Source organism: Flexivirga meconopsidis, assembly GCF_026162425.1.
Classification (GTDB): domain Bacteria; phylum Actinomycetota; class Actinomycetes; order Actinomycetales; family Dermatophilaceae; genus Flexivirga; species Flexivirga meconopsidis.
Genome location: NZ_JAOBQJ010000001.1, coordinates 566917 through 792447, shown reverse-complemented (window position 1 = coordinate 792447; position 225531 = coordinate 566917). Strand labels below are relative to the sequence as shown.

Below are 225531 nucleotides of genomic sequence, written 5' to 3'. Positions count from 1 at the left end.
TTCACCGGAGCTGCGCGCCGCGGTCATGCCCGGCGAGCCGGGAAGTGTGGGGGTGGCCGTCATACGGCATCACCTGCCCTTCGTGTTCAGAGCGAATTAGTGAGGTTACCTCACATTGTTGTAACCGTCGCAATCGCCCTACCATTCCGGTATGACGCAGGTCCCCGACGAGCCAACTCTCGGCCAACTGGTGCAGCAGACTGCACGGGCGCTGCGCCGGGCCAACCTGTCCGAGCTCGAGCCGTACGGGTTGTCCCCGAGTCAGTCGCGCGCGCTCGGGGTGGTCAGCCGGCACGGTGCGGACCAAGGCCTGCGTTTGTCCACCGTCGCCGAGCACCTGGACATCGCGCCGCGATCGGCCACCGAGGTGATCGACGCGCTGGAGGAGCGCGGCCTGGTGCACCGCACGCCGGATCCCGCGGACCGCCGGGCGGTGCTGATCTCACTCACCGACGAAGGCCACGCCCTGCGACGGCGCCTCGAACGCGCGCGGGCTCGGCGCAGCGACGAAATCTTCGGGTCGTTGACATCGCGGGAGCAGCAGTCCCTGCGGGAGCTGTTACGTCGCGTCCTCGACCGCAAGTGAACCTGCCACTGCCGGAGCCGGAAGATCGAAGACGAACGGCGCCCAGTCGGTGTCGTCGTCGCCGCCGAGCAGCTGCATCGCCAGCGCCGCATTGATGAGCATGCCGCGGCCCAGGAAGGTGCTGAGCTCGTCATCCGCGGCGCCACCCTGCTCGCGCAGCAACCGGACGATCTGGTGGAACAGCCGCCGCGCCTCCTCGGCGATCTGCGGCTCCCTCGCCGCGGCTAACGCATTGAAGATCATCAGGCTCAACTCCGGCCGGCGCGTCACCAACTCGGCATAGGCGCGACCGAGCAGCTGCGCGTCGAAGGGCGGCCGCACGTCGGCGGCTAACGCCTCCAGGATGAGGTCACCGGCATACCGGTGCGCCTCGAGGAAGAGCTCGAGCTTGGTGCCGAACACCTGGATGATGCGCGGCTGGCTCACCCCCGCGAAGCTCGCCACCTCCGCCGTCGTCGCGCCGTGATAGCCGCCACGGGCGAACGCCTGCACCGCCGCGTCGAGCATGCGGCGCCGGCGCAGGTCAGCTCCGGAATCGTTTTCTCCGGCCAGCGGGCGATTTTGCATCGTGGCAGTCAAACATGTTCGGCTGCATTTGCGGCACCAACCCGCCCCCGAATGTCGCGATGGGAAGGACCGCTCAGAAATACCAGGGAAATCCGGACCAGTCGGGATCGCGCTTCTGCAGGAACGAGTCGCGTCCTTCGACGGCCTCGTCGGTCATGTAGGCCAGCCGTGTCGCCTCCCCGGCGAAAACCTGCTGCCCCATCAGCCCGTCATCGGTGAGGTTGAAGGCAAACTTCAGCATCCGCTGCGCGGTGGGGCTCTTGCCGTTGATCTCGGCGGCGGCCTGCAGCGCCTCGTCCTCCAGCTCCGCGTGGTCGGCCACGATGTTGACCGCGCCCATCCGCTGCATGGTCTCGGCGTCGTAGGAGCGGCCGAGGAAGAAGATCTCCCGGGCGAACTTCTGGCCGACCTGCTTGGCGAGATAGGCCGAGCCGTAACCGGCGTCGAACGAACCGACGTCCGCGTCGGTCTGCTTGAAGCGGGCGTGCTCGCGGGAGGCGATCGTCAGGTCGCAGACGACGTGCAGCGAGTGGCCCCCGCCGGCCGCCCAGCCGTTCACGACGGCGATCACGATCTTGGGCATGGTGCGGATGAGCCGCTGCACCTCCAGGATGTGCAGCCGGCCACCCTGCGCCTTGACCCGGGCGGCGTCGACGGTGTCGGCGGTCTCGCCCTCGGCGTATTGGTAGCCCGAGCGGCCGCGGATGCGCTGGTCGCCGCCGGAGCAGAACGCCCAGCCGCCGTCCTTCTCGCTCGGGCCGTTGCCGGTGAGCAGCACGCAGCCGACGTCGGGCGTCATCCGGGCGTGGTCGAGCGCGCGGTAGAGCTCGTCGACCGTGTGCGGCCGGAACGCGTTGCGCACCTCCGGGCGGTTGAACGCAACGCGCACGGTGCCCTTCTCGGGACCCGGCCGCACGCACCGGTGGTAGGTGATGTCGGTGAAGTCGAAGCCCTCGACCGGCTCCCACGCCTGCGGGTCGAAGATTTCGCTGATCTGGTCGCTCACGCCTTGGAGGATATGACTACCGTCGTATGCCGTGAGCGACACACCTGCCGACGGTCCTGTCGAACTCGACTCGCTGTTGTCGACGATGCGCGTGGTGAGCATCCCGATGCGGGTGCGGTTCCGCGGGGTGCTGCATCGCGAAATCGCAGTGTTCGAAGGCCCGTCCGGGTGGGGCGAGTTCTCGCCGTTCCTGGAGTATGCCGCGCCCGAGGCCGCCCGCTGGTTGGGCGCCGCCATCGATGCGGCATGGGGTGCGTGGCCGACGCCGGTGCGCGCGTCGGTGCCGGTGAACGCCACGGTGCCTGCGGTGCCGGCCATCGAGGTGCCCGCGGTGCTCACCCGGTATGACGGGTGCACGACCGCGAAGGTGAAGGTCGCCGAGCGCGGGCAGTCGCTCGATGACGACCTGTCCCGGGTGGCGTCGGTGCGCGAGGTGATGGGCCCCGACGGCTGCGTGCGAGTGGACGCGAACGGTGGCTGGTCGGTCGATGACGCGGTGGACGCCCTTGCGCGGCTCTCGTCATACGGCTTGGAGTATGCGGAGCAGCCCTGCGCGACCGTAGAAGAGCTGATCAGCCTGCGAAAGGCGTTGGCGCAGCGCGGGATCGACGTGCCGATCGCAGCGGACGAGTCGATCCGCAAGGCCGACGACCCATTGCGCGTCGCGCGCGTCGGTGCCGCGGATGTCGCGGTGATCAAGGTTGCCCCGCTCGGGGGCGTGCGGGCCGCCCTGGAGATCGCACAGGAGGCCGGGCTGCCGACGGTGGTGTCCAGCGCGATCGACTCCTCGGTCGGGATTGCCGCCGGACTGGCGCTGGCCGCGTCCCTTCCCGACCTGCCGCACGCCTGCGGCCTCGGCACGCTGGAGCTGATGGACGGCGATATCGTCACCGATTCGCTTGTGCCGCAAGCTGGTTCGCTGCGCGTGCGCCGGCCGGCCCCGTCGCCCGAGCTGCTCGACCGGTATGCCGCACCGCCGGACCGGGTCGCCTGGTGGCGGGACCGGGTGACCGCCTGCTACGCGCTGCTGTAGCCGCTCAGCTGGACTTCGCGGTCGGTTGCAGTTGACTCGCCGCGCCACTCCCGGCGAACGCGTCGCGCACGTGCTCGGACACCTGCGAATCCCCGGCGGAGATCAATGGACCCGACACGCTCGTCGGGTCGTAGACCTGCCCGCTCGGGTAGGTCGTCACTCCGCCGGCCTCGGCGACCAGCAACGATCCGGGCGCGTGGTCCCACGGCATTGCATTGCCGTACAGCAAGTAGTCGCAAGCGTTTTCGGCCAGCTTCGGATAGTCGATCCCGCAGCTCACCCAGGTCAGCTCCAACGGCGGCAGGTCACCCAGCCGGGCACCCACCAACGACCGCCGCGACGTGCGCCCACGCGGGGCGGCTGCATCCCGCCGTGCCGAACCGAGGCGTTCATCCCCGCGCCACGCACCGGCGCCGCGCTCGGCGACATACGCCAGCTCGTGTTCCGGCTGCCAGATCCAGCCGCGCACCACCTGCGGCCCGCGCAACTCGGCGACCATCACCGCGTGATCGGGCGAACCGTGCACGAAGTTGCGGGTGCCGTCCACCGGGTCGACGGTGAACCAGTGGTCGGCGTCGGCGGCGGCTTCGAGGATTGCGCGGTCGGCGGCAACCGCCTCCTCGCCGACGATCAACGCATCCGGGTAGGCCTCCCGCAGCCGGCGAGTGATCTCGACCTCGGCCTCGCGATCGGCGACCGTGACCAGGTCACCAGGGTTCTTCTCCATGACCTCGCCGTCGGCGAGCGACCGGAATCGCGGGGTGATGACGTCGGCGGCGACTTCTTGCAGCAGGGTCAGGACCTCGTCAGTCTGCACGCCTTCACTATGCCCTGCCGACGACCGCGTGCGTGCACCCGTCTCACTCCACCGGCTCCCGGTAGATCTTGTGCGCCGCGGCCTGGGCCCGCGGACGGACCACCAGCTGATCGATGTTGACGTGCTCGGGCACGGTGGCGGCATACGCGATGCAGTCGGCGACGTCCTCCTGCGTCAACGGATTGCGCACACCCGCATAGACCTGCTCCGCGCGCTCCCGGTCGCCGTGGAAGCGCACCAGTGAGAACTCATCGGACTTCACCAGCCCCGGGTCGATCTCGCACACCCGCACCGGCTGGTCCCACAGCTCCAGTCGCAGCGACAGCATCATCGAGCGCACCGCGGCCTTCACACCACAGTAGCCGGCGCCGCCCTCGTAGGCAGTGATCGCCGCGTAGGAGCCCACGGTGATGATCACCCCGTGCGCCCTGGTCAGCGCCGGCAGCAGGGCCTGGATCGTCGCGGCGACCCCGATGACGTTGGTGTCGTACATCGTGCGCCACTCATCGAAGTTGGCCTGCGCGACGTAGTCGGTGCCGAGCGCACCACCGGCATTGGCGACCAGCACATCGACCCGGTCACCCGCCTCCGCCGCCAACCGTGCGATGTCACCGGCCTTGGTGACGTCGCAGGTGACCGCCCGTCCGCCGATCTCCTGCGCCAGCGCTTCGATGCGGTCGGTGCGCCGTGCCGCGCAGATCACCTCGAAGCCGTCCTGCGCCAGACGCCGGGCGGTCGCCCGTCCGATGCCGCTGCTCGCCCCGGTCACCACTGCGATGCGTGTGCTCATGGGCAAACGATAGAGACGTAACCTTGACCGGTGCCGACCCTGCTGCCCTTCCTGGTCCGTCCGGGCGAGTTGGGTTCCTACCGCTCGGCACTCGCCGCGGCGCTCGACGGCACCGGCCCACCCATCAGCCCGTATGCCGAGCCGAGTCCCCCGCCCGAGACTGCCGAGGTGCCGGATGGTGTCGCCCTCGTCGTCAGCACCTCCGGCTCGACCGGCACCCCGAAGCGGGCGATGCTCGGCCGGGATGCCCTGGTCGCGAGCGCCGACGCCACCCACGAACGGCTCGGCGGTCCGGGTCAGTGGTTGCTGCCGATGCCGCCCCAGCACATCGCCGGCACCCAGGTGCTCATCCGGTCTCTGCGGGCCGGGGTGGATCCGGTCACCCTGGGGGCCTTCGGCGTCGACGAATTCATCGACGCGACAGCCAGACTCGTCGGCGAGCGCCGTTACACCTCGCTCGTGCCGACGCAACTGCGACGCTTGCTCGACGCGGGCCCGGCCGCGCGGGAGGCCGTCGCGTCCTACGACGGCCTGCTACTGGGCGGCGCCGCGTCGCCGCCGGCACTGCTCGCCGACGCGGCCGACGCCGGCATCCGGGTGCTCACCACCTACGGGATGAGCGAGACCTCCGGCGGCTGTGTGTATGACGGGGCTCCCCTCACCGGCACCACCGTGCAACTCGCCGACGACGGCCGGATCACGCTGTGCGGCAACACGATCGCCTCCGGTTATCTCGGTGCCGCAGAGCTCACCGCTGAGGTGTTCGGCACTTTGGCCGACGGCACCCGCACGTTCCGCACCGACGACATCGGCACCTGGCAGCAGGGCAGACTCCACGTGCTGGGGCGGATCGACGACCTGATCAACACCGGTGGTTTGAAGGTCGCACCACGCGTCGTCGAAGAGGCTGCGACCCACCTGCCCGACGTGCTCGAAGCCGTTGCAGTCGGTTTGCCGGACGCCGAGTGGGGCCAGGCGGTCGGCCTGGCGATTCGAGCTCGCAAACCGTTGGACCTGGCCGACATTCGCGCCGCCCTGCGCGAGACGCTCCCGTCATACGCCTTGCCGCGACGGTTGCTGCTGATCGACGAACTACCGTTGCGCGGCCCCGGCAAGCCGGACCGGGCCGCGCTCCTCGAACGAGTCGAATGGCAGACTTTGCCTGCTCCCCGCTGAGGCGATCGCCGCAGCATTCGCACCACCTGGAAGTCACATCGCACAGCAATGGCCACGCTCAACGAATGGATCGGCGGTTCCCGCCCACGCACCCTGCCCGCTGCCGTCGCCCCGGTCGTCGCGGGCACCGGATCGGCATACGCGATCGGCAAGGCCAGCCTCGGCTACGCCCTGCTGGCACTGCTGGTGTCCCTCGCGCTGCAGCTCGGCGTCAACTTCGCCAACGACTACTCCGACGGCATCCGCGGCACCGACGAGGACCGAGTCGGCCCGGTGCGGCTCGTCGGTCAGGGCCTGGCCACCGCCGCCAACGTGAAACTGGCGGCATTCGGCTGCTTCGCGGCCGCCGGCGTGTGTGGATTGGCGCTGGTGGCGCTCAGCGGGAAGTTCTGGCTGCTGCTGGTCGGCATCGCCGCGATCATCGCCGCCTGGAAGTACACCGGCGGTGAAAATCCTTACGGTTACATGGGACTCGGCGAGGTCTTCGTCTTCGTCTTCTTCGGTCTGGTCGCGACACTCGGGACCACCTACACCCAGGCCGGCACGCTCGAGTTGTCCAGCTGGGCCGCGGCCGTCGGGGTCGGCGCGATCGCCTGCGCGATCCTGGTTGCCAACAACCTGCGCGACATACCCGGGGACACGATCGCCGGCAAGCGCACGCTGGCGGTGCGGCTCGGCGACCGGAAGACCCGCGCGCTCTACGTCGGCTTCCTCGTCCTGGCGTTGTTGATGGCGGGCCTCGCCGCACTCCAGCACCCGTGGGCCGGCATCGCGGTGCTGGGACTGCTACCCGCCATCCGCCCGACGGTGCAGGTGCTGCGTCAGGCGCGGGGACGCGACCTGATCCCGGTGCTCGCCGGCACCGGGATCACGATCCTGACGTATGGCGTGCTCTTCGGTCTCGGCCTCTACCTGGCCTACCGCACCGCCTGAGATCGGCGCGCGCCGTGCTCAGTTCTGCGGGCTGGTGCCGAGCTTCACCTTCGCGGTGTGCGAGCCGCCGTTCGCGTCGACCCAGGTCACACTGACGCTGTCACCGGGATATTTGCTGTCGATCAGACCGCCCAACGCATCGGCCGAGGTGACTTGTTGACCGCCGATCGCGGTGATCGTCGACCCCTCGGTGATGCCCGCGCTCGCGGCAGCGCTGCCCTCTGTGACGCCGACGACGGACGCGCCGGACGGTGAGCCGCCGAAGCCCTGGCCATAGCCGTATCCCGAACCCGAACCGGCCGAACCACCCGAAGCAGAAGCGATCTCGACGCCGAGCGCGGCCCGGGGGCCGATGTGCACGGTCGCGCTGCGGGTGCCGCTCTCGATCTGCTGGGCGATCGACGTCGCCGACTTGATCGGGATCGCATAACCGGTGATCGGCGTCGAGGACGATGCCGCGGTGTTGATGCCGATCACCTCACCGTCACTGTCCAGCAGGGCACCACCGGAGTAGCCCGGCACGATCTGCGCGTTGGTCTGGATCAGCCCGGTGAGCGACTCGGACGAGGCGCCGTTGTCGCCGCGCGCGGTGATCTGCTCATTGGTGCCGGTGACGGTGCCGCTGGTCTTGTAGAGCGTGCCCCGCCCGCCGCCCTGACCGACCGCGGTGACCTTGTCGCCGAGCACCGCGGTCGCGGTGTCCAGCTTGGCGGTCGTCATCCCGCTGGCGCCCTCCAGTTTGAGCACCGCGATGTCGCGCTGCTCGTCGTACCCGACCACCTTGGCCTGGTAGGTCTTCTCGTCACCGGCCACCACCCGGATCTGGGTCGAGCCGTCCACCACGTGGTAGTTGGTCAGCACGGTCCCGTCGGACGACAGCACGATGCCGGTGCCGGCACCTTCACCACCCGCAAGCACCGTGTCGATCATCACCACACCCGGTGAGGACTTGATCGGCGTGCCGGAGACGCTGTTGCTGGCCTGCTGCGACCACGGGTTGGTCTGCTGGCCGTCCGCACCCGACCCGTCACCGTATGACGGGGCCTGCTCGGGGCTGGACGACCCGGCACCCGGGGACTGCGCACCGGCCGAACTCGACCCGTCGGACGGACTGCTCGGCACCACGACCGACGGCGCCGACGCACCGAGTGAGAAGCCGCCGTGCGTCACGTAATCGGTGGCCACCGCGGTGGTGGGCACCAGCGCTACGGCGGTGAACGCGGCTGCGGCGAAAGCAAGACGACGCGACATGTGGGGCTCCTTGGGGAAGTGATGTGCTACCCGCTATTGAAGGAGCCCACCCCATGGCAACCCCCGGGGGAGTTTGTGGGCCTGCTGTGGACGCCGGCCGGAGACCTCAGTCGTCCAGGTCGTCGTCCTCGGCGCTGCGGTAGGCCTCGGCACGCTTCTGCCGCTCGGCGACCTTGCGCTCGATCTGGCTGGCGAACTGCTCGCGAGGTCCGCGCAGCACGAAGAAGGACACCACCAGAGAGACCAGTGCCGCGAGGATCAGCAGCGGCCAGCCGCGCAGCGACACGGCATACAGCACCAGCACGGCCGCGAAGAAGATCAGCAGCCGCATTATCGAATAACGAACCATCACATACCTGAGTAGGAGTGCATGCCAACGATGAACATGTTGACCACGGTGAAGTTGAACAGCACACAGACGAAGCCGGCGATCGAGATGTAGGCCGCCTTCTTGCCGCTCCACCCGGCGGTCGCCCGGGCGTGCAGGTAGGCCGCGTAGACGACCCAGATGACCAGCGTCCACACCTCCTTCGGGTCCCAGCTCCAGTAGTGCCCCCACGCGATCTGCGCCCAGATGGCGCCGGCGATCAGCGTGAAGGTCCACAGCGGGAAGGCGATGATCAGCAGCCCGTAGGTGGTGCGGTCCATCGTCGCCGAGTCGGGCACGGCGTCCATGAACTTGTACTTGGTGTCGCCGATGTCCTCGCGCCACTTCTGCACGAAGTAGAGGATCGTGGTGGAAAAGGCGATCGTGAAGAAGGCAACCGACAAGATCGCGACCGTGACGTGGATGGTCAGCCAGTAGTTCTTCAGCGACGGCATCAGTTGGCTGGCCGCGGTGTAGAAGACCAGCGCCGCGAGCATCTCGGTCAGCAGCGTCGGGCCGACCACGAAGATGCCGAGCGAGCGCACGTCGCGGCGCAGGCTCCAGATCAGGTATGCCGTGATCACGAAGAACGAGCCGACGATGGAGAATTCGTACATGTTGCCCAGCGGCGGGCGACCCACCGACACCGCGCGCAACACCACGCAGGCACCGAGGAGCAACGCCCCCAGCCAGCTGAGCGACATGCCGATGCCGGCCCACTGACGCTTCTCCGGCGGCACCTCGGCAGCCGGTGCCGCCGTGCGCTCCAGCAGCGCCGTGCCGCCGCCGTCTCCGCCGGCCGCCGCGGCTTGCTCGGTGGCGTCCTCCCGACGGGCCGCGGCGCGCTCGGCGCGGCCCGGGTGGCCGGCCAGATCCGCCGCGAACGCGAGCATCGCCAGCAGCAGCACGACCGCCGAGGCGTAGAGGAAGTTGTTCGACGTAGTGGCCAGACCGATATTGGTGGCGTGCCCGCCGAGCGAGAGGTCGCTGGTGAGGGAGTTCATTTACGAACCTGCCTGCTGCTTCTTCGGGTTGGATGCAAGCCGCTCGCCGACTCCCTCGAGCAGGGAGTCGAGTGCGACCTGCAGGCGTGGATCCTCGCCCTTTGCGAGTGCGCCCGCGGTGATCAGGGTACGCGCCGGGGCTCCGGACGGCTTCTTCGCATCGTCATCGGGCTCGACGCCGACCTTGACGAAGATCCGACGGCGACGCAACGTCATCGACATGATGAGGCCGGCCAAACCGATGAGCGCGGCCAGCAGCGCGGTGGTCTTGCCCGGGTCGTACCGAGCCGAGAGCCCGGCCCACCGGGGCACCGTCTTGTCGAGACTGATCGTGGTGCCATCGGGCAGTTTGGCGCTCTGCCCGGCGTAGACCACGGCGCTCCACGGCTGCTTGCCGTCCATGACCTGGGTCATCTTCTTGGTGTTGAGCGTGTAGACCGACTGCGGCAGCGCATCGGGGAACAGGTCGCCCTGGTAGGCGCCGAGCACGAGCGCGGGGCGGTCGGTGTCCGGGAAGGTCGAGATCGGCCCCTGCTTGCTGTCGAACGCCGCCGTCGGCAGGAACATCCCGAAGAACCCGAGCTCCTTGGGCGACGCTGCCGGGACCTTGATGGCGCCGACCGACTTGTAGGTGTTGCCCTGGGGCAGGAACGGCGTGGCCTGCTGATAGATCACCTTCCCCGACGGGTCGCGCACGGTGACCATCGGCGCGTAACCGTTGCCGAGCAGGTAGACCGAGGTGCCGCCGAGGTTGACCGCACCGTTGACCTTCAGCAGCTCGTTGACCGGCTTGCTGCCGAGCGGGTCCTGCGTGCTGACCGACGCGATGAAGTCACGGGGCTGGCCGTACTGCGGTGAGTCTTTCGGCACGTTCCGCTCGAAGGTGACATCGAGCTTCTTGATGTCCAGGCTCCACGGCTTGATGTCGTCGGAGTGCACCCACGGCCCGAGGTCGAGGGTGTTGAACGAGCCGGCCGAACTCACGAAGGGCTGCCCGCCCTCCGGCACGATCACGTCACCGCGCCAACCCATCAGGTGGTCCGCGGCGACCGCGAGCACGACGACGATGAGGCAGGTGTGGAACAGCAGGTTGCCGGTCTCCCGCAGTCGCCCGCCCTCGGCGACGATCGCCTGCGATCCGTCGGCCGGCTCATCGACACGCACCCGGTAGCCCTTGCGTCGCAGCACCGCCCGGGTTGCTTCAACGACGTCGGATTGCTTTGCCGCAGAGACTCGTTCGGCCGACGCCGGCAGTCGACCCAGCCTCCGCGGCACGCGCGGCAGCGGCGAGCGCAACGCCTTCAGGTGCACGCCGATGCGCGGCACCACGCAACCGATGATCGAGACCAGCAGCAAGAGGTAGATGGCGGCGAACCACGGCGCGCTGTACACGTCGAACATGCTCAGCCGGTCCAGCCACGGACCCATCGTCTTGTGGTCCTGCAGGTATGACGTGACTCGCGGCGCGTCGATGCTGCGCTGCGGGAAGATCGAGCCGGGCACGGCGGCAACCGCGAGCAGCAGCAGCAAGAACAGCGCCGTGCGCATCGAGGTCAGCTGACGCCACAGCCAGCGCAGCGTGCCGAGCAATCCGAGCTTCGGCCCGTTGATCGGCGTCTTGCGCGCGGATTTGCCCGTTGCGGAGGCGTTGGCTGCCTTCGCAACCTGGTGCGCGTCGTTATCGGTTTCAGTCGACATAGCTCAGATCACCGGGACGAAATTTTCGGAGCCGGTCAGCCGCACCTGCACCCAGCTGATCAGGTGCAGCCACTCACCGGAGATCATCACGACTCCGACTGCCAGCATGAGGACGCCGCCGACCAGTTGGATCGGCCGGTGGTGGTCGCGCAGCCACCGGGATGCCTTCTCGGCGCGCGACCAGCCTGCCGCGATCAGCAGGAAGGGGATGCCGAGCCCGAGACAGTAGAAGGCCGCGAGCGTCACGCCCCGACTGGCGCCACCGGTGCCGATCGGGTTGGCGAGGTTGATGATTGCGCCATACACGGGGCCGACGCAGGGGCTCGCGCTCAGCCCGAAGACCGCCCCGAGCAGCGGCGCCCCGAACAGCCCGGCCGACGGCCGCCACCGCACCGGGATGCCACGCTGCCCGATGAAGCCGAGGTAGACCAGCGCGAGCAGGATCACGATGACCCCACTGATCCGGATCATCGCGTCCTGATGCAGGTAACGCAGGTTGGTCACCCAACTGTATGCCGCGGCAACGCTCACCAACACGACCGAGAAACCGACCACGAACAAGAACGCACCGGCGACCAACCGGGTCCGGCGGCGCTCGTCGGTGAGCCCGGTGACGTAGCCGAGAAAGCCTGGCACCAAAGGCAATACGCACGGCGACGCAAACGAGACCACCCCGGCTGCCACCGCGAGCGCGACTGCGATCGGGAGGCTGCCGGAGGCGACCGTCTGGGCTGCGTCAGCTGTCACCGCGGGGCCTCCGAGAAGTATCGCGCAGGAGCGCAGCGGGGGAAGCGAACTTCTTGGGGCATGGGTCAGCCCTTGCTCACGACGTCCTGGACCAAGCCGGTCAGGGTGGCGGTCGTGGTGGGGCCGCTGACCCGCGCGGCAATGCGGTGCTGGGTGTCCAGCACCAGCGTCGACGGAGTCGCGGTCGCCTTGCCCTGCAGCGCAACCAATGCCGCTCCCCCGTCGTCCTGCAGCGACGGGTAGGTCACCCCGACCGTCTTCAGGTAGGCCGCCGCGGTCTCCGGGCCCTCCTGGCGGTCGACACCGATCATCACGATGTTGCCCTTGGGCTGGAAGGACTCCCACGCCTTCTGCAGCGCGGGCATCTCCTCCTTGCAGGGCGGACACCAGGAGCCCCAGACGTTGATCACCACGATCTTGCCGGCGGCGTCCTTCTCGGAGGACCAGGGAGTGCCGTCGAGCAGTTTGCCGGTCAGCTTGACCGGTTTGCCGCGCTTGTCGGCGCCGAGCTGCTCGATGCCGCCGTCACCGGAGATGTAGTTCTTGTCGTCCCCGGCCTTGGCCTGTTTGGCGATCGAGCTGTCACCGCTGGAGTTGCAGGCACTCAGCCCGAGTGCGACGGGCAGGGCGAGGGCGCCCCCGAGGAAGGCGCGTCGGGCGATCATGCGGTTTTCCTTCCGGTCGCCGATCCGGCGGCCTCCTTCGCTTTGGGCAACAGGTCGCGGGCCGGCTCGTGGTAGCCGACGCCGACGAAGTCCTCGCCCTCGAATCGCAGGCTGGTCACCGAGGCGAGCGTGCACTGCCGGCGCCGAGGGTCGTGCCACAGGCGCTTGCCTTCGAAGTGCTGGCGCGCGATCCACACCGGCAACTGATGGCTGACGATGACCGCCTCGTGCCCCTGCGCTGCGGCGCGCGCATCGGCGACGGCGCTCGCCATACGGGCGGCGATCTCGGCATACGGCTCGCCCCAGCTGGGCTTGAGCGGGTTGGTGAGTTTGCCCCAGAAGCGAGGCTTCAGAAGCTGTTTCGGGTGCTGCCCGACGGTCAGGCCCTCGAAGTCGTTGCCGGCCTCGATGACGCGCTCGTCGATAGTGACCGGCTGGCGCAGCGCCTCAGCGAGCGGCTCCATCGTCTCCTGGGCCCGCTCCAGCGGTGACGAAACCAGCCAAGTGACGTCGTTGCCCTGCAGGTATGACGCCACGCGCCCAGCCATCTCGCGGCCGAGCGCGGACAGGTGGAAGCCCGGCATGCGCCCGTAGAGAACGCCGCCGGGGTTGTCGACCTCGCCGTGCCGCACCAGATGCACGACGGTGCGGGTCATGACTGCCTCATTCGCACGGCGTCCTTACGCATTGGCGGAGTGTCGCATCTCAGTCTGTGTCGTCTCGTCCGGTGGCCGGTCAGCCGGCGGCCGCCGCGGTGGCGGCAGCGGGCAGCGCCTGCAGGACGTGGCCGATCGCGTCGTCGTCGTGCGCCGCGCTGACGAACCAGGCCTCGAACGAACTCGGCGGCAGGTGCACGCCCTGGTCGAGCATCGAGTGGAAGAACCGGCCGTAGGCGGCGGTGTCCTGTGCCTTCGCGCCGTCGTAGTCGCGCACCTCGTCGCCGGTGAAGAACACCGAGAACATCGAGCCGCCCCACTGCACCGTGTGCGGCACACCGGCCTGCGCGAGCGCGACCGACGCAGCGTCGGCGATGGTGTGCGCGACGACGTCGAGGCGGTCGTAGACCTCCGGGGTGCACTGCTGGAGCGTGGCCAGGCCGGCGGCGGTGGCGATCGGGTTACCGGCCAGCGTGCCGGCCTGGTAGACCGGCCCGTCCGGGGCCAGGCGGGCCATCAGGTCGGCTCGGCCGCCGAACGCGGCCGCCGGGAACCCGCCGCCCATCACCTTGCCGAAGGTGAACAGGTCGGGCGCGCCGCCGTCCGGCTCGCCCTCCAGGCCGTACCAGCCGGCGGCCGAGCAGCGGAAACCGGTCATCACCTCGTCGGTGATCAGCAGTGCGCCGTGCTCCTTAGTGATCTTCCGCAGTGCGCTGGTGAAACCTTCCGCCGGTGGCACAACACCCATGTTGCCCGGCGACGCCTCGGTGATCACGCAGGCGATCTCGTCGCCGTGCTCGGCGAAGGCGGCTTCGACCGCGGCGACGTCGTTGTACGGCAGCACGATCGTCTCGTGTGCGCTCGAGGCGGGGACACCGGCGGAGTCCGGCAACGCGAAGGTGGCGACACCGGACCCGGCCGCTGCGAGCAGTGGGTCGACGTGCCCGTGGTAGCAGCCGGCGAACTTGACCACCTTGCTGCGACCGGTCGCCCCTCGGGCCAACCGCAGCGCCGACATGGTGGCCTCGGTGCCGCTGCTGACCAGCCGCACCTGCTCGACCGGGTCGACGCGACGGACGATCTCCTCGGCGAGCGCGACCTCGTTCTCGCTCGGCGTGCCGAAGCTGAACCCGCGCGCGGCGGCCTGCTGCACCGCATCCATGACCGCGGGGTGCGCGTGGCCGAGGATCATCGGCCCCCACGAGCAGATCAGGTCGACGTAGCGGTTGCCGTCGACATCGGTCAGCCAGGGGCCCTGCGCCGAGGCAATGAAGCGGGGGGTGCCGCCGACCGCCCGGAAGGCGCGGACCGGGGAGTTGACGCCGCCGGGGGTCACCGCGCGAGCGCGCTCGAGCAGCGCGGCGGAGCCGGTGGTTTCGGTGGAGTTGTCGGTGGGCGGTGCCTGCGTCATACCTCCAGTTTCGCAGGCGACGCAGGTCACATCCACTACGGGCTGTAGTGGCCCCGCAGGTGCTCCCGCACCCGTGTCATCGCGACGCCGAGAGCGTGGAAGAGCATCGGGTCGAGCTGCCGCACCAGATGGTCCTGCACACCTTGCACGTGGATCCGCGCCGCCGCCTCGACTGCCGCCAAACCCGCTGGGGTCAGCACGAGTTCGATGCCCCGACCGTCGTGGGGCGCCGGCCGCCGTTGCACCCAGCCGCGACGCTCGAGCCGGGTCGCGGTGTGCGTGACGCGGCTGCGGGACTGGATGACGAGGTCGGCGAGCTGGCTCATCCGCATCGAGCAGTCGTCGGCCTCGGAGAGCATCGACAGCAGTTCGTACTCGGCCAGCGACATACCGGCTTGTTGCAGCTCGGTGTCGAGGGTCAGCTCCAGCGCCCGGCTGGCCCGCAGGTAGGCGCGCCACGACTTCTGCTCGTCGTCGGTGAGCCACGCAAAATCGCCACCGGTCTCACGCCCGGACGGCGGCGGCGGTAGGGCAGGCTCGGATGCGGCAGACATGACTCCTCAAGCATAAGTGGCGAGCAGTCACCGAATAGGGAATAATTGAAATATCAATGAAGTTGTGCCGTGCGGTCGCGCCGAGCGGCCACCCACGAACAGCATCAACCGATGACCTTTTTGACAAGGAGCGCCATGACCACGCTGCAGAACCTCACCCCCGGCACCTGGAACATCGACCCCGCCCACAGCCAGGTCGGCTTCAGCGTTCGCCACCTCATGGTGAGCAAGGTGCGCGGCAAGTTCGAGGACTTCACCTCGACCCTGACCGTCGGCGAGAGCCTGGAGGAGTCGAGCGTCGAGGCGACCGTGCAGATGGCCTCGATCAACACCGGCGTCGCCGACCGCGACAACCACCTGCGCACCAACGACTTCTTCGAGGTCGAGAAGTTCCCGACGATGACCTTCAAGTCCACGGGCATCACCTCCTCGACCCTGACCGGTGACCTCACCATCAAGGGCGTCACCCACCCGGTGAGCTTCGAGGTCGACTTCGGCGGCGTCGGCGGCGACCCGTGGGGCGGCACCCGCGCCGGTTTCGAGGCGACCACCGAAATCAACCGCAAGGAGTTCGGCGTCACCATCGACATGCCGCTCGAGGGCGGCGGCGCCGTCGTCGGCGACAAGGTGAAGATCATCCTCGAGCTGGAGTTCGTGAAGGCCTGAGCCGTCCGGCTTCCAGCCACCAGCGCCGAGATTGACCGGCCGAAGACATGTGGTGTTGTGCTCTTCGTGACCGTGCCGTAATCTCGGCAACCGACCCGCGAGCGGGACCTGCGCATACCCCCGAGTGTTCAGGTCCCGCTCGTGTTGTCTACGGCCGCTCGGTGGAACAACCCGACGGAGCGCGTGGACCAGCGCTGAGCGGCGCTGGTGTTGCAGACGCTGACGCCGACCATCTGCCCGCTCACGGTGATGCACCGTCCGTCGACGCTGCTGGCGAGACGCTGCGAGGCGTCATAGCTGAAGCGCTGCGCGTCCGAGCCGGTGCAACTCGCGGTGACCAGGCTGTAGTTGGTCCACAGCCAGTAGCGGGACTTGTTCACCTGCAGGCAGGTGTCGGAGCCGGGGAGCTTGAGCGCTCCACCGGAGATCTCCCAGCGCTGCTCGGCCGCGTTCGCATCGCACCCGGCCGTGACGAGCGAGGAAGTCAGGCACTGCCCGTTCGCCGCGCTGATGTATTGCTTGGCCGGGGGCATCGCAGGTAGCGCCGCACTGCGCCAGTTCCACTGCTGGTTACTCGTCGACCCACAGGTCCAGATCACCAACTGGGTGCCGGCCGGCTGACCTCCGGGCCAGTCGAGGCACTTTCCTGATTGCGGGTTGCGCAGCGAACGGTCGGGCTGGATCGTCCACGCCTGCGCCGCGGTGCCGTTGCAGCCCCACACCTGCACCTTGCTGCCGTTGGCAGTGCCGCTCTGGTCGACGTCGAGACAAAGGCGCAGGTTCGCCGACGGCGAGACGACCCCGTTGGTGTACTGCCAGACCTGTTCCCGGCTGGTGTTCGCGCAGGTCCGCGACGACACCGGAGCACCGGATGCGAGGGAGGACGCGGTGAGGCAGGTACTCGGATCACGTGCGCTGACAACCTGATTGGTGCCCTGCGGCGTCGCGATGATCGGATCCGGGCCACCCGGGTCGGCGTCGGTCGCGGTGATCTGCAGGGACGCCGTCCGGTTGTCGAAGCTGCTCACCGACCGCACGCCTGCGCCATACACCTGGCAGCTGCCGGTGAGATTCGCGCCGCTGCAGAGCTTGACCTGCCAGCCATTCGCGACATCGATGCCGCTCAACTGGCCGGCTCCGCCGACGCCGCTCAGGCCACCGTCGGCGGCGTCCCAGACGCCCGCTTCCATCGCCTGCGGCTGGGTGCTGAATGCACTGTCGGCATACGCCATCACCGGGGTGCCACCGGACCGGGCCGTCTCCACGCGCGCCGTGCCGGCGGTCGGACGCACCACCTTGACGATCGGTGCGACGTTGGGCACGCCGTTCTTGTCGACGGCGAACAGCATGTAGTAACCACCCGGCGCCTGCGCGGTGTTCGGCGGGGTGCGCACCGTGATCGACGTGCCGCTGACCGAGTACTTCAACGGGATGTATCGCTGGCCCTGATCCTCGCTGTGGGTCGGGGCCCCGAGCCGGATCATCCCGATCTTGGCGATGTCGGCCGCCTGCGGGGAGGTCACGGTGAAGGCCGAGTCGATCTTGACCTCCGCCGGTGTGCCGGTCAGCACCGGCCGTGGGGCCAGGCCGGTGCCGTCCTTCTTGTAGAGGTATGGCGGGGTGAAGATCTCGAGGTTCTTCGCCAGGTAGCCGGTCTTGACGCAGGCGTCACAGACCCCGCCGCCCCCGGTGAAGATGCGGCCGTCGGGCAGCAGCAGCGCGGTCGAGTGATAGAACCGCTTGATCGCCGCCGGCTCGTACGACGTCCAGGTGTTGGTGTCGGGGTCCCACCGTTCGGGGCTGAGTGCCGGATGGCTGAGGTCGACCAATCCCCCAGTGCCCCAGGTGGTTTGACCGCCGGTTGCCAGCAACGAGCCATCGGGCAGGATCGTCAGGTTGTGCTGCCGCCGCGGCGTCGACATGGGCGCTCCGGCGGTGACCTTCGGGGTTGCGCCGCGGGTGTCGATCAGCGCCGTCGAGGCCACCGGGTTGCCGCCGCCGGCGACCATGGTCAGCCCGGGCCGGTACTGCGCGTAACCGGCGTAGTCCCGGGTCAGCCCGTCACGATTGGCCAACTGGGCCACCGAGCCACCACCCTGCCAGGTGTAGCGCAGCATCGTTGGCTCGGGACCGGCCGACAGCACCCGGCCGTCGGGCTGACTCTGGATGAACGGGTAGAGGCGGGACGTCGGCCGCTGGAAGCCAAGGGTGCGCAGCGTGCCGTCCGCCTGACGTATGTCGACGGTGCTCGGGCCGCCGCCGACGATGATCGCGTCGTCGTCCATCAGCGCCGCGACCGACGGGTACCAGCGCTCCCCGGACATGTTCGGGCCACGTCGCCACGACATCGTGTTCCAGTCGAAGACGTGGGTGAGGTTGGTGCCGTTGAGCTGCTGGTCCTTGTTGCCGCCGGCCACCAGCACCGTGCCGTCGGACAGCTGCACGAAACCGGCGCAGAAGATATTCGAGCCGTTCAGGTCGACCCGCTGTTGTGCACCGGTCGCCGGGTCGTAGACCTCGACGCGGGTGAAGGTCTGATCGGGGTAACCCTCAGCGGCACCGTCACCGACCGAATCCCACATCAACAGCTTGCCGTTCGGCAGCAGTGCGGTGAACACCGGCACGACCTGGGTCGCGACCGGAGCGGCCCAGCTGCCGCCCAACTGCGCCGGCATCGCGGCCCGTGCTCGCTGCACCGACGACTGATCGGCGCGGGCGGCGGCCGGGTTGGCCTGCTTCTCGATCTGTGACATCGGCACACCGGCCAGATCCTTCTTGGCGTGCTCCTTCGGATCTGCGGTGCCCGTGTCGCCGTGCGCCGGCATACCGGTCGCCCGAGCCGGACTCACCGCCATGGCCGGCGCGATGGCGATGAGCAGCGCAAGGCAAGCGAGCACCGGTGCGCGCAGCCGATCAACAAATGTCCTCATGACGCCCCCCTGGCATGAACCACGGGCCGTCCTGACAGTCGTCCGGCCGTGGTGTCCTACAGCCTGACGGCCGTCCAGTCGGTGCGCAACCGGTTTGCGGTTATCCGCGACCTCGGGGTTTGCTCAGCGTGGATTGAGGGTCAGCCCTCGCGCCGTCGCCTCTCGGCTGTTGACCGAGTCGTACTGGTCCTACGAGCTCGTCGGCTCAGCGTCCCTGCAGCAACCGCGCGACCTGGACCGCGTAGTAGGTCAGGATGATCTGCGCGCCGGCGCGCCGGATCGAGACCAGGGCCTCCATCATCATCGCGTCGTGGTCGATCCAGCCGTTGGCGGAAGCGGCCTCGATCATCGCCATCTCGCCGCTGATCTGGTAAGCGGCGACCGGCACGTCCACCGTCTCGCGAATGTCACGCACGATGTCGAGGTAGGGCAGTGCCGGTTTCACCATCACCATGTCGGCGCCTTCGGCAAGGTCGAGTTCTACCTCGCGAAGCGCTTCGACGCGGTTGGCGCCGTCCTGCTGATAGGTGCGCCGGTCGCCCTGCAGCGTCGACTCGACTGCCTCGCGGAACGGGCCGTACGCCGCGGAGGCGTACTTCACGGCGTAGGCGAGGACGCCGACTTCGGTGTGTCCGGCTTCGTCCAGCGCCCGGCGGATGACCCCGACCTGGCCGTCCATCATCCCGGACGGGCCGACGACGTGCGCGCCGGCCTCGGCCTGCGCGACCGCCATGTCGGCATACCGGGCGAGGGTGGCGTCGTTGTCGACCCGACCCTGCTCGTCAAGCACCCCGCAGTGGCCGTGTGAGGTGAATTCATCCAGGCACAGGTCGGACATCAGCACGGTCTCGTCGCCGAGCTCGTCACGGAGGCGACGGAGTGCGACGTTGAGGATGCCGTCCGGATCCGTTGCGCCGGAGCCGATTTCGTCCCGCTGCTCCGGCACGCCGAAGATCATCAGGCCACCGACCCCCGCGTCGATCGCGTCACGAGCGGCCTCGACCAGGGAGTCCAGCGTGTGTTGGACAACACCGGGCATCGACTGCAACGGCACCGGCTCGGTGACGCCCTCCTTGACGAACATCGGCAGCACCAGCTCGGCCGGGTGCAGCCGGGTCTCGGCGACCAGCCGGCGCATCGCCGGCGTCGGCCGCAGCCGCCGCGGGCGGATCGCGCCGGCCGGCAAGGACCAGTCGCGGGTTGCCGGATCCGGGGTCGTGGTCACCGTGACGCCTTGGCCTTCCGGCGCGAGGAGGACTTGCGCTCGCTGGGCCGGCGGACCGGCTCGCCGGCCTCCTGCGCCGCGAGCGCTACACCCCGGCCGTAGTCGGCGAGCGCGTCCACGAGCGCCTCGGCGCTCGGCTCGGTCGCCAGCACATCGACCCGCAGGCCGTGCTCCTCGGCGGTCTTGGCGGTCGCCGGGCCGATGCAGGCCACCACCGTGGTGGCGTGCGGCTTGCCGGCGATCCCGACGAGGTTGCGCACCGTCGAGCTTGAGGTGAAGCAGACCGCGTCGAACTTGCCGGTCTTGATGGCCTCACGCACCTCGGGTGCCGGCGGCGCGGCGCGCACGGTCCGGTATGCCGTGACGTCGTCGACCTCCCAGCCCATCTCCTGCAGACCGGCCACGAGCGTGTCGGTCGCGATGTCCGCGCGCGGCAGGAAGACCCGGTTGATCGGGTCGAGGACCTCGTCATACTCCGGCCACTCCTCGAGCATGCCCTTGGCGGACTGCTCACCGGTCGGCACCAGATCCGGTTCGATGCCCCACTCGCGCAGTGCGGCCGCGGTGACCCCACCGACCGAAGCGATCTTCAGACCGGCGAATGCCCTTGCGTCCAAACCGAATTCAACGAACTTCTCGCGCACCGCGCGAACCGCGTTGGCCGACGTGAAACCGATCCACTCGTAACGACCGGTGACCAGCCCCTTGATCGCCCGCTCCATCTGCTGCGGAGTGCGCGGCGGTTCGACGCTGATCGTCGGCACGACGTCATTGGAGGCGCCGTACGACGCGAGTCGATCGGTCATCGTGCCGGACTGCTCCTTGGTGCGCGGCACCAGGACGTTCCAACCGAACAGCGGCTTGGTCTCCCACCAGGAGAGCTGCTCGCGCAGCGCGACCACGGTGCCCACGATCGCGAGCGCCGGGCTGGTCAGCGGGTGCCCCTTGAGAGCCGCGGCGACGCCATCGAGCGTGGTCACCTGGGTGGCTTGGTGGATCGTGGTGCCGTCCGAGCTGAGCGCGACCGGGGTCTGCGCGTCGCGGCCGGCGGCCAGCAGCTTGGCCAGGCCGGCGGGCAGCGTCTCGGCGGTGCCGAGCACGACGACGGTGCTGTCGGTCGCGACCGCGCCGGACCAGTCGGCCTTGTCGTCGTTCGCGGAGAAGACGTGCACCGCGCGGGATCCGTTCGCCACCAACGGGATGCCGGCGTATGCCGGGACCGCAGACACGGCGCTGACGCCGGGCACGATCTCGAAGCCTATGCCGGCCTTTTGCACCGCGACGGCTTCCTCGGCAAGTCCGTTGAAGGTCGCCGGGTCACCGTCCATCAGGCGTACGACGAGACGTTCGCCTTCGGCACTGGCGGCCGCCTTTGCGGTCCGGACGACCAGCTTGGCCCGGGACGCACTGGTGAGCGTCTGTCCGGCCTCGCCATGGCCCGCGTCGACGATCTCGACGTCCTCGCGGGCGAAGGAGGCGACGAACTCCTCGCGTGCGATCCGATCGATGATGACGACATCGGCCGCGCCGAGCAGCTTGCTCGCGCGCACGGTCATCAGCGCGGGGTCACCTGGACCGGAGCCGACGAACGCGACCCGGGGAAGTGTCTTGGTGGTCTTGCTTGTGCTCACTGTTCACGCTCCGCAGCGCTGGTGGGGTGGATTGGGGTGACGGGGGCGGTGTCGGGTAAGACGCCGCCAGGCGCTGGATCCGGTGGATGGCCGGTCGGCGGCTCGAACGCATCGCGCGCTCCGTCTTCCAACAGCAGCGCGGCGAGTTCGTCGCCGAGCTGTACGGCGCGGCCGACGGCGCCGGTCACCGACCGGCGCAGGTCGAACGTGCCATCGGTGCGACCCACGAAGGCCCGCAACGAAATCTCCAGGCTGCCGTCGAGGTCCTCGGACACCTCGGCAAGTGCACCGAGCGGTGCCGAACAACCGGCTTCCAACGCGGCCAGCACGGCGCGCTCGGCGGTGACCGCGGCACGCGTGTCGGCATCGTCGAACGCGGCAACCACGTCGTACAACGCCGCGTCGTCGGACCGTATTTCCAGGGCGAGCGCGCCCTGACCGGGTGCGGGCAGCATCTGCACCGGGTCGATGGCCTCGGTGATCTCCGCGGTGCGGCCGAGCCGCGAGAGCCCGGCCTTGGCGAGCACGACCGCGTCGAGTGCGCCGTCCCGGACATAGCCGACACGGGTGTCGACGTTGCCGCGGATCGGCCGGATGTCGAGACCGAGGCCGAGGGCCGCGAGCTGCGCTTCACGGCGGGGTGAGCCGGTGCCGACCTTGGCGCCTTCGGGCAGTTCGCCGAGGGTGAGCCCGTCGCGGGCGACGAGCACGTCGCGCGGGTCCTCACGGGGCGGGATGGCGGCGATCGTGAGGCCAGGTGCGGGTGCGGTCGGCAGGTCCTTCAGCGAGTGGACGGTCAGGTCGATCCGCCCGGCCAGCAACGCTTCTCGGATCGCGGTGGCGAAGACCCCGGTGCCGCCCAGCTGGGCCAGCGGCGCGCGATTGGTGTCGCCCTCGGTGACGATCTCGACGAGTTCGACGTCGTGGCCGAGCGCGCGCAGCCGGTCGGCGATCTGTCCGGCCTGCGTGGTGGCGAGGGCACTGCGACGGGTGCCGATGCGGATGGTGCTTGCGGTGCTCATCGAGTGTCACCTGCTGCGCCGGGCCCGACCTGCGGGATCTGTGAGACGCGGGACTCGTGCGGGTCGAGGTCGAAGAGCGTGCGCAGCAGAGCGGCGTAGTCCTGACCGCTCTGCTCCTCCCCGGCGAGTTGCTTGATGCGCACGGTCGGGGTGTGCAGGATCTTCTCCACCACCCGGTGCACGGTCATCTGGACCTGCGCGGCGTCGGCCTCGGAGAGCTCGGTGCGCTGCCCGAGCCGGGTGAGTTCGGCAGCCACCACGTCGGCTGCGCGAGCGCGCAGTGCGGCCACGGTCGGCGCGACCGCTGCGGCCCGCCTACTTGCCAGGAACTCGGCGACCTCGCCGGTCACCAGGTCGGCGGCGGCATCGACCTGCGTCTTCTCGGCGTCGTCGGCGACACCGGCTCCGAGGTCCTCCAGGCTGAGCAGAGTGATGCCGGGCAGGTCGCCGAGTTCGGCGGCGATGTCCCGCGGAAGGGCCAGGTCGACCAGCACCTTGGCGTGTTCGGTCGCGCCGACATTGGTCTCGTCGAGGACGTGACCGACGGCGCCGGTGCAGGAGATCACCAGGTCGGCTGCCGCGACGGCGTCGGCCAGGTCGGCCCAGTCGCGCGGGGTGCCGCCGGTGGCGTCGGCCAGACGCTGCGCCTTGGCGGGCGTGCGGTTGATGATGGTCACCTCGCCGACGCCTGCCCGGGCGAGGGTGTGCGCGGCCAAGCCGCTCATCGCGCCGGCACCGATGACCAGTGCGTGCTGGCTGCTCAGCTCACCGAGCACCGACTGCGCACGCACCAGTGAACGCTCGACGAGCGACCGGCTGACCGAGTCGATGTCAGTCTCGGTGTGCACCCGCTTGCCAACCCGCAGCGCCTGCTGCATCAGGGCCGACAGGGACGGCGCGAGGTGGCCGCCCTCCTGCGCAGTGCGGAGTGCCTCGCGCAGCTGGCCGAGGATCTGCGCCTCACCGACCGCCACCGAGTCGAGTCCGGCGGCAACGCTGAACGCGTGGGCGACCGCCCGGTCCTCGAAGTGGACGTACAGGTGGTCGCGCAGTGTATTGACCGGCAAACCCGTTGCCGCAGAAAGAGATTCGGTGATGCCGTTCACGGCACCGTGGAAGGTGTCGACCTCGGCATACACCTCGACGCGGTTGCAGGTGGAGACCACGACCGAGGCATCGACGTGTTCGTTGCCACCGAGGGTGGTCTCGAGTCGCTCGGCCTGCCCCTGACCGAGCACGACCTGCTCAAGCAGATCGACACCGGTGGTGCGGTGTGACATACCGATGACGATGAGGCTCACCGAACAACCTCCTGCTCGTACTTCCCGCGCTGCTCGTATTTCCCGCGCTGCTCGTGGAACGCCAGGATCTGCAACTCGGTCGCCAGGTCCACCTTGCGCACCTCGACGCCCGGCGGCACGGTCAGCACACCGGGTGCGAAGTTGAGGATCGAACGGACACCGAGCGCGACGGCCTGATCGGCGGCGGTCTGCGCGGCCTCCGGCGGGGTCGCGAGCACCGCGATGATGCTGTCCGGTTCGTGCCGCTCCAGGTCGGCGAAGGTGATCACCTTCAGGCCGGCGATCTCGGTGCCGACGATCGCCGGGTCCTCGTCGATCAGCCAGCGCACCTGGAAGCCGCGAGTGGCGAAGCCGCTGTATGCCGCAAGCGCGTGTCCCAGGTTGCCCATGCCGATGATCGCGACCGACCAGTCGTGGTGCAGGCCGAGCTCGCGGGAGATCTCGTCGGAGAGACGGGCGACGTCATACCCGACGCCGCGCACGCCATAGGAGCCAAGGTGGGACAGATCCTTGCGCAGCCCGGCCGACCGGACACCGGCTGCTTCGGCGAGTTCTTCGGAGGAGACCACGTCGACGCCGCGGGCGCTGAGCGCGCGCAGAGCGCGGAGATACACCGGTAGCCGAGCCACGGTGGCTTCGGGAATCTCCCGACGTGCGGCCGATGCGGTGCTCACAGGCGCTCCGGCTCCTCTCGCGAATGGGCAGGCGTATACCAAACGCCGGCGCCAGAGGATGACTGACCCCCCGACTGTAGGTCTTTGTGAACGCAGGCACAAAGTCGCAAATTCCGCTGAAAAGTGCTACACGCCGAGCGCGCCCCACTGCGCGCGGTGCAGAACCCGGGCTATTCCGCGCGAGGTGTATGGCGGGAGCCGCGATTGCTCAGCGCAGCGCCTGACGCAACCGCGCCTCGTCGACCCGCCAGTAGTCGTGCTGTTTGCCGTCGACCAGGGTGACCGGGATCTGCTCGGCGTAGCGCGCCATCAGGTCCGGCTCGTCGAGGATGTTGCGCTCCTGCCAGCCGGCTCCGGTGTCGTCGGCGACGCGGCGGATCACCTCGCGCGCGTCGTCGCAGAGGTGACAGCCGGGCTTGCCGATGAGCGTGATGCGCGGAGTCGTCATACCAGACCTAGAAGAACCTAGAAGAACACCGAACGACGTTGCAGGAGTAGCGAATACAGCGACTGCTGGATGGTTTCGCGGACCTGGTCGGTCAGGTCGAAGACCAGCATCGGGTCCTCGGCGGCGGCCGGACCGAAGGCCTCCGTCTCGACGGGGGCGCCGAACTCGATGATCCACTTGCTGGGCAGCGGGATCACCCCGGCGAGGCCGAGCAGCGGGAAGAACGGGGTGATCGGGAAGTAGGGGAAGCCGAGCAGCCGCGCCAGGCCCTTGACGTTGCCGAGCATCGGGTAGATCTCCTCGGCGCCGACGATCGCGCACGGGATGATCGGCACCCCGGCACGCAGCGCCGCCGAAACGAAGCCGCCGCGGCCGAAGCGCTGCAGCTTGTAGCGCTCGGAGAACGGCTTGCCGACCCCCTTGAAACCCTCCGGCCAGACCGCGGTCAGCTCGCCCGCCCCGAGCAGTCGCTCAACGTCCGGGTTGGAGGCGAGCGTGGTGCCCGCCTTGCGGCTCAACTCGCCGATCAGCGGCGACTCGAAGACCAGGTCGGCGCCGAGCATCCGCACGTGCCGGTGCTTGGGGTGCGCGTCGTAGATCGCGACCTGCGTCATCAGCCCGTCGAGCGGCAGCGTGCCGGAGTGGTTGGCGACCACGAGCGCGGCGCCCTCGTCGGGGATGTTCTCGATGCCGCGCACCTCGACCCGGAACCACCGCTTGTAGAGCGGCCGCAGCATCGGCAGCCACACCTGCTCGGTGAACTCCTTGTCGAAGCCGAAGTCGTCGATCTCGTAGTCGCCGGTCAGCCGGCGACGCACGAAGGCCAGCGCCTGCGCGACCTTGCGCTCCAGGTCGTCGCCGTGCAGGCCGATCATCGAACCGCCGGTGCGCAGCGCACTCACCAGCATGCCGACAACACCCTCGAAGTCGGCGGCGGTCACTGCGCCTACTGCGGACAGGGTCGGCGGCTCGGGCGGGTCGGGCACGACGCGCAGCGTGCGCTCGCGCTGCTCGTCCTGGTATGACGCAGCCCCCGACACGGTCGGCGCCGGTGCAACCTGGGCTGCTGCCGCGATCCGGCGGCGCGACGGCCGCCCGGCGGGCGCGGCCTTGGCGGCCGGGGCCCTCTTGGTCGCAGCAGTTTTGGCCGTAGCAGTTTTGGTCGCAGCGGTCTTCGCTGCGGAAGTCTTGGCCGGGGAAGTCTTGGCCACGGTCGGCTTCTTCGCGGTGGCCTTCTTGGCTGTTGCCCGGCTCGCAGTTGCCTTCCGGGGTGTCGCCTTCTTCGCCGCCGACTTCTTGGCGGGTGCCTTCTTGGCCGGCTTCGCGTCGGGCTGGGTGCGGTCGGTCTGCGGGTCGTCAGGCACGGACACCTCCGAGGGCAAGGAGCGGGTTGCGGGCGCCGAACACCGTGGTGAACGCCTCGCGGGTGGACGAGACCGGCTCGAAGCCGAGCACCTCGCGCATGCGGGTGGTGTCCATGCCGCGACCGAACTGCAAGAACTGCATCTGCTCGGCGTCGAACGCGCCGTTGCCGCCGAGCAGTCCGCCGACCTGTTGCACCAGCCCACCCACCTGCGGCAGCACCGGCACGGTCGGTTTGCCGGCGAGCCGGGCGGCCTGACGCAGGGTCAGCATGCCGTCGGCGGCGACGTTGACGGTGCCGGCCGGCTGCGCGACGGTCGCTCGCTGCAGCACGCGCACCGCATCGTCGATGTGCAGCACCTGGAAGCGCCCGTCATACCCCAAAGGCACGGGAAGCGCTGGTAGTGCGAAGTATTCGGAGAAAGTGGTGCGCAGACCGGGACCGACCAGGTTGGCCATCCGCAGCATTGTCACGTCAATATCCGGGCGGCGGCGGGCCAGGCCCCGCACGTAGGTCTCGACCTCCACCGAGTCGCGGCCGAAGCCGCCGGTCGGGTTGCGGCGCGCACTCATGTCCTCGGTGAACATCGCCGGATCGCGCGGTGAGGAGCCGTAGATCGACGAGGAGGACTTGACCACCAGTCGCTGCAGCGACTCGGCCTTCTGGCAGGCGGCGAGCAACTGCATCGTGCCGATGACGTTGATCTCCTTCTGCAGGGTGCGGCCGCCGGCCTGTTTCGGAGTCATGATGACCCCGAGATGCAGCACGGTGTCGACGCGCTCCTGGCTGAGGATCTTGCCGATGATCGGATTGCGGATGTCGGCGCGCACGAAGTCGGCCCGCCCGATCCCGTGCAACGGCGGCACGGTGTCGACCGCGATGACCCGGTCGATCTGCGGGTCCGCGGCGAGCGCGCGCACCGTCATACCGCCGACGAGTCGGGAGACGCCGGTCACCAGCACAACGCGGCTCATCTACTCCTCCATCGGGGTCGGCGGTGCTTCGGGCTGCCCCGCGATCGTAACGCCGGGAGGAGGGACCGTGCCCTGCGTATCGCGGCAGGCATGCGAAAGCCCCGGACATCGCGGGGTGGCGATCCGGGGCCGATGCGGACGAGCTGCCGCTCTTACTTCTTGTTGCGGCGCTGGTGACGCGTCTTACGAAGCAACTTGCGGTGCTTCTTCTTGGCCATCCGCTTGCGGCGCTTCTTGACGACGGAACCCATGCGTAATGCTCTTTCCTTAACGACTGATGGAACGTGGACCGGTGGGCTGTAGCGCCCTAGCGGTCGCGAAGCCGGGTCCGACTGCCCGCCTACGAGGGCGGCAGCGGTCCGGCCAAGGCTACGCCATACCGGCGCGGCCAGACCAATCGGCGGCGGGCGCCGGCAGCTGCCGACCGGCTCAGGCGGTGCCCATGTAGGACTGCTTGAGGTAGTCCGACACCGCGTCCTCCGGCACCCGGAAGGACCGCCCGACGCGCACCGCGGGGAGTTCGCCGGAGTGCACGAGGCGGTAGACGGTCATCTTGGAGACCCGCATGATCGCGGCAACCTCTGCAACCGTCATGAAGTTGACGTCGCCCGGCTGACCCTCTTTCGGCATGACGGTTGTCGCCCCTTCGTCGAACGTGCCCTGGTGGATGGTGGGAAGGCTCGGACGCCTGCTCACCACTGTTACTGCTGGGACACGATAGGGGGTCCGGGCAGTCTGTGGAAAGTCTGAGTATGACGATTGTCCACCCGACACGCCGATGGGCGCTGGTGAACCAGCTCAATTTCTCGTGCGGATCCCGCTCCTGGGGCGGCTTGTGGGGGCATGCTGGGAGGTGGCTCACCGCCGAGTCGAGAAGGGCGCACACGACATGACGAGCACGGCGCGGACCCATCAGCACGACCCCACGCGGGACGACACGGAGGATCAGATCGCCGCCGCCGAAGGCCATGCGGCGCCGCTCGACCTGCTGTTGGCCGATGCGGCACTCGGGCCGTGGCGCCGCTTCACCCCGGGTATGGCGGGGGTCCGCGCCGTCGCGAACGCCGCGGCCAAACCGCTCTCGCTGGTGCACTACTCGACCGACCTGGCCGGCGAACTCGGCCGCATCCTGACCGGCCGGTCCGACCTGGCACCGCACCCGAAGGACCGGCGCTTCTCCGACGAGTTGTGGGCCAAGAACCCACTCCTCAAGGCGACCTTGCAGGTCTATCTGGCGGCGGGGCGCTCGGCGAAAGACCTGTTCGACGACATCGAGCTCAGCTGGCGGGACCGGGAGCGCCTCGGCTTCCTGCTCGACAACGTCATCGAGGCGTCAGCACCGAGCAACCTGCCGCTGGTCAATCCGGTGACCTGGCGCGCGGCGGCGTCGACCCAGGGCCGCAGTCTGCTGGCCGGCCTGAAGAACCTGCTCGGTGACATGGTGACCGCCCCGCGAGTGCCGAGCATGGTTGACGCGACAGCGTTTTCGGTGGGCAGCGACCTGGCGGTCAGTCCCGGACAGGTGGTGCTGCGCACCCCGGTCTTCGAGCTGATTCAGTACGCGCCGACAACGCCGTCCGTGCGCCGCACGCCGCTGTTGATGGTGCCGCCGGTGATCAACAAGTACTACATCGTCGACCTCGCGCCTGGCCGCAGCATGGTCGAATACCTCGTCGGTCAGGGCCAACAGGTCTTCGTGATGTCGTGGCGCAATCCCGATGCGCGACACCGCAATTGGGGGTTCGACACGTACGGCGAGTCGATCGTGGAGGCGATCGACGCGGTCACCGCGATCACCCGCACCAAGCAGACCCACCTGATGTCGATGTGCTCCGGCGGCATTCTCGCCGCCATGGTGGCCGCGCATCTGTCCGCGACCGGCGCAGCCGACAAGGTCGCGACGTTCAACCTCGGCGTCACCGTGCTCGACCAGCAGGACGCCGGACTGCCGTCGGCAGTGCTGGACAAGCGAGTGGCCCGCGCCGCAATCAGTGCCTCGGCGCGCAAGGGCTTCCTCGACGGACGCTCGCTCGCCGAGATCTTCGCCTGGCTGCGCCCGTCCGACCTGATCTGGAGCTACTGGGTCAACAATTATCTGCAGGGCAAGAAGCCACCGGCGTTCGATGTCCTCTATTGGAACGCCGACACCACCCGGATGCCCGCGGCGCTGCACCGCGACTTCGTCGAGATGGCGGTCGACAACACGACCGCGCATCCGGGCGAAGGGTCGATCCTGGGCACGCCGGTCGATCTCGGCGATGTCGACGCCGAGTCCTACATCGTCGCCGGCATCGGCGACCACATCTGCAAATGGCAGGCGTGTTACCGCAGCACGCAACTGCTCGGCGGCAAGAACACCTTCATCCTGTCCACCGCCGGGCACATCGCATCGTTGGTGAACCCGCCGACCAACCCCAAGAGCTCGTTCCGGACGGCCGCCCGCAACCCCGGCGACGCCGATCAGTGGCTGGCCGAGGCCGACACCGAAAACGGCTCGTGGTGGCCGCATTTCGCCGACTGGCTCGGCGAACGCAGCGGTGCGACGAAGCGCGCTCCGCGCAAACTCGGCAACACCAAGTTCGAGCCACTGGAGGCGGCTCCCGGCACCTACGTGTTCGACCGGTGAGCGCACGGACCGCCGCCACCCGCCGCGGGGGCGTGGAATACACGCGCGTCGTCCGGGCGGTTGGGCACGACATCCGGGTGCGCGTGCGGCCCGGGTTCGGAGACGGGCCAGTCCTGTTGCTGTGCAATGGGATCGGCGCGAGCCTCGAGGTGCTGCATCCGCTGGTCGACCGACTCGACCCGAGCATCACCGCGGTGCGCTTCGATGTGCCCGGCGTGGGCGGCTCCCCTGACGCACGCCTGCCCTACACGATGCCGGTCCTGGCGCACGGCCTCGGCATACTCCTCGACAAGCTGGGCTACGACCGGGCCGACGTCTTCGGCATCTCATGGGGCGGCGCGCTCGCGCAGCAGTTCGCCTTCCAGCACCCGCAACGCTGCCGCCGCGCGGTGCTCGTCAGCACCGGCACCGGCTCGATCATGATCCCCGCCGGGCCGAAGGTGCTCGCTCGGATGGTCACGCCGCGGCGTTATCGCGACCCGGACTACGCCCTGCAGATCGCCGCCGAGTTGTATGGCGGCAGCATCCGCGACAATCCGGCCGCGGTGCGCACGCTCGTCGACTCGCATACGCGCGCGGGATCGCGTCGCGGCTACCGGCACCAGCTGTTGGCCGGCGCGGGTTGGTGCAGCCTGCCGTGGTTGCGGCTGATCCGGCAGCCGACGCTGCTGCTATTCGGCGACGACGACCCGCTGATCCCGGTCGCCAACGGGCGCATCCTCGAGCGCGGCCTGCCACACGGCGAACTCGTGGTCTACCCCGGCGGTCACCTCGACGTAGTGGTGCAGGCGGACACCTACGGCCCGGTGATCTCGGAGTTCCTGTTGCGGTGAGTAGCCCGGCTGGCCGGAACGCGTTCAGCCCCAGGTCTCCGTCTCGTCGAGGAACCGCCGGACCGCGTCGCGATGCTCCGCCAGGCAGTCAACGCGCGCGCTCAGCCGACCGTGCAACTGCTCCAGCTCGCGCAACATGTCGCCGGTGAGGAAGTCCGGCCGACGCTGCCCGTCGCGCATACACGGCAAGAGCACCTTGATCAGCCGGGTCGGCACTCCCGCCTCGAGCAGCTGCATGATCGAATGCACGCGTTCGACCACCGCCTCGTCGAAGTCGCGGTAGCCGTTGACCTGCCGGAGCGGACTGATCAGTCCCTGTTGCTCGTAGTAGCGCAGTTGCCGGGGCGACGCACCGGTACGTTCCGCCAGTTGCCCGATGCGCATGTGACTTCCCTCACCAATTACCGCCGCGGTCTCGACCTTGACACTACCGTCAAGCCTCCAGGATCACGGTATGACCATCAAAGCCGGCGAACAACAACTCCGTCGACCGTCCGGGGTGGCCCCGGGCACGATGCCATGGCCCGCGCTTGTCGTGCTCAGCCTGATTAGTTTCATCACCCTCCTTGCCGAGACCCTGCCCGCCGGACTACTCGGTCACATCGCCGACTCCTACGCGGTGAGCCAGTCCTGGGCCGGGCAGACGGTGACGGTGTTCGCAATCGGTTGCGTCGTCGGCGCCGTACCGCTGACCCGGGTCACCCGCAACTGGCCCCGGCGCCGGGTCGCACACCTCATCGCGGCGACCTTCGCGGTGGTGATGGCCGCGTCCGCGCTCGCTCCGACGCTTGGCGCCTTGCTCGGGCTGCGCTTCCTTGCCGGCCTCGCCACCGGTTTGAGCTGGGCAGCAATCCCGAGCTACGCCAGGGTGATCGCGCCGCCCCATCTGGCCGGTCGCGCCATCGCCGCGACCGCGATGGGCGCGACGCTCGCGTTCACCATTGGGGTGCCACTCGGCACTCTGGTCGGCAACGCCACGTCATGGCGCGTCGCCTTTGCCGCGCTGGCGGCAATCGGCGGGCTCGTCTGCATCGTCGCGCTCCGCGTGCTGCCACCGGTCCGGCCGGCGCCGGCGTCGACCGGATCGTCAGTACGCGCAGCCTTGGGTATGCCGGCAGTGGTCTTCGCGATCGCCGCGTGCGGACTGTTCGCCTTCGCGCACACACTGTCCTACAACTACGTGTCCCCGCTCGCGGACGGACTCGGACGCGGCGCGCAACTGGGCGCGGTGCTCGGCGCGTTCGGCGTCGCCTCGCTCGCCGGCGCTCTACTCGCCGGAAGCTTCGGCGACCGCCACCCCCGCGTCCTCACCATCTGCGGAAGTCTCGCTCTCGCAGTCGTTTTCGTGCTCCTGGTGGTTGCAGCGCGCGACGGCGGCCTCACCTGGTTGATCTGGCCGTCGGCAATCGCATGGGGCGCCGCGTTCGGTATGGCGGCACCACTGCTGCAGACTGCGACCGCTCACGCGGCCGGGGCCGCCGCCGATGCCGCGCAGGCAGTGCTGGTCACCATCTGGAACGGTGCGCTGGCGCTCGGTGGCGTGGTCGGCGGCGTCGTGCTCGATCGGGCCGGCTGGACCGGAGTGCCGTGGCCGAGCCTGCTGGCCGCCGCCGGCGCGCTCACGATCGTCGTGTTCGCCGGCGTCGCCCGCGCCAGTGACGGCTGACCGGCGATACGACCCAGCCCGCTTGGCCGTGCACAACCCGCAACCGTTTCGAGTTATGCACGCCACACCGCCAGCTCGCGCGCACAACCCGCAACCGTTTCGAGTTATGCACGCCACACCGCCAGCTCCCGTGCACAAGACGCAACCGTTTCGACTTATGCACGCCACACCGCCAGCTCGCGCGCACAACCCGCAACCGTTTCGACTTATGCACGCCTGCCGAGTTGACTCGCGTGCACAAGCCGCAACCGTTTCGAGTTATGCACGCCATACCGCCAGCTCGCGCGCACAAGACGCAACCGTTTCGAGTTATGCACGCCCTACCGCCAGCTCGCGCGCACAACCCGCAACCGTTTCGAGTTGTGCACGCCCCTGTCGGCGAGCGCCCACGCCAACCCGACCGAACGACAAGCGGGCCGGCGCGGAGACGACGACCAGGGCTGAAGGACTCAGTCGAACCAGACGTCGAGGCCGTAGTAGGGGAAGACCGCCTCGCGAGTGGCGATAACTGCGCGGTCGACGGAGTTTTCGGGGTCTGCGCCGCTCGCCCAGGAGCGGAACCACACCTGGTCGTTGTCGGCCTGCCCATCGCCCATGCGGGCCGGGCCGGGGCGGCCGAAAGTGCGCTGCACGTGGTCGCGCCAGCCTTGCGGGACTGCCCGGTCGAGCGGGATCGGCCGGTGCGCGGCGATCGAGGTCAGATGCGTCCAGGCGCGCGGCACGACGTCGATGAGTTCGTAACCGCCACCGCCGAGCGCGACCCATTTGCCGTCGGTCATCTGGTGCGAGAGTTCGTGCAGGGTTTGGTATGCCGTGCGCTGCGCGTCTACCGACAGTGCCATGTGCGCGAGCGGGTCCGAGTAGTGCGAGTCGCAACCCTGCTGAGTGACCAGCACCTGCGGGTCGAATGCCCGGATCAGCTGCGGCACGACCGCGTGCAGTGCGCGCAGCCAGGGGCCGTCGCGGGTGCCTGGCGGCAGGGCGATGTTGACCGCGCTGCCGAGCGCGTCCGGGCCGCCGATGTCGCCCGGAAAACCCGTGCCGGGGAAGAGCACCCGGCCGGTCTCGTGGATCGAGATCGTCAGCACCCGCGGGTCGTTCCAGAAGATCCGCTCGACGCCGTCGCCGTGGTGGACGTCGATGTCGACGTAGGCGACCCGCTCGGCACCGGCATCCAGCAACCGCTGGATGCCGAGAGCCGCGTCGTTGTAGATGCAGAAGCCGGATGCGTTGCCACGCATTGCGTGGTGCAGCCCGCCGCCGAAGTTGACGCCGTGATCGAGGTCGCCCCGCCATACGGCCTCGGCAAGCTGCACCGTCGAACCGGCGATGAGCGAGGACACCTGGTGCATGCCGGCGAATGCCGGGTCATCCTCGGTGCCGAGCCCGTAGGACGGCTCTGCCATGGCCGGGTCCTCGGACGCCTGGCGCACGGCCTCGACGTAGTCGGGCGCGTGCACCCAGGTCAGGAATTCGTCGGTGCCGCCGGGCAGGGATGGTGGCACGACCTGCACGCCGGGTGCGTCGAAGACGCCGAGGTCACGGCACAACCGGGCCGTCAGGTCGAGCCGGATCGGGTTCATCGGGTGCTCGGGCCCGAAGTTGTATGCCGTCAGGCTCTCGTCCCAGACGACCTGCACCCGCGGATCTGCAGCACCCGCAGGCGAATTCACTGCCAGCTCCCGACGCCGAACGGGCTTCAGAGGACCGCGCTGGGCACGGCGCCCGGGTCGTCCCCGAGCGGGTAGATCATGGCCATCTCGTCCTCGGGCTCCTCACCCTCGGGCGGCGTCGACGTCATCGGACGGCGGCCGTCGGTGGGTCGGAAGCCGAAGCTGCTGGCAAACGCGACCGCACGGCCGTTGTCGGTGCCGACCCAGTAGAGAACGAAGTCGTACTTGTCGTCCCGCGCCTGCTTGACGCCGGCGTCGACCAGCTTCCAGGCCACGCCCTTGCCGCGCAGGTCAGGGGTCACCCAGAGGCCGAAGAGCTCACTGATGCGCTCGTCGTCGCTGGGCCGTCGCCCGACCGAGACGACGCCCACCACCTGGTCGTCGGCTTCGGCGACCAGGCGCCGGGACCGGCCCATGCGCTTGCGCCAGAAGTCCTCGTCGAACTTCTCCTCCTGCGAGGCGGACGCGGCAAAAGCGTCGGGTGCCTCACGAAGTGCTGCGAGTCGAACGTCGCGGTAGACCTGCCATTCCTCTTCCCCGAGGGCCCGCACCGAGATGTCAGTCATGGGCACAACTCTCGCACGCATCGACCGGCGATGGTCACCAGGTGTGCCCAACTGCACACCTGACACTCGTCAGACGTGCCCGGAGGCCAGGTCGTGCGAGCGCTTGGCGGCGGCCTCCATCGCGGTCAGGAACGCCGCGCGCACCTTGTGGTCGTCGAGTTCGCGCAGGGCGGCCATCGTCGTGCCGCCGGGACTGGAGACCTGCTCGCGCAGCACCGTCGGGTGCTCGCCGGTCTCCTTGAGCATGGTCGCTGCGCCATACAGCGTCTGCACGACGAGTTCGGTGGAGGTGCCGCGCGGCAGTCCGAGCAGCACACCGGCCTCGATCATCGCCTCCACCACGTAAAAGATGTATGCCGGACCGCTGCCGCTGATCGCGGTCACCGCATCGAGTTGATCCTCCGAGAGGGAGACCACCTTGCCGCAGCCGCGCATGAGGTCCTGCGCCTCCCACAGATGGTGGGTCTCGCAGTGCACGCCGGCACTGACCGCGGTCATGCCCTCGTCGACGAGCGCCGGGGTGTTCGGCATCACCCGCGCGACCGGGGTGCCCTCGGGTAGGTGCTCCTCCAGGAACGCGGTGGTGATGCCCGCGGCGATGGAGACAACCAGCGCGCCCGGCTTGAGATGCTGACCGATCTCGCGCAACAGGCCGGCCATGTCCTGCGGCTTCACCGCGATGACGACCGTGGTTGCGTCGGCAGCGGCTTCAGGTCCGGATCCGACTGCCACCGAATACTTTTCGGCGATCGTCATCAGTCGCTCGGGACTGCGGTCGGCGACGACGATCTGAGAGGCGGAGCGTCCGGAGCGCAGCAGGCCCGACAGCAGCGCCTCGCCCATGACGCCGGCGCCGATCACGGCGACCCGACGATCGGCGAATTCGCCTTGGCGTTCGGTGGTTTCGGCCATTGGTGTTACCCCTTCGTGGCGAGTGCTCGGAGGAAGAACATGGTGTTCGCGGGACGCTCCGCCATACGACGCATGAGGTAGCCGTACCACTCGTCGCCGTAGGGCACGTAGACGCGCATCTGGTTGCCGGCGGCGGCAATGCGGCGTTGTTCGTCGGGTCGGATGCCGAAAAGCATTTGGTACTCGAAGGATTCGGGCGCGCGCAGCTGCTTGTCGGCGAGCGACCGGGCAATCTCGATCAGCCGTGGGTCGTGACTGGCGATCATCGGGTAGCCGTCACCCTCCAGCAGCACCTTCAGACAGCGCACGTAGGACGCGTCGACGTCGTGGCTTTCCTGGAAGGCCACCGACTCCGGCTCCTTGTAGGCGCCCTTGCACAGCCGGATGCGGCTGCCCTCGGTCGCCAGGTCGCGACAGTCCGCCTCGGTGCGGTGCAGGTAGGCCTGCAGCACCGCGCCGACCCACGGGAAGTCGGCGCGCAGGTCGCGCACGATGCCCAGGGTCGAGTCGGTGGTGGTGTGGTCCTCCATGTCGATGGTGACCGTGGTGCCGGCCGTGGCCGCGGCTTCGCAGATCTGGCGTGCGTTGTCGAGCGCGATCTTCTCGCCGTCCTGCGGCAGGGCCTGGCCGACCGCGCTCAGCTTGACGCTGACCTCGGCGGCGCCCGAAGCAGTCAGCTCGCGAGCCTGCAGCTCCTGCAGCAGGGTCAGGTAGGCGTCGCGGGTGCGGCTGGCCTGCGCCACGTCGAGGGTGTCCTCGCCGAGGAAGTCGATGGTTGCCAGGCGCCCATCGCCGACCAGATCGGCGACCGCTTGCACGCAGTCGGCGGTGCCGTCCCCGGCAACGAAGCGACGCACGACGTCCCGGCTCACCGGCGCTTTCTCGATCACCTGGCGCACCGCCTTGCTACGGCTGAGGCCGAGCAGTCCTTGTCGCAGTGCAGCGCTGGCGTCGATCACGGGGAGGCTCCTTCTGGGAGAATCGTGCACACCAGGCCGGGAGTGTGACCTGGGCTACCGAGCAGCGTAGGCAGCCCGTCGCGCGCACCCGACATCGGCCAGGCAAATTCGCCTCGCGTTCGCGCTCTTCTTCGCCCGTGCCCGACCGGCCCTCAGTGAATCCGGGGACCGCCGCCCAGCCAGCCGATGGTGTCGGTCCGGATCACCGGATCGCCGGTCAAACCGCGCAGCGCCCGTTCGACGCCGGCGAGCGCGCGATCCCCGATCCGGTCGGCGACCTCGCGGTGGATCTCGTCGAACGCCTCGGCCGATGCGGCCAGCAGATCGTGACCGCGACTTGTGAGGGTCACCGTGCGACGCCGACCGTCCGCGGGGTCGATGGCTCGCTTGAGGTAGCCGCGCTGCCCGAGCTGTTCGAGCGTCTTGCCGGCGGCCTGCTTGCTGACCGCGAGGGCGGCCGCGAGCTCGACCGCTGAACCAGCACCGGCCGAAATCGCTTGCAAGGCATAACCGTCCGCGGGGCGCGCATCCGGGAAGCCGCGCTCGGCGAGGCGTCGGTGGAGCTCATCGATGATCATCCGGTAACCGGCGACGAGCAGCACCGGTAGTTCGTGTCCACGTCCGGATTCGGTCACGCGAACACTATAGACAACCTGGTTGTCCATATGGTCAACTGAGTTGTCTATCTCACTGGAGGTGCCACACATGACCGACCCGTTCCGGCCGCTCGATCCCACCGAGGCCGACCCATCGCTCTCCGAGACCTTGCGCGCAGTCGCGCTGCCGGGTGGCGGCCTGCCCGAGGCCGTCGCGCGAATGGCGCACTCACCCGTCACGCTGCAGACGTTCCTGGCCGCCAACGCGCGACTGCAGGAGTCGGTGCTCCCGCCATACGACCGTGAGGTGGTGATCCTGACAGTGGCGGCACGCAACGGCTGCGACGTCTGCATCACCATGCACAGCAACACATTTCGGCGGTTGGGTGGCGACGACGAACGGCTCGGTCAGGCGCTGGGCGGGCCCGGTCGGGATCCCCGGATCGAAGCACTGCGCAGTTTCACGCTCGCGATGATCGACCGCACCGGCGCCGTCACCGACGACGAGCGCGACGCGTTCCTGGACGCCGGATATCCGGCGCAAGCCGCCCTCGAGGTGGCGCTGATCATCGGCACCTACACGATCTCGACGTTCGCCAACCGGCTCACCCGGGCGTAACGTCAATCGGCCGCGGCGGCGAAGTGCAACCGGGCGAAGGCGAGCGCCTCGGCGAGGTCCAGCTCGCGCTGTTCCTGGGTCAGCTTGCGAGTGCCGACCTCAAGCACGATGTCACCGCCGTATCCGTCCCGGGCCAGTCGCTCGAGCACCTCGGCGCATGGCTGGCTGCCGCGGCCCGGCACCAAGTGCTCATCCTTGAACGACCCGGACCCGTCGGCGAGATGGATGTGTGACAGCCGGTCGCCGAGCGCCGCCTGCATTGCGAGCGCATCGGATCCGGCGGTCGCGGTGTGCGACAGGTCGAGCGTGACGTGGTCGTAATCGATCTCGACCGGGTCCCAGCCGGGCAGGTACGCCTGCATCTCGCGCTGCCGGGCGCGCCAGGGAAACATGTTCTCCACCGCGACCCGTACGTCGGTCTCGGTGCCGCGCTGCTTGACCCCCTCGACGAATTCGGCGGCATAGTCGCGCTGCCACCGAAAGGGCGGGTGCACCACGACGGTCTCGGCCCCGACTTCCTCGGCCAGGTTGATCGAGTTGTCGATCTTCGGCCACGGCTCGGTGCCCCAGATCCGTTGGGTCAGCAGCAAGGTCGGGGCGTGGATCGAAACCACCGGGATGCCGTAGTGGTCGACCAGCTTGCGCAACGCACCCGGCTCCTGGCTGACCGGATCGGTCCAGACCATCACCTCGATGCCGTCGTAACCCAGCCGGTCGGCCATCGCGAAGGCATCGACCACCCCGAGCGGATAGACCGATGATGTCGAGAGCGCGATCCTGCCCTCCGGCACCTTGACCTTGGCCGCATCCATCACGAGTCCAGCCAGTCCAACCGCCGCAGGATGACTCCCTCGCGCAACGCCCACGGACACAGGTCCAGGCGCGGGACGTCGAAGATGTCCATCGCAGCCAGGACGACCATCGCGCCGGCGAGGAGTTGTCGCGATCGGCCGGCCGAAACGCCTGGCAGCGTTGCGCGTTCGGCGGCGGTCATGGTCGCCAGGCGCGGCACCAGATCACGCAGGGCCTCTCGGTCGAGGAAGCGCTCGACATACGGCCCCTCACCGCTGGGCGCGGCTCCGGTGACCCGTGCCAGCGAACGGATGGTCTTGCTGGTGCCGACGAAGCGATCCGGGGCGCCCACCTTGGTCACGTCCCGGGCGACCCGGGCGATGTCGGACCGGATCTGTTTGCGCAGCACCTTCAGGTCGCCTCGCTCGGGCGGGTCGCCCGGCAGGTCACGCGTCAACCGGCCGGCGCCGAGCGGCAGGCTGAGTGCCACGTCGGGCTCCTCGTCGATGCCGGCGGCGAATTCGAGCGAACCGCCGCCGATGTCGACCACGAGCAACCGGCCCGCGGACCATCCGAACCAGCGGCGCACGGCGAGGAAGGTCAGTCGCGACTCCTCGGGACCGCTCAGCACCTGCAGGTCCACACCCGTCCTGTCACGCACCTGCTGCAGCACCGCATCGCCGTTGGGTGCCTCGCGGATCGCACTGGTGGCAAAGGCGAGCAGGTCCTCGATCCCCTGGTCCTCGGCGATCGTCAGGCACTCGCTGACGAAACCGACCAGCCGCTCGATGCCCTCGGGCGCGACCGAGCCGTCGGCGGTGGTGTGCTCCGACAGCCGAAGCTCGCGCTTGTGCGAGCTGGCCGGCAGCGGGTGCGCACCACGGTGCGCGTCGACCACGAGCAGGTGCACCGTGTTGGAGCCAACGTCGATCACCCCGAGCCGCATGCCGCCAACGCTAGTGCACGGGTGACCCGCCGACGGTGGCGCAGCCGCACCTACGATTGCCGGGTGGCCGAGACACCGCTGGAGATTGCCCGCACCTGGGTCGAGTTCGACAACCCCGACGACCCCGCCGAACGCTTCCGGTGCGACCTGACCTGGCTCACCTCGTCGTGGACCTGCATCTTCGGCGCCGGCTGCCAGGGCATCTACGCCGACGCACCCGACGTCGGCTGCTGCACCCTCGGCGCCCACTTCGCCGACAAGGACGACCTGAAGAACATCAAAAAGGTGGTCGCCGAACTCGGCGAGGACGAGTGGCAGTACTACGACGAGGGCCACAGCAAGGCCGGCTGGCGGGAGAAGGAGGACGGCGACTGGAAGACCCGGGTGGTCGACGGCGCCTGCATCTTCCACAACCGCCCGGGATTCCCGGCCGGCACCGGCTGCGCCCTGCACCAGCACGCGATGCTGACCGGTGTGCCGCCGCACACGATCAAGCCGGAGGTCTGCTGGCAGCTGCCGATCCGTCGCACCTTCCGCACCGTCGAGCTGAACGACGAGACGTCCTACCTGGAGATTTCGATCGGCGAATACGACCGCCGTGGTTGGGGCCCGGGCGGGCACGACCTCGATTGGTATTGCTCCGGCAATCCCGAGGCGCACGTGGGTGCTTCGCCGGTCTACGTGTCCAATGAGGGTGAGCTGCGGCACCTGATGGGCGATGCGGCGTATGACGAATTGGCGATCCGCTGCGAGGCGCATCTGCTGCAGGCGACGGCGCTGCGCGAGGCCGGTCGCGGCGGTCGCAAGCTGCTGCCGCTCTTCGTGCACCCGGCCACGCTGGCCGCCGAGGACGCCGCGGCAGGCAAGAAGAAGCCGGCGAAGAAGACGCGATGACAACGCCGCCGTCCTACGACCCGATCCCCTCACCCAACATCTGGGAACACCCGGACACCTACGAGATCGAGAACCGTGGCGTCGACCCCGACGGCCTGATCTGGGCGGCGATGCGCCGGGTGCGCGACTGGGCCGGAGCTGACGTGCTCGACATCGGCTGCGGATCGGGCTACCACCTGCCCTACTTCGCCCGGACCGCCCGCCGGGTGATCGGCGTCGAACCCTACGAGCCGCTGACCCGAGCCGCGCAGTCACGAGTGCGCGGCCTCGGCCTGGCCGAGGATCTCGTCGACGTGCGGCTCGGAGCCGCGCAAGCCCTTCCGGTGGAAGATGATTCGGTCGACGTCGCACACGCGCGGTGGTCCTACTTCTTCGGCGGCGGGTGCGAGCCGGGCCTGGCGGAGCTGCAGCGGGTGATGCGGCCCGGCGGCGTCGCGTTCGTGATCGACAACGACGCGTCGCGGTCGAGGTTCGGCGAGTGGTTCCGCGCGGAGCTGCCGGCATACGACCCGGTGGGTGTCGAACGCTTCTGGCAACGGCAGGGTTTCACCTCCACGCCGGTGACAATGCGGTGGGAGTTTGACACCCGCGCCGACTTCGAGTCGGTGGTGCGCATCGAGTTCACCCCCGATCACGCAGACCGCATCCTCGCCGAACACCAAGGCACCGGAGTCGATTACGCGGTCTTCGTGCGGTCGAAGACCTACTGAGACAAGACCTACGAAGACACGGGCAACGCGATTGCTCTCGTCGCGGCGTGCACGTCGCGCACCTCGATCACCCGCATGCCCGCCGGCGCACTCTCGGTGCCGAGCGACCCGGCCGGGACGATCGCGCGCTTGAAGCCGATGCGCGCTGCCTCGGCCAGGCGCCGCGGCACTCCCCCGACACCGCGGACGTCACCGGCGAGCCCGACCTCGCCGACCGCGAGCAGCCCCGCCGGCAGCGGTCGGCCTTCCTTGGCCGACGCGAGCGCCAGCGCGATCGCCAGGTCCGCCGCCGGCTCGGACAGTTTCGCGCCGCCGACCGTGGAGACATAACAATCGTCGTTGCGCAGCGCGACCCCGGCGCGCCGGTCGAGCACGGCCAGGATCATCGCGGTGCGCGAGCTGTCCACTCCGTTCGTCGTACGCCGGGCCGACCCGCCGTTGCCCGGGACCAGAAGCGCCTGCACCTCCGTCACCAGCGGCCGGCGGCCCTCCAGCGTCACGCTCACGCAGGTGCCCGGCACCGGCTCGTCCAGGCGGGACAGGAACAGCCCGCTCGGGTCGGGCAACCCGACGATGCCGAGCTCGGACAGGTCGAAACAGCCCACCTCGTCGGTCGGGCCGTAGCGGTTCTTCACCGCACGCACCAGCCGCAGCCGGGAGTGCCGCTCGCCCTCGAACTGCACCACCACGTCGACCAGGTGCTCCAGGACACGCGGCCCGGCGATGGAGCCGTCCTTGGTGACGTGCCCGACCAGCAGCGTGCCGATGCCGTGCCGCTTGGCGACCTGCAGGATCGCGGCGGCGACCTCGCGCACCTGACTGACGTTGCCCGGTGCTCCGTCGATCTCGGCAGAGGCGATCGTCTGCACCGAGTCGACGATGAGCAGCTCAGGCTCGACCCGGTCGATCTGGGCGAGCACCGTCGCCAGGTCGGTCTCGCTCGCCAGGTAGAGATCGCGAGCGAGGGCCTCGATGCGCTCACCCCGCAGCCGCACCTGCGCCGCGGACTCCTCACCGCTGATGTAGAGGACGCGGCGGCCGGCGCGCGCGGCCCGCGCCGCGACGTCGAGCAACAGCGTCGACTTGCCGATGCCTGGCTCGCCGGCGACCAGCACGACACCGCCGGGCACCAAGCCTCCGCCGAGCACCCGGTCGAACTCGCCGACTCCGGTCGCCTGCGCCTCCGCGCGCGTCGCGTCGACCTCGCCGATCGGTCGAGCCGGCCGCTCGACGGTCGCCGCCGCAGCGGTGCGCACCCGGGTCTGGCCGACCTCCGAGACCGTCCCCCACGCCTGGCACTCGCCACATCGCCCGACCCACTTCACGGCCTGCCAGCCGCACTCGGTGCAGCGGTAGGTCGGGGCCGGTGCCTTCTTGCGTGCGGTGGTAGCCATGGAGGAGAAGATAATTCGGCGCACCGACACCCCGGGCAGGCGCCCGCCTGCGCCATACCCGCCAATACACTGACCTGCGTGAATCGCTCCGACTGGGAATTGCTGCGCGAGACCCTGGCCTCCGTGGCACCGGGCACCGATCTGCGCGATGCGCTCGAACGCATCCTGCGCGGACGGACCGGAGCGCTGATCGTGATCGGTCACGACCCGGTGGTCGAGCAGATGTCGACCGGCGGTTTCCCGATGGACATCGAGTTCTCCGCGACGCGGGTGCGGGAGCTGGCCAAGATGGACGGGGCCATCGTGCTCAACAACGACGGCACCCGCATCCTGCGCGCCGCGACCCAGCTCGTGCCCGACCCGTCCATCGAGACGCGGGAGTCCGGCACCCGGCATCGCACCGCCGAGCGAGTCGCCAAACAGACCGGCTTCCCGGTGGTCTCGGTGAGTCAGTCCATGCACATCAGCGCGTTGTATGTCGGCAACCTGCGCCACGTGATCGAGGGCTCCAACGCGATCATGTCCCGCGCCAATCAGGCGTTGCAGACCTTGGAGCGCTACAAGTCGCGTCTCGACGAGGTGACCGGCACGCTGTCTGCGCTGGAGATCGAGGACCTGGTCACCGTGCGCGACGTCGCCAGCGTGTTGCAACGCCTGGAGATGGTGCGCCGGATCAGCGAGGAGATCAGTGAGTATGTCGTCGAACTCGGCACCGACGGCCGGCTCATCTCCCTGCAACTGGACGAACTCGTCGGCGGCCTGACCGACGACCGGGAGCTGGTGGTGCGCGACTACGTCGACGCCACGCGCTCGGACCTTACGGTCCAGGAGACGCTCGAGCGTCTCGGCGCGATGAGCGCGACCGACCTGCTCGACCTCGCCGCCGGCGCACGGGCCGCGGGCTTCAACGTCATCGGCGACGCGCTCGACATGTCGGTCAGCCCGCGCGGCTACCGGTTGCTCACCAAGGTGCCCCGGCTGCCTGCCACGATCGTCGACCGGCTGGTCGGCCACTTCGGCACCCTGCAGAAGCTGCTCGCCGCGGACTTCGACGACCTGATGGCGGTCGACGGGGTCGGCGAGAGCCGTGCGCGGGCGGTGCGCGAGGGCCTCTCCCGCCTGGCCGAGAGCAGCATCCTCGAGCGATACGTCTGAGCCTCGACACCTTTCGCACCCGATGAGCGACTACGGCGCGCTGCACGACACCATCCTCGATTGGTATGGCGCAAACGCCCGCGACCTGCCCTGGCGCCGGTCGCCGGAAGACTGGCCGTGGCCGCACGTCGACCGCGCCTGGGCGGTGCTGGTCTCGGAGGTGATGCTCCAGCAGACCCCGGTCGTGCGCGTCGAGCCGATCTGGCGCGACTGGATGCGCCGGTGGCCGACGCCCGCAGCACTCGCGGCGGCCGCGCCCGGCGACGCAGTGCGCGAGTGGGGACGGTTGGGTTACCCGCGCAGGGCGCTGCGGTTGCACGCCGCGGCGACTGCGATCACCCAGGAGCACAGTGGCGTCATACCGGCGAATCTTGAGCAACTGCAAGCACTTCCGGGCATCGGCAGTTACACGGCCGCGGCGGTCGGGGCATTCGCGTTCGGCATCAGGTCGGCGGTCGTCGACGTCAACGTGCGCCGGGTGGAGGCGCGGCTGATCAGCGGTGCAGAGCACCCAGCTCCGAGCCTGAGTGCTGCCGAGACCCGGCTCGCGGCGGAGTTGTTGCCCGCCGACGATGCGGCGGCAGCGACCTGGAACGTCGCGGTGATGGAGCTCGGTGCGCTGGTCTGCAAGGCGAAAACGCCGCAGTGCGAACGCTGTCCGGTGCTCGATCGTTGCGCCTGGGTGCTCGCGGGGCGGCCGGAGCACGACGGTCCGCGCAAGCGGGTGCAGAAGTGGGCCGGCACCGACCGGCAGGTGCGCGGCAAGCTGCTGCACGTGCTGCGTGACGCGAGCGGGCCCGTGCCGCGCAGCAAGCTCGACGTGGTGTGGCACGACGCAGCGCAACGCGACCGGTGCCTCGCCTCCCTCATCGAGGACGGCCTGGTCGAACCCCTTGCGCGCGAACGCTTTCGGCTGCCTGCCTGAGGTCAGCCCTTGGGCAGCGGCTTGACCGGCTGCAACCCGAGCCCGTCGAGCACTTCCTGCAAAACTTGCGCCGGGTTGCCGCGCGCCTCGACCACCACACCGGGCTCGTCCGGCTGCAGCGGTTCCAAGGTGGCCAGCTGCGACGGCAGCAGCGACGGTGGCATGTAGTGACCGGTGCGCTCGGCGAGACGCTCCTTGAGCACGTCCTCCGGCACATCGACGTGGCAGAAGCGCACATTCGGCCGGCCCTCGCGCAACAGGTCTCGGTAGGCCCGCTTCAGCGCCGAGCAGGTGACAACCGCGCTGCGGCCGTCGCTCTCGTGCTCGTCGATCCAGGTGCCGATCGCGCGCAGCCAGGGCCAGCGGTCCTCGTCGGTCAGCGGGATGCCGGCGGCCATCTTGTCGACGTTGGCCTGCGGGTGGAAGTCGTCACCCTCGGCGAACAGCCAGTCCATGACCTGCGCGATGCCCTTGGCCACCGTTGTCTTGCCGGACCCGGACACGCCCATCACGATCACGAACTGCGAACTCGCCGTGGTTTCAGTCATGCCGGCCACCATAATCCAGGCCGATCATCGATCGGGTGTTGCCATCGGACTTGCGAGCGGGTAAGTTCTCGCGATTGTGCCCGTGGTTGCGATCCACCCGTACATCCGTCTCCTGAAAGCCGGCTTCCGGCAGCAATCGGCATACCGTTTAGCCGCCTTCGGCGGCCTCGTCGCCAATCTGACCTTCGGCTTCCTCAAGGTCGCCATGCTCTTCGCCACCGTCCGTGCGGGCGGCGGCACCGTGCAGGGCTACGACATCGGCTCGATGAGCGCCTACATCTGGATCTCGCAGGGACTGCTCGGGTCGATCAACCTCTCCGGCCGCATCGACCTGGCCGACCGGATCCGCACCGGCGACGTCGCCGTCGACTTCCTCCGGCCACTCGACGTCCAGCTGGCCACGATCGTCACCGAGGTCGGCCGCGCGCTGTTCGCACTGATCCCGCGGGGGTTGCCGAGCGTCGCCATCGGCGCACTCACGGTCGGTATGACGATGCCCACGACTCCCGGGCCCTACCTGCTCGGCGCGGTGAGCCTGGTCACCGGCATCACCATCTCGTTCGCGACGGTCTACCTCGTCGCGATCGCCGGCTTCTGGCTGATCGAGACCCGCGGCCTCCAGATCCTCTACATGGTGCTCAGCGGCTTCTTCGCCGGGCTCTTCGTGCCGATCTCGCTCTTCCCGACCTGGCTGCTGATCGTCGCCGAGGCGACGCCGTTCCCGTCGATGATGATGTATCCGATCGACATCCTGACCGGACGCGTCACCGGATGGGCCTCTGCCGGCTTGTTTCTCGTGCAGCTCGGCTGGCTCGCGGCGATGCTGCTGGTGGGCCGGCTGCTGACGCTCGCCGGCCGGCGCAAGCTGGAGGTGCAGGGCGGATGAACCGCGACCGCCACCATGCGACCCAGCCCGATCAGGCACCGGGGCACCTTGCGGCATACCGGGCGGTGCTCTCCTCGCGCATGCGCGCACAGCGCAGCTATCGCAGCAACTTCGTGATCGACCTGATCAGCTCCGGGCTGGTCGGTCTGATCGAGCTGGCCGAGGTGTGGCTGCTCTTCCACCAAGTGGGGCTGCTCGGCGGGCTCACCTTCGAGCAGGTGCTGCTGGTCTTCGGCATCGGCGACCTGTGCTTCTCACTGGCCGACCTCTTCGTCGGGCACCTCGACAACATCCCGACCTACATCCGCAAGGGCACGCTCGACGTCTTCTACCTGCGGCCGCAGCCGCTGCTGCTCCAATTGATGACGAGCGACATCTCGTTGCGCCGTCTCACCCGTGCCGCGATCGGCCTGGCATCCATCGTGATCGCGTTGAGCATCAACCCGATTCACTGGTCGCCGGCCAAGGTCGCGCTGCTCGCACTGACGATCGTCTGCGGGCTGGTCACCTACGCCTCGCTCTACGTGTGGGCGGCCGGCGTGCAGTTCTTCATGGTCAACGGAGCGGAGTTCACCAACGCCTTCGTGTATGGCGGGCGCTACGCCTCGACTCAGCCCGCGGCGGTCTGGTCGGCACCACTGAAGGTGCTCTTCGGTTTCGTCTTCCCGGTGGCACTGGTGGCTTACGTGCCCACTTTGCGACTGCTCGACCTGCCGGGACCCGCCGGCTTCCCGACCTGGCTCGCGTGGTGCACCCCACTCGCGGCGCTGTGGATGGCGGCCTTCGGCCTGACGATGTGGCGCTTCGGCGTACGGCACTACCAAGGAGGGGGCGGCTGACATGGACTCGGTTGTCGAAACACACGGTCTGACAAGGGAATTCACCCGCCGCGGCAAGGGCGCGAAACTGCTGACCCGGTCCGCGCTGCGAGCGGTGGACGACCTCAGCATCACCATCGCACCGGGCGACTCCGTGGGCTACATCGGCGCGAACGGCGCCGGCAAGTCCACCACGATCAAGATGCTGGTCGGCATCCTTGTGCCGACGAGCGGCACGGTGCGCACCTGCGGCCTCGACCCGCTGAAGCAGCGTCGTGAGCTCGCCGCGCGGGTCGGCGTCGTCTTCGGTCAACGGTCGCAGTTGTGGTGGGACCTGCCGGTGCGCGAGTCGTTCGAGATCCTCTCCGCGATCCACCGGTTGCCGCCGAGCCGCTCCCGCGCCCGCACCGACGAACTCGTCGACCGTCTCGAGCTCGGGGAGTTTCTCGCCACCCCGGTGCGGCAGCTCTCGCTCGGCCAGCGGATGCGGGCCGAGGTCGCGGCCGCGCTGCTACACCAGCCGCAGCTGGTCATCCTCGACGAGCCGACGATCGGTCTGGACGTGTTGTCCAAGCAGCGCCTCCGGGAGTTCCTGATCCAGGAACGCGCGACGCACGGCACCACCCTGCTGCTGACCACGCACGACATGGGCGACATCGAGCGCCTCTGTGACCGGGTGCTCGTGGTCGACCACGGCCGTGTTGTGCACGACGGTGACCTGGACGGGCTCGCGCGGGCCGCCGGCGCGGGCCGCACGCTGGTGGTCGACCTGACCGGCCCGACCGCGGACCTGGGCGGCATACCACACACGGCGCACCTCGGCAGCGAGGTCGACGGCGCGCGCCAGCGGCTGGGCTTCGACTCCGAGCGGACCACCGCTGCCGCAGTGCTCGCCGCCGTCAGCGAACGCGCCGAGGTGCGGGACCTGTCGATCGAAGAGCCTGACATCGAGGACGTCGTACGCCGCATCTATCACGCGCGCCGGTGACGCGGAACGTTGCAATCCCGGGGTTTTCGAGCCGGCCAGCCGGAGGGGCGCCCGGCTACTGACCGGTCGCTTAGTTTGCCGATCAGTTAAACTTGACTGCTGCACGACGAGATCCACCACGAAATCGAGGGTCTCTGGGAAGCGCCCGGCGACCCGCGACGAGCCTCGTCGTGGGGACCTCCGGGCGGGCTCAGGGCCCCTCGCCAACGGCGAGGAGAACCGTGACCACGACAGTCGGCACTCGACCCGACCACGATGCACCACTGACCCCGAAGTCCCGCCACTTCCTGCAACGACTCACCCTCGCCACCGGCGGCGGCATGTTCATCGACGGGTTCGTCTTCGCCACCTTCGCCTCGGCGATGGCCGGCATGGCCAAGTCCGAGCTCGGCGTCAGCGGCATGTGGGAGAGCTGGATTTCGGCCTCGGTGCTGATCGGCACCTTCTTCGGTGGATTGCTGCTGGGTTACGTCACCGACCGCATCGGCCGAAAGCCGATGTTCACCTTCGACCTGATGCTTTTCAGCCTCTGCGCGCTGCTGCTGTTCTTCGTCACCGCACCGTGGCAGGTGTTCGTGCTCGGCATACTCATGGGTCTGGCCGTGGGCGCGGATTATTCGATCGGGTCACCGCTGCTGGGCGAGTTCGCCCAGCGCAAGACCCGCGGCCACTACCTGGGGCTGCTGGAGATCGGGTGGAACGTCGGTTACGTCATCGCCTACCTGATCGGCTACCTGATCAACACCTACGAACCCACCTGGTGGCGGGTCATTCTCGGGATGAGCATCGTGCCGGCGATCATCAGCCTGATCATCCGGCACGGGCTGCCGGAGTCCCCGCGCTGGCTGGTGAGCAAGGGCCGCACCGACGAGGCCGTGGCGATCTACCGCGACGAGCTCGACCTGCAGAACCCGGGCGACCTGCTCGACGAGCCGGAGCAGGAGACCCGTTGGACGGTGCTGTTCTCCAAGCAGTACATCCGCCGGACGCTCTTCGCGTCACTGTCGTGGAGTGCGATCGTGATGCCCTATTTCGCGCTCACCTTCTTCGGTCCGGACATCCTCAAGGCGCTCGGCATGGGCAGCGACTCGCTGCTGGGCGCTCTGCTCGGCACCATCATCGCGCTGGTCGGCGCGACCATCTCGTGGAAGCTGGTCGACCGGGTCGGGCGGCGGATGATCGTCATCTGGCCGATGTTCGGCTGTGCGATCGCGCTCTTCCTGGCGTCGATGTACATGCACATGCCGATCGTCTTCGGGGTGATCGCCTACTTCGGCTACCTGTTCTCCTACGGGATCATGAGCATCACCACCGGCATCTACCCGGAGGAAATCTTCCCCAGCTCGGTGCGCGCCTCCGGCGTCGGCCTGGCCAGCTCGATCAGCCGCATCGCGGCGGCCATCGGCACCTGGGGTTTGAAGCCGCTCCAGGACGTCATCGGCACCTCGGGGGTGTTGCTGGTGCTGGCCGGAGTGTCGGCCCTCGGCGGCATCCTGTCCTACGCGTGGGCGCCGGAGACCAACGGCAAGTCGCTGACCGAGACCTCGCACGAGAAGGACCCGCACTCCTATCAGCGTCGTCGCCCGCGCACTGCGCAGCCTGCCTGACAGTCGTCCGGCCAAAGTGACCTTCGTCGCATCGCGGAGGAGGTCGCTCCCGACTCCGGCGACCGGACTCTGCGGCCTGCTGCGACATACCCATCGGTAACCCGTTCGGGAGGCAACAGGCCGCAGAATCACGGCGAAATCCTTGAGCAGGTGACAAAGTAGCCAACCAACTGTCTAGGCCTTTACGGTCAGCTTGTGGTCACCACGCCGGCTACTCGCCGCCCACTTGCCCGCGCTGCCGTCGCCGGGACCTTCGTAGTCGCCGCGGGTGGTCTGGTCAGCGGCTGCGGGATCAGCGACCGGGCCGATGCGAAGACCAACTGGACCGCGGTCTCGACACCGGCCACCGCGAGTTCGACCGTGTCCCCGAGCGCGAGCGCGAAGCGGGAGCATCCGGTGGATTCACCGGACGTCTGCGGCAGCGGCGCCGGCCTGCCGGTGATGGTCATCAGTGGTTCGCTGACATGCAACGAAGCACTGCAGGTGGTGCGGACCAACGTCGCGCAGGTGCAGGCCATGCAACGCGAACGCCAGCCCGGTGGAGTCGGTGAGTGGCTGTGCGAGCCGATCTCCGGCGCCGCCGCGACCGCCGCCACCCATCCGCTGATCTGCTCGGCCCGCGAAAGCACCGTGCAGATCGGCTGATCGGCTCGGCCTGCGCCCCAGCCGGTCAGGAGGGGAAGGTCAGCAGCATGCGGTGGTTGCCGAGGGTGTTCGGCTTGACCCGATCGAGGTCGAGGAATTCGGCGACACCCTCGTCATACGACTGCAGCATCTCGGCGTAGACGTCGGGCGTCACGGGTTCGCCGTCAATCTCGGAAAACCCGTGTGCCGCAAAGAAACCCACCTCGAAGGTGAGGCAGAAGACGCGCCGCACCGATAGGTCGCGGGCCCGCTGCAGCAGGGCGGCCAGCAGTTCGCTGCCGATGCCGAGGCCCTTCTCGGCGGCGTCGACGGCGAGCGTGCGCACCTCGGCGACGTCCTCCCACATCACGTGCAGGGCCCCGCACCCGACAATGCGGCCGGCACGCTCGACGACGAGGAACTCCTGCACGCCCTCGTAGTAGGCGACCACCGGCTTGGGCACGATCGCCCGCCCGTCCACGTATGGCGCCACGAGCTCGCGGATGCCGCGCACGTCGGTGGCCCGGGCGGCGCGCATCGTCAGCTCGGGGTCCTTCACAATCGGGCAGCGTACTCAAGGCACTCCAGACGCCGGACCGCCGCACCGATGAGTTCCGGGGCCGGCCACGGTCTACTTGACGTCTCACTTCGTTCGCACCAGGAAGGCACGACCATGAGCGACATCGGCATCGGGCAGTTCAGCCTCGTCTGCATCGTCACCCCTGAGCAGGACAAGGCCGTCGAGTTCTACGAGGGCCTCGGCTTCGACAAGCGGGTCGACCAACCGTTCGGCGGCGGCTACCGCTGGATCGAGGTCTACCTGCCCGGCGGAGACACCGGCGTTGCGCTGGCGCCGCCGCCCGAGGGGCACGAGTTCCAGCCGCAGAGCACCGGAATCACGCTGACCGCGAAGGATATTGACCACACCTACGAGGCGATGAAGAAGCAGGGGGTCGATGTCGACGCGGAGATCATGCGCGGTGAGGGTCCGGTGCCGTCGCTGTTCTGGTTTCGCGACCCGTCCGGCCACACCCTGATGGTCGTGGAGTCGGAGTAGGCGCGTCATACCGGCAAAAGTCGACCCTCGGCATACCGACGCGCCGACAATCGCGACTCTCGCGGCGTGTTCGTATGCCGAGGGTCGAGAAACGCTGGTCGGGGGCGTACGCAAAAAAGGGTGGCCGGGCTGAAATCAGCCCGGCCACCCTTTTGCGTCGTATGCCGAAAGGACCTACTCCTTGCCGAGGTCCACGCCGCCGGCGGTCTCGACGGTCAGGCCGTCGGGCGCCTCCGGCTTGGGGCTGCCGGTGAAGGTGAAGGTGGCTTCCTTGCCTTCGCCCTCGGTGTCGACCAGCACGATCTCGCCGGCACCGAGCTCGCCGTAGAGAATCTTCTCGGAGAGCGCGTCCTCGACCTCGCGCTGGATAGCGCGACGCAGCGGACGAGCACCAAGGGCCGGGTCGTATCCGCGCTCGGCCAGCAGCTTCTTGGCCGCGGGCGTGAGCTCGATCGCCATGTCCTTGTCCTTGAGCCGGTTGTCCAGGTCAGCGATGCGCAGATCGACGATCTGCATGATCTCCTCCTGGGACAGCTGCGGGAAGACGATGGTGTCGTCGACGCGGTTGAGGAACTCAGGCCGGAAGTGCTGCTTGAGCTCGTCGTTGACCTTGGCCTTCATCTTCTCGTAGCCGGTCGCCGTGTCGTTGCCCGGCGCGAAGCCGAGCGTGACGCCCTTGGCGATGTCCCGGGTGCCGAGGTTGGTGGTCATGATGATCACGGTGTTCTTGAAGTCGACCACCCGGCCCTGGCTGTCGGTCAGGCGACCGTCCTCCAGGATCTGCAACAGCGAGTTGAAGATGTCCGGGTGCGCCTTCTCGACCTCGTCGAAGAGCACCACCGAGAACGGCTTGCGCCGCACCTTCTCGGTCAGCTGGCCGCCCTCTTCGTAGCCGACGTAACCGGGAGGCGACCCGAACAGCCGCGACACGGTGTGCTTCTCGGAGAACTCCGACATGTCGAGGGTGATCAGCGCGTCGTCGTCGCCGAAGAGGAACTCCGCGAGCGACTTGGCCAGCTCGGTCTTACCGACACCGGTGGGGCCGGCGAAGATGAACGAACCGCCCGGACGGCGCGGGTCCTTCAGCCCGGCGCGGGTGCGCCGGATCGCCTGGGACAGCGCCTTGATCGCGTCGTCGTTGCCGACGATGCGCTTGTGCAGCTCGTCCTCCATCCGCAGCAGGCGGCTGGACTCCTCCTCGGTCAACTTGAAGACCGGGATGCCGGTGGACGCGGCCAACACCTCGGCGATGAGCTCCTCATCGACCTCGGCCACGACATCGATGTCGCCGGCCTTCCACTCCTTCTCCCGCTGCGCCTTGGCGTTGATCAGCTTCTTCTCGTCGTCACGCAGCGACGCGGCCTTCTCGAAGTCCTGCCCGTCGATCGCCGACTCCTTCTCGCGGCGGACGTGCGCGATCTTCTCGTCGAACTCGCGCAGGTCCGGCGGAGCGGTCATCCGGCGGATGCGCAGTCGCGCGCCCGCCTCGTCGATCAGGTCGATCGCCTTGTCCGGCAGGTGCCGGTCGTTGATGTAGCGGTCGGCCATGTTGACCGCACCGACCAGCGCCGCGTCGGTGATCGTCACCCGGTGGTGCGCCTCGTAGCGGTCGCGCAGCCCCTTGAGGATCTCGATCGCGTGCGGGATCGTCGGCTCCTGCACCTGGATCGGCTGGAACCGGCGCTCGAGCGCGGCGTCCTTCTCGATGTGCTTGCGGTACTCGTCGAGCGTGGTCGCACCGATCGTCTGCAGCTCGCCTCGCGCCAGCATCGGCTTGAGGATCGACGCGGCGTCGATCGCGCCCTCGGCGGCACCGGCACCCACCAGGGTGTGGATCTCGTCGATGAACAGGATGATGTCGCCGCGGGTGCGAATCTCCTTGAGCACCTTGCGCAGCCGCTCCTCGAAGTCACCGCGATAGCGGCTGCCCGCGACCAGCGAGCCGAGGTCGAGGGTGTAGAGCTGCTTGTCCTTCAGCGTCTCCGGCACCTCACCGCGCACGATGTCCTGGGCCAGGCCCTCGACGACCGCGGTCTTGCCGACGCCGGGCTCACCGATCAGCACCGGGTTGTTCTTGGTGCGCCTGGACAGCACCTGCATCACGCGCTCGATCTCCTGGTCCCGCATGATGACCGGGTCGAGCTTGCCCTCGCGGGCGGCCTGAGTCAGGTTGCGGCCGAACTGGTCGAGCACCAGCGAGCCGGCTGGGGTGCCGCTCTCCTGGCCCGGCTGGCCGACGCCGGCGCCCTGGGGCTCCTTGCCCTGGTAGCCGGAGACGAGCTGGATGACCTGCTGCCGCACGCGCGACAGGTCGGCACCCATCTTGACCAGCACCTGGGCGGCGACGCCCTCGCCCTCGCGGATCAGGCCGAGCAGGATGTGCTCGGTGCCGATGTAGCTGTGGCCGAGCTGCAGTCCCTCGCGCAGCGAGAGCTCCAGCACCTTCTTGGCGCGCGGGGTGAACGGAATGTGACCCGACTGGGTCTGCTGGCTGGGGCCGATGATCTCCTGCACCTGCTCACGCACGGCGTCCAGCGAGATGCCGAGGCTCTCCAGCGCCTTGGCGGCGACACCCTCGCCCTCGTGGATCAACCCCAGGAGGATGTGCTCGGTGCCGATGTAGTTGTGGTTGAGCATGCGCGCCTCTTCCTGAGCGAGCACCACAACTCGCCGGGCGCGGTCTGTGAACCGTTCGAACATCTCAACTCCTGAAGGTAGCTGTCGCCACCGTTGATGCTAATGCGCCGACCTGCACGTGTATGACGGCACGTGCGCACGGCGGGACTTGTCGGTCACAACGCCACTGGTCTCCAGCATGTTCCACCACGGGACGTCGCCGGAAGCGGTGTTCGCGGATGGCGAACACCGCGCCACTGGTCGCTGTCCTACTCGTTAAGATCCGCTCATGACAGGGGATCTGCGGCTCAGCGTGCTCGGGTCCGTGCTCTCCGTCCCCGCCACCGACGACGACCTGGAGCGTTGGCGCGGTCAATGGTCACGATGCCTGGCCGCTCCCGGCTCGGCCGCGGACGACGAGGTGCGCCCCGGCAACCAGGACGATCCCGACCGACGCGACTACTCGCTGGCCAGCGCGCTGACCCTGGCCGGCATCCGGCAGGCGGCCGGATCCCGACTGATGTTGCACGCGTGCGGCGTGGCCGACCGGGTCACCGGCGACGTCGCGGTGCTGGTCGCCGCGTCCGGGACCGGCAAGACAACCGCCGCGCACCGGTTGTGCTCGGCCGGGTTCGGTTACGTCACGGACGAGACCGTCTCGATCGGCGACCGCCTCGACATACTCCCCTATCCCAAACCGCTGTCGGTGGTGATCGCCACCGACGATCCGGGACACAAGTCGCAACACGGCCCGGACGAGCTCGACTTGCCCATCTGCCCGCCCGACCCGCACGCGACCCGCTTCGTGCTGCTGGACCGGGCCGACGACGCCGCCACGGTGACGCTCGAGCCGGTCCCACTGCTGGACGGCCTGCTCGACCTCATCCCACACACCTCCGCTCTGCCGGCGATGCGGGACCCGCTGTGGACCCTGGCGCGGGCTGCCTGCGACACCGGCGGGGTATGGCGGCTTCGCTACCGCGACATCGAGCAGGCGGCGCAACTGTTGCGGGACGCCCTGCGGCAGCGCCCGACCGAGCCCGCCGAGCTGGTGCACCTGGCACCGCCCGACGCCGACGCGTTGCCGGACCGCTACTTCCGCCTGCCGCCGCCGGTGTCGGAGGACCGCCGGCGGGACGGGTCACAGCCGGAGCCGCAGACCCTCGTCCGGCGGGCCTCCTACACCGACGCGGTCGGCATCGACGGTGAGGTGTTGCTGCTGGTCGGCTCCTCGCCCGCCCGGCTCAGCGGCCTCGGCGCGACCATCTGGTCGCATAGCGCGAAGGAAGCGTCACTGGAGGAGTTGACGCAGGTCTGCGTCAACCAGCACGGCGACCACCCGGACTCGACCGAGTTGGTCAGTGCGGCGGTCCAGGCGATGCGCGACCACGGCATCCTCGAGACCGTGGTCCCGCAAGTCAGTCACCCAGCCGCGGGATGAGTTCGTCGAGCAGACCGGCGATCTCGAGCGCCACCTCGTGCGCCACCTCCGGGCTGCGACGGTAGGGGTCGCGGATGTTGTCCTCGTCGCGGGCCCGGTGCCGGAACGCGCCGATCTGCCCCAACAACTCCGACCCCTTGACCTGCGCCGGGTAGTCCCGTGCGATCCGGGCCAGTTGTCCGAGGGTGAAGGTGCGGCGTACCAACGCCGGGAAGTCGTCGAGCACGACCGACCGGTGGAACGTCTCCATCGCCACGATCAGGTCCGCGTCATTGATCACGTCACGGGTGAGGGACCGCGCGCGGAAGCCCTCCGGGTCGCCGCCGAGGTCGACCAATTCCTTGGCCATCTGGCGATCCATCGACGATCCGACCAGGGCACCGGCGCCGGCACTGGCGAAGTTCCAGCCCTGCAGGTCCGCGCTGTCGGCAAGACGGCGTGCGTAACGCTCGGCGAACGGCGACCGGCAGATGTTTCCGGTGCAAACGAACAACACGGTCGGCATTGAGAATCCTTGGCGCGACGGGGCAGGGCGGGGAAATCCTCGCACGGGTCAGACGGGACTGTCGCATGCCATATACTCGGGGCGTTTTGTGACGTTGTTTGGGGGCGGCGCTGCCTCCATCCGCGCCAGGGTTCGGTTGTCCGCTCCGTGATCCTGGACCTCTGACCGGTCATGGAGACGCACGTTGACGCTCGAAGATCTCTGGAAGCTCACCCGCAGGTACTGGATCCTGTTGCTCGCCTGCGCGTGCGTCGGACTGGCGCTGGCCGCGGCCTACACCTGGACCCGCACCAAGGAGTACACCGCCACCTCGCAGGCGCTGGTCGCGGCCCCGAACTCCTCCGGTAACAGCTCCAGCGGTGCGGCCTACAGCAGCGGTCTGGTCGCGCAGCAGCGCGCCGCGACCTGGGCCGACCTGGCCACCAGCCAGCAGGTCACCTCGCAGGTCATCAGCAAGGAAAAGCTGAAGATGACCAACAGCGAGCTCGCCGCGAAGATCAGCGCGACGGTGCCGCAGGACAAGCCGATCATCACGATCAACGCAACGGCCACCAACGCCTCGCAGGCCAAGGCGATCGCCAACTCGGTGGTCGACGTCCTCACCACCTACGTCCAAAAGACCGACCCCAACACCGGCGTCGCGATCAAGAACACCTCGAGTGCCGCGCTGCCGCAGTCCCCGTCATACCCCAAGCCGGCCCGCATCCTGCCGATCGGCCTGCTCGCGGGCCTCGTGGTCGGCTACCTGCTGGCGCTCATCCAGCACCGGCGTGACACCCGCATCCGGTCCACCGACGACGTCGAGGAAAACCTCGGCGCGAGCGTGCTCGGTGTCATCCCGGGCAACCGCACCCTGGCCGCCGCGGACCGTTCGCTCGGTGACGAGAAGGACTTCCAGACCCGGGAGGCGCTGCGTCAGCTGCGCACCAACCTGCGGTTCGTCGACGTCGACCACGACCCGCGCAGCATCGTGATCACCAGCGCGCGGATGGGTGAAGGTAAGTCGACGGTTGCATCGTCCCTGGCGTGGGTGCTGGCCGACTCCGGCGACCAGGTCGTGCTGATCGACGCCGACCTGCGCCGGCCGACCGTGGCGGGCATCTACGACCTGGACTCCTCGGTCGGTCTCACCCAGGTGCTGGCCGGTACCGCCACCCTGAGCGACGCCCTGCAGCCGACCGCCAAGGCCGGCCTCTACGTGCTGACCGCCGGCCAGATCCCGCCGAACCCCAGCGAGTTGCTCGGCTCGCAGCGCATGCACCAGCTGATCGAGAAGCTCACCGAGACCCACCGCGTGATCCTGGACGCGCCGCCGCTGCTGCCGGTGACCGACGCCGCGCTGCTGTCGGCAAGCGCCGACGGTGCCGTGGTCGTGGTCGCCGCGTCCGACACCCGCGCGGAGCACCTGCAGCGCGCCGCGCACAATCTGAACGCCGTCGGCGGCCGAGTGCTCGGCGGCGTGCTCAACCGGGTCAACACCAAGCGCATCAACCGGATCATGTATGGCGACTCGCAGTACGGCTACGGCGCCTACGGCACGTACGCGGGCGAGAAGTACTACGGGGAGTCGCCGTCGAAGGACACCTCCGCAACGACCGGAGACCAGACCGTCGAGTCGGCGGCCGAACCGGTCACCGGCGGCAAGCTCAACGGGAAGGCGAGCGAACGCCCGCGCGCCTCGCGTCGGCGCGAACGCGCCCGCTGAGACCGGACCGACCGTCTGCGAGCAGAACCCGCCGCCCATCGGGCGGCGGGTTCTTGGCTAACTGCCGAGGCCTACGCGGATTTCTTGGCCGCGCCCTTCTTGGCAGCGCTCTTCTTCGCCGGTTTCTTCGCGGCGGTCTTCTTGGCCGCGCTCTTGGTGGCGGCGGCCTTCTTCGCCGGTTTCTTGGCGGCAGGTTTCTTGGTCGCGCTCTTGGTGGCGGCCTTCTTCGACGCAGGCCCGTCGGTGGCCTTCTCCGGCGCGGCGGCGCCGGCCGGCTGGTCGGTGGGCTCGCCACGGGCCGCCTTGGCCCGGGCAACGCTCTGCTGCAGCGCGGCGAGCAGATCCAGCACCTCGCCGCCCTCGTCCTCCGGCTCCTCCGGCGTGGTGACCTCGCCGCCCTCGAGCTTGGCCTTCACCACCGCCTTGACCGCTTCCTCGTAGTCGTCGGTGTACTCGGACGGGTCGTAGTCGCCGGACAACGACTCCACCAGCATGTGCGCCATCGCGAGCTCGGCCGGTTTCGCGTCGTCGCCGGCGGCGTCGTCCAGCACCCCGAACTCGGCGGCGCGCACCTCGTCCGGCCAGAGCAGCGTCTGCAACACGATCACCTCGCCGCGCACCCGGAGCACCGCAACGGTGGTGCGGGTGCGCAGCGCGACGGTCACCAGCGCGACCCGGTCGGTGGATTCCAGCGCCTCGCGCAACAGCATGTACGGCTTGACCGCGCCCTTGTCGGGCTCCAGGTAGTAGCACTTGTCGAGGTAGAGCGGGTCGATCTGGTCGCTCGGCACGAACTTGTCGACCGCGATCTCCTTGCTGGTGCTGATCGGCAGGTCAGCGAGATCCTCGTCGCTGAGCACGACCATCTGCCCGTCGTCGGTCTCGAAGCCCTTGGCGATGTCGTCATACGACACCTGCTCGCCGTCGATCGAGCAGACCCGCTGATACTTGATCCGGCCACCGTCCTCCCGGTGCACCTGGCGGAACTGCACGTCGTGGTTCTCGGTCGCCGAATAGAGCCGGACCGGGACATTCACCAGCCCGAACGACACGGCACCCTTCCAGATTGCGCGCACCAGGCAAGATTGCCTCATGAAGTTGGATCTGCAAAGGAGCAGGTGACCGGTGCGACCGATGCTCGCGACCGCGGCCGACGCGGTGCCGGCCGGCGACGCCTGGATCCACGAGGTGAAGTGGGACGGCATGCGGCTGCTCGTGCAGGTGCGGGGCGACGTCCTGCGGTTGTTCTCCCGCACCGAGCGTGAGGTGACGGTCGCCTTTCCCGAGTTGGCCAGGCCCGCTGCGGGATTGACCGGGTATGACGATCTGCTCCTCGACGCCGAGGTCGTCGTGTTGCGCGACGGGCGGCCGTCGTTCGCCGCGCTCGCCGAACGCTTCAACGTCGCCGACGCTGCGACGGCGGCTCGCCTCGCCGGCCAGTCACCGGTCACCCTCATGATGTTCGACGTGCTGCAGGCGATGAACACCCCGACGATCGGCCTGCCATTGCGGCAACGCCGTCAACTGCTCGAGGGGCTGGACCTGAACTCGCGCTACGTGCAGACTCCCCCGGTCTTCGAGGACGGCACCCAACTGCTCGCGGCGACCGCCGACCAGGGCATCGAAGGAGTGGTGTCCAAGCGGCTGGCATCGCCATACCAGCCGGGCAGGCGAAGCCTCGACTGGCGCAAAACCGTTCACCGCAAAGCAGATTCGTTCGTGATCGCCGGCTGGTTGCCGGAGCGGGAGAACGACCGGCGACTCGGGGCGGTGCTGCTGGCGACACCGACCCCCGACGGTCCGCTGCTCTACCGGGGGCGCGTCGGGTCGGGCCTCGCCGGTACGACCGGTGAGTCACTACGGGCCAGTCTGGAGGCGCTCGCGGTGGCGAATTCGCCGTTCGCAGAGGGACTTCCGCCCGACGTACCCGGTGGCGTGCAGTGGGTGCGGCCCGAGTTGGTGACCGACGTGGAGTTCCTGGGAGTTACCGAGGGAGGGCAGCTTCGCCAGCCGACCTGGCGCGGCATACGCCACGACCTGACCGTGGCCGATCTGGTGCGCACCGAGGTGACCGATGGCTGAGTCCGAACAGATCACCGTCGAGGTCTCCGGCCGCCGGCTGAAGCTGAGCAACCTGTCCAAGGTGCTCTACCCGGCGACCGAGACCACCAAGGGCGAGGTGCTGCACTACTACAGCCAGGTCGCCGGCCCCCTGCTCGCGGTGCTCGCCGGGCGGCCGGTGACCCGCATCCGTTGGCCGCACGGCGTGGCCGACCTGTCGTTCTTCGAGAAGAATCTGCCGCCCGGCGCGCCATCCTGGCTGGACCGGGTGACGCTGCCATCGAGCGGCTCCCGCGGCGGCGGTGACAGCGTCACTTACCCACTGGTCGAAGACCTGGCCGCCCTGACCTACCTGGCCAACCTCGCAGCCCTGGAGTTCCACGTGCCGCAGTGGCGGCTCGAGGACGGCCTACCGGGGTTGCCCGATCGGCTGGTGATCGACCTCGACCCGGGCGCGCCGGCCGGCCTGGACGAGTGCGCACGGCTCGCGCTGCTCGTGCGCGACCGGATGCAGGAGGCCGGTATGACGGGGTGTGCGCCGGTCACTTCGGGCAGCAAAGGAATGCAGGTCTACGCCGCGCTGGACGGCGGCCGCACCAGTGAAGAAGTCCGGGAATGGGCCCAGCAACTCGCCCAGCAATTGACCCGGGAACATCCGGACTTGGTGGTCTGGAAGATGACCAAATCGATGCGGCCAGGGAAGGTCTTGCTCGATTGGTCGCAGAACACCGCGGCCAAGACGACGATTGCGCCGTATTCGCTGCGCGGCCGGGAGCGACCGTTGGTCGCTGCCCCACGCACCTGGGACGAAATCGAACGAGGCGCACAGGAGGCCGGGTGGCTGCGACAACTGACTTTCGAGGAAGTGCTCGAACGGCTTGCCAGCGATGGTGACCTATTCGCCGCCCAACTGGTCTTTTGAGCACGATTGCAGCGGGCCGGGACGCCGAACGGGCGTTCTCCGATCTGCTCGGAGAACGCCCGTTCGGCGTTATTCATGACAGGTTTCAGCCATTCGCCTTCGCGTAAGCCGCCTGCAGCTCGGCGGAGACACGACCCCGGTCGCTGACCTTGAACCCGTTGTCGCGGCCCCATTCACGGACCTTGTTCAGGTCACTGCGGCCGGTGGTGGACTTGGCGGCGCCTGCGCGGGCGCGGCCCTTCACCTGCCGGCCGTGGCCGGTCCATTTCGCCAGGTCGTCGCGCAGCCGAGCGGCGTTTGCGGCGGAAAGGTCGATCTCGTAAGACTTCCCATCGAGGCCGAAAAGAACGGTCTCGGAAGCCTCCGAGCCATCGATGTCGTCCTCGAGAAGGATCTGGACGCGCTGTGCCATTAGCTCTCCTTCAAGCAGGCGTGCGGAATATCTTTACGCCGAAAAGCTAACACAAGTCGCGTGGGTTGCCGCGCAACGGTTAATCCATTTTGGCGGCGCGTCGAGTCCTGGCGAGCGTCAGGTTGCCAGGAAATGCTCAGCTTCAGGAATGCGAGCTGCCTTGCTGTTTCTTACGGGCGAGCTCTTCCTGCTCCTGCTCCCACTGGGCGTGCGCAATTCGCTCGCGCCGGTCGCCCTCCATCATGTGCTTGAGAATCACGTAGAGCAGATAGAGCAGCCCGATGGACGGCAGAAGAGTCTGGATGTAGGGCCACACGGCATACATGGTAAGCCTGCGCCCCGGGCTCCCCTACCGCGCACCGGGCCAGCGACCGTCACCGGGAAGGTGCGCACCTCGGGCCTTAGAACAGCGCGGGTTCGGCGCGTTCCAGTCCGAGTAACCATTGCTTGCGTTCGATGCCGCCGCCGTAGCCGGTCATGCTGCCGCCCGCGCCGATCACCCGGTGGCACGGGACGACGATCGAGATCGGGTTGCGGCCATTGGCCAGCCCCACCGCACGGCTCGAGGTCGGGCGGCCGATGTGCGCGGCGAGTTGCCCGTAACTCCACGTCTCGCCGTAGGGAATTTCACGCAGCGCCTGCCAGACGACTTGTTGGAACTGCGTGCCGTGCGCGCGCAGCGGCAGGTCGAATGCCTTGCGGTCGCCGGCGAAGTATTCGTCCAGTTGGCGGCGGACTTCGTCGAGCAATGCGTCGGACTCGACCAGCGCTCCGAAATTGTCGACGTCCGGCTGGTGCCGGTGACTGGCCATGTAGACCCCGACGAGGCTGTCGTCCTCGGCGACCAGCGTGAGCGGGCCGATCGGGGTGGGCTCGGTGATGAGGTGGCGGGTGTTCATGATGCGCTCCTGATGGTCGTGGTGGTCTGCTCGCCGGCGACGGCCGGGTCGCCGGGAAAGCGGTTGATCTCGTGGTCACCGGTCGCCCAGAGATGTTGCACGGCATAGGCTCGCCAGGGCCGCCATGCCGTCGACGCGTCGATGGCCGCCGATCCGGTGTCGGGCAGACCCACGGCAGCCATCCCCTGGCGCAGCCCGAGGTCGCTTGCCGGGAAGGCGTCCGGATCGCCGAGCGCCCGCATCGCAACGCCCTCGACGGTCCAGGCACCGATGCCGGGCAACGCGGCGAGCTGCTCGCGCGCGCGGTCCCAGTCGGCTCCGGGCGAGAGGTCGATGTCGCCCGCGGCGAGTGCGCTCGCCAGGCCGCGCAGGGTCAGCCGGCGCCGCTCCGGCATGGCGAGAGTGTCGTCAGTGGCGACGGCGAGGGCGTCCGGTCGCGGGAAGACGTGGGTGAGTCCGCCGCCCGGATCGTCCACCGGTTGCCCGTATGCCGTGGCGAGCCGCGCCGCGTGCGTGCGCGCTGCCTTGGTCGAAATCTGTTGTCCCAGAACCAGTCTCGCCGCAAGCTCTGGACCGTCGACTGTGCGGGGCACCCGTCGCCCGGGCGCCGCGCCGACCAGTGGACGCAGTCGGGGATCGCTGCCGAGATGCGCGTCGATCGCAGCGGGGTCGGCGTCGAGGTCGAGCAACCAGCGGCAGCGGCTGATCGCGACGGTCAGGTCGCGCAGGTCACTCAGCCAGAGCGCCGCACGGATGTGGTCGCGGGCGGGCTGCAGTGCTGCGATCGCCGGGCCGTGCGGTAAGTCGAGAGTGCGCCGGTATGCGCCGTCACGCCATTCCTCGACACCCGGCACGGCAGTGGCCGCGAGATGACCGAAGAGGTTGTCGGGGCAAAGCGGGGTGCGGTGCGGCAGGCGCACAGTGAGGAAGTGCCACGCCTCCGGAGTCTCACGCGCACCGACGGCGCCGGCAGAGGTGCGTGCCCGCAACTCGCGCGGGCTCAACGCGAACACCTCGCGCACCGTGTCGTTGAACGACCGGATGCTGCCGAAGCCAGCAGCGTGCGCAACCTCGGTCAGTGGGAGTGCGGTCGTCTCGATGAGCACCCGGGCGGTCTGCGCGCGCTGGGCGCGAGCCAGCGCGAGCGGGGAAGCGCCGAGTTCGGCCCGCACCTGGCGCTCGATCTGACGAACGCTGTAGCCGAGCCGCCTCGACAGGCCGGGCACCCCCTCCCGGTCGATGACCCCGTCGGCGATCAGCCGCATCGCACGGGCGACCAGGTCCGCTCGGACGTTCCACTCCGGGGAGCCGGGGCTGGTGTCCGGGCGGCATCGCTTGCAGGCGCGGAAACCCTGCGCCTGGGCCGCGGCGGCGCTCGGGTAGAAGGTGATGTTGCGCGCCTTCGGCGGCGTCGCTGGGCAACTGGGCCGGCAGTAGATGCCAGTGGTCCGCACGCCCGTCACGAACCAGCCGTCGAACCGCGCATCGCGTGACCGGACCGCGGTCAGACAGGTCTCTCGATCGGTGAGCATGCGTCCAGTCTGCGCCCGCGCACCGACAATGACTAGCAGAAATACGACATGGCGATTTTCTGCCAGTCAGGCGGGTTCGGGGCCGATCTGCAGCGGCAGGTTGTCGATCAGCCGGGTCGTGCCGACCTTGGCCGCGACGGCGAGCAGGGCGGGTCCGCGGTACCACTCGGGCACCTCTTCGAGAGTGTCCGGGTGCACCAGCACCAGGTAGTCGACGAGCGCCAACGGCTCGCGGACCAGAACATCTCGGGCCGCTCGACGCACGGCCGCCGGACCATGTAGGGACATCGCCTCACCCGCGTGCAGCGCACGCGAAAGGCTCTGTGCCACTTCGCGATCGGCGTCACTGAGGTAGGTATTGCGCGAGCTCAACGCCAGGCCGTCAGCCTCTCGGACCGTCGGCACCGCGACGATGTCGACCGGGAAGTCGAGGTCTTTCGTCATACGCCGGATCAGGAGGAGCTGCTGGGCATCCTTCTGCCCGAAGAGCGCACTGTCCGGTCGCATCAGGTGCAGCAGTTTGGCGACGACAGTGAGCACACCGTCGAAGTGGCCCGGGCGGGATGCGCCTTCGAGGACATCGCCGAGTTTGCCGGCGGAAATTCGCACACCCGGCTCCCCGTCTGGATAGACGACGTCCGGGGTGGGCGCGAAAATCAACGAAACGCCTTCGCGCGCACAGATTTTCACGTCATCGTCGAGTGTCCGCGGATAGCGCGAGAGGTCTTCGCCGTGGGCGAATTGCAACGGGTTGAGGAAGATGGTCACCGCGACATGATCGGCGTGTTTCTTGGCCTGACGGATCAGCTCGGCGTGACCCTCGTGCAGCGCACCCATGGTCATCACGACGGCGACCGTGCCGCCCAACTGGTCCCGGGCGGGTCGCAGATCTTCGCGGGTGTGCACGAGCACCGGTTGTGCGGTCACGATGGGCGTTCCTCTTCCGTGGGGTCGAGCAGGCTGAGCAATGGATCGAGAGTTTCGGCCGGCAGGGCATGGCGATCGCCGGCGCGCAGTGTGGTCGCGGTCGCCATTGCACGGTAGGCGAGCCGGACGTCGCGCGGTTGACCTTCGATGGCGTCCAGATGGGCCGCCACAGTGCCGACATCGCCGCGCACGATCGGGCCGGTGAGGGCCTTGTCGCCGCGCTCGAGCGTGTTGTCCAGCGCCGCTTCCAGCAGCGGCCGCAGCAACCGAGACGGGTCCTCGACGCCCACCTGCCGCAGCAGTTGCTGCGCCTGCGACACCAGGGTCGTGAGGTGATTCGCACCGTGCGACAACGCTGCGTGGTAGAGCGGCCGGTCGGAGTCGGCGAGCCGGAACGGGTCGCCACCGAGGTCGAGGGCGAGCGCGTCGGCGACCAGGTCGGAGCCCATCGACGCGGTGACCGCGATCGGAGTGCCGACGATGCGAGGCAGGTCGCGCTCGGTCCCGGTGAACGTCATCACCGGGTGCAGCACGACAGCGTCTCCCCCGGCGTCGACGACCGGTTGCAGTGGCTCGAGACCGTGAAAACCACTGGTGTGTATGACGAGTCGGCCACCCTCCCAGGCGCCCCTCGCGTCGAGGCCGGTGACGAGCGGTCCGATGGCGTCGTCGGGCACCGCAAGCAGGATGACGTCTGCCGCGGCCACAACCTCCGGCACGTCGCGCACGGGAACACCGGGCAACAGCGTCTCCGCACGCTCCCGAGAGGCGTCACTGACCGCACTGACCGCGACGACCTCGTGCCCGGCCGCCCGCAGCGCGGCACCGAGCACGGCACCGACCCGGCCGGCACCCACCACCCCGACGCGCAGGGTCGGGCGTGTGAGATCGCTCATCGGCACATCGCTGCCGGGACCTGACAAATCACCCGCACGACGGTAGTGCCCAGGCGCCAACGGCGCCCTGGCACCCCGCTCGCACCGTCATACGACAAGAAGTGGGTCAGTCGCGATCGAAACGGTGCAGCAGGTCGAGGAAGTCGGCGATCGCCCGGTCGAACAGCTCGCGGGCGGCGGGCACCGAACCCATGAGGTCGATCACCCCGTGCGCGAGGCTTGGGTCGTCGCGGTGAACGACCGCGACGCCCGCACCCGACAGGCGGCGCACGTAGTCGAAGTCCTCATCCTGCAACGGGTCGTGCCCGACGCTGACAATGACCGCAGGAGCGACGTCGGGCAGGTCGGGCGCGAGAATCGGTGATGCGAGGGGGTCCTCGACGTTGCCGCCTTTGCCGAGGTAGAGCGCCGAAGACAGTGCGAGCGCCGGCAGGTTGAAGAACGGTTGCTCGTCGTGTCGCGTGCGCGAGGGGTAGGGACCGACGTCGGTGCGGGCGTCCATCACGGGGTAGGCGAGCAACTGTGCAGTCAGAGGTCCGCCGCGCCATTGCGGTTGTTGGGCCACCACCGCCGCCAGGTTGCCGCCGGCACTGTCACCGGCGACGCCCACCGCGCGGCGGTCGGCACCCAACTCGCCGATGTGGTCGAAGATCCAGTTCATCGCGTCGAGGCAGTCGTCGACCGCTGCTGGAAAGGGGTGCTCCGGGGCACGCCGGTAGTCGACAGCCACCACAACCGTGCCGGCCGCCGCGAGTTCGCGAGCCGCAGGGTCGGTGGTGTCCAGGTTGCCGCTCACCCATCCGCCGCCATGGATCCACAGCACTGTCGGCAACCGCGTTGCATCTCCGGTCGCCGGTCGATAGATCCGGATCGGGATGCTCACGCCGTCGCGACTGGACAACTCCCGGTCCTCGCGGTCGGCCGCCTGCCGGGTGCGCTCGGGGGTGAACTCCTCAACCTCCTGGCGATAGTTGCCGCGCACCTCCTCGACCGTCGGGGTGGCCGCGTCTGCCCCGGGGGATGGCCGTGCGTCGACGATCCGCTGCAGCGCCGGGTCCATCGGGACACGCACACCCATCACCTCCGGTCGGGTCGCCAGCCCTACGCTGAACGGCGTGTGTTGGCGGCCGTGGAGCGAGGCGTGGCAGGACAGCCTGTATGGCGATGCCGGACTCTATCGCCAACCGGCCGGTCCGGCAGGGCATTTCGCGACATCGGCGCAGGGCATCCCGGGCGGAGGAGCACTCCTCGCGGCCGCGGTCGACTCGCTCGCCGATGCGCACGGCTGCCGGGCGGTCGTCGACTTCGCAGCCGGCCGCGGAGAGTTGCTCACCGAACTGGCCCACCGAGGGACGGCACGCACGCTCATCGGCGTTGACGTGGTCGACCGTCCCGCTGATCTGCCCGCGTCGATCGACTGGCTGCGTTCCCCCGGCGGCGCCACGTTGCCGAGTGCACTCGCCGGATTGTCAAAAACGCTCGTCATCGCCCACGAATGGCTCGACGTCGTGCCCTGCGAGATCGCCGAGTTCGACGGTGTCCGATGGCGCCGGGTCGAGGTCGACGATAACGGCACGGAACGACTCGGCAACGCACTCGACCCCGCGAATACCGAATGGCTGCAACGTCATTGGCCGGCACCGAGTGCTGCCGGGGAGCGCGCCGAAGTCGGCCGCACCCGCGACCTGGCCGTCGCCGACCTGCGCAGCCGGATGGCGAGCGGCCTGCTGATCCTCGTCGACTACGGGCACCTGCACGACGATCGACCACGGCACGGCAGCCTTACCGGCTTCCGTGACGGCCGGCAGCAAGCGCCACGACCGGACGGCTCGACGGACGTGACCGCGCATGTCGCGATGGACAGCCTTGGCGCGGATCGCCTTGTCTGCCAACGAGATCTGTTCGCGGAGCTCGATCTTGAACCGCCACGCCCGGCGATCACCCTGGCGAGCAGCGATCCCCCGGCATACCTGCGGCAGCTCGCCCAGCGATCGGCCTACGGTCAGTTGACCGCACGCGGTGGTCTCGGCGACTTCTGGTGGGCGCTGACGACGATCAGCTAGCCGGACGGAAGGTGGCGATGATCTTGTCGAGGTCGGCCGCGGGCAACTCCTTGCTCACCCCGAGCAGGCGCAGCGTCACCAACTGCGCGGACTCACCGGCAGTCGAATAGGTCACCGTGCGGATCTCGTACTTCTTGCCCTTGCCGCAGTCGTTGGGGTCACCGATCTCGGTGGTGATCGTGTATTCCAGCGCGGGCAGCGTCCCCTGGTTGACCTTGATCTGCTTGCCTGCGGAGATTTTGCCCTGGGGTGCCTTGCTGCCGTCCTTTTTCATCGCGATCAGATCGGCGAATTTCTGTGCGATCTCGGGACCGGCATCGGACGGGTCCCGCTTGCCGACGTTGCGCAGGCCGACCCATGCCGACTCCTGGTCCTTCTTTGCCGAGCAGAAGCCGACGCCATACATGGCGGGGGCGGCGGCGGTGATCATGTCCTTGTAGTCCTTCGGGTTGGCGAACCCAAAGACGTACGACGCCTCTTTGAGCTTCCAGTCCTGCGTCGGCACGTCGAACTGCCCGTTGGCGTAGGTGCTGGCGGTCTGCGACTGCCAGCCCGGCTGCAGTGCACGGCCGCCGGCCGCCTTGGTCGGGTTGGTCCAGGTCGTCGCGGTGACCGGTGCGTTGTCGACCGAGGCGGATTTGGAAGCTGCCGCCGTGTCCGAACCGCCACCACGGGTGAAGGCGAAGATCGCCACACCCGCGACGATGACCGCGAGCACGGTGGCCAGGCCGATGAGCAGCTTGCCGCGACCACCGGGCTTCTGCGGCTGCGGGGTGGTGACCCCCTCGCCCGAGCTCTGGGAGTAGCGGTTGTAGTACGAATCCTGCGGGTTGGACATCGTCGGGCCGGTGTTGGGGCCGGTCGGCTGATCACCCGACAGGCCGAATCCGCCCTGTTCGTCACTCATCTAACAATCCCCTCGGATTTCCTGCGGCTTGCGATCACCCGGCCTTGGATCAATTCTGCGGCCGGAAGGTTCCGATGATCTTGTCGACGTCGGCTGCGGACAACTCCTTCGGACCGCCCAACCGCCTGATCAGCACGAGCTGACCGGACTCGCCGCCGGTCGAGTAGCTGACGCTGTTCACCTCGAACTTGGTCCCGGCCTTGTCACACTTGGACGGGTCGCCGCCCTCGGTGGTGATGGTGTAGTGCAACGCCGCCAGTGCGCCCTGGTTGATCTTGATCTGCTCACCCGCTGAGACCTTGCCCATCGGCGCCTTCGAGCCGTCCTTCTTCTGCGCGATCGCGTCGGCGAACCGTTGCGCCACATCGGGACCGGCGTCGGACGGGTCGCGCTTGCCGATTTTGACCAGGCCCGTCCAGGCGGTGAACTCACTCTTGTCCGCTGCGCAGTAGCCGTCGCCGTACGTCGCCGGTGCGAGCGCGGTGATGACCGGCTTGCCGTTGTAATCGGCATAGCCACGCCGGTCCCCCGACTCCCCGAGCTTCCAGCCGGCGACCGGCACGTCGTACTGGCCGTTGACGAACGAACTGCCGTTGATCGACTGCCAGCCCGGCTGCAGTGCCCGCCCGCCGGCAGCCTTGGTCGGGTTGGTCCAGGTGGTTGCGGTCACCGGTGCGCGATCCGGTGTCTGACCGCCCGAGGACGCCGCGTCGGTGGACGTGGAGTCACCGCCGCGGGTCAGGGCGAAGACCGCACCACCCGCGACGATCACGGCAAGCGCGACGGCGAGCGCGATCAGCGTCTTGCCCCGACCGCTCGGCCCGTCGGGCCTCGGCAACTGAATGCCCTCGCCGGACCGCTCGGAGTAGCGGTCGTAATAGGACTCCTGCGGATTGGACATCGTCGGGCCGGTGTTCGGCCCGGTCGGCTGCCCACCGGTGTTCCACGGCTGCGCGCCAGGCCCGTCCGGATAGCGCGGTCCGCCGCCGTCCCCTTGGTTGCTCACGGGCAGCAGGCTACCCGGGGATCAGCGCCCCGCCTGGCGGGCGCGGTATGCCGCAACATTCGCGCGATTGCCGCACCCCGCGTCGCAATAGCGGCGGGAGCGGTTCTTGGACAGGTCGACCAATACGTTGTCGCAGTCGTCCGCCGCGCAGGTGCGCAACCGGCTGAGCTCGCCGGCGCGCACCAGGTCGACCATCGCCATCGCGGCGTCGAGCACCCACCGCGAGGCCAGCGGCGCCTCGACCGGGGTCGCGTGCAGATGCCAGTCCCATTCGTCATGGCGGACCAGCTGCGGCAAGGCGGACTCGGTGCGCAGCATGGCGTTGACCCGGTCGACGGTCTCGGCCTCGTCGCCGGCCCACAACCCGCGCAGCGTCGGCCGGATCTTGCGCACGGCGGCGCGCTCAGCGTCGTCGAACCGCACCGGACCGGACCACTGCCAGCGCGTCACGAAGGCGCGGAAGGACTCCTCGTCGTCCAGGGGGTCCGGCTCCTGCGTGACGGTGTTGACCAGGGCCGCCGCGGCAGCCAACGACAACTCCGTGTCATAACCAAAAAGCACATTGACTCCTGTCGGACGCCGCTTCTAGGATGGCGACGTCGTCATACGTCATGATGCATTTTACTCATTACATCCCGGGAGGTGTGCATGTCGACGGTCGTGTCCGATGCCGAGGTCTTCGCGGTCGACGAGCGCCCGACCGGCACGTTCGGGCCCGGCACCGTCGGCGTCGCGCTCGCCTCTGCGGCGGCGTTCGGCAGCTCCGGTAGCTGCGCGAAGGCACTGATCGACGCGGGCTGGTCTCCGGGTGCGGCGGTGACCGCCCGCATCGCGATCGCGGCATTGGTGTTGACCATCCCGACCATCATCGCGCTGCGCGGCCGCTGGCGGCTGCTCCGCACGCGAGCCCTGCCGATTTGTCTCTACGGACTGACCGGCGTGGCGGGCTGCCAACTGGCCTATTTCTATGCGGTGGAACGTCTTTCGGTCGGCGTGGCACTGATGCTGGAATACCTCTCGCCGGTGTTGCTGGTGCTCGGTGCGTGGCTGTGGACCCGGCGGCGGCCGGCCGCTGCGACCCTCGCGGGCACGGTCGTCTGCCTCGGCGGACTCGCGCTTGTGCTCGATGTTTTCGGCGACGCCCGCCTCTCCACCGTCGGCGTCCTCTGGGGACTCGGCGCCGCCGTCTGCTCCGCCTGCTACTTCGTGATCGCGGGACGAGCCGATGACGAGTTGCCCCCGATGGCCCTCGCGGGCAGCGGTATGGCGGTGGGCGCGCTCGCGCTGGGCGCCCTCGGAGCTGCCGGACTGCTGCCGATGCACGCGACGACCGGCGCGACACAGTTCGCCGGGCGGCAGCTGCCCTTCTGGGTGCCGCTGATCGCGCTCGGCGTCATCGCCACCGCGCTGGCCTACTTCTCCGGGGTGATCGCGGCCCGGCGTCTCGGCCGCACCATCGCATCCTTCATCGCGCTGTCCGAAGTGCTCTTCTCGGTGGTCTTCGCCTGGCTGTTGCTCGGCCAGCTACCGCTGCCGATCCAGTTGGCCGGCGGTGTGCTGATCGTGGGTGGCGTGGCGCTGGTGCGACTCGGCGAGTTGCGCGGCATCTGACCGCTCCACTGCCCCGGCTTGCGTTTCGACCGGTGGCGGCTGCCCGCCATACGCCCGCCGCTTTGGCAGACTGACCCGCATGCCTGAACGCGAGCTCACCGTCGGAGTCGGTGCGGGCGGCCTCGCGACCGCCGACATGGTGCTCAACATCGGGCCCCAGCACCCGGCCACCCACGGCGTGCTGCGGCTGCGGATCACCCTGGACGGCGAACGCATCAAGGCCGCCGAGCCGATCGTCGGTTACATGCACCGCGGCGCCGAGAAGCTCTTCGAGGTGCGCGACTACCGGCAGATTCTGGTGCTGGCCAACCGGCACGACTGGCTGTCGGCGTTCAGCAGCGAGATCGGCGCGGCGCTGATCGTCGAGCGGATGCTCGGCATGGACGTGCCCGAGCGCGCCACCTGGGTCCGCACGCTGCTCGCCGAGCTCAACCGGGTGCTCAACCACCTGATGTTCCTCGGCTCCTACCCGCTGGAGCTCGGCGCGATCACGCCGATCTTCTACGCCTTCCGCGAGCGCGAGGAGCTGCAGGCGGTGATGGAGGAGGTCGCCGGTGGCCGGATGCACTACATGTTCGGGCGCATCGGCGGTCTGCGTGACGACCTGCCGATGGGTTGGACCGGCCGCGTGCGCGAGGCGATCGATGCCGTCCGCCGCCGGCTGCCCGATCTGGAAAACATGCTGGTCGGCAACGAGATCCTGCAGGCACGGACGCGCGGCGTCGGCATACTCGACCCCAAAACCATTGCCGCGTATGGCGTTTCGGGCCCCATCGCGCGCGCCTCCGGCGTCGATGTCGACCTGCGCCGCGATCAGCCCTACCTTGCGTATGACGAGCTCTTCGCACCCGGTGGGCCGGGCCGCGTCGTCACCCGTGAAGCCGGCGACTGCCTCGCCCGCCTGGAGGTGCTGCTCGAGCAGGTGCACGTCTCGCTTGAGCTCGCGCAGGCCTGCCTGGAGCGGATCGAGTCACTCGGTCCCGGGCCGGTCAACGTGAAACTGCCGAAGGTGCTCAAGGTGCCGGAGGGCGCGGACTACCTGGCGACCGAGAACCCGCTCGGCTTCAACGGCTACTACCTGGTCTCCCGCGGCGACAAGACACCGTGGCGGCTGAAGCTGCGGTCGGCGTCGTTCAACAATGTGCAGGTGCTGAGCACGTTGTTGCCGGGCACCCTGCTCGCCGACATGGTCGCGATCCTCGGCTCGATGTTCTTCGTGGTCGGCGACGTCGACAAGTGAGCCCGCGCCACCGGAAATTATCCGCCAATTTTCCGATGTGACCTTGACCACCCTTCCTTTTTGCGGTGAAGTAGCTACCGCAAAGTAACTTTCCAGGGAGGGTCCTTCCGTGCCTGCATTCACCCGCCGCCTCGCGGCCACCTGCGCCGCCGCCGGCGCCGTCACTCTCAGCGCGGGCGCGTTTGCCCTCGCCTCAGCGCCCAGCGCCCACGCCGCCGAGATCAACAAGGACATGAGCTTCGGCTGCAATGTCTACCTCGGCAAGGACACGAGCGGCCTGCAGATCTGGTACAAGCCCGGAGCACAGGGCGCCGGCGCCGACAACCAGGCGGAGTTCCCGGTGTCGATCAGCGCCACCGCGCCCGACGCGATCTACGCGGGCGAGACCTACAGCACCGACATCTCGGCCAAGGTGTCCATCCCCGCCGGCCTGTCCAACGCGACGCGCGACCTGCTGCAGGGCAAGAGCATTGCCGGCACCAGCACCGCGACCGTGATCGGCGTGGTGAACGGCACCGAGAAGCAGACCATCACCGGAGACCTGAAGATCCCCAGCACGCCGGTGCCACCGGAGGCGAACTCGCAGATCGTCACCACCGCGACCGGTTCGGCCTCGGGCCTGTCGGCCAAGACCGCCGGTGAGCTGGTCATCTCCGCGCCCGGCTTCACCGCCAGCACCGTCGTCACCAAGGCCGACGGCAGCACCGCTGACGTGTTCCTCGACTGCTCCGCTCAGGGTTCGGATGAGGTCGGCACGCTGACCGTGCTGCCGGCGCAGTCGCCGAGCAGCAGCCCGAGCTCGTCCAGCTCGAGCACCACCGAGCCGACCGACCCCGGCACCACCACCACCGAGCCGACCGACCCGGGCACCACCACCACCGAGCCGACCGACCCGGGCACCACCACCACCGAGCCGACCGACCCCGGCACCACCACCACCGAGCCGACCGACCCCGGCACGACCACCACCGAGCCGACCGACCCCGGCACGACCACCACCGGCACCGGCACCGGTGAGCCCACCGACACCACCACCGGCCCGCCGATCATCACCGATGGCGGCTCCGACGGTGGCAGCGCCAACACCTCGCTGATCGCGGGTGCCGGTGTGGCCGCCGCGGGCGTGGGCGTGCTCGCCTACGGCGCGCGTCGCCGGCTGGGCGGCCGCCGCAAGTAAGACCTCATCCAAAAGGCCCCGACGCAACGAGCGTCGGGGCCTTTTGGATTGTGCCGCAACGTGATTCAGGCACCGCGCAGCAGACGGTCGCCATACACCGCTTCGAGCCCCTTGTTGCGCTCGTGACCACCGGGCACATTCGCGGAGATGTAGACCGGCGGCTCGCCGGAGCGGGCCAGCTCCTCGACGACCCCGAGGGTCAGCAGCTGCGCGATGAACGCGGCGGTCATGGAGGACACGGCGCCCACGCCATACCCCTCGACCTGCAGCGTGGTGTCGCCGTATGGCGCCAGGTTGTCGATCACCACGTCGGCGATCTCGCTCAGCCGTTTGCCGCTCGGGTGCTGCGGCTCCACCGCGGCGGTGTGCTGCAGGCTGGTCACCGCGATCACCGGATGACCCGCCTCCTTGGCGGCGAGCGCGAAGCCGACGATCGATCCGTTGACGCCCGAATTCGACGCGATGACAACGACATCCTGCGGTGATGCCGGCACCAGGGACCAGAGCTTGGCCGCGATGTCGGGGTCACGCTCGAGCAGCCCGTCGCCGAGCGTGGACCGGTCGGCGTCGCCACGAAGCACGAGATCGCGCAGCGCGATCTTGTTGGTCGGGATGAGGCCGCCGGCCCGTCCGGCGAGCTCCATCGCGAATGCCTCCGAGTGCCCCGTGCCGAACGTCTGGACAATGCCGCCGGCTGCGACGCAGCGGGCCAGCAGGCCGACCGCCTCGTCCAGACCGCCCTCCTGCGCGAGCTTTTCGATCCGGTCGAGGCGGGTCGTCACTTCGGTCAGCAGGCTGTCGGCGTGCTCGATCATGGTGCCGAGGCTACCGAGCAGCCGCCCTTACAGCTGAAGAGCCACGTGGACAATTTCAACGCCCGACATACGCACGCCGACCGTGCGCACACAGATTGCGACTCGATCGACACTCCGACACGCCATCTCCAAGCGCGCCGTTCGAACTGTCCGCTCGCGCGATGTCAACTTTTTACTACACGCCACGCAGCACCAACTGCCCTGATTTAAAGGGATTCAGGGCAAGGAGAATCGAGGACAATTTTTTATTCATTTCCAGTATTATACGAACATCTTCAGAGCCCATTGTAGATTCCCAAAGATTGGAGGAAAACCAGTCCATCTTTGCTTGGACTTTGATTGGCCCCACGTCCACCGGAATTACCAATTCCCCGTTCTGATAAACCTTGCCGACACGTTTGCCATCTACTAGAATGGCGCAACCCCGGGCTAAAGCAAACACTGGGGTTTTCCTGGTGACAATAAGACGAGACATTAGGCAAGATCCTTTCCGAAAAGCGTTGTGCAAACTCAAGGCCGCATCGTCATCCCGCGAGGCGGTCCCCACGTTCGTGCACCCTCCAAGTCACGAGTCTCTCGCTTGAGTTTAGATTAGAAATAACGAGAGAAGGCAGTAAACGATGGGATTCCGCCGATTGCACCGCCGATGGCCCAGTTGCCAACTTGATCACCGGTCGCCTGCTCACCCTCGCCGTACAGGTTGCCAACGCCTCCCCCTGCGGCTGCCCCCAAAGCTCCTCCAGCGACGGCGCAGCCCGGACCACATAGTGCTCCCCCGGCTGCGCCGCCGAGGATACCGCCGACCGCGGCGCCCACGCCTCCCCAATCAAGGTCAAACCTCCCTGCTGGATCGATGTTGTTGATGGGATCGTCTCCAACGTAGGTATATGGATTTGCACGATTGGGATTGTTCAGCATTGTGATCGGATCGACCGTTGTCCAGGTGCCGGTGGCGGTGTCGTTCCACCGCGTTCCTCGCTTCCAGTACTGGTAGTACGACTGCGATTGAACGCCGATTGTCGTCCATGGGCTAGCGCTACCGGCGGAAGCGGAGGCTGCGGCACTCTTACTGAAGATTTCGTTCGGCCCCGTCTTGCTCGGGGCAGAGGACGCAGCAGTCTCGACGGCTCCGTATGGATCCCACTTCGGCGCATCCAGCGTGCCCACACCGCTGCTGCTGCCTCCACCGGCGACTCGACCGACCATCCGGCCGAGACCGTCGTAGATGTAGTAGGTCAAGAACAGTGAGTTCCCGCCTCGTTGCCGGACACTAATCGGCTGCCCGTTGGCGTCGTTGTCGGTGATTAGCTGGTCAGTCGCCTCAAGCTGGGGCACACCAGCCTGGTCAGCACGTCCGTAGACGTATTGGGTCTTCGTCTTGCCGTCATCTTGCGAAACAAGTTCGTCCTGCCCCTGGCCAGCATAGAGCATCTTGTTGATGAGGCCGCCGGTGTATTGGCTGATGGCTTGACCCTCAGAGTTGTACGAGATCAGACTATTCCCAGTCTTATCCTGGGTGCGTCTGCCAGCTTTGTCGTAGGCATAACCGGGCGTTGTGATCTCGTTGTCCGCGTTAAATGTGAGTGACTGGGTGACTTGCCCGTTGGTCGTGACCTGAGTTCGATTTCCCATCCTGTCATACTTGTACGAATAATTCTTACCGTTCCAATTTGTCGCTGACGTGAGTCGGTTCTGAGTGTCATAGCTCAGCACCGACAAATTGGCGCTTGTCTTGTTGGTGTTGTCAGTAATCGACTGGATTAGGCCAGTGTCCACACCATCTTTCAGGTATGAATAGGAGCTGTCGACGATGTGCTGCGAACCGGATTTTTGACTCGTGGTCCAGGTCCGAACCAGTCTTCCCGCCTTGTCGAACTCGTTATGCGTGCGAGCCAAGTATGACGAATTATCCGCGTTGGTTATCCACCAGGTGTCGGTGCGACGGTTGTTGTTGTCGTAGGCGAACCGGGTGACGTTTCCTTCGCCGTCGGTCATTGTTACGAGACGGTTCGCCGCGTCGTATGCGTACCGGGTCGTATCGGATCCGATCGACCGTGAGGTCATGTTGCCGGCCTTGTCGTATCCGTAACTCACTGTCGATGCCGGCGGTGCGCCGGCTGCGACGGGTGTCGTGGCGATCGAGGTCAGGTTTCCTCGGGCGTCGTAGGCGTAGGTTGTCTTCTGCGTGTTGTCCGCGCGCGTGGTTAGCCGACCGGCCGTGGAGTGGGTGTAGTTCACCGTCACGTCCGTGCTGGATGACTTCGTCACCCGGTCCAGCTCGTCGTATGTGTAGTTGGTGGTTTGCCCGGCGCCGTTGGTGATCGATGTCGCCGGCACGCCAGTGATGGTGGTCGGACCGATCGCGGCGGTGCTGGGCGGGGTGATCTTCGTGACGTACTTCGACTTTGGGTCGTTGGTGTACGTCGTGGTGTTACCAGCCGGGTCGGTCGACGACTTCAACGTGCCATCGGGGTTGAACGCCACCTGTGCTTTAGCACCGCCCGACGCAGTGGTGCTGGATGGGTTGCCGGCACCGTCATACGTCATCACTGACGCGTTGCCTTGCTGGTCGGTGGAGTTTGTCACGTTGTACGCACTGTTCCCGGACCCGTACGAGACCTTGCCCGTGCCGCCGGTCGGGGTTAGTCGACTGGGTGACCGAGTGGCCACCGTTCACTCCCGACGAGTACGAGTTCGTCGACGTGCCACCGACTCCGTTGGTCGCCGACGCGACGTCGTTGAACGGGGTGTAGGTCGCAGACTGTGTGTGGCCCAGCGGGTCGGTCGCTTTCGAGACCAGCTTGGTCGAGGTGTTGACGTCGTAGATGGTGTGCGCGGCTGCCGATGGCTGCACCGACTGATCACTGTTCGGGTCGGCGACATCGGTCCAACTGGCGAAGTACTGGAACCGGGTGTCGGCCAGGTCACTGCCTTTGCCCTGCGACACCTTCGTCACCCGATGCGACGAATCGTAGGTGAAGGACGTGACGTTGCCGTCACCATCAGTGATCGAGGCCAAATCCCCACCCGAGGTCCAGGTGAACGACGCCTCCACCGTGCTCGGCGGGTTCGGGGTTACCGAATGCGACGGGACCTGCCTGATTTGGGTCAACCGGCCCGACGAGTCATAGGAGTACCGCACACCATCCGGGGTCGTGCCGCTACTGACCGTGCCCGGTCCACCCCAATCAGTGACCGTCGCCACCGTGCCATCGTCATTGTGCGTGACCTGCACCCAATCATCCGCACCGGACTGGATCTGATTGACCTGACCGCCGGAGTAGTTGAACTTCGTGACGTTGTTGTTCCGGTCGGTGATCGACGTCAACGCGCCCGAGGTGTTGAACGCCATCTTCTGCCGCGACGGCACATCCAGCACCGTGTAGGTGCCGTCACTGTTCTTCGTCAACGTCTTGTTCATCGTCGCCGGCGGCGCGTATCCGCCACCACTGACCGGCTTGAACACGCCCTGTTGGGAGTCCATCCCCACGAACAGCACCGACCCATCGTCGTTCGTGATCAGCCGAGTGTCGGAGCCGAACGGCATGAAGAACCCTCGCCCACCCTGGCCCTTACTCACCGCGGAGCCCGACCCCAGCGTGAGCGAGTTGAAGACCAAGCCGAGAGGCTGCAACTGGCCGTTCACCCCGGCCAGGCTCCGATCCTTCGTGGTCACCATCAAGTTCCCCGTGCCCACATCCACCGACGCCGACACCTGCGGGCTGACCTGAAACGGCACCCTCGTGGCCGAACCCCGCGCCCCGGTCAACACCGGCGACACACTCGTCGCAGCATCCGCGACCGGCGCGGTGCTCAACACCCCACCCGCAGTGACCAAACCAGCCGAGACAACAGCGACCAGCAACTACTTCGGGCGGTAGCTGACCGACCGGACGTTCGAATTCATGCATACCCCTGAGATTTGAGACGGAAGTAGGCGGCGCAACCAGCGCACGCAGCCAGGACTGTCAGTACAGCACCGAAAGTCGACACGACAGTGCCATGACACGCCAAACACATTGCCCGTCAAGCGCTTTCACGCGAAACCGAGTGCCTCCCTGACACGTTCGAAAGTAGTCCAATGTATCTCGGGCGCGCCTCACCCCAAAGGGTGGTTCTTCAGTCGGCGAGCTAGAGCGACAGTCGTCACTGCGCTCTCAGCGCAACTCGACCTTGCGGATCTTGCCGGTTGCGGTCTTGGGCAGCGCTTCGACCTGCTCGAACGCCTTGGGCACCTTGAATCCGGCCAGGTGCTGCTTGCAGTGCTCACGCAGCGCCTCGGCGTCGATGGTCGCACCTTCGGCCGGCACGACGTATGCCGTGACCGCCTCACCCCAGCGCTCGTCCGGCCTGCCGACGACCGCGCACTCGGCGACCGACTCGTGGGCGAGCACGACGCGCTCGACCTCGACCGAGGAGACGTTCTCCCCGCCGGTCTTGACGATGTCCTTCGCGCGGTCGGTGAACCACACGACGCCGTCCTCGTCGAGGTAGCCGATGTCGCCACCGTGGAACCAGCCGTGCGCGAAGGCCTCGGCGTTGGCGTCGGCGTTGTGCCAGTAGCCCTCCATCAATTGCGGTGTGCGATAGACGATTTCGCCTTCCACGCCGCGCGGCAGCAGCTCGCCCTTCGGGCCCATGATCTGCACCTCGGTCGCGGCGACCGCAGGACCCCACGAGTCGTCCTTGACCCCCTGATGCCCGGACCACTGCACCTGCGAGGCCGGCGTGGTCTCAGTCTGGCCGGAGCCGAGGATGATCGCGGCGTTCGGGAAGCGCTCACGCAGCGCACCGAGCAGCGGCGCAGGCATCGGGGCCATCGCGTAGAGACCGGTGACCAGGCTGTCGGTGTCACCCTCGGCGAGCGCCGGCTGCGCCAGCAGGGCGGCCCACATCGCGGGCAGCATCGTCAGGTGGGTGACGGCGTGGTTGCCGAAATCGGCGGCGACCGCGGCCGGGTCGAAGCCGCGGTGCAGGATCACCGTGCTGCCGGCGAGCAACGCGGGCAGCAGCAGCGCGTCCAGCGCGGTCACGTGGAAGAGCGGGAGCACCAACGGTGTCGCGCCCGCGTCGACGTCGGGCCGCAACCCGAGCGCCACCGCCGCACTGAGTGCCGACAGCTGCACCGCGACATGACTGGTCAGCACGCCCTTCGGCAGGGAGGTGGTGCCCGAGGTGTAGAGGCAGTGCACGATGTCGCGGTCCTCGACGATGCTCTCGAAGCGACTGCCGTCACCGGAGGTCAATCCGGTCCAGTCAACGGCGGGGACGTCGCCGACGGTCTCCGGCGCACTGCCGACCACCCAGATCCGGCGCACCTCGTGGTCGGCTCCGCGCAGTGCGGCTTCGGCCGCCGGCAGCAGGGCGTCCTCGGTGACCAGTGCCACCGACCCGCTGTCGGCGAGCTGGTAGGCGATGTCGGTCGGCGCGAGCGCCAGGTTGAGCGGCAGCGCGATGACACCGAGCTTCGCGCAGGCAAGGAAGGTGACGACGTTCTGCCACCTGTTCTGCACCTGTATGGCGAGCCGGTCCCCCCTGGCCAGGCCCGCCGCCTGCAGCCCGCGCGCGACCGCGTTGGCGAGCCGCTCCAGCTCGACGTAGCTGACCGTCGTGTCGTCGTCGACCAGTGCGGGACGCTCGCCATACGTGATCGAGGCGCGGGTGGGCAGATCGCCGATGCACACCCGGTGGGTGAGATTGACGGTCAGCGGGTCGACACCGGACAGGTCGGGACGCATCGCTTCGGGCATGGCTGGCTCACTTCCGCGGTGTGTGACGTGATGCACACATCGTCACTCGGGCGATCCTCGAAAATCAAGATACAAACAACCTTGACTGTTTTTATGTGCGCCCGGCATGCTGGCCGGGTGACAGTTCCCGCCCAGCGCACGCCGCAGCCCGAGCGCACCCGCGTGATGCGGGCCAGGCTGATGCAGGCGACGATCGACTGCCTGGTCGAGCGCGGCTGGGCCGGGACCACGACAACGCTGGTGTCCGAACGCGCCGGGGTCTCGCGTGGCGCGCAGCTGCACCACTTCCCCTCCAAACGCGAGCTCGTCGTGGCATCGGTGCAGCACCTGGCCGATCAACTGAACGGCGACCTCGAGCGCCGGCATGACGAGGCAATCCACGGCCGCGGTCACAGCACCCGAAAAACGTTGGGACTGTTGGCAGATCACTTCACCTCGGCGATCTTCGTCGCATCGTTGGAGTTGTGGGTCGCGGCGCGCACCGACGCCGAGCTGCTCGAGATCGTGCGGCCGATCGAGCGCCGGTGGGGTCGTGAGGAGCACCGGCTTGCCGTCGAACTGCTCGGGGTGGACGACTCGCACCCGCCGACCCGGGCGTTGGTGCAGGGCACGCTCGACATGATGCGTGGCTTCGGTCTGGCCAACACGCTGAGCGACGACAGCCGCCGGCGAGGCCGCATCCTCGCCGAGTGGGCCGAACTCATCGACAACAACGCCCGGCCCGCCGTTGCCGGAGCGGCTCCCACCGGAAAGGCACGCTGATGCTCGAAAGCCTGCTGGATGACCTGGCTGCCGAGTCCGCCGCAGTCAGAGCGCGGGTCGCGGACGGCTCCGCCACGACGTTGCAGACCCCCACTCCCGCCGAGGGCTGGGATGTTGCCCACCAGATCGCGCATCTGACCTGGACCGACGAAATGGCAACCAGCGCAGTCGCATCCGTGGTCGAAGGGGTCGCTGCGCCATACGACTGGAATGCCGTGCTGGAAGAAGGTGCCAAGTCACCGGAGTCGTTCGTCGACGACGGCGCGGACGAGCTCGCCGGCCTGCCGGCCGACGAGCTGCTCGCCCGGTGGGATGGCAGTCGCGCGGCGCTCGCCGCCGCGCTGCGGGCGACTCCGCGCGACACCCGCATCCCATGGTTCGGGCCGCCGATGAAGGCGACCTCGATGGCAACCGCCCGCATCATGGAGACCTGGGCGCACGGCCTCGACGTCGCCGCGGCCGTTGGCGCCGAGCCGGAGCCGACCGATCGCATCCGGCACGTCTGCCACCTCGGCGTCGCCACCCGCGGTTTCGTGCACGCCGTGCGCGGCCTGCCCGCTCCGCAGACGCCGGTGTATGTCGAACTCACGGCTCCGAGCGGCGAGATCTGGTCCTGGGGTGACGACACCGCAAGCGACCGAATCACCGGTCCCGCATGGGATTTCGCGCGGGTCGCCGTACGGCGCCTGCACCCGGACGACACCGCGCTCATCGCCGAGGGTGACGCCGCGAAGGAGTGGCTCGGCATCGTGCAGGCGTTCGCCGGACCGCCTGGCAACGACCCTGTGAGGAGCGGCAACAAGGATGACTGACCGAGTGCTACGGGTCGCGAACGCATCCGGGTTCTACGGCGATCGCCTCTCGGCGATGCGGGAACAGCTGGAGGGTGGCACGGTGGACGTCATCACCGGCGACTACCTCGCCGAGCTCACCATGCTGATCCTCGGCCGTGACCAACTCAAGGACTCCTCCACCGGTTATGCCAAGACTTTCCTGAGGCAGCTCGCCGACTGTCTCGCGCTGGCCAAGGCACAAGGTGTGCGGATCGTCAGCAATGCCGGCGGACTCAACCCGGCCGGACTTGCGCAGGTCGTGCGTGCCCTCGCCGCGGAGCTGGAAATCGACGTCACCGTGGCGCACGTCGAGGGCGACGACCTGCGACCGCGTGCTGCCGAGTTCGGCTTCGGTGACGCACTGACCGCGAACGCCTACCTCGGAGCCTTCGGCATCGCGGAGGCGGTGCGTCAGGGCGCCGACATCGTGGTGACCGGACGCGTCACCGACGCCTCGGTGACGATGGGCCCAGCGATCGCCGAATTTGCGTGGGGGCGCGACGATTTCGACCAGCTGGCCGGGGCACTCGTCGCCGGTCATGTGATCGAATGCGGCGCGCAGGCGACCGGTGGCAACTTCTCTGGCTTTGACACGGTCGGTGATCTGGCGCATCCCGGCTTCCCGATCGCGGAGATCGCCGCTGACGGCAGCAGCATCATCACCAAGCACGTCGGCACCGGCGGTGCGGTCACCGTCGACACGGTGACCGCTCAGCTCGTCTACGAGATCGGCGGTCCGAGCTACCTCAACCCCGACGTGGTCGCCCACCTCGACACCGTGCAGCTGGCACAGGAAAGCAAGGACCGGGTGCGGATCTCCGGCGTGCGAGGCAGCGCGCCGCCCGACACCACCAAGGTCGCGCTCAACCGGCTGGGTGGCTTCCGCAACTCCGCCGACTTCGTGCTGACCGGCCTGCAGATCGAGCACAAGGCCGACCTGATCAAGTCCCAGCTCACCGCGGCACTCGCCAGCGACCCACCCGACGAGGTCGTATGGCGACTCGACCGCGCAGACACTGCGGACCCGCAATCGCAATGGGCCGCAACGGCATTGCTGCGATGCCAGGTGCGCGACGAGCGTGAGGCGCCGGTCGGCCGCGCGTTCAGCGGGGCCGCCGTCGAGCTGGCGCTGGCGTCATACCCCGGCTTCACCACGACCGCTCCCCCGGCCAAGGCGACGCCGTTCGGCGTCTACCGCCCCGAGTACGTGCCACAGACGTCGGTGCCCCACCGGGTGATCCTCGGCGACGACACGATCGAGATCCCCGTACCGCCGCTGATGGAAACCACCCTCGACCCGGACCGCGCTGCCGACGTGCCACCGGCACCGGGCGGCCCGACCGACCGGCTCCCGCTGGGTGCGGTTGCCTACGCCCGCAGCGGTGACAAGGGCGGCGACGCCAACGTCGGCGTCTGGATCCCGCAGAGCAGCCCCGACCCCGAACGCGCGTACGCCTGGCTGGCAAATCTGCTGACCGTCGACGGCATCCGGTGGCTGCTGCCCGAGGCCGCCGACTTGGCCATTGACGTGTGGCCGCTGCCCAACCTGCGCGGAGTCAACGTCGTCATCCACGGCCTCCTCGGCGACGGGGTCGCCGCCTCCACCCGCTTCGATCCGCAGGCGAAGGCACTCGGTGAGTGGCTGCGTGCCCGGGTCGTCGACGTCCCCGAAGGGATCGCACTGTGACCGACATCTGGCTCACCCCCGAACGCGTCGCCCTGCGCGACGCGGTCACCCGCTTCACCAAGAAGCACATCGCTCCGCAGTTGTCCCAATGGGAGGACGACGGCGCCATACCGCGGGAGCTGCACCGAACGATGGCCGAATCCGGTTATCTCGGAGTTGGTTTCGCAGAGGAGGTTGGCGGCTCGGGTGGCGACATCATCGACGTCTCGATCGTCGCCGAGGCGATTATCCAGGCCGGCGGCTCCAGTGGACTGATCGCCTGCCTCTTCACCCACGGCATCGCGATCCCGCACATCGTGGCGTCCGGCAACACCGACCTGATCGACCGCTACGCCCGACCAACCCTGGCCGGCGAACTCATCGGGTCCCTCGGCGTCACCGAACCCGGCGGAGGGTCCGACGTCGCGGCCGTGCGCACCCGTGCCGTGCGCGACGGTGACAACTACCTGGTCACCGGCTCGAAGATGTTCATCACCAGCGGGGTTCGGTCCGACTTCGTCACCACCCTCGTGCGCACCGGCGGCGACGGGCACGACGGGCTGAGCCTGCTGGTGATCGACAAGGGACTGCCCGGCTTCTCGGTCTCCCAGCCGCTGCGCAAGATGGGCTGGCACTGCTCGGACACCGCCGAGCTCACCTTCGACAACACCCCGGTGCCGGCGAGTCAGCTGGTCGGTGGCGAGGGCGAGGGATTCGTCGCCGTCATGCGGCAATTCGTCAATGAGCGCATCAACCTTGCGGTGCACGGCTACGCCGTCGCCCAGCGCGCGCTCGACCTGGCCACCGAATATGCCCGCACGCGAGAGACTTTCGGCCGGCCGATCATCGACCGGCAGGCGATCCGGCACAAGCTGGTCAAGATGCACCGGCGAGTCGCCGAGTCGCGGGCGCTCACCCGGTCGGTGATCGAGCGAGCCGCGGCGGGCGAGGAGCCGATCGCCGATGCATGCCTTGCCAAGAACTCAGCCGTCGAGGCCTGCGATTACGTGGTCGACGAGGCAGTGCAGATCTTCGGCGGCGCGGGTTACCTGCGCGAGTCGGAGGTCGAGCGGCATTACCGCGACTCGCGCATCCTCGGCATCGGCGGCGGCACCAACGAGATTCTCGACGACCTCGCAGCCAAGCTGCTCGGCTATAGCTCAGGAGGCAAACGGTGACCGTCATACGGTCGACGATCGACCCCAATTCCCCTGCCTACCTGGCAAACCGGGAGGCCATGCTGGAGCGCGTCGCCGACCTCGACGTGCAGCAGGCCAAGGCGCTCGCCGGGGGCGGCGAGAAGTATGTCGACCGGCACCGTAAGCGCGGCAAGCTGCTCGCCCGAGAGCGGATCGAGTTGCTGCTCGACCGGGACAGCGCGTTCCTCGAGCTGTCCACCCTCGCCGCGTGGGGCAGCGACTTCCCGGTCGGCGGCAACGTCGTCACCGGCATCGGCGTCGTCGAGGGCACCGAGTGCCTGATCGTCGCCAACGACCCGACGTCGCGCGGTGGCGCCTCCAACCCGTCGACGCTGAAGAAGTCGGGACGAGCTGCGCAGATCGCCGCGGAGAACAACCTGCCGACGATCAACCTGGTCGAGTCCGGTGGCGCGGACCTGCCCACCCAGAAGGAGATCTTCATTCCGGGGGGTGCCGGTTTCCGCAACCTGACTCGCGCCAGCGCGGCCCGACGTCCCACTGTGTCCTTGGTTTTCGGCAATTCGACCGCCGGTGGCGCGTACATCCCCGGCATGAGTGACTACACGGTCATGGTCAAGGGCGGCGCCAAGGTCTTCCTGGCTGGCCCCCCACTGGTGAAGATGGCGACCGGTGAGGACTCCGATGACGAATCGCTCGGTGGCGCCGAGATGCATGCGCGTCAGTCCGGCCTGGCTGACTACCTGGCAAGCGACGAACTCGACGCGATCCGGATCGGCCGGTCGATCATCCGCCGGCTCAACTGGCAGAAGCAAGGGCTGGTCCCCGCGACCGACTACGCCGACCCGGTGCTGGACGCCGAGGAACTGCTCGGGCTCGTGCCATCGGACCCGAAGGAGCCGTTCGATCCCCGTGAAGTGATCGGCCGGATCGTCGACGGTTCGGACTTCGATGAGTTCAAGCCGCTCTACGGGTCGAGCCTGGTGACCGGCTGGGCCAACCTGCACGGTCACCCGATCGGGATCCTCGCCAACGCGCAGGGCGTCCTCTTCAGCGAGGAGGCGCAGAAGGCGGCGCAGTTCATCCAGCTCGCCAACCAGATCGACACCCCGCTGCTCTTCCTGCACAACACCACCGGCTACATGGTCGGCAAGGAGTATGAGCAGCGCGGCATCATCAAGCACGGCGCGCAGATGATCAACGCGGTCTCCAACTCGACTGTCCCGCACCTCAGCGTGGTGATCGGATCGTCATACGGTGCAGGCAATTACGGCATGAGCGGCCGTGCCTACGACCCGCGCTTCATGTTCAGTTGGGTCAACGCCAAGTCGGCAGTGATGGGCGCCGCGCAGCTCGCCGGCGTGATCTCGATCGTCTCCCGCGCGTCCGCCGAGAAGAAGGGCGTGCCGTTCGACGAGGACGCCGACGCCCAGATGCGCGAGCTGGTCGAGAAGCAGATCGAGGCGGAGTCCACGTCATACGTCATCTCCGGCATGTTGTACGACGACGGCGTCATCGACCCGCGTGACACCCGCACCGTGCTCGGCATCTGCCTGTCCGCGATCAACACGACCGCCATCCGTGGTGCCGAGGGATTCGGAGTGTTCCGACTGTGATTACTCCGAAGAGTCCTCGCTCCTACGCCACTCGCTACCTTCCGGGGGCAACACAATGACGATTCGACGATTGCTCGTCGCCAACCGCGGCGAAATCGCCCGCCGAGTTTTCGCCACGTGCCGCCAACTCGGCATTGAGACCGTCGCCGTCCACTCGGACGCGGACGCCGACGCGCCGTTCGTGCGGGAGGCCGACTATGCGGTGCGCCTGCCTGGTGACGCGCCGTCCGAGACGTATCTGCGCGGCGACCTGATCGTCGCCGCTGCGAAGTCGTCCGGCGCCGACGCGATTCACCCGGGTTACGGATTCCTTTCTGAGAACGCCGAATTCGCCGCCCAGGTGACGGATGCCGGCATCACCTGGGTCGGTCCTCGCCCCGAGACGATCGCCTCGATGGGGTCGAAGATCGAGGCGAAGGCGCTCATGCGAGCCGCCGGCGTGCCGACACTCGACATCGATGTCGACAACGTCGCAGACGACGCCTTCCCGTTGCTGGTGAAGGCGGCCTTCGGCGGCGGCGGCCGAGGGATGCGCGTCGTGCGTGCCCGCGATCAACTCACCGGTGAACTCGAGGCGGCGCGTGACGAAGCGAGGTCCGCCTTCGGCGATGACACCGTCTTCGTGGAGCCCTACCTACCGACCGCCCGCCACGTCGAGGTGCAGGTCCTCGCCGACCAGCACGGCACCTGCTGGGTCGTCGGCGAACGCGACTGCTCCATCCAGCGACGCCATCAGAAGGTGGTCGAGGAGGCACCGGCGCCGAATCTGCCGGACAGCGTGCGAGATCGACTGTTCGACGCCGCGCGCAAGGCGGTCGGCGCGGTCGACTACGTCGGTGCCGGCACGGTGGAATTCCTCGTCCAGGGCGAGTCGGTCTACTTCCTGGAGATGAACACCCGGTTGCAGGTCGAGCACCCGGTGACCGAGTGTGTCACCGACACCGATCTGGTGGCCGGCCAGCTCACCGTCGCCGAGGGCGGTGCACTGCCCGAGCGTGACTTCGCCCCGAACGGGCACGCCATCGAGGTGCGGCTGTACGCCGAGGACCCGGCACACGGCTGGGCGCCACAGACCGGCACCGTCGAATCGTTCGATTTCCCAGCGGCAGCCGCGCGATTCAGCAGACTCGATCGCCCGGGTCTGCGCCTCGACTCGGCGGTCGAGAGCGGATCTACGGTCAGCATTCACTACGACCCGATGCTTGCCAAGGTCATCGTCTGGGGGCCGACGCGCGAGGCTGCCACCCGGATGCTCTCCGACGCTCTGCGTCGCGGACGCGTGCACGGGGTGCTCACCAACGCCGCAGTGCTGCGCTCGATCCTCACCGACGAGGAGTTCGTTGCGGGTCGGGTGCACACGTCACTGCTCGACGAGCGCATCGACCAGTGGATCGAGTCGGCCGTCGCACCGGACGCGGGGCAAGCGGTCACCGCCGCTGCGCTCGCGGATGCGACCGCCGCACAGCGCAGTCGGCGGGTGCAGCAGCGGATCCCAGCTGCATGGCGCAACGTTCGCTCGAAGGACCAGACCCGCACCTACCTGCTCGGCGAGGACGAGGTCACCGTGGCCTATCGGTCGATCGGCGGACGGCTCGCACCCGCCGACGAGGCCCTGACTGCCGAACGGGTCGACGCCGACGGTGTGCGGTTGCGCTCCGGCGACGTGCAGTCGGCATACCGCGTGGGCCGCATCGACGACACCACCCACGTCGACGGCCCACACGGCGCGGTCGATCTCGCCCTGGTGCCGCGCTTCGTCGACCCGCAGGAGGCGGTGGCCAGCGGGTCGCTGCTGGCCCCCATGCCGGGCGTCGTTACCGCGGTGAGCGCGGCCGTCGGCGACTCGGTGACCGCCGGCGCCCCCTTGCTAGTGCTCGAGGCGATGAAGATGCAGCACTCGATCACCGCACCTACCGACGGCGTGGTCAGTGAACTCCCGGTCAGCGTCGGCAGCCAGGTCACCGCTGGCGCCGTGCTGGCTGTCATCGACGAAAACGACTCTGCTGAATAAACATTGGAGATCCTCATGGCTGATCAGATTCCCTTCACCGAGACCGAGGAACGGCAAGCGCTGCGCAAGTCCGTCGCAGCCTTCGCGAGCAAGTACGGCGAGGATTACTGGCTGGAGCAGGCCCGCGCCGGCAAGAAGACCGACGAGCTGTGGGCCGACGCGGGCAAGCAGGGCTTCCTCGGCGTCGCCGTGCCCGAGGAGTATGGCGGTGGCGGCGGCGGCATCGGCGACCTGGCCGCGGTGTGTGAGGAGCTCTCGGCCGCGGGTTGCCCGCTGCTGCTCATGGTCGTGTCACCCGCCATCTGCGGGACCATCATCGCGTCATATGGCACTGACGAGCAGAAGCAGCGGTGGCTGCCCGGCTTCGCCGACGGCACCCGCAAGATGGCGTTCGCGATCACCGAGCCGGACGCCGGGTCCAACTCGCACAACATCACCACGACCGCGACCCGCACCGACGACGGCTGGACCCTCAACGGCGGCAAGGTCTACATCTCCGGAGTCGACGAGGTCAGCGACGTACTCGTTGTCGGCCGGGTGGAGAGCGCCAAGACCGGCAAGCTACGGCCGGCGCTCTTCGTGGTGCCGACCGACGCAGAAGGCTTCTCCTACAACCAGATCGAGATGGGCATCGTCGGCCCGGAGAAGCAGTTCGTGGTCCACATCGACAACGTGAAGCTGCCCGCCGACGCACTCGTCGGCAGTGAGGACGCGGGCATCGACCAGCTGTTCGCCGGGCTCAACCCCGAGCGCATCATGGCGGCGTCATCGGCAACCGGGATGGCGCGTCGTGCCCTGGAGAAGGCCACGTCATACGCCAAGGAACGCGAGGTGTGGGGGGTGCCGATCGGGCAGCACCAGGCCGTCGCGCACCCTCTCGCGCAGTCCTACGTCGAGATCAACATGGCGCGGCTGATGACCCAGCGAGCGGCCGCCCTTTACGAGGCCGGCGAATACCTGCTCGCCGGCGAGTCAGCGAATATGGCGAAATACGCTGCGGCAGAAGCGGCTTGCACGACCGTTGACCGCGCGGTCCAGGTGCACGGCGGCAACGGGCTGGCCGACGAGTACGGCCTGGTGCACATGGTCGGCGCCTCCCGGCTCACCCGCATCGCGCCGGTGAGCCGGGAGATGGCGCTCAACTTCGTCGCACAGTTCAGCCTCGGGTTGCCGAAGTCGTACTGAGCTGAAGGTGAGAGTCACACCCACCAGAAGAGGCAACCAGCCGCCGCTCCGATCGACACCGTCGTGGTGTAGCTGCTGCCCGAGCCGCTGAGCGCGGGCGAACTCACCGCCCCGGTCGTCGGGTCGAGCATCCGCAGACCCGTCGGTGTCGAACCTGCGGCGCTCGGGTTGAGCGTGAGCGTGATGCCCTGAGCGTTCGCGGCGCTCTCGCCACCGGTGCTGCTACGCGAATAGATGTCGTCGTTCGCGACTCCCATGGCGTTGACGACCATGAAGAACGGCGTCGTGGGTTTTGGTATGTACGAACCCAATTGAGCTGTGCTCAACCCGGGGATTGGCCGGAAGGTGCCGACGAGGACGTCACCCGGCAGTCCACCGTTGCGTGGGGACACGGTGCTCACTCGCACCCCGGTCACACCGGTCCCGGCATCCGTCGTCGCCGAGAAGGCCGGGATGGATGACTCCGGCGTCGAGACCGGGACGCCGTTGTTGTATTGCCCGTGGACCAGTCCGGCGTTGACGCTGCGCAGGCGGACCAGATAGGGGCTCAAGCGTCGCATCGCGGCATTGAGTTCGCCGTACCAGTCGACGAAATAGGTCAGCGCGCCGGTGCTGTCGTTGAGCAGCCAATAGTCGGCGCCCGACTCCCACCGGAAGAGGTTCAGCCACTTGCCGCCGAGCGTCCAGGTCACGTATGACGGCAGCCACAACTCCGACTGCGACGGGACGCGAGGCCCGGTTCCGGCTTGGCTGGAACCCTGGCAGTAGCCGAGGGTGTATTGCCCGAAGTTGAGCGGTGAGGTCCCGTTGCCGTCGAGTCCGCCCAGGGCGAGGTTCCGATAACGCCACGTGTCGTTGTAGAGCGGCGTCACGCTGCCGGCGTTGAACCTGCCGTTGCCCGAAGTCGAGTAGTAGTAGTCGTCCCACGTGAGCAGATCCGGCTGTACCGCGGCAATGTAGGAGCGCAGTTGCGCGTCGGACCACTGGCCGGAGTACTGGTTGGTGTGGATCAAGGCGTTCGGCGCCTCGGCCCGCGCCTTCGCCGCCCACTGCGCGGTCCAGGTCTGGATCTGGGATGAGTAAGGCTCCTCGTCACCAAGACAGATCGAGAAGAGATTGCCGACGTTCGCTCGCTGCTCGGCGGTGAGGAAGGGACCGCTGCCGGGACCCGAGGTCATGTGACCGCCGGTCGGCGCCTCGGCGGTCGCCCAGAGCGTGTCGCCCAGTTCGGCGATGAGAGATGCGTTGTACTGCCCGGGTTCATAGAACGTGGGCATGGTGAATCCCGTTCGGTTCCAGGCGGATGCCGGAGGCACGTACCTACCGCCGGCGGACGACTGCGCCGCCCAGGCGCCGTGCTGAAGCCCTCGGTCGAGGAAAGCCAACTCGGCCTTCGACGCCGCGGTAGACGAGACGGCAGCACGGGAGGGCGCCGCCACCGTGCCTGCCAGGCCGAGAGTGCCAAGGCCTGCGGCGACTCCGGCCAACGCCGACCGTCGGGTGACGCCGGATCGTTTGCGGTGCTGAGCGTTCTGAGACATGTTCTGGTCCTTCCGTTTTCGCGGGATCCGCGCCGGCGATCGCCGTCGCAGTCAGTGCTCCGGTCCAGTCGCCACCAGCTCGATCGACACGACGGTGGTCGGCACCTCGCTGCCAGCGTCGTCGCCGGCCAGGCCGACGACAGCGGCTCCGTCGATCCATCGCCATCCGGTGGATCGCTGGGACCCGGAAACCTGCACGTCGCGTGGTTCGGCAGCCAACGGGATACGCAGCAGCCCATCGTTGACCGACCCCGGCTCGTGCAGGTGTATGAGATTGATCCGGTCCCCCGCCTGGGTGAGCCACCAGGTGCGGCCCTGGTCGTCCACGAGCTGCTCACTCCCGCCGATGCCGCTCACCACACCCTCCGTCACCGGCCGCGTGTCGAAGATCGCCGGTCCGATCGATGTGACGAATTCACCTATTGCTCGCAGTGATTCGGCAATGTCATCGGGCATTCGGCCCTCGCCGTCGGGCCCCACGCCGAGCAACAGATTGCCTCCTCGCGCCACAATCGTCACCAGCAGCTGCGCCACCTCGCGCACCGACTTACGCGGGCCGGGGTCGGGCACGGTGCACCAGTGGTCGGTCAATGTGATGCAGGATTCCCAGGGGTGGTCGAGTCGACCATCCGGTATGCGCTGCTCCGGGGTGCGGTAGTCCTCGACGCTGGTATGCACCTCGCGGTCGACGACGAGAATCCCCGGCCTGAGCTGCCTTGCCAGGGTGGCGAGCTCATTGATTTTCACGTCTTCACGGGGCGCCTTCACCCAGCCCGCATCCAGCCAGAGCACGTCGACCTCACCGTAGCCAGTGAGCAGTTCGCGCAGCTGGCCGTGCGTGAAATCGACGAACTGCGACCACAACCGGGGATCGTCGTGGTTGTGGAAACGGTCGACCGGGGCGCGGTCGGGTGCCCAGTAGCCAGGGTGATGCCAATCAGCCTTGGAGAAGTAGAGACCGGTCCGGAGCCCGCGCGCGGCGGCCTGCGAGGTCAGCTCGGCCACGAAGTCCCGACCGAACGGCACATCGGCCGCTGTCGACTTGTAGTCGCTGAGCGCAGTGTCGAACATGCTGAATCCGTCGTGATGCTTCGTCGTCAGCACGACGTAACGAGCTCCGGCTCCGTCAATCGCGTCCATCCACTCGGAGGCGTCGAATGCGCTGCCGGTGAAAGACTTCCGCGAGCTCACGTAGTGTTCCTGCCACGCGTCGTCGTCCCCGTCGAACTCCGCAGGGATCTGCATGCATCCCTCGTCGCGGGATCGGCACAACGTCCAGCTGCCGTCCTCACCCAGCGCGGCGTAGAGGCCCCAATGCACGATGATGCCGAACTTCAGACCCTGCCAGCGGGAAAGGCGCTGCCGCACCGCCTCGTCGGCCGGCCAGACATAACCCGGGTCCGCCTCGTAACTGACCACCCCCGCACCGAGACTCGGTCGTAGTGGAGCGGCGGAGTCCAGCGAGCTATCAGACATGCGCACTCTCCTCATCCAGGCCATCGGCAACGAGCCATTCCACCTGGTCGATCGTCGGCTCACCCGGGCCCGCGAGGCGCAGCCGACAATCCAACGGCCCAACTTCGTTCAGCGGCAGCGACATCCAGGTAGGTGGCAGTTGCTTGTCCAGACGCATCAGCTCGTGCCATGGGCCCGAGGGGGCCGCGATCTCGATCACGGCGCCGCGCCATCGATCGAGCAATCGGGCGGTCTCGTGCGTCCATTTGCCGCCGATCGACGTCACGTGCGCGCCGGACACGGCGTTGATCCGAACTCCGACGAGCCGCTCATCGCCGCCCACCACGACCCGTGGGCCACCGACGCCACGGGTGCCCGGGCGGCGGATCAGATCATGCTGAGCTGCTGCGTTGTCCGCTTCGGGCGATGGACCGTCCCAGGCACGTGTGGCAAAGACTCGCAGGGCAGCCGCGGCGTACCAGAGGAAGTATTCGTCCGGCTGCTCCTCGGCCCAGTCGCACCAGATCGCCAACTGCTCCCCGCCACCGGTCTGCAGTGGCCCCGACGACAGCCGCTGACAGTCCACTGCGACGTAGTTGACCCCGGGCAAGTTGCCGGGCGCGGTCCGCGGGGTGACGTAATGCGTGTCCTCTGGACTCGCCACGACCGAGTATCCCTGCGCCACCAGCCGAGACGCTTCGTCGCCTGCTCCCCAGGCGGTGATGGTCGTGGTCGAATCCGGTTGCACTGCAACGGCACCCGCCTGATCCCACCAGGACCAGATCTCAGCACGCCCGCCGGCTTCCCGGACCACCGCACACATTCGGTTGAGGAAGTCGACGACCACGTCTGCCGGCGTGTATGACGCAGCGCCCGGAGCGCCGGCGCGCGCAGCGAGGTCCGACGCCGCTGCCTGCAGGCCGGGCGACCTCGCCAACTCCTCCGAGCCGAACCATTCGTCGCCGCCCAGGTGGTAGGCATCGGCGTGCACTTCGCTGACGACGGCACGCACCAAGTCCGTGCAGAAGTCGACCACCTGCGGACGAGCAATGTCGAGCATCCATCCCGTGGTCGGGAAGCCGGTCCACGTCGACCCGTCCGCAAGCACCACGTCCGAGCCACGGACGCCCAGGTCGGGGAACGCCTCGATCAGCGCCGTGCAATGTGCGGGCAGATTGAGCTCGACACTCACCGCGATGCCATCGGCGTGCGCGAGCTCGATCAGTTCGTTCAGCTCATCCGACGAGTAGTGATCGGGGTCGGCCAAACCACGAAATCTGATGTCTGACAAGCCTATTCGGAAGGCATTCCACTCGGTCAGGTGAAGTTGCAAACGGTTCAGACCCAGCCACGCCATCTCGTCGATGAACGCACGCAGAGTCTCGGTCCGCCAACGCCGTCGGCCGACGTCGAGACACACCCCGCGCACTGTCAGCGCCGGCGATTGTTCCACCACGACGTCGGTCAGTCGGCCATGCTGGCGCACCACCAGTTTCGCCAGGGCATGGATACCGTGGCGAAGGCCGTCGGTGTCGGACCCCGCGACCACTGCGACGCCGTCACGCACGGTGAGCCGGTATGCGGCAGCCGACAGGGTCGGATCGTGCACCAGCGCCGGCGGTGCTGCGTGGTCGTGGCTGCCGTCATACGTCTCGAAGGCGGTGCGCAGCCGTTCCCGTGCGCGATCCAGTCGTGCGTCGTCGGGCTCGAGGAGCCGCGGACGAGTGAGCGCGTCCGTCATTACTTCACACCGCCCGACTCGACGCCGCGGAAGAAGAAACGTTGCAGGGCGAAGAACAAGGCCACCACCGGAACCAGCGCCACGACCGCTCCGGCGAGCACCACCTTGACGTCGAAACCGAAGCTCGACTGCAAAGTGGCCAGGCCGACCGGGAGCGTGAAGTTGGTGTCCGAGCGCAGCACGATGAGCGGCCAGAGAAAATCGTCCCACGCGCCGACGGCGGCGGTGAGTGCGACGATGGTCAGGGCGCCCTTCGCCGACGGCAGGTAGATGCTCCAGAACCGCCGGAACTCACCGGCACCGTCCATCAGCGCTGACTCCTCCAAAGCCGTTGGCACTGACACGAATGACGCTCGCATCACCAGAATGTTGAATGCCGAGATCATCCCCGGCAGCCACACGCCGATCACCGAGTCGAGCAGACCCATCGCGCGCACCTGGGTGTAGAGGGACAGCATGATGGCCTCGAACGGGAAGATCAGCGTGATGGTGATCAGCAGATTCGTCAGCCAGCGCCCGCGCCAGTGTTTGCGGGAGAGCATGTAGCCACAGGTCGAGGCGAGCACCACTTGGCTGATGACCGCCAACGCGCAGTAGAACAAACTGTTGCGGACGTACTGCCAGATCGGCACCTGCGCGAACAACGTGCGGTAGGAGTCCAGCGAGAACGCGCGCGGGATCAAGGTGGCCGAAGGACCGAAGACCTGTTCGGTGACCGCCTTGAACGACGTCATGACCGGCCAGATGATCGGCGCGAGGCTGACCACCAGCACGAGGCAGAGCAGGGCGTATCGCAGCGGCCCGGCCGACTCGCGCCTGGGCGTCTTACGCTTCGGGACCGTCGTCCGGTCCGTGGAGAGTGCGCTCATTCTTCTGCCTTCGATCCGAGCCGCTGGCTGGCGAGGAGGAAGCCGACGGTAAGCACGAAAAGCATTACGCTTGCTGCAGATCCGAGACCCAGCTTGCCGTCGACCGCGAGGCCGACATTGCGGATGTAGAACGGCACGGTCGCGTCCTGGCCGCCGATGCCGCCGGTGGGACCGCCCAGAATGTAGATCTCACTGAACACCCGCAGAGAGCCGATGGCGGACAGCACGCCGACGACGTACATCATCGGCCGGACGCCGGGCAGGGTGACGTGGAAGAAGCGGCGGACCGGTCCGGCGCCGTCGATCGTGGCTGCCTCGTAGAGCGTCTCGTCCACGTTCGCAAGAGCCGCCAGGTAGAGCACCATGTAGAAGCCGATGCCCTTCCACACGGTCAGCGCGATCGCCGAGAAGAGCAGAAGCCAGCGGTCGGAGAGGAACGGCACCGCCTCCTGGATCGGTGTGACCGCAGTCAGAATGGCGTTGACCGGGCCATCATCTCGCAGTGCCATCTGCCAGACGATGGCGATCACCACGGTCGACGCGACCGCCGGGATGTAGAACGCAGAGCGGAAGAAGCCGCCGAACCGGAAGGTGCCGTTCACCAGGCACGCGACCAAGAGGGGAAGCATCACCAGCAGCGGCACGGCGATCAGCATGTAAAGGATGCTGTTGAAGACCGCGTTGCGAAATTCGTTGCTCTCCAACAAGATCCGGTAGTTGTCCAGGCCGACACTGCGCACCGGACCACCGAGTGCCCGGGCGTCGGTGAACGACAGCCCGACGGTGTTGGCGAACGGCACGATCGAAAATGCGATCAGCGCAGCAACCGACGGACCGACCCACAGCAACGGCGTCCACCACTTGCGGAAACGTTCGGCGCCCAACTGTGGACGAGACTTCGACCGGCGCACCGGGGCAGGCTGCGCGGTGTGCACCACCTGCCCCGGACGCTCGATCACCGTGGAATCAGCTGTCGAGGCTGGCATTCGCGGCATCCTGTGCTTCCTTCAATGCCGTAGCCGCCGGCTTCTGGCCGGTGACCACTTGCTGGAACGCCTTCTGGATCGCGGTGCTCACCGTGCCCGAGAAGTACGGCACGGCAGGGTTTGCCTTTGCCTTCAGCGCAGCCTGCGCGGCGATCTTGCGCGCTTCCCCGAAGGCGCCGGACCCCGAACCGCTGGTGAAATAGGGGTCTTTCAACGCCGCGCTGGTCGTCGGGAAGATCACGACCTTCGGGTCCTTGCACCAGGCGAGCTGGTTGGCATCGTTGGTCAGGAACCGCGCGAACGCGACAGCGGCCGCTTGGTGCTTGCTGTTCGTCGGCACCGAGACGTACTGACCGTTGAACGGCACCGTGCCGTCGGGATTGGTCGGGTATGGCGCAACCGCGCTGGCGTCATACACCTTCGGCGCGTTCTGCTGCAGGTAACGCAGGAACGACGCATTCGACGAACCCCACACCAAAGTCCCCGCAGAGTAGTCGTTGGTCGGATCGCCGGGCCCAGTCACGCTGTCCTTGCGCATCCCGCCGGACTGGTAGACCTGACGAAGTTTGTCGAGGTAGGACACCGCCTTCGAGTCATCGCCGAAGGTGAACTTCGTCTGGTCCGAGTTCATCAACTGCACGCCGAGGCTCTGCCAGTCCGTCATGTAGTCCCAGTCGCGGTTGCCGATGATCGCGTAGTACTTGCCGCCCGACTTCTTGCCGACCTGGACCGCGTCGTCGAGCAGACCGTTCACGGTGGTCGGCGGCTTGGACAGACCCGCCTTCTGCCAGAGGTCCTTGTTGTAGACCTGCACCGATGGTCCCCAATACCAAGGCAGCGCAGGGTGCGCCGCGTTGGACGTTGACTTGATCGAGTCCCAGATGGTCGGCACGAACACCTTGCCCGCGTCGGGCGCGACCTTGTCGATGTCGACGAGGTCGCCCGCCTTGTTGAGCTCGTTGACGGTGTCGGCCGTGACGTTGACGACGTCAGGAAGATCGCAGGCACGAGCCTGCGCGAGGATGCGGGAGTTGAAGCCGGCGTCGCCGGGATCGTCGATCCACTTGACCTTCACGTCGGGATACTGCTTCTCGAAGTCCGCGATCAGCTTGGTGAAGAACCCGCTGAAGTCCTTCTTCAGGTTGGTGGTCTGGAAGGTGATCTCACCTTCCGGCTTGCCCGTCGGGTTCTGGTCGCCGCTCTTGCATCCGGCGGCCGGCTTGGCGGCCACGCCGCTGGCGTTGCCCGACGCACTGCCGCCACCTGCGCCCGGGTCGCTGCCGGATGCACCGCAACCGGCGAGCGCCAGGACGGCGAGGCAGGACAAGGCACTGACTCCGCGGGAGCTGTGACGCTTCATGGTTGTGTTTCCCTTCTGGATCGGCCGGTGGCCGCTGTTCGGTGGCGTCGCCTCAGGACGAACGGCGCCCCCGTGAATTCGGATGAATCGCCTGAGTCGGCGGATTGTGTTGCTGCAGAACGAATTCCCGCAGACGCCGCTGCACCATCGCGGCCAGGCCGCGACGAACCGGTTGGTCCGGCAGAGCCGAGACGGTCACCTCGGGTGGGTCGATGCGCAGGGAGCTGAAGACCGGCCGCAACCGCTCGCGAACCGCTGCCGCGAGGGCGTCCCCGCCGGCCAGGCCCAGGTCACCGGCAAGGACGAAACGTCCGGGGTCGACTGTGACAAGCACCGCGGACAGGGCATGCGCGATGCGGGTGGCGAGCTCGGCGAGCAATGGATCGTGCTCCGCGCCGGCGGCAGCGCGCACGACGGCGACGATGTCGTCCGCGTCATGTCCGTGGTCCGTCGCGAGCGCGCAGAGTGCGTCCCGTTCGAGCAGCGAACGCAGTTCGCCACGAGGGGAGTTCGGCGACAGCGGGAGGTAGCCCAGTTCGCCGGCCAGTCCCACTCGACCGCGGCGCACCGCGCCGTCGAGCACCAGTGCACCGCCGACACCGGTCTCCGAACTCAGGGTGAGCAACATGAAGTCCGCGCTCTGCGCCATACCACCGAGCTCACTCTCGGCCGTCGCCCAGAGATTCGTCTCGTTCTCCAACTCGACCGGCACCGGCAGAGCCGCGCCGAGCCCACTGACCAAGTCGTCGTCGTGCCACTCGGGCAGATCCCAGGACAACAACGCGCCGGTCTGCGGGTTCACTCCACCGCTGACGCTGACCACGACGGCTGCTGCATCGGCGCCGCGGACACCGGCCTGCGCGCAGGCCGCGCCAATCGCGTCGACGACATCGGTCTGCTCGGGGTGTCGTTGCGCCGGTCGACTCACCCGGGCAAGCGCGCCGTTGCCGACGGCGAGCACCTCGGCCGCGACGCCGCTGCGGTGGATCTCCACACCGACTCCGAACGCCGCCGACGGTGTTGCCCGGTAGAGCATCGGCCGCGGGCCGGGCTTGATCTCGACAGCAGCGCCACCCGCCTCGACCACCCGCCGGGTCACCAGTCGATCGACCGTGTTCTGCACAGTCGCCTTGCTGAAGCCTGAAGATCGGACGATTTCACTGCGCGCCATCGGCCCAGCGGAAGCGAGCAGCCCAAAGACCTCAATCTCGCTGTCGCTCCATGGCCCGATTTCGTTGCGCATGCTCGCCGTTCAGTAATTGATCGACCGTTGGCCAATCGACTGCCCGTGAGATTAATCCTCCGATGAATAAGCTGTCAACGAAAAACGTGAAACAGATCACAGTTCGACTCGTGCACGCCACCGACCCGTCGCCGCGCGCCTAGGACCCGCGGCCGTTTCGGGTTGGACGCGCTGCCGACCGTCCCCGAGCCGTTCCCCTAGCTGCGCCGCGCCACCGTCGCGAGCACCTCGGGTGCAGCGCGGAAATCGATGCGCTGCACCCGACCATCCGCGATGGTGAAGTCGAAGGCAACCTTGAACTCTCCACGATGCAGCCACGCCGCGCCGGGGCGACCTTCGACATACACCGGGAAGGCCGTCTGAGCTGCTCCGTTGAACATCGTCGCGACATCCTTCGCACCGGTGATGCGTGCGGGGGTGCCGAGCGCGACCGCCAACTCATCGCCGGCGATGACTGCGTCCGGCGCGAGGAGTTGCATGAGTCGGCCGAAGTCGCCACCTTTCGCGGCGGCGAGGAACGCATCGACCACCGCGGCGTCCGAGACCGGGGTCGTGGACGACGGCAGCGCGACCTTCGCGCGAGCCCGCGATGCGAGTTTGCGAGCGGCCGCGGGCGAACTGTCCAGGATCTGCGCGATCGTCGCGAACTCGACTCCGAAGGTGTCGTGCATGACGAATGCCACCCGCTCGGCGGGAGTGAGCCGGTCGAGCACCACCTGCAGCGCAATCCCCACCGTGTCGGCGAGCGCGATCTCGTCGGCCGGGTCGGGCACGGAGTCGTCCGGCTCGATCTCGGCCTCTGGCAACGGAGTTCGCGCCCGCAGCCGGTCGAGGCAGAGTCGGGTGGTGACGGTGGTCAGCCAACCAGGGAGGTTGTCGATCGAGGCATCGTTGCGGTCGAGCCGCAGCCAGGCGTTCTGGACGACGTCTTCGGCCTCGGCATGGTCGCCGAGGATGCGCTCCGCCATACGCGCCAGGCGGGGACGCTCGGCCAGGAAGACGGTAGTTTCGTCGAGTTCGCTCATCGTGGTCACACTTTCATCGTTTGGCTCGTCAGGTGGGTGACGCGCACGAAGCGCGCAATGTGACCGACCAAGGAGTAGACATGACCAGTTTCCAGACCGTGCTCATCCCGGCCAAGGATCTCGCCGCCGCGCGCGAGCTCTACACCAAACTGCTCGGCACGGCGCCGTCCGCCGACTCGGACTACTACGTCGGGTATGACGTCGACGGGCAGCAACGTCCGGCCGAAGGACGGCAGTCAGACACAGGTGCTGGGTCGGCGGCGAGGAACGAATCGCCGACCCAGCACATCGGACTCGTCCCGGGTGGCGGGGAGGTCACGTCATACCTGCACGTCGAGGACCTGAACGGTGCGATCGACCAGATCACCGCGGCCGGCGGCAGCGTGGTCGAGGAGCCGAAGAGCGTCGGTGGCCCGCGTCGGGTCGCGGTCGTGGCCGACCCGTCCGGTGGGCGCATCGGGCTGCTCAGCGACGCCGGCTGAGTGACGACCCCAGGACAAACTCACCGATAAGGTGCCTGACGCGCCGTACGCCACGGCACTCGCGGCGTGTCGGCCACCTTATCGGTGACTTTGGCGTCCGGCCCGTGCTCGCGCACCTTATCGGTGAGTTTCGCGCCGGCAGGGAACGCGCTCAGTCCCAGCTCAGGTCGCGGTGCCACGACTCGGTCTTGTATGACGTGACCCACCCCATCGAGGAGTACAACCCGTCGGCACCGGTCGGCGAATCGGCGTCGACTTCGAGGCCGACACGGTTGCGATCGTGCTCGAGCGCATCGCGAATCACGGTGTGCAGCAAGGCCTTTGCGACCCCGCGGCCGCGCGATCGACGGTGCACGCCGATGTAGTCGATATAGCTGCCGTAGGCGCCGGAGTCGTCCGGTGGCAGCACGGTGCCGACGACCGCACCACCCGGGGCGAGCCCGCCGTCCTCGTCCTCCACCTCGGCCAACCACCAGAGCGCCCAACGGTGCCCGGGGTCCTCGCGCAGCCGCTGCATGAACTCCGGAAAGCTCTCCCGGTAGGAGTTGAAGTGGTCGGCGAACGACTCCTCCAACACCAGGTGCACCGCTTGCAGATCTGCGGCAACCGGCGTGCCGTCTTCGTGAGTGGCCACCCGGCGCACGGTGACACCGGCGCGCGGGCCGGGAAGTCCGGCATCGGAGGGAGTGACCGGCCGGGACATCTGCAGCCAGGTGCGGGCCTGCGTGTAACCGGCGTCGGCCAGCCAGCGGCGCTGCCGGTCGTCGGCGGCGTAGGCACCCGAATCCAGCTGGGTCTCAGTCAGACCGCGTGCATGGGTGATGACGGCCGCGACTTCGGCCGCCCAGCCGAACAGTGCCCCGGCAAGCTCGTCGGCGCGCTCCTCGTCGGGCCGGACCGTGACCTCGACGACGGTGCGTCCGGCTGCCCGGTCGTGCACCAGCCCCCACGCCGCGAGAGCACCGTCCGGGTCGCGCACGATGACCTCACGTCTGGTCCAGGACCCGGTGCCGGCGACATTGGACTCGACCATCTCCGGGTCGACCGAGCTGGACCCGTGCGCCGCACGTTGATGGGCCGCGAGCAGCGCGGCGATCTCGGGGACGTCCGGCAGGTCGGGCACGCTCGCGCTCCAACCGGTCGGCACCTCGGGCATGGTCAGCTGTGCGGAAGTCACGGCATACAGTCAATCGCAGCCGGGTCAGGCGTGCACGGACCCTCCACCGGGTGGCTTGTCGTCGTCCTTGTCCTCGGGGATCCGACACCAGGCTTGTACGACGAGACCCACCGCAACCGCGCCGACGGACGCGACGAACAACACGATGGCCTGCACCATGCCGCTGAAAGCGCTTGAGGCTTCGAGCCTTCCGGCCTCGACCAGCGCGTAGCCGGCGAACCAGCCGGCAAGCGCCGCACCGGCAAGCACACACGCCTGCGCCGCGACCAGCGCCCGTCGCGCCTTCTGGGGCGACGGCGGACGGGTCGACTGACCCCGCAGATACGCGCGCACCTCCCAGCCGCCCGCCAGCACCGCGACCGTCAACAGCACGATCGCAATCAGCGCGAACCACGAGTTGTGCGGCAGCGTGTTGCCGCGGGTTGAGACGAGCTTGAGCGCGACGAAGGAAAGCACCAGCACGATGCCACCGACGCCGGCGGCATGCCGCCAGCTCACGCCGTTCTCGGTCACAGTGGGCTCCAATCCGGCCCCGGCCGTATGCCGGAGCGATCACTTGAGTCCAACAGGTCACGCACCGGCACCACGACCTCCCCAGCCCGAAGCGTGGCTGCTGGGTCGGCGTCGGCCCACGGCGCGAGCACGAAGGCACGCTCGGCAGCACGAGGATGCGGCAGGGTCAGCTCGGCGCGGTCGGACCGCAGGTCGTTGCCGGCCGCGGGGTCGCCGACCTGCAGCAGGTCGAGGTCCAGTGTGCGCGCCCCCCAACGGATTTCGCGGGTGCGGCCGCGACCGGCCTCGATCTCGTGGAGCCGCTCCAGAAGCGTCCACGGCGCGAGCCGGGTGGTGCCGACCGCGACCGCGTTGAGGTAGTCGGGCTGCTCCGGTCCACCGACAGGGTCGGTCTCGAAGAGCCGACTGACCGCGACCAGGTCCAGGCCGGCGGTGCGGTCGAGCGAGCGCACCGCCGAGCGCAAGGTCGCAACGCGGTCACCGAGGTTGGCACCGAGCGCGATCGCCACCGGGCGGTGCTGCTCGCGACGAATCGACACCGACGGACCGGCGAGGCCAACTCGTGAAAACAACACTCCCGCAGGCGCATCCGGCTTGTGCACGGTCACCTCGACGGCCTCGGCCGCAGGACGCGCGAGCACCGCAGCCGCGACCTGCTCGGCCAGCGTCTCGATCAGATCGACCGGCGGCTGGGTCATGATCCGCTCGACATCCTGCGCCACCTCGGCATAACTGATCGTGCGATCCAGGTCGTCGCTGAGACCCGCCCCGGACAGGTCGCACTCGATGACGACATCGACGAAAAACCGCTGTGGCTGGTGCTTTTCGTGGTCAAGCACGCCGTGCGGGGTGGTGACGGCGATGCCGGTGAGCGTGATCCGGTCTGTGCTTGGCGGGGTGCTCATGTGGCGGCTTCCGCTGCTCGCAGCTTGGTGACGACGTCGCACGCCGCGAAGGTCGAGCGGACCTCGTGCACCCGGATCGCCCACACGTCGGCCTGCGCCAGCACAACCGACACCGCGGCAGTGGCGTAATCGCGCTGATCGGCCGGCGCCGCGGCGCCATCACGGCTGCCGATCCGAGACAGGAACGACTTGCGCGAAGCACCGACGAGCACCGGCAGGTCCAGCTTCTCGAAGGTCGAAAGGTGTTGCAGCAGAAGCCAGTTCTGCTCCGGGGTCTTGGCGAAACCGAGACCGGGATCGACGACCAGTTGCGATCGCGCGACCCCGGCGTCGAGGGCGCCCTGCACCTGGCCGGCCAGCTCCCGGATCACGTCGGCCACGACGTCGTCGTAGACCGCTCGAGTCTGCATCTCGTGGCTGTGCCCACGCCAGTGCATGACCACCAGGCCGGCACCGGTGTCGGCCGCGACCCCCGTCATACCGGGGTCGGCGAGGCCGCCGCTGACGTCGTTGATGATGCGTGCTCCGGCAGCGACCGCCGCCGCAGCGACCTCGGCGCGCATGGTGTCGATCGAGATCCAGGCGCCGGTGCCGGCCAGCCCCTCGATGACGGGTATGACGCGCCGCAGCTCCTCCGCGACGCTCGGCCGGGACGCGCCGGGCCGCGTCGATTCGCCGCCGATGTCGAGGATATCCGCGCCCTGGGCGAGCAGCTCGCGACCGTGTGCGACGGCGGAATCGGAGTCGTACCAACGTCCCCCGTCGGAGAACGAGTCGGGCGTGACGTTGACGACGCCCATCACGAGGGGGCGTTCGGCGGGTCGGGCCGGCAGTGCCGCAGCCTGCGCAGCCATGGTCACCGTCGCGACTGTGCGTTGATCAGGCTCATCGCCTCGGCGCGGGTGGCCGGGTCGGTCAGCTGCCCGCGGACCGCCGAGGTGATCGTGAGTGCACCGGGTTTGCGCACACCACGCATCGACATGCACAGGTGCTCGCACTCGACGACGACCAGCACGCCCTGTGCCTGCAGATGCTCGACCAACGCGTCGGCGATCTGGGTGGTGAGCCGCTCCTGCACCTGCGGCCTGCGGGCAAACACCTCGACGAGCCGGGCGATCTTGGAAAGGCCGGTGACGCGGCCGTCGGGAGCCGGGATGTAGCCGACGTGCGCGACGCCGTGGAACGGCACCAGGTGGTGCTCGCAGGTGGAGTAGACCTCGATGTCGCGCACGATGACCAGCTCGGAGTGGTCGACGTCGAAGGTGCGGCTGAGCGCTTCCTCCGGGGTCTGCCACATGCCGGCGAAGGTCTCGGCATACGCACGGGCGACCCGGCCGGGGGTGTCTTTCAAACCCTCCCGGTCCGGGTCCTCACCGAGGGCGAGCAGCAGCTCGCGGACTGCGGCTGCTGCTCGCTTGAGATCAACTTTCGGCGGGGTCGACATACCCGCCGTCCGGGACCTCGATGACCGCCTCCGGCGGGTGCAACTCGGCCTGCTGCTTGTCTTCTTCCTTCTCCAGGTCGACGCCGTTGGCCTGCGCGCGCTGCTCGGCCGGGGTCAGCACCGGCGGGCGGTCGCTGACGAAGCGGCGGTCGCTGGACAGCCAGATCTTGCGACGCGGGCGCTTGTGCACGTCCTTGAAGATCTCCTTGAGCTGCTCGACGTCGAGCGTCTCTTTCTCGAGGAGTTCGAGCACCAGGTTGTCCAGCACGTCGCGGTTGTCGTTGAGCGCGTGCCAGGCCTCGTCGTGCGCGGCCTCGATCAGGCGACGGACCTCTTCGTCGACGACGCCGGCGAGCTCCTCGGAGTAGTCCCGCTCGTGGCCCATGTCGCGACCGAGGAAGACCTCGGAATTGCCCTGGCCGAGCTTGATCGCGCCGACGCGCTCCGACATACCGAACTGGGTGACCATCTTGCGGGCCAGGCCAGTGGCCTTCTCGATGTCGTTGGCCGCACCGGTGCTCGGGTCGTGGAAGACGATCTCCTCCGCGACCCGACCACCGAGTGCGTAGGCCAGCTGGTCGAGCAGTTCGTTGCGGGTGGTGGAGTATTTGTCGTCCACCGGCAGCACCATCGTGTAACCGAGGGCGCGACCGCGGGGCAGGATGGTGATCTTGCTGACCGGGTCGGTGTGGTTGAGCGCCGCCGCGACCAGGGCGTGGCCGCCCTCGTGGTAGGCGGTGATCTTGCGCTCCTTGGCGCTCATCACCCGGGTGCGCTTCTGCGGGCCGGCCATCACGCGGTCGATCGCCTCGTCGAGAGCGCGGTTGTCGATGATCTGCGCGTTGGAGCGGGCGGTCAGCAGCGCCGCCTCGTTGAGCACGTTGGCCAGGTCAGCACCGGAGAAGCCCGGGGTACGGCGGGCGACCTGCAGCAGGTCAATGTCCTTGGCCATCGGCTTGCCCTTGGCGTGCACCTGCAGGATGTGGTGGCGGCCGCCCATGTCGGGCGCCTCGACCGCGATCTGCCGGTCGAACCGGCCCGGGCGCAGCAGCGCCGGGTCGAGGATGTCGGGGCGGTTGGTCGCCGCGATCAGGATGACGTTGGTCTTGACGTCGAAGCCGTCCATCTCGACCAGCAGCTGGTTGAGGGTCTGCTCGCGCTCGTCGTGGCCGCCGCCGAGGCCCGCACCGCGGTGCCGGCCGACGGCGTCGATCTCGTCGACGAAGATGATCGCGGGCGCGTTGGCCTTGGCCTGCTCGAAGAGGTCGCGCACACGGCTGGCGCCGACACCGACGAACATCTCCACGAAGTCCGAACCGGAGATCGAGTAGAACGGCACCCCGGCCTCGCCGGCGACCGCGCGGGCCAGCAGCGTCTTACCGGTGCCGGGCGGTCCGTAGAGCAGCACACCCTTGGGGATCTTGGCGCCCACGTCGAGGAACTTCTTCGGCGACTGCAGGAACTCCTTGATCTCGTGGAGCTCCTCGACGGCCTCGTCCGAGCCGGCGACGTCGGCGAAGGTGACCTTCGGCATGTCCTTGCTGGCCAGCTTGGCGCGGGACTTGCCGAACTGCATGACGCGCGAGCCGCCGCCCTGCATCTGGCTCATCAGGAACCAGAAGATCAGGATGAACAGCAGGAACGGCGCGAGGCTGATCAGGATCGACAGGAAGACGTTCTGCTTGTCGGGGTCGTCGGTGTAACCACCCGGCGGCGGGTTCTCCGACAGCATCTGGACCAGGCTGTCGCCGCGCGGGCTGACGTAGTTGGCCGACACCTTGGTGGCGTCCTTGACGTCACCGATGGTGGTCGGGTCCTTCAGCGTCAGGTTGATCGCATCGGGGGTCAGTTTGGCGGATTCGACCTGCTTGGAGGTGATCAGTCGCTCGGCCTGGGAGGTGTCGATGTTCTGGTAGCCGCCGACGTTGCCGAAGACGAACCAGAGGAAGCCGAGCAGCACGACCAGGACGATCCACAGGCCGGGGCTCTTGATGACGCGCTTGAAGTTCATGTACGTGCGGGGCGTGCCCCGATCCTCCTGCTACGAGTTGGGCCGAGCCCGACAACAGACCAATAGACGGTACACCGACGAAACCGGGGAGTTCTTCATGGTGTCCGGCCTGATCAACGCATGGCAGGTGACCGATGTTCCGTATGCCGCCCCGCGGCCTCAGCTGCGACAGTCTCGCGGGAACGTTTCTCGACCCGAACATTTCTCGACCCTCGGCATAGCGACGCGCCGACGATCGAGAGTTTCTCGGCGTGTTTGTATGCCGAGGGTCGAGAAATGCCGGGCGGGCGACGGTGCCGGGCGGGCGGGCGGGCCTGCGAGCGCGGCCGGAGGAGGAGTCGACGCCAAGGGGACGGGTGTACTCGTCGCCGACGAGGGAGGCTACGAGTACACGTGCGGGGCGAGCGTGCCGATGTCGCGCAGGTTGCGGAACTTCTCGTCGTAGTCCAGCCCGTAGCCGACGACGAATTCGTTGGGGATGTCGAAGCCGACGTACTTGCAGTCGATCTCGACCTTGGCGGCGTCGGGCTTGCGCAGCAGGGTGCAGATCTCGACCGACGCGGGCTCGCGGGAGCGAAGGTTGCTGGTGATCCAGTTCAGCGTCAGGCCGGAGTCGATGATGTCCTCGACGATCAGCACGTGGCGGCCGGAGATGTCGGTGTCGAGGTCCTTCAGGATGCGCACGACGCCGGAGCTCTTGGTGCCCGAGCCGTATGACGAGACCGCCATCCAGTCCATCGGCACCGAGCCCGGCAGCGCCCGCATCAGATCGGCCATCACCAGGATCGCGCCCTTGAGCACCCCGACGAGCAGCACGTCCTTGTCCTGGTAGTCGCGCCAGATGTCGGCGGCGAGCTCGTCGAGCCGAGCGTGGATCTGCTCCTCGGTGAAGAGCACGTGGTCGAGGTCCGCTCCCATATGACTGGAGTCCATGACCGCCATTCTGCACTGCGGTCAGGGACGGACTTCCAGGTGGACCAGCCCGTCCGCGCGACGCACCTGCAGACCGCCCGGCACATGGATCGGGCCCTGCCCGCGCCACCGCCCGATCAGCGCGTCGACGCCGTCGATGTGCACTTTGCCGAGCGCGGCGCTCGGGCAGCCTCCGGCGGTGAGCAAGCTGCGCCATACTCGGGTGCGCAGCGCCGGGGTCAGCGCAGCCAATTCGGCTACCTGCCAAGGACTTTCGCCAAGCTGTATGACGGCAGCCGCGGCCTGCTCGTCCAGCGTCTCCAGGTCGTGGCGCACGAGTTCGGCGCTGCGGGCGAGCCCGGCGATCACACCCGGGCCGATCTGCCGCTCCAACTCCACGAGCGCCTGGCGGGTGCGCACCCGCAGATAACGCGGATCGCTGTTGTGCGGGTCCTGCCAGACGTCGATGCCGAGCGCCGCACAGGCCGCTGCGGTGTCGGCACGGTCGATCCCGAGCAGCGGACGCAGCCAGCGCACGCCCCGGGCGTGCGCGACCTGCGGCATACCGGAGATCGCGCGGGGGCCGGACCCGCGGACGAGGCCGAGCAGCACGGTCTCGGCCTGGTCGTCGCGGGTGTGGCCGAGGAAGACTCCGGTGGCGGCGGTTTGCTCGGCGACCTCAGTCAACGCTGCATAACGCGCTTCCCGTGCGGCCGCCTCCGGGCCGTCGTGACCCGCCGGCACGTCGACCGGGACGACGCGTGCGCCGTCCAGGCCGAGCGCGCGGCACTGCTCAGCGGCGCGCTCGGCCACCTGCCGCGAGCCGTCCTGCAACCCGTGGTCGACGACGACCGCCTCGGTGTGCAGCCCCAGTTTCGGCGCCTCGAAGGCAAGGGCGGCGGCGAGCGCCAGCGAGTCTGCGCCTCCCGAGCACGCGACGAGCACGGTGTCGCCCGGACCGGTCGGTGCACGCAGCGCGCGACGCACCTCCAACCGAGTCGCCGCGACGGCCGGGTGCGGCCCCGTCATACTGCTGCGCCCTAGCCGTGGACGCGCTCGACCCAGGCGGTCGGCGTCTCGATCTCGGCCGCGGTCGGCAGCGTTTCCGGCGATGTCCAGACCTGGTTGAACCCGTCGACACCGACCTTGTCCTGCACGGCTCGGCAGAACGCGGCACCATCGCGGTACTGCCGCATCTTGGCCTCGAGCCCGAGCAGCCGACGCAGCATCCGGTCGACGTTTCCGGCGCCCTTGCGGCGCTCGTCGAACTTGGCGCGGATCTGTTCGACGGTCGGCACGACCTGCGGGCCGACGTCGTCCATCACCACGTCGGCGTGCCCCTCGAGCAGCGACATGATCGCGGTGACATTGGCAAGCTCGGCGCGCTGGGCCGGGCTCACGACCAGATCGGTGAGCCCTCCCCCGCCGTCGCGCAGTGCACCCGGCAGCGCCTTGGCGACCGTCTGCAGCCGCTCCTGCAGCGCCTCCGGATCGGGCACCAGGTCGGTGATCAGCGAGCGGACCCGGTCGATCAGGTGCTCCCGCAGCCACGGCACCGCGGTGAACTGCACCCGGTGGGTCTCCTCGTGCAGGCACACCCAGAGCCGGAAATCGGTCGGGTCGACGTGGAGTTCGCGTTCGGCGGCAACGATATTGGGCGCGACCAGCAGCAGGCTCGGGCGGCCGTCGGGGGCCAGGTCGAACTGCCCGAGCACCTTGCTCGCCACGAAACCCATCAGCGCCCCGGTCTCGGCGCCGCCGACCTTCGCGCCGACGGCGCGGGTGCGCGGACCGGCCTTCTTCTTGGCGATCAGGATGTCGATCACCGGGGCGAGCAACGCGTCCATCGAGTCGACGTTGACGTCGATCCAGGCCGTCCGGTCGACGATGTGCACCGGCGACTCGGCCCCGGCGCTCGCGTCCATCCGGGCGGTCTCGGCGACCGGGCCGTGCGCCCGCATCGCTGCTCCGCGCAGGTCTTCGACGGCCGCGGCCGCCTCGCCGGGGGTCGTGCTCGGACCGTCCGCAACGAACCTGCGGGCGGTGCGCTTCGCGAGCGCCCAGTCGACATACGTCTGCGCCATGAGCATGAGCGTATGCCGTGGCGCTGCACGCCGACGCGGCCGCCATACGGACCTGAAAGGTCACTTCTGCGCGGCCGCGGTCACGATCCTGCCTGGAAGTGACCAATCGGTCGCGATTCAGCCCGGGAAGTGCAGCCGGCACCTTCAACGGACTCGCGGCGCAGGAGGTCCTTCTCCCACTGCCCTTGCCGCTCGACATGGGCCCGCCCGTCGTACTCGATCGCCAGCCGGAACGCTCCATAGGCCAGGTCGAGCCGGTAGACCACGAACCCCTCGGCATCGAGCAACTCCAACTGGATGGTCGGCTCCGGCAGGCCGGCGAGCACGACGAGCAGCCGCAGCCGCGTCTCCTGCGGCGACTCGACCCGGGCACGCACCAGTTTCGCCGCGCGGCGCGCCCTGACCACGCCGCGGCCGGTCGCACGAGTCGCACCGGCGCGCAGTTGCTCGGGGAAGTCGGCGTCCCGACCGGCGAGCGAGTCGCCGAGCACGACGAGGTCGACGAGACTCAGGCGAGCTGCCAGGTCGAGGAACGTCTGCACCTTCGTCGTGACCGGCATACCCCGCACGGTGACGATCTCCGGAGGACTTGTGTAGCGGTGCACGAACAGGCCTTGGACCCGGATCCGACGACCGCTGAGCGTGCCGATCTCAACCTCGCCCGCCGCGGGCACCACCCCGCCGTGCAGCACCGCAGCAGTGTGATGACTGAGGAACGCGTCATCCGGCCCGCAATTGAGGCCGGCCTGCCAGAACTCCTCCGGCCGCAGCCGCGTGGTGTCCACCTTCCAGTGTCCGCGCAGCAGGCGCAGGTGCTGGCGCCGTAGCTGATTGTCGTCGATACCAAGCGAATTCGCCGTAGCGCGACTCACCGGACCGCTGGCCCGACCGACCCTTTGTTCCATCGATCGAGGGTGCCAGCGATTGCCGACGCGCCGCGGACGTTGTCCACAGGCGGCGCTTGCCGCCGGCTGCGCCGACTCTCGGCACGAGATCGACCCGAGCGGTCACTTCCGGGGCGGGTATGACGTGAGCAGCGCCCACAAGTGACCTCTCGGGTCAGTTGCAGCCGCAGCTCGCCAGGTCGGCGACGATGTCGTCGACCGCGTCCCGCGTGCTGTATGGCGCAGCCTGCGGGCCGTTGCTGATGACCGCGAAGACCAGCACGCGACCGTCCTTGGTCACCACAGTGCCGGCGAGCGACGAGACGCCGAGCAGCGAACCAGTCTTGGCGCGGACCAGCCCCGCTGCCGCGGAGTTGGTCTTGGCCTCGAAGCGGTTGTGCAGGGTGCCGCTGAGACCGCCGACGCCGAGCCGGCTGATCACCTCGGCATACGCCTTGTTCTTGCCGGTGGTGCCGGACAGCAGCACGTCGGCGAGCACTCGCGGCGGGATCGTGGTGCCGTCCGAAAGCCCTGAAGTGTCAGCAAGTTTCACCCCGGCGATGTTGAAACCGCCTTGCTTGAGGGTGTTTTCGACGAACTTGGTGACCTCGTCGGTCGACCCACCGACGCCCTTGGTGAATGCCGCCTGTCGCGCAAGTGACTCGATCATCGCGTTGTCGCTCGCCTGCAGCGCGTCACCGAGCACGTCGACCAGCGGCGCCGACTCGACCTTGCCGAGCTCCTGGGCGCCCTTCGGAGCAGCGCTGCCCGACCCCTTCTTGGCCGTGATCCCTTGTGCCGCAAGGGCTTTGACGAACGCCTGCTGGGTGCTGCCGACCGGGTCGGCGGGGGTCGGAGTCGCGGAGTCGGTTGCCCGCTCGGTGGAGAGCCCGAGCTGCGCGATGCGCGCTGTGTAACCCGCGGCGACGACGTCCGGGTCCCAGTGCTTCGCGGTCAGCGGACCCGGCGCGTAGGACGTGTCGACATTCACGATCACCGATGTCCGCCCGTCCTTCTTCAGCTTGCCGGCGACCTGCGCTGCGAGATCGGCGAGTCCGGCGTGCCCGTTGACCGCGTCGGGATCGCCCTTGCCCGGGTTGAGCGCGGTGTCACCGCCGGCGACGAGTGTGATGACGTCCGAGGCGCCCGCGGACACCACCCGGGTGGTGAGCGGCTTGTCGAGGTCCATCGTGTCGGCGATCGCCCAGGCCGAGAGCAGCTTGGTGGTCGATGCCGGGGTCATGGCGTCGTTTTGGTTCTGCGCGACGAGGACGGCCCCCGTCATACCGTCGCGAACGTCGATGCCGACCTTCTTCGAAAGGTCCGGATCCTTCAGCGCCGCAGCGACTTTCGCCTTCACCTTGGCCGGGTCGGGCTGCGCGCCGGCGAGTTTCGGCAACGCCGCGGGTGATGCCGGTGCAGCCGGCGGGGCGACGGACGGCCCGACGGAGGACTTGCCGGGCGCCGGCACCGCTTGCCGGGTGGCGGTGTCGCGGGTGAGCGGTCCGGGCACGACGTCGAAGACGTCAAGCGTCTCGTAGCCGAGGGCGAGCACGAGCGCTCCGGCAGTGAGGCCGATCGCCATACCCTTGCCCATCGCTGCCCTTCACCGACGTCACGGACCCCGCGCACGGCGGTCATCCGCGGCGTGCGCCACACTAGCCTGCAGTCAAACACACTGACTTTCCGCGAAGGGACAGCCGTAATGGAGTTCGACGTCACCGTCGAGGTGCCGCAGGGCAGCCGCAACAAATACGAGATCGACCACGAAACCGGGCGGCTGCGGCTGGATCGCCGCCTCTTCACGTCGATGCAATACCCGACCGACTACGGCTACATCGAGCACACCCTGGGCGAGGACGGCGACCCGCTGGACGCGATGCTGCTCATCACCGAGTCGGTCGTGCCGGGCACGGTCGTGGAGGCGCGCCCGATCGCGGTGTTCCGGATGGTCGACGAGGCCGGCGGCGACGACAAGATCCTCTCGGTGGTGGCGGGAGACCCGCGCACGGACGCGCTGCAGGATGTCGGCGACGTCAACAAGTTCCTGCTGGACGAGATCGCGCACTTCTTCGAGAACTACAAGGCGCTCGAGCCGGGCAAGGGTGTGGAGCCCGGCGCCCGCTGGGAGGGCCGCGCCGAGGCCGAGCGGATCGTCGGCGAGGCGCTCCAGCGCGCGAAGGACCAGGGCGTGGACACCGCTCGCTGGGCGATGCCGCAGCAGCACTGACACCCGCCCCCTCGCCGAGCGGCTCACTTACCGTCCAGAGGCTCACTTGTCAGGCCCAATTCGGGGCCTGACAAGTGAGCCTCTCGGCGATTAGTGAGCCTTTCGGCGGGACTGGCCGGGGCGGCCGATCGGCAGGCCCGTCCGCAGGTGGGCGTAGTCGTCGTCGGCGTGCACGAGACGGCGGGTCTTGCGGCGCAGCCGGACGATCTGCACGATGCCGAGCGCCCAGACGAAATACTGCACACACATCGCCACCCGGAACGCCGACAGGTCGTACTCGTCCGGACCACCGGGCGCCTGATGGTCCAGCACGACACCGATCAACAGCACCGAGACCAGCGTGGCGGTGAAACCGCCCACGTTGACGATGCCGGACGCCGACCCCAGCCGGTGCTCGGGGTTGAAGGTGCGCGCCAGGTCGAAACCGATCATCGAGCCCGGACCGCCGACCGCCGTGACGATCACCAGCACGACCAGCAGCCACAGCGGTGCACGGCCTGGCCAGAGCAGCACCACGGTCCAGACCGTCACGATCGCACCGACGGTGATCAACACCAGCGTTGACCGCGAGTAGGGGTAGCGCGCGGTGAACACCCCGAAGACCGGGCTCGCCGCGATCGTCGCGACCACCATGATTTCCAGCAGCAGGCTCGCGGTGCCAGTGGACAGCCCCTCGCCCTTGGTCAGGAACGGGAAGCCCCACATGAGCGAGAACACCGTCGCGCTGAACTGCGAGGTGAAGTGGCTCCACAGCCCGAGCCGGGTGCCGGGTTCCTTCCACGCCGAGCTCACTGCGCGGCCGACGGCGCGCAGTTTCACGTCGGTCCGGCTCTTGCTGCGGTATGGCGAATCGCGCACGACCAGCACGAGAATCACGCCGAGCACGACGCCGGTCAAAGACGCGATCAGGTAGGACTGCGTCCAGCCGAGGTCGTGCAGCGCGACGGCGAGCGGGCCCGCGGCGAGGATCGCGCCGAGCTGCCCGAAGACGCCGCAGAGTTGGGTCATCAGCGGGGTCCGCGCCGGCGGGAACCACAGCGCCACCAGCCGCAACAGCGACACGAACACCATCGCGTCGCCCATGCCGACGAACACCCGGGCGAGCACACCGAGCGCGAAGCTGTCGGCGAAGGCGAAGCCGAACTGCGCGATCGACATCGTCGCGACGCCCGCGACCAGCAGCACCTTGGAGCCGTACTTGTCGAGGAGTGCCCCGACCGGGACCTGCATGGCGGCATACACCAGCAGTTGCACCATGACGAAGGTCGCCAGTTGCGCGGAGCTGATGTGGAAGCGGTCGGCGGCGATGACGCCGGCGACGCCGAGCGAGGTGCGGTGGAAGATCGCGAGGATGTAGACCGACAGGGCGGAGATCCACACCGCCCAGGCGCGCTTGCCGCCGAGCGGCCAGTCGGCAGAAGGGGTTTCGACGACCGACGGCAGCGAGTGGCTGCCTTCCTTGGTGGGTGGTGTCATCTCGAAACCGCCATGGTGCCGACGTAGCTGACGTGGTCGCGACAGGCACGCACGAACGCCGTTTTGGTGCCGCTGTCGAGCAGGTCAAGCAGCTTGCGATGTTGTGCGTATGACGAGGCCATGCGCTCGGCGTCGCCGCGCAGGTTGCCGGCCACGATCACAATCTGCCGGTCGCGCAGATGGCGGTACTGCCGCGCGATCACCGAATTGCCGGCCGCCTCGACGATCACCTCGTGGAAGGCGCGGTCGGCGGCGCTGAACGCGTCGGCGTCGCCGGCCGTCATCGCGGTCGACATCTCGGCGAGCCGGTCCCGCAGCCGCGGCACTGCCTCCACGCGCCGCGACCAGGCCTGGGCCGCGGCCCATTCCTCGATCAGCGCACGCGCCTCGAAAACCTCGCGGCTCTCCTGCGGCGTCGGGGGCACGACGAGCGCCCCCTTCTTCGGATAGAGCTCGACCATCCCCTCGGTCTGCAGCCGCAGCAGCGCCTCCCGCACCGGGGTGCGCGAAATGCCGACCTCGGCTGCGACCTGGCCCTCGGTGAGGAAGGTGCTGGGTGCGAGCCGGCCGGTCAGGATGCCGTCCTTGACGTGTTCGTACGCCCGATCACTTGCGCTCATGTTGCATCCAGCATAGATGCAACAGCCTGTATGCCGCAGGCCGCGATCGCGTGACGTCGACCACCCGGACGTCTACATTCGTAGTCATGCAGACCTACACCCGCGACGGGCTGACCTTCGACGTCACCGACTCCGGACCCGCCGACGGCGAGGTCGTCGTGCTGCTGCACGGCTTCCCCGAGGACCGGCAGGCCTGGGACAAGCTGACCCCCAAGCTGGTCGAGGCCGGCTATCGGGTGCTCGCCCCCGACCAGCGCGGCTACTCGCCCGGCGCGACACCGAAGGGCCGCACGTCATACGGCCTGAACGAGTTGGGCAAGGACGTCATCGCCTTGCTCGACGCGGCCGGAGTCGACAAGGCGCACATCGCCGGCCACGACTGGGGCGGCGCGGTTGCCTGGCAGCTCGCCGGCCGGCACGCCGATCGGGTCAGCACCGTGACCGTCCTCTCGACGCCGCATCCGGCGGCGATGGCCTGGGCGTTCGCGCACAGCGACCAGTGGCGCAAGAGCGGTTACATGGTCTTCTTCCAACTGCCGTTCATCCCCGAACGCGCTGTGCTGCGGCAGATTCCGGGGCTCTACACCAAGACCGGCATGCCGGCGGAGGACGCGAGCAAATATGCCGAGCGCTTCCGCACTCCGCAGTCACTGACCGGCCCGCTCGGCTGGTATCGCTCGATGCCGGCGAGCGGCGCGATGTTGAAGGCGATGCGCGGCCGCGGCGGCAAGTCGTCGGACGCGACGACGCGACCGAGCCGGAAGGTGCAGGTGCCGACCACCTACATCTGGGGCAGCCGTGACTTTGCACTCGGCCGCGCCGCAGCCGAGAAGACCGCCGAATTCGTCTCGGGCGACTACGAATTCGTCGAGATCCCCGGCGCCGGCCACTGGCTGCCGGAGGCAAACTCCGACGAGGTCGCGCAAGCGGTGCTCAGGCGAGTGCGCGGCTGAGGCCGGTCGCCCATGCCGCTCGCACCGCGTTGGTCGGTGCGGTGCCGCGGTGCGGATGCACGGCGTTGGCCAGCAGGATCGCGACCGCCCGCCGGTCGAGGTCGGCGACCAGGCTGACGCCGGTGAAGCCGGTGTGCCCGATCGTCCGCGGCCCGCTGAGCTCACCCATGTAGCGGGGCTGGTCGATCTCGAAGCCGAGTCCGTGCGCGTCGCCCGGCAGCTGCGGGTTGAGGTCGGTGGTCATGCGGGCGACGCTGTCGTTGCTCAGGATTCGCACGCCGTCAACCGAGCCGCCGTCGAGGAAAACTCGGGCGAAGGTCAACAGATCGGCGGCAGTGGAGAAGACACCGGCGTGGCCGGCGACGCCGCCCAGCGACCAGGCATTCTCGTCGTGCACCTCACCGCGGACCAGGCCACGACCGGCGTCGTCCTCGATCTCGGTGGCCGCAAAACGGCCCGGGTCGAGCTGCCCGAGCTGCGGCGCATAACCGGTGTCGCGCATCCCCAGCGGCTCGGTGACCCGGTCGCGGAGCAGCAGGTCCAATGGCGTGCCGCTGACCTTTTCGAGCAGCACACCGAGCGCGATCAGGTTGAGGTCGCTGTAGACGAACTCCCCCGTCGGCGTGGCACGCGGGTTGGTGAGCGCCGCGTCGACGCGCGCCTCGCGGGTCGGCCAGTCGCGCCAGAGCGGCAGCCACCACTCCAGTCCGCTGGTGTGCGTGAGCAACTGGACGACCCGGATGTCGCACTTGCCGTGTGCGGCGAACCGCGGCAGGTAGTGCGCGACCGGCGCGGCGAGGTCCAGCCTGCCCGCCTCCACCTGCTGCAGCGCGAGCGTCGCGGTGAACAGCTTGGTCAGCGATGCGACGTCGAAGACGGTGTCAACGCGGGCCGGGGTGCGCCGGGAGTGCGGCAGCCGTGCGCCGCTCCCGTCATACAGCACGGCGGAGCCGGCGACATGCTCGGCGATGACCCGGCCGTCGGCCCACATGAGACCGACGACGCCGGGCAGCAAGGGTGCTCCCGGCACGACCGGGGTATGACGTGCGGCCTCGACCGCCGCGATCGCGTCAGTGACCGGACTTACGGCGCTCACGCCGCTCGTCGTCCTTGACCAAAAGCGGCAGCTGCGGCGCCTCGCGCGGCCCGCGGCGCTTGTCGCGCTGCTTGCCGACCCAGACGATGATCAGGAAGAGAATGATCATGAAGGCGCAGATGCCGAAGAAGCCCACGCCCATGCCAATCGGGTGCCCGTTGGTCTGGTCCAGCTTGGCGGGCAATGCGGCGGCGGCGGTCAACACGCAGTCCATTGTGCCTCGGCGGACCGCGCGCTGCCTCGCCCACCTCCGCCGGCTAACCGCTTCGGCGCCGTTCCTGGTTACGCTGACGGCATGTCGGCGTCCTGGTGGGTCGAGGTGGACGGTGTGGTGCTGCCCAAGCAGCTGGCCGGGCATCCCGCGCTGGAGTTGTGCAACACCCGAGCCGGCTGGCGCAGCGCGCCGGATCCGCGTGGTGAATATCTCCGCTCGTATGACGCACTCGCCCTCGTCGCCCAGACGTCCGGCGCGTTGCCCGAGGACGTCGTCAATGACGCCCGAGCGGCCGGCCTCCACCGACCGGCTGCCGCCGCCCGCGAGGTCGACCGGGCACGGGCGATTCGCGCCGACCTCTACGCGATCTGGACCGGCAGCGCCAGCAAGACCGCCCGCGGGCGAGTTGCCAGTGGGATCGCTGCCGCGCGTGCTCGTCAGCGGCTGGTCATCGACGGAGACTCGGCGACCTGGGAGTTCGGCACGCCCGGGGTCGCCGACCCGCTTGATGCGTTGCTGGTGGCGAGCGGGGAGCTGCTGGCCGACAGCGGGCGCGCGCCGGTGGTCGCGTGCCCGGGCATCGACTGCGGGTGGCTCTTCCTCAACACCTCTCGCCGACGCCGCTGGTGTCAGATGGCGGTCTGCGGAAACCGTGCGAAGCAGGCGGCCTTCAGCCGCCGGGCTCACTCCTGAGTCTCGACCGCTGCGAGGGCGAGCGCCAGGTCCGCGCCGAGCTGCGCATTGTTCTTCACCAGTGCGATGTTCGCGGTCAACGACGCGCCGCCGGTCAGCTCGACTACCCGGCCCAGCAGGAACGGGGTCGTGTCCTTGCCGGTGATGCCTCGCACGTCCATGTCGGCGAGCGCAGTGTCGATGATGCCGGCGATCCGGTGCTCCGGGATCTCGTCGCCGGCCGGGATCGGGTTGGCGATGCTCACCCCGGCGGTGATGCCAAGGTCCCGCTGCGCGCGCACGAGGCGTGCCAGATTCGCGACCGTGTCGACGCGAGTTGGCACGGCATACCCGCTGGATCGTGAGTAGAACGAGGGGAATTCGTCGGTCTGATAGCCGACGACCGGGATCGAGAGCGTCTCCATCGCCTCGAGGGTGAGACCGATGTCGAGGATCGACTTCACGCCCGCGGAGATGACCGCGACTGGAGTGCGGGACAGCTCGGTCAGGTCGGCCGACACGTCCATGCTCGTCGCGGCCCCGCGGTGGACGCCGCCGAGGCCGCCGGTCGCGAACACACCGATGCCGGCGAGTGCGGCGAGTCGCATGGTGGCAGCCACCGTTGTCGCGCCGTGACCCCCGGAGGCAATGACCGGCGCAAGATCTCGCACGCTTGCCTTGGTCACCGATTGCCCTGCCTTGCCGAGCAATTCGAGATCATCGTCTTCCAGACCGATCCGTGGGACGCCATCGAGCACGGCGATCGTGGCAGGGGTGACGCCGCCCTCCCGGACGATCGTTTCCACCTCGCGAGCCGTCCGCACGTTGTCCGGGTAGGGCATGCCGTGGCTGATGATCGTGCTCTCCAGTGCCAGCACCGGGCGGCCTTCAGCGAGTGCGTCGCGCACCTCGTCGGTGGGCCGGAGTCGCGGGTGCATGCTCATGGGCATTCCTCTCGCAGGGTTCGATCGACAAGTTCGGCGCTCAGGTCGGGCCGCACGGTGTGGTCGCTGGTGATGGTCAGGTATGCCGTGACGGCCCCGCGCCGGATCGCCTCCGGCTCGGCGCGGCCGCTCAGTAACGCGTGCACGTAGCCCGCGGTCATGGCGTCGCCCGCGCCGGTCACGTCGACCACGTCTGCTGGCACTGCGGGCAAGTGCGTCACACCACGCATGGTGAACATCGTTGAACCAGAACGTCCTTCGCGCAACCAGACGCGCTCCACACCCGTCCTGTGCAAGATGTCGGCCGCGGACTGCGGGTCGGCTTCCCCGGTGAGCGCCTGGAGTTCGTCCGCAGTCGGGGTGATGGTGTGGATCCGCGCGCTGCCGAGCACCGGCCGCAGCCGCCTCGCCTTGGGCGCCGACACGGGGTCGAGCACGGCCGGCACCGCGTGCCGGTGCGCGGCCGCCAGCACGCTGGTGACCACGCCGGTCGGCAGATTGCCGTCGAGCAGGACGAAACCGGACTCCGCCACGATCGCCTCGGGCACGTCCGCGGGGCGGAGTGACTCGGTGCCCGCCATGTCCGCTACCGCGGCGACCAACTCGCCGCGGTCGTCCAGCAGGGCGGTGTAGCTGCTGGTGCCGAAGCCGGGCACGGCATACGTCAGATCGACACCGGCAGAGGCTGTTTCGGCGCGCACCCGGACTCCGAACTCGTTGTCGCCGATCGCGGCGACCAACCGCGTCGGCACGCCGAGTCTGCCGAGGTTGGCCGCGATGTTGCGGCCCACCCCACCGGCGCTGACATGGGTGTGTCCGGGGTTGCTCGTGCCGGTCGTGAGTGGCGCACTCGTGCGCGCCACGATGTCGAGATTTGCCCCACCGACCACCAGCACTGTCCGCACTCGCCTCATTGTGCCGGTGTCGGTAATCTGCGCAGGTGGCTGCCGACGAACCAACCATCCTCGCGACTTCGGGCGGTCTGCGGCCCGGTGAGCGCACCTACTTCGAGTTCAGCGAATTGACGCAGTATGCCGTCGAACTCGCGGGCGTGACCGGCCGTGCACCTCGACTGTGCACAGTCGCGACCGCTGTCGGCGACACCCCGCACGTGCTGCACGCATTGGCCGAAGCGGCCCGCGTCGCCGGCTACGAGCACTCCCATCTGCAGCTGTTCCACCAGCCCAACGTCGCCGACCCCGCCGAGCACCTGCTGGCCCAGGACGTGGTGTGGGTGATGGGCGGCTCGGTCGCCAACCTGCTGGCCGTATGGCGAGTGCACGCGCTCGACGCCGCGTTCCGCGCGGCGTGGGAGGCCGGCGTCGTACTCACCGGGGTGAGTGCGGGGTCGATCTGCTGGCACGTCGGCGGCACCACCGACTCCTTCGGGCCGCAGCTGCGGCCGGTCACCAACGGCCTGGCGTTGCTGCCTTACGGCAACGGCGTCCACTACGACGCGGAGGACCGGCGCCGGCCGCTCATGCAGCGACTGGTCGCCGACGGCACGCTGCCGGAGTCCTACTGCAGCGACAACGACGCAGGGCTGCTCTATCGGGGCACCCGGTTTGTCGAGGCCGTCGCCGAACGCGACGGCGCACGCGGTTATCACCTGGTGCGAGAAGGGGATTCGGCGGTCGAGACGCCGCTGGACACGCGACGGCTCTGACCGCTGCGGTCAGTGACGCTGCTGCGGCACCCCCCACGGGTTGTCGTCGCGCAGCGGAGGCGGGAGCAGCTGTTGCGGAGCGCTCTGGTAGGCGACCGGCCGCAAGAACCGACTGATCGCCGCGCTGCCCACCGATGTGCCCGAGTCGTTCGTCGTGGCGGGCCACGGACCGCCGTGCTGCATCGCCGGCGTCACCGAGACGCCGGTCGGCCAACCCGCAAACAGCACCCGTCCCACCCGCTCGGAGAGGTGATGGACGAGCTCGGCAACCACCGGATCGGCGGCGTCGTCGGGCCCGAGTTGCACCGTAGCGGTGAGATTGCCCTGGAAGAGATCGTCCAGCGTGGCGGCCAAGTCGGTCCCGTCGGGATACTCGACGACGATCGAGAGGGGCCCGAACGCCTCGTCGCGCAGAAGGTCGGCCTTCGCGATCAGCTCCTCGAGCGAGACAGCGACCAATGTCGGTGTGACCCAACCGTTGCCGCTCTCGTCGACACGCACGCTTCCCTCGCTCACCAGCCGCACGCCACTGTCGAGGATGGTCTGGCGTCGCTGCCGGTATCCGTCGGTGATCTGAGGGTTGAGCAGCCGATGCTCGGTGACCTCGGCAGCGGCGGACCGCAGCGATTCGTCGAGTTGCTCTCCGTCCGGCACGAAGAGGAAGCCTGGTTTGGTGCACAGCTGTCCGGCCGATCCGGAGACGCTGCCGACATACCCGGTGATCAGCTCGTCCCCGCGGTCAGCCAGCGCAGAAGCGGTGACCACCACCGGGTTCACGCTGCCGAGTTCGCCGAAGAAGGGGATCGGATCGGGCCGTCCTGCAGCGATGTTGGCGAGGACCCGGCCGGCCCGCACCGAGCCGGTGAATGACGCAGCCCGGATCAGCGGGTGCTTGAGCAGCTCCACCGCTTCGTCCTGACCGTGCACGAGTTGCAGTGTGTCCCGGGATATTCCGGCCTCGTCGAGGGCGGCACGGGCGAGCTCGGCGGTGAGGTCGGACAGGGCGGGGTGCCCGGGATGGGCCTTGACGACGACGGAGCATCCGGCGGCAAGCGCGGCTGCGGTGTCGCCGCCGAGCACGGAGAACGCGAGCGGGAAGTTGCTCGCCGCGAAGTTGAGTACAGGACCGACCGGCGCCAGATAGCGCCGCACATCGGGGCGCGGGCCGATCGGGTAGTCGGCGACGGGGCTGTCGATGCGCACGTCGAGGTAGCCGCCGTCCAGGACGGTGTCAGCAAACTCCTTGAGCTGGAACGTAGTTCGCTTCAGTTCGCCGGTAAGACGTGCTTCGGACAGGCCGGTCTCGTCCATTGCCGTCGGGACGAGACGATCGTCGGCAGCGAGCGCATCGGCGATGGCGGTCAGCGCTCTCGCTCGGACGCGCGGTGCTGTGCGGGCGAACTCGCGGTGCGCCTCAGCGGCACGCCGCGCTACGTGGTCGATGTCGGTCATTGAGTCAAACCTCTGCGGAAATCGTTGGGAATCATCAGAATTCAAAACCGGACGGGAAGGGATCACTAGGGTCGAGCAGGTAATCTCCTACGCCGGTCACCCAAGCGCGGCCGGTGATCGTGGGTATGACAGCAGGCGTCCCGGCCACCTCGGTCTCACCGACCAGCCGGCCGACGAAACGACTGCCGATGAACGACTCGTTCACGAAGTCGGTGTCGAGCGGGAGTTGACCTCGTGCGGCGAGCTCCGCCATACGGGCGGAGGTGCCGGTGCCGCACGGGGACCGATCGAACCACCCGGGATAGATCGCCATCGCGTGCCGGGAGTGCGCGGCGGTCGACCCCGGCCCGATGAACTCCACGTGATGACAATGGTCGACGCCCTCGATCGTCGGATGCTTCGGCGGCGCCTGCTGATTGATCTGCTCCATGATCGCCAGCCCGGCCTGCAGGATGTCCTGCTGCCTGCTCCGATCGAACGGCAGCCCCACATCGGCGAGCTCGACGAGCGCGTAGAAATTGCCGCCGAACGCCAGGCTGTAGGGCACGGAGCCGAGGCCAGGCACCTCGATCGTGGCATCGAGACGCTCGACATAACTCGGCACGTTCTGAATCGTCACCGAGTCGGCGTGCCCGTCGCGCACCGCGACCCGAGCGGTCACCAGACCGGCCGGAGTGTCCAACCGGATTGTGGTTACCGGCTCCTCGACGGTCACCATGCCGGTCTCGACCAGCACCGTCGCAACCCCGATCGTGCCGTGACCACACATCGGCAGACAACCGGACACCTCGATGTAGATGACCCCGAAGTCTGCGTCCGGGCGGGTCGCGGGTTGCAGGATCGCCCCGCTCATCGCGGCGTGACCGCGCGGCTCGTTCATCAGCAGTTTGCGCAGCTCGTCATGTTCCGCGATGAAATTGAGCCGCTTGTCGTTCATCGTTTCGCCTCGGATCACCCCAACCCCACCGGTGACGACCCTGGTCGGCATGCCCTCGGTGTGGGAGTCGACCGCACTGATCACCCGACTGCTGCGCATGAGATCAGTCTCGCGCGGCGAGTGCGTCGAGGGCGCGCTGGGTCTCCTCGCGCACCGCCTTCTCGTGCTCGGGGCTGAGCGGGCCACGTGGTGGCCGGGTGCGGCCGCCGAAGCTGTTGCCGGCCACGTCGATCGACAACTTGATCGCCTGCACGAACTCAGTGCGCGAGTCCCAGCGGAAGACCGGCACGAGCTGCTCGTAGAGCGCCTTCGCACCCGCGATGTCGCCCTTGGTCACCAGCTCGTAGAGCTCGACCGCCTCGCGTGGGAACACATTCGGGTAGCCGGCAAACCAGCCCACCGCACCGGCGACCAGAGACTCGAAGAGCAGATCATCAGCTCCGGCGATCACATCGATGTCGCAGCGATCGTTGATCTCCATCACGCGTCGCACGTCGCCGGAGAACTCCTTGATCGCCACGACGTTCTCGATCTCGGCGAGCTGCTCGACGATGTCCGGTGTCAGGTCGACCTTGGTGTCGATGGGGTTGTTGTAGGCCATGATCGGCAACCCGACCTCGCTCACCCGGCGATAGTGCTCAAGGATCTCGTCGGTGTTTGCCCGGTAGACGATCGGCGGGAGTAACAACACACCGTCCGCACCGTCCTCCTTGGCAAGCCGCGCCCAGTGCTGCGCTTGGTGCCAGCCGACACCGTGCGCACCGGCGACCACCAGACCGCGGCCGTCCACCGCCTCGACGGCGACCTGCACCACCCGGCGGCGTTCCTCGTCGGTGAGGGATGAGTATTCACCGAGCGAACCGTTGGGGCCGACACCACGGCAACCGTTCTCGATCAGCCAATTGCAGTGTTCGGCGAATTTGTCGTAGTCGACCGCGAGCCCGCCCGGCGCAGAGGGGTCCTCCTTGAACGCCAAGGTGGTCGCGACGATCACGCCGCCGAGGTCGAAGGGGTTTTGGCTCATGTTGTTCCTTCCAATGCTGCTGTGTCTGTTGTCGATTCGGCTGCAAGGTCGCCGAGTTTGATGGGTATCGCGATCGGTCTTCGGTCCGTGGTCATCGCGCCGAGGAGGGGTTGATCCTCACCCAGGAGGTCCTCCACGGTGCGGCCGCACATCCGGCCCTGACATATCCCCAGACCGGCCCGGGTGGTCAGCTTGCGACTGCGAAGGCCGCGGCTCCGGCCGGCGGCGGGAGCGTGCAGTGCCGAGTAGGTCACCTCTTCGCACCGGCAGACGAGGGTGTCCTCGGTGAGCCACGCGCGCCATCCAGGCCGTATGGCGTGGGCCGCGGCCAACCGACTCGCGAAGTGCCGTTGCCGATCACGCTGTGCGAGAAGTGCTTTCGGCGGCGTGACTCCCGCCGCGGCCAGGCCCGCGACCGCGCCCTCGGCGGCTGACAGTGGCATGCCACCGATCCCGGTGATCTCTCCGGCTGCGTAGACCTCGGCAACATTGGTGCGCTGCAGGGCGTCGACGGTGACGTAACGGTCCTCACCGATCGCGCAGCCGGCCGCGATCGGGAGCTCGAGACGCGGGGTGAAGCCGTGGCCGATGCACACTGCATCGACCGCGATGCGTCGTGCGGTGCCGGCAATCGGCCGCCAGCCCTCGTCGAGCCGGGCAACCGTGACTGCCTCGACGGCGTCGGTGCCGTGTGCGGCGATGACGGCGCTGCCCGTTCGGTAGGGGATGCGGTGCCGAACGTGGCCTGCGGCATACTCCGCCAGCTCGAGGAGCTTGCCGGTGAATCCGACCATTTGCCAGGACTTCTGGAGCCAGCCCCGGGCGAGTTGCTTCGGTCTCGCCGCCTCGTGCACGCCAACCACGGTTGCACCAACCTGAGTCAGGGAGGCCGCGACCGGCAGCAGGAACGGACCGGCGCCCGCAACCAGCACCCGAGATCCAACGGCGACCCGTTCGCCCTTCGCCAATGCCTGCGCTGCGCCGGCTGAGAAGACGCCCGGCAGGTCCCAGCCGGGGAAGGGCAGCACCCGGTCGTGGGCGCCGGTGGCGAGCACCAGCGCGTCTGGGAGGAGGGTGAGCCGCAACCGTCCGGAGTCGTCGGCCGCGCCCGCGATCACCTGCACGGCGAGTCCGGCACCTGCGGTCACGTCCGGTTCGATAGCCCACACGTCGGCCGAGGTGAGGATCCGGCAATGCGGATGAGCATCGAGGCTGGCACGCAGTCGCTGAAAGACCGACCACTCGTGATGCAGCCGATGCTCGTCGGCTGCGGCCCGTGCGGCGGGCAGGTGTCGCCAGAACTGTCCGCCCAGCTCGTCGGATGAGTCGACCAGAGTGACGAAAGCTCCAGCTTGGCAAGCATTTTCGGCAGCTCGCAGTCCGGCCGGTCCGGCGCCCACGACCACGACTTCACGCATCGCCGCCTCCTGTCCGGGCGGTGTCGACGCGCACCGGCAGTGCGTCGTGCTGGGTCTCCACGACGTCCCCATCAGCGGCTCGGCGCTGGCACAGTCGCACGTCGCGCACCCCGTTGACGGTCGCGATGCAGTCGAAGCACACGCCGATGCCGCAGAACACGCCTCGAGGTCGCTCCGCGCCGCTCGTGCGCCGCCACGCGCCGCGGCCGGCAGCGAGCAGGATCCCAGCGATCGTCTGCCCGTCAATCCCGCCCTGCGCAACGCCGTCGACCGTGATCGTGACGGACTCCGCCGCCGTGGGGTGTGCCGGATCGACCCCGGGATCCATTGCGTGCGAAGGCATTCAGGCCACCTGCTCGGTGAGGTGGGGTTGCAATGACGCTCGGGTCAATGCGTAGGGAGCGACGTCGATCCGGCTCCGGCGGCCGGCGAGCTGGTCGGCGATCAGCTCGGCGGTCGCGACCGACAACCCGATGCCCGCACCTTCGTGGCCGACCGCGTGCCAGAGCCCGGGCAGCCGGTGATCGGCACCGATCACCGGCAGGTGGTCGGGCATGTAGGGGCGGAATCCGCCATACGCCCGCATGACCGGCTGCGCGGCGAGGAAGGGGAAGATCCGCAGCGCCTTGGCAGCCATCTCCTGCAGCACCCGCGTCTGTAGGCGCTCATCGAATCCGATGCGTTGACGCGAGGATCCGATCAGCACGGTGCCTGCGGCGGTCGACTCCACGACGCTGGACGTCTGCAGGTCCGCGGCGTCCGAGGCCACCGCGCCGACGTAGTCGCCGTCATACACCTTGTGGAAGACCCGGTGTGGCATGCGGCTGGTGACCAGCACCATCCCGCGGCGCGGCAGCACGGGCAGATGTATGCCGAGCCGACCCGCGACCTCGGCAGACCACGGTCCGGCTGCCAGCACCACTCGGTCGGCCGCCAGGTCCCCGCGGGTAGTGCGCACGCCGACGAGAGCGCCACCGTCATCGAGCGCCGCTTCGCGCACCTCGGTGCCCTGGAGCAACCGGGCCCCACGACGGCGTGCCGACGCGAGCAGTGCCTCGGTCGCGCCAACGGGTTGCACCTGTGCGTCCTCGGGGTAGTGGACCGCCACGCGCGCGGCCGGGTTGAGCCACGGCTCGCGGTCGCGGGCTTCGTCCGGGGTCAGCTCCCGTGCGTCGACGCCGGCCTCGCGCTGTCCGGCCGCGAAGGCGCGCAGCGCCTGCGCCCCCACGTCGGTCAGGGCGACGACGATGCCGCCCTTCGGCTCGAATTCGATGGGTGGAGTGTTGCCGTCGAGTTCGTCCTGCAACTCGACGGCGAGCCGGCGCCATACCCGCGCGGCGTATTGCGCGAGCACCAACTCGGCACCCGGGCCTTTGTCGGAGACCAGCAGGTTGCCCTCCCCCGCGGCGGAGGTGCCACTCGCGGTGCCGGCCCGGTCGAGCACCGTGACGTCATGCCCGTCCAGCGTCAGCCGGCGGGCACACGCCGCGCCGACGATGCCGGCGCCGATCACCACGATCCGCATGTCCCTCCTCAGTAATATGTCACACACTATAGGCGATGTCGGGACTCTTTTCATCCCCGTCGCCGGCCTCGACCGGGTCCTCGTCCAGTTGCACATCCGGCAATGCGGACGCAGTGCCCCAGAAGTAGGCGCCGAGCCCGATCGTTGTGATGACGACGAGATCCCACGGGGAGTCAAGGACACCGCGGCCGCCATACGAGCCGAGGAAGGAAACGACCAGCATCGCCACGTAGTAGGCGACCAGCCACCACGACGACCTGAGCTGCTGGGCGAGGCCGACGACATGCGTCGGCACGTGATTGCGAGCCAGCAGATAGAGCCCGAACATCACCAGCTGTGAGCCGAGCAACCAGCTGATCGTCGACCAGCCCGTCCAGTAGACGATGTAGGACGCGATCACGAACGCGAGTGGTGAGATCACCGCAAAGCCCTTGAGCCGGAACGGTTTTGGCATGTCGGGCAGTCGACGGCGGAAGGCGCCGGCACAGACCGGGGCAATCGCGTAGGAAAGGATCAGCGCCGCGGAGACGACGTTGACCAGCACGCCCCACGACGGGAACGGCAGGGTCCAGAAGACCGCGAGCGCGAAGGTGAGCCACATCGCCGGGCGCGGCACACCGGAGCGCGGGTCGACGCGGGTGAAGACCTTGAAGAGCGTGCCGTTGCGCGCCCAGCCGTAGACGACCCGACTGGTCGAGGACACGTAGATGTTGCCGGTGCCCGACGGCGAGATCATCGCGTCGAGCACGATGAAGACCCCCAGCCAGCCGAGCCCGAGCACGGTCGCAATGTCCTTGAACGGGAGGCTGAACTTGCCGTCGATGCCCTGCCAGCCGCCGGAGATCAGGTCGCTCGGCACAGCGCCGATGAAGGCGACCTGGAGCAGGATGTAGACGCCGGTGGCGAGCACGACCGAGAGGATCAACGCGATCGGCACGGTGCGCTGCGGCTTCTTGGCCTCGCTGGCCATCGTGACGATGGGCTGCAGACCGAGGAAGGCGAACATCACGCCGCCACCGGCGACCGCCGCCTGGACACCGGACATGCCGAACGGGGCGAAACCCTGCGAGCTGAAGTTGGCGCCCTTCACATGGAAGAGCAGCACGACGATCGTCAGCACCGGCACCACGAACTTGAAGACGGTAATGATGCTGTTGGACTTGGCGAAGGTCTGGACCGCGAGGTAGTTGAGCACGAAGAACAGCAGGATCAGCGCAAACTGCACCAACCAGCCGAGGACCGTCGGCGAGGACGAATCTCCTTGTGTCAGAGCGGGAAACCAGGCAGACGCGTATTGCCGAGCCGCCTCGACCTCGATGGCGATGAGGCTGGAGAAGGCGATCAGCGTGACGAAGCCCATCAGGTAACCGAGCAGCGGGCCGTGCGAGTAGAGCGGGTAGCGGATGACACCGCCGGCCCGCGGCAGGGACGCGCCGAGCTCGGAGTAGACCAACCCGAGCAGGAGTACGGCGATGCCCCCGATCAGCCAGGACAGCCAGCCGGCGGGGCCCGCCATACCGGCGACCTTGCTGGCGGCGAAGAGCCATCCGGACCCGAAGATCGCGCCGAATCCGACCATGACCATGTCGGTCGTGGACAGCTTCGGCTTGAAGGTGCCTTGAGACATGCGCCGACCTCTTTCAATGTGTGACGTGTGATATATCACACTGCACACTGCGCGATCGGCTGTCAATCGATACCGGAAAACTGCCTCGTCAGTCGGTTTCGGATCGGCCGGCCCACCAGCCGACGACGTGCCCGATGTGGGTCTCCATGAGTTCGGCCACCTCGTCGGCCTTGCCGTCGGCGAGCAGATCGAGCATCAGGTGGTGCTCGGCGGCGGACCGCTTGAGTTCCTTGGTGTCCTTGAGTGACGCGAGCCCGACCAGGCGGGTCTGGCTGCGCAGGTCGGCGACGACGTTGCGCAGCCGGGTGTTGCCGGTCAGCTCGATGAGTGCGAGGTGGAAGGCGGTGTCCGCCGCGAGGTAGTCAGCGAAGTCGGCGGCCGCGGCGGTTTGGACGATGTCATCCGCGAGTGCCCGGAAGCGGTCCATCTGATCCATCGGGAAGTCCGCCGCGGCGAGCCGCGCTGCCGGCACCTCCAGCCAGCAGCGCACCTGGACCAGCTCCTGCAGGTCGTCCTCCCCCACCGGCGTCACGCGAAAACCCTTGTTACGCACCGAGCTGACGAAACCGCGATTTTCTAGGTTGAGCATCGCCTCGCGCACCGGAGTCGCCGAGACGCCGAAGCGGGCAGCGAGCTCGGGCACCGACACGACGATCCCGGGAGCGAGCTCACCGGCGACGATCGCCGCAGACAACATGCGTTCCACCTCGGCGCGCAGACTCGATCGCTGCGGGACGCTGCTGATCCGCGACACGTTCTTCGCCACCGCAATCTCCTTGTCCGCACCGCCGCCTTTGATATGTGACACGGTACCGGCGGAGGGAGTGCGACCCGGACGGCACCGCCGCCGCGCGGCGTGCCGGCCGACTGCCGCGCGGCCTCAGTCGAGACAGAACTCGTTGCCCTCGGGGTCCTGCATGACGATGTGCCCGGCGTCCATGAGACCGGGATCCGCGCAATCGAAGATGACCTGAAACTCCAGCGCCATCAGCTCACCAGGTGATCCCGCGTGCGTTGAAGCGCGCCTTCACCGCGGCAGCCGCGGCCGCACCGTCGCGCTGCAGCGCCTTGTCGTAGGTGGCCTTGGCGGCTCCGGAGAAGCTGGTGTCGGGGGCGTAGTCGAACTGGCTGTCGACCAGCGTGGTGTCCCAGGCGCGGCTGCCGAGACCGAGCGCCTCGTAGTCGGTGCGGATCTCCCAGAGCGCTTGTCCCCAGATCTGGCCGTCGTGGTGCACCTCGCCGTTGGCGTCGGCGACGGTCAGTCCGGTGTGGAAGCTGCGGATGCAGTGCGGTGCGGAGGTGTATGACGTGGAGTCCCAGTCCATCGGACAGGACGGATCGGCCTTGACCGGCCAGCCGTACTGCTTGGCCGCGTCCAGCCCGACCGTGACGCCGAAGTAGTCGCCCCAGGCTTCGCCGATCGAGCCGGCCTGCACGCTCCCGCCATACCCGGGCACCTGCGACTGATGCACCGCGTGGCCGTACTCGTGCACGATCACCTCGGCGTCCTCCGCGTCATCGACGCCACCCTTGCCGTAACGCACCCGGTAGGGCTTGTCGGTCTGGTAGCTGTTGTCGCCGCCGTACTGGTCGACCTTGACCGGGAACTGCTGCTTGAGCACCGGACGCAGCGTCGAGCCGAAGCCGAGCGACTGCAGGTATTCCTGCGCCTGATTGACGAAGAAGTAGGCCATCACCTGCTCGAACTGGTCCTGGCTGCGGGTAAACAGGAAGGTGTTGGTCTTGCTGAATGCCGGTGTGCCCGTTGCGGATTCGACCTTCACCCACTTGCCGCTCAGGTAACCCGAGCCGTCGAGGTTGCGCAGCTGCGCGACCGTGTATGCCGAGGCCGGCACCGCCGCATCGGCGTCCTTCTGGTCGGTCAGCGACTGGTCACCCGTGGACTGCACCGGGTTGACCATGAAGATCCGGGCCTGCCCGGTCGACGTGCCCGAACCGGGCTTGTCGGCCTGCGCCGGAAGGGCGACCGCGCAGAGGGCCAGCGTGCTGGCGGCGGCCGCGGCGATGCGGGTGACGCGTGCGGACATGACGTCTACTCCTCGGGTGACGGGTGGCGCCGGGGTGTGCGCCTCTCGTGAGGCTAGCGACGCCGGGCGCCCGTCGGGGCAATCTCGCGGCAACCGGACGCACTCAGCGGCCGTACCCACCCCATGGCGGACGCTCACCGCTCGACGTGCGCGAACCTGAGTTTTTCCTGAGCGCACCTTCAAAAAACCCTGCCAAGAACGTAAAGCGAACGGAAATATTGAGCACCAATGGTTGACAGTTGCCCTTGCTCGGCCCCTAGCGTGGAGGCTGCTTCCTAAAAGGGGCGCCGAAACCGCGCCACGCGACCGGAAGCATTTGATGTTGGCGCTCAGCCGACCGCGGCATTTGGGGCGGACCGCAAATAGTCGAGGGGGTTGACGGTATATCTCTCGGAGAGAGGCCTCCCGGGAGTGCACGCAGGGGGCGACGTCTCCCCTTGCACGTTCACGGAAATCCTTCTTCATCGAGGAAATGATGATCGAAAATACGGTAAGTGGATTGGAAGAGTCCGCGGTTGCGGTGGCCGTGGCACGCGCCTGGAATGACGCGAGTTACGCCGAGGAACTGGCTGCGAACCCGAAGTCGGCGCTGCGGCAACTCGGGGTCGAGATCGACAGCACCGTGGACCTCGTCGTCCTCCGGGACTCGCAGGAGGTGACGAACCTGGCCTTCACCCGCGAGACCGGGCCGGCACAGCGAGCGGAGATCGCGAACGTGGTCGCGGCACACCTGCCGATCGCGGACCACGAGCTGCGCGTCGTGCAGAGCACCCCGACACGTCGCTACCTGGTCGTCCCGGAGAAGCCGGACAGCGTCGACGGGCAGATCACGGCCGAACTCAACATGGTGGGCGCCCGGCCCGACGGCTGGGTCTGGACGACCTCCGACGTCGTCCAGACGACCGAGGCAGTGACCACGGTCCTCGCCGCCGCCGAGGCGGTTGCGGTGGCCGTTCTCACCTGATCGACCAGGCGCACAGCTGACACTCGGCATCCACGGGAGGGGAATGAAATGGCAGACAAGACCTACGCGCTTCTGGGGGACCTCGAGTCGGTGCCCGCGGAGTACAAGTCACAAGTGGCTCAGGTCAAACGCGTGCTGGAAGTGTTCACCATGGATCCGGCGTTCCGGGACGGTTACCAGGCCAACCCTGAGGGTGCACTGGCCTCGCTCGGGGTCGATCTGGCACCGGCCGACGTCGCCCCTCTCGTGGATCCCGACCAGGCCCGGCGGGCACGCGAGTTGCTCGCGGTCGATCCGGAGCAGGTGCCCCCCGCCGTACGACGCCACTGGGCGTTCGTCGCCGAGAAGTTGAACTTCCGCGAGGCCGTCCGGCAGGCGGGTTTCGCCGCCTCACCTGGGCTCGCCAAGTGGCGGCAGCGCCAGCTGAACCGCGCCTGCGGCGAGCTGGGGACCGGCCGGTCATCGGCGATCGTCCACGCTCCGTTCGCGGTGGAGCTGAGCAAGGGTTGCACAGTCGGGTGCTGGTTCTGCGGCGTCGCTGCACCGAAGTATGACGAGGGCTTTTCCTACACCGCGCAGAACGCGGCGCTCTGGCGGGGCTGCTTGACTGCACTGCACAACGTCTTCGGGACGGCCGCGACCCAGGGCTTCCTCTACTGGGCAACGGATCCGCTGGACAATCCGGATTACGAAGCCTTCCGTGAGGATTTCTTCGACATTCTCAAATACGCGCCGCAGACCACCACGGCGCAGGGCCCGAAAGACCTTCCCCGCACGCGCGCCCTGCTGGAGCGGTCGGCAGAGATGGGTATCGCGGTCGACCGGTTCTCGATCATCGCGCTCAATCATTTGCGACGACTTCATGAAGAGTTCACTCCCGAGGAAGTTCTGCGCGTCGAGTTCGTTCCGCAGAACAAGGAGTCAGACCAGTTGAAGTCTCGATCTGGCCGCGCGCTGAATTTCGCGGAGAAGCGAGCTGGAGAACTGGTGGACGAGGCGGAAAGCTCCACGATCGCGTGCGTGACCGGTTTCCTGATCAACATGGTCGATCGACGGGTCCGTCTCATCACCCCGTGCAACACCTCGAAACGCTGGCCACTTGGCTACTGGGTGCTGGACGAGGAACATTTCGACACCGCCGAGGAGTTCGAGCGGGCCCTTCGGCGCATGATCGATCGTTCGGTGCACCCCTTCCTCGAGCGTGACACGCCGATCCGAGTCCGGCGGGACATCAGCCTGTTCAGCGAGGACGACTCGCTCGTGTTCGAGGCGCGCGGGCTGCGTGAGTCCGTCCGGGTAGAGCCGGACTGCGCCGGCTTGCTCGACCTCATCGCCGACGGGTCGCTCAATGCGGAACACATCGCCGGGGCCCGACGGCGCGAGGCCGACGTTCCGCTTGCCCACACGTATGCCCTGCTCGGCAAGATTTTTGACCACGGCCTGCTGGACGAGGAGCCGCCGCCCCGTTCGTTCGAGGACGTGATGCGCAAGCCGACCCCGGTGCAGCTAGGGCGCCGGCAACCGGCCCGTGACTGACCCATCGAGTGCAAGGAGAGGTACCGGTATGACCCAGCAGAACAAGCCGTGGTTCGGCTCCAAACGAGTCGGTGTCGGCATTCGGCCGCAGACCTGGCAGGGCTGGCTCGTCGTCGTGCTCGCCGTCGTGGTCTTGGTTGTGGTAATTCGGCTCGTCACCGGCTGAGACATGGACGCCGGCACGAAGACGGCAAACCCCTGGCGGCACGTCACACCGCTGTTACGGACGCGTCGCCGACGGATTGCCGTCGTTGTCCTGCTGGTCGTGGGGCAGATCGCGCTGAGCGTCATACCGGCGCTGCTGCTGCGGGATCTGATCGACAACGCGCTGCTCGCCGGGGATCGGGCGGCGGCGACAAGGGACTGCCTGGGCATGGTGGCGTGCGCCCTGGCCGTCTACGGGTGCGGCGTGGCGGTGTCGATCCTGGTGAACTCGACGGTGCAGGACGTCCTGCACGAGCTACGGATGATGGTGTATGACGACCTGTCGGCCGCCCCGCTGTCGGCAGTCGCAAGCCGGTCGACCGACGAGATCAACACCCGTCTGATCAGTGACATCCAAGGCGTCGGATCGGCGCTGACACTCGTCATCCGCGCCGGTCTCGGGGCGAGTGTGCAACTGACCGGTTCGATCCTCGCGATGTTGTGGGTCGACGTCCGCCTCGCCTTACTCGCGATCGTGTTCAGTGCCGGGGTCGCCGTTGCCTCTCATCGGACGGTGAGCGTCCGGCGACACCTCGCGCGGCAGATGCAGGTCGAAACCGAGACCCTGATGGGTCGCTCCACCGAAACCCTGTCCTGGAATGGCGCAGTGCTGCTTCGCTCGCACGGTTGGGTGCGAACCGGGCGCCGGGAATTCGCCGGCACCTCCGAGCAGTTGGCGGCCGCGTCATACCGGGAACGTCTGCTCGGCACCGTCCTGCAAGGCGGCGTCGGTGCCACGATGGCCGCGATCGTCCCGCTCCTCTACTGGCTGACGGCGATGTCATGGTGGCCGGTCACCGTTGGATCCATCGTCGTGGTGGCGGGACTACAGGTGCGTCTGTTGAGCCCGATGCAGGAACTGCTGTCGTTCATGCCCAGTTGGGCCGCATCGACCGTCATGCTCGAACGGGTAAGTGCCCTGGTGCGACGCACCCGCCCGCCCGTTGCAAGCCTCGTCCCGTCGGGCGCGACACGGCCGGACGACGCCCGAGCCCTACGGCTGCAGGGCACGGCCTTCGGCCGTGGCGACAGTCCGCAGGTGCGGGTCGATGCCTGGAGGTTGGCACCCCGATCCCTGCACGTGGTCGTCGGTGACAACGGCTCGGGAAAGTCGACACTGGCGCTCGGGATCTGCGGCCTGACACCGCCACTCGAAGGACGGATCTTCTGGGATGGCAATCCAATTGCCGACTGTCGAGTCCGGGAAGTGGCGACGATGCTGCCGCAGCAGCCTTACCTGTTGCGCGGCGACGTTCGTCGCAATCTGGACCTGCTCGGGGTGTACGACGACGACTCTTTGCTGGACGCGCTCGGCCGGGTGGATCTGCTCGCTCGGCTCGGCGGACGTGCGTCGGCCCTCACCTACCCGATCGGGCCCGAAGCAGCGCTGTCCGGCGGCGAGCGACAACGGCTGGCGCTGGCGCGCGCGTTGATCGACCCCTCCCCCGTGCTCGTGGTCGACGAACCGCTGAGCGCTGCCGATCCCCAGAGCGCTGAGCACCTACGTGCGGCCCTGGTCCAGGAGTCACGCCGGCGCACAGTCGTCGTCATCACGCACGACCGGCACTGTTGGCCCTCGGACGCACGCCTCCACCGGGTGCAGCACGGCCGGTTGGCCACCGATATCGCTGCCGCGCCGGTGCTCCTGGGAAAGGAGTGAGCGTGCAGACGACGGCACTCAATGCGAGGGGCTCGGTTGCCCTCCCCGCGCCGCTCACCGTCGACGACGGATCGGTGCTCGACGACGTGGCCGTCGGCTACGAGTCATGGGGCGCGCTCACACCCGAGCGGGACAACCTGGTCGTGGTCTGCCACTCCTTGACGAAGGGGGCGCATGCCGCCGCCCACGATGAGGACGACACGGCCGGCTGGTGGGAAGCCGCTATCGGTCCGGGGCGGATGATCGACACCGACCACTGGTGCGTCATCGCCTTCGACGCTCTCGGGTCCGGCGGGACCACCGGGCCCTCCACGCCGCACCCGTCCGACGGCGCGCCATACGGCAGCCGGTGGCCGCGGGTGACCGTCCACGACATCGTCCGGAGTTGCCTGGCCGCGCTCGACGCGCTCGACATCTGCTCGGTGCACGCGGTGATCGGCGGATGCTTCGGCGGACAGCAGGCGCTGGGGTGGGCTCTGCTCGGTGGAGACCGCGTGCGCAGCGTCATACCCATCGCGGTCACAGCTGCGACTTCTGCGCACTCGATTGCGTTGTTCTCGGTCCTCCGCCAGATGATCACCTCGGACCCGAAGTGGCGCAACGGCGACTACCCACCGGACGATCCGCCGACCGAAGGCGTGGGGCGTTCCCTCGCCGCCGCCATACCGCTGTGGATGAGTCGAGCGACGTTCGAGCAGAAGTTCGGTCGCCAGCGCGGCGTGTGGGACGGCGAAACATGCTATGCCTCAGAGGTTTTCGTTGCACAGGTCGTCGAGCGCAGCGGCCGCGGGATCGATGCGCGGTCACTTGTGTCGCTGACTCGCACAGTTGACGACTTCGATCTGCGGACCGGCCATGGCGATCTCGCTGCCGCATTCGGTCCGGTGTCGGCTCGCCTTCTCGTGGTCGCCTACGAGAACGACTGGCGCTATCCGGTTGAGGAGTGTCGCCAAGTGCACGAAGCCGCGCGGGTGGCCGGAGTGCACTCGCGATTTCTGGTGATCGACAACCCGACGGGACACGGTGCGTTCATGTACGACCTCGCCGAGCTCTCCGGACCGGTCCGCGACTTCCTGCACGCGGTGCGCAGTGAGCGGGACGGGTGCGACCGATGAGTGCCACCGGCGCCGGCGTTGATGCGGTCCGCGCGACCGAACCCGAGGTGATCGTGCGCCAGGCGATCACCGGTTATGACGACGTCGCCAAGTTGCATCAGGTCGATCTACGGCTCGGCCCCGGCATACATCTACTCGTCGGACCGAACGGGTCGGGCAAGACGACATTGTTCCGGGCGATAGCCGGTGTCCTGCCGCTCTGGTCCGGCGAGGTCGAAGTGCGGCAGGGCAGGTCGCGAGCCAGCATCGGGTACGTCGGCCACCGTCCGGCACTGTCGCCACAACTCACCGTCACACAAGACCTGGAGTTCTGGTCGCGGGTCATCGGCGTCCCAGAGCGCTCGCGCGACGCGGCGGTGCGCCGGGTGCTCGACCGCCTCGACCTGCACGGCCTGGCCGACACCCTGACGCGTTCCTTGTCTCGGGGACAGACCCAACGGGTGGCGATCGCGAAAGCGCTGGTCGGCGACCCCGCCGTGTTGTTGCTCGATGAGCCGTTGACCGGTGTCGACGCGGTGACCGCGGACCGGGTCCGCTCCGATCTGACCCGGCTCGCAGACGACGGCCGGGTCGTCATCATCAGCTCCCACGAACTCGCCGAGCTCTCCGGGTTACGAGCCGATGTGGTCGCCATCCGCGACGGCCGAATCGTGGTGCACGAGAGCCTCGCGGAGATCACCGGGGAGCACGCGCTACATCGCTCCTGGTTGCGCGTGCGAGCGTCGCCGCAAGCCGCCGACTGGGTGCAGGCGGAGGGTTACCGCCTGCGGCACGTCGAGCGGCATTCGTTCGAGGTGTATGCCGAAGGTCCCGATGACATCGCGAAATTGGTGGCGGGGCTGGTCGGGGCGGGACATTCGGTCTACCTGGTCGCGCCGGTCCGGGACGGCCTCACCGAGCTACTGCTGAGCTTCTCTGATCACGAACTGGAGGCCAACGGTGCACACCTCGACTGAATCGGACCCAGGCGCCACTGCATCGGGCGAACCGGGCTGGCAACAGTTGGCCGGCGCGATGCTGTGGCGTGCCCGCACCGAAGGTTTCGCGTCGATCTTCGCCTATCCGATCGGGATGATCGCGATGGCCGTCGTCATCGGCGTGGTGACCTTCAACGCGCCCCGCGAGAACGTGCCGTCATTCCCGTCGGGCGGGCCATACGGGACGACGGCGGACGGGTTGCCGATGCAGCTGGCGCTGATGATGGCGCCCGCGCTGCTGGTGCTGGCGGTCACCATCGGCACAGGACGGATGGTGCAGTCGGTCGTGGGTTCGGAGTCGGCAACCGGGACGTTCGAAATGCTTCTGGCACAAGGGTTTCGGCCTCGCCAGTTGGCAACCGCGGTCATCGTGCTGGTGGCTTGCGGGACAGCTTTGCTGTGGGTTGCGGCCACAGTGACGGTGACGGTTCTGCTCCTCGTGCTCGACTCGCTTGCCGATGCGCACACCCAGTTGTCACCGGGTTATGCGACGTTGCTGGTCGCGATGCCGTTGTTGGTCGCCGCCTCCGGAGGCTTCCTCTCGATAGCGCTCGGCTTCTCCTCCCCGACCCTCACTCAGCCGGCCCAGCAGGGAATGGTCAGCGGCACGGGAAACCTCGTCGGCACGATCGCAACCCTTCCCGGGCTCATCATGCTGATCGCAGTGGTGTCGGTCTCCGGGCTGGGCTGGGGCACCACTGTCGTGCTCGGGCTGACGGCCGGCCTGACCGTCCTGATTTGCGGTGCCAGCATCTGGATCATGACGCACCGTTTCGGCTACGAGGGCGTCCTGCGGTCGGTCTGAGTGCGGCTTCTCGGCCCGGCGAAGCCCGCGTCACCACTCGCTCGTCGGGCTGAACTGACTGACCGTCAGCAGGGCACCGTGGGGGTCGCGCAGGTCGGCCACCTTCGTCCATTCGGTGTCGTGACTGTCCAGCACCGTCGCGCCCAACTCCGCGGCACGTGCCGCAGTGGCGTCGCGGTCGGCGACCGCGAAGGTCGTCGCCCAGCGTGTCGGTTCCGCGCCCTTGCGCGGTCCGACCCAGCCGATCGCGTCGGCGAAACCCTCGGGCGCGTGCTTCTGCACCTCGTAGATGTCCGGATAGGTGGTCGCCGCGAGGTGCTCGCCATACCCGGGTCGGCGGAGCATGGTGGCCGGGTCATCGCCGGGCATGCCCTCCCAGCCGAACAGCGAGGAATACCAATCGATTGCGGACTTCTGGTCGTCGGTGCGCAGGTCGTTGAAGTTCCAGGCTCCCGGGACGTTGACCGCCTGGGCACCGAGGCGGCGACCGGCCTGCCACAGCCGCAGCGCGGCGCCTTGCGGATCGACGAACTCGGCCCAGGTGCCGGCGGGACCGATCTGTACCGGCCGATGCCCGACGGTGGCGCCAGCAGCGACCGCGTTGTCGAGTGACGCAGCGGCGTCATCGGTCGCCACGTAGACGTGCCAGCGCGGTGCTCCGTCGGTGAGTGCGCTCCCGACGCCGGCGACATCCGCGCCGTCGAGCCGGGCGATCAAATAGCGGTCGTCACCGCCGGTGGGACGCTCCTCGAACGTCCAGCCGAACAGCCCACCGTAGAAGTCGAGGGCGGCGTCGACGTCCGGCTGCTCGGTGTCGATCCACGCGGGAACGCCTGCTGGGTAGGTGTGCTCTGTCGTAGTCATGCCTCGATCGTCCGCCTGGCAGCGGTCAGGAGCTGTCCTCATCATCATCGGCCCACGATTACGAGGCAAACCTTGTGATGGCTGTTGCTCGCTGGTGCCATGATGTCGGCATGCCGCCGCACTCTCTCCTAGACCGCGCGATCTACTCGTACGGCGATGTAGACCGGCTCGCAGGGCTGCACGCTGGCACCGCTCTCCGGTGGCTCGAGGGATATGAGCGAAAGGGCCGTTTCTACGAACCGGTGCTTCGCGAGGAACCCACCGGCTCCGATGCCGTCACCTGGGGCGAGATGGTCGAGGCGCGCATGCTCGCGGAGTTCCGCGATCGTCGGATCCCGATGGTACGAATGCGGCCGGCGATCGAAAAACTACGCCAGCAGTTCGGGCGCTACCCGCTGGCCCGCGCCCGCCCGTTCTTGGACGTCGAGGGCCGCGAGCTGGTCCAGGTAGTGCAGCAGGAGGTGGGCCTGGACCGGGGCTTGCAATTGGTCGTTGTGCGGAGCGGCCAATTGACGCTCAGCCTTGCCGCGCAGCGGTTCAGCTCGATCGTGCACTACGAGGACAATGTCGCGCAGTCCCTGTCGCCGCAACTGCGCACTCCTGATGTGCTGATGGACCCGCTGCGATCGTTCGGTCAGCCCGCGGTACGTAGCGTGCGCACGGAATCCTTGGCCGAGGACTACCGGGCCGGGACCAGCCGGGAGGATCTGGCTGAGCTGTACGACTTGTCTCCCGAGCAGATCGACCAGGCCATCAGGTTCGAGCTCATCTCCGCCGGTAGCCTGCGCGCTGCCTGAGCATGGCAAGGGTCTCGGCCGCGTCGTCGGTCGTGTACTTCGCCGACGAGAACCTGCTCGGGATGGGCAAACTCTTATGCCGGGCTGGCCGCCAGGACGTGCTTCACCCTGGTCACGAGGCTGTGCCCGAGATCCCCCGCGGGACTGCCGACCTGGACTGGATGCCGGTGGTCGGCTCACGAGGCTTCGTGGTGCTGTCGCGGGACCGTCGCATCCGCACGCGGCCGGTTGAATTGCGCGCCTATTGGGAGCACGGCATTCGCTCGGTTTGGCTAGGGGCGAAGCAGGACATGAGTCCCCCGCAGCATGTCGAGTTGTTTCTGCGGCACGAGGCACGACTGCTGCGAGAGATCACCAAGCGCGGGGCTGGGCCATGGGCGCTGGCGATGAGCCCATCAGGTATTCGACCTCTCCTGCTGCGCGAGCCCGATGGACCGACCTGACTGAAGTCCTGACCGAAATCGCACCTGACCAGCAGAAATGCCCCCGACATACGTCGAGGGCATGATCTGAGCCGCCTGTCGGAATCGAACCGACGACCTATTCATTACGAGTGAATCGCTCTAGCCGACTGAGCTAAGGCGGCCTGGCCTGGGGCGCTGCCGCAGGCCGCGACGAGTATACGCAGCAAGGAGCGCTCCCGCCGAATCGGTCTGCGGGGACGGCTCACCACGAGGGCGCAGCGCTCAGCCCCCGACGATGGTGAGGCCGTAGACGGTGATCAGGCCCAGGAAGAACGTTGCCGTCAGGACCGTCGTCTCGGACTCCTCGTGGGCTTCGACCAGCAACTCCTCGACGGCCAGGTAGACCAGCGCGGCAGCTCCGAAGCCGAGGGTCGCTGCGATGGGCTTCGGCCCGGCGTCGCCAAGGGCGATCGCAGCCGTCAGGGCACCCACCGCGGTGAGCAGGCCGAGGCCGCCACTCGCCCCCGCGGCACGCCAGCGGGTCATCCCGGCCTGGACGAGTTCGCCCTGCACGGAGAGGGCGAGGAAGAGCACTTCGAGGGTGAGTGCGCCGACGAGGATCATCGCCTGGGTCGAGCTCAGGGTCGCGGCAAGACCCACGAGAGCTCCGTCGATGAGCAGGTCGATGGCGACCGTGACCATGAGCCCGATGGGCAACGCCGACTGCGCCGCCCTGGCCGGGGTATCGAAGCCTTCAGTGTCCTTGCCTCGGGCATCCAGCCGGCGTCCCCAGGCGGCGAGCGCGAGCACCACTGCCACTCCGAGCGTGAAGCCGGCAACCGCCCACGACCACTGCGCTTCGGCGTCCAGGTCCGGAAGGATCTCGCCCACCACGGCGGCGAGGACCACGCCGGCTGCGAAGTGCTGGACCGCGCTCATGACCACGCCGCTCGGTCGCCGAACGGCCGCAATCACTGCGCCGAGCGCGGCGGCCCCGACGGGGAACGCCGTCAGCAGGGCCGCATTCGCAACATTCGCCATGTCAGGTGACGCTACCGTCGTGGGACAACCGCGTGCGGCTCAGCAGGCCTTGTTCGCAGGCGGCACGGTGCCGTCGAGCAGATACCTGTCGACCGCGTCGTCGACGCACGATGAACCCATCAGGTAGGCGGTGTGGCCGTCCCCGTCATACGTCAGCAGGTGGCCATTCTGCAGCTGGTCGGCCAGTCGCTTCGACCATTCGTATGGCGTGGCCGGGTCCCGCGTGGTGCCGACGACCAGGATCGGGTCCGAACCCGCAGCGGTGATGCGCTCGGGTTTGCCGGTCGCCTTGATCGGCCACTGGCCGCACACCAACGAACCCCACGCGAGCATCGGCCCCCAGGTCGGCGCCTGCTTGGCGAACGTGGCCGCGTCCTGCCGATAGCTCGCGAGGTCGGACGGCGCCGACCGGTCGAGGCAGTTGACCGCGTTGATCGCCTGCATGATGTTGCCGGAGTAACTGCCGTTCGGGCTGCGCTCGGCGTAGCTGTTGGCCAATGACATCAGCTTGTCGCCCTTGCCCCCGAACGCCTGCTGCAGCGCCTCGGTCAGCCCCGGCCAGGAGCCCTTGTCGTACATCGCCTGCGCGATGCCGATGGTCGCCCACCCCTCGGTGAGCTGGGTGACGTCGTCATTGCCGCTCACCGGGATCGGCTTGGCGTCAATATCCTTCAGGAACTTACGGATTCGCGTCATACCCGCGTCCAGGCTGTCACCCAGCGGGCACCCGCCCCGGGCCACACAATCACGCACGTAGGACTGGGTCGCCTGCTCGAAACCCTTGGCCTGGCCGAGGTTCATCTCGGTGCTGGTGATGTCCGGCGGCACCACGCCGTCCAGCACAAATCGACCGACCCGCTTGGGGAAGAGCCCGGCATACGTCGACCCGATGAACGTGCCGTAGGACTTGCCGAGGTAGTTGAGTTTGTCCTCGCCGAGCGCCGCCCGCAGCACGTCGACGTCCTTGGCCACCTCGACCGTCGACACGTGGCCGACCAGCGGGCCGCCTTTGGCCTGGCAGGCCTTGCCGAAGTCACGATTGGACGTCGCCGCCTGCTGTTGCTCGGCGGCATCGTCCGGGGTCGGATCGGAGCCGATGAAACCGTCCAGTGCCTTGTCGTCGACGCAGGTGATCGGCGCCGACCGCTGCACTCCGCGCGGATCGAAGCCCACCACGTCGTATGACGAGAGCACCTTCTTGTTGACGACATACCCATCGGCGGCGTAGGCCGCGTAGTCGTAACCGGAAGCTCCCGGCCCGCCCGGGTTGACCACCAGCGCGCCCTTGCGGTCGCCCGTCGCCTTCACCTTGTCGACCGCCAACTGCACGGTCGCACCGTCAGGCTTGGAATAATCAACCGGGACAGTCAATTTCGCACACTCGACCGACCCGCAGTCCTTCCAGTCGAGCTTCTGGTCGTAGAACTTCGCGAGCGACGCCGGTGTTGCAGCCGGCGAGTCGGTCGCGGAGGGGCCGGTCGCGGCAGACGACGACCCGGCGGAGGACTTGCTGCTCGAACCGGCCGTGCCGCCGCTCGATCCACTGCTGCACCCCGCCAGCGCGAGCGCGATTGCGGCGGCACCCGCCGCGCCGGTCGTGGCCAGTCGTCGCATGGAGTGCACGCTACGTCATGGATTCGGGTCATCGGCCACAGCCACGAGGGGCGGCTGACAAACTGTGCGTCATGCCGTCACCGGGAAGGATTCTCGACCGCAGCACCCGGCTGTTCTGGCGAGCGGCCGGCCGCCCGGTGGACCTGACCGCCGAACACGCCTGGCTCGCGTCGCCGACCAGCCGGAGCTCCCGGGTCGGCGACGACTGGCTCGCGACCGCGGCGACCGCACTGGGCGGCAGGGTCGAGCGCCGGCCGGATGCAGGCCTGCTCGCCGATCTGAGCGCGCTGGACGGCGCAGGGTTTTCGGCTGCGGCGCTGCACCCGGACGTACGTGGGTTCTACGAGCACACCTCCGCCTGGCGGATGGAGGTCTGGACGCAGTGGAATCCGCTGCTGCAACCCGGTGGCGCTGCGGTTGCCGCGCTCTTCGGCCGCCGGGTGCAGCAACTCGCCATACCGACCCGCCCACTGGATGTTGCGCACGGCATGGACAGCACGGTCGCCCCGATCGTGGACGCAACCGGCAGGCAGGTCGCGGCGGGCTGGTTACGAACGCTGCGTTCGAGCGGCGACTACGTCTACAGCGGTTGCTACTCGGTGCGCGGACTGCCGGGCGCCAGCCGGCCGAGCGTGCACGTGGCGTTCCCGCTCGAAGAGGGAAACGTGCAGGTCTTCCTCCGACCCACGGTCGAGGCCGGCGGAGCGCTCCGATTGACTTCTCCGGTAGGGCGATTCGGGACTGACGGTGCTTATGTGGTCGTGCGCATCGGCGGGCGAAACCACGCGGCCCGGGCGCCGATCCACGAGACCTTCCGGGTGTATGTCGATGACGAAGGCACTCTCCGCACCGACCACGACCTGCGTTTCCGGTCGGTCCCGGCCGTCCGTCTGCACTACAAACTGACCCGTATCGGCGGCTGAACCGCCGCCGGTCACCGCCCGGCCGGAGCCCGCAGCCCGATCGCCATTGCCTCCAGCGCGAGCAACGGTGGCACGTTTGCCTCGATGCGTTCGCGGGCCGTGCCGATGGTGTCCATCGAGGTCAGCAACTGCTCACTGGTCCGGGCACGGGCCAGCTGCTCGACCTCGGCTGCCAGGTCGGCGTTGATCAGTGGCACCGCGTTGCCCGCGCGCACCACCAGCGCGTCCCGGTAGAACGACAGCAGATCGACCAGCGATCGGTCGATCACGTCGCGACCGAAGCGGGTGGCGCGCGTCTTCTGCTCCTTCTCCAGCGCCGACAGCTGGGAGCGCACGTGCGGCGGCTGGGTGCGTGCGGTCGGGTCGGCACCCAACTGCTCCATCAGCTTGGCCTTCTCGGCGGCGTCCCGCTCCGCGCCGGACGCGCTCGACTCCTCGCCGGCGAGCGAGGCGAGCTCGGCAGCCGCCGACATCGCGTCGCCCAGCGTGTGGATGCGTCCGGCCAGCAGCACCGTGCTGCGGCGACGCTGGCGGGCCGCGTCGTCGGTCGCGAGCCGCCGAGCCAGACCGACGTGAGACTGCGCCGCCCTCGCCGCGTATGACGCAAGCCGCTCCTCGATGCCGTCGCGCCGGACGAGCAGCGCCGCGACCGCCTCGACCGACGGCGTGCGCAGCCGCACGTGCCGCGAGCGCGACCGGATGGTGACGATCACGTCCTCCAGGGACGGCGCGCAGAGCAGCCAGACCGTGCGCGGCACCGGCTCCTCCAGCGCCTTCAGCAATGCGTCGGCCGCCCGCTCGGTGAGCCGGTCGGCGTCCTCGATGATGATCACTCGCCACGGGCCGACCGCGGGCCGGCTTTGCGCCAACTCGGCGAGAGCGCGGGCGTCCTTGACCTGGATCGACAGCCCCTCGGTCGCCATCACGGTCACGTCGGCGTGGCTGCCGTCGAGCACCGTGTGGCACTCGTGGCATTCCCCGCAGCCACCGCGCGGACACTCCAGGGCTGCCGCGAAAGACCTTGCCGCCATTGAGCGTCCGGAGCCGGGCGGTCCGGTGAGTAGCCAGGCGTGGGTCATGCGGGCCGGGTCGGCGACGGCGGCGGTGAGGGTCGCCACGGCATCCTCCTGGCCGACGACGTCCCGCCATACACCACCGGGAGCGGTCGGGGTGGTCACAGCTGCACCTCCTTGGCAACGCGGGCGGCGATCTCCTGCGCGGGCAGGCCCGCGTCGACCACCAGGTAGCGACCGGGATCGTCCGCCGCGAGCGCCAGATAGTGCTCGCGCACGCGGGCGTGGAAGTCGTCGGCCTCCTGCTCGAGCCGGTCGTGCACCTCGCCGCGGCGGGCGCGGCCGAGCTCCGGCGTGACATCGAGCAGCACGGTCAGGTCCGGCAGCAACTCCTCGGTCGCCCACAGTGAAAGTCCTTTGATCTCAGCCGGATCGAGCTCGCGGCCGGCCCCTTGGTAGGCGATCGAGGAGTCCATGTAGCGGTCCTGCAGCACGGTCGCGCCACGCTCCAGTGCAGGCCGGACGACGGTCGCGACGTGGTGAGCGCGGTCGGCGGCGAAGAGCAGCGCCTCGGCACGCGGCGCGACGTGGTCGCCGTGCAGCAGCACCTCGCGGATCTGCTGCCCGAGCGGAGTGCCGCCAGGCTCACGAGTCAGCACGACCTCCCGGCCGGCCGCGACCAGGCGGTCCCGCAGCAATTGGATCTGGGTCGTCTTGCCCGCGCCGTCGCCGCCCTCGAACGCTATGAACACGGGCGCCAGCCTATGCGAGGCGCCCGACAGCTCAGCGCCGCGCGAACACCCCGACCGCGTCATACGCGATCCAGGACCCGTGGTCCTTGACGACGTCGATGGTGTTCTCGCCGACCTGCAGCGTGGCCCGGTCCACCGGTCGTTCGATGTATGCCGGGCCGCCGCCGAGTCCCGGCACCGCGACCGACGCCTCGGCGGCGGCGATGCGATCACCGGTCACCGGGTCGTCGAAGAAGATCGTGTGCTCGGCACCGCCGTTGACCACGACCGTCGCCGAGCCGGCCCGGGTCGCGTGCCGGTCGACGAGCCAGAGCGCGAAGTCGAGATCGTCGTCCGGCACCTGGTCCAGGTCGAACCGCAACCGGAACCGGTGACCCCGCCGCCCCGCCCAGGCGTCGTCCGGGCCCGGCTGCAGGTAGCTCCAGGTGACGTCGGCCCGGTCGTAGCCGTAACGGAAGTCGACGTCCCGCGGGAAGGTCGATCGGTAGTGCACGAAACCCGTTGGCGCCAGGGCAAGCTCGAGCCCGCTCCCGTCAAACGAGCCGACGGTTGCGACCGGGTCGCCGGTGACCGTCACCGAGGTGCGCGTGGACGCCGTCACCGTGCCGAGCGGCTCCGTCGGGTGGTCCAGCACCGGCACGACGGCATACGACCAGTTCGCCGCGAGTGGCCCGAGCCCGTCGTGCACGAAGCGCGGCTGCGCGTGCGTGGTCAGCAGATTGCGGTCGTCCGGCCTCCAGGTGCCGGATCCGGGGGTGGCGACGCCGTGCACCCGGTAGCCGCTGGCGCCCGGCACCTCACGCCAGGTGAGCCGCACACTGCCGACATCACCGACCGCGCGCAGCGGCCGGGGCTCCTCGACAGCGGGCACGGAGGAGCCGTGCGGTGCCAACGCCATGACGCACTCCTCACCGTTGTCCCGGACCCATCGGGGCTGATTCCGCCGATCGTCACCCACGCAGGCGTCCGCGAGGCGACGCCGACATGACGCACGGGTGACGGATGTGACGTATGACGCAGTGGGACCGCTTCCGGCGGCGCCGATTAGGTTTGCGTGCTATGAGCTCCGAGATCGCGTCGGCACCGACCGAGCAGACCATCCGATCGCTTTCCCGCATCGCACGGACCGCCCAGCGCGACAGCCGGACTCCGGCCCTGGTCGCGGGCGTCGGCCGGCACGGTTCGCTGCTCTGGTCGGAGGGCGTCGGTCGCGCGGACCTCGACGATCCGGCCGTGCCCCTCGGCGACGACACGCAGTTCCTGGTCGCGTCCAACACCAAGACGTTCACCGCGGTGCTGACCATGCAGCTGCGGGACGAGGGCAAGCTGACCCTCGACGACACCGTCGACCAGCTGGTGCCGGGCACGACACATCCGCAGGTCACCGTCCGCGAGCTGCTTTCGCACACCAGCGGCATGCAGCGCGAACCGGTCGGCGACGTCTGGGACACCCTGCAGTTCCCGGACCGCGACGGCCTGATCGAGGGCTGGAACGCCGCCGAACGCATCCTGCGCCCGCACAACCGGTGGCACTACAGCAACCTCTGCTACGGCCTGCTCGGCGAGATCATCGCCCGGCTCGACGGCGACGACTGGGCCGACTCGCTACGCCGCCGGTTGCTCGAACCGCTCGGGCTGCGCCGCACCGCGTTGCAGCGGTCGGCACCGTTTGCCGGGCTCTACTACGTCCCGCCGTTCACCGATGTGCCGGTCGTGGAGCCGCCGCTCGAGAAGGGCGCGGTCGCTTCCGCCGGTTCGCTCTGCAGCACGCTGGCAGACATGGTGCGCTGGCACGGTTTCCTGCTGGACCCCGACGAGTCGGTCCTCTCGGCAGACACGATCGAGGAGATGCGGCAGCCGCAGATCGTGGTCGACGAGGGCTGGAATCAGGCCTGGGGCTTGGGTTTTCAGCTGGTACGACGGGGCGACCACGTGTGGTTCGGGCACACCGGTGGACTGCCGGGCGGCATCACCGGGTTCTTCTCCGAGCCGGAGTCAGGCACCACCGGTGCCGTCCTGATGAACAACACCGGCGCGAAAGACCCCGCAGGCACCGCGATCACGCTGGGCGACCACCTGCTCACCCACGATCCGGCACCGGTCGAACCCTGGCGGCCGGGCACCACGACACCACAGGAGCTGAAACCACTTCTCGGACAATGGTTTTCCGAGGGAGTCGAATTCACGTTCGCCGTTGCCGACGGTAAGTTGACGGCCCGTCTCGCGCAGCAGAGCTCGGCCCAGCCGCCATCGGTTTTCGAGCGCGAGGGCGACGACACCTACCGCACGGTGAGCGGCCGCGAGCGCGGCGAACGTCTCGTCATACGGCGTCGGGAGGATGGGTCGATCCGGCAATTGAACTGGGCCACCTACAGATTCACGCGTGAGCCGCTGTCGTTCGGCGAGCCCACCCCCTGACCGAGCAGCAAAGACCCCGGCACCGCTCGGTGCCGGGGTCTTCGTCATACGTCAGGACGTCACTTGCTCCAGACGATGTTGTGGTCGTAGTCGTTGTAGGTGACGCTGCTGATTGTCGCGCCGGGGATCTGGTAGATGTAGCAGCTGCTGCCGCTTTCGCCGGCCTTCAGCTCCTTGGACTCGCTGCTGCAGGCATCGGTGTCGCCGTAGAGCCGCTTGGCGCCCTTCACCGAGTCCGGCACGGTCGGGTGGAAGAACAGGCCGTTGACCGAGTTGGTGCCGAAGAACGTCGAGTTGGTCTTGATCGCTGTGACGTCGAACTTCAGGTAATAGAGCGTGCCGTCGGCCTTCTTGCGGCGGGTCTCGTTGTAGGCCGAGTCGGGCGCAACCTCCAGCGAGGTCGGCGTCAGCCGGTAGGTGTCGTCGTCGTCCTTGATGACCGCGGGCTCGCCGATCTTGAACTTGCCGTCCGGGTCGCTGACCTCGGTCGGGCCGCTGACCGGGGTGCTGGCCCCGCCGGACGCCTCGCTCGACGCGGTGTCGCTGGTCGCCGGCGAACTCTCGGTGGTCGTCTCCGTGGTCGACGGAGCCTGCGTGGTCGACGGAGTGGTCTCGGTGGTCGTGCTCGGTGCCGCACTGCTGCTGGTCGCCGGAGGCGTGGTCACGCTCGCGGATTCCGAGTTGTTGCAGGCGGCCAGGGTGAATGCTCCGGCGACGGCCAGGGCGGCGGCTGCGCCGCGACGAACGGTGGTGCGAGACATGGCTTCTCCTCCAAAAGTGCCTCAGGGATGATTCCTGCGTGTGACGACGCAGGAGGAGCGTCGGTTCCTTCCCCCGGACGGGGCCCGAACGCTTCGGCGGCTGGCATCAAACCGGTGACGGCCCCCGCAGTCAAACTGCAGGGGCCGTCAGCGAATCTGAGGATCAGCTCTTCTTGGCTGCGCTCTTCTTGGCCGGCGCCTTCTTGGCCGTCTTCTTCGCTGCCTTCTTGGTCGTCTTCTTCGCGGTCCGCTTGCGGGTCGTCGGACCCTTGGCTCGCTTCTCGGCAAGCAGCTCGAAGCCGCGCTCGGGGGTGATCGAGGCAGGATCGTCGCCGCGGCGCAGCGTCGCGTTGGTCTCGCCGTCGGTGACGTAAGGCCCGAACCGGCCGTCCTTGACGACCACCGGCTTCTGCGAAACCGGGTCGTTGCCGAGCTCCTTCAGCGGCGGCTGCGCGGCCCGGCCACGGCGCTTGGGCTCGGCGTAGATCTTCAGCGCCTCCTCGAGGGTGATGTCGAAGAGTTGCTGCTCGGTGGTCAGCGAGCGCGAGTCGGTGCCCTTCTTCAGGTAGGGGCCGTAGCGGCCGTTCTGCGCGGTGATGTCGACGGCCTTGGCCTCCTCGCCCTCACCCTCGGTGACGGTGCCGACCACGCGCGGCAGGCTGAGCAGCCTCAGCGCGGTGTCGATGTCGATCGTTGCCAGGTCCATGTCCTTGAAGAGACTGGCCGTGCGCGGCTTCGGCCCGGCGTTCTTCTTGGTGCGCTTGGGTTTCTCGCCGTCCGCGGGCGCCGGGGGCTCGGGCAGCACCTCGGTGACATACGGCCCGTATCGGCCTGCCTTGGCGATGATGTCGTGACCGGTGACCGGGTCCTGGCCGAGCACGCGGCCGTCGTCCTCGGCAGCCTCGAGCAACTCCCGCGCCTTGGCCGGCGTCATCTCGTCCGGCGCGATGTCGTCGGTGATCGTGGCGCGCCGCGGGTCCTTCGGTGCCTCGGCGGCGGTGACCTCGCCGGTCGCGGCGTCGACCCCCGCCGGGACGACCTCCTCGACATACGGGCCGTAACGGCCGACGCGTACGACGATGCCGTCGCCGATGTCGATGGTCGAGATCGCCCGGGCGTCGATGTCGGGCAGGTGCTCGACCATCTCCTGCAGACCCTCGGCGGCCGTCGGACCGACGTCGGGCAGGCCGACGCGGCCCTTGCTGTCCTCGTCACCGAAATAGAAGCGGGTCAGCCAGGCAACCCGGCCCTCGTCGCCGCGGGCGATGCGGTCCAGCCCCTCTTCCATCGATGCGGTGAAGTCGTAATCGACCAGCGACGGGAAGTGCTCCTCCAGCAGCCGGGTCACCGCAAACGCCGTCCAGGTCGGCACCAGCGCGTTGCCGCGCTTGCCGACGTAGCCGCGGTCCTGGATGGTGCCGACGGTCGCGGCGTAGGTCGACGGGCGGCCGATGCCCATCTCCTCCATCGCCTTGACCAAAGTCGCCTCGGTGTAACGCGGCGGCGGGCTGGTCTGGTGGCCGTCCGCCTCTGCACGCAGCACGTCGGCCAGGGCACCCTCGCTGAGCTTGGGCAGTCGGCGCTCGGCATCGTCATTGCTGGCGTTGCGCTCGACGTCGCGGCCTTCTTCGTATGCCGCGAGGAACCCGCGGAAGGTGATGACGGTGCCACTGGCCGTGAACTCCGCCGACTGTGCGACACCCGAATCCGCAACCGGCACAGCGAGTTTGACGGTCGCGGTGCTCCCGCGTGCGTCCGCCATCTGCGAGGCGACGGTGCGCTTCCAGATCAGCTCGTAGAGCGCGAACTCATCACCGCGCAGCGCCCCCGCGACCTGTGCCGGGGTGCGGAAGGAATCGCCCGCGGGACGGATCGCCTCGTGCGCTTCCTGGGCGTTCTTCACCTTGCCCTGGTAGCGACGCGGCTGGTCCGGGACGTATTCAGCGCCATACAGGTCACGGGCCTGGGTGCGCGCGGCGTTGATCGCCGAGTCCGACAAGGTGATCGAGTCGGTGCGCATGTAGGTGATGTAGCCGTTCTCGTAGAGCCGCTGCGCGACTCCCATCGCGGCCTTGCTGCTCATCCGCAGCTTGCGGCCGGCCTCCTGCTGCAGCGTGCTCGTGGTGAAGGGCGCACTCGGCCGCCGCGTGTAGGGCTTCTCCTGCACGGAGCTGACCGTCGCGGTCGCCGCGGCGACGGCGGTCGCGACCGAGGTCGCCTGCTGTTCGTTCAGGTGAAAAACGTTGTCACTCTTGAGGTTTCCGCGGTCGTCGAAGTCACGCCCGGTGGCGACGCGTCGCGCGTCGAGCGCGGAGAGCTTGGCGGTGAACGCCTCGCCGGCGCTGCCCTGCGGGGCGAACTCGCCCTCGACGTCCCAGTAGGAAGCGGCGCGGAACGCCATACGCTCCCGCTCACGCTCGACGACCATGCGGGTGGTCACCGACTGGACGCGGCCGGCGGACAGGCCGCGCCGCACCTTGCGCCACAGCACCGGGCTGACCTCATAGCCATAGAGGCGGTCGAGCACCCGGCGGGTCTCCTGCGCGTCGACCATCTGCTGGTCGAGGTCGCGAGTGTTGTTGACCGCGCGCTGGATCGCTTCCTTGGTGATCTCGTGGAAGACCATCCGCTTGACCGGCACCTTGGGCTTGAGCACCTCAAGCAGGTGCCACGCGATGGCCTCGCCCTCGCGGTCCTCATCGGTGGCCAGGTAGAGCTCGTCGCTGTCCTTGAGCAATCGCTTGAGCTCGGCGACCTTCTTCTTCTTGTCCGGCGCGACGACGTAATAGGCGTCGAAGCCGTCGTCGACATTGATCGCGAACTTGCCGTACGGACCCTTCTTCATGTCCGCCGGAAGCTCGGAAGGGTTGGGCAGGTCGCGGATGTGGCCGACGCTCGCGTCGACCACATAGTCGTCGCCGAGATAGCCGGCGATGTTCTTGACCTTGTTGGGCGACTCGACGATGACAAGTTTGCGCGCCATGGGTTCTTCTCACTTCCTGCCCGACGTGCAGCGGATTCGTCGCTGCCGATACGTGCGAACGGCGTGCAGTCTAAGCACGCGGGCTGCGCCGCTGTGCCCGGAGGTCGGTTTCGCCATACGGAATGAAATAGTTGAATATTTAACTTGTTTGCCGGATGATGGAGTCATGACCACCGACCAGTTGCCCGTGCTGTTCCTCAGCCACGGCGCGCCGCCGCTCGCCGACGATGCCGAGTGGACCGCGCAACTGGCCGAATGGAGCGGGCAGATCCCGCGACCCGAGTGCATCCTGATGGTGTCGGCACACTGGGAGTCGGCGCCGATCGCGGTGAGCTCCACGACCGGGGCGCCGCTCGTCTACGACTTCTGGGGCTTCCCGAGCAAGTACTACGACGTGCGCTATGACGCGCCGGCCGCGCCCGAGCTCGCCGATGACGTATCGAAACTGCTCGCCTCCCCTGGCCGGTCGGTGCTGCGCGACCAGCAGCGCGGTCTGGACCACGGCGCCTACGTGCCGCTGGTCGAGATGTACCCCGATGCCGACATCCCGGTGCTGCAACTGTCGATGCCGACGCTGGAGCCCACCGAGCTCTACGAGTTGGGCCGCAAGCTCGCACCGCTGCGGGACAGCGGGACGCTGATCGTCGGGTCGGGCTTCACCACCCACAACCTGTCGATGATGCAGCAGGACTCTGCTGCGGAGCCGTCGCCGGCGATGACCGAGTTCGACCAGTGGGCCGCCGAGACGATGGAGCGCGGTGACCTCGACGCGCTGCTCGACTTCGGCAGCACCGCGCCGGCGGCGCAGCTGGCCCACCCGCGCACCGAGCACTGGGCGCCGCTGTATGTCGCACTCGGCGCGGCCGCGAGCGACGGCACGCACTCCCACACCGCGATCGACGGCTTCTGGCACGGGTTGTCCAAGCGCAGCTGGCAGCTCGACGCCGCCTGAGGGTCACACCCGCTCGCTCGCCCACAGCCGGTAGAGACACCAGGCGGCGACCGCGCACATCAGGTGCCACAAGGCGTGCCCCTGCAGCAGCGAATGCGGGCGGCAGAGCGGGCCGCCGTCCTTCGCCATACTCCAGACCGCGAATGCCGTTGCCAGCGCTGCCAATGCGGCGACGCCCCACCGCAGGTCGGTGCGCGGTCCCTGCCTGTGGTGCAGCGCCAACTCGCCAACTGCGGCGGCGAGCAGCAGACCGCCGAAGGCGACGTTCGCCCAGGTCATGAAGAGCGGCACCTCACCCGGGACGCGTTCGGCGATCTCGCACAGCACCAGCCCGGCGACGAAGCACGCCACGAAGACCGTCGCGCCGCCGCGCACCACCCGCATCACCATGTATGACGCAGCGAAACTCGCGACGAGGAACATGCTGAGCACGTCGAGCCTGCCTCCGGCCGCGGTCTGCGTCGCGTGCATCGCGGCACTGCCAGGGCCGAGAAGCACCACGAGACAAGCAAATCCGGTCGCCAGCCAGGTCGGTGGCCGACCCGGAGCCGCGGCGCGGGCGGCGATCACCAACCCGGCGACGACGAATCCGAGGTTGCTCCAGGTGTTCGCGGGCTGCCGCACGAGCGAGTCGCGGGCCGCCTCGCAAAAGCCGCTGCCGGCGCCGATGTCCGCGCCGAGCCAGCCGCCCGCGACGGCAGCGGCGAGCAGACCGACCGAGACGACAGCCGTGACCGCGGCAGCAGCGAGCGGCCACCGATCGCCGGGCGTTTGCATCGGCCTCAGCGCACCAGCAGTCCGTCGGCGACCAGGTCGCGCAGCACCGGCAATGCATCGGCGATCAGCGCGTCCGGCGCCACCTCGAGCAGAGTGGCGATCGCCTCCAAGGCCTGCCGGACACTGAGTTCGCCGTCGGCCACCGAGAGGTAGGCGGCAACGGCCGTACCGACCTGGAAGGCCCGGCGCAGGCCGCCGCCCTGCCGGACCACGATCACGCTCGGGTCATCGGCGCCGGGGCGGCCGTGACGCTCCTCCGTCACGTCGTCCGCGACGCGCAGCCGTGCGTCAAGCAGCCCCTCGTCACCGACTTCGGCGAGCCACGTGCGTGCCCGCAGACCGGCGTCGATGGTCGGACCCATGGGGCTCTGCACGGGACCGGTGATCTCGACCAGGTCCAGCCACGGCTCGCGCGCCGTCCCGGGCCGTTGCACGGTGATCACGCCGAAACCGATGTTGCCGATGTCGCGACTCTTGAAGTCCGCGAGCCAGGCGGCATACATCTCCTCGAAACCCGTTGCGCCCGTGCGGTGTCCGCCATCACCGGCCCAGAGCTCGGCATACTCGGCGGGGTCCTGGGTGTCACGTTGCACCACCCACGCGTCGAGGCCGGTGCCGGTGAACCAGTCGCCCACCACCTGGCGCCAGTCGCCGCCGGTCGGCACCTCCCAGTTGGCGAGTAGCTGCGCGACGCCGCCGGGTTCGAGGTGGTCGGGCAGCTGCTCGATCAGCGACCGCACGATCTCGTGACCGACGCGGCCGCCGTCGCGATACTCATAGGTCGGCACGCCCGCCGCCCGCGGGGTGATGACGAACGGCGGGTTGCTGACGATCAGCTCGAAGCGTTCGCCGCGCACCGGCGCGAAGAGGTCCCCGCGGCGCAGCTCCCAGGTGTCGCCGTTGAGCGCTGCGTTCCAGCCGGCGATCTCCAGCGCGCGCCGCGAGGTGTCGGTGGCGACGATCTGCTCAGCATGGCTCTGCAGGTGCAGCGACTGCACACCGCACCCGGTCCCGAGGTCGAGCGCACGGCCGACCTGACGGCGCGGAGTCCACGAGGCGAGCGTGGTCGAGGCGCCACCGATGCCGAGCACGTGGTCGATCGGCAACGGCTGCCCCGTCATGACCTCCGACAGATCCGAGGCCACCCACCACTCGTGCCGCTCATCGCCATACGGACGCAGGTCGTATGCCGCCGTCACCCGCGACCCGTCGACCCGCACCAGGCCGGCGGCCGCGAGCCTGCGGGTGTCCCAGCCGGCCAGAGCACGGTCGAGCTGCCGGACCGTCACCGGCAGCCCCAGTGCGAACAACCGCACCAGGGTCGCGACCGGCGAATCCGTCTCTCGCGTCACCAGATCCGCGGGCAAACGCTGCTCACGGTGCAACGCCGCCGAGGGTAACGGCCCGAGCAGATCGGCGATGCCGTCGGTGGTGAATCCCCCCGCGACAAGCGCCCGGCGCAGCGCGGCCGGGTCGTCGGTCAGCGGCGGCGGCGGAGCGGGTGGGATTGTGAGCGGCATACGCACATCTTGGCGCCACCCTCGCCGAAAGGCCCACTTATCGCCCAGAGGCTCACTTACCCGGCCGTTCAAACGGGCAAATAAGTGAGCCTGCCGGTGGTAAGTGAGCCTGTCGGCGAGAAGGATCGGTCAGTTGAACAGGCCGCCGAGACCGCCACCGCCCTGGCCGCCGCCCGCGACCGGGGTCCACTCACTCGGCTGGACGACCACGAAACCCGGGCCGTGGAAGGCGTACTGGAACGCTTCGCCCGAGCCGCCGCGCAGCATCGACTTCATGTTCATGCTGTTGACGACCTGCGGGGTCAGATTGGCCGACCATGCCACGCAGGCCTGCACGTCGACATACGTCGGCTGCTGCGAGCAGTCGAGGATGACCGGCTGGCCGACGGCGTGCATCGCGACCGTGCCCTGCCCCTGCAGGAACACGTTGAACAGGCCGCCGGACATCATGCCGGCGCCACCCGTGCGGCGGATGTCCCACGTGACGTTCGAGTCGAAGGCCAGCAGGTTGCGGCCGTTCAGGCTGATTGCGTCGCCCTGCAGGTCGACCAGGAAGACGTAACCAGCCTCGCTGGCGAAGAACACGTCGCCCTCACCCGCGACACGCATGAGCGGCACGTCCTCGCTGGTCAGCACCTTCTTCATGAACTTGCCGACTGATCCGGCGCCTTCGTGGTTGAAGGTGATGTTGCCCTGGTAGGCGACCATCGCGCCCTTGGTGGCGAGCACGTCACCGCCCAGGTGAACCCGCAGCAGCTGCGGGTTCTGCAGCGCGAAACGGTTGGTGGTCTGGACTTCGAGATTCTTCTGGTCGAACAGGGTGCTCTGCATGCTCTGACCGACGCTCGGGGACCGCGGTAAGTTCCACCCGGGCGCCGTATGACGGGGCTCAGCCTCCGGCGACGGCCTCGCGCACGCTGCCGTAGACGTTGAACACCCGGTCCAGGCCGGTAATCCGCAGATTGCGCATGAGGCGTTCGGACGGCACGACCAGTCCGAGGTCGCCGCCGCCCTGCCGCAATTGCTTCAACCTGGCGACGAGCACTCCGAGGCCGGTCGAGTCCAGGAACGGCACCTCGGAGAGGTCGACCAGCACCTTCTCGTCCGGCTCGGTGATCAGCCGACTCAGCCCGTCGCGCAAGCGTGCGGCGGCGGAGACGTCCACGTCACCGACGAGGCGAATGACGGTGAAGTCGCCCTCGTCGCTGCCGGTGATGTCGAGGTCGGTCACGGGGTAGACCTTTCGGGGTGGGGTGCGTCGGGTCGCGGGGCAGTCTTTCATCCGAAGCGCCCCACGTCCGCAACTTGTCGCAGACCGGACTTACCGTGGTGACCACGATGAGCCAAGTCCTGCCCGACGCCGCTGCCGCCGGCACCTTCGACGCGAACGCCGCCCTCGCCGCGCTCGACGGTGTCGGCACGGGCCGGTTGCTGCACGTGCGCGAGTTGGCGGGGCGTGCTCCGCGCACTGCGGGTTGGCCGGACTGGGTCAACCCGCAGGTGGCCGCCGCGATCCGCGGCGCCGGCATCGATGAGCTCTGGTCCCACCAGCGTGCGGTGGCCGACATGGCGTGGGCTGGTCACCACGTGGTCGTCAGCACCGGCACCGCGTCCGGGAAGAGCCTGGGATATCTGCTGCCGACGCTCTCGGCCGTCGCCGACGGCGCGAGCGCGCCGACCGGCAGAGGTGCCACTGCGATCTACCTGGCGCCGACCAAGGCACTGGCCGCAGATCAGGAGGCGCGCATCCGGTCGTTTGCAGTGCCCGATGTGCGAGCAGCGGTGCTGGACGGCGACACTCCCACCGACGAGCGCCGCTGGATCCGCGACCACGCGGCCCTGCTGCTGACTAACCCCGACCTGCTCCACCAAACCCTGCTACCCGGTCACGAGCGGTGGGCGTCATTCTTTCGCGCACTGCGTTACGTCGTCATCGACGAATGTCACGTCTACAAAGGGGTTTTCGGCTCTCATGTCGCCGGGGTGCTCCGTCGGCTGCGCCGCATCGCCCGTCGGTATGGCGCGGAGCCGACCTTCGTGCTGGCGTCCGCCACCATCGCCTCACCGGGTCTGCACGCCGAAGAACTCACCGGTCTGCCGGTCACGGAGGTGACCGAAGACGGGTCCCCACGGGCGCCGATGACCTTCGCCCTCTGGGAGCCCGGAGGCAAACCAGGCGGCAATGCCACTGGTGCCAGCGATGATTCGCGACGCAGCGCCGTCGCCGAGTCTGCCGACCTGATGGGTGCCCTGATCCGGCACGGGGTGCAGACACTCACCTTCGCGCGGTCCCGCGTCGGGGTGGAGGTCGTCGCCGAGATGGTCCGCGCGAGTCTGCGGTATGACGGCGCGGACTCCCCGGGCTCAGTGGCGGCATATCGGGGCGGCTATCTGCCGGAGGAGCGGCGCGAGCTCGAAAATGACCTGCGCACAGGGGTTTTGCGCGGCCTTGCCGCCACGTCTGCGCTCGAGCTCGGCATCGATGTCAGCGGACTGGACGCCGTGCTGCTCGCGGGCTGGCCGGGCACGCACGCATCGCTGTGGCAGCAGGCCGGCCGGGCAGGGCGCAGCGGGCGCACCTCCTTGGTGGTGCTGGTCGCCGCCGACGACCCGCTCGACACCTTCCTGGTGCACCACCCGGAGGCAATCTTCGACCGGGCGATCGAGACGGCGACGATCGATCCGGCGAACCCCTTCGTGCTCGCGCCACATGTGGCCGCGGCGGCCCACGAGCTGCCAGTCACCGAGGCGGACTCGGTTTACTTCGGCAAAACTCTTCGGCCTGTGCTGGATTCACTGGTATCCGGCACAGTGTTGCGTCGTCGGCCCAAGGGGTGGTTCTGGGCGCGCGACGATCGCCCGGCCGATCACTTCTCGCTACGCGGCGGCAGTGACGACGACATCCGCATCGTCGAAACGCGCACCGCGCGTGTGCTCGGCACCGTCGACGCCGCCCGCTCACACGCCGCGGTGCACACCGGAGCCGTCTACCTGCACCAAGGCCGCTCACACGTGGTCACCGAGCTCGATCTTGCGGCCACGACCGCGCACGTGGTGGTGGGTGACCCCGGCTGGTCCACGGTCGCTCGCTCGGTGTCTTCCTTCGACATACAGCAGGTTGAGCGCGAAAAGCGTTGGGGTGCAGCCCGTTTGCACTTCGGCACAATCCGGGTGCGCAATCAGGTCACGTCATTCCTGCGGATGTTGCCGTCCGGTGAAGTCATCGGTGAACACCCCCTGCAGCTCCCGGAGCGCGAGTTGGTCACCCGTGGCGTCTGGTGGACGCTCGCCGAGGAGGAGCTGCTCAACGTCGGCGTGACCGCGGATGCGCTCCCCGGTGCGTTGCACGCGGCGGAGCACGCGTCGATCGGCATGCTGCCGCTGGTCGCGCAGTCCGACCGCTGGGACGTTGGCGGCGTGTCGACCGCGCTGCACCCGGACACCGAACTGCCCACAGTCGTGGTTTATGACGGTTATCCGGGCGGTGCTGGTTTCGCCGAGCGGGCGTATGACGAGGCGGCAACCTGGCTGATGGCCACTCGCACCGCGATCGCCTCCTGCGGTTGCCCGAATGGCTGCCCCTCGTGCGTGCAGTCGCCGAAGTGCGGCAACGGCAACAACCCGCTCGACAAGACGGCCGCGGTCATCGTCCTCGACCGGGTCCTGCGCGACCGTGCTGCGGACTAGCGCGAACAAATCGAGTGCAGCCCGAGCCTGGAGCAGGCAGGATCGACCGGTGCCCAACACCACCGATCGCTGGCTGGCCAGCTACGACGAACAACTGCGTTCCGACGCCGAGATGCGCTACGCCATACAGGTCGATCGCGTCGGGCCGCTCATGCTCGGCACCTTCCGCGGCGGACGGGGCTTCGTCAGTTACGCGCCCTTCTCGGCCACCGGAGACGGGATGCTGGGTGATCTCGTCGATGCCGCGGTCGATCATTTCGCGGCGAACCCGGAGATCACCGAGTTCGAGTGGAAGACCCGCGGCCACGACAACCTGCCGGGACTCCAAAAGCTGCTGACCGAGCGCGGATTCGTGCCCGAGGACCCGGAGTCGGTGATGGTCGGCGAGTCGGAGGCATTGGCCGTCGAGGTGCCGCTGCCCGACGGTGTCACCCTGCAGCAGGTCACCGATCGCCCCGGGCTGGAGCTGATGTGCACCATGCAGGCGATCGTCTTCGCAGATCCGCCGGAGTCGATTGCGCCGCGCGTCGAGGAGCACCTGAGGGAGTTCGCCGAGGACACCACCGGCATGGAGGCGTGGGTCGCGGTGTCGGGCGGACAAGTGGTCAGCGCGGGACGGATCAACCCGGTGCCCGGCACGGACTTCGCTGGCATCTGGGGCGGTTCGACGTTACCGCAGTGGCGCGGTCGCGGGATCTACCGGGCATTGACCGCCGCTCGCGCCCGGGCCGCGCTCCGTGCCGGTAAGACCCTGATCAACAGCGACTCGACCGACTACTCGCGGCCGATCCTGGAGCGCTACGGATTCGCAAACGTGACGACCACGACGCCATACGTATGGCGGCGCGCAGTCACTCGTAGTCATTGATCGCCGCCACCTTCTGCGCCGATGGTGAGCTGTCGTCGAAGTCGTAGTCGAGCCATTCCTTGGCGAGCCGACGGGCGAGCTCCAGACCGATCACCCGCTGGCCGAGGCACAGCACCTGGGCGTCGTTCGACAGCACGGCTCGTTCCACCGAGAACGAGTCGTGCGCAGTGACCGCACGCACGCCCTTGACCTTGTTCGCCGCGATCGCGACGCCGAGACCGGTCCCGCACACGAGCAGTGCCCGATCCGCCACACCGTCGGCGACCATTCGGGCGGCCCGCACCGCGATGTGCGGGTACGCCGTGTGCCCCGACTCGTCAACGCCGACGTCGGTGGTGCTGATCACCCGGTCGTCATCGGCCAGATCGGCCTTGATGGCCTCCTTGTAGTCGTAGCCTGCGTCGTCGCTGCCGACCACGATCCGCAGTCCGTTGCTCACTTGTCGCCCTCCTTTGGGTTGGTGGTCTCGGGTAGCCAGGCGCCGAGCGCGGTGACGATCAGCGCCAGCGAGGTCGCTCCGGCGTCTGGGTGGCCGATGCTCTTCTCGGCCAGCGGCCGCGCCCGGCCGACCCGTGGTCGCAGCGTCGCGGTGCCGTCCGCCGCCCTTCGGGCTCTCTCTGCTGCGGCCGTCCACGCGATCGGAAGACCGTCCTCGACACGTGCGGAAAGTTGCTCCGAGAAGGGAATCAGCGCATCGAGCATCGTCTTGTCACCGAGTTCGGCATGGCCGAGATCGCGCACCGCATCAGTGAAGGCGCGCACCCCAGCGGCGATGTCGGCGGCCGTGTAGGACTCGCGACTGTCGGTGAGGGCGTCGCCGAATGCTTCGAGCCCGCTGCCCCAGAGCACGCCGGAAGTTCCCCCGGCCTGTTCCGCCCACGCTTGTCCGGCGCGCGAAAACAGGTGTCCGACGCCGGATTCGGCCGGCGCCCGTTCAACTGCCCGGGTGGCGGCAGTGCAGCCTTTGACCATCCCGCGTCCGTGATCGCCGTCGCCCGCGACTGCGTCGATGCGAGCCAGCTCGTCCTCGTGCTCGGTGAGAGTGCGCTGCATGACGCCGAGTGCCTTCCTCAGGCGTACGCCGAGTTGTCGAGCTGCATCCGTCGCATCCGGGGCGGGCATTTCGATCGATGCCGCTGACTCATCGGCGTCGCTGGGCGCGTGCAACTGGTCGACGCCGCTGCGCACCTTGCGATAGGCCGGGGTGTACGCATCGGCCCGCCACAGCCGCTCCAACTCCTCGTCGAGCCACATGAGTGTCAGCGAACATCCGCCCATGTCCAGACTTGTCACCAACTCGCCGACTTCCGGCTCGACAAGCTCAAGTCCGTTGTCCTGCAAGCGTTTCGAGATCAGCGACCAGAGCAGGAAGAGCTCTTCGTACTTCGTGGTGCCAAGTCCGTTGAGGATCGGAGCGACTCGACTTCCCGCCCCGTCTGGTGTGCTTCGCAACAGGTCGTCGACCAGGAGTGCGGCAAGTTCGTCGGCGGGCAGCATTGCGACATCGCGGATGCCGGGCTCGCCGTGGATGCCGAGCCCGAGGCCCAGGTGCCCATCGGGCACGGTGAACAACGGTTCGGTGGCACCGGGCATCGTGCAGCCCGAGAAGGCGACACCGAGCGTGCGGGTGTTCGCGTTCGCGGCCTGGCCCACCCGCTCGACATCTTCGAGCGACATGCCTTCGGCCGCGGCCGCACCGAGCACCTTGAACACACTGAAGTCGCCCGCGATGCCGCGTCGCTTCTCCGGCTCGTCGGCCGAGGCAATGTCGTCGGTGACGACGACGATGCGGGTGTCGATGCCTTCTTTGCGTAACCGGTCGGCGGCAAGGCCGAAGTTCATGTTGTCACCGGCATAGTTGCCGAAGCTGAAGATGATGCCTTCGCCCTGATCTGCAGCCCTGGCAACCGAATACGCCTGCGCAGTCGACGGCGAGGTGAAGATGTTGCCGACAACAGCGCCAGTCGCCAAACCCGGCCCGACGGTGCCGGCGAAGGCCGGATAGTGCCCCGAGCCACCGCCGACGACCACGCCGACCTGTGGCCGATCGGTGAGGTGGCTGACGACGCCGCCGGGGACTTGGCGCAGCCGATCGGCATAGAGCGCAGTGAATCCGGTGAGTTGATCCTCGGCGAAGCCCGCCGGGTCACGGAAGATGGAAGTCATGGGGTAGACCTTTCGACAAGGCTGTCAGTGCTGACGGCGGCCCTTTTCGTCCTGGGGCACCCGGAGGTCGCCGACCATCACGAAGGCACACGCGTAGAGGGCGACGAACGCCCACACGACGGCACTGTTGGACACAAAAGACGAAGCGCCGAGCGACTTCGCGACGTTGAGAACTATTGCCACGACTGCAGATCCGAGGAAGTACGCACCGCCGGCAGCCGTCGTGTACATCGCCATTGCGGCACCTTTGTGCTCGGGTGCCAGTGCCGGCATGATCGCGCCCATCGGCACGAACCCGGCGAGCAGGATCCCGAACACCATGCCTGCCACCACGGCGACCAGGAAGCCCCAGTCCGACCCGGCGGGCACCAGGTGCGGCACATACCACCACAACAGCAGACCGATAGAGGATCCGACGATCCCCAGCCACCGCACGGTCTGTCGCCAACCGAACCGGTCGCCGATGGCACCGAAGAAGGCGTTGAAGAGGATGTTGCCGGCATACACACAGACGGTCATGGTCAGCCAGCGCGACTGTCCCCAGCCGAGGTCGTCCGAGATGACCGCCGGCAGGATGATGAACATCCCGAACTCCGGGGCAGTGTTGATCAGTCGCACCAGAAAGCCCTTGAGGATCTTCCGGTTGTGAGCGGTGAGTCGTATCCCGGCCGTGAGCACCTGCGCCTTGGACTCACCCGCAGGAGCGATTCTCTTGAAACCATTACGGTTTCGGACCCCGAACCAGGCCAGCGAGAACCCGGCGACAACCAGCGCGATCGAGCTCCACATGGCTGCGGTCTCACCACCGAAACCGCCGCCGAAGGCAGGGATTGCGCCGATCGCCCAGAGTGACCCAAGGGTCGGCAGGCCGCCGGTGAACATCACGTAGAACCAGCCGACAGCGGTGCCGTTGCGCTCCACCGGAGTGGTGATGTTGACCCACACGAGAAAGGCGAACGCGAAAAGCGGAAAGCCGAATCCGCGCAGGGTGTACGTGATCGCGGCGAGCGGCAGACTGCCGGCGGCGGTCGACAGCAGGAACAGCACCTCGAACAACACCCAGACCACGAAGCCGAGCAACATCACCCGACGCGGACCGATCAGGTCGGCAAGGGCGCCAGACAGGTAGCTGGCGACCAACACGGACGCGCTGTAGAAGGCGATGATCACCGAAATGGTGGCTTCGGTGGAACCGAGCGCATCCTCCAGATGCGGTGTCAGGAAATTGGATTCGACACCGTTGCCGGTCATGAAGACCAGCACACCGAGAAAGCCCCAACGAAGGCTATGCGGTATGCCGATCCGATCGAGGAACGTTTCGCGGCGCCCCGTAGACGCCATCGTCAGCGCTGTCATCCCACACCGCCAGGCAGGATCGACACCTTGACCGAAGACCCGGCCGAGTCGCCCACCAGGTCGAGCGCCTGCTGGAAGTCAGCCAGCGGGAACTGGTCGGTGCAGATGCGGTCCATCGGCAACACACCGCTCTCCAGCAGCTTGATCGCCGCCGGCCAGCAGTGCGGACCGAGGTGGGCACCGAGGACGTCAAGTTCCTTGTCGTCGGAGATGATCGACCAGTCCACGGTGACGTCGTCCTTGAACACCGAGTACTCCACGAACCGACCGAGCTTGCGCAGCAGATTGATGCCCTGCCCGACCGCACTGGGGTGCCCGGTCGCCTCGATGTAGACATCGGCACCGAGCCCCTCGGTGATGTCCTTCACCCGCTGGACGGCATCCGCCTCGGTGATGTTGATGACCTCGTCCGCACCGCAGGACGTGGCCAGATCGAGCTTCGCGTCGACCGCGTCCAGCGCGATCAGTTTGAGCGGGTTCTTCTGTCGTGCGCCGGCGATCGCACCCAGCCCGATTGGTCCGGCACCCGCCACGACGACTACGTCGTCGAAGGTGACCCCCGCTCGTTCGACCGCGTGCATCGAGCAGGACAACGGCTCGGCGAACGCGGCGTGCTGGGCGGGCAGATCATGGCTGATCTTGTGTGGCAGGGCGCGGGCCGGGACGACGAGGTACTCCGCCATGGCGCCGTTGAAGTTGCGGAAGCCGAACATGTCATGGGGAGCGCACATCCAGTACGCGCCGCGCAGGCAGTACGCACACTCCCAGCAGGGCACGATCTGCTCGACGACGACCCGGTCGCCTACCTCGATGCCATGCCGCGCAGTCGCGGCCGCATCGGCCTGCACGATGGTGCCGACGATCTCGTGCCCCGGGGTGACCCCGGTTTGCGCCCAGGCCGGACGGTTCTGGTCTCCCCAGAATTTCGCGGCGCCGTGGTAACACTTCAGGTCGCTCGCGCAGACCCCCACCGCCTCGACCCGCATGAGCATCTCGCCCTCGGCGGGGGTCGGAACCTTCAGTTCCTCCAGCCGGTAGTCCTGCGGGCCGTGTACGACGACGCCCTGCATGGTGGCGGGCACGTTCTCGGTCATCTGAGCCTCCTCGGTGTGCGCTGCATCACAGCGATACCTCGAGAGTGAAGCGGCCAGGAACAAATGTCAAGAACATTGGTTCATATTGGAACAGATGTTCTGCGATCGATTTTCGCGGTATAGGCTCGGCATCGACGGCGGGGAAGAGCCCGTCGCGGAGCAGGGGTGAGCGACGGGTGCCGAAGACGAGCGCTGAATCCACCAGATTCGATCCGGCGACGGCATACGAGGCCGCGCGGCTCTATTACCTCGACCACGCGACACAAGCGGACATCGCCGGGCGACTCAACGTGTCGCGTCCAACAGTGAGCCGCCTCATTGCCGAGGCGCGACGGATCGGCTTGGTGGACATCACTATTCACCGTCCCGAGGACCTGCGCCGCGTGGCCGATGCGTCGCATGCCGACATCGCGGGGCGGCTCGGCATCCGCAAGGCCTATGTCGCCGAGGGCGACCAACGCGGCCACGAGGGAGCCGGGCTGCGCGGCCCCGTGGCCGACGCGTTGACCGACGCCGCCCTACGGCCGGGAGACGTGCTTCTGCTGTCGTCGGGCCGCACGGTCTACGAGCTCAGCCGAGCACGGGTCACGGTGCCGCCGGGCCTCGACGTCGCGCCGACTGTGGGCGGAGTCTCTGAACCCGAGGCCTGGTACCAGACCAACGAAATCGTCCGGTCATTCGCCGAACAGGCTTACGGCCGTGCGCATTTCCTCTTCGCGCCGGCTCGTCCGAGTGCGCGCATGCTGGCGACCCTGCGTGACGATGAGGACTTCACCGCGCTGACCGCGATGTGGGACCGCGCCGCCGCAGCTCTGGTCGGCATCGGTGCGCCGACCAGCTCCCGGTCCTCGATCTCACGGCACATCCCGGCCCAGGGCGACGAGTTGCAGACCGCGGTCGGCGACGTCTGCCTCAACTTCTTCGATCTGGATGGGCAGCCGCTGGAGTTCGACGGCAGCGATCGGATGGTGCGCATCTCACCCGATCAACTACGCCAGGTCCCGAGCTCGATCGCGGTGGCCGTCGGACTGGAGAAGGTCACCAGCATCGTCGGCGCGGCGGCATCCGGGATGTTCGACACCCTGGTGACCGACGCGGTCACGGCGTCCGCGGTCGCGGACTATCTGGACCGTCGACGCAACTGACCCGTGACGTTCAAAAGTCGTTATGCGTCGATGCTGCGGTCGGCGATGTCGGCGAGAGCGTGCAGGTGGTCGCGCAGCATCGGGTAGGCGGTGGTGAAGAGCTGATACATCTCGTCATACCGGGCCAGGTGCTCGGGATTCGGCTCGACGGTGCGACCGTCCTTCGCCCACACGGTCCCCGGTGCCACGTCACCGACGCCGATGGCGGCCATCAACGCGTCGCCGTAGCTCGCGCCGATCGTCTCGGACGGCACGACCTGCGGCATACCGGTGATGTCGCTCATCGCCTGCACCCAGGCGGCCGATTGGGTGCCGCCGCCGACAGCGATCAACCGACGCGCGGGTGCCGCCTGTTCGAGACGTTCCAGAATCTGCCGGGTGCCGAAGGCGATTCCTTCGTACATCGCGTGCAGGACGTGCGCACGGGTATGCCGCAACGACAAGCCGAGCATCACGCCGCGGGCGCGTGGGTCGAAGATCGGGGTGCGTTCGCCCTGAAAGTACGGCAGCACCAGCAGACCCTCGGAACCCGCAGGCACCACTTGCATTTCGCGTTGTAGCGCATCGAAGGATACGTCGCCGAAGAGTTCTCGGGCCCACGTCGTGATGCTCCCGCCGGTGGAGGTGCCGGCCGCGAGCGTCAGACTGCCTCGCTCGATCCCGACCGTCGTCCACAGCAGCGGGTCGATGCGATAGTCGGCGAGTTGCTGCACGAAGAACATCGTGGAGCCGTACATCACCATCACGTCACCGTCCCGCCGGACGCCTGCGCTGTAGGCCTCCGCCCAGGCGTCGACGGTGCCCGCACAGACCGGGGTCCCGGCCGGAATCCCGGTCGCATCCGCAGCTGCCGCGGTCACTTGCCCGACGAGCTCGTCGGACCACACCAGCCGCGGCAGCGCAAGAGCACCGGCGATGTCCGAGGCCCACGACTCATGCCATCCCTGGCTACGCATGTCGTACATCGGCGCATACTGACTCGCGGTGTGGTGGTCGAGGACGTATTCACCGGTCAGCTTCGCGACGAGATAGCTGTTGGAGCTGAAGAACCGCGACGACGCGGCATACACCTCGGGCTCGACCTCGCGGACCCAACGGATCTTTGGGCCAACTGCCTGTGAACTCAACGCCTTTCCGGCTATCTGCAGAATCTGCGCCGCCCCGAGCTCGCGGGTCAGCGCGTCGACCTGCTCCTCGGCGCGGGTGTCGACTCCATAGAGGATCGCCGGCCGGGTCGGTTGCAGCCGATCGTCGGTGAGCACCAGGCACGGACCCATGCCACTGACGCAGACCGCTCGCACTCGGTCGGCGGGGTTCCTGCCGAGCAGCTCACGGCACAGCTCGGTGAGTTCCCGCCACCAGGTGCCTTCGGCGTCGAACTCGGCGCGCCCGTGCCCCGGCAGCGACACCTTGTGGCTGCGCGACGCAGTGTCGATGACGACGCCTTCTGCGTCGGCTAGTACGGCCTTGGTGCTACCGGTGCCGATGTCGATGCCGAGGTACATGCCGATCTCCCTGCGACGTGTTGGTGTTGCGACTCAGACGAACTGGTTGATGAACCGCGTGACGTCGCGCAGTACATCCAGCTTGTTGATCTCGTTGAAGATCTCGTGACGCGCGCCGGGGTAGGACTGTGCGTGGTCACCCTCGTCGGCGATCACCCGCCAGCCCTCCTGGGTCGCGGCGTAGGGAACGAGCTGATCCGCTTTACCGTGCAGCCAGATTGCCGTCACGTCATCGAGCGCCGGGCCCTTGTTGATCCGATCGAGCTCGGTGTGAAAAGCCTGCAGTGTCGACCGCTTGAACGGCCCATGCCAGACGAGCGGGTCAGCCTCGTATGCCGCGCCGACCGCCGGATCGCGCGACAGCGTCGACGGGTCGAGCGGCGTGGGCTCGATCTCACCGGACAGCAGCCCGTCGATCACATCCCAGTGACCGAGCACGGGCGCCGACAATACGAGGCAGGCGAGCTCTGCTCCGTGCAGACCGCCGTAACGGGCCGCGATCATCCCACCCATCGAGTGGCCGATGAGCACCACTGGTAGATCTGGGTTTTCGGCCTCCGCCTGCTTGTGTAGCAGGCGGAAGTCGTCGACCACCTTGTCGAAGTCGTCGATCAACACGCGCTCGCCCTCGCTGCGACCGTGGCCGACGTGGTCGAGGCCGTAGACGATCGCTCCATCGGCGCGTAACCGGTCGGCGACGAAGCCATAGCGTCCGATGTGCTCGCCGTAGCCGTGGCAGAGCAGCGCCACATAGCGCCGCTGCTCCGGCTCCGGCCACCGCTGTGCGTGCAGTCTTCCGGCGTGACCGGACAGCTCGAACGTCGTCGGTTCGCTCATTCGGACAAACCTACCCGCCAGACCTGATGTGCCACCGAACCCGGCCCTCGGGGAACGAGGCACGAAACCTTCCGGACCCGCCCGCGCCCGCGCATTCGCGGCGGGCAGACCGGGCCAGGACGGGGTGACGGTCACCGAGACTGTGACCTCATCGCCGCTCTCGGCGCAGCTGGTCAGGTGTCCCCGGTTGGCGCTCGCGACCGAAGCCGCCACCGCACAGGCCGAACGTGCATCGAGCGGGTCCAGCAGCACCCCGGCGCCGGCCAGTGCGGCCAGGTCCGCCACCGCTCGCGCGCGATGGCTGGCGGTGACCGCGGACAGCAGCGCCAGCGCGCCGAGCAGACAGGTCAACACGACGCCGATCGCAGCAATGACCAGGACGGTGGCCGACCCTCGATCGCCAGGTCGGCACGCGGCGCGAGCGGTGCTGGGCACGACGCCCGGCTCGACGCTCACGGCGTCGTCCCCGCCGCGGGCGCCGCAGCGCCGGACTCGACTGGGGTGGTTACGGTCGCGGACAGGTCCGCTCCCCCGGTCAGCCAGCCGAACGGACCGGGCACCGGTGCGCGCACGGTCACGATGACGGTGCCGCCCGCGGCACCTGGACCGCCGCGCACCTCGACCGCGGCCCCGCCCGGGCCTGCCCGCGCACCGACCTGCCGCACCGCGGCGGCCGAGTCACCGCGAGCCGCGGCACGAGCAGCCACTCGTGCCGCGTCGACGCAACGCACCTGATCGATGCCGATCAGCACCGCGTTGAGTGCCACGACGAGCACGAAGATCAGCGCTGGCAGGGTGGCCGCGAGCTCGGCAGTGACCATGCCGGCATCGCGCGTGGCGTTGCGCCCCGCTCGCGGCCACCCGGCCGTCAGGACGCGACGCTCAGCGCGCTCTGGATGATCGCGGTCAGCGCCGATTTCACCGCTCCCGACTTCACGACAGCCATCAGCACCGCGGCGAAGGCCACCGCTGCCAGCGTGCCGACGGCGTATTCGGCCGTCGTCATCCCGGCCTCGCGGCCACGGGAGACCGCCGTCATCACCTCCAACCAGCGCCGTTGCACTCGCCGCCCAAGACGTACGTTGCGTATCGTCATCGATCTCCTCCTTGTTGAATCGCCCTCTGCGAGAGCGGTTTTCGAGCTGCCGGCTATCGACAGCACGCCTGGTCACCGGACACCACCCAGCAGGTCACCCGCCAGCACGGCGATCACCGGCACGACCGTGAGCAGTGCGAACGCGGGCAGGAAGCACAGCCCCAGTGGCACGACGACCAGCACCGAGAGCCGGCCGGCGGCCTCCTCGATGCGCCGCTGTTCGCCACGGCGCAGATCCGCTGCCGCTCGGCGCAGCAGACCTGCTGGCGGCACGCCCGCCATCCCGGCCAGCGCGAGCGCCTGTCCGGCGGGCCGCCAGCACGCGGGCAGCCCGTCCCAGGCCTTGGCCTCCTCCACACCCCACCGCAGCGCGGCCACCACCTGACGCAGCTGTCGGCCGACCACCGGGCCGCTGCGCTCGGCGACCACCTCGACGGCGGTGACCAGCGGGACTCCACTGCCCAGAGCGAGTGCGATGAGGTCAAGGGCACCCGCCACGCTCAGTAGGTCCTCTCGCGCGTCCGGCGCGGCGCGAGCGGGTTGATCGGTCTCGACGAGCGGGGCCGGGGACGAACCAGGACTCGGCCACAGCAGGGGGACCGTGGCCACCAACAGGACCGCAAACCAGACAAACCCGTTGCCGTTCATACGATCTCCGCCGATGCGCACGCTCGTCGGATCATCCGGCGCACTAACCGGCGTCCGGCGAGGATGAGCAATCCACCGAGGACGAGCACAGCGATGCCGAGGCTGCCGGCATACAACCGCCACGGGCTCACGCCGATCAGCGCGGCGATGCCTACTCCCGCCAGCGGCAGCAAGGTGAGAAGTTGCATGGTGGCGCGGGGCCCGGCGGTGACCACGTCGACTCGCCGGTCGCGATCCACCTGCTCACGCATCATCGCGCTCGCCGTCGCCAGGGAGTCTGCGACACCGCACCCCAGTTGCTCGGACAACGCCCAGGCGCGGGCGATGCTCGCGAGAGCGGGAAGTGCGTGGACGCGGTGCAGGTCTGCCCAGATCGGCGCGAGCTGCGCACCAGCCGCCGCCTCATGGGCAAGGCGTCGCAGCCCGTCCCGCAAGCTGCCGTCCTCGATCGAACCGGCGGCGAGCAGGGCTGACGTCGAGACCGCCGTCGCCGGCGCGACTCCGGCGGCGATCGCCGGCGCGATGCCTTCGAGCATCGCGGTCAGCCGGTCGATATCGGCCGTTCGACGCGACCCACGCCCGCCAATCGACAGTCGGGGCCGCCGGCTTCGCACCCGGCCACCCCCGACAGGATCAGGTATGACGGGAGTCCCGCGTGCCGGCCAGCACACCACGGCCAGCGCAGCGCACATTGCCGCCAGCGCGATCACGACTGCTCCGTCATCTGGACGTCGTCGATGCCCAGCAGCCCGGCGAGGACCGGCCACGCCTCGTCGCGGACCAGGTCCCCGCCGCGGCGATGCAGAGCCGGACGCACCCGCAGCCCACGATCGCCGCGCTCGATCACGCCGATCTCCCCCACCGTGCGTCTGCCGCCGTCGCGGCGCACCTGCACCACGACCTTGACCGCGGACGCAAGTTGCGAGCCAACGGCGTCGGTCGACATCCCCGCCAACGCACCCAGCGCGTCGAATCGGGCCAGCACATCGGAGCTGGTGTTTGCGTGCACGGTCCCGCAGCCACCTTCGTGTCCGGTGTTGAGCGCGCTCAGCAGCTCCCGCACCTCGGCGCCGCGCACCTCGCCCACGACCAGTCGATCGGGTCGCATGCGCAGCGACTGCCGGACCAGAAGGGTCAGTGAAATCTCGCCCTGTCCTTCGACATTCGCCGCGCGGCTTTCCAGCCGCACGACGTGCGGATGGGCGATCTGTAACTCCCGGACGTCCTCCACCACCACGATGCGCTCGGCGGAGGCGACCTCGCTCAGCATCGATGCCAGCAGCGTGGTCTTGCCGGTGCCCGTCCCGCCGCTGACCACGAACGCGACGCGCGCGGCGATCAGGCGGCGTAAGACGCGCAAGCCGAACGGCCCGACGGTGCCACCCATCGCCAACTGGTCCAGGGTGGGCGGCTCGCGGCGGGGCACCCGCAGGCTGAGGTGCGCGGCGTCCTCGACCAGCGGTGGGAGCACGGCGTGCAGCCGAACGCCACCCGGCAGCAACCCGTCGACGCACGGGCTGGTCTCGTCCAGGCGGCGCCCGGCGAGGGTCGCCAGCCGCACCGCAAGCCGCCGCACCGCGGCCGCGTCGCCGACCTCGACCGCGATCGACTCCAGGCCGGCACCTCGATCGATCCAGACACCCCGTGTGCCGTTGACGAGCACGTCGGTCACCCCGGGCAGCACGAGCACCGGGTCGAGCACCCCCGCGCCGAAGACATCGGAGTGCAGCCGCTCGGTGAGCGCGCTGACACTGTCCGATCCGAGCAACGCCGCGTCGACCTCGGCGAGCGCACCGACGCTGCGTTCGGTCGGCGACCGGCCGTCCCGGATCTGCGCCCACAGCGCAGCGCCGACCGGTGAACTCTCCGGACGCCCGCTCATGCCGCGGCTGCGCTCGTCAACAGGTCACGCAGAATCTCGTCACATCGGGCGGTGAACTCCGAGCGCTCCCGGGACCCGGGCGGCAACCCGCGTGTCGCGTCGGCCGACAGGTGGCGGTCGCTCGCGATGACCGCAGCGACCGGCAGCCCGAGGGAGGCCGCCACCTCAGCGACCAGACCCGCGGGCAGGTCGCGCACCACCAGCTGGGCCGAAACTCCGAGACGGTCGGCGGTCGCCCCGGCGGCCGCCAGACCGCAGGCCGTGCCGCGCGCAGCGAGGATGACCGCGTCGCACCGGCGAAGCAGCGCACGCATGGCTTCGTCCTGCAGGGCCCGGCCGACGTCGACGATCACCAGCTCGGTGACCGCCGCCAGGCCGTCGATCGCGCGCACCATCAGCTCATCGGCGACCGGGTGCCATTGCCGACCGTGCGAGAGCACCGCGGGTCCGTCCGCACGCTGCGGCAGCCGCCCGAGCAGACGCCCGCCGTCCAGCGCGCCGGACGCGCCCTGCAACTGCCGCCACCGGGCGCCCGACTCCGTCTCGAGCCCGAAGGCGACGTCGAGTCCGCCGCCCGCAGGGTCTGCGTCCACTGCCGCGACGCTGCGCCGAGCCGCGTGCGCCCGCACCGCGAGCCCGCACGTCAGGGTCGTGCCACCGGCCCCGCCACCGCCGCTGACGACGGCCACCGTCATACCTGCCGAAAGGTCCATGTGGCCGATCGTCATCCGGACGGAACCGGTCGGCCAGCCGTGCCGTCGCTATCTGTGGATGCCGGCCGGCGCACCCGTCGGGGTGTGGATGAGGGGACCGATGGGACGCGCCGGTCGGCATTCGCCAGGATCTGCCATCACATATGAAGGCCCCCGCCGGGGGGGTCGGCGGGGGCCTTCGGTGTGGCGACCCCAGGTGGGGTTGAGGCCGCACACCGGCGCTGCTACCTGGAAGGGAGCGCTTCGTGATCAAGTGTTGCCCCGGCGGGGAACCGAACTCAATGGCAGCGCCGATTCCTATAACAAATCCTGACGTTCGTCGGACTTTCAACAATCGGTAAACCCATAGGGCGAGGGCCCCGCGCTTGCAAGCGCGAGGCCCTCTGGCCGCTGCCTACCTCCGGTGACCAGGCGTGCATCCTCAAGGTTTGTCGCCCGGGCGCAAGGCCCGGAACGAGCGGTCCATACGTGGACTGTCTCCGCGTGGGTGCCGGTCTCGGTAGCGGTTGTCGTCGGACTCCCGTCCGTCGTTGATGAAGACAGGTCTACTCCGATGTGGCCCAGGTCACAAGTCTTGTATGTCGGGGCGCAGCGGCGCACAATACGCGCTGCCTCAGGGCCTTGGAGTCAGCCGTCCCGCGAGCACCGCGTCGCAGATCCGCGTCGCCTCGGCGGCCCCGGCGACGACCGCCTCGGCGCTGTGCTCCAACCAGAGACGCACACCTTCACTCCCGCCGGAGCTGTATGCCGCAAGCGCCCCCTGGTAACCGGCCGCGGACTCGCGTGCACGACCCGCCTCGATCACCACCGTGCCGGTCGGGTCGACGCCGGTCGACTGAAGGAGCAACCGCTCCAATGCCCTTGCCACCAAAGCGTTTCCGTGCACAAACGGCCGCGCACTCGCGATCTCGGCATGTGCGACCGCCGCCACGAGCACGCCGGGCGCCCCGGCCGACGACGCGATCAGGTCGACGACTCCGCGCAATCGGGCGGCGGCCTGTGCCGCGTCGGGCGCCGGGCCGAGCTCGGTGAGCTCGGCGACGCGCTCCCCCGTCATACGTGGGCGGCCGAGGGCGTCGTCCGGGACGAGTCCAGCGGCGGCCGCAGTGTGCAGTCGCGCGAGCGCCTGGGCCGGGGCGGTCCGGACCACCGACAGCAGTTGTTCGGTCTGCGCGGTTGCCTGGATCGCGCCCTGCAGAGCGGCGCCGCGGGCATCGCCACCGGGCGCTTCGTCCGCGCCACGCATCACGTCTCGCACCAGGTCGACCGGGAACTCGGCACCCTCCAGCAGCGCACTCGCGCGAGCCCCGCGCACCCGCGACTCGGCGGACGCCTCGGGCACCCGCCGACGCAGGGCGTTGTGCCAGCGCAGTTGCGTGCACGCCTCCCGCGCGCGGTCGACGGCGTCGGAGACGCCGGGCAGACCCGCGAGCGCGGTCAACGGACTGGTCGAGGCGGAAGTCATCTGTCCAGCAGCTCTTTCGGTTCGGTGGTCACGTCGCGATCGCCATGCACGATCTCGGAGTTGATGGTGCTGCGCCAGCCGGCCTTGGGGTCCCCCTGACCGGTCATCACGTTGAGCAGACCGGCGATGCGCCAGACGATGCTCGCCCCGATGAACATCAAGAAGCAGGCCAACGGGATCTCCACGACAATCGCGGACACGATCGACAGCCGCACGTCGTCCGGGTCGGCGGTGGTGATGTCGAACCACGCGTCGGCCAGCAGAAGCACACCGGTCGCGAACGAGGTCAGCACCACCAGCACCCGGCGCTTCCAGGCGAAGAACGCGGTCAGACCGAGCATCACGACCAGCAGTGCGTCGAAGCCGGTCCAGGTCAGCGCCCATGCGTGCGCGACGTATTGGTCCGGCAGCGTCAACGCCAGGTAGACGACCCATGGCAGCAGCAGTGCGGTGCAGACCGCGGTGATGGTGAGCGCGATCGCACGGCGCCGGCGCGCTCGGCGCAACTCGGTCCGGACCAGTGCCTCCAGGACGCCGCCGGTCTTCAGACGTCGTACGAGTTCGATGCGCTCGGCCGGCCGGAGCGCGGCGATCTCGTCATCGGTCAACGGCATGCCATCAATTTTGCGGCAATCTCGTGCAACGGTTGGCAGCGGACTTGATTTAGCGGTTGGGTGGAAGGAAGCCAACCGCCCGAACATAGGAGGTATTGCCGTGTCCGACGCTCCGAGCGAGGAGACCCTGGCCGCCCTGTCCCACGAAGACCGTGAGTTCCCTCCGGACCCGGCGTTCACGGCCCAGGCGAACGGAACGAAAGAACTGTTCGACCAGGCCGACGCCGATCGGGACGAGTTCTGGGCGCAGCAGGCGCGTGACCGGATCACGTGGAGCAAGGACTTCGGGCAGGTGCTCGACTGGTCGGAGGCGCCCTTCGCCAAGTGGTTCGTCGGCGGCGAGCTCAATGCGGCATACAACTGCCTTGACCGGCACGTCGAGGCCGGTAACGGCGATCGTGTCGCGTTGCACTTCATCGGCGAGCCCGACGGCGACACCAAGGACTTCACGTATGCCGAGGCACTCGATCAGGTCAAGCGCGCCGCGAACGTGCTGACCGATCTGGGCGTCCAGAAGGGCGACCGGGTCGCGATCTACCTGCCGATGATCCCCGAAGCCGTTTTCGCAATGCTCGCGTGCGCCCGCATCGGGGCGCCGCATTCTGTTGTCTTCGGCGGCTTTTCGGCCGACGCGCTGCGCTCACGCATCGCGGACGCGGAGGCGAAGGTCGTCATCACTTCCGACGGCGGTTATCGCCGTGGCAAGCCGTCAGCACTGAAACCCGCTGTGGACGAAGCGGTTTCGGGTGACACGACGGTGAGCAAGGTGCTCGTCGTGCGACGCACCGGTCAGGACACCGCCTGGAACGACGAACTCGACCTGTGGTGGCACGAGGCGCTGGAGGCCGCGAGCCCCGAACACGAAGCAGTGCCAGTCGATTCCGAGCACCCGCTCTTCCTGCTCTACACCTCCGGCACGACGGGAAAGCCCAAGGGCATCCTGCACACGACCGGCGGTTATCTGACGCAGGCGGCCTACACCAACTCGGTCGTGCACGACGTCCACCCCGAGACCGATGTCTATTGGTGCACCGCCGATGTGGGCTGGGTGACCGGTCACACCTACATCGTCTACGGCCCGATGGCCAACGGCGCGACGCAGGTGCTTTACGAGGGCACGCCGGACACCCCGCACCAGGGCCGCTGGTGGGAGATCGTGCAGGACAAGAAGGTCTCGGTGCTCTACACCGCGCCGACCGCGATCCGGACCTTCATGAAGTGGGGCAAGGAGACCCCCGCGAAGTACGACCTGTCCTCGCTGCGGGTGCTCGGGTCGGTCGGTGAGCCGATCAACCCCGAGGCGTGGGTCTGGTATCGCGAGATCATCGGCGGCGGCAAGACCCCGATCGTCGACACCTGGTGGCAGACCGAGACCGGCGCGATCATGGTGAGCGCCCTGCCCGGCGTGACCACCCTGAAGCCCGGGTCGGCGCAGGCCGCGATCCCTGGGATCAGCGTGGATGTCGTTGACGAGCAAGGCAATTCGGTCGAGAACGGCAAGGGCGGCTACCTCATCATCGACAAACCGTGGCCGTCGATGCTGCGCGGCATCTGGGGCGACCCGGAGCGCTTCAAGGAGACCTACTGGTCGCGTTATCCCGGCGTCTACTTCGCCGGCGACGGCGCCAAGCGGGACGAGCAGGGCAACATCTGGGTGCTCGGCCGGGTCGACGACGTCATGAACGTCTCCGGCCACCGGCTGTCCACCACCGAGATCGAGTCCGCACTGGTGTCGCACCCGAAGGTGGCCGAGGCCGCGGTCGTCGGCGCCACCGACGCGACCACCGGTCAGGCGGTCGTCGGGTTCGTCATCCTGCGTGGTGACGCGGCTGCCGAGGCCGAGCAGGACGGCGACGCCCTGGTGGCCGACCTGCGCAACCATGTCGCCAAGGAGATCGGCCCGATCGCCAAACCGCGGCAGATCATGGTCGTCTCCGAGCTGCCGAAGACCCGCTCGGGCAAGATCATGCGCCGTCTGCTGCGCGACGTCGCCGAGAACCGCGAGGTGGGCGACGTCAGCACGCTCGCCGACTCCTCGGTGATGGACCTGATCAAGACCGGCATGAGTGACACGAACGCCAAGGACTGAGCGACCGGCTCGTCATACCAGCGCTCCTCGCACCAACACTCGTCGCGCGAACGACGACTTGTCCACCAAACGGGGACTTGTCACGTGCTAGAGCACGTGACAAGTCCCCGTTTGACGTGACGAGTGCTACCGGTTCTAGCGGGCGAACGGCCCCACGTAGATCAGCGCTGTGTTGACCACGACGACCACCGCCCAACAAAACCACCAGCACGAGCGGCCACATCGGGTATGCCGCCAGCACGCTGCCGCCGAGCACCAGCACCTTGACCGCGATCGCAGCGGCCGGCACCTGGAAGGTCGCCTTCGGCGCGGCAAACAGCCCCCACAGGGTCAGTGCGACCGCGAGCACGAGCACCACCGCGCCGAGCCGTGCGATAACCGGCTCAGGCGCGGTCCGCCACGCCCAGGTGCCGAGCAGGGCGAGGGCGACGATCTCGATCAGGAAGGCGAGGACGTCGTTCGGGTTGATCTCGTTCGTCATACGCGGACCAACCGGAAGACCGGGTGATCCGGGATCACCGCGAGCAGTTCGGCATCGGTCGACCTCGCCGTCACGCCCTCAGGGAAGAACGCGCCGACCTCCCACGCCCACTTCTTCAGGTAGAGCCGCAGCACCGGCACCGCGTCCGCACCGTGCAACTCCTGCACGGCATAACGGTCCTCCTGCTTGCCCAGCCGCAGCCCGACCGACGGCTGCTTGCGCACATTGCGCACCCACTGCGTGATGCCGCGCGGCGCGACGAGGTAATCCGCCCCGTCGAGACGGAGCAGATTGACCGGCGTACGCCGCGGCTGCCCGCTGGTGCGCCCGGTGACGACGAGTTCGCGAGCGCCGGCGACGCTGATGCCGCGCCGCGCCAAGAACGCGACGACCGTGTTGAAGACGCGGGTGCCGATGCCCGGTCGATGGTAGGTCTGCTGCGCCATGGTCCCTCCTCCATTTTCGAGAGCAGTGCTCTCAGTGGTGGGACCAGTGAAGCACCGAGCACCGAGGTTTACAAGAGCACTGCTCTCGTTTTTGTCGCGCCGCCATACCGAGTGACGTCGTTCGCTCGCGAGTGTCGGCATACGCAATGAGTGACGTCCGTGCACGGACGTCACTGGTTGCAGCGGACGTCAGTCAGCGGCAAGAGACGTCACTCGGGAGCCGCCGCGTGCCGGATCGGCTGCGTCTCGGGATCCCACCGTCGCCATACGGCGGCAGGCTGCGGCACCAACCCGGCGTCCCGCAGGATCCGCGCCAGCCCGTCCCCGGCGAAGGCATCCGACCAGACCCAGCGCGCGACGGCATCGGTCGTCCGCCGCACCCGGTCTTCGCGTTGCTTCTCGCGCCAGAGGTCGTCACCGGTGAGGTACTTCACCCGGCCGTCGAACTCACCGATCAGGCCCTCCCACCCGAAGTCGCCGAAGCCGAAGACGCCGGCCGCGTCCACGAGCGGCACCTGCAGGTCCGGTTGCGGCAACCCGAACTCGAAGATCCGCGCCCGACTCAAGGACTCACCGGGTGACTCCGCCCTGCCGTCAGCAAGCCGTATGGCGAGAGCCGCTTGCCGACGACCACGCGCGCCCGGCAGGAGTTCCGCGCACTGCGCATCCAAATCGGGCAACCTGCACAACCGCGCGTGCAACGCAGCATCCGCGGTGATCAGCCCCGCAGCGAGATCGCCGGACCTCGCAAGGTCGACCACCGTGCGGGCAGCGGTCGTCACGGGAACCCCGGCGATCTGCACTGCCGGCGGCGAATCGAGGACCCGATGGGCGCGGACCAGTCGACTGCCTCCTCCGGAGCTGGCGTCGCGCGTCACGTCGACCACGCTCGGAAAGCGCCCGAGGATCGGCAGACCCCAAAGCGCCGCGGCCGCGTAGTGGGACGCCACCGGCAGGGGCGGCCGCATCGCGCGGAACGTCGCCAGCACCATGGCGCGGTGCCTCGTCATCGCCCCGAATTGCGCCCACCGGTCCGCGGGCACGTATGCGCCGCGCCGCACTCGATGCAGTTGCGGTCGCGGCCCGCTCGCCATCCGCCAGCCGTATCGCCCGGCCCGCTGCAGGTCATCGGTGCACAGCAGTTCGTCGGGCCCGAACGGCGCAGAAACTTCCTCCATCGCCGAAGGGTGCCAGCGGACGCGCGCCCTCCGCCGTCAGCGGCTGCCCGCCCTGTGGATCGTGCCGCCATACCGAGTGACGTCGTTCGCTCGCGAGTGTCGGCATACGCAATGAGTGACGTCCGTGCACGGACGTCACTGGTTGCGTATGACGTCAGTCAGCAGCAGGAGACGTCACTCGCGAGCCCGCGAAATCCGCGAGCGCTCGGTCACCGGCCTGCCCGGCTCGTGGACGGCGTAAAGATCGCGACAAGAAGCCGGTAGACTCGAGTGCAATTGGTGTGCCGGGAAGCCTGGTCGGCGTCGAACGATCCGCGACCGCTTCTCGACCCCGAAAGGGCCGATCTCATGACCTTGCCCGGAGCACCCCGCATCTTCACTCGCGGCGACTGGCCCGAGGCCAAACGCGTCGCGTCGCTGCTACGCCACGAAACCGTTGGCGGTGCGCTGCTGCTGCTCGCCGCCGTCGCCGCCCTGATCTGGGCGAACAGCCCCTGGCGTGACGGGTATGGCGACCTGGCGGACACCAAGGTCGGACTGCCCTTCCTGCACCTGGACATGACCTTCGCGCATTGGGCATCGGATGGGCTGTTGGTCGTCTTCTTCTTCCTCGCGGGGCTCGAGCTCAAGCACGAGTTCGCGCACGGCGAGCTGCGCGATCCGGCCAAGGCGGCCGTCCCCGTCGTCGCCGCGATCTGCGGCGTCGCGCTGCCGGCCGCACTCTTTGCCGGCTACCAACTGATCGGCGACGGCAACCTCAAGGGCTGGGCGATCCCGACCGCAACCGACATCGCGTTCGCGCTCGCCGTCCTCGCGGTGATCGGGACCCACCTGCCGGCGGCGCTGCGGTCGTTCCTGCTGACCCTCGCGGTCGTCGACGACCTGATCGCGATCACGATCATCGCGTTGTTCTACTCCTCCTCGATCAACGTGCTGTGGCTCGGTGCTGCCGTCATACCGCTGGTGCTGTTCGGCGTGCTCATGCGGCGCGGGATCAACCACTGGTGGCTGCTTGTGCCGCTGGCGTTCCTCGCCTGGCTGTGCGTGCTCAACTCGGGTGTGCACGCGACGATCGCCGGCGTGATCCTCGGCATGCTCGTGCCGGTCACCGCACGCGTCGGCGAGGAGGAGTCGATCGGTGACCGCGTGGATCATCGGGTGCGGCCGCTGTCGGCGGGTTTCTGCGTGCCGGTCTTCGCCTTTTTCAGCGCGGGAGTCACCGTGGTCGGCGGCGGTTTCAGCGACGCGGTCTCCGACCCGGTCACCATCGGCATCGTCCTTGGCCTCGTGCTCGGCAAGGCGGTCGGCGTCTTCGGTGGGACCTTCCTGACCGCGAAGTTCACCCGCGCCCAACTCGATGACGACCTGGAGTGGGCGGACGTCTTCGGGCTCAGCCTGCTGGCCGGCATCGGCTTCACCGTGTCCTTGTTGATCGGCGAACTCGCCTTCGGCAGCGGGTCGGTCACCGACGAGCACGTCAAGCTCGGGGTGTTGACCGGGTCGCTCCTTGCGGCAATTCTCGCCGCGATCGTGTTGCGTTCCCGCAACGCCACCTACCGCCGGATCCACGAGTTCGAGTCGCGCGACGACGACGGTGACGGCGTGCCGGATTGCTACCAGGTCGAGGAGTCGGCGGGCACCCGCTGAGTCCTTCGGCGGCGCGGCCCTCGCCAACTTCCCGCTACAGGGGCTAGCCTGCGTGGCTGGACTTCCGCGCGAAGTCGCTAAGGTACTGATGAGTTCAGCACGTGAAGCCGACCCCGTTCACGAGGAGTTTTCGATGGCCCAGACCACCAAGGGCACGGAGCGCACTCTCGGCCAGCTCGTCGCCGACGCCTCCACCGACCTGCAGGCGATCGTCAAAGACGAGATCGCCCTGGCCAAGGTGGAGATCAAGGCCGATGTCTCCAAGGGTGGCAAGGGAGCCGGTCTGCTGGCCGCTGCCGGCCTGCTGGCGCTGTACATGCTCGGCTTCCTGCTGCTCACGCTCGCGTGGGGGCTGCACGCCGCCGGCTTGTCGGTGTGGCTGGGGATGCTGATCACCGCGGGTGTGCTGCTGGTGATCGTGCTCATCCTTGCGCTGCTCGGCATCAGCGCACTGAAGAAGATCAAGGGCAAGCCCGAGCGCACGATCGCCGGAGCGCAGCGCACCGTCGCCGCACTGAAACCGCCGAAGGCGTGAGCGTTTCGTCATACCCACGATGAAGGGTCCGGCCGATCTCGGCCGGACCCTTCATTCGCGCGCGTATGACGGGGGCCGTCAACTGCTGAAGTAGCGCAGCGGCACCGGCCGCCGGTCCGCCCGGTCCCACGGCCGCTCCAATCCGGCCAGCCGCAACGTGGCGTCCAGCAGGATCGCGGTGAACCCCCAGATGTAGAAGCCGTCGACGTCGAAGCCGGGTGCGTCGAACGAGCGGCTCGGGTGCACGGTGGTGAACCGGTTGGCCGGGTCAACCAGGTCGGCGACCGGCACCCGGGCAACCCGCGCCACCTCCGCGGTGTCGACGACACCGATCGGACCGGGCACCGCCCACCAGGCGGCGATCGGAGTGACCCGGAAGCCGGTCACGCTGAGCGGCAGCACCGGCAGGTCACCGACCACCTCGACGCCGCCGGCGTCCAGACCGATCTCCTCGTGCGCCTCGCGCAGCGCGGTCGCGGCCGCGTCGGCGTCGGTCGGGTCGACGCCGCCACCGGGGAACGACACCTGGCCGGCATGCTTGCGCAGGGTCGCCGCCCGCTCGGTGAGCACCAGGTCCTGGCCGCCGCCCTCGCGCGGACCGAACAGCATCAACACCGCCGACTGCCGGCCCGACGCCTCGGGCAGGCCGGGCAGCATCGGCTCCGCGTGCGCGCGCTGCGCAAGACCGGGCAACCAGTCGGGCATCTGCGCGGGAGGCGGGTCGGCGGACCGTGGGGTGCTCATGCGGGGCCCCCGCGAAGTATCCGGAGGCTGCGGGCCCCGCCGAAGTATCGCAGCGACGAAGGAGCGGAGAACTTCGGCGGGCGCAGCGCAGCGGGGGAGGAACTTCGTGGGGTGCTCACAGCACTGCCGCCGGCTCGGGGGTGCCGGGCGGACGCTCGGCCCCCGGCGCGAGCTCATACTTCAGCAGCTTGCGCGCCTTGTCCGGGTCGGTCTCGCCGATGCCGTATGACGGGCACCAGCGGGCCACTGGGCACACCCCGCATGCCGGGCGCTTGGCGTGGCACATCCGCCGCCCGTGGAAGATCACCACGTGACTGAGCATGGTCCAATCCTTGCGCGGGAACATCGCACCGATCGCTTCCTCGACCTTGACCGGGTCCTCCTCGGTGGTCCAGCCCATGCGACGCACCAGCCGACCGAAGTGGGTGTCGACGGTCAGGCCCGGCTGGCCGAACGCATTGCCCAGCACGACGAACGCGGTCTTTCGTCCGACACCGGGCAGCGTGACCATGTCCTTCAGCCGGGGCGGCACCTGCCCGCCGAATCGGTCGACCAGCGCCTGACCGAGGTTGATCAGCGAGCCCGTCTTGGCCCGGAAGAAGCCGGTCGGCCGGATCAGCTCCTCCAGCTCGGCGCGGTCGGCACCGGCGTATGACGCAGCGTCCGGGTAGCGCGCGAACAGCGTCGGGGTGACCTTGTTGACCCCGACGTCGGTGGTCTGCGCGGACAGGATCGTCGCAACCAGTAGCTCCAGGGGCGTGCGGAAGTCGAGCTCGCAGTGCGCGTAGGGGTACTGCTCGTGCAGCACGCGGTACATCTTGCGGGCCCGTCGGGTGCGGGCGACGGATGACTCCGCCGAGACGTCGAGACGCTTCACGACAGCTGAGCCTAGTTGCGGGCACCGACAAGCTGCCGACTTCCCTTGCGATGACGCGGGTCCCAGGTGTGACAGCTTCCACACGGTTCATGGCAGACTGCGGAGCGTGGATACCGAGGCCGTACGCAAAGCACCTCTTTTCGCTCCGCTCGACGACGCCGATGCCGAGGCGCTGCTGTCGACGATGACCCGCACCAAGATCGCCCGCGGGCAGGAGCTCTTCCACGAGGGAGAGCAGGGCGACACGCTCTACGTCATCACCGCCGGCAAGGTGAAGCTGGGCCGCCGCTCCCCCGACGGCCGGGAAAACCTGCTGGCGATCCTCGGTGAGGGCGAGATGCTCGGCGAGCTCAGCCTCTTCGACCCGGGCCCCCGCACCGCGACAGCGACGGCCGTCGCCGACACCGAGCTGGTCGGCCTCGCGCACGGCTCGATGACCGAATACCTCGGCACCCGGCCCGAGGTGGCGATGACGATGCTGACCGCTCTAGCTGCTCGGCTGCGCCGGACCAACGAGGCGCTCGGCGACCTGGTCTTCACCGATGTGCCCGGCCGCGTCGCCAAGGCGCTGCTGGACCTGTCCAACCGCTTCGGCCAGCCCGCCGAGGACGGCACTCTGGTCGCCCACGACCTCACCCAGGAGGAGCTTGCCCAATTGGTCGGCGCCTCCCGTGAGACCGTCAACAAGGCGCTGGCCGACTTCTCCGCGCGCGGCTGGATCAAGCTCGAGGCGCGGGCGGTGACGCTCATCGACACCGAGCGGCTGCAACGCCGGGCGCGCTGACCGTCATACCGACGGAACCGGTAAGAAGTCGCGGCACGTCTGCCTGACGTCGAGCAGTCCGACGCCAGCAGGAGACAGGGGAATCGCACAGTGGATCAGGGGCAATCCCCAAGCGCCGCGGACGACCGCAACCATCTGCTGATCGCACCGCAGCCCTGGATCGCCGGGCTGACTGATATCGGCCGCCGGCACCACCGCAACGAGGACGCCCTTGCGCTGGCCGCGTCCGCCGAACCCGGCGGGCGCGCGGTGCTGGTCGTCTGCGACGGGGTCTCGACGGCGACCGACTCACACATCGCGTCGGAGACCGCGTCGCAGGCGGTCCTGGCACGCCTCGGTCAACCGATGCCACGGGACGGCGTCACCGAGGACGACTGGCTGGCCGTCGTCGCGCGGGCGTTCACCGAGGCGGCCGAGGCCGGCAGTCGCGCCGCGACGGCTACCGCTGCCGACGGTGATCCGTCGCCGCCGTCGTGCACGCTCGCCGCGGCCATCGTCGAACAAGGCATGGTCGTCGGCGGCAATGTCGGTGACAGCCGGGTCTATTGGCTGCCGGATGTCGGCCCGGAGCGGGCGGTTCAGCTGGGCCGCGACGACTCGATGGCCAACGAACTCATCCGCCGCGGGGTCGCCCGGGCCGAGGCCGAAGCCACCCCGAGCGCGCACGCGATCACCCGCTGGCTGGGGCGCGAGGCCCCCGCCGATCTGTCGCCGCACCTGGCCCACCTGCTGGTGCAGGAGCCGGGCTGGCTGCTGGTGTGCTCCGACGGTCTGTGGAACTACTGCTCCGACCCGGCCGACCTGTGGGACCTGATGCAGCGGGCCTGCGCCGAGCGCGGACCGGCGCCGAGCGCGGTCGTGGAGGCCCTGGTCGCCTTCGCCAATGGCCAGGGCGGCATGGACAACATCACCGCGATCGTGGCTCGCGTCGAACCATGGCCGACGGCCGATCAGCGCGACTCGGCCAGATAGTCCAGTTGCGCCTGCACGCTCGCCTTCGCGGCGGGCCACACCTCGCGGGGCACCTCGGCATACACCCGCTCGACGACGGCCTGTGCGACGTCCGGCGCGTCCGCGTCCCCGGCCGCGAGCGCGGCACGCACCTGGTCGAGGCGTTCCCGGCGGTGCTGTCGGTAGAAGGCGATCACCGCAGCCGCGTCGTCGTGTGTCGGTCCGTGCGCGGGCGCGAGCCGGGTCGGTACGGCACTCGCGCTCTCGTGCAGCCGGTCCAAGGAGGCCAGGTATGGCGCGAGCGCCCCGTCGGGATGAGCAACGACGGTCGTGCCACGCCCGAGGACGGTGTCCCCGGTGATGAGCACGCCCGCGGCAGGCAGGTGGAAGCTGACCGAGTCGGCGGTGTGCCCCGGGGTTGCGATGACGCGAATATCCAACGATCCCAGGGTGATTCGCTCTGCGTCCAGCAACGCGTCGCCATGGCCACCACCTCGCACCGGCGCATCGGTGAGCTCGACCCAGCGGGGTAGCGCCTCGGTGTGATCGTGGTGCCAGTGCGTGATGAGGGTGAGCGCGACCCGCGCGCCGAGCTCATCGACCTGCCGCCGGACCGCTTGCAGATGGCCTTCGTCAAGCGGTCCCGGGTCGACCACGACCGCGACGTCGTCGCCAGGTGCGTGCAGCACCCAGGTGTTGGTGCCGTCGAGGGTCATCGGGCCTGGGTTGGGAGCAAGGACCGCGTAGGCCTGTTCGCCGAGCGGACCGCCCTGCCACGGAGCATCGTTGGTCACCCCACCCACCGTAGTCGCCGGCCGAACCTGCAATCCGGACAGTCGTATTGACGCTCCGCCATACCCCGGTCTTGGTGAAGTGTTGACCGAGTGTTGGTAATCCATTTACGAAAACGGTCGTAGCGTGTAAATACCCCGATACCGGTGCCGGCGGCTGAATCCCCGTATGCCGCAGGCACTTTCGAACTCCTGAGGTGATCATGAAGCGATCCGTCCTGTCCGCCGCCTGTGCCGTCGCCGGCACCGTCGCGCTGACCTTGTCCGCCACCCCCGCGCACGCGGCGCCGGCCTCGCCCGGTCCCGATCGCGCCGCACCGCACTCCGGGCTGCAGCGCGGCGAGGCCTACGCCGGCTGGTCCCAGCGCGGCACCACCGGCCCGTCCACTGCCCCGAAGGTGGCCAGCCCGTTCGCCGCCGCCACCCAGACCCTCGGCATCGACGTGTCCGGCTGGCAGGGCAATGTCGACTGGGCCGCTCAGTGGAACTCCGGTGTGCGCTGGGCCTACACGAAGGCGACCGAGGGCAACTACTACACCAACGACTACTTCGCCCAGCAGTACAACGGCAGCTACAAGCAGGGCATGATCCGCGGCGCCTACCACTTCGCGATCCCGAATGGCGCGTCCGCGGCGGCTCAGGCGCAGTATTTCGTCGCGCACGGCGGCGGCTGGTCGCGCGACGGCAAGACGATGCCCGGCATGCTCGACATCGAGTACAACCCCTACGGCTCGACCTGCTACGGCCTGTCCCAGTCGGCGATGGTCACCTGGATCCGCACCTGGCTGAACGAATACAAGCGACTCACCACCCGTGACGCGCCGATCTACACCACCTACGACTGGTGGAACCAGTGCACCGGCAACAGCACGGCGTTCAACCAGACCAACCCGCTCTGGATCGCGAAGTACAGCAGCTCGCCCGGCACGATTCCCGGCGGCTGGCCTTACTACACGATGTGGCAGTACACCGACACCCCGTTCGACAAGAACTGGTTCAACGGCGACCTGAGCCGGGTCGTCGCGATGGCCAACGGCTGAGTTGCCGATCGCCAACGGCTGAGGCTCGTCCGCGAACCTCGCACTAGTACCACCGAAGCCGGACTTGTCACGTGTTCCTGCACGTGACAAGTCCGGCTTTGGTGGTACTAGTCCTACGCCCGAACGCGGAGAACCATTGCGAACCAATCGGATTGGTCGCGTTCCCCCAACCGTCGGAGATTTCGTGATAATGAGACACGGAGACCTCCGATGCTCTACATTTCTCCTGGCCGACACTCGTCGTGCACCTTCACTCCCAGCCGATCGGCTGCCCGTTCCAGGGGAATTCCGTCATGCATGCTGCCCTGCGCGCGCTCGTCGCCGCCTCCGCACTCACCTGTCTCGCCGCCACCGCCGCTGCCCCGGCGGAGGCGGCCACCCCGCCGCTGAAGTTTGGGCGCTTCGTGTTCAACCCGGCCGGCACAGACCGCGCCGGCGACAACGCCCAGCTCAACCGCGAGACGATCGTGGTCACCAACACGACCACGAGGGCAATCGCGGTCGCCGGTTACCGCATCAAGGACGCGCAGAACCACACCTACGTCTTCCCGAAGGGCTACGTGATCGGCGCCCGTAAGTCGGTGACGGTGCACACCGGCAAGGGCCGTAACACCGCCACCGACGTCTACTGGAACCAGACCAACTACATCTGGAACAACAGTGCACCCGGCGACACCGCCCGGCTGCAGAAACCGACCGGCGCCGGCGTCACCAGCTGTGGGTACAGCACGGCCGCCCAGCTGCGCGCGGGTTACCGCTACTGCTGACCGGATGCGGGCTGCGCCGCCTACGCTGATCCCATGGCGCCGCAGCCCGGCACTCCGGAGTCCTCCCCAAGGACCCCGGAGATCTTCCGCACCGCCGACCTGCCCGCACCGGACCGGGTGCGCGGTTGGGAGCTGCACAACGCCGAGGCGCTGATCGGTCTCGCCTGCCGTCAGCTCGACGGGCCGGCGCTCGAGGCGACCGAGCAGGTGCTGACCAGCACCGAGCTGCGCGTCGCACGAGTGACCGCCAACGGTCACTTCACCGAACGCAACGCCCGCATGGTGCGCCGCACCCCGCAGGAGGCGGCGGTGGTCTTCTGCGCGGTTGCCGGTGAGTCCGTCTACTACAGCGACGGCGCGATGCGCTCGCTGCGACCGGGCGAGCTACTCGTCGTCGACGCCGACCGGCCGTGCGTGCGCGGCTTCTCGGCGGACTTCGAGGAGTTCGTGCTGACCGTTCCGCGGGAGGTCGCAGACCTGATCGACCTGCAACCCGCGGCCGACCAGGCGCGTGTGCTGCCGTTCCGCGGACGGACCGCGACCCCGTGGGCGACCACGCTCGTGAGCCGGGTGCACTCGTCGTTCAACGGTGACGTCGCAGCTGACGGGCTGTTGGATCTGCTCGCCGCGGCGACCACCGGCGGTGCCGAATCCGCCTCCAGCGACTCGCATTTCGCGGCTGCTGCGTCATACATCGAGGCGCGGGTGGGGGACGCATCGCTGTCGGCGACCAGGATCGCCGCGGCCGTCGGGCTCAGTCCGCGGCAGCTCAGCCGGGTGTTCGCCGCGCGCGACCTGACCGTGCCCGGCTACGTCACCAATCGGCGCGTGCAGCGCGCCCGTCGACTGCTCGCCGCCGGCACCGACCGGTCGATCGCGGACCTCGCCCATGCGGTGGGCTTCACCTCCCCGTCCCGCTTCGCCGCCGCCTTCCGCGAGGTGTATGACGAGAGCCCCTCTGCCTTCTGTGCGCGGCTGCGCGTCGAGCGCTCCGCGTGAGCTGCCGACTGCGCGGCCCCGCGCGGCCCCGCGCTGCCCCGATTCGGACAATCGCGCCGGATTCGGCCGTCCTGCCCGCCGAGCTCTGGCCTTGCACCGGTGTGACGCCCGACACTTTCAGGCACAGCGCCGCCTCGGCGGCCGATCGCGAAGGAAGTGACCCACGATGCCCGCATTCAACGACGGTCAGGAAGAGACTCGACCGCCCGCCGACCAGCAGGTGGAGACCGACGTGCTGATCGTCGGCTCCGGGCCGGCCGGGTCGGCGGCGGCGCTGTTGCTCGCCACCCTCGGCATACCGAACATCATGATCACCAAGTACCGGTGGACGGCGAACACGCCCCGTGCGCACATCACCAACCAGCGTTCGATGGAGGTCTTCCGCGACCTCGGGATCGAGGAGCAGGTGTTGGCGGACGCGACCCCGCACGCGCTGATGGGCGACACGGTCTTTTGCACCTCGATCGCCGGTGAGGAGATCGGCCGCATCCGCACCTGGGGCACCGGCGCCGACCGCGAGGGCGACTACAAGTCGGCGTCGCCGTGTCTGCCGGTCGACATCCCGCAGACCTACCTCGAGCCGATCCTGGTGCGCAATGCGACCCAGCGCGGCACGCAGGCGCGGTTCTCCACCGAATACCTTTCGCACCAGCAGGATTCCGACGGTGTCACCGTGCAGGTGCTGGACCGGCTGACCGGCACCGAATACGAGATCCGGGCAAAGTACCTGATCGGCGCCGACGGCGCACGCTCCAAGGTCGCCGCCGACATCGACCTGCCCTTCGAAGGTGCGATGGACATCGCGGGATCGATGAACATCACCTTCAAGGCGGACATCGCCGCCTATTGCGAGGGGCGTCCGTCCGTCCTCTACTGGGTGATCCAGCCCGGCTCCAACATCGGCGGCATCGGCGCCGGACTGGTCCGGATGGTCCGTCCGTGGAACGAGTGGCTGATCGTCTGGGGTTACGACATCAACCAGCCGCCGCCGGACATCGATGATGCGGCCGCCACTCAGATCGTCCGAAACCTGTTGGGAATGCCCGATATCGACGTCGAGATCACCGGCACCTCGCTGTGGGGGAACAACGAGATGTTCGCGACCCGGTTGCAGTCCGGTCGGGTCTTCTGCGCCGGCGATGCGGTGCACCGGCACCCGCCGAGCAACGGTCTCGGCTCGAACACCTCGATCCAGGACGCCTACAACCTGGCCTGGAAGCTGGCCGCCGTGCTGCGTGGTCAGGCCGACCCGTCGCTGCTCGACAGCTACACCGCCGAACGCGCTCCGGTCGCCGAGCGGATCGTCCGGCGCGCAAACACCTCGTCGCGGGAGTTCTCCCACCTCTTCGACGCGCTCGGCCTGACCGGCGCAGCGACCGAAGCAGAGATGACCGCGGCCATCGAGGAGCGAAAGGCCAACACCGGGGCCGGCGCCGCGAAGCGGGCCGACCTGGTCTCCGCCATGGAGCGCAAGAACTACGAATTCAACGCTCACGGCGTCGAACTCGGCCAGTTCTACGAGTCGACCGCAATAGTCGGCGACGGGTCGACGCGACCAGATCCGACCCGCGACCCCGACCTCTTCCACCAGCCGTCGACCGTGCCGGGCTCGCACCTGCCGCATGCCTGGGTCGGCGACAACGTCACCACCCGGTCGACGCTCGACGTGTGCGGTTACGACCGGTTCACGCTGCTGACCGGGGTCGCCGGCGACGCCTGGCAGGAGGCCGCGGCGAAGGTCGCCGCGGAGCTGGACGTGCCGCTCGACTCCGTAGTGATCGGACCGGGCCGCGAAGTGACCGACCTCTACTACGACTGGTCCCGGCTGCGCGAGGTCGAGGAGTCCGGCGCGCTGCTCATCCGTCCCGACAAGCACGTCGCCTGGCGCGCGACCTCGCTGCCGGACGACCCGCAGAGCGCACTGCGGACCGCGCTCACCTCCGTGCTGGGACGGACGACGGTATGACGATCGGTTTCACCCACGAAACCCTCGGCCAACGTGTGGTTTTCGCGCCCAAAGATGCGGCGGACGCGACATCGGCGGAGGTGGCAGGACTGGGCGCTCGCCGAGTCATGGTGATCGCCGCCCCGGCGGAGCGGACCCTCGCGGACCGGGTCTGCGCGGACGTCCCGGTCGCGCTCGTGCACGACGACGTGCGGATGCACGTGCCCGTGGAGAACGCCGAACGCGCCCGGGCCGCAGCCGCCGAATCGCGGGCCGATGCCCTGCTCAGCATCGGCGGCGGGTCGACAACCGGGCTGGCCAAGGCGGTCGCGCTGACGACCGGGCTGCCGATCGTCGCCGTGCCGACCACCTACGCCGGGTCCGAGGCAACCCCTGTCTGGGGTCTCACCAGCGGCAATGAGAAACAGACCGGCGTCGACCCACGAGTCCTACCCGCTTCGATCGTGTATGACGCAGCGCTCACCACGTCGCTCCCGGTCGAGCTGAGCGTCGCCTCCGGGCTGAATGCCATGGCGCACTGCGTGGATTCGATGTGGGCGCCGCACTCCGACCCACTCGATATCGCACTCTCCGCCGAGGGCGCGCGGGCGCTCACCACCGGGCTGCCGAGAGTGGTGGCCGCTCCGGAGGGACTCGAGGGCCGCCAGGACACCCTCTTCGGCGCCTACCTGGCCGCCGTCGCCTTCGCGTCCGCGGGCTCCGGTCTGCACCACAAGATCTGTCACGTGCTCGGCGGACGCTACGACCTGCCGCACGCACAAACCCATGCAGTGGTGCTCCCGCATGTGCTCGCACTGAACGCACCCAATGCACCGGATGCCGACCGACGCCTCTCCCAGGCTTTCGGGTCGGACACTGCACTCGACGGATTGGAAGCGTTACAAACGCAACTGGACGCACCCCGCGCGCTGCGCGACCTCGGGATGCGCAGGGCCGACCTGCCGGACGCGGTAGCCGCGATCCTGCCGGTCGCGCCGCCGTCCAACCCGACGCCCGTGACTGAAGACAACGTGGCCGGGCTGCTACAACGCGCCTGGGAAGGAGCTCCACCGCGATGACCAACAGCAATGACGACCAAGCTCAGGTGCAACGCGAGCAGGACCTCACCGACAAGGTGGTCGCGTCCTTCGCCAACACCCCCGACGACCGGCTGCGCGAGATCCTGCAGGCCGCCACCCGGCACCTGCACGCCTTCGTGCGCGAGGTGCGGCTCACCGAGCAGGAATGGGAGGCCGGCATCGAATACCTGACCGCCGTCGGGCACATCACCGACGACAAACGCCAGGAATTCATCCTGCTGTCGGACACCTTCGGGGTGTCGATGCAGACCATCACGATAAACAACCGGGCTCGCGGGAATGCCACTGAGGCAACGGTTTTCGGTCCGTTCTTCGTGCAGGACTCGCCCGAGATCGACAACGGCGGCGACATCAGCGGCGCGGCCACCGGCATGCCGTGTTACGTCGAGGGCACCGTGCGCGGCACCGACGGGCAGCCCGTGCCGGGTGCGCGCATCGAGGCGTGGGAAGCCGACGACGACGGCCTCTACGACGTGCAGTATGACGACGGGAGGGTCGGCGGCCGGGCGCACCTCTTCAGCGACGAGCGCGGCGAATACCGTTTCTGGGCGGTGCAACCCACGCCATACCCGATCCCGTATGACGGGCCGGTCGGGCAGATGCTCGCGGCCTCGGAGCGCACCCCGATGCGAGCCTCCCACCTGCACTTCATGGTCACCGCGGACGGCAAGCGGCGCCTGGTGACCCACATCTTCGTGCGGGGCGACTCGCAACTGGAAACCGACAGCGTCTTCGGGGTGAAGGATTCGCTAGTGCTCGACTTCGACCTGCAACCGGCCGGCACACCCACTCCGGACGGTCGTGACCTGCACGGCGGGGCCTGGTCGCGAGTCCGCTTCGACGTCGTCCTCGCCGACGATGCTGGTTGAGTGACCACCCCGCTGGTTGAGTAGCCGGCCCCGCTGGTTGAGTAGTCGGCACGGGCGAGCCTGCAAGCCCGTGCCGGCGTATCGAAACCAGCAGACCTATCGCAACCAGCCGAAAGCGCCCGCCGTCAGTCGTTCAGCGTGGCCCGCAGCACCATCCCGCCATCGGTCTCGGCGGGCTCGGGCATCACCGCCACCAAGCCGGCGCGACTGACCATGCCCTGCCCGATGTCGGCGAAGGCACCCAGCCGGCGCAGCTGCACGATCGTCGGGGGCATCATGCGGGCCGCACCAGCACCGACCTGCTCCAACGCCGCGGCCGGACGCACCCACTCGGTGCGGTCGGCCTCGCTGGTGCGGTCGTCGGCGGCCTGCCGCTCGGGCAGCCGGGCGGCGAAGAACCAGGTGTCGTAGCGCTTCGGCTCCATCTCCGGGGTGACCCAGTGGTCCTGCAGCGCAAGCAGATCGGAGCGCAGCACCAGTTGGCGTCGGGTCAGCAGCTCGGCGAAGGACAGCGACCGGTCGAGCAGCGCCTCCCGGTCAGCGTGCCAGTCGTCGCCGCTGACGTCCGCGACGACCGTGTCCGCCGACGGTCCGGCGAGCAACACGCCGCACTCCTCGAAAACCTCCCGCACCGCCGCGATGACCGTCGCCCGCGCCGTCGCGTCGGGCAGCCCGGTCAGCGCCGCCCACTGCGCGGGAGAGGGCCCGGCCCACGGAATGTCGCCGGCTTCGTCGCGGGGGTCGACACCGCCGCCGGGAAACACCCAGACCGACGGCGCGAATGCCATCGACGGCACGCGCCGGAGCATGAAAACCTCCGGTCCGGAGGCGGATTCGCGCAACAGCATGACGGTCGCCGCCATACGGGGTGGCACGATCGGACGTTGCGCCGGAGCGGTCGCCAACCACCGCTGCGCGCCCTCGGCGAGCGGCGGCGGCACCGGGAAGTCGTGCTGGGACGTCACCACGACGTCACTGCACGGAGACGGTGATCTCGACCTCGACGGGAGCGTCCAGCGGCAACGCGGCGACGCCGACGGCCGAGCGCGCGTGCGCACCGCGCTCGCCGAACGCCTTCGACAGCAACTCACTGGCGCCGTTGATGACCGCCGGCTGACCAGTGAAGCTCGGGTCGCTGGCGACGAAGCCGACCACCTTGACCACGCGGGTGACCTGGTCGAGGTCGCCGATCTCCGACTTCACCGCGGCGATCGCGTTGAGCGCACACGTCTCGGCGAGTTTGGCGGCGTCCTCGGCGGTCACCTCGGCACCGACCTTGCCGGTCGCGGCGAGCTTGCCGTCGACCACCGGCAGCTGACCGGAGGTGAAGACGAGGCAGCCGTCGCGCACGACGGGCACGTAGGCGGCGACCGGGGCGGCGACCTCGGGGACGGTCAGACCGAGCTCGCTCAGCCGGTCCTCAACTGATGACATGGTTTTCAGCTCTCCTTGGGGCGTTTCAGATAGGCGACGAGGCCGTTGCCGTCGGGTCCCGGCACGACCTGCACGAGCTCCCAGCCGTCCTCGCCCCACTGGTCGAGGATCTGCTTGGTCGCGTGGATCATCAGCGGCACGGTGGCGTATTCCCACTTGGTCATGCGGTCACCCTAATGCGGCGCGGGTATGACGACCCGGTCAGCGGGTCGGGTCGAACGGCAGCAACTCGGGCGGGGTCACGCCGGTGACCATCTGCTCGGCCAGCAACTGACCGGAGAGCGGTCCGAGGGTGATGCCCCACATGCCGTGGCCGCCGTTGGTGAAGACGCGCGGCACCTTGGTGGCGCCGACCAGCGGCAGACCATCGACGGTCACCGGTCGGCCGCCGACCCAGGTGTCCTGCCGGTCCTCCCAGTCGACGCCCGACAGCAGCGGGCGGCCGTTCTTCACGATGGCGTCGACGCGCTCCTCGTGCAACGGCTCCTCGGTGCCGGCGAACTCCATCGTGCCGCCGACCCGCAGCCGGTCACCGAGCGGCGTGCAGGCGACCCGCTCGTAGGGGAAGTAGACCGGGCACGGCACCGGCCGCATTGACGGGTCGGTGACCGAGACCGAGAAGCTGTAACCGCGTCCGGCGCGCAGCGCTGTCCGCACGCCGCAGTCCCGGGCCAGCTCGGGCAACCAGGCGCCGGTGGCGAGCACGACGGCGTCACCCGAGATCGGTTCGCCGCTCATCATCTCGACGGTGACGCCACCCGGGCCGTGCCGCAGGGCGCGAGCGTTGGACCCGATGACGAGTCGGCCGCCCCGGTCGGTGACGGCGTTCGCGAGCGCGTCGACATACTCACCGGGGTTGATGAACCGCTGCCCGCCGAGCCGGATCGCCTTCTCGACGTCCGGGCTGACGATCGGCAGTTCGGCACGCAGCGTGGCGTTGTCGACCTCGGTTGCCTCGAGCTCGAGGCCGGCCTCGCGGATCAGCGCGACCTCGTGCTCCAGCCCCGCCGCGTCCTCGGCGCGGCGGAACGCAGCCATGATCGGTGCGTCGTGCGAGGTGGACTGCACACCATGCGACTCGAGGAACTCGTACGCCTCGATCGCGCGCCGGTTGACCGGGACGTACTTGTCCATCGTTCGCTTCCACTGTCCCGGCGTGCAGCGCCGGGCGAAGCCGAGCAGGAATGAGGCCAGCTTCGGGTCCGGCTTCATCGGGATGTAGAGCGGCGAGTCGGGGTCGAGCAGCGCCTTCATGCCGTACTTGATGACCGACGGGTCGGACAGCGGCACACACAGACCGGGCGACACCCAGCCGGCATTGCCCCACGAGCTGCCGGCGGCGACACCGGATCGCTCGACGACGGTCACCTCGACCCCGCGCTCCTGCAGGTGCCACGCGGTCGAAAGGCCGACCATGCCGGCTCCGACGATGACGACGTGCGGCGTGCGCTGACCCTTGACAGCGCGCAACGGTTCCTGCGGCATTTTGGCTCCTCGTTCTACGATATTCCCGCTCTCGCGACGGTAGCACCGCTGATTTCGTAGGGCCAACCGGCGTATACCGAACTAGTCAGTAACTTCTGGTGCGCTCGGTAAGGTCGCCGTCGTGCCCGACTTCTCCGCGCCCGACCGGCAGCCCGACGCCACCCGCAGTTACGGCCGTCACCCCGATCAGTTGTATGACGTGCGCATCCCCTCCGGCGACGCACGCGACGCCACCGTGCTGCTCGTGCACGGCGGTTTCTGGCGCCCGAAATACAACCGACTGCACACCGGGCCGCAGGCGACGGCGCTCGCGGCGGACGGCTTTCACGTCGCGTCGGTGGAATACCGCCGCATCCCCGGCGACTGGGCGGCAATGGCCGCCGATATCCGAGCCGGCGTCGCCGCCGTCCGCGCCGACCCAGAGCTGCCCGATCGTGTTGTGCTGCTTGGACATTCAGCCGGCGGCCACCTGGTCGCCTGGGCTCTGCACCAGCCGGAGGCCGCGGGCATCGCCGGTGCGATCTCGCTCGCCGGGGCGGTCGACCTGCACCTGACCCGAGACCTGCACCTCGGAGACGGAGCAGCCGACGCGATGATGGGCAACGCCGACGAATCCGTATGGCGGGCAGCCGATCCCGCGCTGCTCGGACCTACCCCGGCACCGGTCCGACTCATCCACGGGACGGCAGACGAGACGGTCCCGGTCGAGGTCTCCGAGAGCTACCAGGCCGCGGCCGGGCCCGGCATACCACTGACCGTGCTGACCGGAGCCGGGCATCAGGACCTGATCGATCCGGACTCGCCCCACTTCGCGGCGGCCCTGCGCGACCTGTCCGACCTGACATCCTGATCACCCCTTCGGGGGCAGGCCCGGGCGGGATAGCGTTTGCGGCATGACGAGCGACTGGGACGGCGTGCGGCTGCACATCGTGACCGGCAAGGGCGGCACCGGCAAGACGACCGTTGCCGCCGCGCTCGCGATGTCATTGGCGACCGAGGGCAAGCGGGTGCTGCTCGCCGAGGTCGAGGGCCGGCAGGGCATCAGCGGCGTCCTCGACGTGCCCAGGCTCGGCGAGGACGAGGTGCAGGTGGCGACCGGGCCTGGCGGCGGGCAGGTCATGGGCCTGGCCGTCGACCCGAAAGCCGCGCTGCTCGAATACCTGCAGATGTTCTACAAACTCGGCATGGCCGGCGGCATGCTCGAGCGCTTCGGCGTCGTCGACTTCGCCACGACCGTCGCGCCCGGACTGCGCGACGTGCTGCTGATCGGCAAGGTCTACGAGGCGGTCCGGCGCCGGCCCGGACGTCGTGGCGTCCGCCAGGACCAGGTGTATGACGCCGTCGTGCTGGACGCTCCCCCGACCGGCCGGGTCGGCCAGTTCCTCGCGGTCAACCAGGCGATGTCCGGCCTGGCCAAGGTCGGCCCGGTGAAGAACCAGGCCGACTCGATCAATGACCTGCTCCAATCCGACCAGACCGCAGTGCATTTGGTGACCCTGCTGGAAGAGATGCCGGTGCAGGAGACCGTCGACGCGGTCGCCGAGCTGCGATCGTTGCCCCTTCCGCTCGGGGCGGTCGTGATCAACCAGGAGCGCACCCCGCCGGCCGACGAGCACGCCCGAAACCTGCTGGCCGCAAACGATTTCGACACCGCGCCCCTGGCCGACGACCTGGGCGAGCTGGGTCTGCGAGTGGGTCCGACGCTCGTCGGTGGCCTCGTGCAGACCGGGCGCGATCTGGTCGACCGCCTCGACCTGGAGCAGCAGGAGCGCGAGACCATCGCCGGGCTGGGGCTGCCGACATACCACCTGCCGTTGCTCGCCGACGGCCTGGACGCCGGTGGATTGCTCCAGCTCGCAACGAGTTTGGCCGACCAGGAGGCTCAGGTATGACGGCAGTCCTCGACGTCGACCAGTTGCTCGCCGACGACTCGGTGCACACGATCGTGTGTTGTGGCTCCGGTGGCGTCGGCAAGACGACGACGGCTGCGGCAGTGGCGATCCGAGCCGCCGAGCAGGGCCGCACCGTGGCGGTGCTGACCATCGACCCGGCACGCCGGCTGGCGCAGGCTCTCGGCCTGGAGCACCTGGACAACGAGCCGGCTCCGGTGGAGTCGATCGACTCATCCGCGGGCGGTTCGCTCGACGCGATGATGCTCGACATGAAGCGCACCTTCGACGAGGTGGTGCTGCGGCACGCTGACCCCGGCAAGGCGCAGCAGATCCTGGAAAACCCCTTTTACCAGGCGGTTTCGAGTTCGTTCGCCGGCACGCAGGAGTACATGGCGATGGAGCGGCTCGGGCAACTGCACGCCGAGCAGCGGGACGGCCGGGCCCGGTGGGACCTCATCGTGGTCGACACCCCTCCGTCGAGGTCCGCGCTAGACTTCCTCGACGCCCCGAAACGGCTCGGGTCGTTCCTGGACGGGCGGTTCATCCGGCTGATGATGTCGCCGGCCAAGGCCGGAGGCCGGGCCTACCTCAAGGTCGTCTCGGTCGGGGTCAACTCGGTGACCGCGGTCATGTCGAAGATCCTCGGCGGCCAGTTCCTCAAGGACGCGCAGACGTTCGTCGCCGCGCTGGACACGATGTTCGGTGGTTTCCGGGAGCGGGCCGAGCAGACCTATGCCCTCCTCGGTGACGCGTCGACGGCATTCCTGGTGGTGGCGACGCCCGAGCGGGACGCACTGCGTGAGGCGTCCTACTTCGCCGGCCGGCTCGGCGAGGAAGGGATGCCGCTCGCCGGTCTGGTGGTCAACCGGGTGCAGCGCACCCATGTGCCCTCGCTCAAGGAAGCGCGCGCCGAGGTTGCGGCTGAGGCGGCCGACGAGCTACCCGCGCGGCGCGGGAAGGGCTGGCAGCCGGGCGACACCGCGAGCCTGCTGCGGCTGCACGCTGACCTGGCCGCCACCGCGGCCCGGCACGAGGCCGCCATCGGCAGGTTCACCGCCGCGCACCCGACGATCCCTCAGGTGCTGGTGGGCGCGGCCGCGCATGACGTCAACGACATCGCGCAGCTCCGCGAGATCGGCGACGAGCTCGCCGGGTAGATGGTGGTCGAGTAGCTCCGAGGACCACCGGGTAGATGGTGGTCGAGTAGCGGTGAGGAACGAGCCGCGTATCGAGACCACCGACGCAGGTTTCGATACGCTCCTCCGCTGCGCTCCCCCGCTACTCAACCAGCGGAGACGTGCTCAACCGGGACGCGGCGGAGGAGGAACCGCCGCCAAAAGACAGGGAGCTTGGTTGATGGTCCGCGACGAAGTCGCGGACCATCAACCAAGCTCGTCGGCGCGAGCGATCTTGAAGAGTTGCTCCCAGGAGCGCACGTCGGGTCGACGGCGGAGCAGCGCGCGGCGCTCGCGCTCCGTCATACCGCCCCATACGCCGTATTCGGTCTTGTTGTCCAGCGCGTCGGCGAGGCACTCGGCCACTACCGGGCAGCGCTGACAGATCACCTTGGCGGTCTGTTGAGCGGCGCCCTTCGCAAACAACTCGTCGGGCGAACTTCCGGTGCGGCACACTGCCCGTGCTGCCCAGTTGTCATCCCAGATCACCTTGTCCGGCATTACTGCAGTCATAGTCGTTCGGCCTTCCCCACCACGCTGCTTCAACAGGTCTCACGCCCCCGCGTGTCTTTGGGAGCACGTTATGTCTCCCGCCGTTCACCCGCTAGCCCTATTGGGAACTATTTCGAAATAGCCCGTTCGGACTATACGTGCGGTCAGCCGGATAGCGCTAGGGTGCACGCCCACATCGCCCGCCTGCAGTGCGGGCCACGCGCCTGCGCGGCGCGGACAGTTTCGCCGGTTACCCTGGCGCTCATGCGTCAAGTGAACCGCTTCGGCACAGTGTTCAGCCTGCTCGGCGCGCTCATCGCGACTGCGATCGCGATGGGCCTGGTTGCCGCCGGGCTGGCACTGCCCGCCATCGGTGCCGCCGGTCAGGCGACGAACGGCAGCATAAAGCTGTTCAACCAGATCCCGAGCAACATTGACATGAATCCGTTGGCTCAGCAGTCCCGGATCCTTGCCGCCGACGGGTCGGTGCTGGCCACGCCGTTCAACCAGAACCGCATCGTGGTGCCGTTCGACAAGATCTCGCAGAACATGAAGAACGCCCAGGTGGCGATCGAGGACGAGCGGTTCTACCAGCACGGCGCGATCGACTCCAAGGGCCTGTTGCGCGCGATCACCTCCAACGTCTTCAGCAACGGCACCCAGGGCGCATCCACGCTGACGCAGCAGTACGTCAAGGTCATGCAGCAGAACCAGGCGATCAACACCGGCAACGAGGAGGCCGCCAACCGTGCCGTCACCCAGTCCGGCATGGAGGGCTACGTCCGCAAGTTGCAGCAGTTGAAGTACGCCGTGACGATCGAGCAGAAGTACACCAAGGACCAGATCCTGGACGGCTATCTCAATCTCGTCTACTACGGCGGCCAGGCGTATGGCGTGGAGGCCGCCGCCCGGCACTATTTCGGCATCAGCGCCGCGGAGCTCAACCTGCCGCAGTCGGCGATGCTCGCCGGTGTGGTCAACGAGCCGGGCCGGCTCGACCCGACGACCAACCCCGACGAGGTGCTGGCGCGGCGCAACGTGGTGCTGGACAAGATGTACCAGCAGAAGATGATCAGCTACACCCAGCTGGTCGATGCCAAGAAGGCGCCGCTGGGGTTGAAGCTGACCCAGGTCAACTCCAACTCGTGCGCCAACTCCAAGTACGCCTACTTCTGCTACTACGTGATCAACTGGCTGCAGACCCAGCCCGCGCTCGGCAAGGACCCGAAGTCCCGCCTGGCGACGCTGCAGAGCGGTGGCCTGACGATCAAGACCAGCTTCGACCCGAAGATGGCCGACGCGATCGACAAGGAGATCCGCAAGAAGGTGCCGCAGGGCAACTCCGAGGGGATCGACTCCGCCGGGATCATCATCCAGCCCGGCACCGGTTTGGTGCTGGCCAGTGGCCAGAACACCCAGTACTCCAACGTCGCGGGACCGGGCAAGAACGCGCAGAACTTCACCACCGATGGTGAGGGGTACGCCTACGGGTCGACCGCGAAGATGTTCACGGTCGTCAACGCGCTCGAGGCCGGCTGGTCGCCGGAGAAGAAGATGACCGTGCCGTCATACAACACGACGAGTTCGGCGGGCGCTCCGGCACACGCGTTCAGCAGCGCCGACTTCCCCGGCAAGTGCGGTCTGACGCCCGGTACGACGTGGAAGCTGCCCAACGACGCGCCCTACCCACCGGCTGGGCAGAAGATGAGCCTGAAGGACGCCACCGCACAGTCGGTCAACACCGTCTTCGCGGAAATGGTCAGCCAGCTCGGCAGCTGCGACGTGCTGAAGACGACCAGCAAGTTCGGCGTCGAGAGCGGCACGGGTCAGCAGATCCAGTCCACGGCCGCGTCGATCACGCTCGGCACCTCCGACGTGACCCCGCTGGACCTGACCAACGCCTACGCGACGATCGCCGCGGGCGGCAAGTACTGCCCGCCGCGGCCGGTCGTGTCGATCAGCGACAGCAACGGCAAGAAGCTGCCGCTGTCGGGCACCGAGTGCAAGCAGCTGGTGAGCGAAAAGGTCGCCGCGGAGACCTCCGAGATCTTCCAGTCGGTGATCACCGACCCGGCCGGTACGACGCACGGCGACATCCTGCTCAACGGCAACCGGCCGGCGGCCGGCAAGACCGGCACCGAGGACGGCGCCAAGAACATCTGGTTCGTCGGCTACACCCCGCAGCTCGCGACCGGCATCTGGGTCGGCCACAACAAGGCGCCGGCTCCGATGAAGGACATCACGCTGGCGGGTCAGAAGTACGACGGTTACGTCTTCGCCGGTGACCTCGCCGCGCCCATTTGGAAGAACGTCATGGACGCGGCGCTCAAGGGCAAGCCGATCGAGTATTTCCAGAAACCGGACGGCACCACCCCCAAGTCCAAGCCCGCGCCGAAGGCGACTGCGTCGACTCCGCCGCCGCCCACCCCGGTCGGACCGACCGGCACTTACTCGCCGCGCACCTACTCACCGCGCACCACGCAGCCTCCGGTGGTGCCGCAGGCCACGGCGACGCGGCGAACCCAGGCCGCTACGCCGCGGGTGACGGTGCCTCGGACCGTCAAGCCGAAGGCCACCAACAAGCCGAAGGCGACAAGCAAGCCGAAGGCCACCAACAGGTCGAAGCCGACGAGCACCGCGAAGGCGACGACCAAACCCAAACCGAGCGGCAAGTAGCCGCCGTACGACGACAGTGCCCGCTCACCGATTCGGTGGGCGGGCACTTTCGTCAGTGCGTGGGGTCAGCCGCTGAGTGCCTGTTTGACCAGCGCGGCGACCTTGCCGCCGTCGGCTCGTCCGGCGGTCTGCGGCTGGACCACCTTCATCACCTGACCCATCCCGGCCATGCTGTCGGCACCGGTCTGCGCGATCGCGTCTCGCACGATGGTCTGCAGCTCGTCGTCGGTGAGCTGCTTGGGCAGGTACTCCTCCAGCACGGCGAGCTCGGCGCGCTCCGCCGCGGCCAGCTCGTCGCGACCGGCTGCGTCATACGCCTCGGCGGCCTCGCGCCGCTTCTTGGCCTCCTTGGTGATCACCTGCTGCACGTCGGCTTCGGTGAGGTCCTTGTGCTCCTTGCCGGCGACCTCCGCGTTGGTGATGGCGGCGATCGTCATCCGCAGGGTGCCGGTGCGCACCTGGTCGCGGGCGCGCAGCGCAGCGGTCAGGTCGTCACGGAGGGTCTGCTTGCTCGTCATGGGGACAGTCTGACAGGAGAGGCTCAGTGCGTGCCGCGCATAATTGACCGGTCATGAACGCACTCGCCAAAACAACCGTCGCGGTCGCAGCCACGGGCGCCGGCACTCTCGCCTGGGCGTCGCTGGTCGAACGCCACCTCTACACGCTGCGCCGCTTCACCCTGCCGGTGCTCGCGCCGGGCTCGCGCCCCCTGCGGGTGCTGCACCTGAGCGACCTGCACCTGGTGCCGCGGCAACAGCGCCGCATCGACTGGGTGCGCGGATTGGCAGCGTTGGAGCCGGATTTCGTGATCAACACCGGTGACAATTGTTCGGATCTTGATGCCGTGCCGGCGGTGCTGCATGCGATGGAGCCGCTGCTGGAGTTTCCTGGGGCGTTCGTGCTCGGGTCGAACGACTACTACGCGCCGGCGCCGAAGAACCCGCTGAAGTATGTCGGGATCGGCGCACCCCACAAGAAGGGCGCCGACCTGGAGGTGGCGTCGCTGCCGGTCGAGGAGCTGGTCGAGGGCTTCACCGCCGGTGGCTGGGTCGACCTCGACAACGTGCGGCGGACCGTCGAAATCAACGGTGAGTCAGTCGAATTCGTCGGGGTGAACGACCCGCACATCGAGCTGGACGATTACGCCGCGGTCGCCGGCCCTGCCGCCTCCGATGTCGCGCTGACGATGGGCGTGCTGCACGCGCCGTATGTGCGGGTGCTCGATGCGATGAGCGCCGACGGGGCGCGCCTGATGCTCGCCGGACACACCCACGGTGGGCAGGTGTGCGTGCCCTTCTACGGCGCGCTGACGACCAATTGCGACCTGGACAACGCTCGTGCCAAAGGGGTTTCGCGCTGGTGGCCCGGCGCGGCGACGGGCGTCGCGGCTCCGTCGGACGCCGCGTGGCTCGAGGTGTCGGCGGGCATCGGGCACAACAAGTACAACCCGGTGCGGCTCGCGTGCCGCCCGGAGGCGACGCTGCTGACGCTGGTGCCCGGGGCGTGACCGCGGGCGATTTCGTCAAGCCGGTCGCCTCGGAGCGCGCGGGCGCGTGGGAGGCGGCCGGGTTGTCGTGGCTGCGGGTGCCGGGCGGTGCACCGGTCGTGGGCGTCGAGGCGGTGTCACCGGATCGGCTTGTGCTGCAACGCCTTTCGCCGAGCGCCCCGTCGGCCGCGCAGGTCGAGTCGTTCGGCCGGCAGCTCGCGGCGACCCATGCGGCCGGCGCCTCGGGTTTCGGTGTCGGGCCGGACGGATGGACCGGTGACGGCCTGCAGGGTCCGGCGGACGACCTGATCCCGCTGCCGCTCGGGTCCTATGACGCCTGGGGCGCGATGTATGCCGATCTGCGGGTCGAGCCGTTGGCACGCCAGGCGGGGCTCGGCGGCGCCGCCGAGGGGCTGCTCGGGCGGCTGCGGGGCGGCGAGTTCGACGAGTCGGTCGCCGCGCCGGCGCGGCTGCACGGCGACCTGTGGGCCGGCAACGTGGTGTGGACCGCGGCCGGCGGGGTGCTGATCGACCCGGCCGCGCACGGTGGGCACCCGGAGTCCGACCTGGGCGCGCTCACGCTCTTCGGGGCGCCGCACCTGGAGCGGCTGCTTGCGTCATACATCGAGGTGGCGGGGGTGGCCGACGGCTGGCGCGACCGCCTCCCACTCATGCAGTTGCACCTGGTCCTGCTGCACGCGGTGCTCTTCGGCGGCGGGTATGTCGGGCAGGCCGCGTCCATCCTGCGCCGCTACGCCTAGCCCGATTGGGCGAATCCGCGGGTCAGCTTGTATCGTTGCTTCTCGCTGCGTGCGTCCTGCTGGGGCGCTCGCGGCATGCCACGGGGTGTGGCGCAGCTTGGTAGCGCGCTTCGTTCGGGACGAAGAGGTCGCAGGTTCAAATCCTGTCACCCCGACCCAGCGATGTCTTGAGGACATCGGAATGGCCCGGACCTGCATTGTGTAGGTTCGGGCCATTTTTGTGGGCGGGGGTCCGGGTGGTCGGCCGGTGCCGGTTATCCGCTGGTTCACCGACATGCAGCGCGGCTGCGGGATCAACTTTCATGGGCGCGGGTCTCGGAAGTCAGGTTCATGACCGCGCGCAGTTGAGAATAGGCATAACTTTCGCCCCCGGCATCTGGATGAGGCGTTTGCGCTGCGGTCGACCATACGTCGGCGAGCCCGTCCACCTCGCCACGCTCCGCGTAAATCCTTGCCAATTCACGGTCTGTCGCGAACGCGGTAATCACATCGTGCTCACTCGTGGCTGCTTCGCAGAGGGTCCGTAGATGGTCCGGTGTCAAATACTCGGCCGACGCAGATAGGGCCGGCATCAAAGTGTTGGTGTTCTTCCAGCTTTCACCTTCTGCGACTCGCGCAACCGCCACGTCAAGGAGCAATGGCCCCGGCCGACGACGCAGGTTATCGGCCAATGTTTCCGCATCGATGTCACCGGCTCGAGACTTGCGGATCTCACGCACAGCGTCCGCTGTTGGATGGCTGGCCAAATCTGCCGAGAACACACCCGCTTCGACCAGCGCGGTGATCGGCGAAGAACGCATACATGTGAGCAGTCTCGGCACCGAGGCCTCCGGCAGGTAGTCCCACAACGCCTGCACGGGACCAAGTGCACCGACAGCCCGGCGCAGTTCATCCTCGCTGAGGCCAGCGGATTCTTCCTTCTTTCGGACCACGTGTTCGATGGCAGCGACCACTACGTCGGGACGGACCTGATAGAGAGACCACGCAATTTTGGGATAGCGCTCCGCGATAACCTCGCGCCCTGGAGCATTCTCTGGGATCGCCATACACGTCTTGACGATCAGCTCGGCCAATTTTCCCTGGGTTGACTCTCGCGCTCTGCCGAAGTATCGCTCGGCAAGGTATTCCCGTAGACCCTCCTGGTCGTCAGGCCAAGCCGTCGATATCGACTCCTCCTTGAACCGTTCGACAAGCTGCCGACCCGGTGTCGCTGGGAGGCGTAGCACCGTGTCGACCACTGCGGCAATATGTGCGCGAGTCAGCTCCGCTGTCGGCGTGAAGATCAGATCTTCCGAGACGAAGGCCGGATGGGCACACACGTGTCGATCCGCGCGTAGCCGGTCGAGCACTTCGACGTCGCGTTCGCTCAGCAGCTCGAAGTCGTCCTTGCAGACGCTGAGCAATGACCTCTCGAACTCCTGCAACTTGCCAAGGTTCTGCTGAGAGATTGCCGCGTCCAAGTCGAGGATCTTCTTTCCGGCCGCGCGGTCGCCCGTATCGGCGAGCTCTCGCAATTTCGCCACGAGGTCGAACGCCAGCGCAACCCAGGTGCTGACGATCGCAGCACGGTATGCGCCGGCCTGATAGGCCCGCGCAGCCTCAGCAAGATGCTTGCGACTGTTTGCATCCCGCACGGAGGCAACCAGCAGATCCAAATCACGCATAGACCCATGGTTGCCCGAGCGTGGTGACCGAGGGGCCATCTCGGGCGGTCGATCCGACAAAGGGACACCGCGGGGCCGCACAAGGCGACATCGCGACGCCGCCATCCGCGGGGCCGGGGTGCAGTCCAACTCGGCAGTGAGCTGCGCCCAGGTCTGCCCCTCATCCGTCCGGCGGCGGTTGAGCGCGTCGTGCAGCTCTGCGAGAGATACCCGCAGGCGGGCGTCCGGACCCTGGGTCCGACCTGCTCAGTCGCCGCCGAAGGCTCGCTCGACGTAGGCGGCCCGTTCCTCGGCGCTGGCCTTGCCGGCGATGTCTTGGACCCCGAGCTTGAGCAACACCGCTTCACGTGCGGCGCGAGGCACGAAGTTGCCGAGCTTCACGCTGAACCCCTGGCTCCGTGGTGCCCATACCTCGAAGCGAGCGTCTTCGACCGCGCGCACGATCTCCTGCGCCACTACGTCCGGCCCGACCTTGGGCAGAAGCCGTGAGGACGGATGTGTCCCGTCCATCATCGCCGTGTCGATCTGCCCCGGCTGCACGACGCTGAACGTCACGCCGCTGTCGCGGTACTCCAGCTTCAGGGCTTCGGTGAGACCGACGACGCCGTACTTCGTCGCGGTGTAGACCGCGCTTCCCGGCTGCGGCGTCCGTCCGGCGGCCGAGGCGACGTTGATCAAATGGCCGCCGCCGCGTGGCAACATCCGCTTGAGACCGAGGCGGGACCCCAAGATCGCCCCGAGGAGGTTCACCTCGAGCTGCCGCAGCGTGACGTCGAACGGCTCGAGATGGAACGGTCCCATCCAATCGACGCCGGCGTTGTTGATCAGAATGTCGATCTGTCCGTGAGCCGCTTCGGCCGCGCCGAGGAATGTGTCGAAGGACTCCTCTCGCCGCACGTCGAGTGGCAGACCGACCGTCGAGGCGCCGATCTCCTGTGCCGCCAGGGCCGCAGCCTCGGCATGGATATCACCGATGACGACGCGGGCGCCTCGCGCCGCGAACAGGGCTGCGGTCGAACGCCCGATGCCGTTGGCGGCTCCGGTGATGACCACCGAAAGACCCGCCACGGGCCTGGAAGCTCTCTTACTCATCGAACACTCTCCTTGGAAGTTGTCGCGGCGACCTGGGCATCGGGGCGCTTGGCGGCGAGCGTGGTGAGGCTCGGGTGGCCGACCCACCAAACGGATGCGCAGAGAACGCAGCTGCTCCTGGGCGGGCCACCTTCAGCAGGCCCGCCCACGCGCCCTGCTCGCCATGAAGCCATGGGCTCCTTGGTGGACCGGCGCCGCCATACCGAAATTGAACAATCATGTTCTATTAATGTCAATGATGTTTCAAACCTCGTAGCTTTGCTACTAGCGAGACGTTTGAGTACAGTCGGCCCAAGCCAAGGAGGGTCCGCAATGAACGCGACAGAACGCCGCATCCACGACGCGGCTGTGCGCCTGTTCGCCGAGCGTGGCCACACTGATGTCAGCGTCAGCGACCTGGCCGCCGAGGCCGGCGTTGCACGCGGGACGCTGTACCGCAACGTGGACTCCATCGAGAACCTGTTCGCCAGCGTTCGGGTTCAACTTGCCACCGAGGTGCACGCACACAACGTCAGCGTGATGGACGCCGCCCGCGTCACCGATGCTCCCCTGCGCCTGGCGACCGGACTCCGGCTTCTGGTCCGCCAGGCCCACGAGTCGCCGCAGATGGGCCGCTTCTTCGTGCGATTCGGCCTGACCGACGAGTCCCTGCGAGAACTCCTATTGGGGCCACCGCTCGCCGACGTCAACGACGGTATCGCCAGCGGGCGCTATTCGATCGAGCCGGGCCGCGACCTCAGCATCGCCACGATGCTGATCGGCACCACGGTCGCCGCGATCTGGATGGTCTTGGAAGGTCATCAGGGCTGGCGCGAGGCCGGCAGCGACGCAGCCGAGATGGTGCTGGTCGCCCTGGGCGTCGCGCGCCAGGAGGCGCGCGAACTGGCCAGCCACCCCCTTCCGGCCTCCTGAGCTTCGCGTCTCCAAGGTCGTCGACGGTGATTCGCGGTCGAGGCGATTGCCTCCGGCCGCCTTGACCCACGCAGAGCAGCGGACGCCCGCAGCGGGCTCGGTGCGCGCTTACCCCGATACACCCTTGACATATTTTGAACACAGCTGTTCACTTTGGGGTCTACGCACTAGGAGAGCCCATGAGTACCGCACCGGATCCCGGCGCTTCCCCCCTTGGCGTCATCGGCGGCCTCGAGGAGACCGACGTCCTCATCGCCGGAGCCGGACCGGTAGGCCTCACCCTGGCGCTCGAACTCGAGTTGCACGGCATCACAACGCTGCTCGCTGAGCGCAATACCCGAACCACTCGGCATCCCAAAATGGACGTCACCAACGGGCGGAGCATGGAGCTCTACCGGCGCCTCGGGGTCGCAGACGAGCTACGCAAGGTTGCCGTACCCACCGACCACCGCATCAAGGTCACTTGGGCAACCGGCGCCGAAGGCTGGGAGCTCGCCTCATTCGAATACCCCAGCGTTGATGAAGCGCGCGCCGCCGCGTCCGCAGCAAACGACGGACGGGGCACGCTGGAACCGTCGATGCGCGTCTCGCAGATCATTCTCGAGCCGGCGCTACGAGACATCGTGGTCGCCCGCGCGCAGCACGTCACCGTCGACTACGGCTGGATGGTCGAGGAGTTCCGTCAGGACGACCGAGGCGTCACCGCAACCCTGCTCTGCGAGGAGACAGGTCACCGCAGGCTCGTGCGAGCCAAGTACCTGATCGGCTGCGACGGCGGCGGCAGTCGCACCCGCCGGCAGCTCGGCATTGACCTTGACGAGATCAGTCTTCGCCGACAGATGATCAAGAAGCTTGGCCTCGGCCGCACACTGCGCGGGGCCGTGCGCGCATACCGCGCTCTGGGGCACCGCCCACCTGATGGCCGGTTCTACATGGTCCACTTCAGCACCACCGACCGTCGCATGGTTGAGCGATTCGGCCAGGTGTGGCACCTCCAGTCCCCCGAGGGTTGGACGCTGATCTCGCAGGACGACGGCGACACCTGGACCCTGCACACCCCGCTCAGCGCTCGCGACAACATCGATGCCATCGACCCCGCTGCGTTCGTGTGCGAGCAGCTCGGCATGGACTTCGACATGGAGATCCACGTCGCCAACGCTTGGACGCCACGTCTGGTCGTCAGCAAGTCTTTCGGCCGTGGGCGGGTGTGGTTGGCCGGCGACGCAGTGCACCAGGTGCCTCCCACCGGGGGCTACGGCATGAACACCGGAGTGGGCGATGCGATCGGGTTGGGGTGGGCGATCGCCGCTCAACTCCAGGGCTGGGGCGGCCCCCGACTTCTCGAGGCTTACCAGCGTGAGCGCCAGGCGATCGCTTACCGAAACCGTGAATCCGCCGCCCGCAACAGCGCCGTCCGCGGTGCGATCATGGCTGCATTCGACCCGGTGATGCACAGCGAGGACTGGTCCGGCGACGTCACCCGCAAGCAGCTCGGACGCTACATTCTGGACCTGGGCAACCTCGAGAACGAAGCCCACGGCATCGAGCATGGCTACCGTTACGACGGCTCGCCGGTGATCTGCGCCGAAGCGGGCTCCGCGCCACGTCTGCGGACCGATGAGTACCTTCCCGGCACATGGCCCGGCTCGCGGCCACCGAGCGTGCGGCTCAACGACGGCACTCAGATCTTCGACCTATTCGGCCGCGGGTTCACGCTGCTGCGATTCAGCGAAACCGACATCACAGACCTCGCCGGGGCAGCACACGCCCGTGGTGTCCCACTGACCGTCGTCGATGTCCGCGACGACCACGCTCGCGACCTCTACCAGCGTGACCTCGTCTTGATCCGGCCCGACCAGCACGTCGCGTGGCGTGGCCAGTTAGCACCCACTGACCCCTTGTCCGTGATCGACCGGGTACGCGGCGCCTGAAAGGACACCTCCGCTCCTGGTCCTGACCCGCCGCCGGGGCGATCTGCCGCTTCAGCGCCTACCCGTTCTCCTGACACGAATCTAGGAACACGTCATGTCACAGCCTGAGACCATCACCGCCGGACTGTTCTCCGTCCGTTTCCGCGACGACGTTCCCCGCGAGGTGGCGGTCAGTCACTGGGAGCACCAGCACGCCGACATCATGCGGCACCTGCCGCACATCGACGAGTACCGGCAGCGGCAGTTCTCCGCGGTCGACCATGGGTACTGGCCCGCGACCCCTGGCGTCGGCACGACCATCTCACCGGAGTACCGCCTCGACGGGTTCGCTGAGATCCGCTGGCCCAACATGCTCGGGATCGTGCGCACCTCCTTCCACAGCTCGCAGATCCTGCACGACGAGCAGAACCTGTTCCGTCATGTCGTCGGCCAGCTTGCCCCGCGACGCGGCCGCTGGTGGCCCGATGAGAGCACCAGCCAGATCGGACAACACACCGCAGTCATGCTGCGCCGCCGGCAAGGCGCCAGCCGGGGCGCCTTTGCGCGCTTCGTGCACGACGAACTGGGACCAGCCCTCCACGAAGCAGGCGCGCGCGATCTGCGCACGTACACCTTCGTTCCCTCCTCCAAGGTCGCCGCGACCTCACCGGGTGTCTCACATCAGTACGCCGTCGAGCGACGAATTCACGGGGGTGTCAGCTTCGGTCTCAACGACCGCGGTGCCGTCGACAGCGTGCTCCAGCACCCGTCGGTTGCAGCGGTCATCGAGGGTCAGTCCGAAGTGCTCACCGGCGCCTACGCCTACACGATTGAGCGCTCCGACACCGTGATCGACAACGTCGTTCGCCACGACCGCGGCAGGCACGCGTGAAGCAAGGCGAACTCGCACCTGCCAGGGTGCACCTGCAGTAGCCCCGAGAGCGACCGTTGGCACGCTGCAGTCAGAGTGCCGCAAGATCCTCGGCGGTCACCGGGTGGATGAAGCGCGCCGCCGGCAGCGCGAGCCATTGCGTGACGCGCATGGCGAGCGCCATGTCGGCCTCGCGGGCGGTGCGCAGATTGGTCAGCCGGGCCGGCGTGCAGTCCAACTCGGCGGCGAGTTGCGCCCAGGTCAGACCCTCGTCATTGCGGCGGCGGTTGAGCGCGTCGTGCAACTGTGGCAGGTCCCAGCGCAGGCGGGCCTCCGGGCCGGCCGCCGGCAGGGTCGGGTCATCCGTGGCACTGCTGGCGCCGGTGAGGAAGTCCTCCGGCGGCCGGTCCAGCCAGCGCAGCATGTAGAGCGCGTACTGGCAGGAGGTCGCCCCGCGCCCGCGCAGCCGGCCGACGGCGCCGCCGCACAACGGGTGCCCCGGCAGGACGGCGTTGAGGTCGGCCGACTGCTGCCACAGGAGGTCGGCGACGTCATACCAATTGAGATCGAGCCGAGCGCGCTCGGCGTCGAGGGCGTCGACGAACGCATCCATGTCCCACTCGGCACGCGCTGCCATCGGTCAACACCTTCGTCAGGGCCATCCGGGTGGCCAGGACTGACTCTGCCATCTTCACGCTAGACGGTCGGCGAGCTTGAGCCACACCACGCCGGCGATGATGACCGCGAGCCAACCCGCCTTCGCCACAGACAGCGACTCGTCGAAGAACACCGGTCCGAACAGTGCGGCACCGACGGCGCCGATGCCGGCCCATACGGCATACCCGATGCCGACCTCGATGGTGCGCAGGGCCCGGCTGAGCGCCCAGAGGGTGAGCAGGAAGAAGACCACTGCGACCAGCGACCAGGTCCACCGGGTGAAGCCGCGACTGCCGCCGACCGAGAGGGCGTAGCCGACCTCGAAGGCGCCCGCCAGCAGCAGCGTCAGCCAGGCGTTGCGTTGTGCCACCCGGTCCATCACGCACCGCCGGTCAGCTGCAGCCCGACGACACCGCCGATGACGAGTGCGATGCCGGCGGCCTTCGCCCAGGTGAGGCGCTGCCCGAAGAGCACCGCACCGAGGACCGTGATGCCGACCCCGGCGAGCGAGGTCCACAACGCGTAGCCGACGCCGACGTCGAAGGTGAGCAGCGCGCGGCTGAGGAAGTAGGTGCCGAGACCGCCGGTGACGAGCGTTGCGATCGTCCAGCCGCGGCTGGTGAAACCCTGTGCCTTGCCAGCGCTGATCGCGACCGCGATCTCGAACAGCACCGCGATTGCCAAATAGATCCATTCCATGCCGGCCACTGTCAGACCTGACACCGGTGTCAGATGCAAGACTTGAGGCGCACGCGACGGGAGGTCTTATGCGCATCGGTGAACTCGCACATGCCAGCGGTGTCAGCGCGCGCTCGCTGCGCTATTACGAGGAGCAGGGCCTGATCGGGTCGGAGCGTACGCCGGGCGGCTGGCGCGACTTCGAGCCGGACACGGTCGAGCGGGTGGTGCTGATCCAGCACCTGCTCGCGGCCGGACTGTGCACCGTGACGATCGGCGAACTCCTGCCCTGTCTGGAGGCTCCCGCGCACGAACGCACCGGGGCGATGGAAGAACTGCTTCGTCAGGAGGTCGATCGCCTCCAGGACAAGCGCCGCGAGATCGACCGTGAACTCGACGTACTCCAAACCCTGCGTCGCGACGTGACGCTCGCCCCGCGGGCAGCGGGCTGAACGGATCATGTCTCTGCAGGGCGGGGCCCGGACTACCGACGCGGCATACGAGAAACAGCCGGTCGCCTGAGATGGGAAATGCGCCACACGGATTCCGCTACGAGCAGACGGGTGACGACGTCGTTATCTATCACCACGGCCGCCGGGCAACGACCTTGCGGGGCAACGCCGCCGCCAAGTTTCTCGCCTCGGCAGGTGCCGGCGACGAGCAGCTGCTGATGGCACGCGCGACCGGCAACTACAAGCACGGCAACGAACGCCGCTCCAAGCGCCGCTGACCCAACTCACTAGGCGAACCCCGCGACGAAACGCTCCCGATCGACGGCAGCGCGGGTGATCCGGCCCGCGCCGACGACCGTGCCCTCCTGGTCGACCGCCTCGACGGTGAACTCCAAGCGTTTGCCGGCACGTTCGCGCTCGGTGACGCTCACCTCGACCGACCCGCCGACCGCGGTCGGCGCACGGTGCTGGACCTCGATCGCGGTCCCGACCGATGTCTCACCGGCCTGCAGCAACTCGGCCGCGGCCTCGACCGTCGCTGCCTCCAGCCAGGCGATCAGCCGGGGTGTGCCGAGCACCGGCACGTCCCCGCTGCCGAGCGCGATCGCGGTGTCGGCCCCGGTCACCTCGTGTCGCATGCTTCGACGGTAGTCGGTGCCGAGTGAGCCGCACAGACGACGGCGCGACGTCATACGCTGCAAGTTCGAAGACCACCGCACCTCGACGGAGGAACCCCGCGATGAACAAGCACACCCGGGAGACGCTCGACAAGATCGTCGGATCGCCCGCGCCGCGCAACCTGGAGTGGCCCAAGTTCGTGACGCTCTGGGAGGACCTCGCCGACGAGGTCGACAACGAGTCCGGCGACCGGCTCGCGGTGAAACTCAACGGCCACCGCGTCGTGTTCCACCGGCCGCACGACGGAGTCGTCTCGATCGAGGACGTCGAGCAGGCCCGGCACCTGCTGCGCGACCACCCGGACGTGCACGGCACCGGCGACCTGCTCGTGGTGACCATCGACGAGAAGGAAGCGCGGATCCTCGACTTCAACCTCGACACCACCGGCACGTCCGACACTGAGCGCGACGTGCGCGACACCCAGTCAGCAGGTCGGCACCTACGCACGGTCGAGCGGCACACCGGCCGCGAGGACGAGCAGGACCTGGGCCGATTCTTCGACCAGCTCGGCGCCGAACTCGAGGGTCTGACCCGCGACCACCGCTTCGTCGTCTTCGGCCACGGTCGCGGAAAGGCCGACGCCGCAGCGCAATTCGTCGACCGACTGCGCAAGAAGCACCCGCCGGTCGCCAAGCAGCTCGCCGGCGTCGGCTCCATCGACCTCAGCGCTGCCAGCGACACCGACCTTGAGCAGGCCGCTCTCACCCTGCTCAATAGCGGCGCGCGCTGACCAACGGCAGCACCACCCACACCAACACCGCCGCAACCAGCCCGACCGCCGCGACCACGATCGCGGCGGTCGTGCTGACCACGACGGAGAAGACGAGCGCGGCGACCGCCAGCATCGCCGCACCGAAGACCACCAGCCCGGCGCGGGCCATCATGTGCGCGTGCTCGACCAGCGCTGCCTTCTCGTGCTTGCGGAACAGAATCCGGTGCGAACTCACCGGCGCCACCAGCAGCACCGTCGCCAGCAACGACAGGCACAGCGAGACCAGGTAGAGCACGCGCTGGTTGTCGCTCAACCGGTCGAACCGGCCGCTGAACGGCACCGTCAGCAGGAAGCCCGACATCACCTGGATGCCGGTCTGGGTGACCCGAAGCTCCTGGAGCAACTCGTTCCAGTTGCGGTCACTGCGCTGCGCGGGCGTCTCGTGTCGCTCCGGCGTCGGCATACCCACCTCCGTCAGCTGTATGGCGCATCGGCCTTCCCGACGCTACCCCCGGAGGGCGGATACATTGCGCACCAGAAACCTGCACCGTCCACCCGCCGAAGGAGAGCACGTGCCCCGGTCGTGGCTTCGTGGTGTCTTCGACCCGCTGACTGTCGCCGTCACCGTTGCCTTGGTCCTCGGCCTGCTGCTTCCCGCGCCGGGCTCATGGCTGCCAACTGTCATGGTTGTGGCGAAGGTCGCGATCGGCTTTCTCTTCTTCCTCAACGGGATTCGCATCTCGACCAGCGACATCATCGCGGGCGTCAACCACTGGCGGATGCACCTGACGATCCTCGTGATCACCTTCGTGATCTTCCCGATCATCGGGTGGGTCATGCAGTTCCTGCCGTCGATCATGCTGCGACCCGAGCTGCACGCCGGCGTGATCTTCATGTGCCTCGTGCCGTCGACAGTGCAGGCGTCGATCAGCTTCACCGCGATCGCCGGCGGCAACGTGCCCGCCGCGATCATCGGCGCCACCCTGTCCAACCTGGTCGGCGTCATCGCGACGCCGTTGCTGACCTACCTGCTGCTCTCCCCCGCCGGCGACGTCACGATCAACGCGGCGACCGCGCGGGACCTGGTGCTGTCACTGGTATTGCCGTTCATCCTCGGGCAGTTGGTGCGCCCCCGGGTCAAGGCGTGGGTCGACAGTCACGAATCCACCCTGCGCAACGTCGGCCGCGAGTCGATCATGCTCGTGGTCTACGCAGCCTTTTCAACCGCACAGGACCAGCACTTCTGGAAGCGGCTGGACTGGTGGGAGATCCTGCAGATGCTGGCCATGTCGGTCACCGTGCTGCTGGTGATCCTGCCGCTCAGCCGCTGGATCGCGGTCCGGCTCGGCTTCGACCGGGGCGACGCGATCGCCATACAGTTCTGCGGCAGCAAGAAGGCCCTCGCCACCGGCCTGCCGATCGCGACGATCCTCTTCTCCGGCAACGCACTCGGCCTGGTCATGGTGCCACTGATCATCTTCCACCAGGTGCAGCTGGTCGGCTGCTCCTGGCTCGCCAATCACTATGCACGCCAACTGCGTTCGGCAACAGCCTGACCGGGGCACGACCTGACAGGACACCGTGCTAGCGCACGACCTCGCGGTGGCTGTTGTCGACCCGCCGGGTCCAACCGCGCGCGTCAAGATGCTCCAGGAGAGGTATGGCGACACGACGCGTCGCCTGCAGTGCCTGCCGCGCCTCGCTGGTGGTGAAGAGCGCCGGGAGCGAGGCGAGCGCGCGCATGGCGAGGGCCGGGGCGTTCGGCAGCAGGATCACCCCGTCACGCAGCCGCAGCAGCCGGTCGGCGCGCTCGGCAGCGGCGAGCTCGCGGGGCCCCAGCCCGAGCTGCGCCAGGTCGTCCGCCTCGGGCGCGTCGAAGGGCCGGGCGCGCAGCCGGGTCTCGAGCTGCCGGACGGCATCCTCCGCAGCGCCGAGTGCGGACTCGGCACCCGGTGCGCTGATCTCGCCGTCCCGCTGCTGCAGCCCGGCGGCCTCGACCACCGTCGCGAGCAGATCGGTCGACGGAAGCGCGAGGAGGGACGTCGCGGCGCCACGAGAGAGCCCGGCCGCCAACGGATCACGCGCATGCAGCTCCCACACCGCCGACTGCAGCGCCGACGTCCACTGCGCGAAACGCCGCTCGTCGACCCACCAGCCGCCGATCGCCCGCACGCCCTCGGGAGCGTCGCCGGTCGCGCCCGCGATGCCGAGCCGGCGCAGGGTGGCAACCTGCACGGCCCCCCGACGAACGACCTCCGCGGTCACGTCGCCGCCCGGTGGCAGTGCCGACAGGGCCTCGGCGCGACGAGCTCCGTCGCCTCTGCGCCGCAGCTCCGGCGGGTCGGCGTCGAGCACCTGCGCACCACCGAGGACCCGCCCGGATCCGCTGTCCCGCAACACGATCCGGTCACTCACCGCCAGTGGCAGCCGCCGGTCGAAGGTCAGCCGCGCGTGGTCGTCCCCGAACGGCCGCAGGCGCGCCGGCACCGCGGCCGTCCCGATGTGCGCGGTCACCTGGGCCGGGACGTCGGTGCAGACCGCACCGCTCACCCGGCGCACGTCGACGGTGTCGGCCAGCTGCCAGGCGCCCGGTGTGAGCAGCGCGTCGCCGCGGTGGATGGCGGCCGCCTGGATGCCGCGCAGATTGACCGCGGTGCGGCTCACCGGCTGCGCCACCTGCTCGGTGGAGCCGTGGTGCTGCAGGCCTCGCACCACGACGCGCTGGGTGCCCTCGGCGCCGGACAACTCGAGGGTGTCCTCGGCGCGGATCCGCCCCGCTGCGAGCGTGCCGGTCACCACCGCGCCGGCCCCCTTGATGGTGAACGCCCGGTCGACCCACAGCCGCACCCGGCCGTCCTGCACCGGCGCGGGCACCGTCGCCAGCACCTCGTCGAGCGTATGACGCAGCTCGTCCAGCCCGGCACCGGTGACCGCCGAGACCGCGACCGCCGGCGCGTCGGCAAGTCCGGTGTCGCGCAACTGTTTTCGAGCCTGAGCGATGACGTCTTCGACGGCATCGGGGGCCTTGTCGGCGCGAGTCACCACGATCACGCCGTGCCGGATGCCGAGCGCGGCGACCGCGTCCCGGTGATCGGTCGACTGCTCCCGCCAGCCCTCGTCGGCGGCGACCACGAAGCACACGACCGGCGCCGGACCCAGCCCGGCCAGCATGTTGCCGAGGAAACGTTCGTGACCCGGCACGTCGACGAAGGCGATCTCGCGGCCGGAAGGCGTTGTGGTCCAGGCAAATCCGAGATCGATCGTCAGGCCACGCCGCTTCTCCTCGGCCCACCGGTCCGGCTCGATCCCGGTCAGCGCACGCACGAGCGTGCTCTTGCCGTGATCGACGTGACCGGCCGTGGCGATCACGTGCACGCTCAGGCCCTCCGCTCGCCGGCGCCGACCGCTGCCCGGACGGCCTCGGTGAGACGGGCGTCCTCCGCCTCGGGCACGCAACGCAGGTCGATCAGGCACGCACCGCCGTGCACCCTTGGCAACACAGCGGGTTCGCCGGTGCGCAGCCGTGCGGCCACCTCTTCGGGCAGCGCCACCGCCCACCCGTGCAGCGGCACGCCGGGCGCCCCGCCACCGCCGACACGACCGTCGTGCGGCACCACCTCACCACCGACCGCCTCGGCCAGGGCAGTGGTCCGACGCTTCAGGGCTGCCGGGTCGGCGTGCAGGGCCGCCACGACCGGGGCGTCGCCACCACGCAAGGTCGCCTCGAGCGCGGCCAGCAGGAGCTTGTCGGCGCGGACGGCTCTGGCGAGCGGGTGCTGCGCCATACGGCCGACGAATGCGCTGTCCCCCAACACTATTCCGGCTTGTGGCCCGCCGAGCAGCTTGTCGCCGCTGGCGGTGGTGATGCTGGCGCCGTCGGTCAGCGCGGTCGTCGCGTCGGGCTCGTCGGGCAGCGCCGGGTCCGGCTCCAGCAGTCCGCTGCCGAGGTCGACGACCAGCGGGAGGTCGTGCTCGCGGGCGAGTCCGGACACCTGCGCGACCGAGACCCCGGAGGTGAAGCCCTCGACCCGGAAGTTGCTCGGGTGCACCTTGAGCAGCAGGCCGGTGTCCGGGCCGATCGCGTCGGCGTAATCGCGCAGGTGGGTGCGGTTGGTCGTGCCGACCTCGCGCAGCCGCGCGCCGGTCGAGGCGATCAGGTCGGGCAACCGGAAGCCGGCGCCGATCTCGATCAATTCGCCTCTGCTGACTACGACTTCGCGGCCCGCGGCAAGCGCGGTGGTGGCGAGCACGAGCGCCGCCGCCCCGTTGTTGACGACCAGTGCGTCCTGCGCCGCCGGGCAGTGCGCGAGCAGCGCGGCTCGGGTCGCGACCCCACGCTTGGACCGCACACCGGTGGCCAGGTCGAGCTCGACGTCGACATACCCACTCGCGGCGAGCAGCGCCTCGACGGCAGCCGCGGACAGCGGAGCCCGCCCCAGGTTGGTGTGGATGACGACGCCGGTCGCGTTGAGCACCGACCGCAGCGAGGCGACCGGTTGCGCGGCGAGCGCCGCCTCAAGCTCGGGCACGACCTGCTCCGGCGCGATCTGCCCGGACCGGGCGCGGGACTGCGCTGCGTCGATCGCCGAGCGAATAGCCTGCTCGCTCAACGTCGTTCGCGCATCCTGCACGGCCGGCAGCTCGAGCAGCGTGTCGGTGCGCGGGATGCGGCTGCGCGGGTCGGCGCTGGTCACCGGATCATCGGCCCTTCCTCGCGAGGAAACGTATGGCGGAGGCGGACGGGAATCGAACCCGCCAGACCGAGGTGCTCGGTCTCACCGGTTTTGAAGACCGGGGGGCCCACCAGGAACCCTGACGCCTCCACGCGCCAACTTAGCTGCTGTCCGGCAAGTGTCGTGGCGCGGGAGCGGATTAGCCTCTATCGGGTGAGTGACACGACCGAGACGACCCGACTGACCGGCTACGCCCACGGTGGCGGCTGCGCCTGCAAGATCCCGCCGGGAGAGCTCGAGGACGCGGTCCGTGGCCTGACCGGCCAGGCCGCACCCGACGTGCTGGTCGGACTCGACGACGGCGACGACGCTGCCGCCGTGCTGGTCCGCGACGACCTGGCCATCCTCTCCACCGCCGACTTCTTCACGCCGGTGGTCGACGACGCCTACGACTGGGGGCGCATCGCGGCCGCCAACGCGCTGTCCGACGTCTACGCGATGGGCGGCCGGCCGGTGGTCGCGATCAACCTGGTCGGCTGGCCGCGCGGCGTGCTGCCGATGGAGCTGATGACCGAGGTGCTGCGCGGTGGCCTGGCCGTCGCCGGCGAGGCCGGCTGCCCGGTGATCGGCGGCCACACGATCGACGACCCCGAGCCCAAATACGGTATGGCGGTCACCGGCGTCGCCGACCCAACTCGCCTGCTGCGCAACGACTCCGCAGAGGCCGGTCTGCCGATCACGCTCACCAAGCCGATCGGCGTCGGGCTGCTGAACAACCGGCACAAGCAGACCGGCGAGGTGTCCGAGGCGGCGATCGAGACGATGACCGCGCTCAACCGCGAGGCGTCCGAGGCGGCGCTGGCGGCGGGTGCCACGGCGGCCACGGACGTGACCGGCTTCGGGTTGCTCGGCCATCTGCACAAGCTGCTGCGCGCCTCCGGCGTCGGTGCCGTGCTCGAACGCTCCGCCATACCGACGGTCGAGGGGGCGCGCGAAGCGTTGCGCGACGGCTATGTGTCCGGTGGCACCCGTCGCAACCTGGACTGGGTGCGGCCGCACCTGTCGCCGGCGGCGGACGTCACCGAGGACGACCTCCTGCTGCTGGCCGATGCGCAGACGTCCGGCGGTCTGCTGGTCGTCGGGGAGGTGCCTGGCTACCCGGTGATCGGCCGCACGGTCGCAGGCTCGGGCATCGAGATCGTCTGAGCGCGACCGTCCGACGCGCTCAGGAGTGGCTGGGCCAGTGCGGCGCGGCGGTGGTGATCGAGTCGTCGGTGATGCCGGCGGCGCGGCGCTCGGCGAGCCGCCGCAGCTGGGGCTCGACGGTGTAGCGCGGGTCCTTGGCCGAGTGCAGGCCGGCCTCGAACACTCCGAAGCGGGTGAATGCCGACACGGTCAGCAGCGCCAGCCCGGAGGCGGCCGCGACCGCCCGGTGTCGTCCACCGAGCAGCGCGCCCAGCCCGCCGGCGACCGCGAGCCGCTCGCTCCAGCGCAGCAGCTGGCCGGGCGTGCCATGGTGGAGGGGTTCGGCGGCGACCGGGTCCATCCGGTGCTCCATGTATTTCATCGCCGCGATGTCGCCGATCACGCCCATCACCGCGAGCGCCCGGGCCGGGCCGGTCTCGCGGGTCGGCGTGGTCACCATCGCCAACCCACCCGAGGCGAGGCTGGCCGAGCTGACGAAGACGAACGGCAGGTCGCGGTGCGCGCCATTCCAGGTCGGGTTCGCGGTGTCGGAGAGCAGCACGGCGGTGTAGACCGCCAGCGGGCCGGCGAAGAGCGCCGCCTCGGCACCGGCCGGTGCCTCGACCGCCCGCAGCACCTTGCGCAGCGGGCCGAGCGGCAGCCGGTCACCGAGCAGCCGGTCGACCTCGCTCGCGACCGCGACACCGGTGCCGGCGCTGAACGCGCCGAGGATCCACGACCCGATGCTCATCGGCGAGGTGAGCTTCAGGGTGCGGAACATGTTGTAGAACCGTTCCGGGCGGCCGAGGTCGGCGATCAGCGCGACGCCGCCCACGCTCGCCGCGGCCATCGCACCGAGCCGGGCGTTGCGCCGCAGCACCGCGCGACCGGTCAGCTGCGCGCCGAAGCCGAGCAGACCGGAGCCGCCGGCCACACCACCGAGAAACAGGTATGCCGCAACCGGCCACTCCCACGGCGGCGGCTTGACGATGTTGTGGCCGTAGTAGGACTCGAACTCGACGTCCGGCACCATCAGCATCTCGGCCGAGCCATCCGTGCGGCCCGGGCCGGGACGCTTCTTGCGGCGCAGCTTGCCGAAACGCCGACCGGGACGCTCCGGCTCCGGCGGGCGGAACTGGTCGAAGGCGGAGGTCGTCACCGGGCCCCCAGGAATGCGATCGCGGCCGCAGTGACCATGCCGGCCACCGCCATACCGGCCCGCTTGGCCATCACCGGCAGGTCGGCCGTCGGCACCCGCGGGTCCGGCGGCAGCCCGTAGACCTGCGGCTCGTCGAGCAGCAGGAACATCGCACCGGTGCCGCCGACACCGTCGAGCTCGTTGGCGCCGTAGAGCCGCGCCTCGGTCAGGCCCTGCTCGTGCAACTGCGCGACGCGGTCACGCGCGATGTCGACCAGGTCGGTGTGGTCGCCGTACTTGATCGACGTCGTCGGGCAGGTCTTCGCGCAGGCCGGCGTCTCGTCGTCGAGCAGCCGGTCGTAGCAGAGGGTGCACTTCTGGGCGATGCCCTTCTTCTCCACCTCGGGCTGCTGGCCCTTCTGCTCGCCGCGGCCGGTGGTCGGCTCCACGGTGCCGTCACTGCGCCGTTGGATGACGCCGAACGGGCAGCCCGCCACGCACGTGCCGCACCCGTTGCAGACATCCGGCTGCACAACGACCGTGCTGAACTCGGTGCGGAAGAGCGCACCGGTCGGGCACACGTCGAGGCAGCCCGCGTGCGTGCAGTGCTTGCACACGTCGGACGCCATCAGCCACCGAAACTCCGGGGTGTCCGGCGCGCTCGTGTCCGCCCCCGCCGCAATCGCCGAATCCGTCGCAGCCTCAGGCGTTTTCGCCGGCGGACCCACCGTCGGCATGCCGAGGCTGACCAGCTGCCGGCCGGACTCGCGCGCCTCTTCGATGCGCTCGCGGTCCTGCTCGATGAAGGCGACGTGCCGCCACGTGCTCGCGCCGAGCGCCTGGGTGTTGTCGTAGGACCACCCGGTCAGCTCGAGGTCGCCGTCGCGCGGGTTGCGGTTCCACTCCTTGCACGCGACCTCGCACGCCTTGCAGCCGATGCAGATCGAGGTGTCGGTGAAGAACCCCTTGCGCGACTTGTGCACCTGCCAGTGCGCGTCGGCCGCGGGATCGGTCGGTCCGTGGAGCTGATGACCGAGAACGGAGTGCTCGTCAATGCTCAAAACTGGCTCCAACCTTCCTTGTCGCGGTTCGGATCGTCTTTGGGCGCAGGGTCTTTCAACTCCGCCTCCGGATCGGTGATCCGGATGTTGTCGGTCTCGGTGGTGACCCCCGCACGCTCGTTGTATGACGCAAGCAGCGCAAGCGACGCGGCCCCTCGGGGGCGCCGGCCGGCGATCACGTCACACGAGCCGACCTTCGACTCCTGGATCTGCGTGTTGGGGTCGAGCGTCACGCCGATCAGGTCGTTGGCGGCATCGCCGCTGACGATCGCGTCGGTGCCCCCGACGCCCCAGTGGTAGGGCAGGCCGACCTGGTGGACGGTCTTGCCCGCCACGGTGAGCGGCGTCATGCGGTCGGTCACCAGCACCTTGGCCTCGATGACCGCGCGCGGCGACACGATCGTCGCCCAGCCGTCGTTGACGAGGCCACGCTCCTGCGCGAGCGCAGGCGACACCTCGCAGAACATCTCCGGCTGCAGCTCGGACAGGTAGGGCAGCCAACGGCTCATGCCGCCGGCGGTGTGGTGCTCGGTCAGCCGGTAGGTGGTGAAGACGTAGGGATAGACCTCGACCCCCGGCATACCCGCACTCGGTGCGTCCAGGTTGTCCTCGCGGGCGAAGATCATCCGGGCCGGGTTCTGCTGCTGCACGTAGAGCGGGTTGCGGACCGGGGACTCCTGCGCCTCGTAGTGCACCGGCAGCGGCCCGTCGACGAGGCCCTTGGGCGCGTAGAGCCAGCCCTTGCCGTCGGCCTGCATGATGAACGGGTCGTCACCGGTCAGGGCCGCCGGACCACCGAGGTCGGGGTCGGGCCGGCTGTGCGGCGCCCGGTCGACCGGGAAGTCGGGCACGTCGTCGCCGACCCACTTGCCCTGCTCCTCGTCCCACCAGATGTACTTCTTGCGCTCGCTCCACGGCTTGCCGTCGGGGTCCGCCGACGCCCGGTTGTAGAGGATGCGCCGGTCGGCGGGCCACGCCCAGCCCCATTCGTTCTGGGCCGGGTTGGGGCCACCGCGCGGCACCCGCCGGGCGGACATGTTCTGCCCGCCGGCGAAGACGCCGCTGTAGATCCAGCAACCGCACGACGTCGAGCCGTCGGCCTTCAATTCGGGGTAACCGGAAAGGAGTTCGCGCTCGCCCTGCTCATTGGTGCGATAGCCGTTGATCTCCTGCAGGACCGACTCGGGCACCGGGTCACCGTGCTCGTCGAGCGGATAGTCCCAGGTGACCGCCTGCAGCGGCGCGTCGACCTCGTCGGTGGAGTCGGCGACCAACTCCTTGATCCGCGCCCCGAGCTGGTAGAAGAAGTCCATGTCGCTCTGGCACTCGCCCGGCGGACGGATCGCCTGGTGGCGCCACTGCAGCATGCGCTGGGTCTGGGTGAAGGTGCCGGCCTTCTCGACGTGCGTCGCGGCAGGCATGAAGAACACCTCGGTGTCGATGTCCTCGGTGCGTAGCTCGCCGGAGGCGATCTCCGGAGAGTCCTTCCACCAGGTCGCCGACTCGATCAGGCTGAGGTCGCGCACGACCAGCCACTTGAGTTTGGCCATCGCCAGGCGCTGCATGCGGCCGTTCGCCGAGCCGACGGCCGGGTTCTGACCCAGCACGAAGTAGCCCTCGACGTCACCGGCGAGCATGCCGACGGTCGTCTGGTAGGTGCCGTGCGGCCCGGACAGCCTCGGCAGATAGTCGTAGGCCCAGTTGTTGTCGGCCTGCGCGGCGTCGCCGAAGTAGGCCTTCATCAGGCTGATGAAGTAGCGGTCGGCGTCGGCCCAGAAACCCTTCTGCTTCTTGGACGCGATTGCGTCGAGATACTCCGGCAGCGTGTCGTGCAGTCCGACCGTCGGCATCGGCAGATAGCCGGGCAGCAGGTTGAACAGCGTCGGTATGTCGGTGGACCCCTGAATGCTGGCGTGTCCGCGCAGCGCCATGATGCCGCCACCGGGACGACCGACGTTGCCGAGCAGCAACTGCAGGATCGCCGCGGTGCGGATGAACTGCGCCCCCAGCGTGTGCTGGGTCCAGCCGGTCGCATAACCCCAGCAGGTGGTGCGGTCGCGGCCGGAATTCTCGGTGATCGCCTTGGCGAGGTAGGTGAAGTCGTCGGCGGAGATGCCGCAGACCTCCTGCACCATCTCCGGGGTGTAGCGCGAGTAGTGCCGCTTCAAGATCTGGAAGACCGTGCGCGGGTCCTGCAGGGTCTCGTCGCGCTGCACACCCGAGTGCTCCAGCGGCGCACCACCGCTACCGGCCATCTCACCGGAGGCGGTGCCGGACTTGTTGTGCCCCTCATCGTCACCGGTGCCGCCCACTCCGGAGCCGTCGGCATCGGCATACGACCACGAGCTGGGGTCGTACTTACCGGTGGTGGGGTCGAACCCGGAGAACAAGCCGCCGAGATCCTCGGTGTCGCGGAATTCGTCGCTGACGATCGTCGCCGCGTTGGTGTAGGCGACGACGTACTCCTTGAACCACAGGTCGTGGGAGATCACGTAGTTGATCAGTGCGCCGAGCAGCGCGACATCCGAGCCCACCCGGATCGGGATGTGCTTGTCAGCGACCGCCGAGGTGCGGGTGAAGCGCGGGTCGACGTGAATCACCTTGGCGCCGCGGGCTTTTGCCTCGGAGACCCACTGGAATCCGACCGGGTGTGCCTCGGCCATGTTGCCGCCCTGCAGCACGATGCAATCGGCGTTGGCCATGTCCTGCAGCGATTGGGTGGCGCCGCCGCGCCCGTAAGAGGCTCCCAGACCGGGAACCGTGGCGGAGTGTCAAATGCGCGCCTGGTTCTCGATCTGTATGGCGCCGGCCGCGGTGAAGAGCTTCTTGATCAGGTAGTTCTCTTCGTTGTCCAGCGTGGCGCCGCCGAGCGAGGCGATGCCCATCGTGCGGCGCAGCAGCCGGCCCTTGTCGTCGCGCTCCTGCCAGCCGTTGCGGCGGGACTCCACGAAGCGCTGGGCAATCATCTCGATCGCGGTGTCGCGGTCGAGGTGCTGCCACTCCTTGGATTTCGGCGCACGGTAGAGGACTTCGTACTGCCGGCCGGGCGCGTTGACCAACTGCTCGCTGGCCGAGCCCTTCGGGCAGAGCCGACCGCGCGAGACCGGCGAGTCGGTGTCGCCCTCGATCTGGATGACCTTCTCGTCCTTGACGTAGACCCGCTGGCCGCAGCCGACGGCGCAGTAGGGACAGACGCTCTGCACGACGCGATCGGCAGTCTCGTTGCGCGAGGTCAGGTTGCGGGTGCGCGCGGACTCCACCGCCGGCCCACGGCCGAGGTAGTCCCCGGACCGGAACTGCCGCAGCACCGGCCACTCAAGCATGCTGAAACGTCCCACGGACGCGACCCTACCGCGTCCACCCGGCCGGGTGTGCAGGCTGGGCGAAAGCCTTTGTCCGCACGCGCAATTGGGCCGGTATGACGGGGGCCGCGCAGCCCTCAGCCGCGCGTGTCGTAGGCCTTGAGTCGAAGCTCCTCAAGGTCGAGCGTGGACTGGATGGTGCGCAGCACGGTGTCGTCGATCGTGCGCTCGTCGCGCAGCCGCAGGATGGCCGCCCGCTTGGTGCCGATCAGCGCCAGTCGCAGGCGCAGATACTCCTGCCGGCCGCTGAGCGACTGGTCGGTGCCCGGCTCGGTGAGGTGCAGCAGGTGTTGCTCGATCTCCAGGCGCACCTGGTCGCCGATGGCCGGGTCGATGTGCTGCTCGTCGACAAACTGCGGCAGCGCGTCGAGGGCGGCCTCCTCGGCCGCCGTCTCGGCCAGCTTGCGCTGCTTGCGCAGATCGGTGTCCGGCGCGAATCCGGCCCAGCGGACCACCCTGGGCAGCACCAGCCCTTGCGCGAGAGTCACCACGATCACGCCCGCGGTGACGAAGATGACCGTGTCCCGAAAGGGCAGCGGCGCACCGGCGTCGGTGAATTCCGGCACCGACAACGCGATCGCCAGACTGATCGCCCCGCGGAAGCCGGCGAGCCCGCTGACCAATCGGTAGCGGCCGCTTGCCAATTGGCCTGCCCCGTGCCGGCGACGGTCGAGCCCGGCGATCAGCCAGGACGAGGCGAAGACGAACGCGACCCGGACCACGACGAGGACGGCAACCACCGCCATCACGATCAGCAGCGCATGACCGAGCCGACTACTGGACAGCCCCTCGACCACGGACGGCAGCCGCGCGCCGACGAGCACGAACAGTGCGGCGTTCAGCCAGAAGGTGACCAGCGTCCAGAACGTCTCGGACTGGTGGCGGGTCGCCGATCGGCCGATCCGCGGCGCGGCCTGCCCGAGCACAATGCCGGCGGTGACGACCGCGAGCACACCGGATCCGTGCAGTTCCTCGGCGACCAGGTAGGCGACGAACGGCACCAACACGGTGGCGGTGTTGCCGAGCAGCGGGTCGGCGAGAGTACGCCGCAGCACGAACCCCGCGTAGGCCACCGCCAACCCGATCGCGATGCCGACCAGGTAGCTCGCGACGAACTGCCCGGCGATGCTCAGAGCACCGGGGCGGGTGCTGATGGTCGCGGTGACCGCGACCGAGTAGAGGACGAGTGCGGTGCCGTCGTTGACCAGACTCTCCGCGCGCAGCGCCGTCATACGGCGGAAGGGGAGGAGCCGGCCGAGCACGGCCACGGCGGTCGCGTCGGTCGGGGCGACCGCGGCGCCGAGGATCCAGGCCGGTCCCCACGGCAGCCCGAAGGTATGCGCTACCACCGCGACGGCCCCGGCCGAGAGCACCACCAGCACGGTGCCCGCCAGGGCGATCCCGCGGAAGTTCTGCCGCACCTGCTGCAGCGAGATCGTCAGGCTCTCCCAGAAGAGCAACGCCGGCAGGAAGATCAGCAGCACCACGTCCGGCGGCAGCTGCACGTCGCCGACCGTCGGCAACAGGCCGATGATGACACCGCAGGCGAGCAGGACGACCGGCGGCGAGATGTGCAGGCGGCGGCCGATCACGGTGCCGACGAGCACGACCGCCGCGACCGCGACGAGCAGTTCGAGGCCGACCATGTGCTCTTAGAGACTACCGACCTGCTCCCCCTGCACCGGCCCGTCGGTGTTCGGCGCCCAGCCGAGCTCCGGCGCGACGTGCTCGGCGAAGGCCTGCAGCACGTGCAGGTTGTAGTCGACGCCGAGCTGGTTGGGGATGGTGAGCATGAGCGTGTCGGCCGACATGACGGCCGGGTCCTGCCGCAACTGCTCGATCAGCTTGTCGGGTTCGTCGGCGTAGGTCTTGCCGAAGGTCGACCGGTGACCGTCGATGATGCCGACCTGGTCGAAGCCCTCCCGGCCGCCGAAGTAGGCCGCGTCCCGATCGTCCATGATCGGGAAGATACTGCGTGACACCGAGACGCGCGGGGCTCCGGTGTGACCGGCCGCGGCATACGCCTGCCGGAAGCGGTCGATCTGCTCGTTCTGCAGGTCGGCGAAGGACTCACCGTTGGCCTCGGTCAGCAGGGTCGAGGACATCAGGTTGAGCCCGAGTTTGCCTGTCCACTCTGCGGTTTCGCGGGTCCCGGATCCCCACCAGATGCGGTCGCGAAGTCCCGGCGCCTGCGGCTGTATGGCGAGCCGGCTCCCCGGCCGAGCGCGCTGCGGATCCGCGTCGACCATCCCTTCGCCGCTGATCGCGTCGAGGAAGGTCGCGAACTTGTCGCGCGCGATATCGGCACCGCGGGGGTCCTTCGTGCCGGTGTAACCGAATGCCTCGTATCCGCGCATCGCGGTCTCGGGTGACCCGCGCGAAATGCCGATGGCGATGCGCTGGTCGCTGAGCAGGTCGAGCGCCGCGAGTTCCTCGGCCAATTGCAGCGGGTTCTCGTAGCGCATGTCGATCACGCCAGTGCCCACCTCAATGTGGCGCGTGCGGGCGGCGATGGCCGACAGCAACGGGATCGGGGACGACTGCTGGCGCTCGAAGTGGTGCACCCGGAAGTAGGCGCCGTTGGCACCGACCTCGTCGGCCGCGACCGACAGCTCAACTGCCTGCTTGAGGGCGCTTGCCGCGTCAGGCGTCTGTGATCCGGGGACTGCGCCGTAGTGTCCGAAGCTCAAGAATCCGAAAGCCTTCACAGTCGTCCAGAACGCCGGATCGGGCCGGGCTGTTCCACGTTCGGCCCGATCGGCTCACGGCAGCGCGTCGAGCAGTTCCACCCGCAATCGGTCAGCCGTCTCCTGCACCGGGTACGCGACCGCCAGGCTCGCGCGCTGGATCAGGTAGTCGAGCTGAGCGAAAACCCGCGCACCGGTCATCGGGGTGCCGAGCTCGGCATACCTCCCCGCGGCACGGTCGGCGAAATCGTGCAGCGGCCCCTCCAGCGCCGTGACGTATGGCGCGAGGTCGGCGTCGAACAGCGTCCGGCTGCGCAAGTCATGCCGGATCACGTATGCCGACCGGTGCGCGACGAAGTCGTTGGCGATCACCGACGCGAGCGCATTCGACACGGCCGCAACGGTTTTCGCCGCATCAATCGGCGACGCGTCCAGCACGGACTCGCGCAACAAGCGGGCGA

General features: G+C 68.5%; 221 protein-coding genes and 3 tRNA genes (2 of these 224 cut by a window edge). 81 read left to right on the top strand and 143 right to left on the bottom strand.

The features are described 5' to 3' along the window. On the bottom strand, nt 1-63 hold the start of the coding sequence (locus N2M23_RS03880) for an ABC transporter ATP-binding protein (protein WP_265443434.1). The gene continues 1809 nt to the left of window position 1, outside the view; 63 of the gene's 1872 nt are visible here — the first part of the coding sequence; its start codon is at nt 61-63; its stop codon lies beyond the left edge, outside the window. Nucleotides 64-151: 88 nt separating this feature from the next. Between N2M23_RS03880 and N2M23_RS20600 the strand changes: the two genes are divergently transcribed. After that, complete coding sequence (locus N2M23_RS20600) at nt 152-586, top strand: MarR family winged helix-turn-helix transcriptional regulator (RefSeq protein ID WP_279671408.1); 435 nt, start codon at nt 152-154, stop codon at nt 584-586. Here the strand turns inward: N2M23_RS20600 and N2M23_RS03870 are convergent. Then, a complete protein-coding gene (locus N2M23_RS03870) occupies nt 560-1153 on the bottom strand; it encodes a TetR/AcrR family transcriptional regulator (protein ID WP_265443432.1) in 594 nt (197 codons plus the stop codon). The genes N2M23_RS20600 and N2M23_RS03870 overlap by 27 nt on opposite strands. 73 nt (nt 1154-1226) lie before the next feature. Continuing rightward, nucleotides 1227-2159 carry a 1,4-dihydroxy-2-naphthoyl-CoA synthase gene (locus tag N2M23_RS03865; protein WP_265443430.1) on the bottom strand — a complete coding sequence of 311 codons (933 nt, stop codon included), beginning with the start codon at nt 2157-2159 and terminating at the stop codon, nt 1227-1229. 31 nt (nt 2160-2190) lie between these two features. Here N2M23_RS03865 and N2M23_RS03860 point away from each other — a divergent pair, with 31 nt between their 5' ends. Beyond that, the gene (locus tag N2M23_RS03860) at nt 2191-3192 is read left to right on the top strand and encodes an o-succinylbenzoate synthase (protein WP_265443428.1); all 1002 of its coding nucleotides are present in this window, start codon (nt 2191-2193) and stop codon (nt 3190-3192) included. A 4-nt stretch (nt 3193-3196) separates the two neighbouring features. Here N2M23_RS03860 and N2M23_RS03855 read toward each other — a convergent pair whose 3' ends face one another. Together N2M23_RS03855 and N2M23_RS03850 are read right to left on the bottom strand one after the other, a co-directional pair. Next, nucleotides 3197-4009, bottom strand: coding sequence for an inositol monophosphatase family protein (locus N2M23_RS03855; protein WP_265443427.1), 813 nt, complete (start codon nt 4007-4009; stop codon nt 3197-3199). A gap of 43 nt (nt 4010-4052) precedes the next feature. Continuing rightward, nucleotides 4053-4799 (bottom strand): SDR family NAD(P)-dependent oxidoreductase, encoded by a 747-nt coding sequence (locus N2M23_RS03850; RefSeq protein ID WP_265443425.1) that lies wholly within the window; start codon nt 4797-4799, stop codon nt 4053-4055. Nucleotides 4800-4829: 30 nt separating this feature from the next. On the opposite strand from N2M23_RS03850, the gene menE reads away from it, so the two are divergent. Continuing rightward, a complete protein-coding gene (gene menE / locus N2M23_RS03845; protein WP_265443423.1) occupies nt 4830-5975 on the top strand; it encodes an o-succinylbenzoate--CoA ligase in 1146 nt (381 codons plus the stop codon). 48 nt (nt 5976-6023) lie between these two features. Next, nucleotides 6024-6908 carry a 1,4-dihydroxy-2-naphthoate polyprenyltransferase gene (locus N2M23_RS03840; protein WP_265443421.1) on the top strand — a complete coding sequence of 295 codons (885 nt, stop codon included), beginning with the start codon at nt 6024-6026 and terminating at the stop codon, nt 6906-6908. An 18-nt stretch (nt 6909-6926) separates the two neighbouring features. Here the strand turns inward: N2M23_RS03840 and N2M23_RS03835 are convergent, their stop codons facing one another. The 9 genes from N2M23_RS03835 to N2M23_RS03795 all read right to left on the bottom strand — a co-directional run bounded on the left by N2M23_RS03835 (nt 6927) and on the right by N2M23_RS03795 (nt 15261). Further along, nucleotides 6927-8159 carry a S1C family serine protease gene (locus tag N2M23_RS03835; protein ID WP_265443420.1) on the bottom strand — a complete coding sequence of 411 codons (1233 nt, stop codon included), beginning with the start codon at nt 8157-8159 and terminating at the stop codon, nt 6927-6929. Nucleotides 8160-8265: 106 nt separating this feature from the next. Then, nucleotides 8266-8508, bottom strand: a complete 243-nt coding sequence (locus N2M23_RS03830) for a DUF4229 domain-containing protein (RefSeq protein ID WP_265443419.1) — start codon at nt 8506-8508, stop codon at nt 8266-8268. Beyond that, nucleotides 8508-9530, bottom strand: a complete 1023-nt coding sequence (ccsB, locus tag N2M23_RS03825) for a c-type cytochrome biogenesis protein CcsB (RefSeq protein ID WP_265443418.1) — start codon at nt 9528-9530, stop codon at nt 8508-8510. Before ccsB ends, N2M23_RS03830 begins: the two co-directional genes overlap by 1 nt. After that, the gene (gene resB / locus N2M23_RS03820) at nt 9531-11228 is read right to left on the bottom strand and encodes a cytochrome c biogenesis protein ResB (RefSeq protein ID WP_265443417.1); all 1698 of its coding nucleotides are present in this window, start codon (nt 11226-11228) and stop codon (nt 9531-9533) included. Nucleotides 11229-11231: 3 nt separating this feature from the next. Continuing rightward, a complete protein-coding gene (locus N2M23_RS03815; protein WP_265443415.1) occupies nt 11232-11975 on the bottom strand; it encodes a cytochrome c biogenesis CcdA family protein in 744 nt (247 codons plus the stop codon). A 65-nt stretch (nt 11976-12040) separates the two neighbouring features. Next, nucleotides 12041-12640: a TlpA family protein disulfide reductase gene (locus tag N2M23_RS03810; RefSeq protein ID WP_265443414.1), complete on the bottom strand. Its 600-nt coding sequence runs from the start codon at nt 12638-12640 to the stop codon at nt 12041-12043. Beyond that, complete coding sequence (locus N2M23_RS03805; RefSeq protein ID WP_265443413.1) at nt 12637-13296, bottom strand: histidine phosphatase family protein; 660 nt, start codon at nt 13294-13296, stop codon at nt 12637-12639. The genes N2M23_RS03810 and N2M23_RS03805 overlap by 4 nt, the downstream gene beginning before the upstream one ends. Nucleotides 13297-13375: 79 nt before the next feature. After that, nucleotides 13376-14707, bottom strand: a complete 1332-nt coding sequence (hemL, locus tag N2M23_RS03800; RefSeq protein WP_265443412.1) for a glutamate-1-semialdehyde 2,1-aminomutase — start codon at nt 14705-14707, stop codon at nt 13376-13378. 35 nt (nt 14708-14742) lie between these two features. Continuing rightward, nucleotides 14743-15261, bottom strand: a complete 519-nt coding sequence (locus tag N2M23_RS03795) for a MarR family winged helix-turn-helix transcriptional regulator (protein ID WP_265443411.1) — start codon at nt 15259-15261, stop codon at nt 14743-14745. A 135-nt stretch (nt 15262-15396) separates the two neighbouring features. On the opposite strand from N2M23_RS03795, the gene N2M23_RS03790 reads away from it, so the two are divergent. Beyond that, nucleotides 15397-15927: a YceI family protein gene (locus tag N2M23_RS03790; protein ID WP_265443409.1), complete on the top strand. Its 531-nt coding sequence runs from the start codon at nt 15397-15399 to the stop codon at nt 15925-15927. A 128-nt stretch (nt 15928-16055) separates the two neighbouring features. On the opposite strand, the gene N2M23_RS03785 is transcribed toward N2M23_RS03790, so the two are convergent. From N2M23_RS03785 to N2M23_RS03735, 11 genes are all read right to left on the bottom strand, one after another. After that, nucleotides 16056-18857, bottom strand: coding sequence for a ricin-type beta-trefoil lectin domain protein (locus tag N2M23_RS03785; protein ID WP_265443407.1), 2802 nt, complete (start codon nt 18855-18857; stop codon nt 16056-16058). Between the two features lie 205 nt (nt 18858-19062). Beyond that, the gene (gene hemB, locus N2M23_RS03780) at nt 19063-20082 is read right to left on the bottom strand and encodes a porphobilinogen synthase (RefSeq protein WP_265443406.1); all 1020 of its coding nucleotides are present in this window, start codon (nt 20080-20082) and stop codon (nt 19063-19065) included. Then, on the bottom strand, nt 20079-21713 hold the full coding sequence (locus N2M23_RS03775) for a bifunctional uroporphyrinogen-III C-methyltransferase/uroporphyrinogen-III synthase (RefSeq protein ID WP_265443405.1): 1635 nt from the start codon (nt 21711-21713) through the stop codon (nt 20079-20081). Before N2M23_RS03775 ends, hemB begins: the two co-directional genes overlap by 4 nt. Beyond that, the gene (gene hemC, locus N2M23_RS03770) at nt 21710-22735 is read right to left on the bottom strand and encodes a hydroxymethylbilane synthase (protein WP_265443404.1); all 1026 of its coding nucleotides are present in this window, start codon (nt 22733-22735) and stop codon (nt 21710-21712) included. The genes N2M23_RS03775 and hemC overlap by 4 nt, the downstream gene beginning before the upstream one ends. Beyond that, nucleotides 22732-24036, bottom strand: coding sequence for a glutamyl-tRNA reductase (locus N2M23_RS03765; RefSeq protein WP_265443402.1), 1305 nt, complete (start codon nt 24034-24036; stop codon nt 22732-22734). The genes hemC and N2M23_RS03765 overlap by 4 nt, the downstream gene beginning before the upstream one ends. Beyond that, entirely contained in the window at nt 24033-24710 is a 678-nt protein-coding gene (locus tag N2M23_RS03760) for a redox-sensing transcriptional repressor Rex (protein WP_265443400.1), read from the bottom strand. The genes N2M23_RS03765 and N2M23_RS03760 overlap by 4 nt, the downstream gene beginning before the upstream one ends. Before the next feature lie 208 nt (nt 24711-24918). Continuing rightward, nucleotides 24919-25158: a glutaredoxin family protein gene (locus N2M23_RS03755; protein ID WP_265443398.1), complete on the bottom strand. Its 240-nt coding sequence runs from the start codon at nt 25156-25158 to the stop codon at nt 24919-24921. Between the two features lie 17 nt (nt 25159-25175). Next, nucleotides 25176-26522 carry a lysophospholipid acyltransferase family protein gene (locus N2M23_RS20900; RefSeq protein ID WP_265443396.1) on the bottom strand — a complete coding sequence of 449 codons (1347 nt, stop codon included), beginning with the start codon at nt 26520-26522 and terminating at the stop codon, nt 25176-25178. After that, nucleotides 26515-27495 (bottom strand): NAD-dependent epimerase/dehydratase family protein, encoded by a 981-nt coding sequence (locus N2M23_RS03745; protein WP_265443395.1) that lies wholly within the window; start codon nt 27493-27495, stop codon nt 26515-26517. The genes N2M23_RS20900 and N2M23_RS03745 overlap by 8 nt, the downstream gene beginning before the upstream one ends. A 152-nt stretch (nt 27496-27647) precedes the next feature. Then, nucleotides 27648-27746, bottom strand: coding sequence for a 30S ribosomal protein bS22 (locus N2M23_RS03740; RefSeq protein ID WP_082775156.1), 99 nt, complete (start codon nt 27744-27746; stop codon nt 27648-27650). Nucleotides 27747-27924: 178 nt separating this feature from the next. Beyond that, the gene (locus N2M23_RS03735; RefSeq protein WP_265443893.1) at nt 27925-28125 is read right to left on the bottom strand and encodes a helix-turn-helix domain-containing protein; all 201 of its coding nucleotides are present in this window, start codon (nt 28123-28125) and stop codon (nt 27925-27927) included. Between the two features lie 259 nt (nt 28126-28384). Here N2M23_RS03735 and N2M23_RS03730 point away from each other — a divergent pair, with 259 nt between their 5' ends. Both N2M23_RS03730 and phaZ read left to right on the top strand, forming a co-directional pair. Continuing rightward, on the top strand, nt 28385-30121 hold the full coding sequence (locus N2M23_RS03730; protein ID WP_265443388.1) for a PHA/PHB synthase family protein: 1737 nt from the start codon (nt 28385-28387) through the stop codon (nt 30119-30121). Further along, the gene (phaZ, locus tag N2M23_RS03725) at nt 30118-30954 is read left to right on the top strand and encodes a poly(3-hydroxyalkanoate) depolymerase (protein WP_265443386.1); all 837 of its coding nucleotides are present in this window, start codon (nt 30118-30120) and stop codon (nt 30952-30954) included. Before N2M23_RS03730 ends, phaZ begins: the two co-directional genes overlap by 4 nt. A gap of 24 nt (nt 30955-30978) precedes the next feature. On the opposite strand, the gene N2M23_RS03720 is transcribed toward phaZ, so the two are convergent. Continuing rightward, nucleotides 30979-31338, bottom strand: coding sequence for a MerR family transcriptional regulator (locus N2M23_RS03720; protein WP_265443384.1), 360 nt, complete (start codon nt 31336-31338; stop codon nt 30979-30981). A 70-nt stretch (nt 31339-31408) separates the two neighbouring features. On the opposite strand from N2M23_RS03720, the gene N2M23_RS03715 reads away from it, so the two are divergent. Next, entirely contained in the window at nt 31409-32620 is a 1212-nt protein-coding gene (locus tag N2M23_RS03715; RefSeq protein WP_265443382.1) for an MFS transporter, read from the top strand. 449 nt (nt 32621-33069) lie between these two features. Here the strand turns inward: N2M23_RS03715 and N2M23_RS03710 are convergent, their stop codons facing one another. From N2M23_RS03710 to N2M23_RS03690, 5 genes are all read right to left on the bottom strand, one after another. Further along, complete coding sequence (locus tag N2M23_RS03710) at nt 33070-34203, bottom strand: acetoin utilization protein AcuC (RefSeq protein WP_265443891.1); 1134 nt, start codon at nt 34201-34203, stop codon at nt 33070-33072. 116 nt (nt 34204-34319) lie between these two features. Continuing rightward, nucleotides 34320-34859: a GNAT family N-acetyltransferase gene (locus N2M23_RS03705; RefSeq protein WP_265443381.1), complete on the bottom strand. Its 540-nt coding sequence runs from the start codon at nt 34857-34859 to the stop codon at nt 34320-34322. A 69-nt stretch (nt 34860-34928) separates the two neighbouring features. Continuing rightward, nucleotides 34929-35771 (bottom strand): pyrroline-5-carboxylate reductase, encoded by an 843-nt coding sequence (proC, locus tag N2M23_RS03700; protein WP_265443380.1) that lies wholly within the window; start codon nt 35769-35771, stop codon nt 34929-34931. Nucleotides 35772-35776: 5 nt separating this feature from the next. Beyond that, entirely contained in the window at nt 35777-36730 is a 954-nt protein-coding gene (locus tag N2M23_RS03695) for a proline dehydrogenase family protein (protein ID WP_425270177.1), read from the bottom strand. 152 nt (nt 36731-36882) lie between these two features. Further along, on the bottom strand, nt 36883-37365 hold the full coding sequence (locus N2M23_RS03690; RefSeq protein WP_265443378.1) for a MarR family winged helix-turn-helix transcriptional regulator: 483 nt from the start codon (nt 37363-37365) through the stop codon (nt 36883-36885). Nucleotides 37366-37435: 70 nt separating this feature from the next. On the opposite strand from N2M23_RS03690, the gene N2M23_RS03685 reads away from it, so the two are divergent. Further along, entirely contained in the window at nt 37436-37945 is a 510-nt protein-coding gene (locus tag N2M23_RS03685) for a carboxymuconolactone decarboxylase family protein (protein ID WP_265443375.1), read from the top strand. A 2-nt stretch (nt 37946-37947) separates the two neighbouring features. Here N2M23_RS03685 and N2M23_RS03680 read toward each other — a convergent pair whose 3' ends face one another. Beyond that, nucleotides 37948-38757 carry a sugar phosphate isomerase/epimerase family protein gene (locus N2M23_RS03680; RefSeq protein WP_265443372.1) on the bottom strand — a complete coding sequence of 270 codons (810 nt, stop codon included), beginning with the start codon at nt 38755-38757 and terminating at the stop codon, nt 37948-37950. Continuing rightward, complete coding sequence (locus N2M23_RS03675) at nt 38757-39683, bottom strand: Ppx/GppA family phosphatase (protein WP_265443370.1); 927 nt, start codon at nt 39681-39683, stop codon at nt 38757-38759. The genes N2M23_RS03680 and N2M23_RS03675 overlap by 1 nt, the downstream gene beginning before the upstream one ends. 63 nt (nt 39684-39746) lie before the next feature. On the opposite strand from N2M23_RS03675, the gene N2M23_RS03670 reads away from it, so the two are divergent. Then, a complete protein-coding gene (locus N2M23_RS03670) occupies nt 39747-40577 on the top strand; it encodes a DUF3109 family protein (protein ID WP_265443369.1) in 831 nt (276 codons plus the stop codon). Next, entirely contained in the window at nt 40574-41287 is a 714-nt protein-coding gene (locus tag N2M23_RS03665; RefSeq protein ID WP_265443367.1) for a class I SAM-dependent methyltransferase, read from the top strand. The genes N2M23_RS03670 and N2M23_RS03665 overlap by 4 nt, the downstream gene beginning before the upstream one ends. A gap of 8 nt (nt 41288-41295) precedes the next feature. On the opposite strand, the gene radA is transcribed toward N2M23_RS03665, so the two are convergent. Then, on the bottom strand, nt 41296-42681 hold the full coding sequence (radA, locus tag N2M23_RS03660) for a DNA repair protein RadA (RefSeq protein WP_265443365.1): 1386 nt from the start codon (nt 42679-42681) through the stop codon (nt 41296-41298). 78 nt (nt 42682-42759) lie between these two features. Between radA and disA the strand changes: the two genes are divergently transcribed. Together disA and N2M23_RS03650 are read left to right on the top strand one after the other, a co-directional pair. Then, nucleotides 42760-43836 (top strand): DNA integrity scanning diadenylate cyclase DisA, encoded by a 1077-nt coding sequence (gene disA, locus N2M23_RS03655; protein ID WP_265443364.1) that lies wholly within the window; start codon nt 42760-42762, stop codon nt 43834-43836. Nucleotides 43837-43858: 22 nt separating this feature from the next. Beyond that, nucleotides 43859-44761 carry an HhH-GPD family protein gene (locus N2M23_RS03650; protein WP_265443363.1) on the top strand — a complete coding sequence of 301 codons (903 nt, stop codon included), beginning with the start codon at nt 43859-43861 and terminating at the stop codon, nt 44759-44761. A 2-nt stretch (nt 44762-44763) separates the two neighbouring features. Here the strand turns inward: N2M23_RS03650 and N2M23_RS03645 are convergent, their stop codons facing one another. Continuing rightward, nucleotides 44764-45309, bottom strand: coding sequence for a gluconokinase (locus tag N2M23_RS03645; protein ID WP_265443361.1), 546 nt, complete (start codon nt 45307-45309; stop codon nt 44764-44766). A gap of 76 nt (nt 45310-45385) precedes the next feature. On the opposite strand from N2M23_RS03645, the gene N2M23_RS03640 reads away from it, so the two are divergent. The 5 genes from N2M23_RS03640 (at nt 45386) to N2M23_RS03620 (ending at nt 50253) form a co-directional block, all read left to right on the top strand. Then, nucleotides 45386-46195 (top strand): ABC transporter permease, encoded by an 810-nt coding sequence (locus N2M23_RS03640; protein WP_265443359.1) that lies wholly within the window; start codon nt 45386-45388, stop codon nt 46193-46195. Beyond that, on the top strand, nt 46192-47034 hold the full coding sequence (locus tag N2M23_RS03635; RefSeq protein ID WP_265443358.1) for an ABC transporter permease: 843 nt from the start codon (nt 46192-46194) through the stop codon (nt 47032-47034). Before N2M23_RS03640 ends, N2M23_RS03635 begins: the two co-directional genes overlap by 4 nt. 1 nt (nt 47035) lies before the next feature. Next, a complete protein-coding gene (locus tag N2M23_RS03630) occupies nt 47036-48001 on the top strand; it encodes an ABC transporter ATP-binding protein (protein ID WP_265443356.1) in 966 nt (321 codons plus the stop codon). Between the two features lie 221 nt (nt 48002-48222). Then, nucleotides 48223-49608: an MFS transporter gene (locus tag N2M23_RS03625; protein WP_265443355.1), complete on the top strand. Its 1386-nt coding sequence runs from the start codon at nt 48223-48225 to the stop codon at nt 49606-49608. Between the two features lie 195 nt (nt 49609-49803). Then, on the top strand, nt 49804-50253 hold the full coding sequence (locus tag N2M23_RS03620; RefSeq protein WP_265443353.1) for a hypothetical protein: 450 nt from the start codon (nt 49804-49806) through the stop codon (nt 50251-50253). 25 nt (nt 50254-50278) lie between these two features. Here the strand turns inward: N2M23_RS03620 and N2M23_RS03615 are convergent, their stop codons facing one another. Continuing rightward, nucleotides 50279-50770 (bottom strand): amino-acid N-acetyltransferase, encoded by a 492-nt coding sequence (locus tag N2M23_RS03615; protein ID WP_265443887.1) that lies wholly within the window; start codon nt 50768-50770, stop codon nt 50279-50281. 135 nt (nt 50771-50905) lie between these two features. Here N2M23_RS03615 and N2M23_RS03610 point away from each other — a divergent pair, with 135 nt between their 5' ends. Then, nucleotides 50906-51289, top strand: coding sequence for a VOC family protein (locus N2M23_RS03610; protein WP_265443351.1), 384 nt, complete (start codon nt 50906-50908; stop codon nt 51287-51289). A gap of 174 nt (nt 51290-51463) precedes the next feature. Here the strand turns inward: N2M23_RS03610 and N2M23_RS03605 are convergent, their stop codons facing one another. Continuing rightward, nucleotides 51464-53989: an ATP-dependent Clp protease ATP-binding subunit gene (locus N2M23_RS03605; RefSeq protein ID WP_265443350.1), complete on the bottom strand. Its 2526-nt coding sequence runs from the start codon at nt 53987-53989 to the stop codon at nt 51464-51466. A 205-nt stretch (nt 53990-54194) separates the two neighbouring features. On the opposite strand from N2M23_RS03605, the gene N2M23_RS03600 reads away from it, so the two are divergent. After that, nucleotides 54195-55346 carry a hypothetical protein gene (locus tag N2M23_RS03600; RefSeq protein WP_265443348.1) on the top strand — a complete coding sequence of 384 codons (1152 nt, stop codon included), beginning with the start codon at nt 54195-54197 and terminating at the stop codon, nt 55344-55346. Here N2M23_RS03600 and N2M23_RS03595 read toward each other — a convergent pair. Continuing rightward, nucleotides 55324-55851, bottom strand: coding sequence for an arsenate reductase/protein-tyrosine-phosphatase family protein (locus N2M23_RS03595; protein WP_265443346.1), 528 nt, complete (start codon nt 55849-55851; stop codon nt 55324-55326). The two genes, N2M23_RS03600 and N2M23_RS03595, sit on opposite strands and share 23 nt — an antisense overlap. Nucleotides 55852-56035: 184 nt before the next feature. Here N2M23_RS03595 and N2M23_RS03590 point away from each other — a divergent pair, with 184 nt between their 5' ends. Beyond that, nucleotides 56036-57556, top strand: a complete 1521-nt coding sequence (locus tag N2M23_RS03590; protein ID WP_265443344.1) for a tyrosine-protein kinase domain-containing protein — start codon at nt 56036-56038, stop codon at nt 57554-57556. Between the two features lie 71 nt (nt 57557-57627). Here the strand turns inward: N2M23_RS03590 and ku are convergent, their stop codons facing one another. Next, a complete protein-coding gene (ku, locus tag N2M23_RS03585) occupies nt 57628-58632 on the bottom strand; it encodes a non-homologous end joining protein Ku (protein WP_265443342.1) in 1005 nt (334 codons plus the stop codon). Nucleotides 58633-58690: 58 nt separating this feature from the next. Between ku and ligD (N2M23_RS03580) the strand changes: the two genes are divergently transcribed. Next, nucleotides 58691-59638 carry a non-homologous end-joining DNA ligase gene (gene ligD, locus N2M23_RS03580; RefSeq protein WP_265443886.1) on the top strand — a complete coding sequence of 316 codons (948 nt, stop codon included), beginning with the start codon at nt 58691-58693 and terminating at the stop codon, nt 59636-59638. Beyond that, on the top strand, nt 59631-60539 hold the full coding sequence (ligD, locus tag N2M23_RS03575) for a non-homologous end-joining DNA ligase (protein ID WP_265443340.1): 909 nt from the start codon (nt 59631-59633) through the stop codon (nt 60537-60539). The genes ligD (N2M23_RS03580) and ligD (N2M23_RS03575) overlap by 8 nt, the downstream gene beginning before the upstream one ends. Nucleotides 60540-60624: 85 nt before the next feature. Here ligD (N2M23_RS03575) and N2M23_RS03570 read toward each other — a convergent pair whose 3' ends face one another. From N2M23_RS03570 to N2M23_RS03540, 7 genes are all read right to left on the bottom strand, one after another. After that, nucleotides 60625-60951, bottom strand: a complete 327-nt coding sequence (locus N2M23_RS03570; protein ID WP_265443338.1) for a histone-like nucleoid-structuring protein Lsr2 — start codon at nt 60949-60951, stop codon at nt 60625-60627. 142 nt (nt 60952-61093) lie between these two features. After that, nucleotides 61094-61276: a hypothetical protein gene (locus N2M23_RS03565; protein ID WP_265443336.1), complete on the bottom strand. Its 183-nt coding sequence runs from the start codon at nt 61274-61276 to the stop codon at nt 61094-61096. 76 nt (nt 61277-61352) lie between these two features. Next, on the bottom strand, nt 61353-61850 hold the full coding sequence (locus N2M23_RS03560) for a methylated-DNA--[protein]-cysteine S-methyltransferase (protein ID WP_265443334.1): 498 nt from the start codon (nt 61848-61850) through the stop codon (nt 61353-61355). Continuing rightward, on the bottom strand, nt 61847-63382 hold the full coding sequence (locus N2M23_RS03555; protein WP_265443332.1) for an AlkA N-terminal domain-containing protein: 1536 nt from the start codon (nt 63380-63382) through the stop codon (nt 61847-61849). The genes N2M23_RS03560 and N2M23_RS03555 overlap by 4 nt, the downstream gene beginning before the upstream one ends. A 66-nt stretch (nt 63383-63448) precedes the next feature. After that, nucleotides 63449-64309 (bottom strand): pantoate--beta-alanine ligase, encoded by an 861-nt coding sequence (gene panC, locus N2M23_RS03550; protein ID WP_265443330.1) that lies wholly within the window; start codon nt 64307-64309, stop codon nt 63449-63451. After that, nucleotides 64306-65205, bottom strand: coding sequence for a Rossmann-like and DUF2520 domain-containing protein (locus N2M23_RS03545; protein ID WP_265443328.1), 900 nt, complete (start codon nt 65203-65205; stop codon nt 64306-64308). The genes panC and N2M23_RS03545 overlap by 4 nt, the downstream gene beginning before the upstream one ends. Before the next feature lie 106 nt (nt 65206-65311). Then, nucleotides 65312-66277, bottom strand: coding sequence for an alpha/beta hydrolase (locus N2M23_RS03540; protein ID WP_265443325.1), 966 nt, complete (start codon nt 66275-66277; stop codon nt 65312-65314). A gap of 43 nt (nt 66278-66320) precedes the next feature. On the opposite strand from N2M23_RS03540, the gene N2M23_RS03535 reads away from it, so the two are divergent. After that, a complete protein-coding gene (locus N2M23_RS03535; RefSeq protein WP_265443323.1) occupies nt 66321-67268 on the top strand; it encodes an SAM-dependent methyltransferase in 948 nt (315 codons plus the stop codon). Here the strand turns inward: N2M23_RS03535 and N2M23_RS03530 are convergent. Genes N2M23_RS03530 through N2M23_RS03520 form a run of 3 tightly spaced genes read right to left on the bottom strand, consistent with a single transcriptional unit; the run spans nt 67261 to nt 69742 of the window. Then, on the bottom strand, nt 67261-68175 hold the full coding sequence (locus tag N2M23_RS03530) for a DUF8017 domain-containing protein (protein ID WP_265443321.1): 915 nt from the start codon (nt 68173-68175) through the stop codon (nt 67261-67263). The two genes, N2M23_RS03535 and N2M23_RS03530, sit on opposite strands and share 8 nt — an antisense overlap. 49 nt (nt 68176-68224) lie before the next feature. After that, a complete protein-coding gene (locus N2M23_RS03525; protein ID WP_265443319.1) occupies nt 68225-69181 on the bottom strand; it encodes a DUF8017 domain-containing protein in 957 nt (318 codons plus the stop codon). A gap of 21 nt (nt 69182-69202) precedes the next feature. Further along, a complete protein-coding gene (locus tag N2M23_RS03520; RefSeq protein WP_265443317.1) occupies nt 69203-69742 on the bottom strand; it encodes a CGNR zinc finger domain-containing protein in 540 nt (179 codons plus the stop codon). Nucleotides 69743-69829: 87 nt separating this feature from the next. Between N2M23_RS03520 and N2M23_RS03515 the strand changes: the two genes are divergently transcribed. The 3 genes from N2M23_RS03515 to N2M23_RS03505 all read left to right on the top strand — a co-directional run bounded on the left by N2M23_RS03515 (nt 69830) and on the right by N2M23_RS03505 (nt 73209). After that, complete coding sequence (locus N2M23_RS03515) at nt 69830-70792, top strand: EamA family transporter (RefSeq protein ID WP_265443315.1); 963 nt, start codon at nt 69830-69832, stop codon at nt 70790-70792. Between the two features lie 79 nt (nt 70793-70871). Beyond that, on the top strand, nt 70872-72032 hold the full coding sequence (locus N2M23_RS03510; RefSeq protein ID WP_265443314.1) for an NADH-quinone oxidoreductase subunit D: 1161 nt from the start codon (nt 70872-70874) through the stop codon (nt 72030-72032). 109 nt (nt 72033-72141) lie between these two features. Continuing rightward, the gene (locus N2M23_RS03505; RefSeq protein WP_265443313.1) at nt 72142-73209 is read left to right on the top strand and encodes a DUF6801 domain-containing protein; all 1068 of its coding nucleotides are present in this window, start codon (nt 72142-72144) and stop codon (nt 73207-73209) included. 65 nt (nt 73210-73274) lie between these two features. On the opposite strand, the gene N2M23_RS03500 is transcribed toward N2M23_RS03505, so the two are convergent. The 4 genes from N2M23_RS03500 to N2M23_RS03485 form a co-directional block, all read right to left on the bottom strand. After that, a complete protein-coding gene (locus N2M23_RS03500) occupies nt 73275-74024 on the bottom strand; it encodes an SIS domain-containing protein (RefSeq protein ID WP_265443312.1) in 750 nt (249 codons plus the stop codon). A gap of 175 nt (nt 74025-74199) precedes the next feature. Next, nucleotides 74200-74499, bottom strand: coding sequence for a hypothetical protein (locus N2M23_RS03495; RefSeq protein WP_265443311.1), 300 nt, complete (start codon nt 74497-74499; stop codon nt 74200-74202). 116 nt (nt 74500-74615) lie between these two features. Then, on the bottom strand, nt 74616-76610 hold the full coding sequence (locus N2M23_RS20895; protein ID WP_265443310.1) for a hypothetical protein: 1995 nt from the start codon (nt 76608-76610) through the stop codon (nt 74616-74618). Beyond that, nucleotides 76561-77703 (bottom strand): RHS repeat protein, encoded by a 1143-nt coding sequence (locus tag N2M23_RS03485; protein WP_265443309.1) that lies wholly within the window; start codon nt 77701-77703, stop codon nt 76561-76563. Before N2M23_RS03485 ends, N2M23_RS20895 begins: the two co-directional genes overlap by 50 nt. A gap of 64 nt (nt 77704-77767) precedes the next feature. Between N2M23_RS03485 and N2M23_RS03480 the strand changes: the two genes are divergently transcribed. After that, nucleotides 77768-77905 carry a hypothetical protein gene (locus tag N2M23_RS03480; protein ID WP_265443308.1) on the top strand — a complete coding sequence of 46 codons (138 nt, stop codon included), beginning with the start codon at nt 77768-77770 and terminating at the stop codon, nt 77903-77905. 276 nt (nt 77906-78181) lie between these two features. Here the strand turns inward: N2M23_RS03480 and N2M23_RS03475 are convergent, their stop codons facing one another. Continuing rightward, the gene (locus N2M23_RS03475) at nt 78182-79774 is read right to left on the bottom strand and encodes a class I adenylate-forming enzyme family protein (RefSeq protein ID WP_265443307.1); all 1593 of its coding nucleotides are present in this window, start codon (nt 79772-79774) and stop codon (nt 78182-78184) included. 117 nt (nt 79775-79891) lie between these two features. On the opposite strand from N2M23_RS03475, the gene N2M23_RS03470 reads away from it, so the two are divergent. The 7 genes from N2M23_RS03470 to N2M23_RS03440 are packed head-to-tail and all read left to right on the top strand — an operon-like array spanning nt 79892 to nt 89004. Next, nucleotides 79892-80536, top strand: a complete 645-nt coding sequence (locus tag N2M23_RS03470) for a TetR/AcrR family transcriptional regulator (protein ID WP_265443305.1) — start codon at nt 79892-79894, stop codon at nt 80534-80536. Further along, entirely contained in the window at nt 80536-81348 is an 813-nt protein-coding gene (locus tag N2M23_RS03465) for a TIGR03084 family metal-binding protein (protein WP_265443303.1), read from the top strand. Before N2M23_RS03470 ends, N2M23_RS03465 begins: the two co-directional genes overlap by 1 nt. Then, nucleotides 81341-83056, top strand: a complete 1716-nt coding sequence (locus N2M23_RS03460; RefSeq protein ID WP_265443301.1) for an acyclic terpene utilization AtuA family protein — start codon at nt 81341-81343, stop codon at nt 83054-83056. The genes N2M23_RS03465 and N2M23_RS03460 overlap by 8 nt, the downstream gene beginning before the upstream one ends. Beyond that, complete coding sequence (locus N2M23_RS03455) at nt 83053-84213, top strand: acyl-CoA dehydrogenase family protein (RefSeq protein ID WP_265443298.1); 1161 nt, start codon at nt 83053-83055, stop codon at nt 84211-84213. The genes N2M23_RS03460 and N2M23_RS03455 overlap by 4 nt, the downstream gene beginning before the upstream one ends. Further along, entirely contained in the window at nt 84210-85808 is a 1599-nt protein-coding gene (locus N2M23_RS03450; RefSeq protein WP_265443296.1) for an acyl-CoA carboxylase subunit beta, read from the top strand. The genes N2M23_RS03455 and N2M23_RS03450 overlap by 4 nt, the downstream gene beginning before the upstream one ends. Nucleotides 85809-85863: 55 nt before the next feature. Next, nucleotides 85864-87819, top strand: a complete 1956-nt coding sequence (locus tag N2M23_RS03445) for an acetyl/propionyl/methylcrotonyl-CoA carboxylase subunit alpha (RefSeq protein ID WP_265443294.1) — start codon at nt 85864-85866, stop codon at nt 87817-87819. Between the two features lie 15 nt (nt 87820-87834). Beyond that, nucleotides 87835-89004 carry an acyl-CoA dehydrogenase family protein gene (locus N2M23_RS03440; protein ID WP_265443293.1) on the top strand — a complete coding sequence of 390 codons (1170 nt, stop codon included), beginning with the start codon at nt 87835-87837 and terminating at the stop codon, nt 89002-89004. Nucleotides 89005-89018: 14 nt separating this feature from the next. On the opposite strand, the gene N2M23_RS03435 is transcribed toward N2M23_RS03440, so the two are convergent. The 8 genes from N2M23_RS03435 to N2M23_RS03400 form a co-directional block, all read right to left on the bottom strand. Next, entirely contained in the window at nt 89019-90545 is a 1527-nt protein-coding gene (locus N2M23_RS03435; protein ID WP_265443291.1) for a hypothetical protein, read from the bottom strand. A 51-nt stretch (nt 90546-90596) separates the two neighbouring features. Further along, a complete protein-coding gene (locus N2M23_RS03430) occupies nt 90597-92021 on the bottom strand; it encodes an alpha-L-fucosidase (RefSeq protein WP_265443289.1) in 1425 nt (474 codons plus the stop codon). Then, entirely contained in the window at nt 92014-93741 is a 1728-nt protein-coding gene (locus N2M23_RS03425; RefSeq protein WP_265443287.1) for a family 20 glycosylhydrolase, read from the bottom strand. Before N2M23_RS03425 ends, N2M23_RS03430 begins: the two co-directional genes overlap by 8 nt. Continuing rightward, nucleotides 93741-94610 carry a carbohydrate ABC transporter permease gene (locus tag N2M23_RS03420; RefSeq protein ID WP_265443285.1) on the bottom strand — a complete coding sequence of 290 codons (870 nt, stop codon included), beginning with the start codon at nt 94608-94610 and terminating at the stop codon, nt 93741-93743. Before N2M23_RS03420 ends, N2M23_RS03425 begins: the two co-directional genes overlap by 1 nt. Then, nucleotides 94607-95596 carry a carbohydrate ABC transporter permease gene (locus tag N2M23_RS03415; protein ID WP_265443283.1) on the bottom strand — a complete coding sequence of 330 codons (990 nt, stop codon included), beginning with the start codon at nt 95594-95596 and terminating at the stop codon, nt 94607-94609. The genes N2M23_RS03420 and N2M23_RS03415 overlap by 4 nt, the downstream gene beginning before the upstream one ends. Continuing rightward, complete coding sequence (locus N2M23_RS03410; RefSeq protein ID WP_265443282.1) at nt 95577-96956, bottom strand: extracellular solute-binding protein; 1380 nt, start codon at nt 96954-96956, stop codon at nt 95577-95579. Before N2M23_RS03410 ends, N2M23_RS03415 begins: the two co-directional genes overlap by 20 nt. 52 nt (nt 96957-97008) lie before the next feature. Next, nucleotides 97009-98127 (bottom strand): ROK family protein, encoded by a 1119-nt coding sequence (locus N2M23_RS03405; protein WP_265443281.1) that lies wholly within the window; start codon nt 98125-98127, stop codon nt 97009-97011. Nucleotides 98128-98396: 269 nt separating this feature from the next. Next, nucleotides 98397-99224: a sigma-70 family RNA polymerase sigma factor gene (locus N2M23_RS03400; protein ID WP_265443884.1), complete on the bottom strand. Its 828-nt coding sequence runs from the start codon at nt 99222-99224 to the stop codon at nt 98397-98399. A gap of 80 nt (nt 99225-99304) precedes the next feature. On the opposite strand from N2M23_RS03400, the gene N2M23_RS03395 reads away from it, so the two are divergent. Continuing rightward, nucleotides 99305-99706 carry a VOC family protein gene (locus tag N2M23_RS03395; protein ID WP_265443280.1) on the top strand — a complete coding sequence of 134 codons (402 nt, stop codon included), beginning with the start codon at nt 99305-99307 and terminating at the stop codon, nt 99704-99706. Nucleotides 99707-99857: 151 nt separating this feature from the next. Here the strand turns inward: N2M23_RS03395 and N2M23_RS03390 are convergent, their stop codons facing one another. From N2M23_RS03390 to dacB, 11 genes are all read right to left on the bottom strand, one after another. Beyond that, nucleotides 99858-100883, bottom strand: a complete 1026-nt coding sequence (locus N2M23_RS03390) for a GNAT family N-acetyltransferase (protein ID WP_265443278.1) — start codon at nt 100881-100883, stop codon at nt 99858-99860. 24 nt (nt 100884-100907) lie between these two features. Beyond that, nucleotides 100908-101396: a DUF3180 domain-containing protein gene (locus N2M23_RS03385; RefSeq protein ID WP_265443276.1), complete on the bottom strand. Its 489-nt coding sequence runs from the start codon at nt 101394-101396 to the stop codon at nt 100908-100910. Next, the gene (folK, locus tag N2M23_RS03380) at nt 101393-102301 is read right to left on the bottom strand and encodes a 2-amino-4-hydroxy-6-hydroxymethyldihydropteridine diphosphokinase (protein WP_265443275.1); all 909 of its coding nucleotides are present in this window, start codon (nt 102299-102301) and stop codon (nt 101393-101395) included. Before folK ends, N2M23_RS03385 begins: the two co-directional genes overlap by 4 nt. Beyond that, nucleotides 102298-103155 (bottom strand): dihydropteroate synthase, encoded by an 858-nt coding sequence (folP, locus tag N2M23_RS03375; RefSeq protein ID WP_265443883.1) that lies wholly within the window; start codon nt 103153-103155, stop codon nt 102298-102300. Before folP ends, folK begins: the two co-directional genes overlap by 4 nt. A gap of 2 nt (nt 103156-103157) precedes the next feature. Next, entirely contained in the window at nt 103158-103745 is a 588-nt protein-coding gene (folE, locus tag N2M23_RS03370; protein WP_265443273.1) for a GTP cyclohydrolase I FolE, read from the bottom strand. Beyond that, nucleotides 103723-105756 (bottom strand): ATP-dependent zinc metalloprotease FtsH, encoded by a 2034-nt coding sequence (gene ftsH / locus N2M23_RS03365; RefSeq protein WP_265443271.1) that lies wholly within the window; start codon nt 105754-105756, stop codon nt 103723-103725. The genes folE and ftsH overlap by 23 nt, the downstream gene beginning before the upstream one ends. Before the next feature lie 381 nt (nt 105757-106137). Then, on the bottom strand, nt 106138-106689 hold the full coding sequence (hpt, locus tag N2M23_RS03360) for a hypoxanthine phosphoribosyltransferase (protein ID WP_265443269.1): 552 nt from the start codon (nt 106687-106689) through the stop codon (nt 106138-106140). 21 nt (nt 106690-106710) lie between these two features. Beyond that, entirely contained in the window at nt 106711-107697 is a 987-nt protein-coding gene (gene tilS, locus N2M23_RS03355; RefSeq protein WP_265443267.1) for a tRNA lysidine(34) synthetase TilS, read from the bottom strand. Nucleotides 107698-107708: 11 nt separating this feature from the next. After that, nucleotides 107709-108752, bottom strand: coding sequence for a zinc-dependent metalloprotease (locus tag N2M23_RS03350; protein WP_265443266.1), 1044 nt, complete (start codon nt 108750-108752; stop codon nt 107709-107711). Between the two features lie 80 nt (nt 108753-108832). Next, a complete protein-coding gene (locus N2M23_RS03345) occupies nt 108833-109657 on the bottom strand; it encodes a hypothetical protein (protein WP_265443265.1) in 825 nt (274 codons plus the stop codon). Between the two features lie 154 nt (nt 109658-109811). Beyond that, on the bottom strand, nt 109812-111233 hold the full coding sequence (gene dacB / locus N2M23_RS03340) for a D-alanyl-D-alanine carboxypeptidase/D-alanyl-D-alanine endopeptidase (RefSeq protein WP_265443264.1): 1422 nt from the start codon (nt 111231-111233) through the stop codon (nt 109812-109814). Between the two features lie 108 nt (nt 111234-111341). On the opposite strand from dacB, the gene N2M23_RS03335 reads away from it, so the two are divergent. Next, the gene (locus N2M23_RS03335) at nt 111342-111866 is read left to right on the top strand and encodes an inorganic diphosphatase (RefSeq protein ID WP_265443263.1); all 525 of its coding nucleotides are present in this window, start codon (nt 111342-111344) and stop codon (nt 111864-111866) included. Nucleotides 111867-111956: 90 nt separating this feature from the next. Here the strand turns inward: N2M23_RS03335 and N2M23_RS03330 are convergent, their stop codons facing one another. Beyond that, on the bottom strand, nt 111957-113342 hold the full coding sequence (locus N2M23_RS03330) for an MFS transporter (protein ID WP_265443261.1): 1386 nt from the start codon (nt 113340-113342) through the stop codon (nt 111957-111959). Beyond that, nucleotides 113339-113962, bottom strand: coding sequence for a GntR family transcriptional regulator (locus N2M23_RS03325; RefSeq protein ID WP_265443259.1), 624 nt, complete (start codon nt 113960-113962; stop codon nt 113339-113341). Before N2M23_RS03325 ends, N2M23_RS03330 begins: the two co-directional genes overlap by 4 nt. Before the next feature lie 86 nt (nt 113963-114048). Between N2M23_RS03325 and N2M23_RS03320 the strand changes: the two genes are divergently transcribed. Further along, complete coding sequence (locus N2M23_RS03320) at nt 114049-114915, top strand: alpha/beta fold hydrolase (protein ID WP_265443258.1); 867 nt, start codon at nt 114049-114051, stop codon at nt 114913-114915. Here N2M23_RS03320 and N2M23_RS03315 read toward each other — a convergent pair. Both N2M23_RS03315 and N2M23_RS03310 read right to left on the bottom strand, forming a co-directional pair. Next, nucleotides 114896-116011 (bottom strand): serine hydrolase domain-containing protein, encoded by a 1116-nt coding sequence (locus N2M23_RS03315; protein ID WP_265443256.1) that lies wholly within the window; start codon nt 116009-116011, stop codon nt 114896-114898. The two genes, N2M23_RS03320 and N2M23_RS03315, sit on opposite strands and share 20 nt — an antisense overlap. Further along, on the bottom strand, nt 115986-116216 hold the full coding sequence (locus N2M23_RS03310) for a hypothetical protein (protein ID WP_265443255.1): 231 nt from the start codon (nt 116214-116216) through the stop codon (nt 115986-115988). Before N2M23_RS03310 ends, N2M23_RS03315 begins: the two co-directional genes overlap by 26 nt. Before the next feature lie 90 nt (nt 116217-116306). Here N2M23_RS03310 and N2M23_RS03305 point away from each other — a divergent pair, with 90 nt between their 5' ends. Beyond that, nucleotides 116307-116918, top strand: a complete 612-nt coding sequence (locus N2M23_RS03305; RefSeq protein WP_265443253.1) for a CGNR zinc finger domain-containing protein — start codon at nt 116307-116309, stop codon at nt 116916-116918. On the opposite strand, the gene N2M23_RS03300 is transcribed toward N2M23_RS03305, so the two are convergent. Together N2M23_RS03300 and N2M23_RS03295 are read right to left on the bottom strand one after the other, a co-directional pair. Beyond that, nucleotides 116909-117841 carry a pseudouridine-5'-phosphate glycosidase gene (locus tag N2M23_RS03300; RefSeq protein WP_265443251.1) on the bottom strand — a complete coding sequence of 311 codons (933 nt, stop codon included), beginning with the start codon at nt 117839-117841 and terminating at the stop codon, nt 116909-116911. The two genes, N2M23_RS03305 and N2M23_RS03300, sit on opposite strands and share 10 nt — an antisense overlap. After that, the gene (locus N2M23_RS03295) at nt 117838-118746 is read right to left on the bottom strand and encodes a carbohydrate kinase family protein (protein WP_265443250.1); all 909 of its coding nucleotides are present in this window, start codon (nt 118744-118746) and stop codon (nt 117838-117840) included. Before N2M23_RS03295 ends, N2M23_RS03300 begins: the two co-directional genes overlap by 4 nt. Before the next feature lie 35 nt (nt 118747-118781). On the opposite strand from N2M23_RS03295, the gene N2M23_RS03290 reads away from it, so the two are divergent. After that, nucleotides 118782-119507 carry a Type 1 glutamine amidotransferase-like domain-containing protein gene (locus N2M23_RS03290; protein WP_265443249.1) on the top strand — a complete coding sequence of 242 codons (726 nt, stop codon included), beginning with the start codon at nt 118782-118784 and terminating at the stop codon, nt 119505-119507. A gap of 9 nt (nt 119508-119516) precedes the next feature. Here the strand turns inward: N2M23_RS03290 and N2M23_RS03285 are convergent, their stop codons facing one another. The 9 genes from N2M23_RS03285 to N2M23_RS03245 form a co-directional block, all read right to left on the bottom strand. Then, a complete protein-coding gene (locus N2M23_RS03285) occupies nt 119517-120959 on the bottom strand; it encodes an aldehyde dehydrogenase (NADP(+)) (RefSeq protein WP_265443247.1) in 1443 nt (480 codons plus the stop codon). A 34-nt stretch (nt 120960-120993) separates the two neighbouring features. Next, complete coding sequence (locus tag N2M23_RS03280) at nt 120994-121995, bottom strand: proline racemase family protein (RefSeq protein WP_265443246.1); 1002 nt, start codon at nt 121993-121995, stop codon at nt 120994-120996. Between the two features lie 4 nt (nt 121996-121999). Then, on the bottom strand, nt 122000-122920 hold the full coding sequence (locus N2M23_RS03275) for a dihydrodipicolinate synthase family protein (protein WP_265443244.1): 921 nt from the start codon (nt 122918-122920) through the stop codon (nt 122000-122002). Beyond that, nucleotides 122917-124338: an FAD-dependent oxidoreductase gene (locus tag N2M23_RS03270; RefSeq protein WP_265443242.1), complete on the bottom strand. Its 1422-nt coding sequence runs from the start codon at nt 124336-124338 to the stop codon at nt 122917-122919. The genes N2M23_RS03275 and N2M23_RS03270 overlap by 4 nt, the downstream gene beginning before the upstream one ends. After that, nucleotides 124331-124681, bottom strand: a complete 351-nt coding sequence (locus N2M23_RS03265; protein WP_265443241.1) for a (2Fe-2S)-binding protein — start codon at nt 124679-124681, stop codon at nt 124331-124333. Before N2M23_RS03265 ends, N2M23_RS03270 begins: the two co-directional genes overlap by 8 nt. Beyond that, entirely contained in the window at nt 124682-125863 is a 1182-nt protein-coding gene (locus tag N2M23_RS03260) for an NAD(P)/FAD-dependent oxidoreductase (protein ID WP_265443239.1), read from the bottom strand. 19 nt (nt 125864-125882) lie between these two features. After that, a complete protein-coding gene (locus N2M23_RS03255) occupies nt 125883-127490 on the bottom strand; it encodes an APC family permease (RefSeq protein ID WP_265443236.1) in 1608 nt (535 codons plus the stop codon). 88 nt (nt 127491-127578) lie between these two features. Then, complete coding sequence (locus N2M23_RS03250; protein ID WP_265443234.1) at nt 127579-128256, bottom strand: GntR family transcriptional regulator; 678 nt, start codon at nt 128254-128256, stop codon at nt 127579-127581. Nucleotides 128257-128482: 226 nt separating this feature from the next. Next, nucleotides 128483-129538: a M36 family metallopeptidase gene (locus N2M23_RS03245; RefSeq protein ID WP_265443232.1), complete on the bottom strand. Its 1056-nt coding sequence runs from the start codon at nt 129536-129538 to the stop codon at nt 128483-128485. A 472-nt stretch (nt 129539-130010) separates the two neighbouring features. Between N2M23_RS03245 and N2M23_RS03240 the strand changes: the two genes are divergently transcribed. The 7 genes from N2M23_RS03240 to N2M23_RS03210 are packed head-to-tail and all read left to right on the top strand — an operon-like array spanning nt 130011 to nt 136799. Continuing rightward, nucleotides 130011-130502 (top strand): nitrile hydratase subunit alpha, encoded by a 492-nt coding sequence (locus N2M23_RS03240; protein ID WP_341870577.1) that lies wholly within the window; start codon nt 130011-130013, stop codon nt 130500-130502. A 48-nt stretch (nt 130503-130550) separates the two neighbouring features. Beyond that, a complete protein-coding gene (locus N2M23_RS03235; RefSeq protein ID WP_265443230.1) occupies nt 130551-132038 on the top strand; it encodes a radical SAM family RiPP maturation amino acid epimerase in 1488 nt (495 codons plus the stop codon). A gap of 28 nt (nt 132039-132066) precedes the next feature. Further along, complete coding sequence (locus tag N2M23_RS03230) at nt 132067-132204, top strand: hypothetical protein (protein ID WP_265443229.1); 138 nt, start codon at nt 132067-132069, stop codon at nt 132202-132204. A gap of 3 nt (nt 132205-132207) precedes the next feature. Beyond that, nucleotides 132208-133902, top strand: a complete 1695-nt coding sequence (locus N2M23_RS03225) for an ATP-binding cassette domain-containing protein (protein WP_265443228.1) — start codon at nt 132208-132210, stop codon at nt 133900-133902. A gap of 2 nt (nt 133903-133904) precedes the next feature. Continuing rightward, nucleotides 133905-135017: a homoserine O-acetyltransferase family protein gene (locus N2M23_RS03220; RefSeq protein WP_265443226.1), complete on the top strand. Its 1113-nt coding sequence runs from the start codon at nt 133905-133907 to the stop codon at nt 135015-135017. Next, the gene (locus N2M23_RS03215) at nt 135014-135973 is read left to right on the top strand and encodes an ABC transporter ATP-binding protein (protein WP_265443224.1); all 960 of its coding nucleotides are present in this window, start codon (nt 135014-135016) and stop codon (nt 135971-135973) included. The genes N2M23_RS03220 and N2M23_RS03215 overlap by 4 nt, the downstream gene beginning before the upstream one ends. Continuing rightward, nucleotides 135957-136799 carry a hypothetical protein gene (locus tag N2M23_RS03210; protein ID WP_265443222.1) on the top strand — a complete coding sequence of 281 codons (843 nt, stop codon included), beginning with the start codon at nt 135957-135959 and terminating at the stop codon, nt 136797-136799. The genes N2M23_RS03215 and N2M23_RS03210 overlap by 17 nt, the downstream gene beginning before the upstream one ends. Nucleotides 136800-136829: 30 nt before the next feature. Here N2M23_RS03210 and N2M23_RS03205 read toward each other — a convergent pair whose 3' ends face one another. Then, complete coding sequence (locus N2M23_RS03205) at nt 136830-137663, bottom strand: VOC family protein (RefSeq protein WP_265443220.1); 834 nt, start codon at nt 137661-137663, stop codon at nt 136830-136832. Between the two features lie 77 nt (nt 137664-137740). Here N2M23_RS03205 and N2M23_RS03200 point away from each other — a divergent pair, with 77 nt between their 5' ends. Both N2M23_RS03200 and N2M23_RS03195 read left to right on the top strand, forming a co-directional pair. Continuing rightward, the gene (locus N2M23_RS03200; protein WP_265443218.1) at nt 137741-138460 is read left to right on the top strand and encodes a DUF433 domain-containing protein; all 720 of its coding nucleotides are present in this window, start codon (nt 137741-137743) and stop codon (nt 138458-138460) included. Between the two features lie 2 nt (nt 138461-138462). Further along, on the top strand, nt 138463-138903 hold the full coding sequence (locus N2M23_RS03195; RefSeq protein WP_265443216.1) for a PIN-like domain-containing protein: 441 nt from the start codon (nt 138463-138465) through the stop codon (nt 138901-138903). A gap of 69 nt (nt 138904-138972) precedes the next feature. Here the strand turns inward: N2M23_RS03195 and N2M23_RS03190 are convergent. From N2M23_RS03190 to N2M23_RS03180, 3 genes are all read right to left on the bottom strand, one after another. Further along, a tRNA-Thr gene (locus N2M23_RS03190) sits at nt 138973-139046 on the bottom strand. Between the two features lie 100 nt (nt 139047-139146). Beyond that, nucleotides 139147-139905: a ZIP family metal transporter gene (locus N2M23_RS03185; protein ID WP_265443214.1), complete on the bottom strand. Its 759-nt coding sequence runs from the start codon at nt 139903-139905 to the stop codon at nt 139147-139149. A 39-nt stretch (nt 139906-139944) separates the two neighbouring features. Continuing rightward, nucleotides 139945-141519 (bottom strand): alpha/beta hydrolase, encoded by a 1575-nt coding sequence (locus N2M23_RS03180; RefSeq protein WP_265443213.1) that lies wholly within the window; start codon nt 141517-141519, stop codon nt 139945-139947. Between the two features lie 71 nt (nt 141520-141590). Here N2M23_RS03180 and N2M23_RS03175 point away from each other — a divergent pair, with 71 nt between their 5' ends. Beyond that, nucleotides 141591-142442 (top strand): hypothetical protein, encoded by an 852-nt coding sequence (locus tag N2M23_RS03175; RefSeq protein WP_265443211.1) that lies wholly within the window; start codon nt 141591-141593, stop codon nt 142440-142442. Nucleotides 142443-142453: 11 nt separating this feature from the next. On the opposite strand, the gene N2M23_RS03170 is transcribed toward N2M23_RS03175, so the two are convergent. The 3 genes from N2M23_RS03170 to N2M23_RS03160 are packed head-to-tail and all read right to left on the bottom strand — an operon-like array spanning nt 142454 to nt 145105. Next, entirely contained in the window at nt 142454-143620 is a 1167-nt protein-coding gene (locus tag N2M23_RS03170) for a DNA polymerase III subunit delta' (RefSeq protein ID WP_265443210.1), read from the bottom strand. Further along, nucleotides 143617-144207: a dTMP kinase gene (gene tmk, locus N2M23_RS03165; RefSeq protein ID WP_341870576.1), complete on the bottom strand. Its 591-nt coding sequence runs from the start codon at nt 144205-144207 to the stop codon at nt 143617-143619. Before tmk ends, N2M23_RS03170 begins: the two co-directional genes overlap by 4 nt. Before the next feature lie 31 nt (nt 144208-144238). Next, nucleotides 144239-145105, bottom strand: coding sequence for a polysaccharide lyase family protein (locus tag N2M23_RS03160; RefSeq protein ID WP_265443208.1), 867 nt, complete (start codon nt 145103-145105; stop codon nt 144239-144241). A gap of 161 nt (nt 145106-145266) precedes the next feature. Here N2M23_RS03160 and N2M23_RS03155 point away from each other — a divergent pair, with 161 nt between their 5' ends. Then, on the top strand, nt 145267-146625 hold the full coding sequence (locus tag N2M23_RS03155) for a serine hydrolase domain-containing protein (RefSeq protein ID WP_265443206.1): 1359 nt from the start codon (nt 145267-145269) through the stop codon (nt 146623-146625). A 59-nt stretch (nt 146626-146684) separates the two neighbouring features. Here N2M23_RS03155 and N2M23_RS03150 read toward each other — a convergent pair whose 3' ends face one another. Together N2M23_RS03150 and topA are read right to left on the bottom strand one after the other, a co-directional pair. After that, entirely contained in the window at nt 146685-147386 is a 702-nt protein-coding gene (locus N2M23_RS03150; protein WP_265443205.1) for a hypothetical protein, read from the bottom strand. Between the two features lie 163 nt (nt 147387-147549). Next, a complete protein-coding gene (gene topA / locus N2M23_RS03145; protein ID WP_265443203.1) occupies nt 147550-150369 on the bottom strand; it encodes a type I DNA topoisomerase in 2820 nt (939 codons plus the stop codon). Between the two features lie 166 nt (nt 150370-150535). On the opposite strand from topA, the gene N2M23_RS03140 reads away from it, so the two are divergent. Beyond that, the gene (locus N2M23_RS03140) at nt 150536-151321 is read left to right on the top strand and encodes a dioxygenase family protein (RefSeq protein ID WP_265443202.1); all 786 of its coding nucleotides are present in this window, start codon (nt 150536-150538) and stop codon (nt 151319-151321) included. A 3-nt stretch (nt 151322-151324) separates the two neighbouring features. Here the strand turns inward: N2M23_RS03140 and N2M23_RS03135 are convergent, their stop codons facing one another. The 4 genes from N2M23_RS03135 to N2M23_RS03120 all read right to left on the bottom strand — a co-directional run bounded on the left by N2M23_RS03135 (nt 151325) and on the right by N2M23_RS03120 (nt 154849). Further along, nucleotides 151325-152098, bottom strand: coding sequence for a ceramidase domain-containing protein (locus N2M23_RS03135; RefSeq protein WP_265443201.1), 774 nt, complete (start codon nt 152096-152098; stop codon nt 151325-151327). Between the two features lie 5 nt (nt 152099-152103). Further along, the gene (locus N2M23_RS03130) at nt 152104-153618 is read right to left on the bottom strand and encodes a DUF7059 domain-containing protein (RefSeq protein ID WP_265443200.1); all 1515 of its coding nucleotides are present in this window, start codon (nt 153616-153618) and stop codon (nt 152104-152106) included. A 129-nt stretch (nt 153619-153747) separates the two neighbouring features. Then, complete coding sequence (locus N2M23_RS03125; protein ID WP_265443198.1) at nt 153748-154449, bottom strand: AIM24 family protein; 702 nt, start codon at nt 154447-154449, stop codon at nt 153748-153750. Nucleotides 154450-154507: 58 nt separating this feature from the next. After that, nucleotides 154508-154849: an STAS domain-containing protein gene (locus tag N2M23_RS03120; RefSeq protein WP_265443197.1), complete on the bottom strand. Its 342-nt coding sequence runs from the start codon at nt 154847-154849 to the stop codon at nt 154508-154510. A gap of 107 nt (nt 154850-154956) precedes the next feature. Between N2M23_RS03120 and N2M23_RS03115 the strand changes: the two genes are divergently transcribed. Further along, nucleotides 154957-157305, top strand: a complete 2349-nt coding sequence (locus N2M23_RS03115; protein ID WP_265443195.1) for a DEAD/DEAH box helicase — start codon at nt 154957-154959, stop codon at nt 157303-157305. A gap of 49 nt (nt 157306-157354) precedes the next feature. Next, a complete protein-coding gene (locus tag N2M23_RS03110; protein ID WP_265443194.1) occupies nt 157355-158173 on the top strand; it encodes a GNAT family N-acetyltransferase in 819 nt (272 codons plus the stop codon). Here N2M23_RS03110 and N2M23_RS03105 read toward each other — a convergent pair. The 4 genes from N2M23_RS03105 to N2M23_RS03090 are packed head-to-tail and all read right to left on the bottom strand — an operon-like array spanning nt 158157 to nt 162789. Continuing rightward, nucleotides 158157-158612 (bottom strand): ribose-5-phosphate isomerase, encoded by a 456-nt coding sequence (locus N2M23_RS03105; RefSeq protein WP_265443193.1) that lies wholly within the window; start codon nt 158610-158612, stop codon nt 158157-158159. The genes N2M23_RS03110 and N2M23_RS03105 overlap by 17 nt on opposite strands. Continuing rightward, nucleotides 158609-160339 carry a dihydroxyacetone kinase family protein gene (locus N2M23_RS03100; RefSeq protein WP_265443192.1) on the bottom strand — a complete coding sequence of 577 codons (1731 nt, stop codon included), beginning with the start codon at nt 160337-160339 and terminating at the stop codon, nt 158609-158611. Before N2M23_RS03100 ends, N2M23_RS03105 begins: the two co-directional genes overlap by 4 nt. A gap of 24 nt (nt 160340-160363) precedes the next feature. Then, nucleotides 160364-161695 carry an MFS transporter gene (locus N2M23_RS03095; protein WP_265443190.1) on the bottom strand — a complete coding sequence of 444 codons (1332 nt, stop codon included), beginning with the start codon at nt 161693-161695 and terminating at the stop codon, nt 160364-160366. Next, nucleotides 161692-162789, bottom strand: coding sequence for an alcohol dehydrogenase catalytic domain-containing protein (locus N2M23_RS03090; RefSeq protein ID WP_265443188.1), 1098 nt, complete (start codon nt 162787-162789; stop codon nt 161692-161694). The genes N2M23_RS03095 and N2M23_RS03090 overlap by 4 nt, the downstream gene beginning before the upstream one ends. A 176-nt stretch (nt 162790-162965) precedes the next feature. Between N2M23_RS03090 and N2M23_RS03085 the strand changes: the two genes are divergently transcribed. Next, nucleotides 162966-163934, top strand: coding sequence for a sugar-binding transcriptional regulator (locus tag N2M23_RS03085; RefSeq protein WP_265443186.1), 969 nt, complete (start codon nt 162966-162968; stop codon nt 163932-163934). A gap of 20 nt (nt 163935-163954) precedes the next feature. On the opposite strand, the gene N2M23_RS03080 is transcribed toward N2M23_RS03085, so the two are convergent. From N2M23_RS03080 to N2M23_RS03035, 10 genes are all read right to left on the bottom strand, one after another. Continuing rightward, nucleotides 163955-165439: an FGGY-family carbohydrate kinase gene (locus N2M23_RS03080; RefSeq protein ID WP_265443185.1), complete on the bottom strand. Its 1485-nt coding sequence runs from the start codon at nt 165437-165439 to the stop codon at nt 163955-163957. Nucleotides 165440-165472: 33 nt separating this feature from the next. Further along, nucleotides 165473-166732, bottom strand: a complete 1260-nt coding sequence (locus N2M23_RS03075) for an Rv3654c family TadE-like protein (protein WP_265443183.1) — start codon at nt 166730-166732, stop codon at nt 165473-165475. Beyond that, on the bottom strand, nt 166729-167097 hold the full coding sequence (locus tag N2M23_RS03070; protein ID WP_265443181.1) for a TadE family type IV pilus minor pilin: 369 nt from the start codon (nt 167095-167097) through the stop codon (nt 166729-166731). The genes N2M23_RS03075 and N2M23_RS03070 overlap by 4 nt, the downstream gene beginning before the upstream one ends. 47 nt (nt 167098-167144) lie before the next feature. Beyond that, nucleotides 167145-167315, bottom strand: a complete 171-nt coding sequence (locus N2M23_RS03065) for a DUF4244 domain-containing protein (protein ID WP_265443881.1) — start codon at nt 167313-167315, stop codon at nt 167145-167147. Between the two features lie 129 nt (nt 167316-167444). Further along, nucleotides 167445-168020, bottom strand: coding sequence for a type II secretion system F family protein (locus N2M23_RS03060; RefSeq protein WP_265443180.1), 576 nt, complete (start codon nt 168018-168020; stop codon nt 167445-167447). Next, nucleotides 168017-168730 (bottom strand): type II secretion system F family protein, encoded by a 714-nt coding sequence (locus N2M23_RS03055; RefSeq protein ID WP_265443179.1) that lies wholly within the window; start codon nt 168728-168730, stop codon nt 168017-168019. Before N2M23_RS03055 ends, N2M23_RS03060 begins: the two co-directional genes overlap by 4 nt. Further along, a complete protein-coding gene (locus N2M23_RS03050) occupies nt 168727-169902 on the bottom strand; it encodes a TadA family conjugal transfer-associated ATPase (protein WP_265443177.1) in 1176 nt (391 codons plus the stop codon). Before N2M23_RS03050 ends, N2M23_RS03055 begins: the two co-directional genes overlap by 4 nt. Beyond that, the gene (locus N2M23_RS03045) at nt 169899-170615 is read right to left on the bottom strand and encodes a nucleotide-binding protein (RefSeq protein WP_265443176.1); all 717 of its coding nucleotides are present in this window, start codon (nt 170613-170615) and stop codon (nt 169899-169901) included. The genes N2M23_RS03050 and N2M23_RS03045 overlap by 4 nt, the downstream gene beginning before the upstream one ends. A 613-nt stretch (nt 170616-171228) precedes the next feature. Beyond that, nucleotides 171229-172080 (bottom strand): Fic family protein, encoded by an 852-nt coding sequence (locus N2M23_RS03040; protein ID WP_265443174.1) that lies wholly within the window; start codon nt 172078-172080, stop codon nt 171229-171231. Beyond that, complete coding sequence (locus N2M23_RS03035) at nt 172077-172694, bottom strand: hypothetical protein (protein ID WP_265443173.1); 618 nt, start codon at nt 172692-172694, stop codon at nt 172077-172079. The genes N2M23_RS03040 and N2M23_RS03035 overlap by 4 nt, the downstream gene beginning before the upstream one ends. On the opposite strand from N2M23_RS03035, the gene acs reads away from it, so the two are divergent. Further along, nucleotides 172693-174783, top strand: a complete 2091-nt coding sequence (acs, locus tag N2M23_RS03030; RefSeq protein ID WP_425270176.1) for an acetate--CoA ligase — start codon at nt 172693-172695, stop codon at nt 174781-174783. The two genes, N2M23_RS03035 and acs, sit on opposite strands and share 2 nt — an antisense overlap. Here the strand turns inward: acs and N2M23_RS03025 are convergent. The 3 genes from N2M23_RS03025 to N2M23_RS03015 all read right to left on the bottom strand — a co-directional run bounded on the left by N2M23_RS03025 (nt 174746) and on the right by N2M23_RS03015 (nt 176888). After that, nucleotides 174746-175264 carry a YrdB family protein gene (locus N2M23_RS03025; protein ID WP_265443169.1) on the bottom strand — a complete coding sequence of 173 codons (519 nt, stop codon included), beginning with the start codon at nt 175262-175264 and terminating at the stop codon, nt 174746-174748. The two genes, acs and N2M23_RS03025, sit on opposite strands and share 38 nt — an antisense overlap. Further along, nucleotides 175261-175710, bottom strand: a complete 450-nt coding sequence (locus N2M23_RS03020; protein ID WP_265443167.1) for a nitroreductase/quinone reductase family protein — start codon at nt 175708-175710, stop codon at nt 175261-175263. Before N2M23_RS03020 ends, N2M23_RS03025 begins: the two co-directional genes overlap by 4 nt. A 209-nt stretch (nt 175711-175919) precedes the next feature. Beyond that, nucleotides 175920-176888, bottom strand: coding sequence for a hypothetical protein (locus N2M23_RS03015; protein WP_265443166.1), 969 nt, complete (start codon nt 176886-176888; stop codon nt 175920-175922). A 348-nt stretch (nt 176889-177236) separates the two neighbouring features. On the opposite strand from N2M23_RS03015, the gene nhaA reads away from it, so the two are divergent. Both nhaA and N2M23_RS03005 read left to right on the top strand, forming a co-directional pair. Beyond that, complete coding sequence (gene nhaA, locus N2M23_RS03010) at nt 177237-178535, top strand: Na+/H+ antiporter NhaA (RefSeq protein ID WP_265443165.1); 1299 nt, start codon at nt 177237-177239, stop codon at nt 178533-178535. 133 nt (nt 178536-178668) lie between these two features. Beyond that, the gene (locus tag N2M23_RS03005) at nt 178669-179070 is read left to right on the top strand and encodes a phage holin family protein (RefSeq protein WP_265443164.1); all 402 of its coding nucleotides are present in this window, start codon (nt 178669-178671) and stop codon (nt 179068-179070) included. Nucleotides 179071-179148: 78 nt separating this feature from the next. On the opposite strand, the gene N2M23_RS03000 is transcribed toward N2M23_RS03005, so the two are convergent. Beyond that, entirely contained in the window at nt 179149-179814 is a 666-nt protein-coding gene (locus N2M23_RS03000; RefSeq protein ID WP_265443162.1) for an NUDIX hydrolase, read from the bottom strand. 115 nt (nt 179815-179929) lie between these two features. Further along, nucleotides 179930-180631 carry an endonuclease III gene (gene nth / locus N2M23_RS02995; RefSeq protein ID WP_265443880.1) on the bottom strand — a complete coding sequence of 234 codons (702 nt, stop codon included), beginning with the start codon at nt 180629-180631 and terminating at the stop codon, nt 179930-179932. 166 nt (nt 180632-180797) lie between these two features. Between nth and N2M23_RS02990 the strand changes: the two genes are divergently transcribed. Further along, complete coding sequence (locus N2M23_RS02990) at nt 180798-181475, top strand: Crp/Fnr family transcriptional regulator (protein ID WP_171151441.1); 678 nt, start codon at nt 180798-180800, stop codon at nt 181473-181475. 90 nt (nt 181476-181565) lie between these two features. Next, nucleotides 181566-182447, top strand: coding sequence for a PP2C family protein-serine/threonine phosphatase (locus N2M23_RS02985; protein WP_265443161.1), 882 nt, complete (start codon nt 181566-181568; stop codon nt 182445-182447). On the opposite strand, the gene N2M23_RS02980 is transcribed toward N2M23_RS02985, so the two are convergent. After that, the gene (locus N2M23_RS02980) at nt 182426-183220 is read right to left on the bottom strand and encodes an MBL fold metallo-hydrolase (RefSeq protein WP_265443160.1); all 795 of its coding nucleotides are present in this window, start codon (nt 183218-183220) and stop codon (nt 182426-182428) included. The genes N2M23_RS02985 and N2M23_RS02980 overlap by 22 nt on opposite strands. Nucleotides 183221-183420: 200 nt before the next feature. Here N2M23_RS02980 and N2M23_RS02975 point away from each other — a divergent pair, with 200 nt between their 5' ends. The 6 genes from N2M23_RS02975 to N2M23_RS02950 all read left to right on the top strand — a co-directional run bounded on the left by N2M23_RS02975 (nt 183421) and on the right by N2M23_RS02950 (nt 189937). Further along, a complete protein-coding gene (locus N2M23_RS02975; protein WP_265443159.1) occupies nt 183421-184257 on the top strand; it encodes a lysozyme in 837 nt (278 codons plus the stop codon). A 293-nt stretch (nt 184258-184550) separates the two neighbouring features. Then, on the top strand, nt 184551-185024 hold the full coding sequence (locus N2M23_RS02970) for a lamin tail domain-containing protein (protein WP_265443157.1): 474 nt from the start codon (nt 184551-184553) through the stop codon (nt 185022-185024). A 33-nt stretch (nt 185025-185057) separates the two neighbouring features. Beyond that, nucleotides 185058-186023 (top strand): AraC family transcriptional regulator, encoded by a 966-nt coding sequence (locus N2M23_RS02965; RefSeq protein WP_265443155.1) that lies wholly within the window; start codon nt 185058-185060, stop codon nt 186021-186023. Nucleotides 186024-186189: 166 nt separating this feature from the next. Then, the gene (locus N2M23_RS02960; protein ID WP_265443153.1) at nt 186190-187989 is read left to right on the top strand and encodes an FAD-dependent oxidoreductase; all 1800 of its coding nucleotides are present in this window, start codon (nt 186190-186192) and stop codon (nt 187987-187989) included. Beyond that, nucleotides 187986-189047 (top strand): maleylacetate reductase, encoded by a 1062-nt coding sequence (locus N2M23_RS02955; RefSeq protein ID WP_265443152.1) that lies wholly within the window; start codon nt 187986-187988, stop codon nt 189045-189047. The genes N2M23_RS02960 and N2M23_RS02955 overlap by 4 nt, the downstream gene beginning before the upstream one ends. Further along, nucleotides 189044-189937, top strand: coding sequence for a dioxygenase family protein (locus tag N2M23_RS02950; RefSeq protein WP_265443151.1), 894 nt, complete (start codon nt 189044-189046; stop codon nt 189935-189937). Before N2M23_RS02955 ends, N2M23_RS02950 begins: the two co-directional genes overlap by 4 nt. A gap of 125 nt (nt 189938-190062) precedes the next feature. Here the strand turns inward: N2M23_RS02950 and N2M23_RS02945 are convergent, their stop codons facing one another. Genes N2M23_RS02945 through N2M23_RS02930 form a run of 4 tightly spaced genes read right to left on the bottom strand, consistent with a single transcriptional unit; the run spans nt 190063 to nt 192856 of the window. Continuing rightward, nucleotides 190063-190902 (bottom strand): NUDIX hydrolase, encoded by an 840-nt coding sequence (locus N2M23_RS02945; RefSeq protein WP_265443150.1) that lies wholly within the window; start codon nt 190900-190902, stop codon nt 190063-190065. Nucleotides 190903-190909: 7 nt separating this feature from the next. Beyond that, a complete protein-coding gene (locus N2M23_RS02940; RefSeq protein ID WP_265443149.1) occupies nt 190910-191371 on the bottom strand; it encodes a RidA family protein in 462 nt (153 codons plus the stop codon). Between the two features lie 5 nt (nt 191372-191376). Further along, nucleotides 191377-191535 carry a Sp36 family protein gene (gene sp36, locus N2M23_RS02935; protein ID WP_171151460.1) on the bottom strand — a complete coding sequence of 53 codons (159 nt, stop codon included), beginning with the start codon at nt 191533-191535 and terminating at the stop codon, nt 191377-191379. Between the two features lie 37 nt (nt 191536-191572). Beyond that, nucleotides 191573-192856, bottom strand: coding sequence for an NAD(P)/FAD-dependent oxidoreductase (locus N2M23_RS02930; protein ID WP_265443147.1), 1284 nt, complete (start codon nt 192854-192856; stop codon nt 191573-191575). A gap of 121 nt (nt 192857-192977) precedes the next feature. On the opposite strand from N2M23_RS02930, the gene N2M23_RS02925 reads away from it, so the two are divergent. Genes N2M23_RS02925 through bagB form a run of 3 tightly spaced genes read left to right on the top strand, consistent with a single transcriptional unit; the run spans nt 192978 to nt 195905 of the window. Next, nucleotides 192978-193706, top strand: coding sequence for an alpha/beta hydrolase family protein (locus tag N2M23_RS02925; RefSeq protein ID WP_265443145.1), 729 nt, complete (start codon nt 192978-192980; stop codon nt 193704-193706). A gap of 43 nt (nt 193707-193749) precedes the next feature. Then, nucleotides 193750-194748 (top strand): ATPase BagA, encoded by a 999-nt coding sequence (bagA, locus tag N2M23_RS02920; RefSeq protein ID WP_265443144.1) that lies wholly within the window; start codon nt 193750-193752, stop codon nt 194746-194748. After that, on the top strand, nt 194745-195905 hold the full coding sequence (gene bagB, locus N2M23_RS02915; RefSeq protein WP_265443142.1) for an ArsA family ATPase: 1161 nt from the start codon (nt 194745-194747) through the stop codon (nt 195903-195905). The genes bagA and bagB overlap by 4 nt, the downstream gene beginning before the upstream one ends. A gap of 225 nt (nt 195906-196130) precedes the next feature. On the opposite strand, the gene N2M23_RS02910 is transcribed toward bagB, so the two are convergent. Next, nucleotides 196131-196436 (bottom strand): WhiB family transcriptional regulator, encoded by a 306-nt coding sequence (locus N2M23_RS02910; RefSeq protein WP_265443140.1) that lies wholly within the window; start codon nt 196434-196436, stop codon nt 196131-196133. 243 nt (nt 196437-196679) lie between these two features. Here N2M23_RS02910 and N2M23_RS02905 point away from each other — a divergent pair, with 243 nt between their 5' ends. Beyond that, a complete protein-coding gene (locus tag N2M23_RS02905; protein ID WP_265443139.1) occupies nt 196680-199091 on the top strand; it encodes a transglycosylase domain-containing protein in 2412 nt (803 codons plus the stop codon). 65 nt (nt 199092-199156) lie between these two features. Here N2M23_RS02905 and N2M23_RS02900 read toward each other — a convergent pair whose 3' ends face one another. After that, the gene (locus N2M23_RS02900) at nt 199157-199609 is read right to left on the bottom strand and encodes a GatB/YqeY domain-containing protein (RefSeq protein ID WP_265443137.1); all 453 of its coding nucleotides are present in this window, start codon (nt 199607-199609) and stop codon (nt 199157-199159) included. 53 nt (nt 199610-199662) lie between these two features. On the opposite strand from N2M23_RS02900, the gene N2M23_RS02895 reads away from it, so the two are divergent. From N2M23_RS02895 to N2M23_RS02885, 3 genes are all read left to right on the top strand, one after another. Then, on the top strand, nt 199663-200598 hold the full coding sequence (locus N2M23_RS02895; protein WP_265443135.1) for a metallophosphoesterase: 936 nt from the start codon (nt 199663-199665) through the stop codon (nt 200596-200598). Then, nucleotides 200595-201338: a fructosamine kinase family protein gene (locus N2M23_RS02890; protein ID WP_265443133.1), complete on the top strand. Its 744-nt coding sequence runs from the start codon at nt 200595-200597 to the stop codon at nt 201336-201338. Before N2M23_RS02895 ends, N2M23_RS02890 begins: the two co-directional genes overlap by 4 nt. Before the next feature lie 81 nt (nt 201339-201419). Next, a tRNA-Pro gene (locus N2M23_RS02885) sits at nt 201420-201493 on the top strand. A 138-nt stretch (nt 201494-201631) separates the two neighbouring features. Here N2M23_RS02885 and N2M23_RS02880 read toward each other — a convergent pair. Further along, nucleotides 201632-203002: a hypothetical protein gene (locus tag N2M23_RS02880; RefSeq protein WP_265443131.1), complete on the bottom strand. Its 1371-nt coding sequence runs from the start codon at nt 203000-203002 to the stop codon at nt 201632-201634. Between the two features lie 246 nt (nt 203003-203248). Next, nucleotides 203249-204094: an SDR family NAD(P)-dependent oxidoreductase gene (locus N2M23_RS02875; RefSeq protein ID WP_265443129.1), complete on the bottom strand. Its 846-nt coding sequence runs from the start codon at nt 204092-204094 to the stop codon at nt 203249-203251. A 312-nt stretch (nt 204095-204406) separates the two neighbouring features. On the opposite strand from N2M23_RS02875, the gene N2M23_RS02870 reads away from it, so the two are divergent. From N2M23_RS02870 to N2M23_RS02860, 3 genes are all read left to right on the top strand, one after another. After that, nucleotides 204407-205006, top strand: a complete 600-nt coding sequence (locus tag N2M23_RS02870; protein WP_265443128.1) for a TetR/AcrR family transcriptional regulator — start codon at nt 204407-204409, stop codon at nt 205004-205006. Nucleotides 205007-205185: 179 nt separating this feature from the next. Then, nucleotides 205186-206937, top strand: a complete 1752-nt coding sequence (locus N2M23_RS02865) for an FAD-dependent monooxygenase (protein WP_265443126.1) — start codon at nt 205186-205188, stop codon at nt 206935-206937. A 94-nt stretch (nt 206938-207031) separates the two neighbouring features. After that, entirely contained in the window at nt 207032-207808 is a 777-nt protein-coding gene (locus N2M23_RS02860; RefSeq protein WP_265443125.1) for a hypothetical protein, read from the top strand. 70 nt (nt 207809-207878) lie between these two features. On the opposite strand, the gene N2M23_RS02855 is transcribed toward N2M23_RS02860, so the two are convergent. Genes N2M23_RS02855 through N2M23_RS02845 form a run of 3 tightly spaced genes read right to left on the bottom strand, consistent with a single transcriptional unit; the run spans nt 207879 to nt 209143 of the window. Further along, nucleotides 207879-208424: a hypothetical protein gene (locus N2M23_RS02855; RefSeq protein WP_265443124.1), complete on the bottom strand. Its 546-nt coding sequence runs from the start codon at nt 208422-208424 to the stop codon at nt 207879-207881. A 54-nt stretch (nt 208425-208478) separates the two neighbouring features. Then, nucleotides 208479-208814 carry a DMT family transporter gene (locus N2M23_RS02850; protein ID WP_265443122.1) on the bottom strand — a complete coding sequence of 112 codons (336 nt, stop codon included), beginning with the start codon at nt 208812-208814 and terminating at the stop codon, nt 208479-208481. Nucleotides 208815-208822: 8 nt separating this feature from the next. Continuing rightward, on the bottom strand, nt 208823-209143 hold the full coding sequence (locus tag N2M23_RS02845; RefSeq protein ID WP_265443120.1) for a DMT family transporter: 321 nt from the start codon (nt 209141-209143) through the stop codon (nt 208823-208825). Between the two features lie 68 nt (nt 209144-209211). Here N2M23_RS02845 and N2M23_RS02840 point away from each other — a divergent pair, with 68 nt between their 5' ends. Both N2M23_RS02840 and N2M23_RS02835 read left to right on the top strand, forming a co-directional pair. Then, nucleotides 209212-209574: a MerR family transcriptional regulator gene (locus N2M23_RS02840; protein WP_265443119.1), complete on the top strand. Its 363-nt coding sequence runs from the start codon at nt 209212-209214 to the stop codon at nt 209572-209574. 71 nt (nt 209575-209645) lie between these two features. Continuing rightward, nucleotides 209646-209852 carry a hypothetical protein gene (locus tag N2M23_RS02835; RefSeq protein WP_265443118.1) on the top strand — a complete coding sequence of 69 codons (207 nt, stop codon included), beginning with the start codon at nt 209646-209648 and terminating at the stop codon, nt 209850-209852. A 9-nt stretch (nt 209853-209861) separates the two neighbouring features. Here N2M23_RS02835 and N2M23_RS02830 read toward each other — a convergent pair whose 3' ends face one another. Next, nucleotides 209862-210212, bottom strand: a complete 351-nt coding sequence (locus N2M23_RS02830; protein WP_265443117.1) for a thioesterase family protein — start codon at nt 210210-210212, stop codon at nt 209862-209864. 101 nt (nt 210213-210313) lie between these two features. On the opposite strand from N2M23_RS02830, the gene N2M23_RS02825 reads away from it, so the two are divergent. Continuing rightward, nucleotides 210314-210982, top strand: a complete 669-nt coding sequence (locus N2M23_RS02825; RefSeq protein WP_265443116.1) for a hypothetical protein — start codon at nt 210314-210316, stop codon at nt 210980-210982. On the opposite strand, the gene N2M23_RS02820 is transcribed toward N2M23_RS02825, so the two are convergent. Then, nucleotides 210963-211427, bottom strand: coding sequence for a DUF6328 family protein (locus N2M23_RS02820; RefSeq protein WP_265443115.1), 465 nt, complete (start codon nt 211425-211427; stop codon nt 210963-210965). The genes N2M23_RS02825 and N2M23_RS02820 overlap by 20 nt on opposite strands. Nucleotides 211428-211536: 109 nt before the next feature. Between N2M23_RS02820 and N2M23_RS02815 the strand changes: the two genes are divergently transcribed. Next, a complete protein-coding gene (locus N2M23_RS02815) occupies nt 211537-212520 on the top strand; it encodes a bile acid:sodium symporter family protein (RefSeq protein ID WP_265443114.1) in 984 nt (327 codons plus the stop codon). A gap of 28 nt (nt 212521-212548) precedes the next feature. On the opposite strand, the gene selB is transcribed toward N2M23_RS02815, so the two are convergent. From selB to N2M23_RS02800, 3 genes are all read right to left on the bottom strand, one after another. Beyond that, nucleotides 212549-214339 (bottom strand): selenocysteine-specific translation elongation factor, encoded by a 1791-nt coding sequence (selB, locus tag N2M23_RS02810; RefSeq protein ID WP_265443112.1) that lies wholly within the window; start codon nt 214337-214339, stop codon nt 212549-212551. Between the two features lie 2 nt (nt 214340-214341). After that, the gene (gene selA / locus N2M23_RS02805) at nt 214342-215658 is read right to left on the bottom strand and encodes an L-seryl-tRNA(Sec) selenium transferase (RefSeq protein WP_265443110.1); all 1317 of its coding nucleotides are present in this window, start codon (nt 215656-215658) and stop codon (nt 214342-214344) included. Between the two features lie 33 nt (nt 215659-215691). Then, nucleotides 215692-215787 (bottom strand) — tRNA-Sec (locus tag N2M23_RS02800). A gap of 63 nt (nt 215788-215850) precedes the next feature. On the opposite strand from N2M23_RS02800, the gene selD reads away from it, so the two are divergent. After that, a complete protein-coding gene (gene selD, locus N2M23_RS02795; RefSeq protein WP_265443108.1) occupies nt 215851-216843 on the top strand; it encodes a selenide, water dikinase SelD in 993 nt (330 codons plus the stop codon). A gap of 19 nt (nt 216844-216862) precedes the next feature. On the opposite strand, the gene nrfD is transcribed toward selD, so the two are convergent. The 6 genes from nrfD to N2M23_RS02765 all read right to left on the bottom strand — a co-directional run. After that, nucleotides 216863-217981 carry an NrfD/PsrC family molybdoenzyme membrane anchor subunit gene (nrfD, locus tag N2M23_RS02790; RefSeq protein WP_265443107.1) on the bottom strand — a complete coding sequence of 373 codons (1119 nt, stop codon included), beginning with the start codon at nt 217979-217981 and terminating at the stop codon, nt 216863-216865. Next, nucleotides 217978-219021, bottom strand: a complete 1044-nt coding sequence (locus N2M23_RS02785) for a 4Fe-4S dicluster domain-containing protein (RefSeq protein ID WP_265443106.1) — start codon at nt 219019-219021, stop codon at nt 217978-217980. Before N2M23_RS02785 ends, nrfD begins: the two co-directional genes overlap by 4 nt. After that, a complete protein-coding gene (gene fdh, locus N2M23_RS02780; protein ID WP_279671599.1) occupies nt 219018-222344 on the bottom strand; it encodes a formate dehydrogenase in 3327 nt (1108 codons plus the stop codon). Before fdh ends, N2M23_RS02785 begins: the two co-directional genes overlap by 4 nt. A gap of 116 nt (nt 222345-222460) precedes the next feature. Further along, entirely contained in the window at nt 222461-224029 is a 1569-nt protein-coding gene (locus tag N2M23_RS02775) for a Na+/H+ antiporter (protein WP_265443101.1), read from the bottom strand. A 6-nt stretch (nt 224030-224035) separates the two neighbouring features. Further along, entirely contained in the window at nt 224036-225091 is a 1056-nt protein-coding gene (locus tag N2M23_RS02770; RefSeq protein WP_265443100.1) for an LLM class flavin-dependent oxidoreductase, read from the bottom strand. A 54-nt stretch (nt 225092-225145) separates the two neighbouring features. Then, nucleotides 225146-225531 carry the 3' portion of a TetR/AcrR family transcriptional regulator gene (locus N2M23_RS02765; RefSeq protein ID WP_265443099.1) on the bottom strand. The gene runs 223 nt beyond the window's last position, so the window shows 386 of its 609 coding nt (coding positions 224-609); its start codon lies off the right edge, out of view; its stop codon occupies nt 225146-225148.

Coding starts and splice junctions, on each gene's coding strand:
- N2M23_RS03045 (WP_265443176.1), bottom strand. CDS start 170,615: ATGGACCTTTCGGCAGGTATGACGGTGGCCGTCGTCAGCGGCGGTGGC.
- N2M23_RS03345 (WP_265443265.1), bottom strand. CDS start 109,657: ATGGAACAAAGGGTCGGTCGGGCCAGCGGTCCGGTGAGTCGCGCTACG.
- N2M23_RS03015 (WP_265443166.1), bottom strand. CDS start 176,888: ATGGAGGAAGTTTCTGCGCCGTTCGGGCCCGACGAACTGCTGTGCACC.
- N2M23_RS03095 (WP_265443190.1), bottom strand. CDS start 161,695: ATGACAGCGCTGACGATGGCGTCTACGGGGCGCCGCGAAACGTTCCTC.
- N2M23_RS03000 (WP_265443162.1), bottom strand. CDS start 179,814: ATGAGCACCCCACGGTCCGCCGACCCGCCTCCCGCGCAGATGCCCGAC.
- N2M23_RS03330 (WP_265443261.1), bottom strand. CDS start 113,342: ATGACACCACCCACCAAGGAAGGCAGCCACTCGCTGCCGTCGGTCGTC.
- ligD (WP_265443340.1), top strand. CDS start 59,631: ATGGCTGAGTCCGAACAGATCACCGTCGAGGTCTCCGGCCGCCGGCTG.
- ligD (WP_265443886.1), top strand. CDS start 58,691: ATGCTCGCGACCGCGGCCGACGCGGTGCCGGCCGGCGACGCCTGGATC.
- N2M23_RS03730 (WP_265443388.1), top strand. CDS start 28,385: ATGACGAGCACGGCGCGGACCCATCAGCACGACCCCACGCGGGACGAC.
- N2M23_RS02825 (WP_265443116.1), top strand. CDS start 210,314: ATGAACAAGCACACCCGGGAGACGCTCGACAAGATCGTCGGATCGCCC.
- folE (WP_265443273.1), bottom strand. CDS start 103,745: ATGTCGACCCCGCCGAAAGTTGATCTCAAGCGAGCAGCAGCCGCAGTC.
- N2M23_RS03805 (WP_265443413.1), bottom strand. CDS start 13,296: ATGACCCGCACCGTCGTGCATCTGGTGCGGCACGGCGAGGTCGACAAC.
- N2M23_RS03300 (WP_265443251.1), bottom strand. CDS start 117,841: ATGAGCATGCACCCGCGACTCCGGCCCACCGACGAGGTGCGCGACGCA.
- N2M23_RS02855 (WP_265443124.1), bottom strand. CDS start 208,424: ATGGCAGCGCGTGCCGAGTGGGACATGGATGCGTTCGTCGACGCCCTC.
- N2M23_RS03280 (WP_265443246.1), bottom strand. CDS start 121,995: ATGCGCAGCAGTCGGGTGATCAGTGCGGTCGACTCCCACACCGAGGGC.
- N2M23_RS03445 (WP_265443294.1), top strand. CDS start 85,864: ATGACGATTCGACGATTGCTCGTCGCCAACCGCGGCGAAATCGCCCGC.
- resB (WP_265443417.1), bottom strand. CDS start 11,228: ATGTCGACTGAAACCGATAACGACGCGCACCAGGTTGCGAAGGCAGCC.
- tilS (WP_265443267.1), bottom strand. CDS start 107,697: ATGACGGGGCCGCACCCGGCCGTCGCGGCGACTCGGTTGGAGGTGCGT.
- N2M23_RS03605 (WP_265443350.1), bottom strand. CDS start 53,989: ATGTTCGAACGGTTCACAGACCGCGCCCGGCGAGTTGTGGTGCTCGCT.
- N2M23_RS03545 (WP_265443328.1), bottom strand. CDS start 65,205: ATGAGCGATCTCACACGCCCGACCCTGCGCGTCGGGGTGGTGGGTGCC.
- N2M23_RS02895 (WP_265443135.1), top strand. CDS start 199,663: ATGAACGCACTCGCCAAAACAACCGTCGCGGTCGCAGCCACGGGCGCC.
- N2M23_RS03320 (WP_265443258.1), top strand. CDS start 114,049: ATGCAGACCTACACCCGCGACGGGCTGACCTTCGACGTCACCGACTCC.
- N2M23_RS03570 (WP_265443338.1), bottom strand. CDS start 60,951: ATGGCACAGCGCGTCCAGATCCTTCTCGAGGACGACATCGATGGCTCG.
- N2M23_RS03200 (WP_265443218.1), top strand. CDS start 137,741: ATGGCTGTTGCTCGCTGGTGCCATGATGTCGGCATGCCGCCGCACTCT.
- N2M23_RS03060 (WP_265443180.1), bottom strand. CDS start 168,020: ATGAACGGCAACGGGTTTGTCTGGTTTGCGGTCCTGTTGGTGGCCACG.
- N2M23_RS03225 (WP_265443228.1), top strand. CDS start 132,208: ATGGACGCCGGCACGAAGACGGCAAACCCCTGGCGGCACGTCACACCG.
- N2M23_RS20600 (WP_279671408.1), top strand. CDS start 152: ATGACGCAGGTCCCCGACGAGCCAACTCTCGGCCAACTGGTGCAGCAG.
- N2M23_RS03850 (WP_265443425.1), bottom strand. CDS start 4,799: ATGAGCACACGCATCGCAGTGGTGACCGGGGCGAGCAGCGGCATCGGA.
- N2M23_RS03465 (WP_265443303.1), top strand. CDS start 80,536: ATGCTCGAAAGCCTGCTGGATGACCTGGCTGCCGAGTCCGCCGCAGTC.
- N2M23_RS03600 (WP_265443348.1), top strand. CDS start 54,195: ATGACAGGGGATCTGCGGCTCAGCGTGCTCGGGTCCGTGCTCTCCGTC.
- N2M23_RS03275 (WP_265443244.1), bottom strand. CDS start 122,920: ATGAGCCAAAACCCCTTCGACCTCGGCGGCGTGATCGTCGCGACCACC.
- N2M23_RS03415 (WP_265443283.1), bottom strand. CDS start 95,596: ATGCCAGCCTCGACAGCTGATTCCACGGTGATCGAGCGTCCGGGGCAG.
- N2M23_RS03100 (WP_265443192.1), bottom strand. CDS start 160,339: ATGACTTCCATCTTCCGTGACCCGGCGGGCTTCGCCGAGGATCAACTC.
- N2M23_RS03830 (WP_265443419.1), bottom strand. CDS start 8,508: ATGGTTCGTTATTCGATAATGCGGCTGCTGATCTTCTTCGCGGCCGTG.
- N2M23_RS02900 (WP_265443137.1), bottom strand. CDS start 199,609: ATGACGAGCAAGCAGACCCTCCGTGACGACCTGACCGCTGCGCTGCGC.
- N2M23_RS03070 (WP_265443181.1), bottom strand. CDS start 167,097: ATGGTCACTGCCGAGCTCGCGGCCACCCTGCCAGCGCTGATCTTCGTG.
- N2M23_RS03595 (WP_265443346.1), bottom strand. CDS start 55,851: ATGCCGACCGTGTTGTTCGTTTGCACCGGAAACATCTGCCGGTCGCCG.
- acs (WP_425270176.1), top strand. CDS start 172,693: ATGCCATCAATTTTGCGGCAATCTCGTGCAACGGTTGGCAGCGGACTT.
- N2M23_RS03510 (WP_265443314.1), top strand. CDS start 70,872: ATGCCTGAACGCGAGCTCACCGTCGGAGTCGGTGCGGGCGGCCTCGCG.
- N2M23_RS03745 (WP_265443395.1), bottom strand. CDS start 27,495: ATGAGCCGCGTTGTGCTGGTGACCGGCGTCTCCCGACTCGTCGGCGGT.
- N2M23_RS03785 (WP_265443407.1), bottom strand. CDS start 18,857: ATGAGGACATTTGTTGATCGGCTGCGCGCACCGGTGCTCGCTTGCCTT.
- N2M23_RS03790 (WP_265443409.1), top strand. CDS start 15,397: ATGACCACGCTGCAGAACCTCACCCCCGGCACCTGGAACATCGACCCC.
- N2M23_RS03435 (WP_265443291.1), bottom strand. CDS start 90,545: ATGTCTCAGAACGCTCAGCACCGCAAACGATCCGGCGTCACCCGACGG.
- N2M23_RS03555 (WP_265443332.1), bottom strand. CDS start 63,382: ATGCTCACCGATCGAGAGACCTGTCTGACCGCGGTCCGGTCACGCGAT.
- N2M23_RS03270 (WP_265443242.1), bottom strand. CDS start 124,338: ATGCGTGAAGTCGTGGTCGTGGGCGCCGGACCGGCCGGACTGCGAGCT.
- proC (WP_265443380.1), bottom strand. CDS start 35,771: ATGGCCGAAACCACCGAACGCCAAGGCGAATTCGCCGATCGTCGGGTC.
- N2M23_RS03665 (WP_265443367.1), top strand. CDS start 40,574: ATGACAACGCCGCCGTCCTACGACCCGATCCCCTCACCCAACATCTGG.
- N2M23_RS03265 (WP_265443241.1), bottom strand. CDS start 124,681: ATGCCTTCGCACGCAATGGATCCCGGGGTCGATCCGGCACACCCCACG.
- N2M23_RS03515 (WP_265443315.1), top strand. CDS start 69,830: ATGTCGACGGTCGTGTCCGATGCCGAGGTCTTCGCGGTCGACGAGCGC.
- topA (WP_265443203.1), bottom strand. CDS start 150,369: ATGGCGCGCAAACTTGTCATCGTCGAGTCGCCCAACAAGGTCAAGAAC.
- N2M23_RS02860 (WP_265443125.1), top strand. CDS start 207,032: ATGTCACAGCCTGAGACCATCACCGCCGGACTGTTCTCCGTCCGTTTC.
- N2M23_RS03440 (WP_265443293.1), top strand. CDS start 87,835: ATGGCTGATCAGATTCCCTTCACCGAGACCGAGGAACGGCAAGCGCTG.
- N2M23_RS03460 (WP_265443301.1), top strand. CDS start 81,341: ATGACTGACCGAGTGCTACGGGTCGCGAACGCATCCGGGTTCTACGGC.
- N2M23_RS03735 (WP_265443893.1), bottom strand. CDS start 28,125: ATGCCGAAAGAGGGTCAGCCGGGCGACGTCAACTTCATGACGGTTGCA.
- N2M23_RS02840 (WP_265443119.1), top strand. CDS start 209,212: ATGCGCATCGGTGAACTCGCACATGCCAGCGGTGTCAGCGCGCGCTCG.
- N2M23_RS03835 (WP_265443420.1), bottom strand. CDS start 8,159: ATGTCGCGTCGTCTTGCTTTCGCCGCAGCCGCGTTCACCGCCGTAGCG.
- N2M23_RS02975 (WP_265443159.1), top strand. CDS start 183,421: ATGAAGCGATCCGTCCTGTCCGCCGCCTGTGCCGTCGCCGGCACCGTC.
- ftsH (WP_265443271.1), bottom strand. CDS start 105,756: ATGAACTTCAAGCGCGTCATCAAGAGCCCCGGCCTGTGGATCGTCCTG.
- N2M23_RS03715 (WP_265443382.1), top strand. CDS start 31,409: ATGACCATCAAAGCCGGCGAACAACAACTCCGTCGACCGTCCGGGGTG.
- N2M23_RS03140 (WP_265443202.1), top strand. CDS start 150,536: ATGACCACCGACCAGTTGCCCGTGCTGTTCCTCAGCCACGGCGCGCCG.
- N2M23_RS03080 (WP_265443185.1), bottom strand. CDS start 165,439: ATGTACCTCGGCATCGACATCGGCACCGGTAGCACCAAGGCCGTACTA.
- N2M23_RS03560 (WP_265443334.1), bottom strand. CDS start 61,850: ATGAACACCCGCCACCTCATCACCGAGCCCACCCCGATCGGCCCGCTC.
- N2M23_RS03645 (WP_265443361.1), bottom strand. CDS start 45,309: ATGACTGAAACCACGGCGAGTTCGCAGTTCGTGATCGTGATGGGCGTG.
- N2M23_RS02955 (WP_265443152.1), top strand. CDS start 187,986: ATGACGATCGGTTTCACCCACGAAACCCTCGGCCAACGTGTGGTTTTC.
- N2M23_RS03685 (WP_265443375.1), top strand. CDS start 37,436: ATGACCGACCCGTTCCGGCCGCTCGATCCCACCGAGGCCGACCCATCG.
- N2M23_RS03410 (WP_265443282.1), bottom strand. CDS start 96,956: ATGAAGCGTCACAGCTCCCGCGGAGTCAGTGCCTTGTCCTGCCTCGCC.
- N2M23_RS03395 (WP_265443280.1), top strand. CDS start 99,305: ATGACCAGTTTCCAGACCGTGCTCATCCCGGCCAAGGATCTCGCCGCC.
- N2M23_RS03530 (WP_265443321.1), bottom strand. CDS start 68,175: ATGAGTGACGAACAGGGCGGATTCGGCCTGTCGGGTGATCAGCCGACC.
- N2M23_RS02905 (WP_265443139.1), top strand. CDS start 196,680: ATGCGTCAAGTGAACCGCTTCGGCACAGTGTTCAGCCTGCTCGGCGCG.
- hemC (WP_265443404.1), bottom strand. CDS start 22,735: ATGAGCACCGCAAGCACCATCCGCATCGGCACCCGTCGCAGTGCCCTC.
- N2M23_RS02845 (WP_265443120.1), bottom strand. CDS start 209,143: ATGGAATGGATCTATTTGGCAATCGCGGTGCTGTTCGAGATCGCGGTC.
- folK (WP_265443275.1), bottom strand. CDS start 102,301: ATGAGCACCCCGCCAAGCACAGACCGGATCACGCTCACCGGCATCGCC.
- N2M23_RS02775 (WP_265443101.1), bottom strand. CDS start 224,029: ATGGTCGGCCTCGAACTGCTCGTCGCGGTCGCGGCGGTCGTGCTCGTC.
- N2M23_RS03495 (WP_265443311.1), bottom strand. CDS start 74,499: ATGTCTCGTCTTATTGTCACCAGGAAAACCCCAGTGTTTGCTTTAGCC.
- sp36 (WP_171151460.1), bottom strand. CDS start 191,535: ATGACCAAGTGGGAATACGCCACCGTGCCGCTGATGATCCACGCGACC.
- N2M23_RS03350 (WP_265443266.1), bottom strand. CDS start 108,752: ATGGCGCAGACGTATGTCGACTGGGCGCTCGCGAAGCGCACCGCCCGC.
- N2M23_RS03650 (WP_265443363.1), top strand. CDS start 43,859: ATGAGCGACTACGGCGCGCTGCACGACACCATCCTCGATTGGTATGGC.
- N2M23_RS03720 (WP_265443384.1), bottom strand. CDS start 31,338: ATGCGCATCGGGCAACTGGCGGAACGTACCGGTGCGTCGCCCCGGCAA.
- N2M23_RS03235 (WP_265443230.1), top strand. CDS start 130,551: ATGGCAGACAAGACCTACGCGCTTCTGGGGGACCTCGAGTCGGTGCCC.
- N2M23_RS03160 (WP_265443208.1), bottom strand. CDS start 145,105: ATGGCGTTGGCACCGCACGGCTCCTCCGTGCCCGCTGTCGAGGAGCCC.
- N2M23_RS03025 (WP_265443169.1), bottom strand. CDS start 175,264: ATGACGAACGAGATCAACCCGAACGACGTCCTCGCCTTCCTGATCGAG.
- N2M23_RS02835 (WP_265443118.1), top strand. CDS start 209,646: ATGGGAAATGCGCCACACGGATTCCGCTACGAGCAGACGGGTGACGAC.
- N2M23_RS02830 (WP_265443117.1), bottom strand. CDS start 210,212: ATGCGACACGAGGTGACCGGGGCCGACACCGCGATCGCGCTCGGCAGC.
- N2M23_RS02970 (WP_265443157.1), top strand. CDS start 184,551: ATGCATGCTGCCCTGCGCGCGCTCGTCGCCGCCTCCGCACTCACCTGT.
- folP (WP_265443883.1), bottom strand. CDS start 103,155: ATGGCTGCGCAGGCTGCGGCACTGCCGGCCCGACCCGCCGAACGCCCC.
- radA (WP_265443365.1), bottom strand. CDS start 42,681: ATGGCTACCACCGCACGCAAGAAGGCACCGGCCCCGACCTACCGCTGC.
- N2M23_RS03305 (WP_265443253.1), top strand. CDS start 116,307: ATGTCGGCGTCCTGGTGGGTCGAGGTGGACGGTGTGGTGCTGCCCAAG.
- N2M23_RS03135 (WP_265443201.1), bottom strand. CDS start 152,098: ATGCAAACGCCCGGCGATCGGTGGCCGCTCGCTGCTGCCGCGGTCACG.
- N2M23_RS03630 (WP_265443356.1), top strand. CDS start 47,036: ATGGACTCGGTTGTCGAAACACACGGTCTGACAAGGGAATTCACCCGC.
- N2M23_RS03610 (WP_265443351.1), top strand. CDS start 50,906: ATGAGCGACATCGGCATCGGGCAGTTCAGCCTCGTCTGCATCGTCACC.
- ccsB (WP_265443418.1), bottom strand. CDS start 9,530: ATGAACTCCCTCACCAGCGACCTCTCGCTCGGCGGGCACGCCACCAAT.
- hpt (WP_265443269.1), bottom strand. CDS start 106,689: ATGGACTCCAGTCATATGGGAGCGGACCTCGACCACGTGCTCTTCACC.
- N2M23_RS03795 (WP_265443411.1), bottom strand. CDS start 15,261: ATGTCTGCCGCATCCGAGCCTGCCCTACCGCCGCCGCCGTCCGGGCGT.
- N2M23_RS03710 (WP_265443891.1), bottom strand. CDS start 34,203: ATGAACCCGATCCGGCTCGACCTGACGGCCCGGTTGTGCCGTGACCTC.
- N2M23_RS03335 (WP_265443263.1), top strand. CDS start 111,342: ATGGAGTTCGACGTCACCGTCGAGGTGCCGCAGGGCAGCCGCAACAAA.
- dacB (WP_265443264.1), bottom strand. CDS start 111,233: ATGGGCAAGGGTATGGCGATCGGCCTCACTGCCGGAGCGCTCGTGCTC.
- N2M23_RS03040 (WP_265443174.1), bottom strand. CDS start 172,080: ATGACTTCCGCCTCGACCAGTCCGTTGACCGCGCTCGCGGGTCTGCCC.
- nhaA (WP_265443165.1), top strand. CDS start 177,237: ATGACCTTGCCCGGAGCACCCCGCATCTTCACTCGCGGCGACTGGCCC.
- N2M23_RS03430 (WP_265443289.1), bottom strand. CDS start 92,021: ATGTCTGATAGCTCGCTGGACTCCGCCGCTCCACTACGACCGAGTCTC.
- N2M23_RS03680 (WP_265443372.1), bottom strand. CDS start 38,757: ATGGATGCGGCCAAGGTCAAGGTGCCGGAGGGCAGGATCGCGCTCTCG.
- N2M23_RS03230 (WP_265443229.1), top strand. CDS start 132,067: ATGACCCAGCAGAACAAGCCGTGGTTCGGCTCCAAACGAGTCGGTGTC.
- N2M23_RS03175 (WP_265443211.1), top strand. CDS start 141,591: ATGCCGTCACCGGGAAGGATTCTCGACCGCAGCACCCGGCTGTTCTGG.
- N2M23_RS02910 (WP_265443140.1), bottom strand. CDS start 196,436: ATGACTGCAGTAATGCCGGACAAGGTGATCTGGGATGACAACTGGGCA.
- N2M23_RS02960 (WP_265443153.1), top strand. CDS start 186,190: ATGCCCGCATTCAACGACGGTCAGGAAGAGACTCGACCGCCCGCCGAC.
- N2M23_RS03565 (WP_265443336.1), bottom strand. CDS start 61,276: ATGTATGCCGTGTGGCCCTACATCCAGACTCTTCTGCCGTCCATCGGG.
- N2M23_RS03500 (WP_265443312.1), bottom strand. CDS start 74,024: ATGATCGAGCACGCCGACAGCCTGCTGACCGAAGTGACGACCCGCCTC.
- N2M23_RS03255 (WP_265443236.1), bottom strand. CDS start 127,490: ATGTCTCAAGGCACCTTCAAGCCGAAGCTGTCCACGACCGACATGGTC.
- N2M23_RS03475 (WP_265443307.1), bottom strand. CDS start 79,774: ATGCCCGAAGCGATGCGTCCCGACCTGTCCGGTGTCGACCCGCTGACC.
- N2M23_RS03615 (WP_265443887.1), bottom strand. CDS start 50,770: ATGCGCGCCGCCCGGGCCACCGACGTGCGCGGCATCCGCGAGCTCGTG.
- N2M23_RS03180 (WP_265443213.1), bottom strand. CDS start 141,519: ATGCGACGACTGGCCACGACCGGCGCGGCGGGTGCCGCCGCAATCGCG.
- N2M23_RS02865 (WP_265443126.1), top strand. CDS start 205,186: ATGAGTACCGCACCGGATCCCGGCGCTTCCCCCCTTGGCGTCATCGGC.
- N2M23_RS02940 (WP_265443149.1), bottom strand. CDS start 191,371: ATGTCATCAGTTGAGGACCGGCTGAGCGAGCTCGGTCTGACCGTCCCC.
- N2M23_RS03840 (WP_265443421.1), top strand. CDS start 6,024: ATGGCCACGCTCAACGAATGGATCGGCGGTTCCCGCCCACGCACCCTG.
- N2M23_RS02965 (WP_265443155.1), top strand. CDS start 185,058: ATGGCGCCGCAGCCCGGCACTCCGGAGTCCTCCCCAAGGACCCCGGAG.
- N2M23_RS03150 (WP_265443205.1), bottom strand. CDS start 147,386: ATGTCTCGCACCACCGTTCGTCGCGGCGCAGCCGCCGCCCTGGCCGTC.
- N2M23_RS03285 (WP_265443247.1), bottom strand. CDS start 120,959: ATGACCGACATCGACCACGTAGCGCGGCGTGCCGCTGAGGCGCACCGC.
- N2M23_RS03675 (WP_265443370.1), bottom strand. CDS start 39,683: ATGCGGCTCGGGGTGATCGACGTTGGCTCCAACACGGTGCACCTGCTC.
- N2M23_RS03755 (WP_265443398.1), bottom strand. CDS start 25,158: ATGACGACTCCGCGCATCACGCTCATCGGCAAGCCCGGCTGTCACCTC.
- N2M23_RS02820 (WP_265443115.1), bottom strand. CDS start 211,427: ATGCCGACGCCGGAGCGACACGAGACGCCCGCGCAGCGCAGTGACCGC.
- N2M23_RS03705 (WP_265443381.1), bottom strand. CDS start 34,859: ATGACTGACATCTCGGTGCGGGCCCTCGGGGAAGAGGAATGGCAGGTC.
- N2M23_RS03870 (WP_265443432.1), bottom strand. CDS start 1,153: ATGCAAAATCGCCCGCTGGCCGGAGAAAACGATTCCGGAGCTGACCTG.
- N2M23_RS03740 (WP_082775156.1), bottom strand. CDS start 27,746: ATGGGTTCCGTCGTCAAGAAGCGCCGCAAGCGGATGGCCAAGAAGAAG.
- N2M23_RS03005 (WP_265443164.1), top strand. CDS start 178,669: ATGGCCCAGACCACCAAGGGCACGGAGCGCACTCTCGGCCAGCTCGTC.
- N2M23_RS03215 (WP_265443224.1), top strand. CDS start 135,014: ATGAGTGCCACCGGCGCCGGCGTTGATGCGGTCCGCGCGACCGAACCC.
- N2M23_RS03050 (WP_265443177.1), bottom strand. CDS start 169,902: ATGAGCGGGCGTCCGGAGAGTTCACCGGTCGGCGCTGCGCTGTGGGCG.
- bagB (WP_265443142.1), top strand. CDS start 194,745: ATGACGGCAGTCCTCGACGTCGACCAGTTGCTCGCCGACGACTCGGTG.
- N2M23_RS02950 (WP_265443151.1), top strand. CDS start 189,044: ATGACCAACAGCAATGACGACCAAGCTCAGGTGCAACGCGAGCAGGAC.
- N2M23_RS03260 (WP_265443239.1), bottom strand. CDS start 125,863: ATGCGGATCGTGGTGATCGGCGCCGGCATCGTCGGCGCGGCGTGTGCC.
- N2M23_RS03020 (WP_265443167.1), bottom strand. CDS start 175,710: ATGGCGCAGCAGACCTACCATCGACCGGGCATCGGCACCCGCGTCTTC.
- N2M23_RS03400 (WP_265443884.1), bottom strand. CDS start 99,224: ATGAGCGAACTCGACGAAACTACCGTCTTCCTGGCCGAGCGTCCCCGC.
- N2M23_RS03185 (WP_265443214.1), bottom strand. CDS start 139,905: ATGGCGAATGTTGCGAATGCGGCCCTGCTGACGGCGTTCCCCGTCGGG.
- N2M23_RS03245 (WP_265443232.1), bottom strand. CDS start 129,538: ATGTCCGCACGCGTCACCCGCATCGCCGCGGCCGCCGCCAGCACGCTG.
- N2M23_RS03035 (WP_265443173.1), bottom strand. CDS start 172,694: ATGCCGTTGACCGATGACGAGATCGCCGCGCTCCGGCCGGCCGAGCGC.
- N2M23_RS03205 (WP_265443220.1), bottom strand. CDS start 137,663: ATGACTACGACAGAGCACACCTACCCAGCAGGCGTTCCCGCGTGGATC.
- N2M23_RS03195 (WP_265443216.1), top strand. CDS start 138,463: ATGGCAAGGGTCTCGGCCGCGTCGTCGGTCGTGTACTTCGCCGACGAG.
- N2M23_RS03485 (WP_265443309.1), bottom strand. CDS start 77,703: ATGGTGACCACGAAGGATCGGAGCCTGGCCGGGGTGAACGGCCAGTTG.
- N2M23_RS02930 (WP_265443147.1), bottom strand. CDS start 192,856: ATGCCGCAGGAACCGTTGCGCGCTGTCAAGGGTCAGCGCACGCCGCAC.
- N2M23_RS03090 (WP_265443188.1), bottom strand. CDS start 162,789: ATGACCGAGAACGTGCCCGCCACCATGCAGGGCGTCGTCGTACACGGC.
- N2M23_RS03115 (WP_265443195.1), top strand. CDS start 154,957: ATGAGCCAAGTCCTGCCCGACGCCGCTGCCGCCGGCACCTTCGACGCG.
- N2M23_RS02870 (WP_265443128.1), top strand. CDS start 204,407: ATGAACGCGACAGAACGCCGCATCCACGACGCGGCTGTGCGCCTGTTC.
- N2M23_RS02880 (WP_265443131.1), bottom strand. CDS start 203,002: ATGCGTGATTTGGATCTGCTGGTTGCCTCCGTGCGGGATGCAAACAGT.
- N2M23_RS03425 (WP_265443287.1), bottom strand. CDS start 93,741: ATGACGGACGCGCTCACTCGTCCGCGGCTCCTCGAGCCCGACGACGCA.
- N2M23_RS03130 (WP_265443200.1), bottom strand. CDS start 153,618: ATGCCGCTCACAATCCCACCCGCTCCGCCGCCGCCGCTGACCGACGAC.
- bagA (WP_265443144.1), top strand. CDS start 193,750: ATGACGAGCGACTGGGACGGCGTGCGGCTGCACATCGTGACCGGCAAG.
- N2M23_RS03635 (WP_265443358.1), top strand. CDS start 46,192: ATGAACCGCGACCGCCACCATGCGACCCAGCCCGATCAGGCACCGGGG.
- hemL (WP_265443412.1), bottom strand. CDS start 14,707: ATGACGCAGGCACCGCCCACCGACAACTCCACCGAAACCACCGGCTCC.
- N2M23_RS03125 (WP_265443198.1), bottom strand. CDS start 154,449: ATGCAGAGCACCCTGTTCGACCAGAAGAATCTCGAAGTCCAGACCACC.
- N2M23_RS02875 (WP_265443129.1), bottom strand. CDS start 204,094: ATGAGTAAGAGAGCTTCCAGGCCCGTGGCGGGTCTTTCGGTGGTCATC.
- N2M23_RS03240 (WP_341870577.1), top strand. CDS start 130,011: ATGATGATCGAAAATACGGTAAGTGGATTGGAAGAGTCCGCGGTTGCG.
- N2M23_RS03155 (WP_265443206.1), top strand. CDS start 145,267: ATGAGCTCCGAGATCGCGTCGGCACCGACCGAGCAGACCATCCGATCG.
- N2M23_RS03325 (WP_265443259.1), bottom strand. CDS start 113,962: ATGAGCGCAAGTGATCGGGCGTACGAACACGTCAAGGACGGCATCCTG.
- nth (WP_265443880.1), bottom strand. CDS start 180,631: ATGTACCGCGTGCTGCACGAGCAGTACCCCTACGCGCACTGCGAGCTC.
- N2M23_RS03065 (WP_265443881.1), bottom strand. CDS start 167,315: ATGACGGCGGTCTCCCGTGGCCGCGAGGCCGGGATGACGACGGCCGAA.
- N2M23_RS03405 (WP_265443281.1), bottom strand. CDS start 98,127: ATGGCGCGCAGTGAAATCGTCCGATCTTCAGGCTTCAGCAAGGCGACT.
- N2M23_RS03420 (WP_265443285.1), bottom strand. CDS start 94,610: ATGAGCGCACTCTCCACGGACCGGACGACGGTCCCGAAGCGTAAGACG.
- N2M23_RS03810 (WP_265443414.1), bottom strand. CDS start 12,640: ATGATCGCCCGACGCGCCTTCCTCGGGGGCGCCCTCGCCCTGCCCGTC.